Here is a 225,460-nt window from a genome sequence, read left to right as displayed (position 1 = left end):
TTCCACGTCCTGCGGCTCGGTGACCTGTAGTTCCTCGGCAGGCTCGGCAGCCGGCTCCTCCGCCGGTTCCTCGACCGGTTCGTCTTCGACCGGTTCCTCGGCTGGTTGTTCGACGGGTGCCTCGGTCGGTTCGTCGGCCGGGTCCTCGGCCGGTTGCTCGACCAGGTCGGCGGGCGCGTGTGCCGCGGGCGGCTCGGCCACGGTCGACTCACCGCCCTGCTGGTGGCCCAGCAGGAACGCCGCCACCAGGGCCAGCCCGAACGCGGCGAACACGAGCACCGCCCTCGTCGGGTCTTTGTGCGCCGGCGCGGTGCGGCCGGTGATCTGTCGGCGTGGCATTCCAGGCCCCTTCTCGTCGGGATCGGTCGTGACCGAGGCAATCCGTTCGAGAGGGTGCTGACAAGGAATCGGGGTGTCCGGGACAGTCCCGAACACCCCGACCGAAGACGATCGACCAGGTCAGGCGACCGGTGCGCGGGAAAGCACGACCGCCAAACCGAAAGCGATGCCCATGATGGCCAGTTCCACCGCGGCCCAGCCGACGATCGCCGTCGTCTTGTGCTGGGCGATGTGCGGCAGGAATCGCCACCGGATGTTCGCGCCGAGCACCGCCAGCACCGCGGCGCACACGATCTTCCCGATCAGCACCAATCCGTAGGAGGTGGTGAACAACGAACCGGGCAGGCCGATGACGGGGTTCAGCGCGAGTTCCAGCAACCCGTTGAACAACCCGGTCACCGACACCAGGATCAACGCGATCGTGGCCAGTTTCGAGAACTTCGGCAGCGCATCGGCCAACAGCCCGCGGCGGTGGGCGACCAGGACCACCAATGCGGCCAGGCCGCCGGTCCACGCGGCGGCGCCGAGCACGTGCAGTTCCATCGAGATCATCGAGTAGTCGTGGTACTTCCAGTTCGACGCGTGACCGGTCACCGGCAGCGGCAGCAGGCCGAACATGGAGATCAGGATGCGCAGTTCCGCCGGCACCGATTCGCCCCGGCGCACGGCCATGACGCCGATCCACAGGTACACCAGCGCGCACACCGCGCTGAACAGCAATCCCTGCCCGGCGCCGACGCGTTGCACGTAATCGACGACCATCGGCATCGTCAGTTCCGCGTCGGGGCGCGTTTCGTAGGCCCGGATCACGATCGACAACAACGCGGTGAACGCCCACACGGCCGCGGCGATCACGGCAGCGGGTCGGGCGACGCGCAGCACCGGTTCGGTGATGGCCGGTCGGCTGAACCCGAGCAGCTTCGGCAGCAGCGAGAGGCCGACGACGAGCGTCGCGGCCACGTCCAGCAGCGTGCGCACCAACGGGTGCGCGAACCGGACCACCACTCCCGGCTCGGCCACGCCCACCGCTTCCGGTGTGGTGGACAGGCCGAGCCCCAGGAAGACGCCGACGGCACCGCCGGCGACCAGGCCACCGACGACCCAGTACCTGTTCGCGGTGGTGGTGGTCCGGTTCACGGTCATCGCCTGCTGCTCTCCCGGGTGCTGTCCGCGCCGCCGCGCAGCGCGAGGAACGCGCCACCGGCGAGCAGCACGGCCGCGCCCGCGATCCACACCCAGATGGGCACGCCGCCCGCACCGGACGACGAAGCCGCGTCCTGGGCGGCCGACGAGGAGGCGGGCGCGGGCGTGCCGTTGCCCGCCTTCGTCAGGGTGAACTTGAGCGAACCGGTCACCGGGTGCCCGTCGGCGGACAGGATCCGGTAGCCGACCGCGTACTCGGCGGCCGGGCCGAGCGGGCGGACCGGGAAGACGACGCTGTTGTTCTTGACCGTCGGCTCGCCGTCCGCTTCCCAGCGCGTGCCCTCCGGCCCGGTGACGGTGATCGTGTTGAACTTCTCCCCGGCCTGCACGGGCTGGTCGAAGGTCAGCGTGATCGTCGTCGGCCCGGACTCCAGCTGCGCCCCGTCCTTGGGGTCACTGCTGACCAGCACGTTGTGCGCGAACGCCGGTGTGGCCGTGCCGAGCACGACCGCGCCCGCGACCAGGCCGGTCAGCAGCAGCGAGACGACGCGCCTCATGCCGTCGGCTTGCCCGCGCGACGGGACCGCAGCACGGCTCCCGCACCCAACCCGAGGCCCAGCGCGCCGACGACCAGCCCGGCACCGCCCAGCCAGCGGGCCGTGTCGTCGGTCGAACCGGACGCCGCCGTGTCGTGGCCGTCGTCGGCGACGGCCGTCGCGGTGGCCGTGCCGTGCGCGTCGCCCGCGGTCTTGGCGACCAGCTTCAGCACGGGCGCGGGGCGTTCCGGCTCGTCGGCGCCCTCGGCGGGCGGCGGCGCGTTCCAGTCCACGACCTCACCGCTGTCGTAGGTCTGCTTGGCGGGCAGGATCAGCTGGTCGGTGTTGTCCGGCAGCGGCCCGATGGACAGGTCGAACTCGTTGAACTGGCCGGGCTCGATGCGGGTGCCCGCGTCCGCGGTCCAGACGACCGTGCGGACGGCCTCGGTGACCTCGCGGCCGTGGCTCTTGACCGGCGTGGCCAGCTTCTCCTTGACCGCCTCGACCTTCCAGCCCGGCGTCGGCTTGGTGCTGACCGACGCCAGCGGGTACTCGGCGGGCAGGGTCACCTCCAGCTTGACCGTGCCCGCGTCGGGGCGTTCGTTCGGCACGCGGAACGTGACCTTGGTGTACCCGCCCTGGACGGCGTCCTTCGGCGTGGACGCGGTGACGTGCGCGGACGCGAGGCCCGCGGTGGTCAGCGCGAGGACCGTGGCGGTGCCGAGCACGGCGCCGCCCTTGACGAGTGCGCGCACGCCAAATCGCTTTGTCGACATGAAGTTGTGGCTCCTGAGCCTGAGAGTGTGTGTTCGGGGACTCGGGTGATCAGGAGCGAGGGGGACCGCGGCGGCCGTGCACCCGCCGCAACAGCACGTCGACCAGCGCGTTCGCCGTCGCCGACGGGGTGGGCGACCACAGCGCCCCGGCCGGCACGACCGGCACCAGCGGTGGCGGCATCAGCCGGGTGACGGCACCGGCCAGCGCCTGCAGCACCGCGTCCGCACGGGCCAGCAGCAGGCCGGTGAGCAGGGCGGCGACCACGTGCGCGGCGGTCATGGCGGTCGGGCTGAACCCGAGGCCGGGACCGTCGGCGGCGTGGTGGCCGAGGTTGAGCAGCGCGTGCTGCCCGACCTGCGCGACACCCAGGGTGGCCAGGACCGTCCACGGTCGGCGCCCGCGGTCGGCCATGGCGGTGCCCGCGAACGCGACGAGCAACGTCAACGGCAGCGCGGGCGCGAACTCGGTGACCGAGCCTCCTACCGCACCGTGCGCGGTGATGCTCAGCGCGGCCGAGGTGACGGCCAGCAGCGCGGTCCGCGCGAGGCGGGACGGTGCGGGCCGGCTGGTCACACCACAGAGAGTAGGAGGTCGCCCGACCCGCGCGGCAGTCCCCACCGTGCAGGGCGGGTTTGGTCTAGTCCGATCGGGGGTACGAGTTACCCGTGACGACCGAGAGTAAACCTGTCAAAGAGCCTTTGCCCGGTGATCCGAAAGCGGATCGGCCAGGGCGCACGGACCGCGTGGTCTTCGGTGTCGCCGCCGTCGTCACCCTCGCGTTCGTGGCCTGGGGCATCCTCGGCACGGCGTCCCTGGCCACCGCGTCGAAAGCGGCGCTGACCTGGGTCATCGCCAACCTGGGCTGGGCGTTCGTGCTCACCGCGTCCGGGTTCGTGCTGTTCGCGCTGTGGCTCGCCGTGAGCCGCTACGGCCGCATCCCGCTCGGCCGCGACGACGAGCCTCCGGAGTTCCGCACGGTCTCGTGGGTCGCGATGATGTTCAGCGCGGGCATGGGCATCGGCCTGATGTTCTACGGCGTCAACGAGCCGCTGTCGCACTTCGTGACCCCGCCGCCCGGCACCGTCGAGGGCGGCTCGGACGAGGCGCTGCAGACCGCGATGGCCACCACCCTGTTCCACTGGACGCTGCACCCGTGGGCGATCTACGCCGTCGTCGGCCTGGCCATCGCCTACGGCAGCTTCCGCCGCGGTCGCAGCCAGCTGATCAGCGCGGCGTTCGCGCCCCTGCTCGGGCGCCGCCGCACGGAGGGCCCGGCCGGTCGCGCGATCGACGTGCTGGCGATCTTCGCCACCCTGTTCGGGTCGGCCACCTCGCTCGGCCTCGGCGCGCTGCAGATCGGCAGCGGGCTGCAGGTCGCGGGCTGGCTGGGCGAGGTCGGCAACGGCATCGTGGTCGGCGTCATCGCCGTCCTGACCATGGCGTTCGTCGCGTCGGCCGTGTCCGGCGTGGCCAAGGGCATCCAGTGGCTGTCGAACATCAACATGGTGCTGGCCGTGGTGCTGGCCGCGTTCGTGTTCGTGGTCGGGCCGACGGTGTTCGTGCTCAACCTGGTGCCCACCGCCATCGGCGACTACTTCCGCGAGCTGGCCGACATGGCGGGCCGCACCGCCGCGTCCGGCGGTGACGCGACCGAGACGTGGCTGTCCGGCTGGACGATCTTCTACTGGGCGTGGTGGATCTCGTGGACGCCGTTCGTCGGCATGTTCATCGCCCGCATCAGCCGCGGCCGCACCGTCCGCCAGTTCGTCGCGGGCGTGATCCTCGTGCCCAGCCTGGTCAGCCTGGCCTGGTTCTGCGTGTTCGGCGGCACGGCGATCTTCGTGCAGCGGTCCGGCACGGACCTCGCGGGCACCGCGTCACCGGAGGGGCAGCTGTTCGGGCTGCTCGACCAGTTCCCGCTGGCCGCCGTCGCCGGCGTGGTGGTGATGGTGCTGGTGGCGATCTTCTTCGTGTCCGGCGCGGACGCCGCGTCCGTGGTGATGGGCACGCTGTCGCAGCGCGGCTCGATCCGGCCGTCGAAGGGCGTGGTCGTGTTCTGGGGCGTGCTCACCGGCCTCGTCGCGGCGGTGATGCTGCTGGTCGGCGGGTCGAGCGCGCTGACCGGCCTGCAAAACCTGACGATCATCGCCGCGCTGCCGTTCATGCTCGTCATGGTCGGGCTGTGCGTGTCGCTGGCCCGTGACCTGCGCAGCGACCCGCTGATCCGGCGGGAGGAACGGGTCGCCGAGGTGATGGAGGAGGTCACCGCGCAGTTGGACCCGGCCGAACCCAACCCCGAGGAGACCGCCTACAAGACCGTGCAGGAACTCACACGCCGAGGCGTTTGAGCAGGTCGGCCTCCATCGCGTCCAGGTCGACCGAGACCGCGCGGTGCGCCGCCTTGCGCCGCGGTGCGGGCATCCGTTCCGACGCCCGCACCGCGGCCAGCAGCTGCGCCAGGCGCTTCTCGGTGTCCTGGACGTAGGTCGGCTCGGTGTCGCGGAGCTGGCCCAGCGCCTCGCTGAACCCCGCGATCCGGGCGTGCAGGCGCGCACCCCGGCCCGAATACCTGGTCAGCTGGTCGACCGGCACCCCGAGCCGGGACGCCCGGTAGTGGTCGTAGCGGTCGCTCACGAGTGCGGCGGCACGGGCCGCGACCGGCGCCACCACCGGGATCAACGCCGGCGCCAGCACCTTGGCCAAGCCCACGAGGTTCTTCGCCCTGCCCGGGGTGAACCCCTTGCCCTTCTCACGCGCCATGGCCGCACCTCCTCAACCGCAAACCCTAGAGCCGTTCCGGTAAAAGATCGACTCGACTCGGCGAGGTTGCCGGTACAACGGCTCACCCGGCGTCATACGCTGCACCGGTGACTTCCCAGGTGCAGCTCGACGCCGGTGTGGTCACTCGTTGCCGGCGGCGGGTGCACCTCGAACACGATCCGACCATGCGCGACGTGCCCACGCTGCCGCCCGACCCCACCGGCCAGCAGCGCCGGGCCGACGCGAACGAACACCGGCGCGCGGTCGCCACCGCCCTGGGCCGGGTCGTCGGATCCGACCTGATGGAGATACCCCCGGACGTGCCGTCGGCCGACCGCGAGCGCGTCACCACCGCCGCGATGGAAGCCGGCGTGCCCTTCATCTGGGGCGCGACGCTGCCCCGCGACCCGCTGGGCGGCCGGCGCGGCGGCATCGACCTGCTGGTGAAGGAGACCACCGGGTACGTGCCCGTGCTCGTGGTCCGGCACAAGGTCAGCGACCCCGGCCAGGGCGCCCGCACGTCACCCCTGTCGCACCCGCTGCCCGGCGGCGCCCGGGTCGACCCGCTGCGCAAGGTCCGGCCGCAGCCGCGCGACCAGCTCCGGCTCGCGCACGCGCAACGCCAGCTCCAGGCGTCCGGGTTCGCCGCGAGCGGCCGGGCGACCGGTGGCGTGATCGGCATGGACGCCGACGTCGTCGTGTGGCACGACCTGGAAGCACCGACGTGGCCGGGCGGCAAGAACGCGCTCGCCGAGTACGACACCCGGTTCGCCGACCGGCTGGCCGTGGCCTCCGCCGCCGCCACCGGCGCCGACCCGCTGGCCCGCCCGTCCCGGATCGTGGAGTGCCGCAGCTGCCCGTGGTGGCCGGTGTGCGAGACCGACCTGAAAGCCACCCGGGACGTCAGCCTCGTCGTGCGCGGCGAGGACGCCGTGGCGCTGCGCAAGGTCGGCGTCCACACCGTCGACGAGCTGGCCGCGCTCGACCCGGACGAGCAGGTCATCCCGCTGGTCGGGATGCTGCACTCGGACGCCGTCATCCTGGCCCGCGCCTGGCTGCGCGACCTCACCGTGGTGCGCCGGGTCTCCCGCATGGACGTGCCGCGCGCCGACGTCGAGGTCGACGTGGACATGGAGAGCTTCGGCGACCTGGGCGCCTACATGTGGGGCTGCTGGCTGTCCGGGCAGGACGTCGGCGAGGAGCACGGCTACCGCGCGTTCGCCACCTGGGACCCGCTGCCGTGCGACGACGAGGCCCGGTCGTTCGCCGAGTTCTGGGGCTGGCTGACGGGCGTGCGGCTGCGCGCCCGTGCGCGCGGGCTGTCGTTCAAGGCGTACTGCTACAACGAGCTCGCCGAGAACCGCTGGCTGCTCGGGTCGGCCGAGCGGTTCAAGGGCAGGCCCGGCATCCCCACGGTGGCGCAGGTGCGCGAGTTCATCACGTCCGACTCGTGGGTCGACCTGTTCGGCATCGTGCAGGACCAGTTCCTGTGCGCCCACGGCAAGGGCCTGAAGACCATCGCCCCGGTCGCCGGCTTCCGCTGGCGCGACCCCGAGGCGGGCGGCGAGAACTCGATGCGCTGGTACCGCGACGCGGTGGGCATGGACGGCAGGCCGCCGGACCTCGCCCAGCGCCGCCGGCTGCTGGAGTACAACGAGGACGACGTCCGCGCCACCCACACCCTGCGGCTGTGGATGACGTCGGACGCCATGGACGACCTCCCCTTCGCGGGAGATTTGTGAGACGGCCGCCCTACCGGACCGCCCCGCGAGGTCGCGTCGATCGTTCGTGACTCATTTTCCGGCGATCACGCTTTCGATCGTCGGAAAATCAGGCGCGAGCGGTCGACTTCCGGGCGACCGAGCCGCCGTCTGCGGAGCAGCGGCCATGTCACCGCGGCGCCATGCGGAGGGCGCCGTCCATGCGGATGACCTCGCCGTTCAGGTAGTCGTGCTCCACGATCGAGACGGCGAGCCGCGCGTACTCCTCAGGCTGCGCCAGCCGCTTCGGGAACGGCACGCCCGCCGCCAGGCCCGCCCGGAACTCGTCCGACACGGTCGCGAGCATCGGCGTGTCCACGATGCCCGGCGCGATCGTCATCACCCGCACGCCCACCGACGACAGGTCACGCGCCGCGGGCAGCGTCATCCCCACCACCGCGGCCTTCGACGCCGCGTACGCCACCTGCCCGATCTGCCCGTCGAACGCCGCGATCGACGCCGTGTTGATCACCACGCCCCGCTGCCCGTGCTCCAGCGGCTCGGTCTTGCCCATCGCCGCCGCCGCCAACCGCAGCACGTTGAACGTGCCCACCAGGTTGACGTCGATGACCTTCCGGTACAGGTCCAGCGGGTGCGGGCCGGACTTGCCCACCGTCCGCGTCGACGGGCCGATGCCCGCGCAGTTCACCACGACCCGCAACGGCGAACCCGAACCGGCGGCCGTGTCGACGGCGGCCTGGACGTCCTCCTCGGAGGTGACGTCCGCCGCCAAGTAGGTGACGCCCTCGACGTCGGGCGCGTTGTCGGTAGAGAGGTCCAGCGCGAACACCGCCGCACCACGCGCCGCCAGCGCCCGCGCGGTCGCGAGGCCAAGCCCGGACGCGCCGCCGGTGACGATCGCCGCGGTACCCGAGATCTCCATACATCCTCCTGTCCGTGGGACCAGGAGGTTAACGGTCGTTCAGCCCCCGGCGCTCGGAGAAGTGGAGCAATGCGACCAACGGCACGGCCGCCAACAGCGCCAGCCCCACGAAGAGCAGGGAGAACAGGACGAGTTCCATACCCACGACCTTGCCTTGCGCAGAGGCGAAACCGCGTCCGCCGCGAGGGGTGTTTCCCCGTACACCCGGAGGACTACCCACCTCACTCTCCGCATACGCCTGGTGTTTGACCCGTGGCCAACTTCGGGTGTCACCGTCAGGTCCATGTTCGTCCGACGGATCGCGGTCGTGGGAACGGGTTACGTGGGCCTGACGACGGGGGCGTGCCTGGCCTCCCTCGGCCATCGGGTCGTGTGCGCCGACGTCGACGCGCTGAAGGTCGCGCGGCTGCGTGCCGGACAGGTCGACATCCTCGAACCCGGCCTCGCCGACCTGGTCGTGGAGGGCCAGTCCGCCGGACGGCTGGCGTTCGTGGAAGGCGCCCGGCACGCCGTCGCCGAAGCCGAAGTGGTGTTCCTGTGCCTGCCCACGCCCATGGGCGCGGGCGGCGCGGCGGACCTCAGCGCGGTCGAGGCGGTGGCCCGGGAGATCCGCGACGTCCTGCCCTACGGCGCCGTCGTGGTGTGCAAGTCGACCGTCCCGGTCGGCACGTCGACCAGGGTCGCGGCCCTGCTCGGCCGGGAGGACGTCGCCGTCGTCTCCAACCCCGAGTTCCTGCGCGAGGGCAGCGCCGTGCGCGACTTCCTGCACCCCGACCGGATCGTGGTCGGCTCCGACTCGCCGCAGGCCGCCGAACGCGTCGGCGCCCTGTTCACCAAGCTCGGCGCACCCACCGTGCTCATGGACGCGGCCAGCGCCGAGATGGTCAAGTACGCGGCCAACTGCTTCCTGGCGATGAAGCTGTCCTACGTCAACGCGGTCGCCGAGCTGTGCGAACTCGTCGGCGCGGACGTCACCTCCGTCACCGAGGGCATGGGCTACGACAAGCGCATCGGCCAGTCGTTCCTGCGGCCCGGACCCGGCTGGGGCGGGTCGTGCCTGCCGAAGGACACGCACGCCATGGTGCGCATCGCCGACGCCGTCGGCGTGGACTTCTCGCTGGTCAAGGCCACCATCGAGACGAACGGGCGGCAGCAGCGGCGGGTGGTGGAGAAGCTGCGGCGTGCCGTCGGGCCGCTGGCGGGCGCCCGCATCGGCGTGCTCGGTCTCGCGTTCAAAGCCGGCACGAACGACCTGCGCGACTCGCCCGCGCTGGCGGTGGCGGAACTGCTCGCGTTCGAGGGCGCGGAGCTGGTCGCGTACGACCCGGAGATCAGCAGGCCGCTGGTGGGGATGACCGTGGTCGACTCGCCGTACGCGGCGGTGCGCGACGCGGACGCGGTCGTGCTGCTGACCGAGTGGCCGGAGTTCCGCGCGCTGGACTGGGCGCTGGTGGCGTCGGTGATGTCCGGTTCGACGGTGCTGGACACCCGCAACCACCTCGACGCGGACGCGTTGGCGCGGGCCGGGCTGGTGCTGCACGGGCTGGGGCGTGAGCTGCGGGTTCCCGACCAGGCGAGGTGAGCCGGATTCGCATTCAGCGGATCTTCAGGACTCTGTTTCGTTAGCGGGGGTAACAAAACCGCCGGTGCCGACGTAGGTTGTTGAAATGTTCACCACCCGTCCTGAACTCGTCGGCACGCACGGAATGGTCGCGTCCACGCACTGGCTCGCCTCCAGCGCGGGCATGGCCGTCCTGGAGGACGGCGGCAACGCCTTCGACGCCGCGGTCGCGGTCGGCTTCGTGCTGCAAGTGGTGGAACCGCACCTCAACGGACCCGGCGGCGAGGTGCCCGTGGTGTTCGCCGCCGCCGGCGAGACGTCACCGCGGGTGCTGTCCGGCCAGGGCGTGGCGCCCGCCGGTGCGACGATCGAGCACTACCGGGGCCTCGGTCTGGACCTCGTGCCGGGCAGCGGGCTGCTGGCCGCCACCGTGCCGGGTGCGTGGGACGGCTGGCTGACGCTGCTGCGCGACTACGGCACCAAGACGCTGCGCGAGGTGCTCGGATACGCGATCGGGTACGCGCGCGACGGGTTCCCGCTGCTGGAACGGGCGGCGTTCACCATCTCGACGGTGGCCGAGCTGTTCCGCGAGCACTGGACGTCGTCGGCGGCGCTGTGGCTGCCGGGCGGGAAGCCGCCCGAGGCCGGGGCGCGGTTCCGCAACCCCAAGCTGGCGGACACGTGGGAGTGGCTGCTGGCCGCCGGCGAGGCCGCCGGGTCGGACCGGGAGGCGCAGATCGAGGCGGCGCGGCGGGCGTGGTCGCAGGGGTTCGTGGCGGCGCAGGTGGACGAGTTCTTCCGGATCGCGCACCGTGACGACTCCGGGGTCGACCACGCCGGTGTGTTGACCGGTGAGGACATGGCGTCGTGGGAGGCGTCGTACGAGGATGCGGTGTCGGTGGACTTCGGGCCGTGGAGCGTGGTCAAGCCCGGGGCGTGGACGCAGGGGCCCGTGCTGTTGCAGCAGTTGCTGTTGTTGGAGGGCTTCGCCGACCGGTTGTCCTACTCGGGTGGAGTGCCGTCGGCGGAGACCGTGCACTTGGCGGTGGAGTGCGCGAAGCTGGCGTTCGCCGACCGCGAGGCTTGGTACGGGGACAACGGCGACGTGCCCTTGGACCTACTTCTTTCGAGGGACTACGCGCGGCAGCGCCGGCAACTCGTCGCCGATCATGCTTCACTCGATCTGCGACCCGGTTCACCTGGTCCGGTCGAAGCACGCCTTCCGGGGCACGTTTTGCGGGGCCCGAGCGTTGCGAGCCAAAAAGACAGCGGCGGCGCGCTCGGCGAACCCACCGTCTCCCGCGCCGGCACGGTCAAGGGAGACACGGTCCACGTGGACGTCGTCGACCGCTGGGGGAACATCGTGTCGGCCACCCCGTCCGGCGGCTGGCTGCAGTCCTCGCCGACCATTCCGTCGCTGGGCTTCTGCCTCGGCAGCCGCGCGCAGATGTTCTGGCTGGACGAAGACCTGCCGAACTCCCTGGCCCCCGGCAAGCGCCCCCGGATCACCCTGTCCCCGACCCTGGCCCTGCGCGAAGGACTGCCCGCCCTGGCCTTCGGCACCCCCGGCGGCGACCAGCAGGACCAGTGGCAGCTGGGGTTCTGGCTCGCGCACACCGCCGGCGGGATGAACCTCCAGGAGGCCATCGACTCGCCGATGTGGCACACCAACGCGTTCCCGAGCTCGTTCTACCCCCGGTCGTGGACGCCCGGCGAGCTCGTGATCGAGTCGCGCGTCGGCGAGGGCGCGTTGGCGGAGCTGCGCGAACGCGGTCACGCGGTGGTCGACGCGGGCGCGTGGACGCTGGGCCGGATGTCCGCCGTGGCCCGGGATTCGCGCGACGGCCTGCTGCGTGGCGCTGCCAACCCGCGCGGCGCCCAGGGGTACGCCGTCGGCCGCTGAGGTGTGGGCCTTCGCCTGGAGCCGTGCGACCGGCGGTGAGGTGCGACCGTCGGTGAGATGCGGTGAGGTTCTGGTCCTCGGGGCGGCCGGTGAAGGGCCGTGGGACCGCCGGTAGAGGCTGGCGATTCATCCCATTTGCCTGATTCGGCGGTGCGAGGCGCGATTCGAGGGCGGTGCGTGGTTGGAACGGCCCCGGCCCGAGGGGGAGGGGGTCGGGACCGTTCCGGCTTGGGGCGGGTCGCACGCCTGGGAGGGTGGGCGCGTCAGCGGCCGAGGTGGAGCTGCAGGTGCAGTGGGGCGTCGGTGGTGCCGTTGCCCGGGAGCAGGGGGCGGGCGGTGAGCGGGCCGCTCGGGTTCGCGGTGTCGAGGCGGATGACGTCGCCGATGTTCGCGACCTTGCCCAGCTCGGCATCGACGTCGGGCCGGGTGTGCGCGCCGAGGTCGACGGCCTGCGCGGTGCCGCCCAGGCCGAGCATGGCGGCGGTGCTGCCGATGGTGACCGCGGCCCCGGCGATGGTCTTCCTGAGGTTCATGGGCGGGAAAGTTTCGTAGTTCCGGGGTTCGGTTCAAGCTCGCTAACCCGGCGGAGTGGATTACTTCACCCGGTGCGGTGCACTCCCGGCCACCGCTCCCGGCCACCGGAGCCCGACTGTGCAGACCCGCGTCACGCCCCGCCACACCGTCACCGAGTAGACACCTCTCGGCGCCCCGACCCGCCCGAGGAAGTCCTCCGCACACCCCCGCGTGTACCGGTCCCGCCACTCCACCCCGCGCGCGATGTACCACCCGTGGTCGTCCACGGTTTCGACGTGCTCGCACACCAGCGAGCCGTTGTCCTGCCGCCGGAAGTACTCGATCCGGTGCAGGTAGGCCCTGTCCGTCATGGAGTCACGGTCGCCGCCGGAAGCCCCCGGTGGGATTCCCACCCGCTGTTTCCGCCGCCGTAGCGTTGCGCGGTCGGATGATCACAGGCTGACAGGGGAGGTGGTGCGGTTGACCAGGAACGAACCGACTCACCGGATGCGCAGGCTCGGCGAGGTCCTGCGGGAGTTGCGCCTGCGGGCCGGGCTCTCGCAGCAGGAAGCCGCCGACCGGCTCAACTACGACCACCGCAAGATCAGCCGGATCGAGAAGGGCCAGAAGCCCGACTACCACGGCATGCGCGCCATGCTCGACACCTACGGCGTCCCGTTCTCCCAGTGGGAGCCGTACATGGAGATGTACGCACGAGCCCTGGAGAAGGGCTGGTGGACCAAGTACGACCTCGACGACCAGGGCTACATCAGCCTCGAACACGACGCCGCCAAGGTCTCCGACTTCCAGATCACCTACGTGCCAGGCCTCCTCCAGACCCCGGACTACATCCGGTCCATCTTCGCCACCGCACGGGTCCAGCGGTCGAAGAAGTGGATCGCGAACCAGATCGAAGTGCGCCTGCTCCGGCAGGAACGGCTGGTCGGGGACGAGCCGCTGGTGCTGCACGCGATCATCATGGAGAGCGCTCTCGCGTATGCGTCCGCCGCGCAGCTGATGCACTTGAACGAGCGACAGCGGCTGGCCAACGTGACGGTCCAGGTGCTGCCCCACCGGATCGGGTTCAACGACGGCCAGCGCGGCGCCTTCACCGTGCTGGACTTCCCGGTGAAGGCCGACCGGTCGGTGCTGTACGTCGAGCACGCCGCCGGCTCGCAGCACATCGAGGATCCGTCGAAGGTCAAGGTTGCTAGGCTGACTTTCACCCACCTCTCGAAGTTCGCGTTGACTCCTGATGAGTCCGCCGAGTGGATCGGGAGGCTCGCCGCTGAGCGTTAGAGATCGAGGTGTCGCCGTGTGGCGCAAGAGCAGCCGTAGCAACAACGGCGGGAACGGCAACTGCGTTGAGGTGGCGCTGGCGGGTGGCTCGGCGCGGGTCCGCGACTCGAAGAACCCCGCCGGTCCGACTGTGGCGCTGCCCGACTGGCAGGCGTTCTTGGCTGCGGCCAAGCGTGGGCGGTTCGAGGCCTGAGCAGGCCTGTGGTGTCGTAGAACAATTTGTTCTACTCTTCTGTCCATGGGTGAGCCGTCAACCATCGGGGTTCGTGAGTTGAACCAACGCACCAGCGCGGTCCTCAAACGAGTGCGTGGTGGCGAGCGCATCACGGTCACCGAGCACGGTGAGCCCGTCGCATATCTCGTTCCGGTGCAGTCGGACGCCGATGTGCTTGATCGGCTCGTGGCGGCCGGGCAGGCGATTGTGCCCAGTCGGACTGGTGCGCTTGTCATGCCGCCTGACTGGGGAGACGCGGACGTGGACGTGGCGGCTGAACTCGTCGCCGCGCGCGACGAGGAGCGCTGGTGATCTACCTGGACACGTCCGCCCTGGTGAAGCTCACGCGCAGGGAGCCAGGTACGACAGAGCTGTTCGAATGGCTCAACGCGGACCACCGACTCGGTGTCCGACGCGTCTCCTCCGTGCTGGCCGAGGTCGAATTGACCCGGGCCTTGCGGCGCTCCTCTCCGAAAGCCCTGGTGAACGTGCCCCTCGTCCTGTCCGACCTGTACCTGGTGGAGATCACGGCCGTGGTTCGCCAGACGGCCGCCTCGTACGACGATCCGCTGCTGCGATCGCTGGACGCTATCCACCTTGCCACCGCCCAAATTCTGACCGGTGGCCTCGACGCGTTCGTCACCTACGACAAGCGGCTGCTGGAGGCCGCGTCCGGGGTGGGGTTGACCGTCGCGGCACCGGGTTTGTACGACGGCTGACGTACCCCCGCTGACGTACGGGCATGAGCCGCTTCTGAGGGGACGCTGACCTGGGCCGGGCTCCCGTACCGTCGTCGGCATGGCGTGGTTGGCGTGGGTCTGGTTCGCGGCGACGTTCGTGCCGCTGATCTGGCGCAAGCGCTTCCCCGTGGCCGTCATCGCGGTCACCGGGGGGTCCACGTGGCTGTACTACGTGACCGGGCACTGGGGTCCGCTGATCGCCGCACCCGCCATCGCCGTGCTCTCCCTGCGCCGCACCCGTGTCCTCGAACAGCGGAGCCGCCAGGTGGAAGAAGAACGGTTGCGGATCGCGCGGGAGGTGCACGACGTGGTCGCGCACAGCCTCGCCATGATCAACGTGCAGGCCGGGGTCGCGGCGCACGTCGCCGATCGCCGGCCGGACGAAGCGGTGAAGGCGCTCAAGGCGATCAAAGAGGCCAGCGGTCACGCGTTGGACGACCTGAGGGCGACGCTCGGCGTGCTGCGCACCGGCGCGGGCACGACACCGGTGCCGAGCCTCGCCCGGCTGGACGAGCTGGTCAAACCCGTCCCCGTCGCCAAGGTCGTCGGCACGCCCGGCACCCTGCCCGCCCCCGTGGACGCCGCCGCGTACCGGGTGGTGCAGGAAGCGCTGACCAACGCGATGCGGTACGCGCCGGACGCGTCCGAGATCGTCATCTCGTTCGAGCACACCGAGGACGCGCTGGTCCTGACCGTCACCGACGACGGCACGACCCGGGGCGACCAGGTGCCGCAGGGCGCGGGCTCCGGCATCCGCGGCATGCGGGAACGGGTCGAAGCGCTCGGTGGCACGCTGGACGCCGGTCCGTCGACCAAGGGCTTCACCGTCAAAGCGGTCCTACCGTGGGAGGTTCGTGGTGATCAGGGTGGTGCTGGCCGACGACCAGGCGTTGGTGCGCGCGGGTTTCCGCCTGCTGCTCGACACCGAGGACGGATTCGAGGTCGTCGGCGAGGCCGGTGACGGCGCGGAGGCCGTGCGGCAGGCGCACGAGCACCGGCCGGACGTCGTGGTGATGGACATCCGGATGCCCGGCACCGACGGCCTGGCCGCGACCCGGCAGATCTGCGCCGAGCTGCCGGAGGTCAAGGTGCTGGTCCTGACGACGTTCAACGTCGACGAGTACGTGTTCGAGGCGTTGCGCGGCGGCGCGTCGGGCTTCCTGCTCAAGGACACCGACCCGGTCGAGCTGCTGCACGCCCTCAAAGTGGTCGCGGAGGGTGAGGCACTCCTCGCACCGAGTGTCACCCGGAAGTTGATCGAGGAGTTCGCGAACCGGCCGGAGCACCGCCGTCCCGACCCGAAGGCGCTGCGCGAGCTGACCGCGCGGGAGCGGGAGATCCTGGCGCTCGTGGCCGCCGGCATGTCCAACGAGGAGATCGCCGAGCACCTCGTGATCAGCCCCGCCACGTCGCGCACGCACGTGAGCCGGGTGATGACCAAACTCGGTGCGCGGGACCGCGCGCAACTCGTCGTGCTCGCCTACGAATCGGGTTTGGTGTCTCCGCGCCGAGGGTGAATATTCATTGTTGGGAACGGCGGGGGTGCACATAGACCGCCGGCGAAACTTCTGCGTAAATCACCCAAAAATCACACACAGTAACCGAAACGCCGATACCCGCCGCATTGTGTGTGCGGCGGGTGACGTTAACGGAACATGTCTAGGCGATAGCGCCGGGCGGCAGCTTCAGCTTGAACGGCAGCGTGGTCACGACCGCGAGGTCCGACGCCGTCTTCTTCATCAGCGTCGGCGCGTTGCGCGCGCCGGGCTCCGGCAGGTCCAGCAACCGGTCCACGGCCTCGACCAGCGGTCCCTCGTAAATCCACACGGCCTGGGCGGCGCGCTGGCTGTCCCGCACGGCGGGCAGCCTGCCGGCGCGGGCCTCGGTCTCCGACCAGAACAGGATGGAGTCGATGAACCCTCTGCGCTGCTTGAACGCCATGATGCGGTCGAGCTGTCCGTCCTCGTCCCGGAGGTGGAGGAACTGGAAGCCGCTTTCGCGCAGCTCGATGACCTTACTCAGTGCGAGATCCATGACGCACCTACCTCTGTTCTGAGGTCCCCTAGCAGGCACAGGTCGTACGACCCGAAATGATCGTACGGCAAGTGGACAAGCCGCCATAGGGACTAGACCGGTGGGGCGGTCTCAATACGGGATCGCCCACCATCGGATTTCGATACGGATCGCAGGACGCGAACGGTTCGCACTAAAAACACCGGCGCTCCCGAAGTGACCAGGATCACAGTGGGCCACCTGCCGTTCCTCCGCCGCATCGCCCGTCCTGTCACTCGAAGAGACGTCCGCCATGGGCGGTGGGTTGCACGTGCAGACGCTCGTGAATCCCCTCCTTGAGGTGAACCACGAACAGGTGATCCACCCGCCGGCTACGCTGTTCGGCGTGAGCATCGAGCCGAGAGCCGGTCGCCGGGTGGGCCTGCCGCCCGTGCCGGAGTCGATGCTCCCCAAGGAGCACGCCCTCTACCGGCCCAGGCACAGCGGCCGGCAGCGGACGGCGGGCCTGACCGCGCTGGTCTTCTTCATGACGCCGCTCTTCCTGTTCGTCCTCGGCGTCCGCCCGCCCGCGATGGAGAACCGCGAACCCGCCAAGTTCCCGTCGATCACCGACGGCTGGGGGTTCTTCACCGGGATGTCCAAGTGGGCCGACGACAACCTCCCGCTGCGGGACGTCGCCGTCCGCGCGTCGGACGGGATCAGCCGGGGCGTGTTCGGCGAACCGCCGCCGCTCGGCCAGCGGCACGACACCCAGCCCGTGCAGGTGCCCGTGCCGAGCCCGAGCGACGAGGACCGCGAGGCGCTGCGCGCGGCGGGCTTCCCCAAGGTCATCGAAGGCACCAACGGGTGGCTCTACCTGGGCTACGACGTGCTCGGCGCGTGCTTGCCCGAACGCCCGATGGACGACGTGATCGGCGCGATGAAGGAGCTGCGGGAGGCCGTCGAGTCGTCCGGGCGCGAGTTCGTCGTGGTGGTCGCGCCCGACAAGACGACGATGGTGCCCGCGTACCTGCCGTCGGAGTTCGTCGGCGCGCAGTGCTCGCGCGACGCGCACGAGTCGTTCTGGCGGCGGGCCGTCGACGAGGCGAAGATCGTCGACCTGCGGCCGGCGCTGCGGGTGGCCGCGGACCGCCGCGGCGCACCGGTCTACTCCAGCGTCGACACCCACTGGACGCACGAGGGCGGCCTGGCGATGACGCGGGCGCTCGCCGAGGAGATCGAGCCCGGCGTCACCGCGGCCTGGAAGGCGACCCCGGCCACGGTCGTGCAGCGCGACGCCGACCTGCCGCCGCTGCTGGGCAAGACGGGCCAGTACCCGTTGCAGACCTACGACCTCGCGCCCGACGGCAAGACCGTGCAGAGCCGGGCCATCGACAAGGCGTTCCGGGAACCGCTGCGGCTCACCGGCGCCACGGGCAAGGGCGTGGTGCGGACCAAGGTCGGCATGGTCGCCGACTCGCACACGCTGTTCGCCACCCAGTACCTCAGCGGCGGGTTCGCCGACGTGACCGTGGTGCACAGCGACACCTCGGCCACCAAACCGGGTGACGTGGCGCGCGTGCTGGTCGACAGCGACGTGGTGGTGTTCGAGGCCGCCGAGCGCAGCCTCGTGTCCGGCATCAACCCGATGCTGTCCCGCGCGACGCTCGACCGGATCAAGTCCGAGCTGGCCAAGCACCCGCGTCGCTAGGCGCGCCTGCCCAGCAGCCGTCGCACCACCGCACCCGCCACCCGGACCGGCGCGCTGACCTTCCACGACGTGGAGCCGCGCAGCTCGGCCAGCGCGTGGTGCGCGTTGGCCGACACCTGTTGCGTCTGCGCGAGCACGTGCCGCACCTCGGCGACCTCGGCCTCCAGCGCCCGGATGCGGTGCTCCGCCAGCTCCGACTGCTCCAGCCTGCGGTCCAGGTCGCGGACGCTGCCCGGGGGCAGCACCAGCGGGAGCTCGTCCAGCGCCACGTGCACCATCGACCGCATCACCGACCACTCGTCGGACGCGACCGCGTGCGACGACGTCTGCTTGGACCACTTGTTGTAGATGCTGGTCATCTGCTCGGTGTCGTGCACGCCGCAGAACGACGCCGCGCGCACCAGGAACTCCCAGTCCTCGCACACCGTCAGCGCTTCGTCGAACTCGAAGCCCAGCTCTACCACCACCCGCGGGAACGAGAAGCAGTGGAACGGCGTCTCGTTCTGCCGCAGGTGCCGCGGCAGGTCGAACTTCGTCGCGTACTGCGCGGTGAACGGCCCGGTCGCGCTGTGCGCGGCCAGTGAGCCCTCGTCGTGCCAGGTGCGGTGCTGCTCGGCGGCCCACCACCGGATCACCTTGCCGGGCGCGGTCCGGGCGCCTTCCTTGATGTTCTCGACCCAGTTCGCCGTGACGAAATCGTCGTCGTCCAGGTAGACGACGTACTCGCCCCGGGCGGCGCGCAGGCCGACGTTCGCCGGGCGACTGCGCGTACCGCCGTCGCACGGCAGCACGCGCACCCGGTGCGCCAGGTTGCCCTCGAACAGGTCGACCAGCTCGCGCACCTCCCGCGCCTTGGTCGAGTCGTGCACCACCAGGAGGATCTCGAAGTCGAGGTCGGTCTGGGCGCCCAGGCAGCACAGGACGTCCAGCAGCGAGTCCGGCCGCTTGCCCTGGGTGCGCAGCACCACGCTCAGGAACGGCGCGTCCGTCTCCGCGTCGACCGGGCGGCGGGCCGCGCCGCGGTGGTAGCGGCGCACGAACTGGTTGACCTCGCCGTGCTCGTCCGCCGAGTTCCGCAGCTGCCGCACGAGCATGCCGAGCGTCGTCCTCGGCTCGAACAGCGGGTGCCCCGGCCGGTTCTGGTCCGACCGCTCCATCGCGAAGTCCTCGCGCGCGGCCTCGTACCAACCGGTCGAGGTCATCAGCTCGGTCAAGGTCCGCTCGGTGAAGAACCGCAGGTGCGTGCGGTCGAGCAGGCCGGAGTCGGTGGTGTCCCAGTGGCCGGACAGCAGCTGCGCGGCCAGGTCGACGTGGGCGACGTTGGGGATGCTCACCACCAGCTCGGCGGCGGGGTGCGCGCTGGTCAGCGTGGCGAGCTGCACCAGCACGTCCTGCGGTTCCGGCACGTGCTCCAGCACGTCGAGGCACAGGATCGCGGCCAGCTCGCGGCCGTCGAGGATCTTGGCGAGCACCTCGTCCAGGCCCGGTTGCGCCAAGTCGACGCGGTGGCTCTCGAAACCGCGGCCGGCGAGTTTGCGCACCGACTCCTCGTCGAGGTCGACGCCGACGTACGTGGCGCCGCGCGAGCGCAGCGGCTCGGCCACCGACGCGGCGCCGCAGCCGAGGTCGAGCACCACTCGACCGTCGGGTTCGGCGTCGGCGAGCAGGCGGACGGCGGCGCCGTAGGGGCCGGTCTCGTTGAAGTGGAACTCGTAGCTGCTCACTGATCGGTTCCTCAGAATCGGCGTCGGCCGTACTCGCCGTCGATGAACTCCGCCACGCCGTCGGCCGGCACCGGGGCGGGCAGGCGGTCGGCCGCGCGCCTGCGTTCGAACTCCTCCAGCGCCCGCCGCTGCTCGTCGCTGCCGTGCACCCGCATCACGTCGATGGTCTCGGTCACGATGTCGGGCCTGCCGTACCTGGTGGCCAGCACCAGCCTGCCCAGGATGCCCGCGTAGGGCTCGATCGCGGTGGTCCGCACGTGCGCGTCGGCGTCCAAGCGCTTGTCGTGGAACACGACCGCCCGCGGCTGGTGCACCACGCGGTCACCGCGCAGCCGGATGCGCCAGCTCAGGTCCACGTCGTTGACGTAGGAGGGGAACCACTCGGCGTCGAACCCGCCGACGGCGTGGAACGCGGGCGTGCGCACGAGGACGCACGCACCGCTGGCCCAGCTCTGGTCACCGGTGCGCGGGTCGAAGTGCTTGGGGTGCTCGCACGGCACCTGCCTGGCGTCCACCGCCGCGACACCGGGGTCGCGGAACGAGTCCAGCAGGTGCAGCAGCAGCGTCGGCGCCACGTAGCTGTCCGGGTTCAGGAACAGCACGGCGTCCTCGGTCGCGTCCTCGGCCAGCGCGTTGCTGCCCGCGCTGTGCCCGAGGTTCGCGCCGAACCACCGGTAGTCCAGCGTCACGCCCTCGGCCACGCTCGACCGGAGGTTGTCCGCCTCGGCGTCGTTGACGAGCGGCTGGTCCGAGCAGTCACCGATCGCGATCGCCACCGAGCCCAGCCCGGTGCGGGCGATCGCCAGCTCCGCGGCGCGGTTGATCGCGCGCACGCAGCGCCAGATCTCGCCGAGCGGGTTGCGGTACAGCACGATCGCGACGCGGATCGTCCGGGGCACGGTCACTGCGGCGCCTGGTGGTCGAGCTGCTCGGTCAGCACCGCCTCGAACCGGGCCTTCGCGTCGGCCTCGTTCGCGGCGAACACCTCGACCCGGATCACCTCGGTGTCCGTGGCGTAGTGCGAGCGGAACACGGTGATGGTCTTGGCGCCGCTGGTCTGCGTGGACTTGTAGACCGGGACGGAGCTCTCGATCGCGGGGTCCTCGGCGAAGCCGAAGCGCTTCTGGTCGGTCTCCAGCGCGGTGAGCAGCGCGGCCGGGTCCGCCGACTTGAACGCCCACATGCTGGTCGTGACCTCGTTCTCCACCACGACCACCGAGCGCGCCTCGGTGGTGCCCGCCTGCTTGAGCACGAGCAGGTCCGGGGTGGGCAGCGGCTTGGTCGTCGCCAGCTGGTCGGCGTCGTAGGTCTTCGGGCCCGACGTGCGGCCCTCGGGCACGATCAGCGAGCCGAACGGGTCCGGCTTCTTCTTGGTCGTCGTCGTGGTGGTCGGCGCGGCCGTGCTCGTGTCGGTCGCGACCGGGTCACCACCGCTACCGGGCTTGATCACGAAGAAGTACACGCCCGCCGCGGCCAGCAGCACGACGACGGCCGCGACCACCGCGATGATCTTGCCCTTGCCCGACTTGCCGGACTCGTCGAAGACCTCGGGGCCCTGGGCGCTGAAGCCGCCGCTCCACTGGTTCGCGCCGAAGTCGGCGTCACCGCCCCACGGCGGGGAGTAGCTGTCCGGGCCCTGGTTCCAGCCACCCTGCGGCTGGCCCTGCTGCGGACCGGGCGGCCACGGTTGGCCCTGCTGCGGGCCGACGACCTGGGTGCGGTCGGCCGGCGGACCGGCGTTGGGCACGACCTGGGTGCGGTCCGCGGGCGGGCCGGCGTTCGGCACGACCTGCGTGCGATCCGCCTCACCGGGCGGGGTGGCAGGCCGGAGGAACTGGGTCGACTCCGAGGTGGGCTGCTGCGGTGCCGACGGTGCCTGGGCGCTCCACCGGAACGGCTCCGGGAACGGGCCCGAGTTCGGCCCGGTCTGAGGCGCCTGGGCGCCGCCGCTCTGCGCGGTGGACAACAGCTCGTCGCGTTGACGACGGTAGTCCTCCGCGGAAATCTTGCCCGCGGCCAGCGCCTCGTCGAGCTGTCGGAGCTGCTCCTGCCAGGTCACCGCAGTCCTCCCTCTAGATCATTTCCGCCCCTGCGCACGGAACAAACCCGGCGACCCTCGCGGTTCGCTTATCCTACGGTCCGCCGACCACCGGTCGGCCGGAGGAGGTAGCGGTGTCCATCTGGGGGCGTTGGCGTTCCGGGCCGACTGCGCCGAACGGGCGCAAGAAGGCCGTCGACGGATTTGGCACCGTCCGGCTGTTCGCCGCCTTCTTCGTCATCATCGATCACGCCGCGCCGCTGACCAAGTCCGGTGGGAGCATTCTCCCGACTCGATTCGGTGTCGATTTGGGCGCGGTGACGGTGTCCGCGTTCATGGCGATGAGCGGGTTCCTGGTGATCCGCAGCTGGGAACGTGATCCGCACCTCTGGCGGTTCGCGGTCAAGCGGGCGTTGCGGATCATGCCCGGCCTCGTGGTCGTGGTGTGCCTGAGCGCGTTGGTCCTCGGGCCGGTGCTGACCACGTTGTCGACCAGCGCGTATTTCGGCCACCCGCTCACGTGGAGCTTCATCACCGACAACATCCGCGTGTTCCCGCAGCAGTACGTGCTGCCGGGCGTGTTCGCCGACAACCCGTACCCGCACGCGGTCAACGGTTCGCTGTGGAGCCTGCCGGTCGAGGTGCTCGGCTACGTGCTCATCGCGGTGTTCGGGCTGCTGGGCGCGGTCAAGCGGCGGTGGATGGTGCTGGCTGCGGCGTTCGCGCTCGCGGTGGTGTTCCAGCGGCTGCTGACCAAGCAGCTCGTACTGCCCAAGGTGCTGCTGATGGTGCCGACGGTGCCGTTGGTGCAGTACCTGGCGGTGTACTGCGTCGGCATGTTGGCCTACTTGTACCGCGACAAGATCCGGTACAGCTGGTTCGGCGTGGTGGTGTGCGTCGCGATCGAGTACGTGATGCACGCCTCGGCCATGACGGAGGTCACCCGGCTCGTCACGGTGCCGTACGTCGTGTTGGCGATCGGCACGCTGCTGCCGCAGCGGCTGTGGCTGCCGTCCGCGGTGACGATGTCGAGCTACGGTGTTTACCTGTACGGGTTCCCGACCGAGCAGTTCGTGGCGCACCTGGGCGTCGAGTCGAAGTGGCTCATGGCGCTGGTCTCGGTGCCCATCGCGTTCGCGCTGGGGATGCTGTCGTGGCACCTGGTCGAGTCGCCGGGGATGAAGCTGCGGAAGGTGCTGCTGCGGCGTCGTCCGAGTCCGCCGCGCCCCGAGGAGCCGCCCGTGGCCGACGAACCGGTGCCCGTGGGCACGCGCGCGCAGCCCTAGTTCTCGGGCCACGCCTCGCGGATCTTCTCCAGCACGGTGCCGAGGTCCGCCGTGGGCGCCTGGGCGCCTGCCTGTGCCGCGCCGACGCGGACCACCGCGTCACCGGACCGGTAGACGACGCGCAGGACGGTGTTCTGCGGGAACGCCTTCGTCAGGTACTGCTCGGGAGTCCTCGTGTACCCGGCCGCGACCAAGTGCCCGGTGAGGCCCTCGGCGACCTTCTCGGCCTGCTCGGACGAGCCCGTCCGGGCCACGACGACGGCGTAGGACGTGCGGGCCGCGGTGGCGTTGGCGAACAGGATCTCGGTCACACCGTTGCCCTTGAGGACGTCGGCCTCGTCCAGGGCGATCAGCTTCAGCCGCACGGCGTCGTCCACGGTGAGCACCGGGCCGTGCGCGCCCTTGGTCCCGGGCAGCTCGGGGATGGTGGGTTGCGCGGACTGCGACGTCGACGTGGTGGGCGGTGGCGCGGCGTCCCCGGTGGTGCCGGTCCCGATGGCGAACCACCAGATGGACGCGGCGGCCAGGGCGAGCACGGCCAGGACCACCAGGGCCGAGCCCTTCCGGCGTGGCTTGCGCGCGGTGGCGAACACCGCCGCGCCGTCCAGCGACGGTCCGCGCGGCACGGGTGCCCACGGCGCCGGTGGTGCGGGCGACGTGACGCGGATCACCTGGGTCGAGTCGGGGTCGTGCGGCGCGGGTCGGCCGGACGCCGCCTCGGCCAGCACCTGGTCCCGCCGCTTGGTGTGCTCGGCCGGCGAGATCCGGCCCGCCGCCAGGTCGGCGTCCAGGCGTCTCAACGTGTCCTGCCAGTCCATCGCGTCCTCGCTCACTCCACCGGGTGATGCAATCCTGGTGCATGAGGGCGTGGTCCGGCTTCAGCGGGCCCGCCTAACGCTCGTGCTCCGGGTGGGTGATCTCCGGTGCCCGCGCGGGACCCGGGATCGGTGAGGGTCGCACCTACGATGTGAGAGCGCTCCCCCACACGGCGCGGTGTGGGTGTCCCGTGACCCCCGCCGTCCGCAGGAGCCCCCGCACCATGCCCCACGGTCCGCTAGACCACCGCTACCGCGGCGAGCACCCCGTCCGCACCCTGCTCTACCTCTTCCGCGAGGACCGCGCGAAGCTCGCGCTCGGCGCGGGGGCGTTCTTCGTCAAGCACAGCCCCACCTGGCTGACGCCGGTCATCACCGCGCACGTGATCGACGTGGTCGTGGAGCGCAAGCCCGCCGTCGGCATCTGGCTCGGCGCGGGACTGCTGCTGGTCATGCTCGTGCTCAACTACCCGTTCGCCGTCCTCTACACGCGCTGGTGGTACGGCAGCGCGCGCCGGATGGGGCTGCGGATGCGGTCCGCGCTCAGCCGGCGCATGCAGCAGCTGTCCATCGGCTACCACGCGCGGGTCAGCGCGGGGGTGCTGCAGACCAAGGTCATCCGCGACGTCGAGAGCATCGAGACGTCCACCCAGCAGGTCGGCGACCAGGGGCTGTCGGCGCTGGCGACGTTGAGCGGCGCGCTGGTCGTGATCGGGTTGAGCGCGCCCGCGTTCCTGCCGGTGTTCCTGCTCGTCGTGCCGGCGGCGGCGGTGCTGGTGATGTGGCTGCGCGGCAGGCTGCGCGCGTACAACGAGTCGTTCCGGCAGGAGGTCGAGCAGCTGTCGTCCCGGGTCGGCGAGATGACCACGCTGATCCCGATCACCCGCGCGCACGGCCTGGAGCGCACCGCCCTCAACCGGATGGACGGCACGCTGCGCCAGGTCTTCGCCGCCGGCATGAAGCTGGACGGCCTCAACGTCCGCTTCGGCGCGCTGGCGTGGATCCTGCTCAACGCCCTGGGCGTCGGCTGCCTGGCGGGCTCGGCGCTGGCCGCCTACCACGGCTGGCTGTCCGTCACGCCCGGCGACGTGGTCATGCTCAGCGCTTACTTCGCCTCGCTGACCGGCGCGGTGACCACGTTGATGAGCCTGACGCCGCTGATCAGCAAGGGGCTGGAGTCGGTGCGCTCGCTCGGTGAGGTGCTGGAAGCGCCGGACCTGGAGCACAACGCGGGCAAGGCGCGGGTCGACGTCGTGCGCGGCGGTGTGCGGTTCGAGGGCGTCGGGTTCGCCTACCCCGACTCCGGGCGGAAGTCGGTCGACGACTTCAGCCTCGACGTGCGGCCGGGGGAGACGATCGCGCTGGTCGGCGCGTCCGGCGCGGGCAAGTCGACGGTGGTGAACCTGGTGATCGGGTTCCTGCGGCCGACCGAGGGGCGCATCCTGCTCGACGGCGTCGACATGGAGACCTTGGACCTGCGCAGCTACCGCCGGTTCGTGTCGGTGGTGCCGCAGGAGTCGATCCTGTTCGAGGGCACGATCCGGGACAACGTCACCTACGGCCTGGACGACGTGTCCGAGGACGTGGTGCGGCGGGCGCTGGCCGACGCCAACGCGCTGGAGTTCATCGACCGGCTGCCGACCGGGCTGGACACCGTGGTCGGCGAGCGCGGCGCGCGGCTGTCGGGCGGGCAGAAGCAGCGGCTGGCGATCGCCCGGGCGCTGATCCGCGACCCGCGCGTGCTGGTGCTGGACGAGGCGACTTCCGCGCTGGACACCAAGTCCGAGGCGTTGGTGCAGCAGGCGCTGGCCCGCCTGGTGCACGGCCGCACGGTGTTCGTGGTGGCGCACCGGCTGTCCACGATCCGCAACGCCGACCGCATCGTGGTGATGGACGACGGGCGGATCGCGGAGCTCGGCTCGCACGACGAACTGCTCCGGTCCGGTGGCCTCTACGCGCGGGCGCAGAGCGCGTAGCCGGGGTGGCGCGCGGGGGCCTCAGCCCTTCTTGGTGAGCAGGGTGGGTCCGACGATGCGGCGCGCGATGCGGCGCAACCGGCTGCGCGGGGTGGGCGGCGGCGTCGGCTTGGCGGCGGGCGCCCCGGCAGGCTCCGCCCCGGACTCCGCAACTCCGGGGGCAGCTGCGGCGGCGGGCACGGTGGGCGCGGCTCCGGCGGGGACGGCCGCAGCGGGAGCGGCTGCGGTGGGGGCGGCGGGGAAGGCAGGAGTGGGGGCGGCTGCGGGCGCGGTGGGGGCGGGCGCGAACGCGGAGGGTGCGGCCGCGGAGCCAGCCGCGGGCGAGAACGCGGGAGGTGCGGCGGGAGAGCCGTTGGTGGTCCCGTTCGACGTGCCGGGGAGCGTGCCGTTGATGGACCCGTTGGCGGTGCCGTTCGGCGTGCCGTTGGCGTGGCCGTTCAGCGTGCCGTTCGAGGCGGGGGTCACCGGCTCGAACTTCGTGGTGGCCGCCGCGACCGGCGGGAGGTTGGTCGCGGTCATCGGCTCGGCGGTGGGCCACGCGGGTTCCTGCGCGGCGGCGAGTGGCTGCATGCGGATCGTGGGCGTGTCGTTGGTTCGCTGGGGCTGGGTGGGCACCTGGCTGGACGTCACGCCTCGATCTTGCCAAAACACGCTCGGTAGTCCGGTGGCGGGCGATCAGCAGAAGATGAGCCCGCACGGTCTGCGGGTCGTCGTCGTGGTCGTCCTGGTCGTCGTCGTGGTGGGCCGCCGGGTGGTCGTCGTGGTCGGCCGCGCGGTGGTGGTCGTCGTCACGTTCGACGTGGTGGTGACGGTGGCGGTGGTCGTCGTCGTGCTCGTGCCGGACATCGTCGTGGTGGTGGTCGTGCCGGACGACCTGGTGTTCGCCGGGGTCGTGGCGGTCGCGGTGATCGTCCGGCTCGGCTGCTCGCTGCGCTTGACGACCACGATCTCGCCGCCGCCGCCGGTCGGCTCCAGGCCGCGCGGCGCCTTGGTGATGCTCCCGTGCGCCGCCATGAGGGCGGCCACCGCCGCGCCGATCAAGGCGCCAAAGGCGAGCCGGCCGGAACCACCCAACGCCGTGAGCATCCTCAACGACTACCGGCCTCACCCGTCCGGGTCAAATCCTTCGGGACAACTGGTACCGGCCCGACACTTCGGGTATCGGGCCGGTACCACCGGTGCTCCGGTCAGGCGAGGTTCGCGGTCAGCGTGATCTCGGTGCCGGTCAGCGCCTTGCTCACCGGGCAGTTCTGCTTCGCGTTCTCGGCCGCCGCGGCGAAGCCCTCGGCGTCGAGCCCCGGCACGACGGCGGTGACGGTCAGGTGGATGCCGGTGATGCCGGTGCCGGGCTGGAACGTCACCTCGGCCGAGGTGTCGACCTGCTGCGGCGGGGTGCCCGCCTGCGCGAGGCCGTGCGACAGCGCCATCGAGTAGCAGGACGAGTGCGCCGCCGCGATCAGCTCCTCCGGGCTGGTCTTGCCGTTCGCCGCTTCCGCGCGGGACGGCCAGCTCACGTCGTACGTGCCGATGCCCGACGACTCCAGCGCGACGCTGCCCTTGCCCTCCAGCAGGTTGCCTTCCCAGTGCGTGGTCGCCTTGCGGGTGGTGGCCATGTCTGCAACTCCGTCTTCGACGAGGAAACCTTCGACGCCAAACCTAATGGTGATCGCCGACGCGTGCCCGAACCGCATGCGAAAGGCCCCCGGTGGGATACCGGGGGCCTTCGAAGAGCGGATGACGAGACTCGAACTCGCGACCCTCACCTTGGCAAGGTGATGCGCTACCAACTGCGCTACATCCGCCTGTTGGTGACAACTATAGACCACCCTCAAACCGCGTTTCGACCGGGGGGTCCCGACTGGGCCAGCAGCCGGTCCACCTCGGTCAACCGCTCCTTCGGCCAGCGCCACTCCCACAGCGGTCTGACCCGGTCCACGACCTCCGCGGGCAGCCACGGCGCCACCTCGTCGCGCAGCTCCCACTCGTCGAACACGTGCTCGTAGAAGCTCACCACGGACGCGTCGGACAGGAACCGCTCGGGCTGGCGGAAGCACCAGTGCGCGAAGCCGTACACGCGGCCGAGCACCTCGCGGTCGCCGTCGCGGTGCGCCTCCAGCGCCAGTTGCCACAACTCGGACAGGAACACGTGGCAGGACCAGGACTCGCGCTCGACAACGGCGCTCAGCTCGGGGAGGAGGGCGGAAGCCCTTGTGCGCCAATCGACCACGCGGCAGGAGCCTACTCGTCGCGGGCGCGCCCGCAGCGCGGTCGGCCACCACCCGACGCCGACCCGTGACCGGTCCGTCACCGACCGCGAGCGCCGTCGTTGCGGTGCACAGGTGCTCTGATTAGGCCGAACGGTCGACGTCGTCCGGCGGGTGTTCGGTATCGGGTCGCTATCACTTCGGGTCGGAACCAGCCGACTGTGGCATCTTGACCAGTGGACCACAGGCGGGGCGGGAGGTGCCGGGGCGGGATGGCCGGAGATGCCGATTTCGACCGGGAACTGCTCGCCAGGGTCAGGGCGGGTGACGACGGCGCGTTCGGCGAGCTGTTCACCCGGCACGCCGACGCCGTCCGCCGGTTCGCCCTCCGGCACGTGCGTGAACACGCCGAGGCCGACGACCTGACCGCGGAGGCGTTCTTCCGCGTGCTCCAGGCGATCCGCCGGGGCAACGGCCCGACCGACCACGTCCGCACCTACCTGCTGACCGTCGCGCGCCGGGTGGCGTGGGAGTGGAGCGGGCGGCGGCGGGACGTGCCGGTGGAGGACGAGGAGCTGAGCCAGCGGGTCGAGCCGTTCCCGGACGTCACCGCGAACCGGCCGGAGCACACGCTGATCTCCCGCGCGTTCACCAGCCTGCCCGAGCGGTGGCGCACGGTGCTGTGGCAGGTCGAGGTGGAGGGCGAGCGGCCGGCCGCGGTCGCGCCCAACTTCGGCCTGAGCCCGAACGCGATGGCGGCGCTGGCCCGCCGCGCCCGCGAGGGGCTGCGGGCGGCGTACCTGCAGGCGCACCTGGCCGCGGACACCGGGCCGCGGGCCTGCAGCTCGGTGGTCGCGAAGCTCGGCACCTACACGGCGGGCGGCGCGCAGGGCACCGAGCACAAGCGCATCCGCAAGCACCTGCAGACCTGCTCCTCCTGCAACGCGCTGCACGCCGAGCTGGTCGAGGTGTGCTCGACGTTGCGGGCGCACGCGGCGAGCATCGCCGTGCCGGTGGCCGCGACCGCGCTGCTCGGTCCGGCGGTGCTCGGCAAGGCCGCGTGGCTCACCGGGCGGGTGAAGCTGGCGCTGGCGGCCACCGCGTCGGCGGCGGCCGTGGGGCTGTTCGGGGTGGTGGCGGGCACGTTCACCGGCGCGCCCGGCCCGGCGCTGGTGCAGTCCGGTCCGGACGGCGCGCCCGGCGACAACGTGCTGGCGCTGTGCTCGACCGACGCGACCACGACCGTGACCGGCACGGCGACCAGCGAGACGTCCCCGACGCCGGTCGACGCGCGGCACGTCGCGCACCACCCGAAGACCACGCAGCCGACCCGGTCGGCGCCGACGACGACGGTGTCCGCGTCCGTCCCGCCGCGGATGGAGCCGACCACCACGACCCCGCCCGCCGTGGCGCGCGTCCTGGACCTGACCACGACGTCGGCACCGGTCACCACGTCGGACACGGGCACGGCGCTCCTGGTCACGACGACCACGCCCGCGGTCACCACCACCGAGCCGCCCAGGACGGTCGCGACGTCGACCTCGTCGTCCAAGCCCACCACCACGCCGACGACCGTGACGCTGCACCCGACACCGGGCCGCCTCCAACCGGCGTGACGGGCGGGTTTCACCCACGAGGTGCAAGACTTTGCCGGTAGCGTGGAAAACGCTGAGTGATCGCTCGACGTCTTGAGGAGACGGTGATGACGCGGCTGGTGCGCGGAGCTGACGGCCGGATGTGGACGGTGCGCAGCCAGATCGAGTGGCGCAACCCGTCGACCGACGCCGACTTCGAGCACGACGTGAGCGGCGGCCACGGCCCGGGCGTGCTGATGCTCGCCATCGTCATCGGGATGGGCGTGATCCTGGTGGCGTGGACGCCGCCGGAGGTCGTCGTGCCCGCGTGGCTGATCGTGGCGCTGGTCCTGGTGTTCCTGTTCTTCCCGATCCGCTGGGCGGTGCGGCGGCCGTGGCTGGTGGCGGCGGAGTCGAAGAAGACCGAGGAGCTGCCGCCGGAGCGGTGGGTCGGCTCGGTGCGCGGCTTCCTGACCGTGCGCAACGAGGTCGCCAACGTGGCCCGCAAGATCGAGATGTACTCGCTGCCCGACCTGGACGGCCCGCTGCAACCGGTCGACTGATCGCCGTTCACGGGTGACACTGGGCAGGTGCCGGAACTGCCCGAGGTCGAGGCGCTCGCCCACCACCTGCGCGAGCACGCCGTTGGACGGCGCGTGCACCGGGTGGACGTCGCGTCGTTGCAGGTGTTGAAGACGTTCACGCCGCCGTGGACCGATCTCCAGGGACGCGAGGTGACCGGCGCGGGCCGGTTCGGCAAGCACCTGGACCTCGACTGCGACGGCGTGCACCTGGTGGTGCACCTGGCGCGGGCCGGGTGGCTGCGCTGGTCGGAGCACCTCTCGGCGGCACCGCCCAAGCGCGGTCGCGGCCCGCTGGCGCTGCGCGTGCACCTCGGTCCGCCCGGGGAGGGTCCCGGGTTCGACCTGACCGAGGCCGGCACGAAGAAGGGCCTGGCCGCGTGGGTCGTGCACGACCCGGCGGACGTGCCGGGCATCGCGCGGCTGGGGCCGGACGCGCTGTCGGTGACGCGCACCCAGCTCGAGGACCTGTTCGCCGGTCGCACCGAGCGGCTGAAGACGGCGCTGACCGATCAGACGGTGCTGGCGGGCGTCGGCAACGCGTACTCCGACGAGATCATGCACACGGCCCGGCTGTCGCCGTACGCGACGGCGGGGAAGCTGTCGGCGGAGGCGCTGGACCGGCTGCACGAGGCGTTGATCGGCGTGCTGAAGGACGCCGTGGCCCGTTCCGTCGGCCAGTCCGCGGCGACACTGAAGGGTGAGAAGCGGTCGGGGCTGAGGGTGCACGCGCGGACCGGTCTGCCCTGCCCGGTGTGCGGTGACACGGTGCGCGAGGTCTCGTTCGCGGACAAGGCTTTCCAGTACTGCCCGACGTGCCAGACGGGTGGCAAGCCGCTGGCCGACCGGCGGATGTCGCGGTTGCTCAAGTAGGTCACACGGACGGGTGGCTTGCTCCGTTCGCGGGCTGGGTGCGGCCGAGAGGGGGAACTTCTCCGGGTGTCCGAACGACCCACCTGGAGGAGCAATGAACCAGCGCCTCGCCGCCGCGCTGATCGGTACGACCATGGGGCTGGCCACGTTCGCTGGCTCGACCATCGCCGTCTCCGCCGCCGCGCCGGAACCCGCGCCACCCCAGTTGCAGCAGGACGAGGTTTCGAAGGTGATCTGCAGGGTCCTGGAGGAACTGGAACTCATCGACCACCCGGACCTGGCGGACCTGGTGGAGAAGCTGGAGTGCAAGAAGGAGAGCCCGACCTCCACCACCACGTCGACCACCACCGCCCCGTGAGGGTGGTCTTGACGAACGGCGTCGGCGCCGCGGTCGCGGGGCGCGGCCCGAGTGATCGGGTCGCCCCCACGCTCCGTGATCGTGAGACGCATTGATCACCCGATCGGGTAAGCGCTCTGCCACGGTTGCCCCCAATTCATCGGATGTGCACGTCTCACACCGCCGATCCCCTTGCCTAGACCGCCCCCACGGCACAGCATGGACGCCGTGCGGGACCTCCTGACCGAGCGCGCTGTGCTCGGACTCATCGCGACCCTGGCCGTTCTCGGCCTCTTCGTGATGCTGTGCCGTGCCCGCCGCGTCAGCACCTCGGTCGAGGACGCCGTGATGGACATGCTGCACCGCATGTCGAAGGCGTCGGCCGACCTGCGCGAGGGCTTGACCGAGGACGCGGCGAACAAGGCGACGCCGCACCTGCGGGAGATGCTGCGGTGCGTCGCGGTCGGCATCACCGACCACGAGGGCACGCTGCTGTCGTGGGACGGCGGCGCCAACGACCACTACGAGTTCCTCCGCGCCTACATCGAGCGCGCCATCGGCGAGGGCCACAAGGAGCACGTCGAGCACCGCAAGCTGGACTGCGAGCTGCCCGGGCCGTGCTCGCTGCACAGCGCCGTGATCGTGCCGCTGGTGGTGGAGGGCGACGTCGCCGGCACGTTGATCGTGGTCAGCGGGGTGGCGGGCAAGCGGCAGATCCGGATGGCCGAGGAGACCGCGCGGTTCGTCTCCACGCAGCTGGAGCTGGAAGTGCTGCAGAAATCGCGGCAGGCGCTGGCGCAGGCCGAGGTCCGGGCGCTGCGGGCGCAGATCTCGCCGCACTTCGTCTACAACGCCCTGAACACGATCTCGTCGCTGATCCGCACCGACCCGTCGCACGCGCGGGAGCTGCTGCAGGAGTTCGCCGAGTTCACCCGCTACTCGTTCCGCACCGACGGCTTCTTCACCACGCTGGCCGACGAACTGACCAACATCCACCGCTACCTGACCATCGAGCAGGCGCGGTACGGGTCGCGGCTCAACGTGCGGCTGAAGATCGCGCCAGAGGTGCTGCAGGTCGTGCTGCCGTTCCTGGTGCTGCAGCCGTTGGTGGAGAACGCCGTGCGGCACGGCTTGGCGAAGAAGCCCGGCGGCGGCGAGCTGACGATCATCGCCGAGGACAACGGCGCGGAGGCGCTGATCTCGGTCGAGGACGACGGCGTCGGCATGGACCCGGACCGCCTCTTCGACGACCTCAAGGACGCCCACCAGACCGGCGCGCACGTCGGCCTGGGCAACATCAACCACCGGATGCGGGCGGTGTTCGGCGACGACTACGCGCTGGTCGTGGAGACCGCGCCGGACGCCGGCATGAAGATCATCCTCAAGATCCCGAAGTACCGGCCGGGCGTCCAGACGAACCTGCCGCTGGTGCCGCCGCGGCTCGAGGACACCACCGAGCAGCCCGCCGTGAACGCCTGATCAGCTCACGCGGCGGCGATCGCCAGGACCGTCACCATCATGACCGCGCACACGCTCCACGAGATCCACATCCAGTAGACGTGCATGGCGGTGGGACCGTCCGCATTCTTGCGGCCCCGGTCGTCCCACCACTCGACGTAGCGTTCGAGCCACCGGAACGGGTTGAACGTCACCGCTCGATGTTAGCCGTGTCACTCGGCCCCCGTTGACACGTAAGGTCGAAGCCATGAGCGTGACGGACAAGATCGCGGCCCGGCTGCCGAAGATCGTCAGCGAGCGGACCGAGCGCGGACCCGTGGTGGCCGCCGTCCGCCTGCACGGCGTGATCACGCCGACGCCGACGCCGATGGCCCGCAACACCATCAGCATGCAGACCGTGGAGAGCGCGCTGACCCGCGCGTTCGAGCACGACCGGCTGGTCGCGGTCGCCCTGCTGATCAACTCGCCCGGCGGCGCGCCGACGCAGTCCGCGCTGATCTCCGAGCGCATCCGCGAACTGGCCGCCAAGAAGAAGGTGCCCGTCCTGGCGTTCTGCGAGGACCTGGCGGCCTCCGGCGGCTACTGGCTGGCGTGCGCGGGTGACGAGGTCTACGCGCACGGCACGTCCCTGGTCGGCTCGATCGGCGTGGTCAGCGCGGGTTTCGGCCTCAACGGCCTGATCGAGCGCTACGGCGTCGAGCGGCGCGTGCACACGGCGGGCGAGAACAAGGTGCGGCTCGACCCGTTCAGCCCGGAGAAGCCCGAGGACGTGGAGTGGCTCAAGGGCTTGCAGGCGCAGCTGCACGAGCAGTTCGCCGACTGGGTCAAGGAGCGTCGTGGGTCGAAGCTGAAGGCGACCGACGACGAGCTGTTCAACGGTGAGGTGTGGACCGGCGCGAAGGCGGTCGAGCTCGGTCTGGTCGACGGCCTCGGCACCCTGCGCGGCGTCGTCGCCAAGCGCTACCCGGACGCCGAGATCGCCGTCGCGGAGCCCCGCCGCCCCCTGCTGGCCCGTCTCGGACTCGCCGGCGCGACCACCCGATCGGGCGACTTCCTGGTGGAGGGGTTGGCGGCGCTGGAAGAGCGGGCGCGCTGGTCGCGATTCGGGTTGTGACCACACGCCCCGGTGGCCTTCCGGCAACCGGCGTAGACAGCGACCCCGCCGGGTCGGCAAGATGCGCGGCACAGTGAGTACCCCAGTGAACAATCGCAAGGACAACACCGGCCTCCTCGTTCTGGCGGTGGACGACGAGGCACCCGGTCTGAGCGAGATCAAGTACCTGCTCGAGGGCAGCCCGCACATTCGACGCGTGCTCACGGCCTTCGACGCGGCCGAGGCGCTGCGCATCCTCCGGGGTGACTACGACGTCGAGGTGATGGACCGCACCCGGGCCGGGCTACCGCCGGTCGACGCCGTGTTCGCCGACATCAACATGCCCGGGTTGAGCGGCACGGACCTCGCGCGCGTGCTCGGTGCGTTCCGCCAGCCGCCGGCGTTGGTGTTCGTCACGGGTGTCGAGCACTCGGAGGCCGTGGTGGCGTTCGAGGTGGGCGCGCTGGACTTCGTGACCAAGCCGATCAACTCCGACCGGGTCAACAAGGCGATCTCGCGGGTCGTCGACCGGGTCGCCGCGACACCGGCGGCCACCTCGGAGCCCGCCGCGGCGGAACCGCAGGACGACGAGGTGATCCCGGTCGAGCTGGGTGGCACCATCAAGCTCGTGCCGCGCGCCACCGTCCGCTACGTCGAAGCGCAGGGCGACTACGCTCGCCTGCACACCAACGACGGCGCGAGCCACCTGGTGCGCATCCCGTTGGCGCAGCTGGAAGAGCGCTGGGAGAACGCCGGGTTCGTCCGCATCCACCGGTCCTACCTGGTGGCGCTGCCGCTGGTGACCGAGCTGCGGATGACGTCGAACGGGTACGCGGTGGTGATCGGCTCCGGCGAGGGCGCCAAGGAGCTGCCGGTGAGCCGCCGGCACACGCGTGAGCTGAAGGAGAGGATCGTGCGTCCCCCCAAGAGCAGTTGGGGATGACCAAGCACTCCGGCCCCCCCGGGCAACCGGACCAGCCGCAGCCGGCCGAGCGCGACGCCTGGCTGTCGGTGTCGGCGCGCAAGAACCGCCGCCGGCGGGTCGTGCTGGCCGATCCGCGCGGTCGCGGGCGGGTGCTGCGCACGATCATCGAGCTGGAGGAGCAGACCAGCGTCGGCGAGAAGCTGATCCGCGACCTGATCCGCACCCAGCTGCGCACGGGACTGCTGCTGGGCGGCGGCACGTTGCTGCTGCTGGCAACGCTGCCGCTGGTGTTCTACCTGCTGCCGTGGGTGGCGGAGGTCGAACTCCTCGGCGTGCGGCTGCCGTGGCTGCTGCTGGGCTTGTTGCCGTTCCCGCTCTTGTACGGCGTCGGCTACGCGTACCGAAGACTCGCCGAGCGGCACGAGCACGACTTCGTGAGTTCGGTGGACCGGTGATCGACAACCCGTGGAGCCTGGTGCTCGTCGGCGTGATGGCGGTGCTGACGTTCTCGTTGGGCTACGTGGGTTCCCGCCGGGCGAACACGACGCCGGACTTCCTGGTGGCCCGCCGCGGCGTGCCGGCGACCCGCAACGCCGCCGCGATCTCCGGCGAGTACCTGTCCGCCGCGTCGTTCCTGGGTGTCGCGGGGCTGGTGCTCAAGGACGGCGTCGACGCGCTGTGGTACCCGATCGGCTTCACCGCGGGCTACCTGGCGATGATGCTGTTCGTGGCCGCGCCGCTGCGGCGGTCCGGCGCGTACACGCTGCCGGACTTCGCCGAGGCCCGGCTCGGCCCGTCGAACCTGCGGAAGTTCTGCACGTTCTTCGTGATCTGCATCGGCGTGCTGTACCTGGTGCCGCAGCTGCAGTCGGCCGGGTTGACGCTGCACACGATCACCGGCCTGCCCGCGTGGCTGGGCGGCGCGGCGGTGACCGTGATCGTGGTGGTGAACGTGCTCGGCGGCGGGATGCGGGCGATCACGCTGGTGCAGGCCTTCCAGTACTGGGGCAAGCTGTTCGCGATCGCCGCGCCGACGTTCGTGCTGTTCACGTTGTTCCTGGCCGGGCCGGGCAACGGTGCGCAGCCGGTGGACGCCGCGGGTGTGCTGAGGTTCCCCGAGGACGTCGAGGTGACCACGGTCGACCCGGTGCGGGTGCGCGTCGACGTGGCGTTGCAGCTGTCCGCGACCGGTGTGGTGAACGGTTCGCCCGCGGACGGCCCGGTGTACTGGACGCCCGGTCTGCACGAGGTGGGCGCGGACACCGAGCTGCGGTTCCCCGCGGGTGCGCCGGTGCCGGTGGTCGAGGGTTCGCCGACGTCCAACCACGACTGGCTGCGCCCGCAGACCGAGGGGCTGTCGGGGCTGTTCGAGACGTACTCGCTGATCTTCGCGACGTTCCTGGGCACGATGGGGCTGCCGCACGTGCTGGTGCGGTTCTACACCAACCCGGACGGGCGGGCGGCGCGGCGCACGGCGTTGCACGTGCTGTACCTGCTGGGGTTGTTCTACGTCTTCCCGACCGTGCTGGGCGTGATCTCGCGCCAGTACCTGCCGCAGCTGCTGGTGACGGGGAAGACGGACGCGGCGGTGCTGCTGCTGCCGACCACGATGCAGCCGAACCTGCTGGGGCAGGTGCTGGGCGCGGTGGTGGCGGCGGGCGCGTTCGCGGCGTTCCTGTCGACGTCGTCGGGGCTGCTGGTGTCGGTGGCCGGGGTGGTGTCGACGGACATCCTGCCGGGCAAGGTGCGCGACTTCCGGTGGGCGACGGTGCTGACGGGCGCGGTGGCGATCGGGTTGGCGTTGCTGCTGCCGCGGGCGGACGCGTCGTTGACGGTGGCGATGTCGTTCGCGTTGGCGGCGTCCACGTTCTGCCCGTTGTTGTTGTTGGGCATCTGGTGGCGCGGGTTGACTTGGGTCGGCGCGATGGCCGGTCTCGTCGTCGGCGGCGGGCTGGTGATCGGCGCACAGGTGATCACGGTGGTGAGCTCGTACACCGGGAAGTGGGCGCCGTCGGTGCTGTCGCAGCCGGCGCTGGTGACCGTGCCGGTGGCGTTCCTGACCATGGTGATGATCAGCAGGCTGACCGCGCGCCGCAAGCCGGACGACGTGAACCAGATCCTGCTGCGGCTGCACGCGCCGGACCCACTCGGGTTCATGCGCGACCGGGACGTGCAGCGGTTCGGCACGGCCGACGAGAAGGCCCGTGCGGCGGACCGCAGCCGGGGCGACGACGGACCCCCGCCGGCCGGAAAGCTGTGAACTGCCTCACAGTCGAGTTTGGCGTTCGGGGCGTGGGTTAGGCCTGGGTGCGAGCTCGCGTCACGTGCTGCCCCCGCGATGACCTGCACGGTACCCGTTCAGCCGCATGATCCGTGGCTGAGAGTGCGCATAGGTCTCAATCAGGTGAAGATAACCACACCGATCCGGTTATCGGTGACTTCGATCACCCGAGTGGCAGTTCGTCTCAGCATTACTACCGCTCATCGCATCACTCGACTGTTGAGCGCAAGGTCACACGAAAGGTCTTTCAGGCGTGAGCCAGGTCTCCCTACGGTGCACCGCGTATCAGGAACGCACCAGGAGGCCTTACGTGCCGTTCACACCGTCGTCAAGTACGCGAGGAGGGGACCGTGAGCACCTCTGAGCAGCACTCCCCAGCCGACGCCCAGGGCAACCACAACTGGGTGGATGTGCAGAACAGCCCCGACTTCCGCGAGTTGCGGCGGCGTCTGCGCACGTTCGTCTTCCCCATGGCCGGGCTCTTCCTGGCGTGGTACCTGCTGTACGTCCTGCTCGCCGACTACGCCCACGGGTTCATGTCGACGAAGGTCATCGGCAACATCAACGTCGGCCTGATCCTCGGGCTGCTGCAGTTCGTGTCCACGTTCGTCATCACGACGCTGTACGTGCGCCACGCGAACAAGAAACTCGACCCCCTGGCGGAGAAGCTCCGCAACGAGCTCGAAGGGGGGCAGGCGTGAACGGCAACGCACTGCTCAACATCGGCATCTTCGGCATCTTCGTCGCCGCCACCCTGGTCGTCGTCATCCGGGCCAGCCGCAACACCAAGACGGCCGCCGACTACCTCGCCGCGGGCCGGTCGTTCACCGGCCCCCAGAACGGCGTCGCGATCGCGGGCGACTACCTGTCCGCCGCGTCGTTCCTCGGCATCGCGGGCGCGATCGCGCTCAACGGCTACGACGGCTTCCTGTACTCCATCGGCTTCCTGGTCGCGTGGCTGATCGCGTTGCTGCTGGTCGCCGAACTGCTGCGCAACACCGGCAAGTACACGATGGGCGACGTGCTGAGCTTCCGCATGCGCCAGCGCCCGGTGCGCGCGGCGGCGGCGACGTCCACCATGGCCGTGTCCTTCTTCTACCTGCTGGCGCAGATGGCGGGTGCGGGCGGTCTGGTCGCCCTGCTGCTCAACATCACCGGCAAGCTCGGCCAGGCGATCGTGATCGCGGTGGTCGGCGCGCTGATGATCGCCTACGTGCTCATCGGCGGCATGAAGGGCACCACCTGGGTGCAGATCATCAAGGCGGTGCTGCTGATCGTCGGCGCCGGCGTGATGACGCTGTGGGTGCTGGCCAAGTTCGGCCTGAACCTGTCCAGCCTGCTCGGCTCGGCCGTGGAGAACGCGCCGAAGGCCGGCGAGAAGCTGCTCGGCCCGGGCCTGCAGTACGGCGCGACCGGGGTGTCGAAGCTCGACTTCCTGTCGCTGGCCCTCGCGCTGGTGCTCGGCACGGCCGGTCTGCCGCACATCCTGATGCGCTTCTACACCGTGCCGACCGCGAAGGAAGCCCGCCGCTCGGTGGTCTGGGCGATCTGGCTGATCGGCCTGTTCTACCTGTTCACGCTGGTCCTGGGCTACGGCGCGGCCGCGCTGGTGGGTCCGGACAAGATCAGGTCGGCTCCGGGTGGGGCGAACTCGGCGGCTCCGCTGCTCGCCGAGGCGCTCGGCGGACCGCTGCTGCTGGGCCTGATCGCGGCGGTCGCGTTCGCCACGATCCTCGCCGTGGTGGCGGGGCTGACGATCACCGCTTCGGCGTCGTTCGCGCACGACATCTACGCCAACATCATCAAGAAGGGTGAGGCGGAGGACAAGGACGCCGAGGTGAAGGTCGCGCGGCGGACCGCGATCGTGATCGGCATCGTGTCGATCGCCGGCGGTATCGCGGCCAACGGCCAGAACATCGCGTTCCTGGTGGCGCTGGCGTTCGCGGTGGCGGCGTCGGCGAACCTGCCGACCATCCTGTACTCGCTGTTCTGGAAGCGGTTCAACACCTCCGGTGCCCTGTGGAGCATCTACGGCGGTCTGGCGGTGACGATCACGCTGATCGTGCTGTCGCCGGCGGTGTCGGGCAAGCCGACCTCGATGTTCAAGAACGTCGACTTCGCGCTGTTCCCGCTGTCGAACCCGGGCATCGTGTCGATCCCGGTGGCGTTCCTGCTCGGCTACCTCGGCACCGTGCTGTCGAAGGAAGACGACAAGGCGAAGTACGCGGAGATGGAGGTGCGCGCCCTCACCGGCGTCGGCGCCGAGAAGGCGGTCGCGCACTAGTCGCGTTTGTTCCCGCTGGACACCACGCCGGCCGTTCTCCCTTTCGGGGAGGACGGCCGGCGTGCTCCTTATCCCCGGTTTATGGGCGCCGTGGCAGCATGGGCCCGTGACCGTTCCCAGCGTTGAAGTGTCCGAGGTGCCGGCGCAGCTGCCGGAGGGCAAGGTCCTGCTCGACGTGCGCGAGGCCGACGAGTGGCAGGCCGGCCACGCGCCGGGCGCGTTGCACATCCCGATGAGCGAGCTGGCGCAGCGGTTGGACGAGCTGCCGGGTGACGCCGAGTTCTACGTGGTGTGCCGCGCCGGCGGCCGTTCCGCGCGGGTCACCCAGTACCTCAACGCCAACGGCTGGGAGGCGACCAACGTCGACGGCGGCATGCAGGTGTGGGCCGCGTCGGGTCGCCCGCTGGTCGGTGAGGTCGACGGCGCGGAGCCCGAGGTCATCTGACATGTCACTGCGACCGCTGCGCGTGGACTGGGTGGCGAGCCCGCCACCCGGCGCCTACCCGCACCGTCGCCAGGGTGGGCCGCGCCGCGCCTACACCGGCCCGCCGTCGTACCCGGTGCCACCGCGCTGGGGCTTCCCGCTGCTGGCTTGGCGCTGGCCCACGTCCGTGGCCACGGACGACGACCGGCCCGCCGACACGGTCGACCAAGCGCAGCGGCTGGCGCGCACGGCGTCGCACGCCCTCGGTCTGGCCGCGTTGACCGCCGTGTGGGCGGCCGGCAGCGAGATCTGGCGTTACGTGTTGTTGCTGCTCAGCCGGTACGGCGCGATGTCGGGGACCACGGTCGGCGTGTCGGACGCGATGGTCGTGTCGTCGTCGGTGGTGACGTTCGTGGCGTCCGCGGTCGCCCTGGTGTTCACCCTGCTGTGGCTGCGCCGGGCCCGCAACGCCGCCGCGGCGGAGGCGGGCTACGGGCCGTCGAGGTCGGACCGGGAGGTGCTGGTCGGCCTCGTGGTACCGGGCGTGAACCTGGTGGTCCCCGGCTCGGTGCTGGCGGAGCTGGAGCACGCCGCGCTGCGCGAACCGGCCACCGCCCGCCCGTCCCCGTCGAAGCTGGTCCGCTGGTGGTGGGGCCTGTGGGCGTTCACCGGACTGTTCGTGGCGTTCACGCTGGTGTGGGGCTTGCGCGACAGCGTGCAGGCGATGGCGGACGGCGTGCTGTTCCACGCGGTGGCCGACCTGCTGGCCGCCGCCGTGGCGATCGTGACCGCCGTGGTGGTCCGCCGCATCACCACGCTCCTGCTCCCGGTGGACGCCGGCGCCATCCGCCGGATGAGGGTCGTGGACGTGAAGGACGCCCCGACCCCTGCCCTGCGCCCGGTCCGCGCCTCGGGCTCGCGCCGCTGACGCCCCGGTTCGCCGGTTCCCGCTCGGCCAGGAAGCCCTCCCTCCGGCTCGAACCGCAGCCCGCCCGTGCTCGCCGACTCGGTCGGTCTGGCGATGCTGGTCGTGCTGGACACCCTCACGCCCGCCGAACGCGTCGCGTTCGTGCTGCACGACCTGTTCGCCGTGCCGTTCGACCAGGTCGCCGCGCTGATCGAGAAGTCGGTCGCCGCGACCAGGCAACTCGCCAGCCGCGCCCGCCGCCGCGTGCAGGGCCAGGTCCCGACCCCGGACCCGGACCTGGCCCGGCAACGCGACGTGGTCAACGCGTTCTTCGCCGCCGCCCGCGACGGTGACCTCGGCGCCCTGGTCGCCGTGCTCGACCCGGACGTCGTGCTCCGCTCGGACGCCGGCGCGGGTTCACGCTTCACCGTCACCTACACCGGCGCGCGCACGGTGGCGGGCCAGGCGGTCACGTTCGGCCGACTGTCCCCGTTCGCCCGCCCGGCCCTGGTCAACGGCGCCGCCGGGGTCGTCGTCGTGGCCGACGGACGGCCGCTGTCGGTCATGGCGTTCACCGTCAGCGGCGGGCGGATCGTCGCCATCGACGTCCTGGCAGACTCCGAGCGCCTCCAGGACGTCGTCGTACTCCCAGACGAGCGCGAGGGGGACGCGCCGGCCGTACCGCTTGAGGGCTGATTCGGCGGAGACGTGCTGGCCGATGAACGTCCGGCCGGTGTCGGGATCGCGCCGGTAGACGATCGCGTCCGTCCGGTCCTCCTCGATGATCTCCATGCCCCACGCGAAGATGCGGGTGCGGTCGGTCGCGTCCACCAGGCTGAAAAGGTTCGCTTCCACACCGACGACTGTGCGGCCGGGAGATCCGCCCGATGCGGTGAAGCGAGGCGGGAATCCCGCATCCGCGCGTCCCACCGGATCATGCTGCCCTGTGCCCACCCCGCCACCGTTCCGCCGCCGTCGGCTGGGTCGCAAGCTCGCCCGGATGCGCACGCAGGCCAAGCTGACCCTCGAAGAGGCCGCCAAAGCCCTCTACCGCACCAAGTCCACCCTCCACCGGCTGGAGAAGGGCGAGACCATCCTCGACATCCACCTCGCCAAGTCGATGATGGACCTCTACGACCAGTACGACCCCGACCTCATCGACCAGGCACTGCGAGCCCGCGAGCCCGGCTGGTGGACCACCTACGGCATCGAGAACCAGGGCTACATCGACGTCGAGACCGAAGCCGCCTCCGTGCGCGACCTGTCGCCGCTGATCATCCCGGGCCTGCTCCAGACGACCGGCTACATGCGTGCGATGTTCGAGTCGCACCGGCTGAAGCGCACCAAGCGGTGGCTGGAGAACGACATCCGCGTCCGCCGGATCCGGCAGCGGCGACTGACCGACCCGGACGACCCGCTGAGCCTGCACGCGATCATCGAGGAAGCCGCGCTCCGCAAGGTGGTCGGCAGCCGCGAGGTGATGCGCGAGCAGCTGGCCCACCTGCTCGACATAGCGGAGCGGCCCAACGTGACGATCCAGCTGGTGTCCGACGAGCGAGGCGTGGTCGACGGCATGGCCACCGCCTTCACCCTGCTCGGGTTCCCGACACCGGACGAGCCGGAGGTCCTGTACATCGAGTACCTGACCGGAGCGCTGCACATCGAGGAGGAGCGGCAGCTCCGAGAGGCTAGACTGACGTTCGGTTTCGTGGCCTCCCAGGCGTTGAGCCCGGAGGATTCGGTGGCCTTGATCGAACGGGTTCTGGCCGAGTGAAAGAGGCGGTGGACGTGTCCACAGCGGACCTCTCCGGTGTGACGTGGCGCAAGAGCAGCCGGAGCAACGGCGCGAGCAATGCCAACTGCGTCGAGGTGGCGTTCACCGAGTCGGCGGTCGCCGTCCGGGACTCGAAGAACCCGGGTGCCGCAACGCTGGCGTTCCCCGCTGTTCAGTGGTCGTTCTTCCTCCGGCACTTGGGCTCCTGACCGCTCGCGTGCCACCGTGGCCCCATGCGGGTACTCGCGGCGGCACTGATCCTCACCCTGCTCGGTTCCGGGCTCGGCTCCGGCGTGGCGAACGCGGACAGCGGGAAGAAGTTCGACCTCCAGGCCCACCGGGGTGGCATCGGGCTGACGGTCGAGAGCACGTTGGCGGCGTTCGGCAAGGCGCTCGAACTGGGTGTCACGACGCTGGAGCTGGATGTCCAGATCACCAAGGACGGCCGGGAGGTCGTCACCCACGACCGCAGGACGAACCCGAACAAGTGCGTCGACACCGCGCCCGCGTTCCCCGGTGACCCGGCGTTCCCCTACGCGGGCAAGTACGTGAAGGACCTGACGTTCGCGCAGGTCCGCACACTGGACTGCGGTTCGCGGCGCTGGTCGCAGTACCCGGACCAGGAGCTGTCGCCGGGCGCGAGGATGCCGACGCTGGCCGAGGTGTTCGCCCTCGCCCGCGACTACCGGGCGTTCGGCGTGAAGTTCAACATCGAGACCAAGGTCGAGGCCGCCGCACCGCACGAGACCGCCCCGCGTGAGCAGTTCGTCGAGGTCACGGCCCGCGAGATCCGCAAGTCGGGTTTCTTCCGCAACGTCACCATCCAGTCGTTCGACTGGGGCACGCTGATGCTGTGGCGCCAGGCCGAGCCGCGCCTGCCGCTGGTCGCGCTGACCCAGCCGGAGTTCCTGCGCCCCGGTTCGCCGTGGACGGGTGGCCTGAAGCTGGAGGACTTCGGCGGCAGCGTGGTCAAGGCCGTGAAGAGCTTCGGCGCCTCCGCCCTCTCCCCGGTGCACGGCAACCCGCAGAACGGCAAGGTCGGCGACCCGAACTACGTCCCGTTCACCACGAAAGCCCTGGTGGACGAGGCGCACGCGCACGGCCTGAAGGTCGTCCCGTGGACGATCAACGACCCGGCCACCATGCACAAGCTGATCGACAACGGCGTGGACGGCATCATCACCGACTACCCGGACCGCCTGCGCACGGTGATGGCCGAGCGCGGCTTCAAGCTGCCGAAACAGCACCGCCCGCACCGGTAACGGCGTCCGCCGGACGGCGGATAGCACCGGTATGGCGTTAGCCCAGGAATCACCCAAGAGCCTGATCGACCAACTGCGCGAGCTGGTGCCGTTCCTGCCCGACTGGTTGCTCAAGGCGCTGCTCCTGGTGCTGGTGCTCGGCCTCGTGATGGCCGGTCTGATGCACTGGCTGCCGACGATGCGCTTCGTCGGGCGCCTGGTGAAGCGCTTGTCCGGTGGGGCGAACCGCCGCCGTGCGCACCGGCGGGCGCGGTTCGCCGACCACGTCGAGAGCCAGATGCGGCGGCTCGGTGAGAAGGAGGAGTGGCGCGACTCGCGGTACGCGGAGCTGGAAGCCGAGCTCGAGATCAGCGGGGGCGGGAAGCGCTTGTTCCGCAAGCGCCCGTCGCGGGCGCTGCGCCGGGTTCCGTCGCTGTCGGTCGCGTTGGAGGAGAGCGACGAGCGGATCGTGCTGCTGGAAGGTGAACCGGGCGCGGGCAAGAGCGTGGCGATGCGGCACCTCGCGCAGCGCATGGCCGCGAGCGTCCTGCGACACCCCAGCGAGGACGGCATCATCCCGATCTACGTCAACCTCAAGACGTTCACGCCGGCCGCGTGGCCGCCGAGTGCCGACGACGTCCGCGAGTTCGTGCTGCGCGCCGTCAACCAGGTCCGTGACCGGGACGTCGAGCGATTCCTGGCGGACGAGTTCCAGCCGGGCATCGAAGCGGGCACGTGGCTGTTTCTGTTCGACTCCTTCGACGAGATCCCGGCGATCCTGAGCGCCACCGAGGCGGACGAGGTCATCACCGGGTACGCCGACGCGGTGCACGGCTTCCTGCACGGCATGAACAGGTGCCGCGGGGTGGTCGCGAGCCGGGAGTTCCGCGGCCCGGGGAGGTCCGAGTGGCCGCGGTTCCGCGTCGTGCCGCTGTCGCGGAAGCGGAAGATCGACCTGATCGAGAAGGCCGAGCTGCCCGTCGACGTCGAGCGGATGCTGATCGCGGACCTGCCCACGGCCGACATCGGTGTGCAGCAGATGTCGGACAACCCGCTGTTCCTCGGGCTGCTGTGCGAGCACATGCGGGAGGGCAACGTCTTCCCCACGAACGTGCACTCGGTGCTGGAGACCTACGTGGAGCACCGGCTGCGCCGTGACGAGGCGCAGGTGTCCAGCCACTACGGCGTGGGCCGGGAGGAGCTGCGCGCGGTGGCGGAGGAGCTGGCGTTCACCATCGCCGAGCAGGAGTCGATGGGCCTGGACGTGGACAAGGCGGTGGCCGTGGCGGTGGTGAGCGCCAACCTGCAACGGTCCGCGGACGAGGTGGCGCGTGCGGTCGAAGCGCTGATCTACACGAAACTGGCGCGGACCGGGGACTCCGAGTCGAGCGTGACGTTCTCGCACCGCAGGTTGCAGGAGTACTTCGCGACGTGCGTCGTGATCCGGGATTCGGCACGGGTGGACGTGCGCCTGCTGCTGACCGACGGGCGGTGGCGCGAGACGGCCGTGACCATCCTGCAGACCCAGGACCCGGAGGAGTACGGGGAACTGCTGGTCGCGGTGCGCGCGGTGGTGGCCGAGGGTTCCGACGACGCCCTCTGGCCGCCGCGTGTGCTCTACGTGCTGCACCTGCTGGCCGAAGGCGGGGGCAGGCCGGGGCCGGACATCGCCGGGCGGGCCGGGCGGATCCTGCGCCGGGCCTGGCAGGAGGGGCAGCGCTACGACCGGAAGTGGGCGCTGGAGGTGGTCGCCGCGGCGGATCGCGACACGGGGGTGGAGTTGCTCCGGAAGGCGTTCGAGAGCCCGAGCGAGTGGCTGCGCCAGGAGGCGTACAAGCAGGTGCGCAAGGTGCCGGACGTCGCGGGCGAGGTGGCCTCGGGCATCCGGCAGACGCTGCTGGACCTCAGCGTCGGCGGGGTCCTGTGGCGCAACCGCCGGTCGGTGCTGAGCCAGGTGAGCCGCCTGCCGGACTCGGACGGGATCGTGCGGTACTTCCGGTCCCTCCTGCTCGCGCCTTTCCTGCACGTCGTCACGTTGGTGCTGAACCTGGTGCTGCTGGCCCACCGCCGGGGTGACCCGTCCATCCCGGACCTCGCCAGCAGCTTCGCCGTGGGGCTGATGGTGTTCTACGCGTTGCGGCTGTCGCTCGCCTCCGCGTCGGTTCGCGGGAGCAGGCTCCGCTACCTGCACTGGCTGATCTCACCGCGGGACGACTCGAACTTCACGGCGGTGCTGCGGGTGGCCGGGCTGAGCCTGTACCTCGCGGTACTGGCCGTCTTCCTGATCGGTGCGGTGTTGGCCGGCTCCCTGCTGGACGCCGCCCTGGGCGTGGCCGCCGCGGCCAACCTGGTGCTGGTCGCGGTCCTGCTGACCGGGCTGCACGTCAGCGGGGACGTGCGGCCGCAAGCGCGCAGGCTGGCCCGGATCGCCTGGAGAGGGCTGCGCGGCAGCGTGCGACCGGTGCTCGCGGGATGTGCGTCGGTCGCGGCCCTGGGTGCCGTCGCGCTCGCTTCCCAGGGCACGTTCTTGATCGTCGTTGGAGGGCTCGTGGCGGTGTCCCTGCTGGGTGCGGTGGTGATGTTGACCGTCGGTTTCGTGCGGGGTCGGGTCGAGTCCGCCAGGGTGTGGCGGTACTTGCGCACGGCCGGGAACGAGCCGTTGACGAGGGCCGGGCTGCTGCGCTTCCTGACCGGTGTGCGCAGCGAGGCTTCGGTGCTGCGGCTGCTCGCCGTCATCGGTCGGGACGAAGGCGCGGTCGACGGTGAACTCGGTGACGCGCTCGACGCGCTGGCCGGCGCGATGGGGGAGCCGGGCGGGGTGCGCGCCCTGCTCCACCCGGATCAGCCGGAGGCGGCCTGGTCCGAGCAGCGTGGTTGGGTGCGCAGCACCACCGTCCTGGACGAGGTCAACGTGCTGCTCGAACGATCGCGTCGGAAGGCGGAGTTCGGTGTCACTCCGCCGTCAGCGGCAGGTCGTGCAGGCCGCGGATGACGAATTCGGCGCGGCGGCGGGGTGGTGCGGCCAGGGTGGCGGTCGGCAGTTTGCGGGTCAGGGAGGACAGGGCGGCCTGGACCTCGATGCGGGCCAGCGGTGCGCCCAGGCAGTAGTGGATGCCCATGCCGAAGCCCAGGTGGGGGTTGGGGTCGCGGGTGATGTCGAACCGGTCCGGGTCGGTGAAGACCTCGGGGTCGCGGGCGGCGGCGCCGAGCAGGGCGGCGATCTTCTGGCCCGGTTCGACGCGGTGCCCGGCGATGGTGACAGGCTCGGTGGCGGTGCGTTCGAACAGTTGCAGCGGCGAGTCGTAGCGGATCAGCTCTTCCACCGCGGTCGGCAGCAGGGCGTGGTCGTCGACCAGGCGGCGCCACTCGTGCGGGTGGTTCATGAGCGCTTGGACGCCGTTGCCGATGACGTTGACCGTGGCCTCGTGGCCGGCCATGAGCAGCAGCACGGCGGTCGCGACCAGTTCGTCCTCTGTCAGCCTGGCCCCGTCGGTGTCGGTGACGGCCACCAGGTCGGACACCAGGTCGTCACCGGGTGAGCGCCGCCGCAGCGCGACCAGGTCCCGCAGGTAGGCGACGAACTCGGTGGCCGCGTGCTCGGCCGCCGCCTGCTTGTCGTCGGCCAGGTCGTACTCGTACATCTTCACGATGGCGTTCGACCACGGCTGGAGCAGCGCGCGGTCCCCGGCGGGCACGCCCAGCAGTTCGGCGATCACCTCGACCGGCAGCGGCGCGGCCACGTGCGACAGCAGGTCGGCCTGACCCTCCGACGAGACCTCGGCCGCCAGTTCGTCCATCAGCCGGTCGGCCAGCTCGGCGATCCACGGCCGCAGCCGCTCCACGTGACCGCGGCCGAACGCGGCGGCCACCAGCCTGCGCAGCCTGCTGTGCGTGGGCGGCTCGTTCTCCAGCAGCGAGTTGCGGTGCAGCAGGTTGAACGACGTGAACCGCTCGACCGGCTTCGCGTCGGTCCAGATCCGGCCGAGCGAGCGGTGCTTGAGCACGGCCGACGCCGCCGCGTGCGACACGGCGACCGCGATGCCCATCTCCTCGTGCCAGTGCACCCCGCCCTGTGCGCGCATCGCGGCGAACGCGGGGTACGGATCGGCGATGAAGGCCGGATCGTGCTGGTCGAAGGAGGTCACGGTGACGGACGGTAGGTCTTGAGCGCGGCTCGCGTCCATCCGAGTGTGGTTGTTGTGGCAAACATTCAGCGACCTGTGACGTTTTGTAGTCAGGTTGACCCGGTACGTGGTCCGCCAGGAGCATCCCTGGACGTGTCACCTGAAGTCGTCGCCCACCGAGGCGCGTCCACCCACCGCCCCGAGCACACGCTCGCCGCCTACGAACTGGCCCTGCGGCAGGGCGCCGACGGGCTGGAGTGCGACGTGCGGCTCACCAGGGACGGGCACCTCGTGTGCGTGCACGATCGCACGATCGACCGCACCAGCGGCGGCACGGGCGTGGTCAGCGCGATGACCCTGGACGAGCTGCGCCGGCACGACTTCGGCAGCTGGCACGGTGGCGAGCCGGCCGAGGTGCTGACCCTGGACGTGCTGCTCGGGCTCGCCGCGGACCACGGCAAGCGGCTGTTCATCGAGACCAAGCACCCGGTCCGGCACGGCGGCCGGGTGGAGCGCGGGCTCGCCGAGCAGTTGGACCGCCACAAGCTCGACGTGGTGATGATGTCGTTCTCCGTCTTCGCCGTGCACCGGTTCAAAAAGCTCAAGCCCGAGGTGCCCACGGTGCTGCTCTACGACCGGCTGTGGCCGACCACGAAACCCCACTTCGTGGACTACGCCGGACCGGGAGTTCACCTGCTCAGGCGTCACCCGGGCAGGGGTGAGGGTGCCTACGTGTGGACGGTGGACGACCCGGCCGACATCGCGTTGTGCCGGGAGCGTGGCGTGCGGTTCCTCGCCACCAACAACCCGGAGGAGACGCGCGAGCACCTTGCGGATAACTTGACGCCCGACCAGCCCTGAGACCGAGGAGGCGCGCGGTGGCGAAGCGGACAGCCGTGAAGAACAAGCCGGCGGACGGCGTCAACCCGCGGCAGCCGTGCCCGTGCGGCTCCGGCAAGCGCTACAAGGCGTGCCACGGCTCGGCGGGCGGCGCGGCGGACGTGATCGTCTCCCGGCCGTTCCAGGGCCTGGCGGCCGAGGCGGAGCTGATCGCGCTGCGCGAGTTCGTCCCCTCGGCGACGGTGAAGCTGCCGCTCAAGGACACCTCCGGGCGCGAGATCGTGCTGGCGACCGTGCTGCCGATGGCGGCGGCGGGCCTGGTGCGGGCGGACGGCACCGCGTTCGTCGGCCTGCAGGTGCAGACCCGGTCCGGCGACCTCAGCCGCGACCTGGCCCGCGCGGTCCAGTGGGCGCTGACCGCCAAGACCGGTGACGCCCTCGCGGTCGTCGGCCCGGACGACGGCTCGAACCCCGGTCGGCTGCAGGACCTGCTCGACCCCGAGGCCACGTTGAGCCCCGAGCTGCACGCCGACTTCGCGTGGTGGCTGCCGCCGGACAACGAGCCGTCCGGCGAGGTGGCGCTGTCCCTGGAGCGCGCCAACGCCGCGATCCTGCCCACCGAGCGCCTCGACGCGCCCGGTGTGGACGCCGCCTACTGGGTGGACGCGGGCGACAAGGCGCACCTGCGCTGGGTCCGCCCCGAGCCGGAGGAGGCGCTGCTCGCGGCGCTCGCCCGGCTGTCCGTGCGCGGCGAGCTGGACCTGGGCGAGGGTTCCCGGTACGCCGGTTCGTTCCGCGCGCACGGCCTGCTCGTCCCCGTCTGGGACCTGGACCGGGAGCTGCACTCCAGCGAGTGGGCACCGGACGCCGAGGCGCTGGGCAAGCGTTTGCAGGACTCCCTGACCAGCCTCGACGCCGAACCGCTCACCGAGCAGGAACGGCGGGCGCGGGACGGTCTGCGCGGGCGGCAGATCACCCTGCGCTGAACCTGTCCACAGGTATCCCCAGCTTTGTCCACAGGTACCTGTGGACAAGTGAGGAGGCGGAGTGATCCTGCGGATCAGCCCGAAGGCCGACTGGCGGCGTGCCCGCGAGGACGGCGCGATCCCGCTCGACCTCGACGGTTTCGTGCACTGCTCGGACCCGGGCACGGTGCACCTGCCCGCCAACCGCCTGTACCCGAACCGGCACGACCTCGTGCTGCTGGTGATCGATCCGGAGGGCCTGCCGGTGCTGTGGGAGCCGGGCGAGACCGAGGACGGCCCGTGGTTCCCGCACGTCTACGGGCCGATCCCGGCCGACGCGGTGGTGGCCGTGCACGAGTTCACCCCGGACGCCGACGGCGCGTTCCGGCCGTTGCCCGTTTTGTGACCTTGGTCTGAGGCAACCGACCACCCCCTTCGAGCGTGTCCTCTCCGACGGTGGCTGAGGGGCCATCGCCGGAGGGGGTTACGAGGTGACCGCGGTCTTGCCGGGGGAGAGAGCCACCGATCGTGGTGGGGGGACGACGGCGGACTTCGCCGATTTCGTGCGGATGTCGTTGCCGGGGCTGTTGCGCTACGGGCACGCGTTGACCGGCAACCCGCACGACGCGGGCGACCTGGTGCAGTCGGTGCTGGAGAAGGTCGGCGCGCGGTGGGCGGCGGTGCTGCGCAAGGGCGAGCCCCTGGCGTACGTGCGGCGGTCGATGGCGAACGCCAACACCAGCCGGTGGCGCCGTCGGCGGCGTGAGGACCTGGTGGCGGAGTTCCCGGACGCGGTCGCCGCGGCGGCGCACGACCGGCTGGAGCACGAGCCGCTGTGGCAGGCGTTGCGAGCGCTGCCGCCGCGTCAGCGCGCCGTGGTGGTGCTGCGCTTCTACGAGGGCCTGTCCGAGGCCGAGATCGCGCACACCCTCGGCGTGTCCGCGGGCACGGTCAAGAGTCAGAACAGCAAGGCGATGGCGACCTTGCGCGCACGACTGGGGGAGTCGGGGTGAACATCGAGGAGGAGCTGGGCCGGTTGCTGCAGGACGACCGGTTGAACGTGGTGGCCAGGCCGGACGCGACCGAGGTGGTCGTGGCGGGGGCGCGTCGGGTGCGGCGCCGGCGGACCGCGGTGGTGGGCGCGGTCACGGCGATCGCCCTGGTGGCGAGCGGGTGGGGGGTGACCGCGCTGGGTGGCTCGTTGAGCCTGCCGACCGTGGACCCGGCCGTGCTGCCGACCACCACCACGACCACGGCGCCGGCGGGTCCGGTGACGGTGACGGCGGCGCCGAGCACCGTGGTGGAGACGGTCACCGTGACCGTGACGCAGGGACCGCAGCGGCCGAACATCGGGTACGGCTCGGTGAAGTTCGGCATGACCGAGCAGGAGGTGGCGGCCACCGGCCTGGTGACCGCGGCGCCGGGGGGCGAATGCGTCGCGTTCAACTGGACGAGTGACCCCGGCACGGTGAACGCCGTGCTCGTGGCCCGTGGCCAGGGGGTCGTGCGGATCAAGTTGCCGTCGGACGGCAAGACGTCGACGGGGATCGGCGTCGGGGCGACGGTGGCGCAGCTGCAGGAGAAGTACCCGGCGGGGGAGCAGCACAGTCCGGGGTTCTACGACGTGCCCATGACGGGTGACGTCGGCTGGAAGTACGTCTTCGTGCTCGAGGCCGAGAAGGTCGTCGAGATCAGGATGCAGCGGCTCACCGCCGACTGCTGGGCTCAGGGGGAACAGCGATGAAGGTCATGGGTGTGGTGCTGGTGGTGGCGGGTCTGGCGCTGGTGGGGTGCACGGCCGAGCCGGACGCGTCGATCGGCACGGCGTCGGCCGCGACGACCACGACGACTTCGACCACGCCGCCGTCGAGCACGTCGGCTGTCGCGCCGAGCACCGTCACGGTGCGGTCGACGGTGACGAGCACCGTGCAGGAGACCGTGGTGGTGGACACGACGCCGGTGCTCAGCCACTCCGCGTTCGGCGCGATCAAGCTCGGCATGACCCGCGAGCAGCTCGTGGCGACCGGCCTGGTGGGGGAGCCGACGCTGCGGATCAGCGCGCAGTGCGACGTGTACCACTTCAAGTCCGGCAACGGCGCGGCGTGGATCCAGGACGGCCAGGGCCTCATGGCGATCAACGTGAAGTCCGGTGCGCGGACCGCCGAAGGGCTGCCGGTCGAGATCAGCCCGGCCGACCCGCGGCTGACGCAGACCTACCCGAGCGGTGAGAACGGGCCGAACGGCTACTCCGTGTGGGTGAACGACAACGTGTTCTACTTCTTCCAGGGCGGCACCACGCTCGCCCGTCGGGGTCAGGCCTGCTTCAACTGACCTCGGCCGCGGGCAGGGCAGTGGGAGAGGATGGGCCGATGAAGCCGGTCGTGCTGGCGGTCCTCCTGCTGCTCGCCGCCTGCGAGTCTTCGGCACCGCAGGCCGTGCCGCCCACCCCGGACGTCAGCGCGACGTCCGCGGCGGGCGGCACGGCCGTGCTCGACGAACGCGGCATCGGCGCGGTGCGGCTGGGCATGACGGCGGCCGAGCTGGAGGCGACCGGCGAGATCGGCGCCGACATCACCACCCCGGAGTTCTCCTGCGCGATCCGCGAGCTGAAGGCCGCGAAGGGTTGGGTCGGGATCCAGGACGGCGTGGCGGTGGAGATCCGGGTCGACGCGGGCGCCGGCACGCCGGAGGGCCTGCGCATCGGCGACTCGCGGGCCCGCATGCACGAGATCTACCCGGGCGTCGAGCAGTACCCGCACGGCTTCATCCGGCCGCTGGACGGCGAGACCGGCTACAAGTTCTTCTTCGAGAACGCGGGCGACACGCTCACCGGCATCGGCCTGGTGCGGGCCGACCGGGGTTGCCTGACCTGAAACGGCCGCGACGCCCGCCACCGGGGGAGGTGACGGGCGTCGTTCGCTGTCCGCGGTTCGGGTTTACAGGCTGCCGCCGGCGGCCCGGGGAGCGCCGCCGTCGGCTTCCTCGCCCACGGTCTCGCGGGTCAGGAAGTTCTCCACGTGGAACAGGTTGCCGTCGGCGCGGTCGATCACGGTGAGCAGCGTGCTCATCGACGCGACCTCCTCCACCTGTTCCTTCAAAAACCACTGGAGGAACTGCTCGCCGATGTAGTCGCCCTCGTCACGGGCGGTCTTCGCGAGCGTCACGATCTGCTCGGTGACCTTCTTCTCCTGCTCCAGCGCGAGCGCGACCGGCTCCCGCGGCGCGGTGAAGTCGTTGCGCACGTCATCCACCCCGGGAATGGCCACCGGCAGCCCGTTGTCCATCAGGTACTGCACGATCATCATGGCGTGGTTGCGCTCTTCCAACGCCTGCTTGTAGAAGTGCGACGCGAGGCGTGGCAGGTCGTTGCCGTCGAACCAGACCGCGATGGCCACGTACTGCTGCGAGGCCGTGAACTCGTTGCGCACCTGCTCCTGAAGCAGGCCGTGGAACTTCGAGGAACGCGCGGCGGAAATCTTCTTCAAGTTGACAGCCATACTCGCAGAATAACCGAAAGTGCGGTTTAATACACCGCAGGTAAGGCTTGCCAAGATGAGGAAAGGGTTACCGAATAAAGCTTAGGCAACCCTTTCCGTTGCGCATTCAGACCAGTGGCGCGCGGTCGATCGGGCACGACATGCAGCGCGGCCCGCCGCGGCCGGAGCCCAGTTCGGAGCCGCTGATCCGGATCACCTCGACGCCCGCCTCCTCCAGTCGCGCGTTCGTCTCCACGTTCCGCTCGTAGGCCACCACCAGGCCCGGTCCGACGGCGAGCGTGTTGTTGCCGTCGTCCCACTGCTCGCGTTCCGCGGTGACCGGGTCCAGGCCGGTGTCGATCACGCGCAGCCGGTCGATGCCCATCGCGTCGGCCGCCGCCTCCAGGAACGGCCGCCGGTCGTCGACCACGACACCGCCCGCGCCGTCGGACCGCACGGGGTAGGCGAACAGGTTGTCCCGCACCGCCGGGTACATCACCACGGCGTCCCGGTCGACCATCGTGCACACCGTGTCCAGGTGCATGGTCGCCCGCTCCTGCGTGATCGGCACCGCCAGCACGGTGTGCGCCAGGCCGTCGGCCAGCGCGGACCGGGCGAACGACTCGGCGCCCGCCGGCGTGGTCCGCTCGCCGACGCCGATCGCCAGCACGCCCGGTGCCAGCAGCAGCACGTCGCCGCCTTCGACCGGCGCGGAGTGCGCCCCGTAGGCGCGGCCGGTCTTGCGGAACCGCGGGTGGTAGGCGTAGATCAGGTCGGTCAGCGCGGTCTCCCGGTCGCGCGCGGGCAGCGCCAGCGACGTGATCGCGACCCGGTCGCCCACCCACACCGACGAGTCGCGGGTGAACAGCAGGTTCGGCAGCGGGTCTACCGCGAAGTCGATCGGGTGGTGCATCTTGCGCACCAGCGACGCGCCCTCGGCGGCGGGCAGCTCCTCGAACGTCATACCGGTCATCAGCGCGGTGGCCAGCTGGTCGGGGCTGATCGAGGCCAGGTGCGAGCGCAGCGCGTCGGCCAGGTCGATGCCCAGCCGCCGCTCGTTGACCGCGCTGTGGATGCCCGCGATCCGGGCCCGGTCGTCGTGCAGCGCGTCGACCAGCAGGTCCGCGAGCAGCAGTACCTCGACACCGCGCCCGCGCAGCAGTTCGGCGAACGCGTCGTGCTCCTCCTGGGCCCGGTCGACCCACGGCACCCCGTCGAACAGCAACTGGTCGTTGTTGCGCGGGGTGAGCCGCTTGAGCTCGGCGCCGGGACGGTGCAGCAGCACCGTGCGCAGGGGGCCGACTTCGCTGTCGACGCGGGGCGCCGGTGCCGGTTCGCCGTCGGTGGACGCGGTCTGGGCGATGTGCGCAGTCACGGCACCGAGGGTAACCCGAGGTCGGTCGGATCAGCAGCTCTGCGCGGCCCGTTCCAGCGAAACTCGATCGTATGATGGCCTTGGAACGGTGATTCGTTGCTTTGGCGTGCATTTAGACGTGTGAAGTGTTGCGTTGTGGAGTGGCCTGCCGGTCCGTCAAGGTGGTTGCGGGATGATCGTGTTCTACCGGGGAGGATCAGTGGCGGACTTCCACTTGTTCATCGACGCGCCCGACAACACCGCTTCGGCGACCGGCCAGTTGCTCCAAGAGCTGGTCAGGGGCGCGCGGGTCGACGCACGGCCCGCGCCGGCCGCGTCACCGGAGGGCTCGAAGAGCGGCGCGGGCGCGACCATCGCCGAACTCGTCCTCAACGGCGCGCTGCCCGCCGCGGTGGCCGGCGCCGTCGCGTCCGTGGTCGCGTCGTTCGTGCAGCGCGGCGGCGCCCGCAAGGTGACGATCAAGAACGGCGACGACGAGATCACCGTCGAGGGCGTGGACGCCCGCTCGCAGAAAGCGCTCCTGGAGGCGTGGCTGCGCGAGCACGAGAGCGAGGGGTGAGGTGGGCCGGCACGCCCTCCTCGTCGCCACCGGCGAGTACGAGGACGTGCGGCTGAGCAGGCTGCGCGCGCCCGAGCAGGACGTGGAACGGCTCGCCGCCGTGCTGGAGGACTCCGACGTCGGCGGGTTCACCACGGTCGAGGTGCTGCGGGACCGGGCCGACCACGAGATCCGCCGCGCGGTCGAGGACCTGCTCGCGCCGCGCGAAGCAGACGACCTGGTGCTGCTGTACTTCTCGTGCCACGGCCTGACCACGGCGGCACGACGGCTGTACTTCGCCGCTTCGAACACCGTGCAGGACCGGCCCGCGGGCACCGCCATACCCCGGTCGTTCCTCAACGAGCAGCTGGAGGACTGCCGGGCGTCCGGCCGGATCCTGCTGCTGGACTGCTGCTTCAGCGGCGCGTTCGTGGAGGGGTTCAAGGCGGCCGGGACGAGCGTGCTGGATGACGTCGGCACCGGGTACGTGGTGATGACCGCGTCCAACGCCTACGAGTACGCGTTCGAGCAGGACTCGCTGTCCCTGGACGCGCCGGTCGCGTCGCTGTTCACCGACGTGCTGATCGAAGGCCTCGCGGGCGGTGCGGCGGACCTCGACGGCGACGGGTGGATCGACGTCGACGAGCTGTTCAAGTACGCGCAGGCCGAGGTGCGCGGCCGGCGCCCCGACCAGACGCCGCAGTTCTTCGCGCACGGCTCGTCGCAGCCGCTGCGGATCGCGCGCGCCGGTGGCCCGCCCGGTCGCCGGCCCCGGGGCACGGCGTCGTACACGTCCGGTCAGCTGCTGGTGGCGCGCGGTTTCCGGGCCGCCGCCGAACCGGTGTGCCGGACGTTGGGGCCGATGGGGCGGCGGGCCGTGGTGTTCGTGGACCGGCGGCCGGTGGAGCTGGCCGACGCGTCGGCGATCGTGGCCGCGTTCCAGCCGGACGACCCCCGGAACTGGCTCGGCGCGGGGTACGTGCGCGACCTGGTGCTCCAGGTGCGGCGGGACGCCGGTGACGGCGCGGCGTCGGCGGTGGCCGTGGCGCGCGGCGCGATCGGCGGGCTGGTCGAGGCGATGCGCGACGGCCACAACCCGGTGCGGCTGATGCGCGGCGTCACGGCCGCCGCCGCCCGCGCGGACGAGCTGATCACCGACGCCTCGGTGCCGGTGAAGCCGGCGGACGTGCGGGTGGTGGCGACCGCCGCGGCGGGCGGCGCCGAGATCGGAGGCCTCGTCGCGGAGGTGGTCGGGAAGGCCGGGTCGGGTGCCCCGATCCTGGTGGAGGAGGGCCGGGGCATCAGGCTGGAGTACGAGGTCCGGTCGGGCCTGCGCCTGGCAAGTGGCTACGCGTCGAGCCTGTTCGTGACCGACGCGGAGCGGGACGAGGCGGTGCTGGTCGACGCGCGGGTGCTGCTGGTGACCGGACGCCTGCCCACCGGGATCCGCGCGGTGCTCCACAGGCACTTCGGCGTGGCCGGCTACGTGTTCGTGGTGTGCGAGGAGCTTCCGCACGATGCGCTCACCGAGTTGCTGCTGCCCGGCGTGCACAAGGTGCTCGCGGCCGTGACCGACTCCGACGAGCTGAACCGGCTGCACGCGACGGTGGGCGGCACGATCCTCGACGCGGACCTGCTGCAGACGGCGAACCCGCACTCGTTCGGTCGGGCGACGAAGGTCGTGGCCACGTCCCGGGAAACCCTGGTGTACGGCGGCCTCCCGCAGGGTGACACCACGGCGGGGTCGATCAGCGGTGACACGAAAGCGGGCTTGATCCGTGTCCCCGCCGCCGATCTGCCGAAGGTGGAGCGCGCTGTGCGTGCCGTGCGCAGTGCCGCACACGAGGGCGTACTACGCGGCGGTGGTGTGGGCTTGGCCGACCTGGGCGCTCGGCTGGCGTCGGACGCCACCGGTACCGCGGAGGAGATCGCCGGCTGGCAGGCCTTCGCCGCCGCCCTGGCAGAACCGGCCCGCCGCATCGCCGAGAACGCCGCCGTGACCGTCGCCGACCTGGACCCCGACCTGCTCGACTCGGCGGGCGTCGCCCGCACCGTCGTCACCGCCGCCGCCCACACCACCTCCCGCTTCCTCCTGGTCCACTGACCCCGCGTGTCCCGCGTTCAGGGCAACCAGGACACGTGACCGCGCAACAGCGTGTAACCGACGAACGCGACCACGTCGAGCAGCGCGTGCGCCACCACCAGCACCCACAACCGGTTCGTCCGCTGCCAGACCTTGCCGAACACCAGGCCCATCACCACGTTCCCGATGAACCCGCCGAAACCCTGGTACAGGTGGTACGAGCCGCGCAGCACCGCGCTGGCCAGCAACGCCGTGTTCTCCCGCCACCCGAGCTGCCGCAGCCGGGTGATGAAGTACCCGACCACCAGCACCTCCTCCGCCCACGCGTTGCCGATCGCGGCCAGCACCAGCACCACGGCGCGCCACCACGACTCGTCCAACGTGGACGGCAACACCGCCAGGTTCAGCCCCAGGTTCCACGCGACCAGGTAGAACACCAGCCCCGGGATGCCGATCACGGCGGCCAACCCGAGGCTGCCCAGAGCGTCCGGCCCGATCCGGGTGCGGTCCAGGCCCAACGCCTTCAACTTGATCCCGCCCTGCCACAGCAGGTACAGCCCCAAACCGCCCCACGCGGCCAACTGCACCACGCTGAGCAGCTGCGCGATCAGGTCCAACAGGTCGAACCGCGCCCGCGGGACGTTGATCGCGACCTTCTGCTCGTTGAGCGGAACCGGGTCCAGCAGGCTGTCCAACAGCCGCACCAGGCTCCGCACCCCGGACAACCCGAGCGTCACGGCGAAGACGAGCAGCAGTTCCAGCCGGTAGCCGCGCCGCGTCCGGGCGTCGAGGTCTTCGATCACGCCCCTACGTTAACCGCGCCCACGTCACCGGCGTTGCGCCAGGAACGGGCAACCCATCAGGCGACGCAGCTCCACCGCCAGCTCCTGCGCCGTGCCCACCGGGCGGGAGAACGCGATCCGCACGTCGTGATCGGAATCCGACATCTCCACCCGCAGCCGCAGCCCCAGCCGGTCCAAGCCGAGCGGACGGACGTGACCGCCCCTCAGGTCGGCAGGCAGGTGCTGCGCGAGCAAGCCCACCACGTCCCGGTGCGACAGCTCCAGGTGACGCAGCCAGTGGTCCTCGTGCGCGGCGAACGGGTCCGGCTCCGCCTGCGCGAACAGCTCCGGCCGCAACGACGTGGTGCCCTCCGCGTCCGCCACCACCAGCGACGCCGGCGACAACCGCAACGCCGACGCGCCGTGCCCGACGTCGAGCAGCCGCGGGTCCGGGCGAGCCTCGGCGACCAGGACAGCGGCCTCGCGGGCTTGTTCGGCGGTGAGCGCGCGCAACCAACCGGTGATCCACAACAGGCCGCGCACCGGCTCGCGCAGCTGCACCGGCGCCTGGTCGGCGACTTCCAGCATCGCGGTCAGCTCCGCCCGGCGGGCCGCCTCGACCAGCGGGTGCTCGTCGGGCAGCACGATCGTCGCCTCACCGTCCGGGTGGACGTGGTGCAGCACCGGGGTGATCCGGTTCTCCGTGCCGTCGGACGGCAGCAGCGCCGCGCGCCCACCCCGGGCGGCGATCGTGCGGGCCCGCTCCGCCGGCAGCGGCGCCGGCGGTCGACGTGTCGTCTCGTTCACCCGCTCACCTCCAACTTAGGGCAGCCTAACTTGATGGAGGCCGGTGGCGGTAGTCCCACGACCGGCTTACCCGGCTTTTTGTGCGCGGGAACCGTCGACGCAGGTTAGAGGTCGGGGACACGGACGCGGAACGGTCCGGTTGGCCGATTCGGTCCACCCCGCGTTCGTCGTAACCTTGGCTCGATCTGGGCGCGCCTGGCGGAGGTGGCTCGTGGTCGTGCCGAACAAGCCGTCCACCCGGGGTGCGGCACTCGACGACCGGTGGACCCGGTACTGCCTGGAGATCGCCGGCCGGCGCGCGTTCGGCTGGGTCGTCGTCGGCGCACTCGCGTTCGTGCTGCAACTCGCCCTGATCTTCGTGTTCACCGTGACGTCCGCACTGCCGCTCGTGCTGCTGCTGTTCTCCGTGCTCGTCCTCGGGTACGGGCTCAGGCGACGCCGACCGTTCACCGAAGTGCTCGGCGACCACGCGTGGGTCTACGTCCGCATCCACTGGCGCGGCGGACTGCTCGTCGTGCACGGCACCCGACCGCTGGTGCTCGACGTGAGCGCCGGACCCGTCGCCCGCGGCCGGATCAACCGGCACCGGCGGGCGTGGGTCGTCGCACCCGACCGCGCCGGGAACACCGTCGTCACGTTCCGCGGCGTGCCGAAGCTGTTCCCGGCGAAGGTCGTCCGCCGCTGAGTTTGCTGATCATCTATTCGGCTACCCAGGGGAGAACTTCTGGTTTGCTGGGAGCAGTGGTGGGCGAAGCCTGGGTCGACAAGTGCCTGACCAGCGCGGACCGCCGCGCCGTCGGGTTCATCGGGCTGGCCCTGTTCGCCTTGCTCACGCTGTGGGTCGTGTCGGAGTGGACCGGGTCGCGATGGGTGTTCCTGCTCATCCCGCTGTGCGTCGAACTCGCCGTGCCCGGACTGCGGCACTTCTTCTCCCGGCGCGCGCTGCGCCGACTGCTCGACACCTACCCACGGCACCCCGTGTCAGTGCACTTCGTGCCAGGGCGCACCCGCGTCGGACGGCAGACGTACCTGGAGACAGCCGACTCCGACCGCACGTTCCTGCGCCTCGCCGAGGTCCCCGAACGGGTCCGCGAGAACATCCGCCGCGGCGGCCGCGTCTGGCTGGCCGGACCCGACCCGCGCGGCCGTGCGGCGGTCCTCACCCGCGGCGCGCCGTTCATGACCCTCGGCCGCATCGTCATCCGCTGAGGGGCGCTCACCGGCCGACCGGGATGCCGCTCTGCTCCGCCCACGCCGCGACGTCCTCCCGGCGCAACGCCGTGGCCAGCAGATCGGGAAACCGGTCCGGCGTGCAGGCGAACGCGGGCGCTCCGAGCTCCGACAACTTGGCCGCCAACTCGTGGTCGTAGGCGGGCGTGCCGCTGTCGGACAACGCCAGCAGCACCACCACCGTCACCCCGCTCTGCACCAACTCCCGCACCCGCCGCTGCAACTCCCGCGCCACACCGCCCTCGTACAGGTCGCTGATCAGCACCATCACCGTGTCGGTGGGGCGGCGGACCAACGACTGGCCGTAGGCGACGGCGCGGTTGATGTCCGTTCCGCCGCCCAGCTGCGTGGAGAACAGCAGGTCGACCGGGTCCTTCAGCTGCTCGGTCAGGTCGACCACCTCGGTGTCGAACACGACCAGCTTCGTGTCCACGGCCTTCAACGAGGCCAGCGAGGCGCCGAGGACGGCGGAGTACACGACGGACTCCGCCATCGAACCGGACTGGTCGACCAGCAGGACCACGTCCCGCAGCGAGGCCTGGCGACTGCGCCGGCTGTTGCCGACCAGGTCCTGCACGACCACCGTGCCCTGGTCGGGCTGGTAGTGGCGCAGGTTCTTCCGGATCGTCCGATTCCAGTCCACATCGGACAGCCGTGGCCGACTGGTGCGGCGGGACCGGTCGATCGCACCGTGCACGGCAGCCAGGAGGCGGTCGGCGAGCTTGCGCTCGATGTCCTCCACCACCTTGCGCACCACCGCGCGTGCCGTCTCGCGGGTGCGTTCGGGGATGGCGTGGGACAGCGAGACCAACGTCCCGACCAGGCTCACATCCGGCTCCACGCTGGACAGCAACTCGGGTTCCAGCAACAACTGCCGCAACCCCAACCGCTCCACCGCGTCCTTCTGCATCACTTGGACGACCGAACTGGGGAAGTACGTGCGCACGTCGCCCAACCACCGGTGCAACACCGGCGACGACCCACCCAACCCCGCACTGCGTTTACCGCCGGCCTCCACCGGCTCCCCACCGCCGTACAACCCGGTCAGCGCCGCATCCCGCCGCAGATCATCATCCCCAAGCCCACCAAGATCCCCCGCCGCCCCACCCAACAACAACCGCCACCGCCGCTGCCTCTCAACCGCGCTATCCTGCGTCACGCGAACCACCGCCCTCCCGGCCCACCCCAGGCCCTCTGTCACACCATCGGGTGATCATCACCCCAAGATGTACGGAAACACTGTTACCGCCCCTCGGTTAAAACATGAGGAGCCCCGCCAACCACCACCCACATCCACCCCCCACCCCGCCACCCCAACGACCCCACCCCGGCCCGCCCCCGGCTCGGCCCGCCCCGTCCGACCCTCGCCCGCAGCCGGCCCTCTCGCCCTCGCACACGGCCACGCCTTGCAGCCGTGCCCACTCGACGCGACCGCCCGCCAAGCCCCCGGAGCCCGCCACCGGCTGCCACCCGATCCCCCGGACCCGCGCCGCCCAGCCGCGTGACGCCCGGCCCTGCGCAAGCCACTCCGCCCCGGCCCAGATCGCCGCCCATGCACTGCGACCGCCGCTTCCGGCACACCGCGCCTGGACCCCGCACCGCGCCTGGACCCCGCACCGCGCCTGGACCCCGCACCGCGCCTGGACCCCGCACCGCGCCTGGACCCCGCACCGCGCCTGGACCCCGCACCGCGCCTGGACCCCGCACCGCGCCTGGACCCCGCACCGCGCTTGGACCCCGCACCGCGATCGAGCCCCGCCCCGCACCCGCGCGGCCACCCGCCCGCCCCTGCCCGCGTGTCACGCGCCCGCCCCTGCCCGCGTGTCACGCGCCCGCTCCCGCGCTCGCGCCAAGCAGGTCGCGCACGTGGCCGACGAGCCGAGCCGCGAGTTCCTCGTCCCAATCGCCCGACGCCACCGCACCGCCGGCCGTCGTGCCCTTGACCCGGTCGCCGAGCATGCGGCGCTCCGCCGGGCTGAAATCGCCCACCGCGCGCCGCAGGAGTGGCAGAGCGGCGGCGAAATCGTTGCCCGACAAGCCGGACAGCCACTCGTCCACGACGGCGAACAGGCGCGGATCGGCGGTGAGCAGGGCGGCTGAGCCGCGCAGGAAGCCCGCCACGAACGCCGTCGCGCCGGCGGCCAGCGACACCGCGCGGTGCAGGCGGGTGGCCACTTCGTCGGAGTCCAGGACGCCCGTTTCCCACAGCAGCCGGGTCGCGCGGCCGGTTGGCAGGCCGTGGGCGTCGGGCATCGCGACCAGCGACTTCAGCGCACGCCGCCACGTGTCGCGGTGCTCGTCGTCGGCCGCCAGGCGGACCGCGTCGTCCGCGCCCTCGACCGCCCGGACCGCACGTTCCGCCGTGTCCTCGTCCACCCCGCGGCACGCCAGCGGCAGGCCGACCGCGCCGCGCGCCAACAACCCGTGCAGCGCAACGCGAAGCAGCTCAGGGTCCGTGCCACGCACCGAGCCGTAACGCACAGTGGTCGCGAGGTCCGGCAGGGCCGACAGCAGTTCCAGCGCGTCGGTCGCGGCGGCGGCGCAGCGGTCCAGCGCCCGGCGGGACGCGGCGACGGCCTCCGGGATCTCGCACCCCACCGCCTGGCTCAGGGTTTCGGCGGCGTCGACCACGCGGGTGGCCCCCGCCGCACGGGCGATCAGCACGGTCCGCGCGGCCGCCTCGACCGTGGTGCCGTGCCGGGCGGCGACGGCCAGCGCGACCGCGAACTCCGGCCGCCAGTGCAACTGCCACGCCTCGGCGAACGTGCCCAACGTCCTGGTCGTGTCCGGCGTGCCCCACGGCACGTCGAGAACCACCAAGCGCCGCAACAACTTCGACCGTTCACGATCGGTGTCCTTGCGCAGGTCCAAGCGCACCGGCTTGACGGACGCACCGGCCGGCATCCGCAACCGCCGCTGCCACCGCGCCAGATCCGCCGCCAGCGGTGAAGTCGGGACATCCTCACCCACCTCGCCCAACCGCTCACCGACCACCAACTGCTCGTGCACCAGGCGGAGCGGCGTCGCGTCACCCCCGCACAACACCGCCAGCGTCGCCTCCATCACCTCCGACAACCCCGGCGACGGCCGCCCCCGCATCGCGGCCAACGCGTCCGCCAGCCGCACCGCCTCCACCGCACTCGCCGTCGACGCGGGCAAGTCCTCCGCCCGCAACACCCCGCAAGCCTTCGCGAACCAGCGCGGCACGGCGTCACCGCGTTCGGCGCACTCCCACAGGTGCGCATACCACCCGGGCGAAGCGACCCCCGCGCCATAACCGGACGACGCCGCCAGCCTGCCGTGGCTCCACGGCACCCAAGTGCCGGAAATCTTCTTCCGCGGCAAGCCCTTCAGAGCCGCGGCATCGACCGACGCGGGCGGCAGGGTGCGCAGCGCGGGCACATGCCAAGCCCCAGCCACCACCGCGATCGAACCCTCGACGTCCTTCAACGCCTGCCGCACGTTCTGCCGCATCGCGGCTTCCCGCCGCAACGTGCGGGCGTCCACCTGATCGGCGAACTCCTCCCGCAACGCACCCATCGCCTCCGCCACCGCCTCGGCCAGGTCACGTGGGTCGGTGTGGTGCTCGACCACGTCCTCCCACCAGCGCTCCGGGTCGTCGAAACCCGCCGCCTCGGCCAGCGTGCCGAGCGGGTCGACCGCCGCCTTCGGCACGTCGTCAGCGGGAACCGGTTCGGGATCGTCCAGCGAAGCCGCGGCCGGCAGGTCGAAGAACCGCACCGGAACGCCGTTGGCCCGCGCCCACGTCATCGCCCGCCACTCCGGCGAGAACTCCGCGAACGGCCAGAACGCGGCCCGTGCCGGCTCCGCCTCGTCGTGCAGCAGCAACGCCACCGGCGGCGTCAAGCTCGGCACGTGCGGCAACAAGGCATCACCCTCCGGGGGACCCTCGATCAGCACCACCTCCGGTCGCACCGCCTCCAGCGCCGCCGCGACCATGCGCGCCGAACCCGGACCGTGATGCCGGATACCGAGCAACGTCACCCGATCAGGCAACGGCTGTTCGCGCGCCATCAGCCCACCATGTCCTGGCAAGCCCGGTACAGGTCACGCCACTCGGCGCGTTCCTTCACCACCGCCTCCAGGTACTCCTGCCACGCCGCCGTGTCCGACACGCGGTCCTTCACCACCGCGCCGAGCAGCCCGGACGCCAACTCGTCCGCGGTGATCGTGCCGCTGCCGAAGTGCCCGGCCAACGCCATGCCGCTGGTCACCACCGAGATCGCCTCAGCCGTGGAGAGGCTGCCGCTCGGCTTCTTCAGCTGCGTGCGTCCGTCCACAGTGGAGCCATTGCGCAGCTCGCGGAAGATCCGCACCACCCGGCGCACCTCCTCCAACGCCGGCGGCTCGGCGGGCAACTGCAACGCCCGGCCCAGCTGGGCGGCACGCGCCGACACGATCTCCACCTCGTCGTCCTCGGTCGCGGGCGGCGGCAGCACGACGGTGTTGAAGCGGCGGGCGAGCGCCGACGACATCTGGTTGACGCCCCGGTCCCGGTCGTTCGCGGTGGCGATCACGGTGAACCCGGGCACGGCCTGCACCTGGATCCCCAGCTCCGGCACCGGCAACGTCTTCTCGGACAGGATCGTGATGAACGAGTCCTGCACCTCGGCGGGCATCCGGGTCAGCTCCTCCACCCGCACGACCGCGCCCTCGCGCATCCCCGTCATCACCGGGCTCGCCACGATCGCCGCCTCCGACGGCCCCTCGGCGATCAGCCGGGCGTAGTTCCAGCCGTAGCGGACCTGGTCCTCGCCCGTGCCCGCGGTGCCCTGCACGACCAGCATCGAGTTGCCGCTCACGGCCGCCGCGATGTGCTCCGACAGCCACGACTTCGCCGTGCCCGGCACGCCGACCAGCAGCAACGCCCGGTCGGTGACCAGCGTGCCGACCGCGACCTCGACCAGCCGCCGGTCGCCGACGTACTTCGGCGTGATCACCGTGCCGTCCGGCAGCCTGCCGCCGAGCACGTAGGTGACCACCGCCTGCGGCGACATCCGCCAGCGCGGCGGGCGAGGCCGGTCGTCCGCCGCCGCCAAGGCCGCGAGCTCGGCGGCGTACTGCTGTTCCGCGGCGGGCCGCAGCACGGATTCGGTGGTCACTGGCTTTCCTCCCGGTGGTTGAACGCCTCGCGCAGCTGCATGCGCAGGCGCAGGACGTCGAGTTCGACGGTGTGCTCGGGCCAGCGCTCGGTGATGCGGGCCCAGTTCGCGCCGAGGACCTCGGCATCGCCCCTGGCCAGCAGCACCGCCGGCGGACGGCCGGCGCGCCACCTCGGGTCGCGCATCCCGGCGTAGCGGTCGAGCAGGTCCGCGGTGGCCCGCGCGCTCCACGGCGCCGGCAGCTGCGAACACGCGTGGTCGAGCAGGTCGTAGTTCCACTGCCGCGACACCTCGACCACGGTGCGCGCGGCCAGGTCGGCGGGCAGGCCGCCGAGCATCTCCAACTGCTCCATGCCGGTCAACGACCGGGTCGCCGCGACCGCCCACGGCCGGGCGTCGTCCGCGAGCTTCAGGTTGTGCGCCACGCCGCGCAGCAACGCACTCGCCCACGGTCCGCGGGCCAGTTCGGTGGCCGCGCCCTCGTCGTCGGTGTTCAGCCGGCTGGTCCAGTGCTGGGGCGGCACGCTCGCCGCCGCGCCGCGCAACCGGCCCGCGACCCCCGCCTCGGAACCGTCTTTCAGCAGGTCACGGGCCTCGTCCGGCTCGGGCGCGGTGTCCGCCCACAGCTCGTCGTTCTGCACGTCGAAACCGTCCGCGGTCAGCCACAGGCCGCGGTGCAGGCGTTCGGCGGCGCGTTCGGCCAGGGCGGACGTGGGCAGCGTGCGCAGCAGCCGCAACGCCTCGTCGTGCACGCCGATGGCGCGGTCGTCCAACGCGCGTTCGAGGAGCGGTTCGTCGTCCGGGCCGAGGTTCGCTTCCAGGGCGCTGATCAGCACTTGGCGGTCCGTGGCACGGCGTTGGACCTCGAATTGCGCGGCCAGGAACGCGCGTGTCTTCGCCGGATCCTGGTTGCGCGCGCGGCGCAACGCGGCGAGCCGCGACGTGCCGGGCAGGTCAAGGGCCTCGTCGAGGTCGACCTCCTCCGCGACCACGCCGGTCGCGGCCCACGCCCAGGCCGGTCGGATGCCCGCCAGCCACCGCCCGCGGGCACCGAGGACGGCGGACACGGCAGGGCGCAGGCCGGGGTGGGCGGTGCCCAGGCCCAGCAGCGCGGGCAGGTCGCGGTGGTCGGCGACGCCTCGGGCCGCCTTGGCCATGCCGCACCACTCCGTCAGCAGCACCTGGTCGTCCAGGGCCAGGATCTGGACCAGCACGGACCTGGCGGCGGGGTGGACGCGCACGTCGTCGGACGCGGAGGCGGTGGGGAGCGGCGGGGTGTCGACCGGTGGCGGGAGTTGGGCGCCGTGTGCGGCGACTCCCAGGGCGGCGACGCGGTCCAGCAGGGCCGACGGTGTCGTGCCCGCGCGGTGTGCGCCTACCAGGGCCGCTTGGACGGCCTCGTCCCATTCGGCTTGGAGGGTCATGGCCGGCCACCGGTGTGGGTGGTGGTGTCGGTCGGGGTGGTCGTGGGCTGGTGGTTGGCGGCGGGTCGGGGTTGGTGGGTCGCGGTTCCTCGTATGCAACCGAGGGACGAGAACGGTGTTTCCGTACATTTTCGGGCGATGATCACCCGATTGTGCGATGGGGAACCTTGTCTGACCTGCGTGATCATCCCACGACCTCCGGTGCTTCGCCGGGCTTGGCGGTGGCGCCCAGGCGCAGTTCGCGGCCGTTCCACAGGCCCCACGCGTCGAACGGGGCGCCGCCGCTCACGGCCAGCGCCTGGTCCAGGGCGAGGTCGCCCCGAACCGGGATTCCGCGGCCCGTGGAGTCGACCAGGTGACGGGTGTCCTCGGTGACCCGGACCGACGCGCAGCCCAACGGGTGCAGGCGTTGCCACGGGTCGGCTTTCAGGTACTCCTCGAGGCCGGCGAGCGCGGCGCGCCAGGTCGGTGGCGCGGGGATCGGTTCGGCCTGGCGCTCGACCAGCACCTCGCCCACCGCCACCCGGTGCGGTGGGACGCCGGGGTACGGGTGCAGGACGCCCTGGATCCCCACGCCGTGGGTCAACGGTGGCACGGGGCGCGCACCGCCACCGGCATGCCGGACCGCCACCACCCACCCGTGCGAACGGCCCCAGGCCCACTGCCGCACGGTCCGCACCAGGCCGTCGTCGGACTCCAGCTTCAGCAACGGCACCCACTGGTCCGACCAGCCGGGACCGGCGCGCACCTCCTCCTCCGCGACCGAGAAGCCCAGGCGGCGGCGGATCAGGGGGTCCGTGGACGACGACAGCCGGACCAGCAGGTGCAACCCGCCCAAGCGGTCGGCCGCGTCGTGCGCCCAGTGCGGTCCGCCGGCGGCGACGATCCCGCGCACCTCGTCCACCGCCGACGCCAACCCCTTGGCCTGCGCGTCGACCATCCTGGCCTGGATCGAGTGCCACCACGCCGCGTCGCGCGCGGGCAAGCCGGCCAGGCCCGCGCCCGCCACGTCGCCCAGCCAGTCGGTCAGGCCCGCGACGCCACCACGCACCGCGTTCTGCCTGGCCTGCGCCGTCTTCTCCTTGGCCTTGGCCCGCCGCCGCACCGCCTCCGGCGAGTCGTCCGGAGCCGGAACCGAAGCCGCGGGACCGGCCGCACGGCGGCGGGTCAGCCACTCGGTCACCCAGTCGGGCGCCTCCGCGACGGGGAAAGGCTCGCGGACGTCCCGCAGCTGCAACGCCAAAGCGTGCTTGCACGGGAACTTGCGCGACGGGCACGAGCACTTCGTCGCCCGGTCACCCAGGTCGACGCACACCTGGTACGGGTTCTTGCCGCTGCCCTTGCACAGACCCCACAGGGCGGTGTCGCTGCGACCCGTCCCCTGCCAGCCGGAGGACCCCGCCAGCCGGGTGGCGCTGCTCGCCACCTGGCCGTCCGGGGCCTGCTCCAGAAGCGCTCGTGCGTCCATGCCGGCAGACGTTAGAGGCACCCACCGACAAAAAGTCGATCAGTCGAGGTCGGGACCCCGGCGTGCCCAGGACCAGGCGTACTTCGGGTCCTCGGACGCCAGCGCGGCCTCGCCCAGGTCCAGCGGCCGGAAGGTGTCGACCATGACGGCGGTCTCGTCGAAGTAGTCCACGCCCAGCGACGCCTCGACCGCACCCGGCTGCGGCCCGTGCGTGCAGCCCGACGGGTGCAGCGACAACGAGCCGATGCCGATGCCAGACCCCTTCCGCGCCTCGTAGTTGCCGCCGACGTAGAACATCAGCTCGTCCGAGTCCACGTTGGCGTGGTTGTACGGCACCGGGATCGCCAACGGGTGGTAGTCGACCTTGCGCGGCATGAACGAGCACACCACGAAGTTCGGCCCCTCGAACGTCTGGTGCACCGGCGGCGGCTGGTGCACGCGGCCCGTGATCGGCTCGAAGTCGCGGATGTTGAACACCCACGGGTACAGGCAGCCGTCCCAGCCGACCACGTCGAACGGGTGATTGGCGTAGGTGAACCGGGTGAGGCCCGCGCGGTGCCGCACGAGCACCTCCACGTCCTCGCCGTCCACCAGCAACGGCTCCACCGGCCCCCGGATGTCACGCTCGCAGTACGGCGAGTGCTCCAGGAACTGGCCCTTGGCCGACAGGTACCGCTTCGGCGGTCCGATGTGTCCGGTGGCCTCCAGCACCAGGATGTTCATGGGCTGGGACGGCACCACGCGGTACGTGCACGACGTCGGCAGCACCACGTAGTCGCCCTCGGCGACCGGCAGCGCGCCGTAGATCGTCTCCACGACGCCCTCGCCGGACTGCACGTACAGCAGCTCGTCGCCGGCCGCGTTGCGGTACAGCGGGCTGGGCGCGGTGGCGGTCGCGAAACCGATCACCACGTCGGAGTTGCCGAACAGCGTGCGGCGGCCGGTGACCGCGTCGACCTCCGAAGATTCCCAGGTCAGCGCCGGTGTCTTGAAGTGGCGCGGCTTGAGCGGGAGGTTCGGCGTCAACGCGCCGCGCGTCTCGTCGACGGTGACCGCGTCCACGATCGCGGTCGGCAGGTGGCGGTGGTAGAGCAGCGCCGAATCGGCCGAGAAACCCTCGACCCCCATGAGCTCTTCCGCGTACAGCCCGCCCTCCGGCGTGCGGAACTGCGTGTGTCGCTTTCGGGGGATCTCACCCACCTGGCGGTAGTACGCCATGGTTCACTCCGGGCGTTCGATAGTCGGACATCTTTGTTCATTGACCGGTACGCCACTAGCGTGTCAGCCGTGTCAAGCGCCTTCGAACTCCGTGCGCCCGGTCCACGCGGCACTCCGCCCCTGCTCGCGAGGCTTGTCGACGACGCCGCACTGTTCCCACCGGGCAACGCCTCCATGCCCGATGCGGTCCGCGGCCACCTCGACGCACGTGCCGGGGAATGGGCCGGTGCGGTCGGTCTCTTCCTGTGCCCCGCGTCGCGACTCGCCGAGCTCATCACCGAGTTGATCAAGGTCAAGCCGGTGAAGCCGATCGCCCTGTCGCTGGTCATCGACACGGGCCTGGGAGGTGTGCCCAAGGCCGTGTCGATCGTGGAATCCCGCAGCGAACTGCTGGCCCTGCGGATGGTCGAGATGCCCGCCCCGTCCGATGTGGACGAGGTGTGGCTGGAACGCGTCTCGGAGTTCGTGCCCGAGGACGTCATCCGCGTGGTCGAGCCCCGGCGCGGTGGCGCCGAGTGGCTGGACGGCGTGCGCCGCGTCATCGAGCACGGCAGCTGGCCCAAGCTGCGTTGCGGCGGGGTCAGCAAGGAGAACTTCCCCAGCGTGGACGAGGTCGCCGACTTCCTGTCCGTGGTGAGCAGCGGCGGCGTGGCCTTCAAGGCGACCGCCGGCCTGCACCACGCCGTGCGGCACACCGACAGCGAAACCGGGTTCACCCACCACGGGTTCCTCAACCTGCTCGTGGCAACCGCGCGTTCCCTCTCCGGTGGTGACGTGCGCGGGGCCCTGTCCAGCACGGACGCGGCGGCGCTGGGCGCGGAGGCGTCGGGGCTGTCCGACCAGGCCGCGCACGCCGTCCGGGGCGTCTTCGCGTCCTACGGGTCGTGCTCGCTGGACGAGCCGATCGCCGACCTGGAGGAGCTGGGTCTGCTGTGAGCTGGATCGAGGACCCCGCGTTCACCGCCGACGAGCCGTTCGGGCCGCAGACGCTGCCCTACGGCGTCCTGCCCGGCGGTATCGCGGTGCGGGTGGGCGACCAGGCGTTGCTGCTGCGCGGCCTGGCGCTGGGCGAGCGGCTGGGGCCGTTGGTGGCCACGGGCACGCTGGACGCCCTGCTGGCGGCCGGGCGGCCCGCGTGGAGCGAGCTGCGGGCGCGGCTGGTCGAGATCGTCTCGGCCACCTCGGCGCCGCGCGGCGCGGAGCTGGTCGGGCTGGACGGCGCCGTGCTGCCGTTCACCGTGGCCGACTACGTGGACTTCTACTCGTCACGGCACCACGCGGAGAACGTCGGCCGGATCTTCCGGCCCGACGGCGAGGCGCTGCTGCCGAACTGGACCCACCTGCCCATCGGCTACCACGGCCGGGCCGGGACGGTGGTCGTGTCCGGCACGCCGGTCGTCCGGCCGCACGGCCAGCGGCGCACGTCGGCCGGTCCGGTGTTCGAGCCGACCCGCCGGCTGGACATCGAGGCCGAGGTCGGGTTCGTGTGCGGCGGGCCGGTCGCGTCGCGGCTGACGCCGTCGCAGGCCGTCGACCACGTGTTCGGCGTGGCGCTGGTCAACGACTGGTCCGCGCGCGACGTCCAGGCGTGGGAGTACCAGCCGCTCGGGCCGTTCCTGGGCAAGTCGTTCGCCACGTCGGTGTCGGCGTGGATCACGCCGCTGGAGGCGTTCGCGGTGGCCCGGGTGTCGCCGCCGCCGCTGGGCAACGACGTGCTGCCGTACCTGGTCGAGGAACGGCCCTGGGGGTTGGACATCGACCTGGAGGTCGAGTGGAACGGCGTCGTGGTGTCCCGGCCGCCGTTCCGCGAGATGTCGTGGACGTTCGCGCAACAACTCGCGCACCTGTCCGCGAACGGCGCTACCGTTCGGCCGGGCGACCTGATCGCGTCGGGCACCGTGTCCGGGCCTGCCCGCGACGAGCGCGGCTCCTTCCTGGAGCTGAGCTGGGGCGGGAAGGAGCCGGCGGTGGTCGGCGGCGACGAGCGGACGTTCCTGGAGGACGGCGACACGGTGCGGATCACCGCGACGGCCCCGGGTGAGAGCGGTTCGGTCGTCGGGCTGGCCGAGGTGGTCGGCACGGTCGCGCCCGCCGACGAGAGGTAGAGCGTGGTCAGACCCGATCCCCGCGGCCGGCTGCCGGCACCCGCGTCCAAGGAGAGCTCGCTGACCCTGGAGCGGGGCCTGGCCCTGCTCCAGGCGGTGGCCGACGCGGAGTCGGAGGCGCCGTCGATCAGCGAGCTGGCGGCGGCCATCGGCGCGTCGCGGGCGGCGGTGTACCGGCTTCTGGTGCCGTTGCAGTCGCGTGGGCTGGTGCGGCGCGAGGGGTCGAAGGTGCGGCTCGGGCTGGGCGTGCTGCGGCTGGCGTCCAACGTGCTGCCGCAGTTGCGGCTGGCCGCGCAGCCCGCGCTGCGGACGTTGGCCGAGGCGGTGGGCGCGACCGCGCACCTGACCGTGGCCGACGGCAGCGAGGCGCAGGCGGTGGCCGTGGTCGAGCCGTCGTGGACGGCATACCACGTGGCGTACCGGGTCGGGTCGCGCCACCCCGTGCACCGGGGTGCGGCGGGCAAGGCGATCGGGCTGTCGCCGGAGGGTCGGCAGTGGGTGCACTCGACCGGCGAGCTGCAGCCGGGCGCGTTCGGGGTGGCGGCGCCGGTGCGCGGTGTGCCCGGACTGCGGGCCAGCGTGGGCGTGGTGGCCCTGGAGAAGCTGGACGGTGACGTCGTGGGGCCGCAGGTGGTGCGGGCGGCTCAGGAGGTCGCCGACGCGTTGCGCTGACTGCGTTGGATTGCCGCTGCTCCGCAGGCGGCGGGCTCGGTCGCCGGGAAGTCGGTCGTTCGCGCCTGATTTTCCGACGATCGAAAAGCGTGATCGCCGGAAAACGAGTCGCGAACGACCGACGCGACCTCGCGGTCGTGGTCGAACTAGCGGTGGAAGACCGGGATGCCGTGGGGTCCGGCCTAGCCCGAGACCGCCGACCACACCGCGAACAGGGCGAACGCGGCGAACACGAAGCCGCTCACCCGCTGGATCAGGTGTGTCGGGATGCGGGCGGCGATCTTGCGGCCCACCAGGACCGCGATGGCGGCGACCGTGGCCAGGGCCAGGAACGCGCCCAGGCCCACGAACACCGGGCTCGCGTAGCGGGCGGACAGGGCGGCGGTGGCCAGCTGGGACGCGTCACCCCACTCGGCGGCGAACAGGACGCCGAACGACGTGAGCGCGGCACGCCAGAACGTCACCTGACCGGGGCCGTTCGCGGAGGCGTCGGCGCCCTCGTCGTCCTTCGAGAAGCCTTCCTTGAGCAGCAGGAACGCACCCACGCCGAACAGCACGGCGACCACGCCCGCGACCACCCGATCGGGCAACAGGGTGAGCACGCCGCCGAAGGTCGCGGCCACCACGCACTGGATCGCGAACGCCGCCGTCACGCCCGCGAACACCGGCCACGGCCGGTACCTCGTGGTCAGCACGAGGGTGGCGACCATGGTCTTGTCCGGCAGCTCGGCCAGGAAGATGATCGCGAAAGCCGTCGCCAGGGCGATGAGCTCGGGTGCCACGGGAACCTCCGACGTCCGATGTGAACCCGGACGGAGGCAGCACGACCCCGACCGGGCGTGGTGCACTGCCCGGCCGGAGGTCTCGTTCGCCCGTTCGGTGAGAACGGGTGAGGGACCGGATCCGCGCTGGGCGGATCAGTGTGTCGATCCTCTCGCCCCGGTCGTGGTGACCCGGGGGAACTACTCCCCTCTGGCGAACCCACACTACCCCGTGCGGCCGTCCACGTCGGACGTGACGGTGCGCACGCCGGGCTACGGCCTGATCGCGAACAGGGCGACCCCGCCGCCGCTGATGGCCGTCGCCCCGGAAATCGCGGTCCGGACCGGGGTGGTGGACAGGCAGTGCTCCGACCGCGGCGTCGTCGTGCAGCTGCCGGACGTGCCGTTGCCGAGGTGCCCGGCGAGGTTGTTGCCGCCCCAGGCCCACACCGAGCCGTCGGCGCGCGGTCGAGGAGCCGCTCTCGACCGCGACGACGTCCGTCAGCCCGGCGACCTGGACCGGCACGTCGGAGTGGCAGGCGGCCGGGTCGGCGCACGACGCGCCGGTCCCGAGCTGGCCCCAGTAGTGGTCGCCCCACGACCACACCCGGCCGTCGGCGGCGAGGGCGTACCCGTTCGCGAGGCCGCCGGCGATGGCGACGGCGTCGGTCAGCCCGACGACCTGCGCCGGCGGCACGTCGTCGCCCAGCGGCGAGCCCGTGCCGGTCTCACCCCGCCGGTTCTGGCCCCACGCCCACACCGTGCCGTCGTACTTGAGCGCGTAGGCGGTGAAGGCACCCGCGGCCACGTCGGTGACCCCGGACAACCAGGGGCGGAAGCTCGGCGTCGGGCCGTAGCCCAGGTCACCGCCCCAGGCGTGCACGCAGTCGACCAGGCACCCGGGCGGGGTGGCGAAGAAGCCGGCGATGTCCACGACCAGGTCCGCGGAACCCGCGTTGTTGTACAGCACCATCCCCGCGTCGCCGCCGAGCGGCACCACCGCCGCGTTCGCCGTGTCCCGCCCGGCGGGAAGGTTCAGGTTCGACGTGGCCGGCCGGGGCGTGAAGGTCCGGTAGGCCGACACGTAGGTGTCCGCGGTGACGTTCGTGCCGGTCAGGTTGAGCGACACCGCCCTCGCGGACGTCGGGATCCGGCCCGCCAGGTCCGCGTTCCGGGTCCGACCCGGCCCCAGGGGACCGCCCACCTCGCGGGTGTCCAGGGCGCGGCTCCTCGTCGGGAAGAACCGGTCGCCGCGGTCGGCGGCGTAGAACCCGGCCACGTCCACGACGAGGTGCGTGGCGCCGACGTGGTTGTACAGCGTGATCCGGCGGTTCGGGCCGAGGGCGACGGTGACCAGGTTGGGGCTGGTCTGGCCGGCCACCAGGTTGAGGTTCGACGCGGTGGGCCGGACCCCGCCGGACGGGTACGCGGTCACGTGGGTGGCGGCGGTCGGCTCGGTGCCGGTCAGGTTGAACACGACGGCGGTCGCCGAGGCAGGCAGGTGCGGGGCCAGGTCCACGGACACGCCGCCGTACCCGACCGGACCCTTCACGCCACCGGTGCCGTCGCGCGTGTCCAGCACCCGCAGCGGTGCCATCGGGACGAACGTGAGGCCACCGTCGGCCATCCCCGGGTACGGGGCGCGGGCGCCCTGGTCGGCCTGTGCCGCGACCGGTTCCGCCTGTGCCGAGGCCGCTTGAGCGCCGAGCACGACGAGCACGGCCGCGCAGAGCGCGAGAAGCCGCCGCATGATGTTCCCCCCCCCCCGGGTCCGCGATGAGCCGGATGACCATACGTTCCGGCGGCGCGGAACCGGTAGCGCGAACCCGCGCACGGGACCTTGGTCCCGGGTCCCGCGGGACCGTCGTACCTGAAGATCGCACCACCGCCGGACCTACGGTCGACCCGTGGACGTCCTCGACCTGGCACGGTGGCAGTTCGGCATCACCACCGTCTACCACTTCCTGATGGTGCCGCTGACCATCGGGCTCTCCCTGCTGGTGGCGGGGATGCAGACCGCGTGGGTGCGCACGGGTGACCGCAAGTACCTGGCGATGACCAAGTTCTGGGGCAAGCTGCTGCTGATCAACTTCGCCATGGGCGTGGTCACCGGCATCGTGCAGGAGTTCCAGTTCGGCATGACCTGGAGCGCCTACTCGCGGTTCGTCGGCGACGTGTTCGGCGCGCCGCTGGCGATGGAGGGCCTGGTCGCGTTCTTCGTCGAGTCGACCTTCCTCGGCCTGTGGATCTTCGGCTGGGACCGGCTGCCGAAGAAGGTCCACCTGGCGTGCGTGTGGGCGTTCTCGCTGGCCACGATCGCGTCGGCGTACTTCATCCTGGCCGCGAACTCGTGGATGCAGCACCCCGTCGGCGTGGAGATGGTCGACGGCCGGCCGCGGCTGACGTCGATCTGGGCCGTGCTGGGCAACAACACCACGCTCGCCGCGTTCCCGCACACGATCTTCGGCGCGTTCGCCGTCGCCGGCACGTTCCTGGTGGGCATCGCGGCCTGGCACCTGTGGCGGCGCACCGACGAGGGGCCGGTGTGGCGCGCTTCGGTGAAGGTCGGCACGTGGGTGGGCGTGGTGGCGTTCACCGGCCTCGCGATCACCGGCGACATGCAGGGCAAGCTGATGTTCGAGCAGCAGCCGATGAAGATGGCGGCGGCCGAGGCGCTGTGCCACACCGAGCAGCCGGCCGCGTTCTCGGTGTTCGCGATCGGCGACGTGTCGCGGCCCGACTGCGAGAACGTCAAGAGCATCACCGTGCCCGCGCTGCTGTCGTTCCTGGCGCACAACGACTTCACCACCGAGGTCAAGGGCATCGAGGACCTGGTGCCGATGTACCAGGAGAAGTACGGGACCAACTACCCGGTCGACCCGAAGCTGGGCGAGCTGTCCGGCAAGCCGATCGACTACGTGCCGAACCTGCCCGTCACGTACTGGGGCTTCCGGCTGATGATCGGGTTCGGCGGGCTCGCGGTCGGCGCGGGGCTGCTGATCCTGTGGCTGACGCGCGGCGGCCGGGTGCCGCGCGGTCGGTGGTTCGCCTGGCTCGCGCTGGGCAGCATCGCCACGCCGTTCCTGGCCAACAGCTTCGGCTGGATCTTCACCGAGATGGGCCGGCAGCCGTTCGTGGTGGTGCCGAACCCGAGCGGGGTGGACGGGGTGTGGATGTTCACCGCGCGGGCCGTGTCGTCGTCGACACCGGGGGAGGTGTTGACGTCGCTGGTCGCCTTGACGCTGGTCTACGGGGTGTTGGCCTGCGTCGAGGTGTTCCTGATCCGGCGGTACGTCCGCGCGGGGGTCGCGGGCGTGCTGCCGGCTCGAAAACACGATGACGACGCCGGGAAGTCCGGGACCTCGGACGCCGACAAGGACGCCGACAAGTCGGACGACGTCCTGACGTTCGCTTACTGAGAGGGGGAGCCGTGGAGACGTTCTGGTTCTGCGTGATCGCCCTGCTGTGGCTGGGCTACCTGTTCCTGGAGGGCTTCGACTTCGGCGTCGGCATGCTGTTGCCCGTGCTCGGGCGGTCGGAGCGGGAACGGCGGGTGCTGATCAACACGATCGGGCCGGTGTGGGACGGCAACGAGGTGTGGCTGCTGGTCGCGGTCGGTGCCACGTTCGCCGCGTTCCCCGCCTGGTACGCCGCGCTGCTCAGCTCGGTGTACCTGCCACTGGTGCTGTTCCTGCTGGCGCTGATCGGGCGCGGGGTGGCCTTCGAGTACCGGGGCAAGGTCGACTCGGCGCGCTGGCGGCGGGTGTGGGACCGGGTGATCGTCGCCGGGTCGTGGACGGCCGCGCTCGGCATCGGGCTGCTGCTGTCGTCGACCGTGTTCGGCCTGCCGCTGGACGCCGCCGGTGACCGCGTCGGCTCGCCGTTCGCCGCGATCCGGTGGGAGACGCTGCTCGGCGCGGTGGCGGTGGCCGGGTACGCGTTCGTGCACGGCGCGGTGTTCCTGTCGCTCAAGACCGAGGGCGAGGTGCGGGAACGGGCACGCGCGTTGGCGTTGAAGGCCGCGCCGTTCGCGCTGCTGCCGTTGCTGGTGCTGCTGCTGGCCGTGCAGCTGCGGTTCGGGTCGGCGTGGACGTGGGGCGCGTCGATCGTGGTGGCGCTGGCCGCGCTCGGCGCGTACGGGCGGCTGGTGCTGCGGCGCGAGGGGCAGGCGTTCGCGTTGATGGGCGTCGTGGTGGCGGGCGCGGTGGCGGCGCTGTTCGGCGCGCTCTACCCGAACGTACTGCCGTCCACTTTGGACCCCGCCTGGTCGCTGACCGTGGCGGGCGCCGCGTCGAGCCCCTACACGTTGACCGTGATGACCTGGGTGGCCGCGTTCGGCACACCCGCCGTGCTCGTCTACCAGGGGTGGACGTACTGGGTGTTCCGCAAGCGGATCGGCACCCGGCACATCCCGGAGGTACAGGTCCCGTGAACTTCCCCGGAGCCCCTTCCGCCACGAAGCCGGGGAAAGGCCCGCTCGGCGCGCTGCCCGCGCTCTCGCGTTCGGCGCGCCGGGCGTTGGCCTGGTGTGCGGTGCTGGCCGGGCTGACGGCCGGTGCCCTGGTGTGGCAGGCCGTCGCGTTGGCGTCGGCGCTGGTGACCGGCGGGTCGCTGTGGGTGCTCGCGGGCGCGGTCGTGGTGCGGGCCGTGCTGGCGTGGGCGACCGAGTCGGTGGCGGCACGGGCGGCGGCGGGTGCGAAGGAGGAGCTGCGGGCGGCGGTGCTCGACCGGGCGCTCGGGCTGGGGCCGTCGTGGATCGTGGCACGGGGACCGGCGTCGCTGGCGGTGACGGCGACCAAGGGGCTGGACGCGCTGGACGCCTACTTCACCCGGTACCTGCCGGCTCTGGTGACGACGGCCGTGGTGCCGGTGGCGTTGGGTGCGTGGATCTTGTGGACGGACCCGACGTCGGCGGTGCTGATCGCGGTGACGCTGCCGCTGATCCCGGTGTTCGCGATCCTGATCGGCCGGTTCACGTCGGCGCGGGTGGAGGCGGCGGCGTCGGCGCTGGAGCGGTTGTCGGGACGGCTCGCGGAGCTGGTGCGGGCGCTGCCGGTGCTGACCGCGTTCGGGCGTGCGGCGGCACAGGCCACGGCGGTGCGGGAGGTGGGCGAGCGGTACCGGCGGGCGACGATGGGGACGCTGCGGGTGGCGTTCCTGTCCGCGCTGGTGCTGGAGATCGTGGCGTCGCTGTCGGTGGCGCTGATCGCGGTCGGCATCGGGCTGCGGCTGGTGTCGGGGGAGATGACGCTGGTCACGGGGCTGGTGGTGCTGATCCTCGCGCCGGAGTGCTACCTGCCGCTGCGGGCGGCCGGTGCGGCGCACCACGCGTCGGAGGACGGTGTGGAGGCCGTGCGGCGGGTCGCCGAGATCCCCACGCCCGGCCCGCGGTCCGTCACGCCGGACCGGGTGGAGGGCGTGGAGGTGCGTGACCTGAGGGTTCGGCGGCGGGACCGGTTCGCGCCGGACGGGGTCGGGTTCCGGGTGCGGCCGGGCGAGGTCCACCGGCTCGACGCGCCCAGCGGTGCGGGCAAGTCGACGCTCTTCGGCGTGCTGCTGGGGTTCGTGGAGGCGGACGGCGGCACGGTGGCGGTCGACCGGTCGTCGATCGCGTGGGTGCCGCAGCGGCCCGCGTTCGCCGGGCGGACGGTGGCCGACGAGCTGGAGCTGACCACGGGGCGGGTCGACCACCAGGTGCTGGTGTCGGTCGCGGCGGACCACCTGGTGGCGCGGCCGATCGCGGAGCTGTCGACCGGGGAGCGGCAGCGGGTCGCGGTCGCGCGTGCGCTGACCAAGGTCCGGGACGGCGCGAAGGTGCTGCTGCTGGACGAGCCCACCGCGCACCTCGACCCGGCGACGGCGGCGAAGGTGATGGCGGCCGTGCACCGGGCGGCGGCTGGTGGCGCGGCGGTCGTGCTGGCGACGCACCGGCTGGTGGGCTCGCCGGAGGAGGACGTCGCGGCCGCACGTGAGGTCGGCGTGGTGGACGGTCGGTCGGTGGTCGCGCGGACGCCCCGCCCGACCCGTCGGCTGCTGGCGGGGGCGGCGCTGGGTGCGGCGGCTTCGCTGAGCGGGGTGGCGTTGACGGCGCTGGCGGCGTACCTGATCGCGAAGGCGGCGACCCAGCCGCCGATCCTGACGCTGTCCGTGCTGGTGGTGGGCGTGCGGACGTTCGCGCTGGCCAAGGGGGTGCTGCGGTACCTGGAGCGGTTGGTGTCGCACGACGCCGCGTTCCGGTACGCCGAGTCGCTGCGGGTCCGGTTGTGGCGCAGCCTCCGGCCCGGCCAGGCCGAGCTCACCCGACTGGTCGATGACGTGGACACCGTGCGTGACCTGGTGCCGAGGGTGCTCCAGCCGCCGTTGATCGCGTTCGGGGTGTCGGTGGCGGCGGTGGTGCTGTTCGCGCTGATCCAGCCGGCGGCCGGGCTCGCGCTGGCGGTGGCGCTGGTGGTCGGCGGCACGGTCGCGCCGGTCGTCGCGGTGCTCACCGAACGCCGGGCGACGGCGGTGCTGGCGCGCGGGCGTCGGCGGGTGTCGGAGCAGGTGCTGACCCTGCTCACCGCCGCGCCGGACCTGATCGCGTTCGGCGCCGACCGCGCGGTGCGGGCCGAACTGGCGCGTCAGGACGCCGAACTCGGTCGGTTGGCGCGGCGGCAGGCGCTCGGGGCGGGTGCGGCGATCGGGGTCGTGCACCTGACGACCGGGCTGGCGTCGGCGGTGTGCATCGGGCTGGCCGGTGGCGTCGACCCGCTGCTCGTGCCGGTGCTGGGGCTGGTGCCGTTGGCGTTGGCGGAGGTGTTGAGCGCGCTGCCCGCGGCGGCGCAGCACCGTGCGGCGTTGCGTGAGTCGTACGGGCGGATCGTCGAGCAGTCGTCGGTGCCGGTGTCGTCGGTGTCGTCGGTGGAGCAGGGGGCCGTTGGTGGCGCGGTGGGGCTCGAAGGCGTGACGGTGCGGTGGCCGGGCGGTGCGGAGCCGGTGCTGGAGCGGGTGTCGTTCGATCTGCCCGCCGGAGCGAAGGTGGCCGTGGTCGGTCCGTCGGGCGCGGGCAAGTCGAGCCTGTTCGCGTTGCTGCTGGGGTTCCTCGAACCCGAGCGGGGGCTGGTGTGGCGGCCCGACCGGGTGGCCTGGTGCCCGCAGGAGCCGATGCTGGTCTCGACCACCGTCCGCGAGAACCTACGACTGGGTGACCCACGGGCGGATGACGCACGGCTGCGGTGGGCACTCGACGTGGCGGGCGTCCGGCTCGACCTCGACACCGTGATCGGACCGACGCTGCTGTCGGGAGGGGAGGCGCAGCGGGTCGCGCTGGCCCGCGCGCTGCTCTACGACGCCGACCTCGTGCTGCTGGACGAGCCGACCGCCCACCTGGACGAGCCGACCGCCGCCGCGCTGCTGGCCCGCCTGGACGACGTGCTGCGGGACAAGACCGTCATCCACATCACCCACCGGCCGGGTGAAGCCGACCGCGCCGACCTGGTGCTGGACGTCACCGGGGGACGGGTGCGGGCCAGGGCCTACCGTTGACCACCGTGGACCCCGCCCGCGTGCTCGCCGCGTCGACCGAGATCACCTCGGCCGCCCTCGCCGGCGACGACCCGGACGCCGTGCTGCCGCTCGTGGTGCGCAGCGCCGTCGAACTGGCCGGTGCGGACCTGGGGCTGGCCATGGTCACCGCGGATGACGGCACGTTGACCGTCGAGGCGTCCTCGGGCGACGACGACCCGGTGGGCGTCGTGCTGTCGAGCCGTTCGTCGGCGGCACGGGCGGCGCGGACCGGGGTGTCCGTGGTCGCCGACGACTTCACCACCGACCCGCGCACCGCGCCGTTCGTGCCCAAGGCGCTGCGCGGGTACGGGCCGTTCGCCGTCGCGCCGTTCGGGACGAAGGAGCGCAAGATCGGCGCGCTGGCCGTGTACCGGCGCAAGGGCGCGCAGCCGTTCAGCCCGGACACCGTCGAGGTGCTCGCCGCGTTCGCCGCGCAGGCCGGGTTGGCCGTGGTGCTGGCCGAGGGGTCGACCGCGCGGCAGCGGATCGCGGTCTACCAGGAACGCGAGCGGATCGCGCGGGACCTGCACGACGTGATCATCCAGCGGCTGTACGCGACCGGCGTGCAGCTGGACCTGCTGGACCGGCGGTTGAAGCTGGAAGGCCGGGAGGCGCGCCGGCTGGCCGAGTGCGTCGATCAGCTCGACCGGACCATGGCGGAGGTGCGCGCCACCGTCCGGGCGTTGCGCAGCGCCGATCCCGGCAAGCCGGGTGACGTCGACCTCAAGGGTTCGGTGCTGGCGGAAGCGCGGACGGCGGGCGAACTGCTGGGGTTCGAGCCGGAGGTGCGCGTCGAGGGTGAGGTGGCCGACGTGCCGACCGACCTGGCCGACCACGCGCGGGCGGCGTTGCGGGAGGCGTTGTCGAACGTGGTGCGGCACTCGGGCGCCCGGCACGTCGGCATCGCGCTGCGGCGGACGCCGGGGAGGTTGGACCTGGAGGTCATCGACGACGGCTGCGGCATCCCGCGCGGTGTCGCCAAGCGCGGGCTGCGGCACTTGGAGGAACGGGCACTGGCGGCCGGCGGCGGGTGCGAGATCACCTCGTCACCGCGCACCGGCACCACGATCACCTGGCACGTTCCGCTAGCGTGAGCGGCGGGCTACCCAGGCGGCGGCCTGCGTCCGGCGTTCCATCCCCAGCTTCGACAGCACCGCGGTGACGTAGTTCTTCACCGTCTTCTCCGCCAGGAACAGCCGTTCGGCGATCTGGCGATTGGTCAGCCCTTCCCCGATCAGGTCCAGGACCCGCCGTTCCTGCTCGGTCAACGCGTCCAGCACGTCCACCTCCACCGGCCGCCGCATGCGGTCCAGCACGCGGGAGGTGGTCTGTGGGTCCAGCAGCGAGCGGCCGGCGGCCACCTCGCGCACGGCGGTCACCAGGTCCTGCCCGCGCACCTGCTTGAGCAGGTAGCCCGAGGCACCCGCCATGATCGCGCCGACCAGCGCCTCCTCGTCGTCGAACGCGGTCAGGACCAGGCACCGCGGTGCCTCCGGCAGGGCGCGCAGGCGACGGCACAGCTCGACCCCGCCGCCGTCGGGCAGCCGGACGTCCACCACGGCCACGTCGGGCCGGGTCGCCGAAGCCCGGACCAGGGCCTCGTCCACCCCGCCCGCCTCGGCGACCACCGAGATGTCGTCCTCGTCCTCCAGCAACTCGCGCAGCCCCCTGCGCACCACCTCGTGGTCGTCTACGAGCAACACTCGCACCGGCACGAACCCACCATAGGTCGAATGCCGGTACCCACCGCGCCCGCCCGCCAAGACAGTGCAGGGATGCTCGTACGCGCGATCGAGGAAGCCGACCGGATCGTCGTCGGCAGGCTGGTGCTGGAACTGTGGGGCGCGCACACCGCGGTCGCCCACGGCCAGGTGTTCTTCCCCGCGAGCCTGCCCGGGTTCCTGGTCGAACAGCAGGACACCGTCGTCGGGCTGCTCACCTACACCGCGGCCGACAACCACCTGGAGATCGTCACCATCGACGCCCTGCGAAGAGGCAGGGGTGTCGGCAGCTCGCTGGTCGACGCCGCCGTGCACCGGGCCCGCCAGCTCGGCTGCAACCGGGTCCGGCTCACCACGACCAACGACAACCTCGACGCCCTGCGCTTCTACCAACGCCGCGGCTTCCGGCTCACCTCCCTGCGGCCCGACGCGGTGCGCGAGGCGCGCCGGCTGAAGCCGGAGATCCCCAGCGTCGGTGACTACGGCATCCCCATCACCGACGAACTGGACCTGGAGCGTTGGGTCGCGCCGCGCTAGTTGTCCACAGGCCCCAGCCGGGCTGTCCACAAGTTGTGCACAACCGGCTAGCGGCTGGGCAGCGGGCTGAACACCTCGTCCCACGCGGCGGCGACCTGGCGGGCGCAGGTGGCGGGCGCGACGCCGCCGACGCCCGTGCCGAGACCGGGCATGGCGATCGTGCGGACCACCGAGCGCAGCGGGCGGCCGTCGTCCAGCCGGCCGCCCAGCCACAGCCGCAGCACGGCACGCGCGGCCAGGTACGGGTGCACCGTGTCCTCGGGCAGCAACTCCCCGGGCTGCCGCATGGTCGGCGCGCTGATCAGCCACTCCGGCTCGGGCTCGCCGGTCGGCACGACCAGCGCCTCGCCGACGGGCAGCTCGCCGCCGTGCAACCCGAGCACGGCACTGCGCACGTTGCCCTCGACCTGCGGGAACGCGCGGGCGTACACGGCGTCGATGCCTCCGCGCATCCAGCCGGAGGAGTTCGCGGGGCTCACCACGGCCTCGGCGACGATGTCGAGCACCGAGCCCCGGTGCACCTCGACGCCGGTCCTGCCCTCGGCCACCGCGAGCCAGGCACGGGCCAGCGGTTCGTCGACGGCGCACAACACCAGACGGGGAACTGCTACCGGAGCGTTGATCTCACCCTCCGTATCGGCGGCGGACACATCTCCCAGCATTCCAGGAGAACCCGTTGCTGCGGAACGGGGGCGGGCACCCGCCGGGCGGGTGATCCTCGCCTCAACGGCGCTACCAACCGTGGTCCTCGTATCGTTGCGGCCGTGCTCGCCTATTTCGGACCGCAGGGAACGTTCACCGAGCAGGCCGCACGCGGCTTCGCCTCTCCGCAGCAGGAACTGGTCCCGTTCGACACGGTGCCCGCCGCGCTCGCCGCCACCCGCCGGGGGGAGACCCAGTCGGCGTGCGTGCCGGTGGAGAACTCCGTCGAGGGTGCGGTGCCCGCGACGATGGACGCGCTGACCGAGGGCGAACCGCTGGTCGCGGTGGCCGAGGCGGTGCTGCCGGTGCGGTTCAGCGTGCTCGTGCGGCCCGGCGGCGGGCCCGTGCGCACGGTCGCCAGCCACCCGCACGCCCTCGCGCAGGTGCGGCACTGGATCGCCGAGCACCTGCCGGAGGCCGACGTGGTCGCCACGACGTCCACCGCCGCCGCCGCCCGTGCCGTGCTGGGCGGCGAGTTCGACGCGGCCGTGAGCGCGCCCGTGGCCGTGCGGCACTACCCGCTGGAGGTGCTGGCCACCGACGTGGCCGACGTGCGGGACGCGAAGACCCGGTTCCTGCTCGTCCGCCCGCCCGGCGCGCTGCCCGAGCCGACCGGCCACGACCGCACGTCCCTGGTCTGCACGGTCTCGGACAAGGTCGGCGCCCTGTCGGAGCTGCTGGTCGAGCTGGCGCTGCGCGGCATCAACCTGACCCGCATCGAGTCGCGGCCCACCAAGGGCAGGCTCGGCGAGTACCGGTTCTACATCGACCTCGACGGTCACGTGGCCGAGCCCAGGGTGGGCGACGCGCTGGCCGCACTGCACCGGCACTGCCCGCAGACCCGGTTCCTCGGCTCGTACCCGAAGGCCGAACCGGGTGGTGTGGTGGCGGGCAACGAGGAGTTCGTGGCGGCGGCCGAATGGGTCGAGACAGTCCGGAGGGGGCACGGCGCGTGAGGTTGATCCTGGTCAGACACGGCGAGACGGCGTCGAACGTGAAGATGGCGCTGGACTCGCTGCCACCCGGCCCGCCGCTGACCGACGCGGGCGTGGCGCAGGCCGCGGCGCTGGCCGAGCAGCTGGCCGCCGAGCCGGTGGCCGCCGTCTACGCCAGCACGGCGGTGCGCGCGCAGCAGACCGCGGCGCCCGTGGCGGCGGCGCACGGCCTGGACGTCGAGGTCGTCGAGGGCGTGCAGGAGATCTTCTGCGGCGACCTCGAAGGGCGGCACGACCGCGAGGCGTTCGAGGTCTTCATCGCCACCGTGAAGCAGTGGGCCGAGGGCGACCTGGACGTGCCGCTGCCCGGCGGCGAGAGCGGTCGCCAGGTCCTCGACCGCTACCTCGACGCGGTGGGCAAGATCACCGCCAAGCACGCCGACGGCGAGACGGTGGTGCTGGTCAGCCACGGCGCGTCGCTGCGGATGGGCGCGCTCGCCCTGGCCCGCAACGTGAGCCCCGCGCTGGCCGAGGCGGGCCTGCTGCCCAACACCGGGCGGGTCGTGCTGGAACGCGCCTCCGACGGCTGGCGCTGCACGTCGTGGACCGGCGTGGACGTGGTCGACGGCTGAGCGGGCCGAGGCGCCGGCGTCCCAGCTCGGTTCGAAGCAGGGTCAGGCCACTCGGTAGCGCGCCCAGGTTCGTGCCGCGTTCGTGGCGGGAGTGGCCGCGAACTTGCGTTCCCACAGCCGGAGCACCGACGCGGAAAAGGCCGTCAGCGTGTCCGGCGAGGCTGCGGCGAAGCCGTCGAACCGGCGAGCCCACTCCTCCGCCGAGCCCGGGTCGTGCCCTTCCGCGACGAGCCGGATGACCAGGAACGCGGGATCGACCCAGGCTGCGCCGGTCTTCCACCAGGCCCAGTCGACCACCCGCGCAGTGTCGGACACGAGGATGTTCGCCGGGTTGAGGTCCGAGTGGATCAGGCGTCGACCCTCCATGCGAGCGGGCGCGCGGGCGGCCCACGTGGCCAGTAGATCGGCGTTGGCCAACGACCACGGGTCGGCGTCACCAGGCGGGGGGAGGTTGGTCTCGACCTCCATCGCCCGCGCCCATTGAGCCGACATCACGCGGTGGGCGATGGATGCGGGGGGCGGAGCCGTGCGGCCGATCTCGTCCACGACATCCGCGACGGCCGGCAGATCCGCTGTGCCGGGGGACAGGTCGGCGTGCCTGCCGGGGATGTGCTCGAATCCGAGCAGCAACCAGCCGTCCATCTCGATGGACCACAGCAGGCGCGGAGCGAGCCGTCCGGGCAGGAACGGGTTGACGGTGACCTCGTTGCGGTGCATTCTCGCCAATGGCGAATCCGTCGTGATCCCCTTGCAGAACACGCGACCGGAATCGGTCGACAGCGTTACCGCCATCTCGGAGTTCCGCCCTCCGCTGACCGATTCCGCCGCCGACACCGCTCCGGTCCTGTGCTCCACGGCCGCTCGCACGCTTGCGGGCAAGTCGTGCCAATCACGACGGTTCGCCATCTGCTCCATCGTTCTCGGGCTACTGCCCGAACGCCACGGAACGACGTGCCGCGGCCCCGTCGTCGTCACCACCTTGGCCGCAGTTGGTGCAGCCGTCGTGGCACTGCGTGCACTCGCCCGCCGACGTTTCCCACAACTCGACGTCGACCTCGAAACCGCTCGCCCTGATCGCCTGCACAGTAGGAGCCAAAGCTGCCTTCAGCGCGGAACGCGAATTGCTCGGCGGGGTGACTTCGTCGGGGACGTGATGGATGAAGTAACCGGCGATGTCCTCGCAGAAGTCGGCGTAGTCGATGGTGTTCAGGATGAACTGGTGCCAGCCGAGATCGACGGCTCGACTCGGGCGGAAGTGCTTGCCGGGGTTGTCGGCGCACGTCTTCAGGAACACGACTGCCTGATTCACGGTCCGGACGGCCAGATCGCCGGTCATTCCCGCGTGTTCATTGAGCAACTGCCGTACCAACCGGCCGTGCAGTTCCGGCGAGATCAACCCGTGTCCGGGCCCGGTGGTGAGTGTGGACGAGGTCATTCGACCCTCCCGATTTCGTGGCACGACGACGGTCCTGTCCGACGTCACATCCGTATTCGGAAACGACGCTAGGTCGGACCTCGATCACCTGCTTCACAGCTTGTTAAGCAGGTGGGAGGATCACCCGGTCGGGGCTATGCCCATCCTCCACGCGAGACCGCGAAGATCGCGACCACCGGCTTCGCGGCGCGCCTGTCGGAGTAGATCCGCCACCGATTCGCGTGCGAACGCATTGTTGCGCACCTTCTGCGGAGCGAGCTTTTCGGCGTACAGGAGAGCGGCCAAGCCACGTTCGCGGTGCTTGCGCTCGGTCAGCAAGCCCCGGCCGTAGTCGATCCAGAACGCCGCTTGCCGTGATCGGGAAACTCCGTCAGGACGCACGTGCGCGGCAATCTCCGCCACTTTCGCGGCATCGCCCAACTCCAGTCCGATCGACACCCGCCAGATCCCGACGTTGGTCCGTCCGAAGTTGGTCTGCATCCAGGGGCTCACATCCGGTTCGACGCGCTCGGCCAGGCTCGCTGCCTCGGCCAAGTGGTCCTGAGCGGTCTCCGCGTGCCCCTGTGCCGCCGACGAAAGCGCCGCGGTCAGGTGAGCGAGTCCGCGAACCTCATGACGCGACCCTGGCATGTCGGCCACCGACACCGCGAGCTCGTACTGCCGAGATCGGTTGGCGCCACTGATGAGTTGAGAGCGCTGGTAGGCGGCATATGCCAGCCACACGGGATCGTCCAACTCTTCGGCGACCACACGCATCCGTTCGACGGCCAGCGTCGGCAGTCCCGGCACGCCGAGGTCGTGCGCGAGATACGCGACAGCCTTGTACGCGCCCAGCAGCCCGATCAGGGCGGCCGACCGGTGCCTGTCGTCGTGCACAGCGACGAGCAGATCGCGGATCAGGATCGGTAGCAGCGCGGATTGTGCTGCGTAGTCCGCGTCCGGCCGGAGTTTGTGGTTCAACAGGTCGACATCGGCCTGGACCGCTTCCCAGGGACGTCGTGGAGCGGCCGGGGTCTCACCGGGGCGCCAGCTGGTCACCGCATCCTCGACGGCATGGATGTTCGCGTGCGTCTCGCTGGAGGACGAATCAGATGGGGCGTAGGGCCTACCTGTCAGCTCGGCGGGCGAAACCCGTAGTGCGGCGGCCAGGGCCTCCAACGTCGCCCTCGTCCTGACCGGCCGTTTGCCGCTCTCGATCATGCTCAGGTAGCTGGGCGTCATCCCCGCCAGACCTGCCACGACACCCTGCTTCATCCCTCGCCATGAGCGGACCTCGCGCACCCGCCTGCCAATGTGCGAGTCGTCGACGTCCATGCACACCGTCCCGCCGCGATAGAGGTACCGCACGAGGCTACCGCGAGGTCTTGGAGAGCACGCGGCTCAAGATCACGCCGAGCGGTCGGTGGGTCAGCCCCAGCCCAGTTCGTGCAGCTTGGCGTCGTCGATGCCGAAGTGGTGGGCGATCTCGTGGACCACGGTGACCACGACTTCCTCCACCACGTCGTCCTCGGTGCGGCAGATGTCCAGGATCGCTTCGCGGTAGATGGAGATCCGGTCCGGTAGGACGCCGCCGTAGTCGGTGGTCCGGCTGGTCAGCGCGATGCCGTGGTAGAGCCCGAGCAGGCTCGGCACGTCGGCGTTGCGGTCCTCGACCAGCACCACCACGTTGTTCATCGCGGCCGCGAACTCCGGTGGGATGAGGTCGAGGGCCTCGCCGACCAGCTCCTCGAACCGCTGACGGGTCATCTCCACCGGCATGACGTCACCTCGTCGTGGTCGTCGGAGTCGTCGTGGTGGTTTCCTCGTCCGACTTCGGCGGCTTGGAGCCCGACGTCGACGGATCGGCGGAGCTGGAGTTGGACTGCGAGTGCAGCGGCGCGCCGGTCGGCTCGTCCTGCTGCACGGCGGTCGTCTGCGGCGGGTTGGACGTGGTCAGCGGCGGCGCGTTCGGGTTGCGCACGCTGCCCTCCCACGCGACCAGCACGCCGTCCACCGGCTGCGCGCCGACCTTGCAGTTCACCAGCCGCGAACCGGCCGTCCAGCTCTCCAGCACCCTGGTGTCCCAGGTGACGATGAGGCCGCGGGCCTTCAGTTCGGCGCCGCCGGTGTACTCGGCGGTGATCCGGGTGCACTCGTCGACCAGCAGCTGGTCCTGCTGCTCGGGCGACGGGAACTCGCCGGGCGGCAAGGTCACCACGCCGGTGATCTCGAACGTGTGCGGCTTCAGGCACTCGATCGGGTCGCCGACGGACCTGGTCTCGGTGATGCCCAGGCACACGCCCGGGTCGTAGACGTCGGACTGGTCCTGGGTGCGCGCGGTGCCGTAAGCGGGGAGCAGGCCGCCCGCCGGACCGGCCACCTGCAGGCCGCAGCGCAGCGTCCGCTGGCCCTCGCCCCACAGCCGCTCGCCCGGGTTGAGCGGCCCGACCGTGTACTTGCCGAACGGGTCGAACTTGCCGCCGAGGTAGTCCAGCGACAGCTTCGAACACCGCTCCTGGCTGATCTGCTGCCACTGCGCGTCGTCCGGGAACGGCGCCTGGGGCCCGTGATCGGCGGAGATGTCCGCCACACCGGTCACCTCGAACAGGTGCTGGGCGGCGCAGTCGACCTTCTCGACGTCCGACAGGTCCTGCTCGGTCCAGTTCAGGCAGTCACCCGCCTGAGCGGCCATGACGGGGTTCACCGCGGTACTGGGCGTGCTGCCGACGCCACCCGCGCCCACCGGCCACCCCATGAACGTGCTCAGGGCCAACAGGACGAACGCGCCAGCCGACGCGCCGAGCATGACCAAGTGGTCACCTCGACGAAACCAGCGCGTGGTCGCGGACATCTACTCCATGATGCCTGTGTAGGCCGAGTAACCGTTCGGGCGGGTGGAAAGTGTTGCTTTTGGGACACTCGTCACCCATTCGGCGGCCGATCTCTGTACCGTCCCCGCCGGGAGTGGCTGATGACTGAGAACGACAACACCGGTAACGCGGCGACGCCCGGTCAGGGTGGGCCGAACGGACCAGACCGACCGAACGGACCGGCCGCGCCGGGGCCGCAGGCCGGTGGCGCGTCGCCGCCGCCGTACGCGCCCCCGCCCGCGGACCAGCAGCAACCGCCGCAGGGCGGGCGCGGCCAGATCCGGCGGCAGGAGGCGGGCCAGACCAAGCCCCGCCCGCCGACACTGGCCGAGCAGCGCGCCCGCGCCGCGGCGATCGAGCAGCAGCGCGAGCAGCAGCTCGCCGTCGAAGCCGAGGAGGCGCGTCGCCGGAAGCTGCGCAAGCGGCTGCTCATCGGCGGTGGCGTGGCCGTCGGCGTGGCCGGCGTGGTGGCCATCTGGTACGCCGTGTCCAGCCCCGACGACGTGGTGGCCCAGTGCACCCGCGACGACGTGGTGGTCGAGGACCAGTACTGCGACGAGAGCTACGCGCGCAGCCACGGCGGGTACGTCAGCGGCGGGTTCATCTACATCGGTGGCAGCTCGTACCGCTACAACTACGGCGCGCCGAGCACCCCGATCGGCCAGAAGGTCAGCGGCGGCACCTACACCATGCCGAAGGGCGCGAACATCACCACCAAGTCCGGCACGGTCGTGCAGCGCGGTGGGTTCGGCGTGTCCGGCGGCAGCAAGAGCGGGGGCAGCTGAGTGCGTCGGGAGTCCTCCGCGCCCCGGCCGAACTGGCAGCGCACCGTCTCCGAGCAGGGGCTGGTGTTCGGCGCGCCGGCCAGGGCCGCGGACGGCAGCCCGCGCCCGTACTGGGACGAGTCGGCGCACTACGTCTTCGACATGAGCGACGTGCTGTCGCTCGAAGCGGACGTCGAGCTGCTGCACAACATGTGCCTCGAAGCCGTCGACAACGTGGTGCTCACCGAGCGCTTCCGGGACTTCGGCATCAACGAGTGGCTGTGGCCCGCGATCGCCGAGTCGTGGAAGCGCCGCGACCCGCACGTGTACGGGCGGTTCGACCTGCGCTACGACGGCAGCGGCCCGGCCAAGCTGCTGGAGTACAACGCCGACACGCCCACGTCGCTGCTGGAGGCGTCGGTCGTCCAGTGGAACTGGAAGACCGACGTCTTCCCCGAGGACGACCAGTGGAACTCCATCCACGAGAAGCTGGTCGAGCGCTGGGCCGAGATCGGCGGCAGGCTGCCGTCCAACGAACTGCACTTCACCTGGTCGGGCGCGGACCCCTCCGGCGAGGACCACGTCACCGTGGCCTATTTGCAGGAGACCGCGGCCGAGGCGGGCATGGACACCGTCGGCCTGGCGATCGAGGAGATCGGCTGGGACCCGCTGCTGCGCCGGTTCGTGGACCTGGAAGACGCGCCGATGGGCACGGTCGTGAAGCTCTACCCGTGGGAGTGGGTGGTCGACGAGCAGTTCGGCCGCTACGCCGTGGAGAGCCTGCCCGGCACCCTGTGGGTCGAGCCGCTGTGGAAGATGCTGCTGTCCAACAAGGCGCTGCTGGCCGTGCTGTGGGAGATGTACCCCGGCCACCCGAACCTGCTGCCCGCGTTCCTGGACGAACCCGGCCTGCTCACCGAGTACGTGCGCAAGCCGCGGCTGGGCCGGGAGGGGCAGAACATCCAGATCGTCGCCCCCGGCTACGAGACCCAGACCGGCGGGGTCTACGGCAAGGAGGGCTTCGTCTACCAGCTGTTCGACCCGCTGCCCGAGTTCGACGGCTACCGGCCGGCGCTCGGCGCGTGGGTCGTCGGCGACGCCTCGGCGGGCCTGGGCATCCGGGAGACCGTCGGCCTGGTCACCGACGACGGCGCGGCGTTCGTGCCGCACCGGATCGTCGAGTGAGTCGAGTGAAGTCACGTGAAGTCGCGTGATTCGGACGAGCGAACGAGTCGCATGAGCTGCTCCCCGAACCCCGAGAAGGCACCACACCCGTCGTCACCGGCTCCTTCACCGGCGGCACAACCGATCAACCTGCACACCATGGAGGGTCAGTGATTCCCCCACTCGCGTTGGACCCCGGCTTCGGGTCCGCCATCGGCACCGGCGTCGGCGCGATCGCGCTCTACGCGATCGTCGGCCTCGTCCTGATGGTCGTCGGCTTCTACGCCATCGACTGGACCACGCCCGGCAAGCTGAGCACGTTGGTGCGCGGCGGCGCCCCGAACGCGGTCATCGTCACGTCCGCGGGCCTGGTCAGCATGGCCCTGATCGTGGTCGTGGCGATCTACAGCGCGGCGGGCAAGCTGGACGAGGGCCTGCTGTCGGCCCTGATCTTCGGCTTCGTCGGCATCATCGTCCAGGTGCTCGCGGTCCGGCTGCTGGAGTGGGTGACCCGCCTGGACATCGGCTCGCTGATCGAGTCCGAGCGGTTCGCGCCGGCCAGCGTCGTCGTCGCGTCGGCGCACGTCGCCCTCGGCCTCGTGGTCGCGGTCGCCATCTCGTAGCGCGAAGTTACGCGGGACCAGCCGCGAAGGGGGTGTGCCCGCCGGTCGGGCACGCCCCCTTCGCGCTGCTCAGCCCACCGGCAGCCGCTTCTGCCAGGTGATCGGCCCGACGCTGATCCGGGTGCGCACCGACCCGTTCCACTCGACGGGCAGCCCGCCCGCGGTGAGCGCCGCGACCACCTCGCGCCCCACCGCCTCGTCGGCCGCCGCGTGGTCGGCCACCTCGCCCAGCGACCCGTACGCGAGCCACACGTGGCCGTGCGCCACGGCGCTCTCGGTGTCCTGCCGGTGGAAGAACACGTACCCGCGCGCACCCTCGGCCGCCTCGTCGCCGATCTCGGCGTGACCGCACGTCTGGCAGCAGGTGAAGTCGGCGCGGGCGGTGATCCCGCCCCGGTCGAGCGCCTCGAACACGGTGAACAGCCGGTCCACGTCCGTGCTCGCCGGCCACCCGTCCTGCTCGGCGGACCGCTCCCGCCACACCCGCTCCACCACGGCCCGCGCGGCCTCCGGCGTGACCGGGTGCTCCCCGTCCTCGAAGTGCTCGGCCACCTCCTCGACCGCGTCGTCCAACGCGGTGAAACCGCCGTGCACCACGACCCGCGCGTACTCCTCGACCTCCGCCACCACGTCGGCGGGCAGGTCGGGCTCGTCGTCTGCTCGTTCAACCACGCGCGCATCCTGCCCGAGGGGTCCGACAGCGGGGTGCGACGTCCTGCAAATCGTTTTCCGCCGGGTACTACCCTTCCCTGTGTGATTGACCTCAAGGCACTGCGCGAGAACCCGGAAGCCGTCCGCGCGTCGCAACGCGCGCGTGGCGAGGACGAGACCGTGGTCGACGCGCTGCTGTCCGCCGACGAGCGCCGCCGGGCCGCCATCGCCCGCGCCGACGCGCTGCGCGGCGAGCAGAAGACGTTCGGCAAGCAGGTCGGCCGGGCCAAGGGCGAGGAGCGCGACGCGCTGCTGGTCAAGGGCAAGGAGCTGGCCGCCGAGGTCAAGGCCGCCGAGGCCGAGCAGTCCGCCGCCGAGGCCGAGCTGAACGAGCTGCACCGCGCCGTGCCGAACATCGTCCACCCCGACGCGCCCGCGGGCGGCGAGGACGACTACGTGGTGCTCAAGCACGTCGGCGAGAAGCGGGAGTTCGACTTCGAACCGGTGGACCACCTCGACCTGGGCGTGCGGCTCGGCGCGATCGACATGGAACGCGGCGCGAAGGTGTCCGGCTCGCGCTTCTACTTCCTCACCGGCGTCGGCGCGCAGCTGGAGCTGGCGCTGCTGAACATGGCCGTCGCCCAGGCGACCGCCGCCGGGTTCCAGCTCATGATCACGCCGACCCTGGTGCGGCCCGAGATCATGGCGGGCACCGGGTTCCTCGGCGCCCACGCGAGCGAGATCTACCGCCTCGAAGCCGACGACCTGTACCTGGTCGGCACGTCGGAGGTGCCGCTCGCGGGCTACCACGCCGACGAGATCCTGGACGGGCCGAAGCGGTACGCGGGCTGGTCGTCGTGCTACCGGCGCGAGGCGGGCTCGTACGGCAAGGACACCCGCGGCATCATCCGCGTGCACCAGTTCAACAAGGTCGAGATGTTCTCCTACGTCAAGCCGGAGGACGCCGAGGCCGAGCACGCCAAGCTGCTGGCGTGGGAAGAGGAGATGCTGGCCAAGATCGAGGTCCCCTACCGGGTCATCGACACGGCCGCCGGCGACCTCGGCACGTCGGCCGCGCGCAAGTTCGACTGCGAGGCGTGGATCCCGACCCAGCAGGCGTACCGGGAACTGACGTCGACGTCGAACTGCACCACGTTCCAGGCCCGGCGGCTCAACGTGCGCTACCGGGACGAGAACGGGAAGCCGCAGATCGCCGCCACGCTCAACGGCACCCTGGCGACTACTCGGTGGATCGTGGCCATCCTGGAGAACCACCAGCAGGCCGACGGCTCGGTCGTCGTCCCGCAGGCCCTCCGCCCATTCCTCGGCCTGGACGTCCTCAAGCCCACCAAGTAGTCCAAGCTCGCCAGGAAATCGAAGCGCGTCCGTAATTCAAACAAAAGCACGACGGGCTCGCCGCCCGACCGCGGAGGCTCGATTTTACATGGGGTTCGGGTGCTTTAGGCTGGTCGAAGCCGGGCAGGCTTGGCGGGCGCTTTTTCCGCCAGGCCTGCCCGGCTTTGGCCTGCCTGGAGTGCCCGTAAGGGGCCCCATGTCAAATCGAGCCGGGACTCGAGTAGCGGCTTAGCGCAAGAACGAAAAGCCTCAAAAGCCAAACAAGAACGAAAAGCCTCAAAAGCCAAACAAGAACGAAAAGCCTCAAAAGCCAAAAGAGTCCTCGCCGGACGGGCAGATCAACAGGATGACATCCCCGAGTCCCGTCTCGCTCTTGTTCCCCCGGGAACTGCCGACCCAGCGTGGTCCCGGACTCCGTGTCATCCCACCGACCTCCCTCCGGGTTACCACACGCGTCAAGGGCGGCGCGAGGTCCCAGTGAAGTAGCGGGCAAAGCCGCACGCGCCGCCCTTGACACGTGCGGTAAGGCTGCGCCAGGTCGGCGGGATGACACGAAGCCCCCCTTTGGGGAGAAGGACGTGCCAGTGGAGTTGTCGGTGGTCAGTTCCAGCTGAGTTCGACCTGGGTGGCTACGTGCTTGCCGATTTCCAGGGCGGAAGTGGCGGCTGGTGATGGGGCGTTGAGGACGTGGACCTGGCGTGGGGCGGTGTCGATGAGGAAGTCGTCGACGAGGGAGCCGTCGGCGCGCATCGCCTGGGCGCGGACGCCGGCGGAGGCGCGGATCAGGTCGTCCTCGGTGATGGCCGGTACGAGGCGGGCCAGGCTGCGGGCGAAGCGCTTGCGGGACAGGGAGCGCAAAACTTCTTCGGCGCCGGTGCGGGCGAACTTGCGGGCCAGGCGCCAGGTGCCGGGGAAGCGGGCGACGTCGACCAGGTCGGTCGGGGAGATGTCGCGCCAGCGGTAGCCCTCGCGGCGCAGGGCGAGGACGGCGTTGGGGCCCGCGTGGACGCTGCCGTCCAGCATGCGGGTCAGGTGCACACCCAGGAACGGCAGCGCCGGGTCCGGGACCGGGTAGATCAGGCCGCGGACCAGGTGGCGGCGGTCGTGGCGCAGTTCGTAGTACTCGCCGCGGAACGGGACGATCGCGGCGGAAGGGCTGATGCCCGCCATCCGGGCGATCCGGTCGCTGTGCAGGCCGGCGCAGTTCACCAGGGCGTCGGCCCGGACCACGCCCCGTGGGGTGGCCACCTCGACGCCGCCGCCGCTGAGCGCCCGCCGGATGCCCAGCACGGGCGAGTGCAGCCGCAGGTCGTGGCCGCTCAGCTCGCGCACGAGGGCCGCGCACACCGCGGGGAAGTCGATGATCCCGGTGCTCTCCACCCGCAACGCGGCCACGGCCGCCACCTGGGGCTCGTACTCGCGGGCCTCGTCCACGCCGATCCGCCGCGCCGGCACGCCGTTGGCCTCGGCCCGCTCGGCCAGCGCCTCCAGGCGCGGCACCTCGTCCGGCGAGGTGGCGACGACCAGCTTGCCGCACACGTCCACCGGCACGCCGTGCTCACGCGCGTAGTCCACGATCGAGGCGTTGCCCGCGACCGACATCCGCGCCTTCAGCGACCCCGGCTTGTAGTACAGACCCGCGTGGACCACGTTGCTGTTGTGCCCGGTCTGGTGCGCCGCCCACCGCGGCTCCTTCTCCAGCACCACCAGGTCGTGACCGCGCCGGGCCAACTCCCGCGCCGTCGCGAGGCCCACGATCCCGCCACCGATCACCACGACTCGTCGCACAGCCCAGAAGGCTAGCTGCCGACCAATTCGGGCAGCACGTCGGCCGCGACCCGCTCCAGCACGGCCTCGCTGCCCGCGTACACCCCGTCGGCCCGCGGCCAGTGCACGACCAGGTCGGTGAACCCCAGCTCACGTGCCCGGCCGGCGACCTCGCGGAACCGGTCGACGCTGGTCAGCGAGTACACCGGGCACGAGTCGGCGTTGAGGTGGAAGTCGATCGACTCCTTGGCCCGCCCGATGCCGGCCAGCACCTCCCGGAACCGGGCCGTCATCGCGGCCACCCCGTCCCACCAGGCCGTTTCGTCGTCGGTCTCGGGCCCGGTGGTGACCCAGCCGGTGCCGTACTTCGCCGCGACGCCCATCGCCTTCGGCCCGTTCGCGGCGACCACGAACGGCAGCCTCGGCCGCTGCACGCAACCCGGCGCGCTCCGGGCGTCACGGATCTCGTAGTGCGCTCCGCTGAACGTGGTCCGCTCCTGCGCCAGCAGCATGTCCAGCGCGGCGACGAACTCCTCGAACCGGCCCTGCCTGCTCCCCGCCGGCGGTCCTCCCATCACCTCCGTGTCGTACCCCACACCGCCGGCGCCGACGCCGAGCGTGAAGCGGCCGTCGGAGAGGTCGTCGAGGGCGAGCAGTTCCCGGGCGAACGGCACCGGGTGGCGGAAGTTCGGTGACGCGACGAGCGTGCCGAGCCGGATCGTCCCGGTCACCGAAGCCGCCGCGGCCAGCGTCGGAACGGCACCGAACCACGGCCCGTCGACCAGGGAGCGCCAGCCCATGTGGTCGTAGGTCCAGGCGTGGTGGAAGCCGTACTCCTCGGCGGCCTTCCACTTGTGTTCGGCCATCCACCAGCGGTGTTCGGGCAGGATCACAATCCCAGTGCGCACCCGGCGACGGTATCCGAGAGGCACGATGGACAGGTGCAGAGACCTTCCCTTGTGGCATCCGACGTCGACGGCACCCTGCTCACACCCCTCGGGCGGGTCAGCCCGCGCACCGCGGGCCTGGTAGGCCGCGTGCTGGCGGCCGGCGTCCCGTTCGTGCTGGCCACCGGCCGCCCGCCCCGCTGGGTGCCGGAGGTGGCCGCCGCGGCGGGGCTGTCCGGCTACGCGGTGTGCTCCAACGGCGCGGTGATCTACGACATCGGCGCGGACCGCGTCGTCTCGGCCGAGCTGCTCACCCCCGAGCAGCTGACCGACCTGGCCGCCGTGCTGGACGAGGCGCTGCCCGGCTGCGCGATGGCCGCGGAACGGGTCGGCGAGACCGCCCGCGGCTCGACCGAGCCGGAGTTCATCGCCGACGAGCACTACCTGCACCCGTGGGACGAGGGCTCGCAGCCGCTGCCGGGCCACCAGCGGGCCCAGCTGCTCGGCAAGCCCGCGGTGAAGCTGCTGGTCAGGCACTCCGGCATGGCGTCGGACGAGATGGCGCGGGCCGCCGGGCCGCTGGTCGGCGACTCGGTGGCGATGACCTGGTCGACCAACGAGGGCCTGCTGGAGTTCGCCGCGCCGGGCGTGACGAAGGCGTCCGGCCTGGCCGCCGTCGCCGACCTGCTCGGCGTGCCCACGAGCGGGGTGCTGGCGTTCGGCGACATGCCCAACGACGTACCGATGCTCACGTGGGCGGGTCACGGGGTGGCGATGGCCAACGCGCACCAGGACGCCTTGGACGCCGCCGACGAGGTCACCGCGGCCAACTCCGAGGACGGTGTCGCGCTGGTCCTGGAGCGGTGGTTCTAGGCTGCCTGTGACGACTCGTCCCGCTCTCCCGACCCCACCTGGAGAAACACCCGTGCGCGCACTCGTGACCGGCGGTGCCGGCTTCATCGGTTCGACCCTGGTCGACAGGCTCCTGAGGGACGGGCACGAGGTGCACGTCGTCGACGACCTGAGCCGGGGCAAGCGGACGGCGCCCGCCGACCCGGCCCACGCCGACCGCTACTCGTTCTCCCGGGTGGACATCACCTCGCCGGAGCTGGCCGACGTGGTGGCCTCGTTCGGGCCCGAGGTGGTGTACCACCTGGCCGCGCAGATCGACGTGCGCGTGTCCGTGGCCGACCCGTTGCTCGACGCCACCAAGAACGTGCTCGGCACGGTCAACCTGGCCGAGGCCGCCCGCCGCGCGGGCGTGCGCAAGGTGCTGTTCGCCTCGTCCGGCGGCTCGATCTACGGCACGCCCGAGGTGCTGCCGGTCGCCGAGTCCACGCCGATCAACCCGAAGTCGCCCTACGCGGCGTCCAAGGTGTCCGGCGAGGTGTACCTGAACACCTACCGGCAGCTGTACGGCCTGGAGTGCACGCACCTGGCGCTGGCCAACGTCTACGGGCCCCGGCAGGACCCGCACGGCGAGGCGGGCGTGGTGGCGATCTTCGCGTCCGCGCTGCTCGCGGGCCGTCCGACGAAGGTGTTCGGCGACGGCGGCAACACCCGCGACTACGTGTTCGTGGAGGACGTCGTGTCGGCGTTCATCGCGGCCTCGGGCGAGGCGGGCGGCGGGCGGCGCTACAACATCGGCACCGCGCACCAGGTGTCCGACCGCGAGCTGCACACGCTGGTCGCGCAGGCGGCGGGCGTGGCCGACGACCCCGAGTTCGCCCCGGCCCGCCTGGGTGACCTGCGCGCGTCGGCCATCGACCCGTCGCTCGCGCAGGCCGAGCTGGGCTGGAAGCCCGAGGTGGACATCGCCACCGGCGTGCGGCTGACCGTGGACTACTTCCGGCAGGTCTGACGAAGACGGCCGGCCGGTGACGATCGCTCGTCACCGGCCGGCCGCCGTTCCACGGAACTACTGCTTGGCCACGAGCCCGTCGTCGGCCCGCTCGTGCTCGGTCCCGCAGGCGGGGCAGCGCAGGTCGTCGTCCAGCCGGGTGGCGCACCGGCACACCCAGCCCTTCTGCTGCGCGGGGTTGCCCACCACGAACGCGTGCGCGGGCACGTCCTTGGCGACCACCGCGCCCGCGCCGACGAACGCGTTGCGGCCGATCGTCGTGCCGCACACCACGACCACGCCCGCGCCCAGCGTGGCGCCCTCGCGCACCAGCGTGGGCAGCAACTGGTCGCTGCCCAGCTTCTGGTGCGCCCGCGGCCGCATGTCGTTGGTGAACACCGCGTTCGGCCCGAGGAACACGTTGTCCTCGCAGGTCACGCCGTTGTAGACGAGCACGTTGTTCTTGACCGTGACGTTGTCGCCGAGCACGGCCTCGTTCTCCACGAACGCGCCGTCGCAGATGTTGCAGTCCTTGCCGACCTTCGCGCCCTTGAGCACGTGCGCGAACGCCCACACGCGGGTGCCCGCGCCGACCGCGTCGCTCTCGCACAGGCCCATCGGGTGGACGAACACCCCGCTCAACGGACGGCCTCGGCCAGCACCTCGACCACCCGCTCCTGCTGCGCGCGGGTGATGCCAGGGAACATCGGCAGGCTCAGGATCTCGCCCGCGACCCGCTCGGCGTTGGGGAACGAGCCCACCCCGTGCGCGTCCGAGGCGAACGGCGCGGTCAGGTGGATCGGCGTCGGGTAGTGGATCGCGCCGCCGACCCCGTTGTCCTGCAGGTGCTTGAGCACCCGGTCCCGCTCGGCGACCCGCACCACGTACAGGTGCCACACGTGGTCGTTGCCGTCGAGCGTCTTCGGCGGCACCACGCCCTCGACACCGGCCAGCAGCTCGCCGTAGTACTCGGCGGCGGCGACGCGCAGCGCGTTCCACGCCTCCAGCCGGCGCAGCTTGGCGTGCAGCACCACGGCCTGCAGCGTGTCCAGCCTGCTGTTGAAGCCCAGCGTGCTGTGCACGTACTTCTGCTGCGAGCCGTGCTGGCTCAGCAGCCGGACCCGGTTCGCCAGCTCCTCGTCCTGCGTGGTCACCGCGCCCGCGTCGCCGTAGGCGCCGAGGTTCTTGCCCGGGTAGAAGCTGGTGCCCGCCAGGTGGCCGAGCGAGCCGGACACCGCGCCGTCACGGCGTGCGCCCTGCGACTGGGCGGCGTCCTCGACGAGGAACACGCCCTGCTCGTCGCACGCCGACTTCAGCTCCTCCACCGGTGCCATCTGGCCGTAGAGGTGCACCGGCAGCACCGCCTTGGTGCGCTCGGTGAACGCCGCCAGCGCCGCCTTCGTGTCGATCAGGTAGGTGTCCGGGTCGCAGTCCACGAACACCGGCGTGGCACCGGTGCGGGCCACCGCCTCGGCGGTCGCGATGAACGAGTTCGTGGGCACGACGCACTCGTCGCCGACACCCACGCCGACGGCACGCAGGGCCAGTTCCAGCGCGTCGGTGCCGTTCGCCACGCCGACGCAGTGCGCCACGTTGCTGTACTCGGCGTACGCCCGCTCGAACTCGCCGACGGCGGGACCGCCGACGAACGCCGTCCTGGCCAGCACCGCCGCCCAGCCCTCGGCGACCTCGTCGGCCACCTCGGCGTGCTGGAACTTCAGGTCGACAGGGGGGATCGGGGCCGGGATCGTCATCTGCTCATCCTCGTGAGATCGCTTCACCAGCGGTGCTGGTTTGACCGGGCGTGGTCTGGTCGAGCGCGCGCAGGCGCCGGGCGGGGGTGCCCGCCCACACCTCGAAGGGCGGAACGTCGGAGAGCACCACCGCTCCCATGCCGATGAGGGCGCCGGCGCCGATGGAGAGCCCTTCCCGGACCAGCGCGCCGCTGCCCAGGTAGGCCGCCTCGCCCACGCTCACGCCACCGGCCAGGGCGACCCGGGCGGCGAACGTGACGTGGTCGGCGATCGCGTCGTCGTGGGTGATGGTGACGTGCGGCATGACCACCACGTGCGACCCGATCACCTGCGGCGCGGTCACCGCGACGAACGCGAGCAGCAGCGAACCGGCGCCGATCTCGCCGCCCGGCGCGACGCTCGCCCACGGGTGCACCACGGTGGCGTAGCGCTCGGCGGGCAGGTCGAGCCGCGCGGCGATCTGCCGGCGGCTGGCCTGGTTGCGGGTGCTGGCCGTGCAGATCAGCACCCGGGCGTCGGGGTGGTCGGCGACGGCCGCGGACGGCCCGAGCACGGGCACGCCGTCGACCAGCTCGCCGTGCCGCGAGTCGTTGTCGTCCAGCAGGCCGAGCACGGACCAGCGCGGTGCGACGGCGTTGACCGCGGCGATCGCGGCCAACGCCTCCCTGGCCAACCCGCCCGCGCCGACGAGCAGCAGCGGAGCAGCGGTCACTTCGCCCCTCGGAGCACCGCGTCGAGCGCGCCGACGACGGTGTCCTGCTCGGCCTCGGTCATCTGGTGGAACAGCGGCAGGATCACCGAACGCCTGGTCAGGTGCTCGGTGACGGGCAGGTCGACGTCGCGCTGGTCGGCGTAGGCCGGTTCCAGGTGCGAGGCCATGATGCCGCGCCGGGCCGACACGCCCCGCTCGGCCAGGCCCGCCAGCACGTCCACCGAGGTGCCCGCGAAGTCGTCCGGCAGCACCACCCAGAACGACTGGTAGTTGGTCGTGCCGTACTCCGGGTCACCGACGCAGCGCAGGCCGTCCAGCTCGCCGAGCAGCTTGTGGTAGCGCCCGGCCAGCTCGCGCCGCTTGGCGATCACGTCGGCCAGCTTGCGCAGCTGGATCAGGCCCACCGCGGCCTGCATGTCGGTCATCCGGAAGTTGAAGCCGACCTCTTCGTACTCCTCCAGCTTCACGCCGCCCGCCGCGTGGCGGTCCGCGGCGGACACGCTCATGCCGTGCTCGCGCAGCTTGCGCAGCCGGGTCGCCCACTCGGCGTTCCCGGTGGTGACCATGCCGCCCTCACCGGTGGTGAGCAGCTTGCGCGGGTGGAACGACCAGGCGGCGAGGCCGGCACCGGAGCTGACCGGGCGGCCGCGGTAGGTGGAGCCCGCCGCGCACGCCGAGTCGTGCACCAGCGCGATGCCGCGCTGGTCGCACAGCGCCTGCACCGAGTCCACGTCGAACGGCACGCCACCCTGGTGCACCGCGATCACGGCGACCGTGTGCGGCGTGACGGCGGCGTCCACGGTCTGGGCCGTGACGTTGCCGGTCAGCGGGTCGACGTCGGCGAACACCGGGGTCGCGCCCACGTACTTCACCGCGTTCGCGGTCGCGATGAACGAGAACGACGGCACCACGACCTCGTCACCGGGGCCGACGCCGAGCAGGTGCAGCGACAGGTGCAGGCCGGTGGTGCAGTTCGACACCGCGACGCCGTGCGCGGCACCCGCCGACTCGGCGAACGCCTGCTCGAACGCGGCGACCCGCGGCCCCTGCGCCACCCAGCCGGAGCGGACGACCTCGGCCGCGGCCAGGGCCTCCTCCTCGCCGAGGAACGGCCGGATCACCGGGATCATCGCTGCTCCCTCCACCACTTGACCAGGTCCGCGAGGCCCTCGTCCAGCGAGATGGTCGGCTTCCAGCCCAGGTCGCGCTCGGCGGCGCCGATGTCGGCGAGCCGGCGGGTCACGGAGTTCACCGAGCGGGCCGGGCCGAACTCCAGCGGCACCGTGGACCCCATCACCCGCTGGAGGGCCTCGGCCAGCTCCAGCAGCGACGTCTCGGTCGAGGTGGCGATGTTGTAGACGGTGTCGGTGACGTCCGCCCGCGCGGCCAGGATGTTGGCGCGGGCGATGTCGCGCACGTCCACGAAGTCCATGGTCTGCTGGCCGTCGCCCAGGATCAGCGGCGGCTCACCGGCCTCGATGCGCTCCATCCACCGGATCAGCACCTCGGTGTACTTGCCGTGCGCGTCCATGCGCGGGCCGTACACGTTGAAGTAGCGCAGGGCCACGTAGTCGAGGTCGCTCATCGCCTTGAAGCTGCGCAGCATGCCCTCGTTGAACGCCTTGGCCGCACCGTAGAACGTGTCGTTGTTGTACGGGTGGTGACGCTCCGTGGTGGGGAACTCCTCGGCGAGGCCGTACACCGACGCCGTGGACGAGGCGACGACCTTCTTCACCTCGGCCTCGACGGAGGCCTCGATGATGTTGAAGGTGCCGTCGACCAGCACCTCCAGCGCGACCCGGGGCTCGGCGGCGCAGCGCGTGATGCGCAGCGCGGCGAGGTGGAACACCACGTCGGCGCCCGCGATCGTCCGCTTGACCAGCGGGATGTCGCGGATGTCGCCCTCGACGAGCTTGACCTTGTCCGGTGCCTGCGCCAGGGCGTCGGCCAGGTTCTCCACCCGGCCGCGGCTCAGGTCGTCGATCACCACGACCTCGCGCGCTCCGGCGGCCAACAGCTGGTCGACCACGTGCGAGCCGATCGTGCCCGCGCCGCCGGTCACCACGGCCCGCTGGTCGGTCAGGTCCATCAGGAAACTCCTCCGTTCACGTCCGTCAGCGGCACGAATGTGCCGCCGGCGGCAAGACTGGCCGACGCGGCCTCCAACTGGGCCAGGACCCGCAGGCCCGCGCGCCCGTCGGTCAGCGGCGCCCGCTTCTCCAGGATCGACGCGGCGAACTCGGCCATTACTCCGCGCAGCGCCTCGCCACCGGGCAGGGCGGGCGCGACCATGTCGCCGATGCGGTAGGAGACGCGCACGCTCTCGTCGTCGGGCCGCTCGATGCCGCGGTCGTAGACGGCCAGCGGCTGCGTCGGGTCGAGGTCGTTCCACACGGCGGTCTTGTCGGAGCCGCCGACGATCATCGAGCGGATCTTGGTGGGGGACAGCCAGTTCACGTGCGCGTGCGCGATGGAGCCGTTGGACAGCTGCACCGACATGTACGCCACGCAGGCACGGCCGACGCCCGCCGGGTCCGACCCGTGCGCCGCGACCGCCACCGGGTGCACGTCGTCGGGCAGGATCGAGTCGAGGATCGACAGGTCGTGGGGCGCGAGGTCCCACAGCACGTCGATGTCCGGCTGGACCAGGCCCAGGTTGATGCGCACCGAGTCGATGTACTGGATGTCTCCCAGTTCACCACCGCGGACGAGTTCGCGCAGCCTGCGCACCACCGGCGTGTAGCAGAAGGTGTGGTCGAGCATCAGCGTCAGGCCGCGGTCCTCGGCGGCCGTGACCAGCTTCAACCCGTCGGCGTAGGACGAGGCCAGCGGCTTCTCGACCAGGACGTGCTTGCCCGCCTCCAGTGCGGCGAGCGCGACCTTCAGGTGGGTGGCCGCCGGGGTGGCCACGGCCACCGCCTCGACCTCGGGGTCGGCCAGCACCTCTTCGAGGGATGACGTCACCCGGACGGTGCTGTACCGGCCCAGGACGTTGCGCGCGCGCTCGACGTCGAGGTCGCACAACGTCGTGAGCCGCAGTTCAGGGGTCGCCTGGACGTTGCGCACCAGGTTCGGCCCCCAGTAACCGGCACCGATGACGGCCACACCAACCATCGAAATCCTCTCCGAGTCTGGGAAGCACCAGCGCGGCCGCGAGCGGCATCGACTCCGCACGCTCGTCGTGCGTCGGCTGGGCGTACCCGAGGCAGTGTAGATGTCCTGGGTTGCAGTACTCTTCGAGCCACCTTCGTCCAACTTGCGCGGTATCTGGAGACCTCTTGTGACCGACTGGTCGGAAGTGTGGCTCGTCGTCCCGGTCTACAACGAGGGACAGGTCATCGAGGACGTCGTCCGGCACGCGCGGCAGACGTTCCCCAACGTCGTGTGCGTGGACGACGGCAGCCGGGACAACTCCGCGGACGGCATCCGGGCCGGTGGCGCCCACCTCGTCCAGCACCCGGTCAACCTCGGCCAGGGCGCGGCGATCCAGACCGGCGTCGAGTACGCGCGCAAGCAGCCGGGCGCCGAGTACTTCGTCACCTTCGACGCCGACGGCCAGCACCGCGTCGAGGACGTGCTGTCCATGTTGGAGAGACTGCGGTCCGAGCCGCTGGACATCATCGTCGGCACCCGCTTCCACGGTGACACCGCGCACATCCCGTGGATCAAGCGGGTCGTGCTCAAGACGGTCGTGATGCTCAGCCGCCGCACGCGCAAGCTCGGCCTGACCGACGCGCACAACGGCCTGCGGGTGTTCAACCGCACGGTGGCCGAGCAGATGAACATCACGCTGAACGGCATGGGTCACGCGTCGGAGATCGTCGAGATGATCGACCACCGCAAGTGGCGGGTGGCCGAGGAGCCGGTGACGATCCTGTACACCGAGTACTCGATGGCCAAGGGCCAGTCGCTCATCAACGGTGTGAACATCCTGTTCGACACCATGCTCAAGAGCAAGGCGCACTGATCATGCTGATCCAGTACATCCTGGTCCTGTTCACGATCGCCGTCCTGCTGCTGTTCCTGCGCAAGCGAGGGACCACCAAGTCGGCGGCGAGCGTGAAGCTCGCGTTCATGCTGTTCGTGGTGTTCGGCATCTACGCCGTGCTCCGCCCGGGCGACGTGACCGTGGTGGCCGGCTGGCTCGGCGTCGGCCGGGGCACCGACCTGCTGCTGTACGCGCTGGTCGTGGTGTTCACCTTCACCACCCTGAACGCCTACCTGAGGTTCAAGGAGCTGGAGCTGCGGTACGCGCGGCTGGCGCGGGCGATCGCGCTCCGCCAGGCCGAGCCGCCGGTTTCCGCTGGTCAAGGGCCTGGTGCGGAGCGGTCATGAGCGTGCACTTCGTCGTCCCCTACTACCTGGACGCGCGGTTCCTGATCGAGCTGGTGGACAGCGTCCGCAAGCAGACCAGCGACCAGTGGCGGCTGACCATCGTCGACGACCGGTACCCGGACACGACGGCGGAGGAGTACGTGCGGGGGTTGGCAGACCCGCGCATCGAGTACGTGCGCAACGAGCGCAACCTCGGCGCCACCGCCAACGTGAGCCAGTGCATGACGATGGGCAAGGAGGAGTACCTCGTCGTCATGGGCGCCGACGACGCGTTGGAGCCCAGGTACGTCGAGGTCGTCCTGGACGCGTTCAAGCGGTACCCGAACGCCGTCATGGTGCACCCGGGCGTGATCGTGGTCGACGGCGACAGCCGGCCGACCGACAGCCTCGCCGACAAGATCAAGCGGGTGGCCGCCCGGTCGGCGTGGAAAGAGCTGGAGCTGGACGGCCCGACCGCCGCGCAGAGCCTGATGAACGGCAACTGGCTGTACGTGCCCGCCATGGCGTTCCGCAACGACGCCGTGCCCAGGATCAAGCGGCTCGGCGAGTTCGGCTCGATCGCCGACCTGGCGTGGTCGATCGACATGCTCATCGGCGGCGGCACGCTGGCCCTGGACCCGACGCCGGTGTTCCGCTACCGCAGGCACGCGTCCAGCCACTCCTCGATCGGCGCGCACAGCGTGCGGCGGTTCGAGGAGGAGCAGCGGTACTACGCCGCGGCGGCCGAGCAGCTCAGCGAGGTCGGCTGGCACAGGGCCGCGCGCGCCGCGCGGCTGCACCTGCTCTGCCGCGGCCACATCACCAAGTCGGCGATCGACGCCGCGGTGGCGCGTGACCTGAAGCTCGCCAAGTCGCTGGCCGGCCGGGCGTTCAAGCGGGTGTGACCGCTCGGCCGGGCCACCGCGCCCGGCCGCGGGTCGCCCGGTGCGACCGGGGCGTCAGCTCGTGACGCCCCGCTGGTCCGTCGCCTCGGTCGCGTCGACCGTCGAGGCCCTGCGGAGCGCGGCCCGCAGTCCCAGCAGCATCACCAGCAGGGTCAGCAGCGGGCCGATGGTCTGCGCCAACGCCGCGATGAACGGCGGGTCACCCGGAAGGATGACCATCGCCAGTGTGGCCGCCGACCCGACCGCCCACCCGAGCGTGATCGTCTTGTCGCGACCCAGCGCGACCAGCGCGGGCTGCGCCACGAACGCGCCGATGAGGATGACCGTGCTGATCGCGAGCAGCATGGTGACCACGGTGGCCGGGTCGACCTTCGTGCCCATGAACGTGCGCAGCAGCCACGGCCCCACCAGCGTGAACACCACCGCGTACACCAGGCCGAGCCCGCAGAGCACGGCGAGCGCGAGCTTGATCCGCCGGGCGACGAACGCGTGGTCGCCCTTGGCGACCGCCGCGGTCAGGCTCGGCAGCAGCATCGTCTGGATCGGGTAGAGCAGCAGCAGCGGGATGCGGGCGACCACCACGGCCTGCCCGAACGCCAGCGCCACCACGCTGTCCAGCGGCAACCGGGAGTTGACCGCCAGCGGCGCCAGGTTGGGCAGCAGCTGGGACAGCAGCGTGGCCGCCGCCAGCGCGAGGAGCGCCTTCCCCACCGGAGGCACCGCGGGCGCCGGCGAGGTCGACGCGGACCGCGCCTTCGGCAGCCAGAGCAGCCCGACCAGCGCGGCGAGCAGCGATCCGCCCAGGTAGGCGAGCCCGAACAGCCACGCCTCGGACGCCTGCAGGACCACCAGCAGCCCGCACAGCCCGAGCCGCACGCCGCCCTCGACGGTCAGCGTCATCGCGTAGCCGTTGAACCGCTGCAGGCCGGCGAGCAGGCCGCGCACCACGCTCAGCGCCGCGATCAGCGCCGGTGTCGCCAGCACCTCGGCGAACAGCACCCAGTCACCGCCGAGCGTGCGGTCGACCGCGAACGGCGCGAGCAGCAGGAGCACCGCGACGACCGCCGCCGCCAGGCTCCCGCCCGACGCGGACACCCGGCTGACCACCGACCCCAGGGGCTGCCCGGAGGCGACGGCGCGGCTGGTCACCTGTTCGAGCGCGGCGAAGATGCCCGGCCCGATCACGTTGACCACGAAGTACAGGGTCACCGCCAGGTTGGCCTGGTCGGTGCTCAGCGTGTGACCCGTCAGCGCCACGAACAGGTACCCGGCGAGCCCGAACACGCCCAAGCCGAGGGCCATCTGCACGGAAGGGCTGAAGAGCCGCCGGAGGCTCATCGGGATCGACACCTGCCACACGTTAGGGGCACGGGGCCCGCCGTCGGTCGACCGGGTCCACCCGCGGTCAGCGGGTCGTCACCGCTTTCCCGGCGTCGCACGCCAACCGGTACAGCTTGACCGTGCCCTTCTGGGCCAGCAGCTCGAACCCGGGGTCCGAGGCCGAGACCCGCAGCCCCGGGTAGTCCTTGTTGCGCGCGTCGTGCGGCCAGAACGTCCGGTTGGCCATCAGCAGGTAGTGCACGCCCAGCCGTTCGGCCGCGCGGCACACCTCCGGGTCGCGGCCCGCTTCGTCCAGGTTCGCCGCCAGGAGGGTCTGCTCGGTGCTCCACGGGATGTTGGCGTGCGGGAACAGCGCCCGGCGGCCCACCTCGGCGAGCATCAGGGTGCTGCCGTCCCACGGGTTGTTCGCCACCAGGGCGTCCTCGGGCAGCTTGGCCTCCAGCTCGGACACGAACTCCTTCTCGGTCCGGTCGACCAGCGTGGTGCTCTGCGGCACGGATTCGATCGTGTACGACCCGGCCACGGTGCCCACGTTGGCCCCGACGTAGAAGACCTTGGTCAGCGGCGCCAGCGCGAGCAGCACCAGCAGGCTCAGCACGGTCGGGGTGCGCCACAGGGGCGGGCGCACCGGGCCCGCGGCCTGGTCGGCGCCCGCCACCACGATCCCGGGCGGCACGGTCGCCGCAGGCGCGGGCACCTTGGCCAGCAGGGCGCCCAGCCGGTCGGCCAGCCGCGTGATGCCGAGCACGGCGAGCGGCACGGTGGTCAGCGGCAGCATCGCGGCGAGCCGGAAGGAGTCGTTGTACCAGTAGCCGGTGATGAAGTGGGTGCTCGGCCGGTTGATCGCGGCCGCCACCACGTAGAGGAACACGGTGCCGGCGAACGCCGCCACCAGCCAGCGGCTGGTCCGCAGCCGCCACGCCACCACGGCGCCGATGATCGCGACCAGGGACAGCGCCCACAGCGCCGGCTTGCCGTTCGGCGCGCCGAGCAGGGCCTCGCCGACCGCGCGCGCGGGCGTCTCGAACGGCGGCCAGTAGTGGTTGCGGACCTCGGCGAACATCGGCGCGACCGCCACGTACGCCCACGCGCCCAGGAACGCGGCCAGCGCGGCCACCACGCCGGCCACCGCGCGGCCGGTGCGACCGGTGCGGTGCAGCCGGACCGCCCACCGCAGGATGCTGGTGGCGATCGGGAACAGCGCCACCACGATCAGGCTGAACACCGTGTTGGGGTGGGCGAAGGCGCAGGCCACGACCACCAGCGGGGCCAGCGCCATGGCGCGGCGCCTGCCGATGACGTCCTCCCTGGCCAGCGACGTGGCGGCGAGCACCATGGCGACACCGGCGGGCGCCAGGCCGAGGCCGAGCAGGTTCGACCACAGCACGCCGAAGCCGAGCAGGCCCCACGGGAACGCGGTGAACGCGACGCTCACCACGCCGGTCACCGCCATGGCGGCGGTCGACCGGCCGACGAGCTGGCGCACCAGCAACAGGCAGCTCAGCGGCCACACGAGCATCGCGATGGCACCCGCGACGATGTTCGCCGCCACCGCGATCGGCGCGCCCGTGCTCAGCACGACCAGCGAGGTCAGCCCGTGCCAGCCCGCCGGGTAGAACGTGGTCGGGGTGGCGACGTTGCCCAGCGTGCCCATCTCCATCGAGGAGGCGTTGCCGGAGTCGAGGATGTGCGCGAGCGCGCTGTAGTGGAAGATCGCGTCGTAGGTCTGGTTCAGCTGGTCCGGCTGTCCCATGCCCTTGACCAGCACGTACCACCCGATCGCGATCGCGGGCACCAGGCCGAGGGCGGCGGCGGCCAACACCCGGCGCGGGTCCGTCCGACGGGGTGGCGCGACCCGCCGCAGCAGCAGCGACACGATCACGGCCAGTACGACGACCACGGCGGTGGCGGCCAGCACGACGACCGGCGACCAGGTCAGGCCGAGCACGTCCGCCAGCACGGCGGTGACCGGCACGATGAGCATGCTCAGCGTCGGCGCCATGCCCCAGGCCGACAGGCCGCGCAGGCCGATCGCGTAGGAGAGCGCCGCACCGGGACCGACCAGCCACGCGGCGGTGACGAGCGCGACCGGCACAACCTCGAACCAGCTCATGTCCCTGCTACCCCACCGTCGTAGAGATGCGTGAGGCACTCCACCGGTGGCGTGACGACGACACCGGACAGCGTGAACGTGCCAGGTGCACGGTGCTGTGACATTGTGGTAAGGCCTCGTGGCGGAGTGTACCGACGCGGCCCGGCGGCCATCCCCCAGGCCGGTCGACCTGCGCGCGGGTGGTTCCCCCACGCCGGTGACGTGCGCGCCGGCGGTCTCCGGGTGGGTACCCGCCGGCCCGATCGCCCGGCGCGACTATCCTCGGGCCCCGTGAGCTTCGCTGGATTTGACCTGATCGTCGTCGGTTCCGGGTTCTTCGGCCTGACGGTCGCCGAACGCACAGCCTCCCAGCTCGACAAGCGCGTGCTCGTGTTGGAGCGGCGCGCGCACATCGGCGGCAACGCCTACTCCGAGCCAGAGCCCGAGACGGGCATCGAGGTGCACCGCTACGGCGCGCACCTGTTCCACACCTCCAACAAGCGGGTGTGGGACTACGTCAACCAGTTCACCGAGTTCACCGGGTACCAGCACCGGGTGTTCGCGATGCACGCCGGGCAGGCCTACCAGTTCCCGATGGGCCTCGGCCTCATCTCCCAGTTCGTCGGCCGCTACCTCAGCCCCTCCGAAGCCCGCGCCTGGGTCGCCGAGCACGCCGCCGAGATCGACTCCAAGGACGCGAAGAACCTGGAGGAGAAGGCGATCTCGCTCATCGGCCGCCCGCTGTACGAGGCGTTCGTGCGCGACTACACCGCCAAGCAGTGGCAGACCGACCCGAAGGAGCTGCCCGCGGCGGTCATCAGCCGCCTGCCGGTGCGCTACACCTTCGACAACCGCTACTTCAACGACACCTACGAGGGCCTGCCCGTCGACGGGTACACCGCGTGGCTGGAGAAGATGGCCGACCACCCGAACATCGAGGTGCGGCTGAACACCGACTTCTTCGACGTCCGCGACGAGATCCCGGCCGGCACGCCCGTCGTCTACACCGGACCGCTGGACCGCTACTTCGACTACAGCGAGGGCTGGCTGGGCTGGCGCACGCTGGACTTCGAGCAGGAAGTCCTGCCCGTCGGCGACTTCCAGGGCACGCCGGTGATGAACTACAACGACGCCGAGGTGCCCTACACCCGCATCCACGAGTTCCGGCACTTCCACCCCGAGCGCGAGTACCCGTCGGACAAGACGGTCATCGTGCGGGAGTTCTCCCGGGCGGCCGAGAAGGACGACGAGCCGTACTACCCGATCAACACCGCCGAGGACCGCGCGAAGCTGGAGCGCTACCGCGAACTCGCGCGAGCTGAAGCCGCCGAGCGTAACGTCGTCTTCGGTGGTCGACTGGGCACCTACAAGTACCTGGACATGCACATGGCGATCGGTTCGGCGCTGAGCGTGTTCGACAACAAGATCGCCCCGCACCTGGCCTCCGGTCGGGCGCTGGACGGTTCGCTGGAGGACTGATTCGGTTATGTCGGGCAACTCCACCCTCGTCGAGCACGAGGCTCCGGAGAAACTGCTGGCGCAGCGCGGCCTGTTCGCCGGGCCGTCGCAGATCGTCTCCGAGGACCTCTACGCCGAGATCTCCCAGGGCATCGCCGACCGTGAGCGGCACCGCCTGGTCGTGCACCCGCACGCCGCGGTGTCGATGAACACCTACTTCGGCCGGTTCCCGGCGACCTACTGGCAGCGGTGGTGCGTCAGCGCCGAGGTGGAGCTGAGCCTGACCCTGACCGGTTCGGGCACGGTCTCGATCGTCGCCTCCGACGCCGAGGGCGAGACCCGCACCGTCGTCGCCGAGCAGGTCTCGGGGGCGGACGCGCGGGTCGTCACGATGACCGCCAGGATCGACAAGTTCACCGACGGCGGCGCGCTGTGGTTCGACGTCGTCACCGGCGAGCACGAGCTGGTGGTCGAGCACCCCCGGTGGACCGTCGCGCCGCCGAAGAACGTCCGGCCGACCGCGATCGTCATCTGCACGTTCAACCGGGTCGAGGACTGCCTCAACACGATGGCGGCCCTCGCGTCGGACCCGGAGCCGTTGAGCCTGGTCGACGCGGTGTACGTGGTGGACCAGGGCAGCGACCCGGTCGAGTCGCGGCCCCGGTTCGCCGAGGTCGCCGCCGCGCTGGGCGACAAGCTGCGCTACATCCGCCAGCCCAACCTCGGCGGCGCGGGCGGCTTCACCCGCGGCCTGTACGAGGTCATGGAGGTCGACCACGCCGAGCACGCCAACGTGCTCTTCATGGACGACGACGTGCTGTGCGAGCCGGAGATCGTGGTCCGCACGACCGCGTTCGCCAACCGCACCGCGCAGCCGGTCATCGTCGGCGGGCAGATGCTGTACCTGCTGCACCCGAACCACCTGCACGTGGGCGCGGAGTACGCCAACCTCGACACGCTTGCCCCCGGCCAGGTCGTGGAGGGCGCGCTGCACGACGCCGACCTCACCGGGTACGACGAGGAGACCGGCAAGCGCAACGTGCAGGACCGCCGGGTCGACGCGGGCTACAACGGCTGGTGGTCGTGCCTGATCCCGTCGGAGATCGTCAAGGCGGTCGGCTACCCGCTGCCGCTGTTCTTCCAGTGGGACGACATCGAGTACGGCTACCGCGCGCGGGCACACGGGTTCGCCACGGTCACGCTGCCCGGCGCGGGCGTGTGGCACGCCGACTTCCACTGGAAGGACTGGGACGACTGGCACCGGTACTTCAACCTGCGCAACGCCCTGATCACCTCGGCGCTGCACAGCCAGTTCGACCCGAAGCGGATCTGCCGGTCCATGGCGGCCCAGCTCGCCACCTACCTCGTCGGCATGCAGTACGGCCTGGCGGCGACGCAGCTCAAGGCCATCGAGGACTTCCTCAAGGGTCCCGAGGTGCTGCGTGACGGCGGCGTCCAGGCGGCGGCGGACATCCGCAAGCTGCGCGCCGAGTACCCCGAGACGGTCAAGCACCCGGCCTCGGAGGTGCCCGGCATCTCGTCCGGCGACCTGCCGCTGATCAGCGCGCCGCCCGCGCCGCGGCTGTTCGCGCCGGTGCTGGCCAAGCGCGTGGTCAACCAGCTGCTCGGCCGCAGCGTGCACGACGTCGGCGCGGTGGCCGCGGGCGACTCGGCCTGGTGGCACGTGTCGCTGTTCAACACCGCCGTGGTCACCGACGCGTCCCAGGAGGGCGTGCGGGTCCGGCGGCGCGACCGCGAGCTGGCCATCCGGCTCGGCAAGCAGGGCACCAAGCTGCTCAAGGAGCTGTACCAGCGCGCTCCCGAGATGCAGCGCGCGTACCGCGACTCGATGGACGAGCTGACCAGCCGCGAGAACTGGCGGCGGTTGTACGACCTGTGATGGAAGGGGCGGGGCGGCCGGTGAGCGGTCGCCCCGCTTCTCTTTCCCCGTCTTCTCCCGTGCTTCTCACCGAGGGACCTTCAGTGGACGCAGTGCACCGGATCATCCTGCCGAGGGACGACGACCCGCTCGACGTCCGGCCGATGTACCTGGACGAGCCGGAGAACGTGCACTGCCAGGTCGACTCGCGGCGCGGGCTGACCGTGCCCGAGCACGCCAAGGTGTCGTTCGCGACGTACTTCAACGCGTTCCCGGCCAGCTACTGGAAGCGGTGGACGGTCGTCGACGAGGTGGTGCTGCGGCTGCGCGTGCGCGGCTCCGGCCGGGTCGACGTGTACCGCTCCAAGCCCAGTGGCGACGTCGTGCACCTGGAGGGCGAGTTCGTCCGGGACGCGGCGGACTGGACCGAGCTGGAGTTCCCGGTGTCGCTGCGGCCGTTCGAGGACGGCGGGCTGATCTGGTTCGACGTGTTCACGCACGAGGCGCCGCTGAGCATCCGGGACGCCGAGTGGGCCGTGCGGTCGCCGCTGCCCGCGAAGAAGGTCGCGGTCACCATTACCACGATGCGTCCGCACGACGCGGTCGCGGCGCTGCGGGCGCTGGGCAGCGACCCGGCCGTGCTCGACGTGGTGAGCAACGTGTTCGTGGCCGACCAGGGCGCGGTGAAGGTGCGCTCGGTGCCCGGTTTCGTGGAGGCGGAGGCCGGGCTGGGTGGCCGGCTCGAAGTCATCGAGCAGGACAACCTCGGCGGTGCCGGCGGGTTCACCCGGGGCATGCTCGAAGCGGTCGAGCGCACCGACGCCGACCAGATCATGCTGATGGACGACGACATCCGGCTGGAGCCGGAGGCCGTGCTGCGGTCCAACGCGTTCGCGCGGGCGGCGGCGTCGCCGGTCATCGTCGGCAGCCACATGCTGAACCTGCAGGCCAGGACCAGGATCCACAGCACCGCCGAGATCGTGGATTTGGGCACGTGCTTCTGGCGCGCCGCGCCCGGTGCGGTGACCGACCACGACTTCGCCGAGTCGTCGCTGCGCGAGACGCCCGAGCTGCACCCCCGCGTGGACGCCACCTACAACGGCTGGTGGATGTGCCTGTTCCCGCGCGAGGTCGTGCAGCGGACCGGCTACCCGCTGCCGCTGTTCATCAAGTGGGACGACGCCGAGTACTCGCTGCGGGCGCTGGAGCACGGGTTCCCGACCGTGTCGCTGCCGGGTTCGGCGGTGTGGCACATGCCGTGGACGGACAAGAACGACTCCACCGACTGGCAGGCCTACTTCCACACCCGCAACCGGCTGGTGCTGGCCGCGTTGCACAGCCCGTACGACGTGCGGAACGTGATCGTGAAGCACGGGCTGAAGCTGTCGCTGCGGCACCTGCTGTCCATGGAGTACTCCACGGTGGCGTTGCAGCAGAAGGCGATCGAGGACTTCCTGGACGGCCCGGCGGGCCTGTTCGACTCGCTGCGCACGGCGTTGCCGATGGTGCGGGCGATGCGCGAGGAGTACAGCGACGCCCAGCGCCTGGAGTCGGCCCGCGAGTTCCCGCCGCCCACGTTCGACCAGGTGCGGGCCGAGGCGTTGCTGCAGCCGTCGAAGAGCAAGGCGACGATCGCGGTGCGCGCGGCGAAGTCCGTGCTGCACAACCTGCGCCCACCACAGCCGGCCGCGGGCGAACGACCGCAGCTCAACGTGCCCGCCCTGAACGCCCGCTGGTTCCTGCTGGGCAACCTGGACAGCGCCACCGTCTCGACGGCCGACGGCACCGGTGTCGCGTTCTACAAGCGCGACCCCGAGCAGTTCCGCACCCTGATGGCCAGGGCCGTCCGCAACTACCGCCGGCTGGGCAAGGAGTGGCCGAGGCTGCGCAAGCAGTACCGCGACGCCCTGCCGGACCTCACGTCGGCCGAGCGCTGGCGCAAGGCCTTCGAGAACCACTGACCGGTCGGCTGCGTCGACCCACCACGGTCAGTGGTGAGCGAGGTACTCCTCCAGCGCCTCGCGGATGACCATGGAGGTCGTCGTCTGCCGATCCCTCGCCAACTGCTCGACTCGTTCCTTCAGTTGAGCGGGCACGCGTGCCTTGACTTCGGGAGACGTGCTGCCGGCTGCCGACAGAGAAGGGCGGCCGACCCGAGCCAGAGCCTCCTGTGCCATCTCCTCGGCACGTGCTTCGGTGATCCGACGCCCCTTGCTGTCAAGGACGACTTCCTCGTCCAGGTCGACGTCCTCGACCTGGTCAGCATCAAACTTGTACTCACGAACCACGATGATCACCTCCGGTGCGGTGCATGGCGGGGCTAGCGGTCTCGGTAGTGGGTGGGCATCACGTGGATGATGAGGAGTACGTCATCGGCCTCGAGTTCGACTCCTACGATCTCGAGTTCCACGCCTCGGTCGTCATCTCCGAGCCACAGGAGCTTCGGATCTTCGTCGTCCTGGAGGGGCAGGGCGGTCGGGAAGTAATTGTTGATCACGTGCAGGGCGTGCGCCCGCCCGATGCGGTGCTTGCGGGCAGACTGGGTGAACCTGAGGCGCACCCCGGCAATTTTGCGCCACAAAATTATGCTCGTCAAGGCGTGGCGTGACCAGCGGTGTCGTTCCCGGTCTCCGGACGACCGGCCGGCGGCTAGGCGAAGTGGGCGGCGACGACGTGGCTGAAGTTGACCACGAACTCCTGGCCGTCGGCGGTCCGGATGGCTTGGGTGTGGCCGTTGCGCACGACCTGGATCAGGCGTGGGCCGAGGTCGTCGGCGGTGTCCGGGGAAATCCGGATGGTGATCGGGTTCGGGTTCGCGGCGAGGTGCAGGACCAGGGCCGTCTTACGCGCTTCAGAAGTCATGGCGCACAGCCCACCAGGGCGGGCCTGACCAGGCAAGACGGGTTCGCCGTCAGCGATTCCGCGTCCGGCTGAACCCGATCACTTGCGGAAGAAGCGCTCCCGCTGGCCCAGGCGCACCAGCTTCAACCACTCCACGAACGCCTTCGGGTCGCGCCGCACCCCGATGAAGTACAGCCCGAACCGGAACGCCTCCAGCAGGCCCAGCTTGCGCATGCCCGGCTGCGACAGCAGGTAACCCCGGTTGCGGTAGGTGTAGTAGCGCTTGACCGCGTTCTCCGGGTCCTGCGCGTGGAACCGGCCGCCGAGCATCGGCTTGAACTCGTCCGAGCCGTCCGGGTGCAGGTAGGCGACCTTCAGCGACGTGCCGAACGGCAGGCCGGTGCGCACCAGCCGCCGGTGGATCTCCACCTCGTCGCCGCGGAAGAACAGCCGGTAGTCCGGCACGCCGATGACGTCCACCGTGGACGCCCGGAACAGCGCGCCGTTGAACAGCGACGCGATGCCGGGCAGGAAGTCCGCGCCGAGCTCGGAGGCGTTGCGCTTCCAGGTCAGCCCGCGTCGCAGCGGGAACGCCAGCTTCTCCGGCCGCTCGATGTTCGCCACCACCGGCGAGATCGCGGCCAGCCTGCGCCGCTGGGCCTCCTCCAGCAGCACGGCCAGCACGGTCTCGTCGGCGGGCCGCCCGTCGTCGTCGGCCAGCCACAGCCAGTCAGCGCCCAGCGACAGCGCGTGCAGCATCCCCAGCGCGAACCCGCCGGCACCACCGAGGTTGCGGTGCGAGGCGAGGTACGTGGTCGGGATCGGGCACTGCGCCACGAGGTCGTCCACCGGCTGGTCCGGCCCGTTGTCCACGACCACCAGGTGGTCCAGCGGGCGCGTCTGCGACGCCAGCACCTTCAACGAGTCGGCCAGCAGGTCGCGCCGGTGCCTGGTCACCACGACCCCGACGACGGAACCCTGCGGCAGTGCGCCCACCACGCTCACCTACTCGCCACCGTTCCCGCTCAACACCCGCGGCTGACCGATCCGCTCCAGCGCCTCGGCGGACATGTTCTCGAACGGGTCACGCCCCTTGTAGGAGGTGAGCACCTCGCGCAGCGAGCCCTGCATCTTGACCTTGCCCTCGTCCATCCAGATCGCCGTGGTGCAGAACTCGGCGAGGAAGTCGTCGGAGTGGTTCGCGAACACCAGGATGCCCGATCGCTTCACCAGGTCGTTCATCCGGTCCCGGGCCTTGGCCATGAAGGCCGCGTCGACCGCGCCGATGCCCTCGTCCAGGATCAGGATCTCCGGGTCGATCGAGGTCACGATCCCCAGCGCCAACCGCACCCGCATACCCGTCGAGTAGGTGCGCAGCGGCATCTGGAGGTAGTCGCCGAGCTCGGTGAACTCGGTGATGTCGTCGACCCGCTTCTCCATCTCCTTGCGGCTCATGCCGAGGAACAGGCCGCGGATCATGATGTTCTCGTACCCGGAGATCTCCGGGTCCATGCCGACGCCGAGGTCGAACACGGGCGCGACCTTGCCGACGACGCGCGAGCTGCCCCGCGTGGGCTCGTAGATGCCCGCGAGCAACCTCAGCAGGGTCGACTTGCCGGCGCCGTTGTGGCCGACGAGGCCGACGCGGTCACCGTGCCGCAGCGAGATGTTGATGTCGTGCAGGGCTTCGATGATCGGGACCCGGCCCTCGGAGCCGATCTTGCCGCCGACCTTGCCCAGCGCGAGCTTCTTCAGCGACCTCGACTTGGCGTCGAAGATCGGGAAGTCGACCGAGGCGTTCCAGACGTCGATGCTGACCATGATGTGTTTGCGGCCTCACTCAGACCCAGTAGGAGACGCGGGCACGGTAGTTCCGCATCGCGATCAGCGCCAGGGCCCACCCGACGACGGTGAACCCGCCGACGACGACCCAGTGGTGCCAGTCCTGCACGTGCCCGAGCAGGGGTGCCCGGAAGATCTCCACGTAGTGGTAGATCGGGTTCAGCTCGGCGATCAGCATGCGCCAGCCACCGCTCTCGCTCTCGCCCTCGGCGCCGGTGACCTTGTTGAGCACGCCCACGTGCCACACGATCGGCGTCATGAAGAAGACCAGGTTGATGAAGCTGCTGATCACCGGCGGGATGTCGCGGAACCGGGTGCTGATGATGCCGAACAGCAGCGCCACCCACACCGCGTTCACCACGATCAGGGCGAACGCCGGGATCACCATCAGCACGGCCCACGACAGGCCGGGCTGCGTGATCGGGTCGCCCTCGTACATCACGTACTCCCCGACCAGTGACGGGAAGAAGATCGCGGCGACGACGATGTAGACGGCCATGTTGTGCGCGAGGAACAGCACCTGGCGCCACACCATGCGCAGCACGTGCACCGTGATGGGGGCGGGCAGGTGCTTGATCAGGCCTTCGTTGGCGATGAAGACCTCGGTGCCCTCGGTAACCACGCCGAGGATGAAGTTCCAGATGATGAAGCCCGCCGTGACGTACGGCAGGAACGTGCCCAGCTCCTGGTTGAACAGCTGGGAGTACAGCAGGCCGAGCGCGAGCGCCGTCGTGCCCATGGAGATGGTGATCCACAGGGGACCGATGACCGACCGGCGGTACCGCTGCTTGATGTCCTGCCAGCCGAGGTGGCCCCACAGCTCCCGCTGCTTCCAGCCGGCGCGCACGTCGCCGAACGCGCGCGCGAAGGTGCGCGAGTTGGGTGCCAGGGGAGCGGGAGGTCGCTCGACCGTACTCGTGGGTTGCACGAGGGGTGAGACTACCGGCGACGGGGTGATGACCCTGTCGCCGGGCTGTCACGGTGCGGTCACCCCTGCTGAGGAGCCTCCGGCACCCCGGTCACCTTCATGATCACCTGTTCGTGATCGTACGTGTACCCACAGTAGTCGAACTTTATTCCGGTGCGTTCGACGTACTCCGTCCAGGCCTTGTGCTCGTGCTCCTGCCACCCGGGGTAGTTGAAGTACTCGTCGAAGACGATCACGCTGCCCGGCACCAACCGGGGTCCGACCAGGTCGAGCACGGTCTTCGTGGACGAGTAGAGGTCGCAGTCGACGTGCAGGAACGACACCGGGCCGGGGTGCTCCTCCAGGAAGCCGGGCAGGGTGTCGTCGAACCAGCCGACGACCAGCTCCGCGCCGTCCACGTCCGGCAGGCCGTCCATGCCGAACAGGCCGGCCGGGAAGCCGTTGCGCCAGTCCTCGGGCAGGCCCTCGAACGAGTCGAAGCCGTACACGTCGCGGCCCTCGAACGCGGTGGCGATCAGCTTGAGCGTGCCGCCGGTGTAGACGCCGAACTCCAGCGCCATGCCCTCGGCCCCGACCAGCCCGAGCGCGTGCTCCAGCGTGGCGTGCGGGTGGCCGAAGTGCGGCGCGGTCGGCAGGTGCCTGCGCACGAACCGGGCGCTCTCCAGGGCCGCTTCCTGCTCGCCCGCGAACACCAGGTCGCGCCGGGCGCGGATCTCGTGCTGGACGGTCGCGTCGACCGCGCGGTCGGCCGCCCGGTCGGCCTGCCTGCGCAGCTCCTCCACCTCTTGCTGGAGCCGGGCGATCCGCTCGGCCTGTTCGTGGTGGTAGGGGCGCACCACGTCGTCGATGACCCGGAAGATCTTGCCGCGCACGCGCTTGCGGACTTCTTCGACGAGCGGGTTGTGCCGGACTTTGTCGAGCACCTGAGGGCTCCTCTCGCGGGTGTGGCGGTGAACACGGTCGGGCAGCGCGGTGCCCGTTGTCCAGCCCGCGACCTCACCGCCGCACCGGAAAGTTACAAGTACTGACCGGTCCCCCGGATGTGCGGACCGCTCTCGCCGTCGGCGTGGCCGGAACCGGCGGGCAGCGCGCGGCCGCGCATCTGCTCCAACTGGACGCGTGCTGCCATCTGCTGGGCGAACAGGGCCGTCTGAATGCCGTGGAACAGGCCCTCCAACCAGCCCACGAGCTGTGCCTGGGCGATCCGCAGCTCCGCGTCGGAGGGGGTGCCCTCCTCGGTGAACGGCAGGGAAAGCCGTTCCAGCTCGTCGCGCAGCTCCGGCGCCAGGCCGTCCTCCAGCTCGTCGATGGAGCGCTTGTGGATCTCCTTGAGCCGGTTGCGGCTCGCCTCGTCCAGGGGTGCCGCGCGCACCTCCTCCAACAGCTGCTTGATCATCGTGCCGATGCGCATGACCTTCGCCGGCTGCTCGACCAGGTCGGTCACGTCCTGGCCGCCCGCGTCGTCACCGGCCGGCACCCGTGCGGCGCCCACGGGGGTGCCGTCCGGGCCGACCACGACCACATGACGCTCGTTCTCCACCTGATCACCTCGGGGTGCCTCGCTCATGCCTCCCATCCTGGCCCGATCGGGTGGCGAACGCCGAACCGGGTCACAGATCGGGTGGCAAACCCGCGGCCCCTGCTGTCGCTCGTCCCGGCGTCCTCCGTACGGTGTGCGGCATGGCGTTCGACGTCGCCCGGGTCCGTGGGCTGTTCCCCGCGCTCGGCGACGGCTGGGTTCATCTGGACGCTCCTGCGGGCATGCAAGTACCCGAACAGGTGGCCACGGCCGTCTCCACCGCGCTGCGCGCACCCGTCTCCGGGCCGGGTGGCATATTCCCCGCATCACAACGCGCCGAGGCCATCGTGGACGCGGCCAGGCGGGCGGTGGCCGACCTGGTCGGCGCCGACCCGGCCGGTGTGGTGCTCGGCCCGAGCTCCGCGGTGCTGCTGCAACGGCTGGCCGACGCGCTGTCGGAGGGCTGGTTCCTCGGCGACGAGGTCGTGGTGTCGCGGCTGGACCACCCCGGCAACATCGCGCCGTGGCAGCGGGCCGCGCAGCGCACCGGCAGCGTGGTGCGGTGGGCCGAGGTCGACATCGAGACGTGCGAGCTGCCCGCCTGGCAGTACGACGACCTGGTCACGCCCAAGTGCAAGCTGGTCGCGGTGACGGCCGCGTCCGGCTCCGTCGGCACCCGCCCGGACCTGCGCAAGATCGCCGAGGCCGCGCGCCGCACGGACGCGCTGGTCGTGGTGGACGCCTCCTCCGCCGCGCCGTTCGTGCCGCTGGACATCACCGCGATGGACGCCGACGTGGTGGCGGTGTCGGCGAACAACTGGGGTGGTCCGCCGGTGGGCGCGCTGGTGTTCCGCGACCCGTCGATGCTCGACCTGCTGCCGTCGGTGGCGGTGGAGCCGGGCGCGCGGGGTCCCGAACGCCTGGAACTGGGCCCGCACGCCTACCCGCTGCTGGCCGGGCTGGTCGCGTCGGTCGAGTACCTGGCCGGTCTGGACGACGCCGCGGTCGGTCCGCGCCGCGAGCGCGTGCTCACGTCGTTGGGGTCGGTGAAGGCCTACCAAGCCGGACTTCTGGCTAATCTCATCAACGAACTGCGATCGCTCCGTCACGTCATGGTGATCGGCGACGCCATGCGCCGGGTGCCGGCGCTGGCGTTCACGGTGGCCGGCGTGAAGGCGACCGACGGCGTCGAGCACCTGTCCGAGCGGGGCGTGTGCGCGTTCGCCGACTCGGGGCAGCACGGCGTGTTCTCGGTGTTGGGCGTCGGTGAGGTGGGCGGTGCGATCCGCGTCGGCCTGGCGCACTACACGAACGCGGTGGAAGTGGACGAGCTCGTGCGGGCGGTCGCCGAGCTGGCGTGAGGTCGGGTTGCGCGGAGACCGGGGGGCTGGGTGGACGACCTGCTGTCACGGGAACTCGCCGATCTCGCCGCACTGCACCGCCTGGCACCCCTGATGACGGAGTACCTGCCCAACACGGCGCACGAGCTGCGGCCCGCCGCGCTGGCGGCCGTGGTGGACGAGGTGCTGCTCGGCTCGCGGACCGTGCTCGTCGAGTGCGGGTGCGGTGCGTCGTCGGTGGTGCTGGCGCGGCTGTTGGCGCGGCGCGGGTTCGGGCACCTGCTGTCGGTCGAGCACGACGAGCGCACGGCGGCGTTCGTGGCCAGCCAGTTGCGGCGGGAAGGGCTGGGGCACGTGGCGCGGGTCGTCCACGCGCCGTTGACACCTCATCCGGCGGCGTTGGGGAACGCGCAGTGGTACCACCCGCAGCTCGTGCACGACGAGGTGTCGGCGTACGTGGAGCGGTACGGGTTGGTCGACTTGTTGTTGGTGGACGGGCCCTTGTTGGGTGATGCGCGGTATCCGGCGTTGCCCGTGCTGCGCGGTGTGCTCGCGCCGGGTGCGGCGGTGCTCGTGGACGACGCGGAGCGGCCGGGCGAGCAGACCGTGCTGGTGCGGTGGGCCGAGGAGTTCGCGCTGCGCTTCCGCACGACGCCGCGCACCTTCCTCGCCACCGCGACCGCGTTGGAGTGACGGCCGCCAGACCGCCAGCACTCAGATCGTCAGCACGAGCTTGCCGAACACGTCGCCGCCCTCCAGGGCGCGATGGGCACCGGCGGCCCGGTCAATCGGCAGCACGTCGTGCACGACCGGCTTGACCCGCCCCGACGCGATCAACGGCCACAGGTGCTCGCGCACCTCGGCCACGATCCGACCCTTGCCGCTCGGACCGTCCACGGGCCGGAACCGCAACCCGGTCGCCGTCACGCTCGCCCGCTTCGACAGCACCTTGCCGATGTTCAGCTGACCCTTCACCCCGCCCTGCATGCCGATGATCACCAACCGGCCGTCCGGCGCGAGCACGTCCACGTTCCGGTCCAGGTAAGAGGCGCCCATGTTGTCCAGCACGACGTCCGCCTGCCCGACCTCGGCCACGAAGTCCTGCTCGCGGTAGTTCACCAGGACGTCGGCGCCCAGCTCGGCGCAACGCCGCAGCCGCTGCGCCGAACCCGCCGTGACGGCGACGCGCGCACCGAGCGCCTTGGCGACCTGGATGGCGTGCGTGCCGATGCCGCCGGCCCCGCCGTGCACCAGGAACGTCTCGCCGCTCGCCAACCCCGCCACCATCACGACGTTCGACCACACCGTGCACGCGACCTCGGGCAGCGAAGCGGCCGTCACCAGGTCGACGCCCGCCGGCAAGGGCAGGAGTTGCGCGGCCGGGACGACGACCCGTTCCGCGTACCCGCCGCCGGCGAGCAGCGCGCACACCTCGTCGCCGACCCGCCACCCCGTCACGCCCTCGCCGAGCGCCGCGACCGTGCCCGAGCACTCCAGGCCGAGCACGTCCGACGTGCCCTTCGGCGGCGGGTAGTGGCCCTGGCGTTGCAGCAGGTCGGCCCGGTTCACCGCGGTCGCGGCCACGTCGAGGAGCACCTCTCCCGGCCGCGGTTCGGGGTCCCGAACCTCCGTCCACGCCAGCACGTCGGGCCCGCCGGGTTCACGAATGGTGATCGCGCGCATGGCCTGACGGTAATCGGGTCGCCGCCCGCGCGCGCGACCGTCACCATCGACGGGCATGAACCACTGGCCGTTCCACGACCTCGTGCTCCGCACACCGCGCCTCGAACTGCGCCCCGACGACGACGCGGGCCTGGCCGAACTGGCGGACCTGGCGCTCGACGGCGTCCACCCGCCCGACCGGATGCCGTTCGGCGTGGAGTGGACCGACGCGCCGCGTGAGCGGCTCGGCCTGAACACCCTCCAGCACTTCTGGGACGTGCGGTCGAGGCTCTCGCCGCGGCGGTGGACGGTGAACTTCATCGTGCGCCTGGACGGCCGCGCGGTGGGGGTGCAGTCGCTCGGCGCCGACGACTTCCCGGTCCTGCGCGAGGTCATGACCGGGTCGTGGCTCGGGCTGCGGCACCAGGGCGACGGGATCGGCACGGAGATGCGGGCCGCCGTCCTGCTGTTCGCGTTCGACCACCTCGACGCGGTGGCGGCCCGGTCGAGCGCGTTCACCGACAACCACGCGTCGCTCGCCGTGAGCCACAAGCTCGGCTACCGACCCGACGGCACGTTCACGCAGGTCCGGCGGGGTGAACCGGCTCGGCAGACCCGGCTGCTGGTGACCCCGGGCACGTTCCGCCGACTCGACTGGGCGCTGCGAGTGACCGGTGTCACGCCGTGCTTGCCCCTGCTCACAGCGCGAGAACCCGCCGAGTGACGGATTGCGCTCACCTCCGTGACTTGTGAGGGTTCGGCATCCGAGTGAAGGGGAACTCGATCATGTCAGCTAGAACCGGGATCCGACGCGCGGCGATCCTCGCGGCGTCAGCGTCCCTCGCACTGGTCGCCGTTCCGGCCGTCAACGTCGCGTCGGCCGCGACGCTCGACGGCCCGAAGTTGGCCAGGACCCTCACCAAGAACGTCACCGCAAACGGGGTGCACCGCCACCTGATCGCCTTCCAGCGCATCGCCGACCGCAACGGCGGCAACCGCGCCGCGGGCACGTCCGGCTACGACGCCAGCGTCGACTACGTGGCGGGCAAGCTGCGCGGCGCGGGCTTCGACGTGACCACGCCGGAGTTCACCTACCCGGTGCAGATCACCGACGCCGCGACCGCGAAGGTCGGCACGACCACCTACGAGAACATCCCGCTGGAGTTCTCGCCGCAGACGCCGGTCGGCGGGGTCACGGGCCCGCTGCGGGTCGTGCCCGAGGACGGCACCCCGGGCTGCGAGGCGACCGACTTCGCCGGGCAGGACTTCACCGGCTCGATCGCCCTGATCCGCCGCGGCGCGTGCACGTTCGACCTCAAGCACCGCAACGCGGCCGCCGCGGGCGCCATCGCGGTGATCATCTCGAACAACGCCGACGGCAAGCTGTCGGGCGTCACGCTCGGCTCGCCGGGCGTCGTGCCCACCGGCGGCGTCACCCGCGACGACGGCACCGCGCTGGCCCAGCTCGCCGGTCAGGAGGTGACCGTCGAGCTGCGCTACCACGAGGAAGAGCGCCTCTCCCGCAACGTGATCGCGCAGACGAAGACCGGCCGCACGGACAACGTCGTGATGGCGGGCGCCCACCTCGACAGCGTCGAGGACGGCGCGGGCATCAACGACAACGGCACCGGCTCGGCCGGCCTGCTGGAGACCGCGCTGAAGCTGGGCGGCTCGCCGAAGGTCAACAACGCGGTGCGGTTCGGCTGGTGGGGCGCCGAGGAGCTCGGCCTGATCGGCTCCACGAAGTACGTGCAGGGGCTGACCTTCGAGCAGCAGCTGGACATCGCGCTGTACCTGAACTTCGACATGATCGGCTCGCCCAACGCGGCGTACTTCGTCTACGACGGCGACGACTCCGACGGTGTCGGCGCGGGCGCGGGTCCGTACGGCTCGGGCCAGATCGAGCAGGCGTTCGTGGAGTACCTGACGGTCGAGAAGGGCGTGCAGACCGAGGGCACCGACTTCACCGGCCGCTCGGACTACGGCGAGTTCATCGCGCAGGGCATCCCGGCGGGTGGCCTGTTCACCGGTGCCGAGGGCATCAAGACCGAGGCGCAGGCGGCGAAGTGGGGCGGCACGGCGGGTGTCGCCTACGACCCGAACTACCACGGTCCCGGTGACACCCTGGGCAACGTGGACCGCCTCGCGCTGGACCGCAACTCCGACGCGTTGGCGTGGGTGACGGCGTCGTACGCGATCAGCACGGAGAGCGTGAACGGCGTGCCGGCGCGGTCGCAGCGCGCCGAGGCGCGGGCGGCTTCGATGCGTTCGCTGCACGTCGAGGAGCACCGTCACTCGCACGCTGAAGTGGCGTAGGACACGTCCGAGACGGTAACGAAGGCCGGTCTCCCCCACGGGGGACCGGCCTTCGCCAACCGGACCATGACCATCCACAGAGGACAAAGGGGTGCGGTGGTGATCGGCGTCGGCTAGGTTGCCGCCACCCGAATCCACTGTCAGGGGGGCCTGATCTTGACTCTCTCGAAGCGCGCCGCCACGCGAAGATCCCTCGCCGTGGTCGCGACCCTCGCGATCACCGCGACGCTGTCCGCCGCGGCCCACGCCCAGCAGACCCCGACACCGCCGGTCGCCACGACCACCACGGCGCGACCGGCTCCGTCGACCACCACCACACCACCGGTCGCGACCACGCCGACCTCGGCGCACACCGACTCCGCTCAGCCCGCCGGCGCTCGGCAGGCAGCACCGTCGACGACCTCGTCGTCGCCCACGGCCGCCGCCGCGCAGCTCTCGATCTCGGCCACCGTCGGCGCCGGTCCCTTCCTCGTCGGCGAGCGGATCCCGGTCGTGGTGAAGATCGCCAACACCGGCGACACCGAGGCCGTCGGAGTGAGGGCGAGCGAGTACCCGGTCACCGGGTCCTCGTTCTCCGTCCAGCCCCCCGAGTGGGGCGACTTCGCCCTCTGGCCGGGTCCCGGCGTCACCCTGTCCGCCGGGCAGGAACGAGTCCTCACCGTCCACGGCGAGTTCTCGGAGTGGACCGGCGCCCCGGTGGTCCGGTTCTCCCTCTTCCAGGGCAACACGTCGGTCACCGGCTTCAACCTGCCGATCCCGGTCCGCGACCCGAACTCCGCCAAGGACACCCTGGGCGGCCTCGTCTACGGCGACCGCAACGGCAACGGCACGTCGGATGCCGGTGAGGAACTCCCGGGGGTCCGCGTGAACGCCTACACGCTCGGCGGACCCGGGCGGCTGGACCTGCACGCGACGACCGGCGCCGACGGCCGGTTCCGGTTCGCGGACCTGCCGGTGCAGGTGTACACGCTCTACCTCACCGACGAGCCGGACGGCTGGGTCGTCGAGCCGTCGTACTCCCGGGTCGCGGTGGACGGGAGCGGCTCGGCCGCGAACATGGTGCTGCGCGGCGAGCGCCCGCTGACCGACCAGCTGTCCGTGACCATGAAGTTCACCCGGGACGTCTACCAGGTCGGTGACCGGGCCGACATCGTCGTGACGCTGACCAACTCCGGTACCACCGACCTCGTCGGCATCAAGGCGGCCTGCGACCGCAGCGGCGGCGAGGGCCCGGAGCTGCGTGACGTCGCCCTGGGCGACCTGGGGTGGGACGCGGCCGGCGTGACGGTGCCGGCGGGCCAGTCCCGCGCGGTCACCATCAGCGGCAGCGTGTCGGCGGAGACGGCCGAGTACGGCGGGGTCGGGTACCCCTGCGACTTCGGTCCCCGGGAGGACAGCGCCGACGGCCGCCCGCAGGCCTACGCCCTGGCGAAGGTGCCCGGCCCCGCCGTGACCGTCCGCAAGGCCTTCTACCACGACCGCGACAACGACTGGACCGGTGACGCCGACGAGATGATCGGCGGCCTGGCGATGGACCTGACGGACGCGATCACCGGCGAGATCGTGGCCCAGGGCCGCACCGACGCCCAGGGGCACGTGCGCTTCGACAACGTGCCCTCCGGCCCGTACAAGGTCCGCTTCCGCGGCTCGTGGAGGTACCTCGAGGGCGAAGGGTTCATCCTGTTCGCGGGCACCTGCGGGAACTGCCAGTTCGAGTCGTGGTCCCGGCTCGTGCCCGGCCCGGACCTGACGAACGTCCGCCGCGCCGGCGGGTGACGCGGCGCGGGGCGGGCCTGATCGGCGCCTGACCACCGGCGACGGGCGGTCCCTCCACGTGAGGGCCGCCCGCCGCCGGCTGTCCCGCCGGCGGGCACCGGGTCGGGGTGGTGGCGCCGGTCTCACCGTCGTCTACTGTTACGACCGTGGACAAGACTGACGGTCAGGACTACACGGACCGGCTCGCGCGCCTGCAGAACCTGCCCTGGAAGCGCGTCCTGAACGTCCAGGCCCCGTACCGGTGGAACGTGCGCCGCATCTTCGGCGACCGCACGGTGCTCGACGTCGGCTGCGGCATCGGCCGCAACCTCAAGCACCTCGAACCCAACGGCGTCGGCGTCGACCACAACCCGCACTCGGTGCAGACCTGCCGCGACATGGGCCTGACCGCGTTCACCACGGACGAGTTCTTCGACACCGAGTACGCCGCGCCCGGCCGCTTCGGCGGCATGCTGGCGGCGCACCTGGTCGAGCACATGCCCCGCCCGGAGGCCGTGGAGATCCTGCGCGGCTACGTCGACTTCCTGGCGCCCGGCGGCCTGATGGTGCTCATCTGCCCGCAGGAGCGCGGCTACGAGTCCGACCCCACGCACGTGGCGTTCACCGACCTCGACGGCCTCGCGGACGTCACCTCCCAGCTCGGGCTGGTCGAGCGCGACCGCATGTCCTTCCCGTTCCCCCGCGCGGCCGGGAAGGTGTTCACGTACAACGAATTCGTGCACGTCTCGGTCAAGCCCGAGAGCTGAGAACCCGACTGCATTTCGCTTTCGGACTGTCGTACCCCTCAGGTAGTGTCCGGCCTGTTCGGTCGAGTCGGGGGCTCGTCCCACAGGGGGGTCGCGCTGCGCGCTGCCGACGTCCGCGTGTCTCTGTCACGGACTGGCTGGTAGACCGACGCCTTTTATTCACCTTGCTCTGAGGAAGAGGATCAATGCGTCGTTCCGCTGCGCTGCTGGTCGCCGTCGCGGCGACCGCTGCCGTGGTGTCGGCCACGGCTCCGGCCACGGCCGAGCCCGCGTCCGCCCACAACGGGGACCAGGTCGCCCGCACCGAGGTCAAGCTGGACCGCTCCGGTCGCGTCGGCCGTCCCTACGGCACGAAGGCCGCCGAGAGCACCAGCCAGGAAGCCGAGGCGGCCGCGGAGTGGGTCGGCACCCGGTTCATCCCGACCCCGCCCAGACGGATTCTCGACACCCGCCTCGGTGTCGGCAGGCCGGGCACCTCGCCGGTCGGCCCGGGTGGGCGGATCGAGGTCGCGGTGCCCGACCTCCCGGACGTCACCGCCGCGGTCGTGCTGAACGTGACCGGCACCTCGCCCACCGGCTCGACCTACGTGACGGTGTGGGAGGGCGGCGCCGACATCGAGCGCCCCGGTGTGTCCACGCTGAACCTGGTGCCCGGTGAGACCCGCGCCAACTCGGTGACCAGCTGGCTGTCGCTCAACCACACCATCAACCTGTACAACAACGCGGGCAGCACCCACCTGATCGCGGACCTGGCCGGCTACTACGTCTTCGACGACCCGGGCACCGGCTACACCACCCCCGGCCGCTACTTCGCCACCGGCCCGACCCGCGTGTACGACTCCCGCAACACCGGCGGGCGGTTCTCCGCCGGCGAGTCCCGCGCCATCGACTTCTCCGCCTTCGGCGTGCCGTCCGGCGCCTCGGCCGTGTCGCTGAACATCACCGGTGTCGACGCGACCGCGAGCACCTACGTCACCGCGTGGCCGACCGGCACGTCCCGGCCGACCGCGTCGAGCCTGAACGTCGAGCCGAACGCCGCCACGCCCAACGGCGTGACCGTCGCGCTCGGATCCGACCGCAGGATCAACCTGTTCAACAACGCGGGCAACGTGAACCTGATCGTCGACATCACCGGGTACTACCTGGCGAGCGAGACCGGCGGCGCGGACTTCTTCCCGTTCACCCCCGGTCGCGTGTACGACACCCGCGACGATCGCCAGCCGATCCAGCCGGGCAGCACGCTGACCCTGTTCTACCTGGACCCGGACCTGTTCGTGGGCGACAGCCTGCTGCTGAACCTGACCGGCACCGAGCCGACCGCGAACACCTACGTCACGCCGTACCCGGCGGGTCAGAGCCGTCCCGGCACCTCGGCGCTGAACCTGGTCCCGGGTCAGACCTCGCCGAACATGGCCACGGTCCGCCTCGGCACCACGAAGGACGAGGCCACCGGCAATTACTACCCCGCGCACCAGTTCTACAACAACGCCGGCACGACGCACCTGGTCATCGACGCGTTCGGCCTCTTCCAGTGATCGAACACCCGCCGGTCACCACACCGGCACCGCGGTAGAGACGTGCGAGGTCCCGGTACGGGGGCCTCGCACGTTCCGTTCGCGGGGGAGCGGCGGTGGGCGTGCCTCGCCGGCGACGCCCGTCGGCTACGCTCCCAGCAGAGGTAGCGTGCCCGAGCGGCCTAAGGGACACGTCTTGAAAACGTGCGAGGGTTGATCCCCTCCGTGGGTTCAAATCCCACCGCTACCGCATCGACGCCCCCGCACCCCCACCGGGTGCGGGGGCGCTGCCGCGTTCGGGGAGCTACGCGTCCAGGTCGCGCAGGTGCGTGATGATCCGGTCGAAGACCTTGGCCACGACCTCCTGCTCGTCGCGCGACAGCAGGTCGATCATGTGCTCGCGCACGCCCTCGACGTGGGTCGGCGCGGACGTCTCCAGCAGCGTCATGCCCTCGTCGGTCAGCTCGGCGAACACGCCCCGACCGTCCTCCGGGCACTCCCGCCTGCGCAGCAGCCCTTCCCGCTCCATCCGAGCCACCTGGTGCGACACGCGGCTCTTGGACGACGCCACCTCGTCCGCCAACTGCGACATCCGCATCCGCCGCCCCGGCCGCTCGGACAGGCGCACGAGCACCTCGTAGTCGGCCAACGACACCCCGTGCCCGTCCTGCAGCTCCCGGTGCAGCCGGTCGGCGAGCATCGACGCACCGATCACGTAGTTGCGCCAGGCGCGCATCTCCCCATCGTCGAGCCACCGCGGCTCCCGCTCAGTCACCCCACAAGGTTAGGCCGCACATATCCGTTAACGGACGATCCACCGCCATGTCTGGTGTCGGTCAGCTCGGCGAGGCAAACTCCTGCGCCGTACCGCGCCCTCCTACCGGGGCGCCGCAGGGAGGACCCACCCCATGACCTCGTTCAGACGTACCGCGCAGCGCTCCGCCGCGCTCGCGGTCACGGCGGCGGCCGCGCTGGCGGTCACGCTCGCGCAGAACCCGGCGACGGCCGAGAAGGACAACCGGCCCGCGCGCACCGTCGACGTCCGCCTGATCGGCATCAACGACCTGCACGGCAACATCGAGCCGCCCACGGGCTCCTCGGGCCGCGTCACGCTGTCCGACGGCACGCAGGTCGAAGCGGGTGGCGCCGCCTACAACGCCACCCACATCCGCAACCTCCAGGCCGAGGTGCGCAACTCGGTGATCGTCGGCCAGGGCGACCTGATCGGCGCGTCCCCGATCGTGTCCGCGCTGTTCCACGACGAGCCGACGATCGAGGTCCTCAACCGGTTCGGCATGGACACCACGGCCGCCGGCAACCACGAGTTCGACGAGGGCTACCAGGAGCTGCTGCGGATGCAGCGCGGCGGCTGCCACCCGGCCGACGGCTGCCAGTTCCGCGAGACCTACGAGGGCGCGGACTTCCCGATCCTCGGCGCGAACGTGACGCTGGCGAAGAACGACCGGCCTGCGCTGCCGCCGTTCTGGGTGGAGTTCCGCGACGGCGTCCCGATCGGGTTCATCGGCATGCCGCTGAAGGACGTGCCGATCCTGGTCGACCCGAACGGCATCAAGGAGCTGGAGTTCGGCGACGAGGTCGCCGCCGCCAACCGGTACGCCGACCTGCTCAACTGGCTGGGCGTGAAGTCGATCGTGCTGCTCATCCACCAGGGCGACAGCACCTCCGGCGGCGGCCCGAACGACTGCCGCACGGTACCCAGCGGCCCCGGTCGCACCATCGCCGAGCGGGTCAGCCCGAAGATCGACGCGATCTTCTCCGGCCACAGCCACCAGCACTACAACTGCGTGGTGAACGACCCGGCGGGCAACCCGCGCCCGTTCATCGAGGGCCTGGCGTTCGGCCGCGAGCTGTCCGTGGTCGACCTCAAGATCGACAAGCGGACCCGCGAGGTCATCCGCTCGGCGACGGTCGCCCGCAACCACGTGGTGACCAAGGACGTCGCACCGGACCCGGAGGTCCAGGCGATCATCGACCTGGCCAAGTCGAAGTCCGGCCCGATCGCCAACCGCCCGGTCGGCACCATCGCCCAGGACATCCTGCGCGCGCAGAACGCGGCGGGCGAGTCCGCGCTGGGCAACCTGATCGCCGACTCCCAGCTGGCCGCCACGACGGACAACGGCGCGGTGCTCGCGCTGATGAACCCGGGCGGTGTGCGCGCCGACCTGACCTACGCCTCCTCGCCCGCCGGTGAGGGCAACGGCGCGGTGACCTACGGCGAGGCGTTCACCGTGCAGCCGTTCGGCAACATCCTGCAGACGGTCACGCTGACCGGCACGCAGCTCAAGGCGGCGCTGGAGCAGCAGTGGCGGATCGTCGACGGCGCGCAGCGGCAGACCATCCTGCAGCCGTCGGCCGGCCTGACCTACTCGTGGTCGGCGTCCGCGCCGATCGGCTCGAAGGTGTCGAACATCGTGCTCAACGGGACGCCGCTGGACCCGGCCGCGAACTACCGGGTCACCATCAACAGCTTCCTGCAGGGCGGCGGCGACGGCTTCAGCGCGTTCACCGCGGGTACCGAGATCACCGGTGGCGGTATCGACCTGGACGGGTTCACGGCCTACCTGACCGCCAACCCGAACACCGCGCCGCCGGCGCTCGGCCGCATCACCACCACGCCGTGACACACGCTCGGTGAGCGGGCACGCACGAGCCCGCTCACCGGGCGCTCACGGTGCGCGACGACTGTCCCACTGGGCCGGATGAATCTCATTTCACCAGTTCAGGGGCTTCTGCTCCGGTTGTGCATCGCGCCGAACAGGCGCATGCTCGACACAGGACCTGCCACCGGTGGAACCCGAGCTGACCCGCCGGCGGCACGCCCGGAAGGGGTAGGTGGTGCGGTGCAGGTAAGTCCTCGCGGTGACGAACCGCGTTCGAGCCGCAACCCCGCGGGCGGAGCGGTCTGAAGACCGGCCCGATCGCGAACGTGAGCGGTTCCGACGAGGTTTCGAGCGCACGGCGCCACCGGCGCCATCGCCGCGCTTGACGATGTTGACCCGGTAAGTCTCAGGGCACCGTCTCCACCGTCGGTGCCGACCGCGGTCCACGCCGACCTCGTCACGCAGGTTTCGTCACTTCCACATGGGAAAACCCGGGTGCGGTGCCCCGACGTCGGGCCCCGCACCCGGGGCTTGTGCTGTCCGGGTCCGGTGCTTCGGCTGAGAGGACGTGCCGTGCAGTTCAACGAAGGTGCCGAGCTGGACACGTCACAGGTCAGTGACCAGCGCGGTGTCGGAGGCCGGGTCGCCCTGGGCGGCGGTGGGCTGGGCATCGTCGGCCTGATCCTGTACTTCGTGCTGTCGCAGATCGGCGGTGGCGTGCAGTTGCCGTCCGGCTCGGGGTTCAGCGACGTCGGCCAGGGTCAGCAGGTCGGGTCCGAAGCCATCAAGGAGAAGTGCCGCACCGGCGCGGACGCCAACCGCGAGTCCGACTGCCGCGCGGTGGCGTTCATCAACTCGATCCAGGCCTACTGGACCGACCAGTTCGCCCGATCGGGTCGCACGTACCAGGCCGCGCAGACGAACTTCTTCTCCGGCAGCGTGTCGACCCGGTGCGGCAGCGCGTCGTCCGCGGTGGGGCCGTTCTACTGCCCCGCGGACGCGCAAATCTACATCGACCTCGGGTTCTTCCAGGAGATGCAGCAGAAGTTCGGCGCGACCGGCGGGCCGTTCGTCGAGGGCTACATCCTGGCCCACGAGTACGGCCACCACGTCCAGAACCTGCTCGGCACGTCCGACCGGGTGCGCCAGGGTTCCGGGCCGAAGTCGGACTCGGTGCGGCTGGAGCTGCAGGCCGACTGCTACGCGGGCGCCTGGGCCAACCACGCCGAGACCGTGCCGACGTCTTCGGGTCAGCCGCTGATCACCGGCGTCACGCAGGACGACGTGAACGCGGCGCTGGACGCGGCGGCGCGCATCGGCGACGACTTCATCCAGGGCGAGCTGGGCGGCGGCCACGTCGACACGACCCAGTTCACGCACGGCACGTCGGCGCAGCGGCAGAAGTGGTACACGACCGGCTACGAGACCGGCGACCCGGCGCGCTGCGACACGTTCGACACCGACAACCTGGGGTGAGCGGCCTCACGACCGCTCGGTCAGCGCCTTCGAGCACCGGGCCAGCAGGGCTCGCAGGGTCTCCCGCTCCTCCGCGCTGAACTCGACGGCCGACGCCCGCTCGTCGGCCACCTCGAACGCCGCGCGCGGACCCGCTGCGGCACACGTTCCTGCTCGGCTCGATCCGCCGCGGCACGGTCGAGGTCGTCCGGGACGGCACGACGAAAACCCTGATCAGCGACCCGAGGATGGTGTCGGCGTTCGGCGTGCACGTGGTCCGGGGCCGGGTCTACGTCGCGTACGGCGACATGGGCGTCGGTCAGCGGTCCACGCCGGGCACCACCTACAAGTCCTCCGGCCTGGGCGTGTTCGACCTGGCCACCGGCCGCCCGGTGCACGTGGTCGACCTCGCCATCGGCCCCGGCAGGCACAGCGCCAACGACGTCGCCGTCGACCACGCGGGCAACGCCTACGTCACCGACCCGGCCTCCGACGCGCTCTACCGGGTCGACCGGCACGGTCGCGCCACCGTGCTGGCCCGCGACGGGCGGTTCGGCAGCGACACCATCGGGCTGAACGGGATCGTCTGGCACCCGCGGGGTTTCGTGCTCGCGGTCCGCTACGACACCGGCGCGTTGTTCAAGATCACCCGTTCCGGTGACATCTCGGAGGTCGCCCTGGACCGCCCGCTGGTCGGCGGCGACGGCATGGACCTGCGGCCGGACGGCTCGCTGGCGGTGGTCACCAACTCCCTCGGCGCGCCGGGTGAAGCGGCGGTGAGCGTGCTGCGCTCGTCCGACGGCTGGCGCACCGCCCGCACCACCCACCGGGCCGTGCCGTGGGGCGACGACGAGCCGACGACGATCGCCCGCTCACCGCGCGGCAGCTACGTCGTGGACGGCGACCTCGGCGTGCTGGTCAGCGGCACGGGCCTGTCCGACGCGCACACCCTGCGGAAGTTCCACGAACCGGCGCGGCCCTGAGCCGGCGGGGCGCGGTGTCGCAAGTGCCACACCGCGCCCCGCCGAACGTGGTGTTAGCGTCGCTAACCAACTGCGCAACCCAGGGGAGAGTGGCCGTGACGACGCTGGAGGCGATCGTCGTCGTCCTGGCCGGTGTGTTCGCCGGTGGGATCAACACCGTGGTGGGTTCCGGGACGTTGGTGACGTTCCCGGTCCTGCTCGCCGTCGGCTACCCGCCGGTGGTGGCCAACGTGTCGAACAGCCTCGGGCTGGTGCCCGGCTCGCTCAGCGGCGCGTTCGGCTACCGGCGCGAGCTGACCGGGCAGGCGGGCCGGGTGAAGCGGCTGCTGCCCGCCTCGGTGCTGGGCGGCGTGGGCGGCGCGATCCTGCTCGTCGTGCTGCCGGAGGACGCGTTCTCCGCGATCGTGCCGGTGCTGATCGCGATCGCGCTGGTGCTGGTGGTCGCGCAGCCGTGGCTCAACCGCAAGCTCGCCGAGCGGGAACGGCACGAGCACGGCGGCGTGGCGCTGTGGATCGGCATCTTCCTCGCGGGCATCTACGGCGGCTACTTCGGCGCGGCCCAGGGCGTGCTGGTGATGGGGCTCATGGGCGTGCTGATGAGCGAGCACATCCAGCGGATGAACGCGCTGAAGAACGTGCTGACCGCGTTCGTGAACCTGGTCGCGGGCGTGCTGTTCATCTTCATCGCCGACGTGGCGTGGCTCGCCGTGCTGCTGCTCGCGGTCGGCTCGGTGGTCGGCGGTCAGCTCGGCGCGAAGGTCGGCCGCCGACTCCCACCCGCCGCGCTGCGCGCGGTGATCGTGGTGGTGGGAGTCGTGGCCATCACCCAGATCCTCACCCGCTGAACGATTTCGCGGCGGCCAGGAACGCGTCGTTCTCCTCCGGCTCGCCGATCGTGACGCGCGCGCCGTCGCCGACGAACGCCCGCACCACCACCTTGTGCGCCAGGCAGTGCTCGTTGAACGCGGCGGTCCGCTCGCCCAGCGGCAGCCACACGAAGTTCGCCTGCGACTCGGGCACCTCGAACCCGGCGGTCAGCAGTTCGCCGCGCACCCGGGCCCGCTCGGCCACGATCGCCCGGCACCGCGCCATCAGCTCGGCCTCGGCGTCCAGCGACGCCAGCGCCGCGACCTGGGCCAGGGCGTTCACGCTGAACGGCACGTAGACCTTGCGCAGCGTCTCGGCCACCGCGGGCGAGGCCACCGCGTACCCGACGCGCAGCCCGGCCAGCCCGTACGCCTTGGAGAACGTGCGCAGCACCGCCACGTTGTCCCGGCCCGCGGCCCACTGCGCCTTGGCCAGCTCCACGCCGTCCGGCACGTCCGCGTCGTCCACGAACTCCTTGTACGCCTCGTCGATCACGACGAGCACGTCCGACGGCACCCGCTCGATGAACCGCTCGATCTCCGCCGCGCGCAACGCCGTCCCGGTCGGGTTGTTCGGGTTGCACACGAACACCAGCCGCGTGTCCGGGGTGATCGCGTCGGCCATCGCGTCCAGGTCGAGCCCGTGGCCCGCGGTCAGCGGCACCCTGGTCTGCCGGGCGCCGACGACCGCGGTGATGATCGGGTACGCCTCGAACGAGCGCCACGCGAACACCACCTCGTCGGCCCCGGTGCAGGTCGCCTGCACCAGCTGCTGGCACAGCGTCACCGAGCCGCAGCCGACGGCCACCTGGTCGGCGGGCACGCCGAGCTTGTCCGCCAGCCGCGCCACGAGGTCGGTGGCGGCGGTGTCGGGGTAGCGGTTCACGGCGGTGGCCGCGTCCGCGATCGCCCGCACCACGCTGGGCAGCGGTCCGGCCGACACCTCGTTGCTGGCCAGCTTGATCGCGCCGGGGATCGTCTTACCGGGCACATATCCGGGCAGCGCGACGAGGTCGGCACGGGTTCGCACGGTCATCTGGGCTCCTGTTGGTGGTTATCTCGCCCTGCAGGGGAGGGATTGCGTGCCCTGAACCTGTGGCGATGGTTCAGTGGCTGTGGTGTTAGTGTGTGAGGCATGATGGCGGGGTCGGTGGTGAAGCGGGCGTTCCGGTACCGCTTCTCTCCGTCTTCGGCACAGGAAGTGGAGTTGCTGCGCACGTTCGGGTGTGTACGGGTGGTCTACAACCGGGCGTTGGAGGCCCGTACGGCGGCGTGGTACGGCGAGCGGCGTCGGGTGAACTACGCGCAGACCTCGGCCCTGCTGACCGAGTGGAAGCGCACGGAGGGGCTGGGGTTCCTCAACGAGGTCTCGTCGGTGCCGTTGCAGCAGTCGCTGCGGCACCTCCAGACCGCGTTCACCGCGTTCTGGGAGAAACGGGCCAACTACCCGCGGTTCAAGTCTCGCAAGCGAGGCAGGGTGTCGGCGGAGTACACCCGGTCGGCGTTCCGCTGGCGCGACGGGCGGCTCACCCTGGCGAAGATGGCCGAGCCGTTGGACATCGTGTGGTCCCGGCCGCTGCCCGAGGGTGCCGAGCCGTCCACGGTGACCGTCTCGCGCGACCCGGCCGGTCGGTGGCACGTGTCGATCCTTATCGAGACCACCATCGCCCACGCCCCGCGCACCGACCGCGTGGTGGGTGTCGACGCGGGGATCACCTCCCTGCTCACGCTCTCCACCGGGGAGAAGATCACCAACCCGAGGCACGAGCGGCGGGACCGGGAACGGCTGGCCCGCGCGCAGCGGGCGCTGGCCCGCAAGCGCAACGGCTCCGCGAACCGGGCGAAGGCCCGGCTGCGGGTGGCCCGTGTCCACGCCCGCATCGCCGACCGCCGCCGGGACCTGCTGCACAAGCTGACCACCCGACTCGTCCAGGAGAACCAACTGGTCGTGATCGAGGACCTGGCGGTCCGCAACATGCTGCGCAACGGCAGGCTGGCCCGCGCGATCTCCGACGCGGGCTGGTCTGACCTGCGGTCCATGCTGGAGTACAAGTGCCAGTGGTACGGCCGCGACCTGGTCGTGGTCGACCGGTGGTTGCCCTCCAGCAAGACGTGCTCGGACTGCGGGCACCTGCTCGACACGCTGCCGCTGCGTGTGCGCGAGTGGATTTGCCCCGGCTGCGCGGCTTTGCACGACCGCGACGTCAACGCCGCGCGCAACATCCTGGCCGCCGGGCAGGCGGTCACAGCCTGTGGAGCCGGAGTCAGACCGACCCGACACTAGTCGGCGAGGCATCCGGCGGAACCTCCCTTCCGGGGAGAAGAAGCAGGAACTGCCGGGCGCGAGCCCTGCGGGGAATCCCCACCCTCAGGGAGGGGAGGGTGTCAACCAAGGACTCCCTTCGTGTGAGAGCGGCGAGCTGGACGTTATCCGGTGAAAGACCCGGATGGGGCATACCTGCCGTACGGATGCTCACGTTGACTGCCGTTCACCCCCACGTGGAAGGGTTGGGCCATGATTGCTACCCGCACCGAGACGCTCTCCCTCACCGACGGCCGTGAGCTGCGGCTGACCGTCGCCGAGCCGGAGAACGCCGTCCGCGGCGGCTTGGTCGTGCTGCACGAGGCGCGCGGCGTCACCGACACCGTCCGCGGGTTGGTGAGCAGTCTCGCCGCCGAGGGGTGGCTGGCGGTCGCGCCGCACCTCTACGCCGAGGTGTCCGGCGCCGAGGCGCCGGCGATGGTGAGCGGGCTGTCCGGCGAGGACGTGCTGGCCGACACCGACGTCGCGTTCGTCTGGCTCGGCCAGCAGGGCGTCAGCCAGGACCGCATGGGTGTCATGGGCTTCGACCTGGGCGGATCGGTCGCGATGGTGGTTGCGGGAAGCCGAACCATCGGTGCCGCGGTGACCGTCGGAGGTGGTGGGATCCTCGAACCGCTGGCCGAGGGGCTGCCGTCGCTGGTGGAGGTCGCGGAGGAGTTGACGTGCCCGTGGCTGGGCCTGTACGGCGACGACGACGCGGAGATCGCGTTCAGCGACGTGGAGAAGTTGCGCGACGCCGCGGCGGCGGCGGCCGTGGCGACCGACGTGGTCCGGTTCTCGCACACCAGCCACCGGTTCGACACCACGCCCGAGGCCAGTGCGGAGGCCTGGCAGCGGGCGCTGAACTGGTTCGACTCACATCTTCGCTAAGCCTCTGGTCGGCGGCTTGGAACCGAACCGCGTTCCCGGTACATCTAAGGAAGGCGTCCGGAACGCCTGGTTTTCTCCTCGTCGCCGGCTAACGCGCGGTGGGCCCGCGGCGAATCGCAGTGCAGGGGGTAGTGATGAGCGACGGGAACACGGTCCCACTCGCGGGTGCACAGACGGTGCAGATCCCGCCGGGCTTCACGCCGTCCGCGGCGCCGCCCGCGGTGGTGCAGCCCGCGGTCGTGGCGGAGGCACCGGTGGTCGCCGCCCCTGTTGCCCCGGTCGCTCCACCGGGTTCCCCGGAGCCCGCGGCTCCACCGCCGCCGGCCACCGCTCCGACCGCCGACCCCGGCGCCACGGTCACCCTGCCGGCCCCGGCCGCGGTCGAGCCCGAGACGGTCAAGCCCGTCGCGGAGAGCTTCGCGAAGGCCGCGCAGACCGACCTGGACAAGGCCACCACGGCGCTGGACGCGGTGGACAAGGGTTCGGTGCGGCTCGACCTGGACAAGCAGGGCGTCGACGACCTGCTCAAGCTGGTCTCGCAGGCGCGCAGCCTGGTGGACGAGGTGCACAGCCGCGCGGTGAACAACCTCGACGTCGAGCTCAAGTTCGGCAACAACTGGGTGAGCGACGCGATCAGCAGGCGGCTGCGCGAGGTGGCGGTGGGCAACGAGGAGTCGGCGGTCAACGTGATCGGTGACTTCATGCAGGTGCTCTTCGAGGTCGAGGAGACCATCCGCGAAGCGGCGCGGAACCTGGAACGGGCCGACGACGAAGCTGCGGACGCCTTCGGGTCCGCGGGGGAGGCCAAGGGCTGATGGGCGACAACACGCACGGGGGCAACCACGGCGGTGGCCACGGTGGCGGCCAGCACGGTGGCCACGGCGGTCAGGGCCACGGCGGTGGTCATGGCGGTGGTCAGGGTCATGGTGGCGGCCACGGCCAGGGTCACGGCGGTGGTCACGGCCAGGGCCACGGTGGCGGTCATGGTGGCGGCCACGGCGGTGGCCAGGGCCACGACAAGCCCACCGACCTCGGCCAGAAGGTCGACTGGATGACCTACACCCACCAGCAGCTGTGGGAGATGATCAACACCGGGGTCGACCTCAAGGCCGCGGGCAACGCGCAGGCCGACTGGGCGGCCGTCGGCAAGGCCCTGGGCGAGGTGCAGGAGTACCTGGCCAAGGCGATCGGCCAGTCCAGCCAGGCGTGGACCGGCGAGTCGGCCGTACGCGCCCGCGAGGCGCTGGAGTCGGTGGAGAAGTGGGCGCTGAACACCAGCGAGCACGCCGACAACGTGGCCAAGTGCATCGCCACCGAGATCGACCACGTGCAGACGGCGCGCGAACTGATGCCGCCGCCCGCCCCCGCGCCGCCGGTCGTCACGCCGGTCGTCGACGCGCCGTCGAGCCAGACCGCGACCCCGACCCCGATCGCCACGCCGCGCACGCCGTTGGTGCGCAACCGGCTGGTCGAAGACGCAGGCTTCGGCTCGTCCTCCGTGCCGGGGGAGAGCCTGATCGCCAACCCGACCACGCGCTCACCGGGCGCGTTCACCGGCATCGAGAACATCGCCGCGCCCGCGATCGACTCGGTCGCCACCGCGGACGCGACGCACCGCCAGGCCGCCGAGGTCATGGCGATGTTCCAGCTCAACTCCTACGAGGTCGACCGGACCGTGCCGTCGTTCAGCCCGCCGACCAACCCGGTCGCGCCGCCCCCTCCGCCGCCCGTGGTCGTCACGCCGAACCCGCCCGTCAACGACGGCGGTGGCGGTGGTGGCGTCGGTGGCGGTGGCGCCGTGGTGAACAACCCCGGCGGCACGCCGAACCAGCGTCCCGGCGGCACGTCCACCCAGTTCGGCCGCGGCGGCTTCGCCGGTGGCCGCGGCGGGTTCGCCGGTCGCGCCGTCATGCCCACACCCGTCGGCGCGGCCGGCGGTGGCGGTGGCGGCGGTCCGCTGGCCGGTCCCGGTGGCGCCACGGGTGCGCTCGGCGCCGACCGGGGTGGCTCCGGCAGCAACCCCGGCAGCGTGACCAGCCAGTTCCAGGCGCCCAAGTCGGTGACGCCGCAGGCCGGCATGATCGGCGCCGCGCCGATGGCCGCGCCGCCGCCCGTCGCCGGTGGCGGTGGTGGCGAGAAGGACCGCAACCGTCCCGGGTACCTGGAGGACGACGACAACGTCTTCGGCGTCGACCGCAAGGCCGCACCCCCGGTGATCGGCCTGTGACCGAGCGCGTCTTCCGGCTCAGTGAAGTGGAGTTCTTCCTGCTCTGGCAGGCGGTCCACCGCGACGCCCACCCGGTCCCGCTCGGCACCAGGCACTTCGGGCACACCCAGCGCGAACGGGCCGCGCTGATCGAGACCGCGTCCCGCGACCTGGCCGCGCGCGGCCTCGGCACCGTGCACCGGCCGGACGAAGAGCTGTACGGGCTGCTGCGCGGGCTGGCCGAGTTCGAGATCGGCCTGGAGGTGTTCTTCACCGTGCGCGGCGCCCAGGCGCGCGGCCTGGCCACGGCCGCGTGGCACGGCGCGTTCGCGGGCAGGCTCGGCAACCAGGTGCAGGTGGCCGGGTTCCGGCCGACCGCGCTGGCCGCCACCACGGTCAACACCCTGCCGCCCGCGCCACCCGGCGGCGGCCGGTCGGTCAACGTGCGCTGGGACGACTACCTGGCCGCGGGCAAGGCCGGGCAGGACGACGGCAGCGAGGGGTTCCTCGACGCGCTGCGCGCCGTCGGCCTGCGCGAGCCGGAGGCCAACACCCTGATGCGCGCCGTGACCACGCGCAGCGGCGGCGGCCAGGTCGGCGTGATCGCCCGCAACCGGGCCGGTTACCTGCACCCGACCGGCGCGGTCGTGTCGTGGCTGGACACCGCCGAGGGCCGGTACCTCGTGCGGCGCGACGACGGGTGGCTGGTCGTCGCGCCGACGGACGCGGCGAGGCTGATCTCCGCGGTCGAGGGACTGGTGGCGAGCGCCGGCCGGAACTGATCCGGTGTGTGGATGCCTACTGTGGTTCCGGGCCGTCGGATCGGCTAGGAACTTCAGGTATGACCGAGATGCGTGCCGGCACCGCCGCCGGCGAGGCGGAAGTCCTCTGGCGCCCTGACCCCGACCGGGTCCAGGACAGCAGGATGACCGCGTTCCGCTCCTGGCTCGCCTCGACCAAGGGCCTTGACCTCCCCGACTACGAGTCGCTGCGGGAGTGGTCCACCTCCGACCTGGAGGGGTTCTGGGGCGCGATCGCGGAGTTCTTCGACGTGGTGTTCCACAGCGCGCCGACGCGCGTGCTGGAGGCACCCGTGATGCCCGGTGCGTCCTGGTTCCCCGGTGCCACGCTGAACTACGCCGAGCACGCCCTGAGGGGCCCGGACGACGACCTGGCGGTCGTGTTCCACCGCGAGGACGGGCTGTCGTCGCAACTCACGTACGGCGAGCTGCGCCGCCGGGTGGCCGCCGTGCGCGCCGGGTTCGCGGAGCTGGGCGTGCGGCGCGGTGACCGGGTGGTGGCGCTGGTGCCGAACTCGCCGGAGGCGCTGATCGCGTTCCTGGCGGCGGCGTCGCTCGGCGCGACCTGGTCGTCGTGCTCGCCGGACTTCGGCGCGCGGGCCATCGCCGACCGGTTCACCCAGATCTCGCCGACCGTGCTCGTCGCCGTGGACGGGTACCGGTACAACGGGCGGGCGTTCGACGTGCGGCCGACGGTGGAGGAGCTGAGGGCGGAGATCCCGTCCCTGCGCGCCACCGTGATGATCGACTACGTGGGCGGCACCCCCCTGCCCGGCACCGTGACCTGGGACTCCTTGCTGGCTTCGCACGCCGACGCCGCGTTGGCCTTCGAACCCGTCCCCTTCGACCACCCGCTCTGGGTCCTGTACTCGTCCGGCACCACGGGCCTGCCCAAGGGCATCGTGCAGGGGCACGGCGGCATTGTGGTCGAGCACCTGAAGATGCTGGCGCTGCACAGCGACCTGGGGCCGGGCGACCGGTTCTTCTGGTTCACCACCACCGGCTGGATGATGTGGAACTTCCTCGTCTCCGGCCTGCTGGTCGGGTCGACGGTCGTGCTGTTCGACGGCAGTCCCGCGCACCCCGACCTGAACGTGCTCTGGCACCTGGCCGAGCAGCACCGGGTGACGTACTTCGGCACGTCGGCGCCGTACATCCAGTCCTGCCTGAAGGAGGGCGTCCACCCGGCCGAGCGCTACGACCTGACGGGCCTGCGCGTGGTCGGCTCCACCGGTGCGCCGCTGACGCCCGAGGGCTTCCGCTGGATCGCGTCCGCCGTCGGTGAGGACGTCCAGATCGCCTCGGTCTCCGGCGGCACCGACCTGTGCACCGCGTTCGTCGCCGCCGCCCCGGACCTCCCGGTGTGGCTGGGCGAGCTCTCGTGCCGTGCGCTGGGTGCCGCCGTGGAGTCCTACTCGGAGTCCGGCGTGCCGGTGGTCGAAGAGGTCGGCGAGCTGGTGATCACCAAACCGATGCCGTCGATGCCGGTGTTCTTCTGGGGCGACGAGGACGGCGCGAAACTGCGCGAGGCGTACTTCTCCACGTTCGAGGGCGTCTGGCGCCACGGCGACTGGATCCGGATCACCGGGCGCGGCTCGGCCGTCATCTACGGCCGAAGCGACTCCACCCTGAACCGCGGTGGGGTCCGCATGGGCACCAGCGAGTTCTACCGGGTGGTCGAAGGCCTGCCCGGCGTGGCCGACTCCCTGGTGATCGACACGTCCGGCGCCGGCCAGACCGACGGCGAACTGCTGTGCTTCCTGGTCCTGGAGGAGGACGTCACCCTGGCCGACCTGGAACCACGCCTGAGGACCGAACTGCGCACCAACCTCTCCCCGCGCCACGTGCCGAACCGGTTCGTGGCCGTGGACGAGATCCCGAGGACCCTCAACGGCAAGAAGTGCGAGGTCCCGGTGAAGAAGATCCTGGCCGGCACCCCACCCGAGCGGGCCGTCAGCCTGGACGCCCTGCGCAACCCGGCCGCCCTGCGCCCATTCCTCGACCTGGCCCGAGACCTACCTCACTCCACCACCCCCTGAGCCCTGCGAAACGCCCCCCTCCACTCCCTCTGACCAGGGAAGATGCGGTAAAGAGGGGGGCGTTTTGCTAGAGCGGCGGGGGCATGTGTAATCTATGCGTCGTAGCCGAGGGCTCCGGGAGGCTTCGCCTAGTCTGGTCTATGGCGCCGCACTGCTAATGCGGTTTGGGTTTATCGCCCATCCCGGGTTCAAATCCCGGAGCCTCCGCAACACCCGGCTTCGGCCGGGTGACAACTGAAGAACGATGCGCTCGTAGCTCAACGGATAGAGCATCTGACTACGGATCAGAAGGTTGCAGGTTCGAATCCTGCCGAGCGCGCACTGGTCAGAGGCCCCACCGAGAACTATCGGTGGGGCCTCTGACCGCATTTGCGACCGCCCTGTGGCGCAAGACCCGGTGCAATAGTCACCGGGTCGGACCGGTTCAGCGGGCGAGTGTGATGGCCTCGGTTGCCGCGGCTTTGAGGACGGGGTCGGCCAGAGTGCTTCCGGGGGCTCGTTCGGCTTGGGCGAGGACGATGGTGTTGCCGTCGATCCGGGAGGCGTAGCGCAGTCCGGTGAAGCGGATCCCGTCCTTGGTGAGCTCGGTGATGTTGCCGGTCCCGTGGCGGTCGACGAGGGTTTTCAGCTCCGCGGCTTGGACGGAGTCGGGCATGGTGACCCAGGCCACGGCGACACGTGCGGTGCCCGTGCCGTCGGAGGCGTCGTAGAGGACACGGGTGAGGCTGGTGCAGGGGTGGGCGGCGAGGTAGTCGCGGACCTGACCGTAGGACGACTCGGCGCACGAGCCGCCCTCGACGCGGTTCAGGTGGGTGTGCGTGAAGTCCGCAGGCGACGAGGCATCGAAGCCCGCGGTGGCCGAGCCCGCCGCCCAGGACCGCGAGGCCGATGAGGACCACGAAGAACACCGCGACCGGATTGTCGGAACCACCGCTGGTACGGGCGGGAGCGGATCGGTGATGGCCCTTGACCGTGACGCCACCGCGGACGTGAGGCCGAACTCGAACCATGTACCACTCCTTCGGTAGTGGGGCGAAACCTGCGTCATGCTGGGAATTCGGTGGTGCGTCGAAGTCGCCGCCCGGTGGCGGTACTCGATGCGGCCGCATGGCCGCTGATCACGAATCCGCGGCGCATCACGATGCGGATGTTCCGGCGGCTTGATGGGTTGTCGCGGCAGTTGTCGGCGGGAGGGTCGGTCCGGTGCGGAAGACCGGACCGACCCGTGCGCTACCGGGGTTCGGGCGTGCGGGCCTTCTCCAGCGTCGCCGCGAGGCGGTCGATCTGGGCGTCCACCTCCATGCGACGGCGCGCCTTGGCGGTCCGGTCCTCGCCGCCGATCTCCTCGATGCCCGTCCTCAGCTTCTGTCGGAAGCGGAGCTCCTGGAGCTCGAAGTCGACCGAGTCGCGCTTCTCACTGGCCCTCAACTGCAAGTCGTGGAGCCGACCTGAGACGTCGAGTTGCCGGCGCACCCGGGCGTCGTACTCGGTGCTCGCGCTCATCATCTTGCTCAGCACCGGTAGGCAGTCGAGCACGACGAGGAGCAGTGCCAGGAACACGTGCGCCATCAACACCGAGAAGTGCTTGGAGGACAGGCTCGCCAGCGCCTCGAACTCGTCGAGCAGACCGCGCTCGGTCAAGTTCTCGCGCTTCTCGTCGATCTTCGCGTTGATGGCGGCGTTGACCTCGCGCTCCGCCCGGCTCGAGGCGTTCGCGACCTTCGTCGTCAGCTCCGACACCTGCCGATCTGCGGTCACGAGGTCCGCGTTCAGCTGGTCGACCTGGCTGTCCCGGCGGAACTGGTCGGCCTTCTCGCGATTGCGGGTGCACTCAGGTCCCTCACCCGGTATGGCGGTCAGGCCGGGACCGCCGCGACCCGCGCACTCGTCACGGGCCAGGCGCTCCAGCTCGTTCAGCTGGGCATTGATCTCGCCGATCCGGGTGGCCAGCTGGTCGCGGTGCGCGGTGGCCCGCCCCAACTCCTCCACCGCGCTCTGCGGCCGTTCGCTGATCACCACGAGGAAGCCCGCGCAGGACGGGTCGGTCGAGATCTCACCGGTCGGCGGGTTGCAACGCTTCACCGCGCTCCCGTAGGCGTCGATGTCCGCCTTGCGCGTCTCGCTGATCTCGTTGTCGATCGACTGGTGGAACACCGCCAGCACCAGCGGCTCGGCGATCACCACGCCCAGCAGCACGGAGAGCAGCAAACGGGGCAGGTAGGTGCCCAACAGCGACGTCCGCGCCGCGCCGTGGGTGCTGGCGATCAGCCAGCTGTCGGCGGTGACGATGATCACCGCCCACACGAGGTCGGCGAACACCAGCCACCAGTGCCCGCCCAGCACGCTCGCGAGCGCCATGTGCATCGACACCGCCGCCAGCAAGCCCGTGTTCAGCACGATCAGGCCGAGGCGGGTGTAGCGGGGGCGTTCCTCCGGCACCCAGTCGAGCACGTCCTCATTGACGCCGATAGTGCGCCGCAACAACCGGGGTATGCCCCGCTGCGGCATCACAGGGCGCAGGGCGCCGATCGCGACGTCGTTCGGCAGCGACGCCCGGACGGGGCGGTCGACCGGCGGCGTCCCGATCGGTGGCGTGCCCGGCCGGCCCCGCAGCGGCTGCTCGTCGACGGACGGGCGGTCGTCGAGTGCCGTCATGCCTCCACCTTCGTGCTGCGGTCGTCGTCCGCGAGGTCTTCGTCCTCCAACGTGTCCGGTTGTGCCGGCGGCGCAGGAATCGCCCGCTCCTCATCGGGGGAAGCAGTTGCGTCGACCGCCCTCGTGCGGCTGCCGAGCAGGTTGGTGACGAGCTGGTGCACGCCCGGCCCGAGGTTGGCGGTGTCGAGGTGACCGCTCGCGGCCAGTGCCTTGACCACGTCCAGTTGCGCGTTCAGCTCCTGCAACGCCTCCGCCCGCGCCAAGTGCCGGTCCTCGCGCTCCCACTCGGCCCGGCGCAACTCGTCGGCGCGCTCGGCCTCCCGCTTCACGCGGGACTGTTCCAGGCCGAACTGCCGCTCGGCGTCCCGCCGCCTGGCGGTCGCCTCGATCTCGAACCGGTGATCCTCGTGCGCCCACGTCTCCAGCCGCAGCTCGCTCTCCTGCCGGTGCCGCACGTCGGCCCGCTCCGCCTCCCACCGCAGCTGGTCCCGCGCCCGCTCGTTCGCGATCGCCTCCCGCAGGTCCTCGCGGTCCTGCGCGACCTCGCGCTCGCGCAGCCGGCGCAACTCGTCGGCGACCTCCCGCGTGCTGATCTCGCCCGCGGCGTGGGCGAGATAGAGCGCGGCGACCGAGTCCGAGCCCACCGCCCGGGTGGTGTGGTCGAGCTCCCGGCGCGCGTGCGCGCGCCTCAGCGCGTCGAGCGAGCTCGCGTGCTCGGTGTCCTGCACCTCGACGGACTGCCGGTGGATCTGCTCCAGGTCGTGCAGCCGGTGGCTGTGGCCGAGCTGCGTGGTCTTCACCACGTGCGTTCCCTCGGCCTCCCGCAGTCTCGCCCTCAGCTCGGCTACCTGCTCGGGCGTCATGACCTCGACGCTGGCGAGCGTCACGGCGAGGCCGGCGAACTCTGGCGGCTCGATCGTGTGGTACGCCCGGACCTGAGCGTCGAGCTTGCGGCGCAGGTCGTTGATGTCCGCGAGGTCGTAGTCCAAGCCGAGCTGGAAGATCCGTTGGTGCCCCTTGAGGTAGCCGGTCAGCAGTGCGACCGCGTCACTCCCACCGGCGCCGACGACCGCGACCGGATCCACGACGGTGCACAGGAACGCCACGCGGAGCGTGAAGTTCGCCGCGTCACGCGACGGGATGACCAGCTCGGCGACCACCTCGGTGTCCGCGGTGACGTCCACGACCGACACGTGGGAGGCGTCCACGACGGTCGGCGAGTCGAGTGGCAGGTCGGTCGTGTCCAGGACGAGCTGGTTGCGCGTGCGGTACACGAGCTGGTGCCCGGCGAGCACGAGCGGCACCTCCTCCCGCAGGCGACCGCGGCTGCGGCTGAACAGCCGCTTCGGCGGCAGCGGTTCGAGCACGCGTTCGGTGATCACCGGGTACGGCTGCTTCTCCATGCGTAGTCGCTCCAAGTCAGGAGACGCGTCCCTTGAGCGCGTCGAGGATGGCGTCCACGAGGGACTTGATGTCGGTGTCCGGCCGGCGCGCGGCCACGACGCGGAAGTCCGCGTCCAGTGCCGCGTGCTCCCCGGCGGGCAGGGCGGAGTGCAGTGACACGCCCAAGTCGCGCGCGCTCGTCCTGGCGCGGGGGTCGTTCTCGGCCATGTCTTCCAGCAGGGCCCGCAGCGCCTTGATCGCCCGCAGGCGCAGCGGCCGGAAGACCAGCACGCCCGCGAGCAGACGAGCGACCACGTCGCGGTGTTCCGGGTGTTCTTCGAGGTGCAGGAGCACAGCGGACCGCTTGGCGTCCGACTTCCACGACTCCAGCACCGCGAGCGCGGTGTGCATGGCGACCGCACGGCTCGCCGGTCGCGCGCCCGGCGCGGTGAAGCGCTCGACCTTGTCCCGCAGGTAGTGCAGGACCAGGTGGGCGTTGTCGGTGTCACGAACCAGCGTGGCGAACAGCTCACCGAAGACGTGCTCGACGTCACCGTCCACCGCGTGCGACTGGGTGCACACTCGCCAGAGGCGGCGACGCGCGTCATGCGGGTAGCGGGCGCCGAGCCCGCCGATGAACGCCATCGCCGCGACCCACCGCTGCTGCGGCTTGCCCTGCTCCACCCAGCCCGCCGCGATCTTCAGCGCCGCGGGCGCCAGCACGTCGTCGTAGGCCATCAGGTGCAGGACGTAGACCGCCACCCGCCGACCCGCCGCACGCCGGGCGCCACGTGCCCACCGGTCGAGCACGCGCACCACCTCGTCCAGGGCGATGGCGGCGAGTTCGGCCAGGCCCACCGCGATCGGCACCTCGTACTCCGGTTTGGTGACGACCTCGTCCAGCCACTCGACGACCGCATCCCAGAACACGACGTCCATGCGCTGCCACAGCTGCGCCAGCACGTGCCGGTGGTGCTCGGGCCGGGCGAACCGCAACGCGCCACGCGTGCCCAGGTCGGTGTGCAACGTCGAGGTGGCCACCAGCTCGTTGGTCAGCAGGCCCCGGCGCAGTTGTGGGAGGCGGTCGTACTCCTGGGCCTCGTCCGCGGCGGGTGGCACGTCGCGTTCCAAGACCTGCTGCAACAGCCCAAGCGCGGCCTCGAACGTCCTCTCGTCCACACCGGCGCCGAACGCGAGCGCGGTGACCTCCAGCACCCGGCGTCGGTCGGCCTCCTCGAACCACTCCGCCACCTCGAGCCGGATCCGCGCATCGAGGTGCTCGAGCGCTTGGTCGAGAGGCAAGCCTCGGCCGAGCCGCTCGGCGAGCCCGACCACGTCGCGGACGCTGTCGATCGATTCCAGAGCCTCGTGCAGCACCGGTTCCTCGTCGGCCGGCAGCGTGCCGTCCCAGTACGCCCGCAGCACGCGCTCGGCCGCCGGCGGGTGCCAGACGACGTGGCAGGCACGGTCCACGACGAGGGTCGGTGGCTCGGTGATGACGAGGTAGCACTCGCGGTCCCGGACGCGGTCGCGCACGACCCGCCACTCGAAGTCGGGGTCACCGCCGTACTCGGTGACGCGGTCGACCACGAGGTAGCCGCACCCGGACTCGTACTCGTAGTCGGCCAACTCGGTCGGTGACACGTGCGGCGACATCAGGTAGAGCGGCTGGTCGGTGACCTGGCGCAGCAGCGCCAACGCCGACGACCGCTTGCCCGTCCCCGGTGCGCCGCACAGGACCAGGAGGTGGTCGACCGCGAGCCGTTCGACGGCCGTGCCGAAGCCTTCCGGGCTGACGAACCGGCTGAGCGCGGAGATGTCGCCGTCGTCGACGCGACCCGTGGCCCGGGTGAGCGGCCGCGCGGACCAGCCGGCCACCGTCTGCGCACCGAGCACCGCGCGCTCGAACCGAGGGCTGTAGAGGTTGATCTGGACCTCGTTCAGCGTTGCCCGGTCGTACCGCGGTGCCGGGTTCTCCGCCGGTTCGTCGGTAGGAGTCGGAGCGTGCTCCTGCGCTTGCTGCGCGGTCATCGTCCGACCCGGTTCTGCACGCCGATGACGACGTTCTGGCCGTGCACGCCACCGTGCACCGTCGTGTTGTGCGCGTTCGGCGCGAGCGGTGCTCCCGGTGTCGACGCGGGTATGGGTTCGGGTCCGGAGGCGGGCCTTCGGACCGCGTCAAGGGGCAGTGACCGCACGTCAACGCCCGGCACGTGCAGCCAGGCCGTGCTGTTGAACGTCTTGGCGACCACCGGAACTTCGCGGAAGTCCCGCGGTGACAGCCTGGTGTGGCCCTGCATCACCAGGTCCGCGTAGAGCAGCGGCGACAGCAGGAGTACCAGGTCGGCCGCGGGGCACTCGCGCAACGCGAGCCGACCGGGGTCGCTGTCCAGGATGCGGCTCACCATCGTCACGCCCGCCCCGGCGTGGCCGTACGGCGTCTCGCGCACGAGTCCTTGGTGCACCGCCACGCGCAACCGCAGCTTCAGCTCGTGCGGCGCACCGCCGTTGTGCGCGGCGAGCGACTCGGCCAACGCCCGGGGCAGGTCGTCGATGACGCGTTTCTCGGGGGTTTCCGCGGGCAGCACCGAAAGTTCTCCGTCGCCGGAGCCCTGGACCGACCAGCGGGACCGGTCGAAGCCCGCCCGCTCGGCGGTGTCCCGCATGACGTTTGCCAGGGCGTGCTGCACCCGTTCCTGCTCGACGTCGGTGCGCGCGCTGTAGTTCTCCACGTCCAAGCTGAGCAGGACGCGCCGGGTGAAGTCGTCGTCCACGGTGGCTTCCTCCGCGTGTGGTGGTGTGGCGAAGAGTCTGCGTGGCGGTCGTGCCGCACACTCCGGAAAAATCCGGGATTCGAGGAAGTCGGGATCAGTCGTCATCCGCGGTGCGGCGCAGAGCCTCGAGATCCCGGATGCGGACGCCCCGGTAGCGCGCCGTCACCAATCCCTTGGCCTTCAGCGCTTTCAGCGCGATGCCGACCGCATCCGGCTTGGCACCGATCAGCCGGCCCAGCTCCTCCTGCGAGACGTCGACGCCGAGGTCGATCCCGAGTGGACCCGGCACGCCGTGTGCCTCGGCCAGGTCCAGCAGCACGCGCACCAACCGCACCTTGACGTCGTACGAGGCGAACTCGGCGCGTCTGCGGTTGGCCCAGTCGAGGCGATCGCTGATCAGCCCGCACAACGCGTGCCACGCCTCGGGGTTGCGGTCGAGGTAGGCCAGGAACTGTCGCCGTTCGACCACTTGCACGAGGAGGTCGGTGCAGGCCGTCACGGTGGCCGAGCGGGTCCGGTCCTGTCGCAGCGCGGCACCCTCGCCGATCACGTCACCGGTGACGCGGACGCCAAGCAGCGCCTCGGAGCCGTTCGGCGCCAGCCGGGTGATCTTCGCGCACACCGCGCCGCCGGAAGCCGCCGACCGGAGGAGGAACACGCCCGTCTCGCGGTCGCCCTGCCGGGTCAAGTGCTCGTTGGTCCGCACGACGCGCTGTCCGCCGAGAGATAGCAGCCCGTTCCGCACATCATCGCTGAGGCGGAAGAGGTACGTTCCGGGCAGCCAGGCGTGTTGGTTTGATGCTTGGGACAATGCGATCTCCCGTCGCGGTTCCCCAGCGAGAACCGAACCTTGATCGACTCTGTGCGTGACGGTTCATGCCTTCAGTTGCCCACTCATACGTCCGATTCGGTGCTTATCGGGTGGCGTTACTGCCGTGGGTGAAGCGGAAGGTTACATGGTCGCCGCAGGAGTGCACGTGGGGGTGGTGCATTGGTTCTTAACGGTGAAGATCGACTGCCCGGTGATCTTGGACAACGGGCCTGGAGTCCGCATTTATGCAGGTACAGTCCCCGGGTGCAGTCTGTGAAGACTATTTGTATTCCTGTCGACTGCGAATTTCGGATGGGCCGGTACCGATTCGACACCCTGTCGATGAACGACGTTCGGAATGGGGTTGCGGTGCCCGGTTTTCCCCCGGCGTGCCGGCCCATCGGTGCGGCCGCTGAATCGCCGAGGTGGGCGATCGACCGGCATTCACGTTGTCTTCCGCGGCGGGTCGGCGGTGGGCGGTCGCAGTCGGGTCGAGTGGTCGGGAGGTGTCCGACCCAACCTCTTCGATGTCCAAGATGCTTGACATCAGGTCAAGTAGAGCTGACACTCGTGATGTCAAGTTTGCTTTACATCGGAGGGTGGGCGATGTCGTACGAGGAGAAGGGCGTCTGGGTGTACCTGGTGGTCAGCGCGCTGACCTACCTGGGGTACGTCGTGGTCGTCCTGGGACGGGTCGGGGACGGGCCGGCGGCCGAGGTGGCGTACGTGGCGCCCCTGTTGTGGTCCATCGGGATCTCGGTCGGGCTGGCCGTGGTCGGGCGGATCGCGGTGGAGATCGCGAGGCCCAGTGAGAGACAGCGGGCCGACGCACGGGACCGCGACATCAGCCGGTTCGGTGAGCGCGTGGCCGGCGGTGTGCTCGGTGTCGGCATGGTGTTGCCGCTCGGGCTGGCGTTGGTGGAGGCGGCGCACTTCTGGATCGCCAACGCGATCTACGCGGTGTTCGTCGTGTGGGCCGTGTTCGGGGCGGCGGTCAAGCTCGTCGCGTACCGGCGGGGGTTCTGAGTGGGCAAGCCGACCAGGATCACCAACTCGATCCGCGCACTCCGCTTCGCGCACGGCGAGATGACGCAGGCCGAGCTGGCCCGCCGCCTCGACGTCACGCGCCAGACCGTCATCGCCATCGAGCAGGGCCGCTACTCGCCCTCGCTGGAGATGGCCTTCCAGATCGCCCGCGTGTTCGACGTCCCGCTCGGCGACGTGTTCCAGTACCCGGAGGACGACTCATGAGAGCGATGACCCAGGACGCGTACGGCGTCCTCGAAGACGTGTTACGGCTGAACGAGGTCGAGAAGCCCGAGGCAGGGGACGGTGAGGTGCTGGTACGCGTGCGGTCCGCCGCGGTCTCCGGTTCCGACTGGCACATCCTGCGCGGACTGCCCTACGTGGCACGGCCGGTGGTCGGGGTGCGCCGGCCGCGCAACACCGTGCCCGGTCTGGAGTTCGCCGGCACCGTCGAAGCCGTCGGCCGCGGGGTGACCGCGGTCGGGCCGGGTGACGAGGTGTTCGGCTGGTGTTCCGGCGCGTTCTGCGAGTACGCCGCGGTGCCCGAGGGGCAGCTGACGGTGAAGCCCGCCAACCTCACGCTGGAGGAGGCGGGGGCCGTGCCGATCGCCGGGTTCACCGCGTTGCAGGCGGTGCGCGACGCGGGGCGGGTGCGGGCGGGGCAGAAGGTGCTGGTGCTGGGTGCCTCCGGGTGCGTCGGCACGTACGCCGTGCAGCTCGCCAAGCACTACGGGGCCGAGGTGACCGCCGTGTGCGGTGCGGCGAAGGCGGACCTGGTGGCGGAGCTCGGCGCGGACCACGTGCTGGACTACACGGCCGGGCCGTTGACCGCGAGCGGGTTCGACGTGGTGATCGACCTCTACGGCAACCCGTCGGCGCGCACCCTCAAGCGGCTGCTGCGCAAGGGCGGGACGGCCGCGCTGGTGGGCGGCACGGGTGGGCGGTGGTTCATGGGCGTGGACCGGGGGTTCCGCGTGCTGGTCGCGGCACCGGTCCTCGGGTTCAAGGCGCGGCTGTTGGTGCACAAGGACCGCTTGGACGACCTGGTGCTGCTGCGAGAGCTGATCGAGGCGGGCGCGGTCAGGCCCGTGCTCGACCGCACCTACCCGTTGACCGAGGCCGTCACCGCGATCGAGGACGTGCGGCGCGGCCGGGTGCGCGGCCACGCCGTCATCACGCCCTAGTCACCACCGCGACGGCGCGGGCGGTGGCACGACCGCCGGGCGGTCGTCGCACGTGATCGTGTTCGGCAGCAGCCACGGTGCCAGCCAGCCGTCGTTGCCGCCGCGGTCGGTCAGCGCGAACTCCGAGCCGGCGGCCGGGAAGTGGAACGAACCGCAGTTGTTCACCGGCACCGCGCCGACGTTGCGGGCGTCCACGTTCTCGAACGTCGCCGACCCGGCCGACCGCGCGCTCACCACCGACGTGCCCGTCCCGTCCACCCGGACGTCCTTGAAGTGCACGTTGGTGATCGAGTGGAGGTCCTTCACCGACCACTCGCTCACGAACATGATCGCGTTGTAGGTGTTGTCCAGGAAGTGGTTGCCCACCACCCGCATGTCCGCGTCGATGTCCCGCTCCAGCGCATAGAACCAGATCGCGCCCAGCCCGATGTTCCAGTTCAGCTCGTGCGTGCCGGCCCGGACGGTGGTGTTGTCGGTGATCAGGATCTGCCCGGTGAACGGCTGCGCGCCGAACCGCGACCCGAGCTGGATGCCGCTGCCCTCCCGCACCGGGTCGGCGACCAGGTTGCCGACCACGGCGTTGTCCGTGCCGCCGTACAGCGCGATGCCGTTGGCCAGCACGGGTGACTGCACGGTGTTGCGCTCGAACCGGTTGCCCGCGTTCTGCTGGTGCTCCGACCACATGGCCAGGCCGTCGTCACCGGTGTTGCGGATGAAGTTGTTGCGCACCAACGAATTCGTCACGCCGGTGTGGAAGTTCAGCGCGTCGGCGACCTGGTCGACCACGATGTTGTCGGTGACCGAGACGTTCGACATCGGACCGTCGAACCACAGGCCGACCTTGGTGTGGTGCAGGTACAGGCCGCGGACGGTGGAGTCGTTGAGGGCGCCGCCGATCCCGTTGACCTGGTCGGTGTCGATGCGCTCGCGCACGTCGCCCTCGATCGCGAACCCGCGCAGGTGGACGTCGCGGCTGCCGCCTTCGGCCGCCGGCTTGCCGTAGAAGCCGACTCCGGTGTGGACGGAGCCGTCCGGCGCGGGGGTCGGCAGGGTGACCTCGCGTCCCTTGACGACGGTGTGCCAGTTGCCCGCGCCTTCGATGGTCACGTCGTCCACGACGATGTGGCGGTTGACCTGGAACGTGCCCGGCGGCAGGTAGACCGGGAGCCGGTGGCGGCGGCCGAACGCGATCGCGCGGTCGAAGGCGTCGGCCGAGTCGCGCCGGCCGGTCGGGTCCGCGCCGAACAGCAGCACGTTGGCCGCGAACGGGTTGACGTGCGGCGGTGCCACGAGCTCGGTGTCGAGCAGGTCGATCACGGTCCACGCGGCGTTAGTGCGGGCGGGGGCGGTGAGGCGGATCCGGTCGCCGGCGCGGTGCGTCCTGCCGAGCTTGAGGCGCTGCTCGTCGTAGAAGTGGCTGGGGCGGAACGGCTTCGCGATGACAGGGGCGGGTGTGGTCCGGGACGGCACGCACGCGCACTCGGTGATCCACCAGTCCGGGTGCAGCAGGTCGGCGTTCGGGTCGTTGGTGAAGGGGTACTGGTTGTAGAGCCACGCGTACTGCGAGGTGAGCGTCATCGTCTGGCGGTGCTTGCCGTTGACCGTGACGTCCAGCGGCGCCGTGATGCCGCCGCCGGTCGGCGCGTCCGGGATGCTGTAGCGGACGGTGATCGCGTTCGCGGCCTTCGGCAGGGTGAACTCGACGTGCTCGCCGGGCGCGAGCCGGACCGCCGCGCGGCCGGACGCCTCGGACGGCAGCGTGTAGGCCGTGCGGTCGGGGCCGATGACGGTGCCGGTGGTGGTCGCGTTCTCCGCTTCCTGCTCGAGGAACGCGACGTCCGCGCCCCGGCCCGCGACGAGCGCGGGGTCCAGTGCGGCCCGGGTGACGACGGGGGCGGGTGCGGCGTCGGCCGCGGGCACCGCGATCCCTGCGGCGAGCACCGCCACGACGACGCCGAACCTGGCGGGCATCCGCAACATCGAGGACTCGTTTCTCTCAAGGCCGGGGGAGGTGACCTTAGGCAGGCTGTGGCCTTGCTCACAAGGGTCTGTTGTAGAGTTGCAAGAAATTGTCGTCTACTTGCACTGACTGAACGCGCACTTGCGACGGCTTGCTGAAGGTTGTCCCTCGTCGACCGACCCCGGGATCATGGCCGTGGGGGGAACACATGACCATCGAAGTGCACCCGTTCGACCCGGCACGGGCCGACGACGCCGATTCCCGCCGGCTACCGCGTCGTGCACTGGCTCGGTGCCGCGCCGGCGGAGCTGGTCGAGTCCTACGCCCGCGCCCGCCGGGCGATCCAGGACGCGCCGCTCGGCGACACCGGCTACCAGTCGCCCGCGCGGACGGCCGACCAGGTGCGCGCCGAGGAGGCACAGCTGCGCGACCAGGGCGTGGAGCAGCGGGTCGCGGTGGCGGTGCACGAGGAGACCGGAGAGGTCGCCGGGATGTCGGAGCTGTACGTCGCGCCCCAACGACCGCACTGGGGCAGCCAGCGCGACACCGCCGTGCGCGCCGAGCACCGGGGACGCGGCCTCGGCACCGTGCTCAAGGCGCACCTCTACCGGCAGCTGCTCGCCGACCGCCCCGACCTCGAGCGCATCCACACCGGCACCGGCGCGACCAACACCCACATGCGCCGGGTGAACGAAGCCCTCGGCTTCACCACCGTCAGCGAGACGGTCAACGTCAGCCGCGCGCTCGACCCAGCTCCGCCAGCACCCCGTCGGTGAACGCGGGCCACGCCGCCACGGCCCACTCGCCGAACCGCCGATCGGTCAGGGCCACGCACGCGACACCGGCGTCCGGGTCGACCCACAGGAACGTGCCGCTCTGCCCGAAGTGCCCGAACGTGCGCGGCGAGCTCGCGGCACCCGTCCAGTGCGGCGACTTCGCGGCCCGGATCTCGAACCCGAGACCCCAGTCGTTCTCCTTCTGGAGCCCGAACCCCGGCAGCACACCGCGCAGCCCCGGGAACGCCACCGTCGTCGCCTCCGCCACCAGCTCGGCCGACACCAGCTTCGGCGCCTGCACCTCCGCCGCGAACCGCACCAGGTCGGACACCGTGGACACCGCGCCCGCGCCCGCCGAGCCGGTCAACTCCGACGACGCCATGCCCAGCGGCTCGAACACCGCCTCCGCCAGGTACCGCGCGAACGGGATGCCGCTCGCCGCCTCCAGGTGGTCGGCGAGCACCTGGAAGCCGGTGTTGGAGTAGATCCGCTTGGTCCCCGGCGCGGCCTGGACGTCGGCCGAGTCGAACGCCAACCCGGACGTGTGCGCGATCAGGTGCCGCACCGTCGACCCCTCGGGCCCGGCGGGCTCGTCCCACTCGACCGCGCCCTCCTCCACCGCCACCAGCACCGCGTACGACGTCAGCAGCTTGGTCACCGACGCCAGCGGGAACCGGTGGTCGACCGGTCCGTGCGCGCCCAGCACTTCGCCCCGCGCGTCGACCACGGCCGCCGCCGCGGTGTCCACCGGCCACGACGACACCGCATGCAAGCTCTCCATGCCGCAGACTCTGCCACGTGTCACCACGAGAGCTGGTCGTGCTCGGCACCTCGAGCCAGGTGCCCACCCGCGCCCGCAACCACAACGGCTACCTGCTGCGCTGGGACGCCGAGGGCTTCCTGTTCGACCCGGGGGACGGCACGCAGCGGCAGATGGTGCGCGCGGGCGTGGCGGCCACCGACGTCACCAGGCTGTTCATCACCCACTTCCACGGCGACCACTGCCTCGGCGTGCCGGGCGTCGTGCAGCGGATGTCGCTCGACCGGGTGCCGCACACCGTGCACGCGCACTTCCCGGCCGAGGGCGCGGAGTACTTCGAGCGGCTGCGGCACGCCAGCTCGTTCCACGACGTGGCGGACGTGCGGGCGGAGCCGGTCGTCGAGCCGGGCGTGATCGCCGAAGGGCCGTTCGGCCGGCTGGAAGCGCGACGGCTCGACCACACGCTGCCCGCCTACGGCTACCGCCTGGTCGAGCCGGACGGCCGGACCATGGTCCCCGAACTGCTGGCCGCCCGCGGCATCCGCGGCCGGGCGATCCGCGAGCTGCGCCCGCCGCTGCTGGACGAGGTCAGCGTGCCGCGCCGGGGCCAGCGGTTCGCGTTCGTCATGGACACGCGGCTGTGCGACGGCGTATTCGAGCTCGCCGACGGCGCGGACCTGCTGGTCATCGAGTCGACCTACCTGCACGTGGACGAGGCGCTGGCCGCGGAGTACGGCCACCTGACCGCTCGCCAGGCGGCGAAGGCCGCGACCGAGTGCGGCGTGCGCAAGCTCGTCCTGACCCACTTCTCCCAGCGCTATACCGATCCCCGCCTGTTCCACGACGAGGCCGCCGAGGTGTTCTCCGGCGAGATCGTGGTCGCCTCGGACCTGGACCGCGTGCCGCTGCCCCGCCGCCGCCAGGCTTGACCCCCGGTTTTGTCGTACCCCGTCGGTAGAATTACGACAAGGGTTCCCCTTGGCGGGGACCCTCGCCTGGCGTTGGGGGTTCGGCGGGGAGGTTCCCGCGCTCGGCCTCCCACTGGGAGCGGACCAGGGTGTCGAGGTCCGAGGAGGTCGGGCGCCAGCCCAGGGCGCGCAGGCGGGTGGTGTCGGCGCGCAGTTCGCGCACCTCGCCGGGGTGCGCCGGCCGCCGCACGACCGGCACCGGGCGGCCGGTCACCCGGGCCACCGAGTCGAGGACATCGGCCACGCCTGCCGGTGTCGCGCCGACGTTGAGCGCCGCGTACCCCTCGACCTCGCACTCCACCGCCGTCACGAAGGCCCGCGCCACGTCGCGCACGTGCACGAAGTCCCGCACCGCCGACCCGTCCCCGAACACCTCCATCGGCGGCAGCCGCCCGGCCGTCGCCCCGCACGCCCGCGTGATCAGCCGCGTGTCGTCCACGTCCCCACCACCCGCGACGTTGAACAGGCGCAACGCCACCCCGGTCACCGCACCCGCCGCGGCGGCCCAGGACAGGACGTCCTCCGCGGCGGCTTTCGAGGCCGCATAAGGGTTCGCCGGGGCACGCGGGCAGTCCTCGCCGATCGTCGCGACACCGGGCGACCCGTACACGCCCGCCGTCGACGCCAGCACGAACCGCGGCGGCGGCGAGCGCAGCAGGTTCACCGTGCCGCCCACGTTCACGTCGTAGTACCGCACCGGGTCACCGAACGACTCGCGCACCCGCCCGAGCCCCGCCAGGTGCACGACCGCGTCCACCGGCCCGTCGAACGACCCGACCCGGACGTCACCCGAAAAGGGGATGGGCGTGTGGCCCGCCGCGGCCAGTTCCGCGAACACCACCCGCCCGATGTACCCGGTCGACCCGGTGACCAGAACGCGCATGGGCACATCCCAGCACGTCCACGGCACCGTCCACACACCTGAACTCGGTGCAAATTCACCCTAAAGGTCGGGACCGGTGGGGCCGATACAACCCAAGTGAGTTACCCGCATCCAGCCATGCACACGAGCATCGAGGGCGTTCTCGCCGAGTACGCCGTGCACGAGGCCAAGCGGCAGAGGTTCCTGGAGACCGCCGCCGCCATCGTGGCCGCCGCGCCGCCGTCGGTGGACGACACGCTGCTGGGCCTGCTGCTCCCGTTCCCCAAGGCCCGGGGTCCGCGTGCCTTCCTCAACCGGGTTGACCAGGTCCTTCGCGACGCCGCTCGATGATCTCGCGAGGCCGCCCCTGAGCCCATCGGCAAGTTTCATCCGGTCGTTGCCGGACCGTGCTAGGCCGATCCCGTCGCCTGCCTCTACAGTGCGTGACACCCGGCGCTCGCCGGCTGTCTCGTCTGCTTCTCATAAAGCGAGTTCTCGGCGATGGATGACGTCCTTTCCGCGCTTCAAGCGCGCCTCGGCACCCTGTTCGGCGACCGGTTGGTCGTGCTCGCGGGCGGCACTCGGCTGAGTAGTCGCGCCGGCGAGCTGCACCAGCTCGGTGCCCGCCATACGCTCGTGCTGTCGACGGACGACCACGCGCCGCTGCACGACTCGGACGTGGCCCGCTGGGTGCCGCTGGGCATCGCGGGCGGCTTCGTCGCGGTCGAGCAGAACCGGCTCACCAAGCTGCTCACCTCGCCCAACCGCAAGGTCCGCGCGGTGCTGGAGGAGTTCGACCCGCGCGGCGAGGCGCTGGTGATCAGCACCCCGTACGTGCACACGCCGGAGTTCGCGGGCCGGCCCGTGCTCAACGCCCGCCGCCCCGACTGGGTGGAGCTGGAGAACAAGACGACGATCGACGGCCTGTGGGACGAGCTGTCCGCGCCCCGCGCGCCCGCCGTCGTGCTCGGCCTCGACTTCGACGGCCTGTGGGAGGCGACCCAGCGCCTCGACCGCGGCGCGGGCGTGGTCTGGTCCGGCGACGGCCCGGCGATCAACGGCGGGGCGAACTTCGTCCGCCGCGTCCGCGACCGGCAGGAGGCGCGCGACGCGTTCGACGTGCTCGCGGCCAAGTGCGAGTTCGTCCGGGTGATGCCGTTCCTGGAAGGCATCCCGGTGAGCGTGCACGGGATCGTGTTCCCCGACGGCACCGCCGTGCTGCGGCCGATCGAGATGGTCGTGCCGCGCCGCGCGGGCCAGGCCCGGTTCCTGTACGCGGGCTGCGCGTCCTACTACGACCCGCCCGCGCGCATCCGCGAGGAGATGCGCAACCTGGCCCGCCGGGTCGGCGAACGGCTGCGCGAGACCGTCGACTACCGCGGCACGTTCACCCTCGACGGCATCGCCACCGCCGACGGCTTCCTGCCCACCGAGATCAACACCCGCTACGGCGGCGCGATGGTGTGCTTCGAGGACGCCCTGCCGCAGCTGCCGCTGGCGCTGGTGCAGGTCGCCCTGGTCGCCGGGCACGACCTCGGCGTCTCGTCCATCGAGTTCGAGGAGCTGCTGGTCTCCGCCGCGGACGACTACCGGCACGGCTCGGTCGGCGCGAACGTGCGCGCGGTCCACCCGACCGAGGTGGTGGAACGCTCGATCGTGTTCACCGAGTGGTCGTGCCGGTTCGCGCACCCGGACGAGACGCCGCACGGCGTGCTGCGGCTGCGCCCGTCACCGCTGGGCGCGCGGCTGGAGCTGGACTTCTACGCCGACCAGCTGCCGCTCGGCCGCCCGGTGGTGGCGCTGACCGTGGCCGCGTTCGCCCTGGCCGACCAGGAGTGGGGCACCGCGCTCGGCCCGCTGGAGCCCGCGGTGCCCGTCGCCGACGACGAGGCCGCGACCGCGGTCGTGGAGCCGACCGCCGTCACGGCGTGATCGTGACGCCTTCGTGGTCGTCTCCATAGGCGGCTAGGTAGGCGTACCGGTAGCCCATCAGCTGCAAGGTCACTTCCGGCGGCTGGTTGGGTGGGTAGGCGTTGGCGCGGTAGGCGCGCAGCAGCTCGGGGTTGCACTGCGCGGTGGCGCGCAGCAGCGCCGGGGTGACCGGCGTGCCGCACACGAGGTGCAGCGCGACCCGTGCGGCCAGCGCGAGCAGCCGCGGTGAGCGGTCGGCGGAGGAGAGGTCCTCCGCCACCGCCACGACGTGCCGCGGCACGACCTCGGGCACCGCGATGGCCAACGCCATCGAGCACGCCACCTCCGCGCCCGCCAGCGCCTCGAACACCTTCGGCGCGCCCTTGGCCACCTCGTACCGCGTCTGCGTGATCCAGTCCGGCGGGCGGCGGGGCAGCTCGCGGCCGAGCGCGTTCCACCGGCGGCGGGTGCGCTTGCCGTCGTCGGTGAAGCCCGCGCTCGCCAGCGCCATCGCGGCCAGCAGGAAAATCACCCGATCGCGGCTGTCCGCGGGCACCCGGTAGCTCGCGCCCATCTCCACCAGGAAGGGCACGGCCCACACGCTCGCCTCGGACACCGTGTCGTCGACCAGCAGCCGGTCGACGAGGCCCTGGCACGCCACCTCCCGCGTCACGCGCTCGCCGTGCACCACCCGGCGCATCAGCTCGTCCACGCCTGCCCCGTGGGCCAGCACCGACCAGGGCATGTCCTCCAGTCCACGCAACGGATCCGGCCGTTGCCACGCAGGTGGGAGCTCCATGGCGCGCAACGTACGCGATCGCGGCCACCGGTACCGGCGGCATCACTCACCTGAGGGCGGTGCGGGCACTCACCGTAGGATCGCCGGGTGCGCGGACCCACCTTCAAAGTCGTCGACCTGTTCTCCGGCGCCGGTGGCATGAGCCTCGGCTTCCAGGCGCACCGGGACTTCACCATCGTGGGGGCCGCCGACGCGCAGATCGGCAAGCCGTCGTCCCGGCTGGGGTCGTTGCGCTGCAACGGGATCTACCGGGACAACATCGGCGTCGACCCGTTGCAGGTGGACCTGGGCCGGCTCGACCCGGCCGTGCTGCGGCAGGTGTGGAACCTCCAGCGCGGCGAGCTGGACGTGCTGGTGGCGTGCCCGCCGTGCTCGGGCTTCACCCGGATCGCGCCCGCCAACCACCTGCGTGACGACCCGCGCAACTCGCTGGTCGGCCGGGTCGCCGCGTACGTGGCCGAGTTCCGGCCCCGCGTGCTGGTGCTGGAGAACGCGCGCGAGCTGGTGAAGGGCAAGCAGCGGCACCACCTGGACGGGTTGGTCGACCAGCTGCTGGAGATCGGGTACGAAGTGGACGCCGGTACCCACATGCTGTCGCGCTTCGGGCTGCCGCAGTTGCGCGAGCGCGCGATGGTGGTGGCGGTGGACTCGGGCGTGCCGCTGCGCACGCTGGAGGACCTGTGGCAGGGCTGGGAGGTGCGGCCGGGCGCGGTGACCGTGCGGCGGGCGATCGGCAAGCTGCCGCCGGTGGAGGCGGGTGAGGCGCACCCGGAGGACGAGATGCACGTGTCGCCGTCGTTCCGCCGCGACCGCTCGCTGGACCGGATGCGCGCCATCCCGGCCGACGGCGGGTCGTGGGGCGACCTGGTCGGCTCGCCCGCGGAGCTGCTGCTCAACCCGGCCCAGCGCAAGATCATCGAAGAGGGCAAGTGGGGTTCGCACCCGGACGTGTACGGCCGGATGTGGTGGGACGAGCCGGCGCGCACGATCAAGCGGGAGTGCGGGCACGTCGGCAACGGGCGTTACGCGCACCCCGAGCAGCACCGGTTGTGCACGGTGCGGGAGATGGCGCTGCTGCAGGGTTTCCCGCGCCGGTTCCGGTTCGACGTGTCGGTGATCGGCAACGCCTACCGGCACCTGGGCGACGCCGTGCCGCCGCTGATCTCGTTCCAGCTCGCGGCGCTGGTGAAGTGGATGCTGACCGGCCAGCCGCCGACCGCGAAGGACCTGTGCCTGCCGGGCACGTCGCTGAGGGTCGGCGACATCCGCCCGGTCACGCCGTCCGCCCTGGTCGCGTAGATCACCGTTTCACAACGGTGTGGCGTCGAAAGCAGGTCGGCGCGGATTACGTGCATTCCACTGTGGACCGTCTGAACTGCGGAAATGCTGCCGCGGAGGGTGTCGGTGTCCGTTTCGGGGTCTGTCGAAACAGTACCCCGCGGTCGGTCCTCGACGGGCTGTCGAATATGCTTGATCATCCATTGTGGATGGACGGCTTCTGTTGTCGCTGCTCGCAGGCGGTTCTGCGGACAGTGTCGTCCATTCTCGATCGGGTGAACGCAATCAGCTAATGTTCGGCTGATTCCTGTCGTTTCGGTGTCGGAGCGCTCTGCCAAGTAGCTCCCCGAGCGACACGGACCGCCGCCTTGCACCACACCAACGGCTGCCCTCGTGAGCCTCAAGGAGACAAATGGTTTCCCGGTCGACTTTCCAGCGCTTCGGCGCTGCGATCCTCGGTGCCGGGCTCGTCCTGATGACGGCCCTGCCCGCGTCCGCCGCCGACAAGCCGAAGGTCGAGCCCTACGACGGCGCTGACGAGCCCGGCATGGGCATCTACCTGGAGCGTGACGGCGAGCTCCTGGACGGCAACGCGCGCGAAAACGGCAAGCAGGCGTTCAACGCCAGCCTCATCGGCCTGAAGCTGCACGAAGGCGGCGAGGACCACACCGCCCAGGCGTACTGCGTCGAGCTGCCGACCCCGCTGGAGGACGGCAAGCCGCTGGAAGAGGTGCCGTGGGGCGAGCACCCCAACCCGGACACCAAGTTCAAGGAGAACGCCGCCAAGGTCAACTGGGTGCTGCAGAACAGCTACCCGGCGGTGGGCGCGGAGGACGCGTTCAAGCTGTACGGCTTGGACCCGAAGAACGCGGAGAAGAAGCGCAGCATCCTGATCGCCGCCGCCCAGGCGGCCGTGTGGCACTTCAGTGACGGCGTCGACCTGCGCAAGGACGACTCCACCACCGAGACCGAGGACGTCTACGGCGGCACGGTCGACGAGCTGGTCCACAAGGCCTACGAGTACCTGACCACCAAGGCCGTGGACCTGGCCGAGCCCAAGCCGACCCTGTCCATCGAGCCGGGCGAGCTGGAGGGCGAGGCGGGCGAGAAGATCGGCCCGTTCGTCGTCTCCACCACGGCCACCGAGGCCATCCTGACCGCGGAGCTGCCCGCGGGCGTCACCATCGTGGACGCCGACGGCAACCCGCTGCCGGTGGCCGACGAGGACTCCCGCAGCGCAGCCGCGACGACGAACGTCGCCGAGGTGTGGGTGAAGGTCGACTCGGGCGTCGAGCCAGGTGAGGTCGAGTTCACCGTCTCGGCCAGCGCCAAGCTGCGCAGCGGCCGGCTGTTCGTGTCCAGCGACCGCAACCAGAAGACGCAGTCGCTGATCATCGCCAAGTCGGAGACCTTCCCGGTCTCGGCGAAGGCGAAGGCCAAGTGGGTCGAGGCCACCGTCGTGACCACCACGACCGAGGCCACCACGACCACCGTGCCGACGACCACCACGACCGAGGCGCCGACGACCACCACGACCACGGCCGTGGCCGGTGGCGGTGGCGACGACCTGGCCGACACCGGTGCGTCCATCTTCGTGCCGCTGCTGATCGGGCTCGGCCTGCTCGGCGCGGGTGCGGGCGCGCTGCTGTTCGTGCGTCGCAAGCGCACTGCCTGATCACACTGACTGACGCGACGGCCCCCCGGGACTCCTCCCGGGGGGCCGTCGCGGTGTGCGGGCGGTGCGCCGTGCCCGGCGGTACGGTTTGCCGCTGGGGGCGTGAGGACGATTCGGGTAGCCTGCGTCAGGAGTGCGAGGGAGCACGATGAACTTCGACGAGATCAAGAGCAAGGCGTCCGAGCTGCTCGAGCAGCACCACGAGCAGGTCGATGCGGGCATCGACCAGGCCGCCGCGTTCGTCGCAGGCAGGTTCGGCCACGAAGAGCAGGTCAAATCGGTGGCCGAGAAGGCCAAGGACATCCTTCCGGGTGGAGAGTGAACTCGTTCAACACGGCTGAGCGGGCGAACCCGTCGTCCGGGGAGACCCGCTCCGCGGCCGCGCAGATGGTGACCTGGCAGGGGTACGACGTGCCCCGGCTGGAGCAGGTGCGCTTCCTGCTCTCGGAGCGCAAGCTCCGCGCCTCGGGCCGCCTGGTGACCGCCGGTCCGGCCGAGCAGTTCAGCGGGTCGTTCGAGGTGTCGGTCGGCGAGACCGGTGCCGTCACCCGGCTGCTGCTGCGGACCGCCACGGTGTCGGAGGAGCGGCAGATCTCGGTCAGCCGTTCGTCGGAGGGCATCTGGCTGGTCGACTACGGCCAGGGCGCCGAGCGGGCGGACTTCGACGGTGCGGTGGACGTGGACGTGCAGTTCGCGGTCCTGTTCAACGCCATCCCGATCCGCAGGCTCAACCTCCAGCAGGAGGAGGGCGAGCACGAGATCCCGGTCGTCTACGTGACCCTGCCGGACCTGTCGGTCCAACTGGTCCGCCAGCGCTACCGCACGGTCTCGATCGGCGAGGACCGCTCGGTCGTCTCCTTCACGCACGGCGAGTTCGAACAGGACATCACCGTCGACCGGACCGGCCTGGTGGTCGACTACCCCCGCATCGCCTACCGCATCTGAATCGCGAACGGCGCGAAACCGCAAGTCACCCGCGATCGTGCTGTCGCTCGATCAGGCGATCTCACACCCGGACGGCGATGGCCATGCCCTGACCCACGCCCACGCAAGCCGCCGCCACGCCCAGGCCGCCGCCGCGGGCGCGCAAGTGCCGGCACACGTCGACGATCACGCGCGGGAACGAGGCGCCGAGCGGGTGGCCGTAGGCGATCGCGCCGCCGTGCACGTTCACCTTCTCCCGGTCCACCTCGGGCAGGTGGTGGAGCACCGACAGGGCCATCGCCGCGAACGCCTCGTTGATCTCCCACAGGTCGACCTGCGTCGACTCGATCTTCAGCCGCGCCAGCAGCTTCCGGATCGCCGACACCGGGGCCAGCGTGAACCGCTGCGGGTCCTCCGCCGTCACGGCCGAGCCGAGGAACTCACCCAGAGGCGTGATCCCCAGCGAGGACGCCACCTCCTCCGACCCCATCAGCACCGCCGCCGCGCCGTCGTTCAACGGCGACGAGTTGCCCGCCGTCACCGGCCCGCTCTCCGAGAACGCCGACTTCAGCTTCCCCAACTTGTCCGCCGACGTCTCCGGCCGCACGGACTCGTCCCGCCGCACCGGCGCACCGTCGCGCAACTGCACGGGGAACGCGAACCCGTCGTGCACACCGGCGTCCCAAGCGGCCGACGCGCGCCGGTGCGACCGCAGCGCGAACAGGTCCATCTGCTCCCGCGTGATCCCCAACTCCACCGCGACGTCCTCCGCCGCCCGCCCCAGCGGTACGGTCCACTCGGGCTTCATCCGCGGGTTCACCAGCCGCCACCCGAGCGCCGTCGACACCGACTCCAACCGGTCGGCGAACGGCCGGTCCGACCGCGGCACCACGAACGGCGCCCGCGTCATCCCCTCGACACCACCGGCGAACAGCAGCGACGCGTCCCCGAGCGCCAACGCCCGCGCGGCCTGCACGATCGCCTCACCACCGGACGCGCACAGCCGGTTGATCGCCACGCCCGGCACCGACGTCGGCAGCCCGGCCAGCAGCGCGGCCATCCGCCCGACGTTGCGGTTCTCCTCGCCCGCGCCGTTGGTGTTGCCCAGCAGCACGTCGTCGATCGACGCGGGGTCCAGCCCGGGGTGCCGCCGCAGCAGCTCCACGATGGGCAGCGCGGCCAGGTCGTCCACCCGCACGCCGGACAGCCCACCGCGGTAGCGGCCGAACGGGGTGCGGGCGGCGTCGAGGATGAGGGGGCGCGACATGCGCCCCATCCTCTCACCGGCCGACGAAGAACGGGATGTAAGCCGAGGTGGGGCGGGTCTCACCGGACGTGCCGAACAGCCGCACCTCGATCATGTGCGGCCCGAGGGACAGCTCGCCGGTGCTCAGCGCGAACCGGTACTCCCCGGCGACACCCGGCCCGCCGGACGCGGTCGGCACCACGGCCACCCGCTCGTCGTCCACCCGCACGCTGAACCCGGCCAGGCCGGCCAGCGCCTCACCCGGCTGCCCTTCCAGCACCAGGTCGAACACCATCCGCCCGCGCTGCACCGCCGCACCCTCGGGCACGGTCCGGCCGCTCGCGTCGAGCACCGTGCCGCTCGCCCGCGCCAGCTCCCGCTCCCTCCCGGTCAGCGGTTGCGTCTCGCGCCGGGGCGGCGCGCCCGAGTACGACCCGGTCAGCTCCAGGTCGACGTGCGTCGCCTGCACCCGCAGCGCGGTCACCAGCGTGACGGCCAGCGCACCCGACGCACCGACCCGCAACGCCTCCACCGGCAGGTCCGCGACCACCGGGTACGCCACCCCGGGCCGCCACGGCGCACCGGCCACCGCGGGTCGCACCGGCACCACGACCCCGGCCACCGACAGGGTGAACGACGGCGCCTCGGCGGCCGTGTCGCTGTGCAGCAAGGCCATCCGGAGCAGGCCACCGGTCACGCCGGGCAACGGTTCCAGCCCGTGGGCCGAAGGGGCGGACACCGCCGCCGTGACGTCGACCGCCGGCGCCGGGACCCACGCCGGTGGCGAAGCCTCCTCCCCGTCGAACGCGATCAGGCTGATCGCCGCACGCTGCCCCGTCGGTCCGGCCACGGACACCAGCGCCGTCGCCTCACGCCACGCGGGCACCACGGGGCTGGTCGCGACCACGTGCCCGTCGAGCAGCACGCGAACGCCGTCGCGCCGCAGGACCAGCTCCCACCGGTGGCTGATCCCGGTCTCCAACGCGGGCACCCCGCGCACCACCGTCGTCGGCGTCCCGGCCGCCACCACCACCTGCACGGACGTCGCACCGGCACCGGTCGCCACCCGCAGCCGCACCGCGTCCGGCGGCAACGCGTCACCGCTGACCAGCGACACCGGTCCCGGCACGAGGTCCAGCACCAGCTCGCCGTCACCGCCGGGCGCGTCGGTGTCCACCACGAACCGGCCCAGGTCGTCGGCGTCCCGCAGCACGAACGGCGTGCGTGACCGCAACGTCGCCGGAGCCGCCGCGCAGTTGCTGCTGAGCACGAGCCGCCGCCCGTCGTCGTCCTGCCCCGGCGTGGCGCGGGCGCAGTTGCCCCGTGACGCCAACCGCCACCGGGTCGGGTCGGGCGCGTCGGGCTGGTCGAACCGGTCTTCCAGGGCGTAGTCGCCGGAAGGGAGGGCGTGGGGTGTGCCGGTGGCCTTCGCGGGCGCGGACCGCTGCCCGAACGCGTCCACGGCGTACACCTCGACCTCGTACCTCCGCTCGTCCTCGAGGCCGTCGAGCTGGGTGACGGGCTCGGTGATCAGCCGGGACCGGTCGAGTCGGCCGGGATCGCCCCACCGCACCTCGTAACCGGGCGCGTCACCGGTCCACCGCAGCTGCAACCGCCGCGGCCCGGACGACACGGTCAGCGCGCGGGGTGCCTCGGGCGGCGGTCCGGCCGTCGGCACGAGCACACCTTCGGCGGCGAACGGCGCCAGCGAGGTGGGCGGCGGCGCGGACACGCTGGTCGCGGTGACGGGTTCGCCGAGGCCCGTGGTGCGCAACACCGTGATCACCCCGGCGAACAGCACCACACCCGCGGCGATGAGGGCGACCCGGCGACGTTCCATTGAGTCAAGTTAGGTCGCGTGGTGACGCCGGTCACCACGTCGTTGCGCACCCGAGACCAAGAACGGCCTACAGCGGCCGGATCTCGAACGGCTGCTCGTACGACTGCACGAGCAGCCGTTCGTCCACCGGGAGCACGCGCACGTCCAGCCGGTGCCGCCCGCCGGGCAGCCCGGCGAGGTCGACCAGGAACTCGTGCCGCCCGCCGGCCGAGCCGTTCGTGGGCAGCACGACGATCGGTTCACCGTCGAGGTCCACTTCGACGCCCTTCACGGCGGCGACCTCGCGCGCCCGCGAGTCCGCCAACTCGACCGTGAGCCGCAGCTTGCCCCCGTTCGGGAGGCGGGGCGTCCCCGAGTCGTCCGCGGCCTCGTGCACGACGGACACGGCGGGTCTGGGCACCAGCGGGTCGGGGAGCGCGCGGTCGACGAGCCGGGGCAGCCGGTGGCGCGCGTCCTGGCCGTCGGCGATCACCAGGTGCGCGGCGTAGGCGGTGAGACCGCCGTCGGAGCGCAGCGCGACCCGGGGGTTGGAGTCCGGTGCCGGCAGCGGGAAGTCGGCGTAGACGACGGACGGGCGGGACCGGTCGAGGCCGCGGTCGGGCGGCATGAACACCGCGGGCGCGGACCGCGTGCCCAGCTCGACGGTGATCGGCGCGGTGCGCTCGGCGACCACGGACGCCACCACGCGCACCGAGGACGCGCCCGCCAGCTGGGAGTTGGCCACGTTGCCCAGCGACACCACGCCGTTGTCGTTGGCGCTCGGACCGAGCGGGGCCACGGAACCCGGCGCCGGCATGCCCGGCACACCGCCGATGCCGAACGTGTCCAGGTGGGTGCCGCGGGCGTTGCGGAACACCAGGCGTGCCCGCGCGGAAATCCACGGCAGCTCCACCTCCGCCATGGCCACCTTCACCCCGTCCCGCAGCGCCACCACGGCGCCGGGGATCACGCGCAGCTCCCAGCGGTGGCGGACGCCCGACGTGGGCGGCGGGTAGGTGCCGCCCAGCTCCGTCGGCGACGTGACGCCACCCAGCACGAACTGCGCGCCGAACGGCGTGATGCGCAGGACCACGGCGTCCGGCGGGAACGGTTCCTCCAGGTGGCCGACGTCGTGCACCGGGTCGGGCAGCAGGGCGATCAGCACCGAGCTGTCCTCGGACTGGTCGCCGACCGGGCCGTCGGTGGTGAGCGAGACGCGGGCGACCGCGCCGTCCGGGGTGGGCACGCCGAACCGCACCGGCACGTTGGACTGCAGGTCGACGCGGTCGCAGTCGATCTCCAGCCGCTTGCCGTTGAGCGGGCGCAGGCACAGGCAGTCGGTGTTGCCGCGGTCGAAGACCCGCCACCGGCGCGGGTTGAGCGCCTCCGGGCCGTCGAACACGTCGAGGGGTGGCATCAGGCCGTCGAGCCACGTTTCGTCGTAGACGAGTCGCGGCACGGCTTGGGCGGTGGCCGGGTCGGACCGGTTGCCCATCGCATCGAGCGCGCGGACTTCGACGTGCACGTCGGCGTTGGCGTCGAGGTCGGTCAGCTCGGTCTCGGTGCCGCGGACCAGGCGCGTCCGGCCGTTCCAGCGCACTTCGAAGCCGCCGTGGCCGATGCCGTCGGTGGCCGTCCAGGACGCGCGCAGGCTGGTGCGGTCCGACGCGGTCAGCCTCAGGTCGGTGGGCGCCGTCAGGCGTTGGGTGTCGGGGACGTACTCGACCTTCTCGTGCAGGAACCGTTCGAAGGCCCGCGGTGGCGGGGGAGCGGATTCGTTGCGCAGGACCACCACCGCCGCGCCCAGGAGCACGAGGCCCCCCAAGGCGGCGATGAGTCTGCGACGCTCCACCGAAGCACCCTATGGGGTGAGTGCGAGCGCGGTTGTGCCGTTCAGCGCAACGACCCGGCCTCCGCGTGACCCCAGGTCGCGCAGCGCCCGCCGGGCGTCGGGGGCGGTGAGGTCGATGGTCAGGTCGGTCAGGGTCGGCTTGTCGACCAGCGCCAGGCGGGCCGCGTGACCCGCGTCGATGGTCTTGGCCAGGCCGCCGGTCGAGGCGAGCGAGCCGCGGGCCGCGCCCAGCCGGCCGAGCGCGTCGTCCACGGCGTCGAGCAGCGCGCCGCGGTTGCCCTCGCACATCGCGCGGACCAGTTCGGGGCGGCTGCCCGCGACGCGCGTGCCGTCGCCGAACGAGCCCGCGGCCAGGGCCAGGGCGAGCGGTCCGCCGTCCGCGCCGACGCTGGCCAGCACGGCGGCGAGCAGGTGCGGCAGGTGGGAGATGCGGGCCACCGCGGCGTCGTGCTCCGCGGCGGTGGTGGGCACGACGTGGGCTTTCGCGGCGAGGGCCAGCTCGATGACGTCGGTGAGGACGTCCAGGTCGGCGTCGTCCTCGGCGGTGACGACCCAGGCGGCGTCGTGGAACAGGTCGGCGCGGCCCGCGGACCAGCCGGACGCGGAGGTGCCCGCCATGGGGTGGCCGCCGACGTACCGGGCGTGCGGCGCGACCCGGCGGACCAGGTCGGTGACCGGGCCCTTGACGCTGACGACGTCGGTGAGACGGACGCCCTCGGGCAGGGCCCGCAGCACTTCTTCCACAGCCGGCAGCGGAACCGCCACGACGACGAGCGCATCGTGTACACGCGCGCGTTCGAGTGCCTCGGCGAGGTCGACCACGTCGTGACCCTCCCGCGCGGCGGCCTCCGCGTCGGCTGTCGAAGCGGTCGCGCCCCAGGTCACGCGCCCGGCGGCGGCTGCCGCGCGCAACACCGAACCGCCGATCAACCCGAGCCCGACCACGCAGACGCTTCGCACGGCGCTCATCCTGCCGGCGCGGGCCCCGACGCCCCTACTTGTCCACAGGACAGGAGTTGTCCACAGATCCGCGAACGCCCCTCGCCACACCCGCCGATCGGCGGCAGGGTCGAGGCCATGGACAACACCACAGCCCCGACCCCGCTTCGGCTCACCGCAGGGCGTCCAACGCGAACGCCGTGTAGACGACGACCCCGTGCTCCATGGCGGCTTCGTCGAAGAGCACCCGGTTCGAGTGGTTCGGCTCCGCCCGGTCCAGCTCGACCCCGCGCGGGCAGGCGCCCAGGAAGGAGATCGCGCCCGGCACCCGTTGCAGCACGTACGAGAAGTCCTCGGCGCCCATCAGCGGGTCGTCCATGGGTGCCGCCCAGCGCGCGCCGAGGGCCGCCGCGGTGATGTCGATGACGTGCGGCCCGACCACGTCGTCGTTCACCGTGACCGGGTAGCCGGGGACGATCTCCACCTCGGCCGTGCAGCCGTGCGCGGCGGCCACGTGCGTGACGACCTGCTGGAGCTCGCGGTGCACCAGGGCCCTGGTGTCCTCCGAGAGCGTCCGGATGGTGCCCTCGACCAGCGCGGTCTCCGGGATGATGTTGGTCGTCGTGCCCGCGACGAGGTGACCGATGGTGATCACGGCCGGGTGGTGCACGCTGACCCGCCTGGCGACCATCGTCTGCAGCGCGCCGACCATGGCGGCGGCGGGCGGCACGGGGTCGATCGCGTCGTGCGGCATGCCGCCGTGCCCGCCGCGGCCCTTGACGGTGATGTGGAAGGTGTCCGCCGAGGCCATCGTCGGCCCGGGTCGGCTGACGACGACTCCCGACTGGAGCGTAGAGGTGATGTGCAGGGCGAAGGCCTTCTCCACCGGTGTGCCCGCCGCGTCGAGCACGCCCTCGTCGAGCATGTGCCGCGCGCCGTGCTGGCCCTCTTCACCGGGCTGGAACATGAACACGACCTGGCCGGCCAGCGCGTCCCGGCGTGAGGAGAGCAGGCGTGCGGCGGAGGCGAGCATGGCGACGTGCGTGTCGTGGCCGCAGGCGTGCATGGAGCCGTCGACCTCGGAGGCGTAGGCCAGGCCCGTTTCCTCCTGGAGCGGCAGCGCGTCCATGTCGCCGCGCAGCAGGACGGTCGGTCCCGGCTTGCTGCCGCGCAGCACCGCGGTGACCGAGCTGCTCGACTTGCCGGTGGTCACCTCGACCGGCAGGCCGGACAGCGCGTGCTGGATCGCGGCCTGGGTCGCGGGCAGGTCCAAGCCCTGCTCCGGGTGCCGGTGCACCTGCCGTCGCAACGCCACTGTCCTGGGCTGAAGGGCTCGGGCGGCCTCGACCAGCCCGGTGAACCGGGGCTCGGGGACGGCCGTCTGTGCGTTCGGCAGAGTTGTGCTCATCCCTCGATAGTGGCATCGACGCGCCCCCCGTGCCCGTGGCCGAGGCCCCCGTGCTACCGGGTGCGTCGGCGTGGCCCTACGGTGTGCACATGGCACACCAGGAGCCGGTCAACGGCTTCGCTGTCGCGGTTGTCCGTGAGGACGGCCGGTGGCGGTGCGGCAAGATGGACAGCTCGGCGTTGTCCGAGCTCGACGCGGCGATCACGGAACTGCGCCAACTGCGCTCGACGGGTGCCGTGTTCGGGCTGCTGGCGGTGGACGACGAGTTCTTCATCGTCCTGCGCCCGGTGCCCGGCGGGGTGTCCCTCCTGCTGTCCGACGCCGCGGCGGCGCTGGACTACGACATCGCCGCGGACGTCCTCGACCTGCTTCGGGTCGACCCGCCGGACGAGGAGGACGACGAGCTGTGGCCCGAGGGCGACCTCGCCGTGCTCGCCGACCTCGGCATGCCGCAGCACGAGATGCAGGTGATCGTGGACGAGGTCGACCTGTACCCGGACGAGCAGCTGCAGATGATCGCGCAGCGCTGCGGTTTCGGCGACGAGTTCACCAAGCTGCTGGACAGCATCCAGGCGTGACGGGCGTGGTCGCGTGATCAGCCAGGCGTCCGACGAGGCGATGGTCGAAGCGGCCCTGGAGGTCGCCGCCGAGGCGCCCACGACGGGTGACATCCCGATCGGCGCGGTCGTCTACGGCCCGGACGGCGCCGTGCTGGCGCGGGCCTGCAACGCCCGGGAAGCCCTCGGCGACCCGACCGCGCACGCCGAGGTCCTGGCGCTGCGCGCCGCCGCCGCGGTCCACGGTGACGGCTGGCGCCTCACCGGCTGCACGCTGGCGGTGACCGTCGAGCCGTGCACGATGTGCGCGGGCGCCCTGGTCCTGGCCCGCGTCGACCGCGTGGTCTTCGGCTGCTGGGAACCCCGCACCGGCGCCGTCGGCTCCCTCTGGGACGTGGTCCGCGACCGCCGCCTCAACCACCGCCCGGAAGTGGTCGGCGGCGTGCTGGCCGAGCGGTGCGCGGCACTGCTGGAGTCGTTCTTCGCCGACCTGTGACCCTCGGACGCCCTGACCAGCGCGGATGTCACCGGCCACCCCCTGTTGGGACGCAGCGCGCCGGTCTTGTATTGTTCTCGGCGGTGGCGTGTCCGAGCGGCCGAAGGAGCACGCCTCGAAAGCGTGTGAGGTGAAAGCCTCCGTGGGTTCAAATCCCACCGCCACCGCTGCTCAGAGCCCCGGTTGCCGATCATGGCAACCGGGGCTCTGACGTTTGGCGGAAATTCGGGGGGTGGCAATGGTCACGCGGCGCGGTGAGGCCGGTGCCGGGCCCACTTCCCGGCGGGGCACCGGTGGCGCGCACGGGCGCCGAGCCGGGCCTCGTCAGGTCCGGGTCGGCGCCCCTGTCGTGCGTGGCGTGCCCGGGCCGGCGCTGGGAGGGCCACCGGGAGGGGCACGGCCATGACCCTACCCTACGTTCGAACACACGTTCGAGGGCGGTAAAGGTCAACCGTTAGTGACGGTGTCTTCCGCCGTTCACTCGATACGGGGAGGATGCGCGGCACCCGCCAACTACGGAGGACCCGTTGAGACCTACCCCGCTCCGCGTCGGACTGGCGGTCACCGCCGCCTCGGCCGTGACGTTCGCCCTCGCCACGCCGATCCACGCGGCCCCGAGCCAGGACGCCCTCATCGCCGAGGTCTACGGCGGTGGCGGCAACTCCGGTGCCACGCTGACCCGGGACTTCGTCGAACTCGGCAACGCGGGCACCGCGCCGGTCACCGTCGACGGCTGGAGCGTGCAGTACCTCCCGGCGAGCGCGAGCGCCTCCAGCAAGTGGCAGGTCACCCCGCTGACCGGCTCGATCGCCGCCGGCGCGCGGTTCCTGGTCGCCCAGGCCAAGGGCTCCGGCGGCACGGTGGAACTGCCCGCGCCGGACGTCACCGGCACGACCGCCATGAGCGGCACCGGCGGCACGATCGCCCTGGTCACCGAGACCACGCCGTTGACCTGCAAGACCGCCGCCGACTGCGCCGCCGACGCGCGCGTGCGCGACCTGGTCGGCTACGGCACGTCGACCGTCGTCCGGGAGACCACCCCGACGCCCAGCACGAGCAACACCACCTCCGCGGCCCGCCCCGCGTTGACCGACACCGACGACAACGCCGCGGACTTCACCATCGGCGCGCCGACCCCGGTCAACTCGAAGGGCCAGGGCCCCGGCACCCCCGACCCGGACCCGGAGCCCGAGCCCGGCGACAAGCGCATCCGCGACATCCAGGGCACGACCCGCATCTCGCCGCTGCTCGGCCAGAAGGTCGCCGGCGTGCCGGGCGTCGTCACCGCCACCCGCGCCACCGGCGACCGCGGCTTCTGGATCCAGGACACCACCCCGGACACCGACCCGCGCACCAGCGAGGGCGTGTTCGTCTACACCGCCGACCTGGCGCCGACCGTGGAGCCGGGTGACGAGGTGCTGGTCTCCGGCACCGTCGCCGAGTACCGGCCGGGCGGTGACGCGGCGAGCAACTCCAACCAGACGCTCACCGAGATCACCGGCGCGACGGTCACCGTGAAGTCCAAGGGCAACGCCCTGCCCGCGCCGGAGACCCTGAACCCGCCGGCGGGCTACCTGCCCACCGCGAACGGCGGCAGCATCGAGTCCCTGCCGCTGGACCCGGCGACCTACGGCCAGGACTACTACGAGTCCCGCGAGGGCATGTACGTCCAGGTGGCGGACGCCCGCGTGGTCGGGCCCACGAACCGCTTCGGCGAGACGTGGATCACCACCAACCCCACCCAGAACCCGACGCCCCGCGGCGGCACGATCTACCTCGGCTACGACCAGCCCAACAGCGGCCGGATCAAGGTCAAGCCCGGCGCCGCGACGCCGCGGGTGAGCAACGTCGGCGACGTGTGGCGCGGCACGACGGTCGGCAACGTCGAGTACACCAACTTCGGCGGCTACACCCTGGCCACGAAGACGGTCGGCGAGCACGTCTCCGGCGGCATCACGCCGGAAGTCACCGACGCGCAGCGCGCGCACGAGCTGTCCGTCGCCACCTACAACGTGGAGAACCTGGCCGCCACCAACGACCAGGCGAAGTTCGACCGCCTCGCCGCGGCGGTCGTGACCAACCTGAAGAGCCCGGACGTCGTCGTGCTGGAGGAGATCCAGGACAACAACGGCCCGACCGACGACGGCACGGTGGCGGCGGACGCGACGTTCGCCAAGTTCACCGACGCCATCGCGGCCGCGGGCGGTCCCCGCTACCAGTGGCGCCAGATCGACCCGGTCAACAAGGCCGACGGCGGCCAGCCGGGCGGCAACATCCGGGTGGCGTTCCTGTTCAACCCGGCGCGGGTGTCCTTCGTGGACCGGCCGGGCGGGGACGCCACCACGGCGGTGTCGGTCGTGAAGCAGCACGGCCGGGCCGCGCTGTCGGTGTCGCCGGGCCGGGTGGCGCCCGCCGACGAGGCGTGGGAGGACAGCCGCAAGCCGCTGGCCGGCGAGTTCAAGTTCCGCGGCCGCACGGTGTTCGTGGTCGCGAACCACTTCGCCTCCAAGGGCGGCGACCAGGCCATGCACGGCCGCTACCAGGAGCCGGTGCGCTCCTCCGAGGTGCAGCGCGCCCGGCAGGCCGCACTGCTGCGCGGTTTCGTGGACCAGGTCAAGGCGGTCGACCGGGGCGCCAACGTGGTCCTCGCGGGTGACATCAACGACTACCAGTTCTCCCCGGTGGTCCGCACCCTGACCGGCACCGGCGACGTGGTGGCCTTGATGGACACGCTGCCCGCGAACGAGCGGTACAGCTACGTGTTCGAGGGCAACTCGCAGACCCTGGACCACATCCTGGTCAGCTCCAACATCACCCGGTACCGCTACGACGTGGTGCACATCAACGCGGAGTTCGCCGACCAGGCGAGCGACCACGACCCGCAGGTCGTGAAGCTGCGCCCGAGCACCGGCAACGCGCACGTCGACCAGTGGGTGTTCCTGCTGGAGGACCTCGTGGAGCACCTGCCCAGGGCGTAGCCCGCAGCAGCGCCACCGGCCCCCTCGGACAACGCGTCCGAGGGGGCCGGTCCCGTTCACGCGCCGGGTGCGGTGGTGGGGCGTGCCGTGGTGGTGACGGTCGGCCGGACCGTGGTGGTCACCGTCGGCCGCACCGTGGTCGTGGTCGGCTGGGGTGACGTGGTGGTGGTGGGCTTGGCCGTCGTGGTGACGGTCGGGTTGACCGTCGTGGTGACCGGGGGCCTGGTGGTCGTGGTGGGCGGCTGGGGCGCGTCAGCGCAGTGCGCGTCCTTCGGCAGGTTGGCGTACTCGTCGCCCTTGAAGTAGATGGCGCTGGACCACTGCGTGCCGCCGTCCTGCCTGCCGATGTTGAGCCACACGTCGTTGGTGTAGCCGAAGTCCGTGACCGACTCGCCGTGCACCCAGCAGTACACCCCGACCGTCGAGCCGGCCAGGACCGGGCTGCCCGGCGCCTGCGTGCACGACGTCGAGGGGCAGTGCCGGACGTTGACGTCGTGCCACGCCGTGGCGGAGTACTGCGGCGGCCCGCTCGCACCGACCTCGGCCGAGGCAGAGGCCGAGGCGAAACCGCCGGCGAGCAGCCCCGTGGCGGCTGCGGCGACTGCGACGGCCGTGTTGCGGATCCTCATGGACGTGTCCTCCCAGTAATCAGTCGATCACTGATAAGACGCCCCAGCCGGCCCAGGTGTTGCATCGAGCTGCCGTGCCCGCAAAGAGCTCCGCGAATGACCAGAGCCCCGGTCACCTGACGGTGCCGGGGCTCTGGTCCGCGGAGGATACGGGATTTGAACCCGTGAGGGGGTTAACCCAACACGATTTCCAGTCGTGCGCACTAGGCCGCTATGCGAATCCTCCGTGGCGGAGTCTAACGGAGGGCCGGCGCGCGCCCCAAAACGGGTGGTCGGCGGGCTGAGTGCATCGGTGACCAATGGGTTCGGTTAGGCTCGCCTAATGAAGCGTGGTCTCGTGGTCGTCCTGTCCGCCCTGCTGCTGGCCGCCTGCGGTGGCGGGGGCGGTGAGGCCGGACCGTCCACCTCGGGTGTGACGGTCGACACCCGGTTCGGTCCGGTGACGATCGAGCAGCCGCCGACGCGCGTGGTGGCGCTGGGCTGGTCGGACGCGGAGGCCGCGCTCGCGCTCGGCGTGCAGCCGGTCGGTGCGAGCGACTGGCTGGCGTTCGGCGGCAAGGGCGTCGGGCCGTGGGCCGAGGGCCTCTACCAGGAGGCACCCAAGCTGCTGGGCACCACCGAGATCGACTACGAGGCCGTCGCCGCGCTCCAGCCGGACCTCATCCTCAACACCCGGTCGGACAACGACCCCCAGAAGCACGAGACGCTGTCCAAGATCGCGCCCACGATCGGCGCGCCTAAGGACGTCATCCCCTACGGCACGTCGTGGCGGCAGCAGGTCGAACTGGTCGCGAAGGCGCTGGGCAAGGTGCCCGAGGGCGAGAAGATCGTCGCCGACCTGGACGCGAAGTTCGCCGCGAACAAGAAGTTCGACGGCCGGACCACCGTGGTCGGCGCGTACTTCGACGGCAAGTTCGGCGCCTACGTCTCCGGCGACTCCCGGGCCGACTTCATGAAGGCGGTGGGCTTCACGCTGCGCGAGGACGTCGAGGCGCTGGCCTCGGGCACGTTCTACGTGGACATCTCCGCCGAGCGGCTGGACCTGCTGACCGCCGACCTGAGCGTGCTGTTCCCGATCGGCGGTGACGCGTCGGCGCTCAAGGGCAACCCCCTGGTGCCGGAGAAGGCGCTGATCCTGGAGGACAAGGCCCTGATCAACGCCTTCTCCAGCGGTTCGTCGCTCGGCCTGGCCCACGCGCTCGACCACGCCGTGCCGCTGTTCACCGCCGCGCTCGGCTGACCAGGGCTAGCAGAACCAGCCGTCGGCCACCCAGCCGTGCGCGTTGATGTGCCCGTAGGCGAAGCCGTAGACGTAGTTGCCGATCTTCGGCCCCTTCACCAGGAACGTCTGGCCCCGGTAGAGGGTGCCCATCCACGGGCCGTCGTTGGGCGCGGTGCGGACGTAGAGGTCGTTGGCGCACACCGTCTCGCGCTCGCCGACGGTGCCGTTGGCCGCCTGGGCCGGGGTCGCGGTGGCGACCAGGGCGACGGCGGCGAGCGCGACCGCTGCTGCTTTCACCACGAGTCGTAACCCCCGATGCACTCGATCCGCAGGTAACCCCAGTCGTTGGGGCCGTAGTCCATGCTCGCCGCCCACCCGTTGTAGACGGGGTGGGCGCCGGGCGTGTGGCCGATCTTGTTGCCGTAGGTCAGGGTGCGCTTGAACTCGACCGGGCCGACGGCGTGGTTGTAGTTGCCGTAGAAGCTCGCGGTCTGGCAGACGACGATGGCGTGCCGGGGCGGTACCGGTTCGGCCGCGGCGGTGGTGGCTCCGAGCAACAGGGCGGTGCACGCGAGGACGAGTGCCCTCATCTGGTTCCTCCTTCACCGGTTGGTGCCACTAACCAGTGAAATCCTCCCGTGAAGGGAGTGGGTGCGCACAGAGCCAGTGGGGCGACGGGTTACACTGGAGTCGGACCTCGTGCGGCACACATCTCGCGAACCTCCCCAGGGCCGGAAGGCAGCAAGGATAAGCGGGCTCTGGTGGGTGCACGGGGTCCCCTTTCGTTGTCGGACCCTCCCGGTAAGGTCGCCGACGTGGCGCTCGCCCTCTACCGCAAGTACCGTCCGGCGACCTTCGGCGAGGTCGTCGGCCAGGAGCACGTCACCGAACCGCTGCGCACCGCCCTGGCGGCCGGTCGGGTCAACCACGCGTACCTGTTCTCCGGGCCGCGCGGCTGCGGCAAGACCTCCAGCGCCCGCATCATGGCGCGCTCGCTGAACTGCGTGAACGGTCCGACGCCCGACCCGTGCGGCGAGTGCAACTCGTGCGTCGGCCTCGCGCCCAACGGGCCGGGCAGCGTGGACGTGGTCGAGCTCGACGCGGCCAGCCACGGCGGCGTGGACGACGCGCGCGAGCTGCGGGACAAGGCGTTCTACGCGCCGGCCGAGTCGCGGTACCGGGTGTTCATCATCGACGAGGCGCACATGGTCACCACGCAGGGCTTCAACGCCCTGCTGAAGATCGTGGAGGAACCGCCCGAGCACCTCATCTTCATCTTCGCCACCACCGAGCCGGACAAGGTGCTGCCCACCATCCGCTCGCGCACGCACCACTACCCGTTCCGGCTGATCCCGCCGAGGGACATGCGGGCCCTGCTGGAGCGCAACTGCGCCGCCGAGGGCGTGGCGGTCGAGCCGTCGGTGTTCCCGCTGGTGATCCGCGCGGGCGGTGGGTCGGCACGGGACACGCAGTCGGTGCTGGACCAGCTGCTGTCCGGCGCGGGCCCCGAAGGGGTGCGCTACGAGCGGGCGATCGCGCTGCTCGGCGTGACGGACGCGGCGTTGATCGACGACGTGGTGGACGGGCTCGCGCAGGGTGACGGCTCGGCGGTGTTCGGCACGATCGACCGCTTGGTCGAGGCCGGGCACGACCCGCGCCGGTTCGCGTCCGACCTGCTCGACCGGCTGCGCGACCTGGTGCTGCTGCACGCCGTGCCGGACGCGGCGGAGCGCGGCCTGGTGTCCGCGCCGGACGACGAGCTGGCCAAGATGACCGCGCAACGTGACGCGACCCGGCCCGCGACCGTGACCCGGTGGGCGGAGATCCTGCACCAGGGCCTGACCGAGATGCGCGGCTCGACCGCACCCCGCCTGCTGCTCGAACTCGTGACCGCGCGGATGCTCCTGCCGTCGGTCGGCGATGTCGAGTCGGGCCTGCTGCAGCGCGTCGAACAGCTGGAACGCCACGGCCCACCGGCCGGCGGCGCACCGGCGGCGGCCGGTGGCGCGGCACCGGAGCCCCGGTTCCAGCGCCCTTCGCAACGTGCCGCCGACCCCGCACCCGCGGCGTCGCAAGCCCCACCGCCTGCCGCCGCGCCGCAAGCCCCGCCTCCCGCGGCCACACCGTCCGCCGGGCACCCGAGCCCACCCGCGGCCGGGCCGCAACCGAGCGCCGCGCCGCCCGGACTGCCCGCTCCTCCGGTGCTGAAGTCGGCGGCGATGAGGTCCGCCGGCGCACCGGCCCGGCCCGAGCCCGCCGAGGACACCCCCGCCGGTGTGCCGGACCGGGTCGAGCCTGTTCCGCCACCCGTCGCACCGCCTCCCGCCGAGGCACCGGCCGCACCGGTGGCCGCGGCGGGCGGTGTCGACGCGATGGAGGTGCGTCGCCGCTGGTCGGAGCTGCTGAGCGTGGTCCGCGGCACGAGCCGGAGCACCGAGGCGATGCTCACCAACGCCGCGGTCGCCGACGTCGACGGCACCACGGTCACCCTCACCCACACCTCCGCCCCGCTGGCCCGCAGGCTCGCCGAGCCGCGCAACGCCGATGCCATCGCCGCCGCGTTCGCGCAGGTCCTCGGCGGCACGTGGCAGGTGCGGTGCGTGCCCGCCGACGCGGTGAGCGCCGCACCGGCGCGCCCGGCGCCGCAGAAACCGGCCCGGCCCGCGCCGACCAGGCCGAGCCAGGCGCCGCAGCCGGGCCAGGTCCGCCAGCCCGAGCCGTCCCGGCCCGCGCCGTCCGGCCGTCCGCCCGCCGACGACGTGCCGCCGCCGCCCGAGCCGCCGGAGCCCGATGAGCCCCTCCCGCCGGAACCGGTGGACGAGGAGGAGATGCTGGCCGAGGCCGCCCTCCCCGGCGACGCGGACGGCCAGCGGCTCGACCCGGAGGCGGTCGTGCTCAAGCTCCTCGCCGACGAGCTTGGCGCTCGGCCGTTGAAGGGCTGATCGACGCGACTACGCTGGTGAACGGCGGCAGACCCCGAAGAGAGGAACCCGCGGTGCAACCCGGTGGGCCCAACATGCAGCAAATCCTCCAGCAGGCGCAGAAGATGCAGCAGCAGCTCGCTGAAGCGCAGCAGGAACTGGCCGAGGCCGAGGTCACCGGCACCTCCGGCGGCGGCCTGGTCACCGCCGTCGTGTCCGGTGGCGGCGAGCTCAAGAGCCTGACCATCGACCCGAAGGCGGTCGACCCGGACGACGTCGAGACGCTGTCCGACCTGGTCGTCGCGGCCGTGCGCGACGCCAACCGCGCCGCGCAGGAGCTGGCGGCCCAGAAGATGGGTCCGCTGGCCAGCGGCATGGGCGGGATGGACGACCTGGGCGGTCTCGGGAAGCTGTTCGGCTGATGTACGAGGGGCCCGTCCAGGACTTGATCGACGAACTCGGCAGGCTGCCGGGCGTCGGTCCGAAGAGCGCGCAGCGCATCGCCTTCCACCTGCTCGCCGCGGACCCGGCCGACATCGGCCGGCTCCAGGACGCGTTGCAGAAGGTCAAGGACGGCGTGGTGTTCTGCGACGTGTGCGGCAACGTCTCGGCCGAGGCGACCTGCCGCATCTGTCGCGACCCGCGCCGCGACCTGACCCTGATCTGCGTGGTGGAGGAGCCGAAGGACGTGCTCGCGGTCGAGCGGACCCGGGAGTTCAAGGGCCGCTACCACGTCCTGGGCGGCGCGCTCGACCCGTTGTCGGGTGTCGGGCCGGACCAGCTGCGGATCAGGCAGCTGCTCACCCGGATCGGCACGGAGGTGTCGGAGATCATCATCGCCACCGACCCGAACACCGAGGGCGAGGCGACGGCGACGTACCTGGTGCGGATGCTGCGGGACTTCCCGGGCCTCACCGTCACCAGGCTCGCGTCGGGCCTGCCGATGGGCGGCGACCTGGAGTTCGCCGACGAGCTCACCCTCGGCCGGGCGCTGTCCGGCCGGCGCAGCATGTGAGGCTCATCGCCGTCGACGGGCCGTCCGGCTCGGGCAAGTCGACGTTCGCGGCACGCCTCGCCGCCGAGCTGGGCGGCGTGCCCGTGGTGCCGACCGACCACTTCGCCACCTGGGACGACCCGGTGTCGTGGTGGCCGCGCCTGCTCGCCGACGTGCTCGAGCCGCTGTGGCACGGCCGCGAGGCCCGTTATCGGAAGCTGGACTGGACCGGCGGCCTGCCGGAGCTCGGCGAGCAGGTCACCGTGCCGGTGCCGGACGTGCTGGTCGTCGAGGGCGTCTCGGCGGCCCGCCGGTCGATCGCCGCACGCCTGGACGAGGCGATCTGGGTGGAGCTGCCCGACCCGGGGGAACGCCTGCGCCGCGCCGTCGCGCGGGACGGCGAAGCGAGCCGTGAGCACCTGCGGCGCTGGCAGGCGTTCGAACGCGGCTGGTTCGCCGTGGACGGCACGAAGGCCCGCGCCGACCGGGTCGTGCTGGTCGACTGAGCGCGGCGCCCGGTCAGGGCTCGACCCCGGCGAGCGACACCCGCACTTCGTCGGCTTCCGGTGCTTCGACGGCGGTGAACCACTCCAGCGCCCGCCGCCAGTGCTCCCTCGCACCCGCGAGGTCGCCGGTGGTGGCCAGGACGTCCCCGGCCAGGTGCGCGGCCCGCGCGTGCACGCACCGCTGCCCCGTGGCGGCGCTCATCTCCAGGCTCCGCAACGCCAGGTCGAGGGCCTGGGCCGGGTCGCCCTGGTCGAGCCTGATCCGCCCGAGCACGGCCAGCACGTCCACCTCGGCGATCCGCAGCCGGTAGCGGACGGCGCTGTCCAGGGCCTGGGTCGCCGAGTAGCGCGCCTCGTCCAGCCGACCCGCCGCGCGGTGGGTCAGCGCCAGGCTCCGCCGCGCCGCGCAGATGCCCAGCGGGTAGCCGGTCTCCTCGGCGATCCGCAACGCCTCGGTGGTGCGCTCGACCGCCTCCTCCAGCCTGCCCAGCCCGCACAAGGCCTCACCCAGGGCGTTCTTCGCGTCGCACAGGCCCTTCAGGTTGCCCAGCTCCTCCGCGATGCCCACCGCCCGCCCGGCCTCGTGCGCGGCGTCGGCCCAGCGGCCGCGCATCACGTGCGCCAGCGCCAGGCCCTCGTGCGAGAAGTGCGCGACCCGGCGGGCGCCGGCCCGTTCGTACAGCTCACCGCACCTCTCGTAGAGCTCGGCTGCGCGCTGCGGCTGGCCCAGGAACAGGTGCACCTCGGCCAGCGCGCGGTGGCTGTCGGCCTGGGTCATCCAGGCACCGAGCCGGTTGCCGACGTCCAACGCGCCCTCGAACGACGACACGGCCCGGTCGAGCTGCCCGAGCTGCATGTACACGCCGCCGAGGTTGAGCTGGGCGATGCCCTCCTGCTGCAACGCCCCGATCGCCCGCGTGATCACGAGCGCGCGCTCCAGGTGCTCCGCGGCCTCCTCCAGGTCGCCGATGTCGATGCAGACCGCGCCGAGGTTCGCCAGCACGGCGGCCTCCACGGCGGGCGCGGCACCGGTCCGCTGCTGGATCGGGATCGCCCGCCGGAAGTAGTCGACGGCCACCCGGTGCTGTCCGATCGCCCAGTACAGCGTGCCCAGCGAGGACAGCATCGCCACCTCGCCCGCCGCGTCCTGGGAGGCCTGCGCCACCGACAGCCCGGCCTTCGCGGTCGCCAGCCACTCCACCGGCAACCCGATCGTGTAGAAGTACCGCCGCAACGCGTCGGCCAGCTGCCACACGTCCCGGTCGGGCTGGCGGTCGGCGGCGTGCACGACGAGCCCGACCAGGTTGCTCCGCTCGACGTCCAGCCAGGCCAGGGCCTCGGCCGAGGTGGAGAACAGGCGCGGCGTCACGCCCGCCACCACGTCGTGGCGCGGCAGCCGCAGCAGCGTGCTCTTGAACGCGTCCGTGGCGTTGTCCACCGACCGGATCGACCAGTCCAGCAGCCGCCGCGACGCCTGCGCGCTCTCCGCCGCGTCGTCCTCGATCTCCCGCCGTTCGGTCGCGTAGTCGCGCAGCAGGTCGTGGAATTGGTAGCGGCCCGGCGCGTGGTTGTCCACGAGGTTCGCGGTGGCCAGCCGGTCCAGGCGCCGCCGCGCGTCCTGCGTGGTCAGCCCGCCCAACGCCGCCGCCACGTCCGGCGTGATGTCGCCCGGGGCCAGCGACAGCAGCCGGAACAGCGACGCCAGCTCCGGCTTCAGCGCCGTGTACGACAGGTCGAACGCCGCGTGCACGGCCGCCCGCTCGTCGCCCTCCACGGCCAGCGCCGCCAGCCGGTTGCCGGCGCGCAGCTCCTCCACGTACGAGGCGATGGTGATCTCCGGCCGGGACAGCAGGTTCGCCGCCGCGATCCGCAGCGCCAGCGGCAGGTGGGCGCACAGCTCGGCCAGCTCGTCGGCCGCGTCGGACTGCGACGCCACCACGTCCTCGCCCAGCATCCCGGCCAGCAGCGCCCGCGTCTCGGCCCGGTCGAGCACGTCGAGCCGCACGTTGGACGCGGCGTGGCTGACCGCCAGCCCGCGCAACGTGTCCCGGCTGGTCACGAGCACCGCGCACCCCGGCGAGCCGGGCAGCAGCGGCCGGATCTGCTCGGCGTTGGCCGCGTTGTCCAGCACCAGCAGCACCTGCTGGTCGGTCAGCCGCGACCGGAACATCGCCTCCTGCTCGTCCTGGTCCAGCGGCACCGACTCGGGCGGCACGCCCTGCGCCCGCAGGAACCGCGGCAGCACGTCCACCGCGCTCAACGGCGGCCCCTGGGCGTACCCGCGCAGGTTCACGTACAGCTGCCCGTCGGGGAAGAAGTGCCGCATCTTGTGCGCCGCGTGCACGGCCAGCGCCGTCTTTCCCACGCCGGGCGGCCCGGCCAGCGTCACCACCGGCACGCCCTGCGCGGTCCGCAGCAACGCCTCGATCAGCTGGACGGCCTGCTCACGGCCCACGAAGTCACCGATGTCGGCGGGCAGCTGCGAGGGCACCACCCGGTCCCGCCGCGCCGCGGGCGCGTGCTGCCCCGGGGCCGGCGACGGCGACCCGCCGAGCACCTGCTGGTGCACGCGCCGCAGCTCGTCGCCCGGGTCGATGCCCAGCTGCTCGGCCAGCAGCCCGCTGACCCGCCGGTAGGCGCCCAGCGCGTCGGCCTGCCGCCCGGACCGGTACAGCGCGATCATCAGCTGGGCCCACAGCCGTTCCCGCAGCGGGTGCTCGCTGGTCAGCCGGGACAGCTCGGGGATCAGCTCGGCGTGGCGGCCCAGTTCCAGTTCCACCTCGACCCGGCGCTCCTCCACGTGCAGCCGCCGTTCACCCAGGCGGGGGACCTCGTCGCGGTGCAGCACCTCCGACGGCACGTCCACCATCGCCGGGCCGCGCCACAGCGCCAGCGCCGCGGTGAAGATCGCTGACGCCGACTCCAGCCTGCCCGCGGCCCGTTCCCGCTCGCCCTCCTCGACCAGCTGCTCGAACCGCCGCACGTCGATCGTGCGCTCGTCGACGTCGATCAGGTAGCCGTCCGGCACGGTCCGGATCGGCACCGCCGGGCCGAGCACCTGCCGCAGCCGCATCACGTAGGTCTGCAGCGTGCCGCGGGCCCGCGCGGGAGGCTCGGCGCCCCAGATGTGCTCCGCCAGCTCGTCCACCGAGACGCCGGCTCCGGCGCGCAGGAGCAGCGACACCAGCAGCGACCGCTGCCGTCCCGCCCGCACCACGACCTGCTCGCCGTCGACCAGCACCTGCAACGGGCCGAGGACGCGGAACTCGACCACAGGGCTCACCGGCGACCTCCCTCCGCACGTGTGCAGGTTTCTGTTGTCCGTTGTACAGCGTAGGAGGGCGTTTGCCCGATCGGCCGTGGTCACGTTGGGTCAGCGAAGGTGCGCCGGACGTATGAGAATGCTCATTCACGTGGCCGGATCGTGACCTGTGTTGCCTCGGAAGGGTTGTGGTGACCGGTTAGGGTCCCTGACCACACCGTGAGATCCCGGATTTCCCTAGGGGTGTTTGATGGCTCATTCCCGAACGGCCCGGCGCCGTTGGACGGCCGCGATCGGCCTGACCGGCGTCGCCGCGCTCGCACTGTCCGCCTGCGCCGAATCCGGCCGCACGGACGACCCGGGGGCCGGCCAGGTCGGTGGCACGCTCACCTTCGGTGCGGCTGGTGCTCCCAAGCTGTTCGACCCGTTCTACGCCACTGACGGCGAGACGTTCCGCGTCGCCCGCCAGATGTACGAGGGTCTGGTCGGCTTCAAGCCCGGAACGGCCGAGGTCGAGCCCGCCCTGGCGACGAAGTGGGACTCGTCGGAAGACGGCAAGACGTGGACGTTCACACTGAAAGAAAATGTGAAATTCCACGACGACACGGACTTCAACGCCGAAGCGGTGTGCTTCAACTTCAACCGCTGGTACAACCAGAAGGGCGCCGGTCAGTCCGACGCCGTTTCGCAGTACTGGCTGGACAACTTCGGCGGCTTCGCGGACACCCCCGACAAGCCGTCGCTCTACAAGTCCTGCACCGCCAAGGACGCCAAGACCGCCGTCGTCGAGCTGAACGAGGCCACCTCGCAGTTCCCGTCGGTGCTGGGCTTCACGTCGTTCTCGATCTCGAGCCCGACCGCGCTCAAGCAGTACGACGCGGACAACGTGGTCGCGGCCGGTGACAGTTTCACCTACCCGGCTTACGCCAACGAGCACCCGACCGGCACCGGGCCGTTCAAGTTCTCGAAGTTCGACAAGGCGAACAACGTCGTCGAGCTCGTGCGCAACGACAACTACCACGGCACCAAGGCGAAGCTCGACAAGATCGTCTTCCGGATCATCCCGGACGAGACCGCCCGCAAGCAGGCGCTCGAGGCGGGCGACATCGACGGCTACGACCTGCCGAACGCCGCCGACTGGCCGGGTCTGAAGGAGAAGGGCTTCAACGTCGCGGTCCGCCCGGCGTTCAACGTCCTCTACCTGGGCATCAACCAGAAGAACAACCCGAAGCTGCAGGACCTGCGGGTCCGCCAGGCCCTGATGTACGCGCTCAACCGCGAGCAGCTGGTGAAGTCGCAGCTGCCCGAGGGCGCGTCGGTGGCCACGCAGTTCATGCCGAGCACCGTGGACGGCTACAACAAGGACCTGAAGGCGGTCGGCTACGACCCCGAGAAGGCCAAGTCGCTGCTGGCCGAGGCGGGCGCGTCCGACCTGACGCTGAAGTTCTTCTGGCCGACCGAGGTCACCCGGCCGTACATGCCGAGCCCGAAGGACATCCAGGCTGCCATCGCCGGTGACCTGGAGAAGGCGGGCATCAAGCTGGAGGTCTCCTCCAAGCCGTGGAACGGCGGTTACCTGACCGACGTCGACCAGGGCATCCCGGACCTGTTCATGCTGGGCTGGACCGGTGACAACGGCACCGCGCACAACTGGATCGGCACCTTCTTCGGCCGCACCGACAACCGGTTCAACACCGGCGCGTCGCCGTGGGGCACGGAGCTGGCCGCCGAGCTGGCCAAGGCGAGCTCCGAGCCGGACGAGACCAAGCGCAGCGAGATGTACGTCGAGCTGAACAAGAAGATCATGGAGCAGTACCTGCCCGCCATCCCGGTGTCGCACTCGCCGCCGGCCCTGGTGCTCAAGTCGGACGTCAAGGGCGTCGTGCCCAGCCCGCTGACCGACGAGCGGTTCGGCCAGGCAAGCAAGGGCTGAGTCGCACACCTCCGGATAGAGATCACGGGGTAGCTCAATGCTCCGCTACACGATCCGACGGCTCATCCAGCTCGTCGGCGTGGTGCTGGTGCTGTCCCTGCTGCTCTTCGCGTGGTTGCGCGCTCTCCCGGGAGGGCCGGTCTCGGCCCTCCTGGGGGAGCGCTCCACGCCGGAGAAGCGGGAAGCCCTCACCAAACAGCTCGGCTTGGACCAGCCGATCTTCGTCCAGTACCTCAAGTTCATGGGCCGGGCCCTGTCGGGCGACTTCGGCGTGTCGACGGGCGTGCAGCCCGGCGACGCGGCCCTCGACATCTTCCTCCAGCGCTTCCCCGCGACGCTGGAGTTGAGCTTCCTCGCCATCCTCATCGCCATCGCCCTCGGCATCCCGCTCGGCTACCTGGCCGCGAAGCGCCGCGGCGGCTGGTTCGACAACCTCAGCGTGGCGGGCTCGCTGCTCGGCGTGGCCGTGCCGGTGTTCTTCCTGGCCTACGTGCTCAAGGACGTGCTGTCGTCCGCGCTGGGCCTGCCGACCGGTGGACGCCAGGACGCGATCGACGCCACCCGGGTCACGGGTTTCTTCGTGCTCGACGGCGTGCTCACCCAGGAGTGGGACGCGGCGCTGAACGCGCTCGAGCACCTCGTGCTGCCGGCGATGGCGCTGGCCACCATCCCGTTCGCGGTGGTCTTCCGGATCACCCGGGCCGCCGTGCTCGACGTGCTCGACGAGGACTTCGTGCGCACCGCCGAGTCCAAGGGCCTCACCGCGCCGACCATCCGGCGCAGGCACGTGCTGCGCAACGCGATGCTGCCGGTGGTGACCACCATCGGCCTGCAGACCGGCGCGCTGCTGGCGGGCGCGGTGCTCACCGAGAAGGTGTTCGCCTTCGCCGGTGTCGGGGAGGCACTGGCCCTCGGGTTCGAGAGACGTGACTACCCGGTGCTGCTGCTGTTGATCATCATGGCCACGATCGTGTACGTGGTGGTCAACCTGCTGGTGGACCTCTCGTACGCGCTCATCGACCCGCGGATCAGGACGAGGTAGGCCGCGATGGTCACTCCGACTCGCAAGAAAGACCGGATCGACTCGCTCGCCGAGAGCAGCGCCGACGCCGGTGTCAGCCTCGCCGCGAGCGCGTGGCGCACGTTGCGCCGCAGCCCGGTGTTCCTCACCGGCGCCACCATCATCAGCCTGTTCGTGCTGGTGTCGCTGCTGTCGCCGTGGCTGGCGCCGCACGACCCGTCCGAGGCGATGCTGATCGACCAGGTCATCAAGGCGCGCAACGAGATCCCGCCGCCCCAGGACGGCCACCCGCTCGGCGGCGACCTGCAGGGCCGCGACTTCCTGTCCCGGCTGCTCATCGGCTCGCAGCAGACGCTGATCGTCGGCGTGCTGGCGACCCTGATCGGGTTGGCGGGCGGGCTCACGCTCGGCACGCTGGCGGGCGCGTTCGGCGGCTGGGTCGACTCGGTCGTCATGCGCCTGGTCGACGTCATGCTGTCGCTGCCCAGCCTGCTGCTGGCGTTCAGCATCAGCGCGATGTTCGCCCGGCCCAACCAGTACACCGTGATCATCGCGGTGGCGGTGGTGCAGATCCCGGTGTTCGCGCGGCTGCTGCGCGGCTCGATGCTCGCCCAGCGGCACAGCGACCACGTGCTGGCCGCGACCGCGCTGGGCGTGAAACCGGGTGCCATCGTGTTCCGGCACATGCTGCCCAACTCGCTCGGACCGGTGATCGTGCAGTCCACGCTGGTGCTGGCCACGGCCATCATCGACGCGGCGGCGCTGTCGTTCCTCGGCCTGGGCAACCCCGACGACCGGATCCCGGAGTGGGGGCAGATGCTCGGCGACGTGCAGACCGTGTTCGACACGCACCCGCAGCTGGCGTTCTGGCCGGCGGGCTGCATCATCGTCGTCGCGCTCGGCTTCACCCTGATGGGCGAAACGCTGCGCGAAGCCCTCGACCCCAAGAGCAGGCGGTGAGTCGTGCCACTCCTCGAAGTACGTGACCTCACCGTGGTTTTCGAGCGCAAGGGGGAGAAGCCCTTCACCGCCGTCGACCACGTGAGCTTCGACGTGGAGCCGGGCCAGACCGTCGGCCTGGTCGGCGAGTCGGGGTGCGGCAAGTCCGTGACGTCGTTGGCGATCATGGGGTTGCTGCCCAAGCGCGGCGCGCGCGTGTCCGGTTCCGTGCAGTACGAAGGCGTGAACCTGCTGTCGCTGTCCGACCGCGAGATGCGCGACAAGCGCGGCCGTGACCTGGGCATGGTGTTCCAGGACCCGCTGTCCTCGCTGAACCCGGTGATCCCGATCGGGTTGCAGGTGACCGAGGTGCTGGAACGGCACCGGGACATGCCGCGCAAGAAGGCGATGGTGGAGGCGGCCGAGCTGCTGGACAAGGTCGGCATCCCCGACCCGACCCGGCGGCTGTCGGAGTACCCGCACCAGCTGTCCGGCGGCATGCGGCAACGCGCGCTGATCGCCATCGCGCTGGCGTGCCGTCCCCGGCTGCTCATCGCGGACGAGCCGACCACGGCGCTGGACGTGACGATCCAGGCGCAGATCCTGGCGCTGCTGAAGGAACTGGTGCACGACCTGGGCACCGCGCTGGTCATGATCACGCACGACCTGGGCGTGGTCGCGGGCCTGTGCGACGAGGTGAACGTGCTCTACGCCGGTCGCGTGGTGGAGAAGGCGCAGCGGCACGAGCTGTTCGCCGCGCCGCGTCACCCGTACACGCACGGCCTGCTGTCGTCGATCCCGCGGCTGGACGCGCCGCGCGGCGAGAAGCTCAACCCGATCCGTGGCTCCGTGTCGGACAACATCCCCTGGTCGGAGGGCTGCGCGTTCGCGCCCCGCTGCCCCAACAAGCTGGACGTGTGCGTGCGGGTGACGCCCGAGCAGGAGGACATCGGCGGCGGCCGGCTGCTGCGCTGCCACAACCCGGTGAAGCCGCCGGTGGCCGAGGAGGTGTCGGCGTGAGCACTGCGGTGACTCCCCAGCCGGGGACTGCGGTGGACACGTTGGTGTCCGTCGAGGGCATCAAGGTCCACTTCCCGATCAAGCGCGGCGTGATCCTCGACCGCACGGTCGGCCACGTGTACGCGGTGGACGGTGTCGACCTGTCGGTGCGGCGCGGCGAGACGTACGGCCTGGTCGGCGAGTCGGGCTGCGGCAAGTCCACCCTCGGGCGGGCGGTGCTGCGGCTGACCGAGCCGACGGCCGGGCGGGTCGTGTTCGACGGCACGGACCTGTCGTCGTTGAAGGGCGAGGAACTGCGCCGGATGCGCCGCCGGATGCAGATGGTGTTCCAGGACCCCATGTCGTCGCTGGACCCCCGGCAGTCGGTGGAGTCGATCCTGGTCGAGGGCCTGCGGGCGCACGGCCTGGACAAGGGCCGTGAGGCGACCGGGAAGCGGCTGCGCGAGCTGCTGTCGGCCGTCGGGCTGCCGTCGACGTCGCTGCGCAAGTACCCGCACGAGTTCTCCGGTGGCCAGCGGCAGCGCATCGGCATCGCGCGGGCGCTGGCGGTCGAGCCCGACCTGATCATCGCCGACGAGCCGGTGTCCGCGCTGGACGTGTCGGTGCAGGCGCAGGTCGTCAACCTGCTGGAGGAGCTGCAGGACGAGTTCGGGCTCACCTACCTGGTGATCGCGCACGACCTCGCCGTGGTGCGGCACATCTCCGACCGGGTCGGCGTGATGTACCTGGGCGGCCTGGTGGAGGAGGCGACCTCGGACGACCTCTACGCCGAGCCGCTGCACCCGTACACCAGGGCGTTGCTGTCGGCGATCCCCGTGCCGGACCCGTTGGTGGAGGACCAGCGCGAGCGGATCCTGCTCACCGGCGACCTGCCGTCACCGGCGAACCCGCCCACGGGCTGCCGCTTCCACACCCGCTGCCCGTGGAAGCAGGCGACCCGCTGCGACACCGAACGTCCCGAGCTGCGCGAGGTGCTGCCGGGGCACCGGGTGGCGTGCCACTGGGCGGAGGACATCCGGGCGGGCAAGCTCCGGCCGCACGAGGTCGAGGCCGTGCTGGTGGAGGAGGACGGGATCTCGCCGGACATCCCCCTGGTCGGACCCGCCTCGGTGACGGAGGCGTTGAACCCGTGAGCCCGTGTCCGGGGGTGCCCGCCGGCGCCCCCGGACACGTCGGTCAGACCACGTGCGGGTAGAGGGTGCGCGGGTCGGCGGACAGCGCGGCCTTCAGCTCCACGACGCCCTGGTCGGCCAGCACCTCCACGAGGTCGGCCTCGATGCCGTCCAGCGCGGCGCGCACGACGTCGGCGGGGTCGTTCTTCGGCACGTCGAGGCTCGCGGTCATGTCGGTGTCGGTCGGGCCCAGGTGCAGGCCGGTGACCAGCGTGCCCTGGCCGGCGAGCTCGACCCGGACGCCGTTGGTGAGGCTCCACTGCGCCGCCTTGGCCGCGCTGTAGGCGGTGGCGTACTCGTAGGACACCCACGACATCGAGGACAGCACGTTCAGGATCGCGCCGCCGCCGTTGGCCGCGAGGACCGGCGCGAAGGCGCGCACCATCTCCAGCGTGCCGTAGAAGTTCGTGTCCAGCTCCTGCCTGATCGCGGCCGGGTCGCCGGTGACCAGGTTCTGGCCGGTGATGATGCCCGCGTTGTTGACCAGCAGGTTCACGTCGCCCGCGGCGGCGGCAGCGGCGGCCACGGCGGCCGGGTCGGTGATGTCCAGCGGCAGGACTTCGACGTCGGGCAGGTCGACCGCGTCGGGGTTGCGCGCGGTCGCGTAGACCTTCGCCGCGCCCCGTTCCAGCAACTGCCGGGCGAAGTGCCTGCCGAGGCCGCGGTTGGCCCCGGTGACCAGGGCGACCGAGTTGGCGATCTTCATGGCTGTCTCCCCGTGGGTTGGGTTGGCTTTTCCAACCTAGCCTGGCTGGATTGGGATGCACAACCGAGCCATACTGGGGCGGTGGCGCAACCCGACGACCCCGGCTGTTCCACGGTCAAGGCCGTGGAGGTCGTCGGCGAGCGCTGGACGTTGTTCGTGCTGCGCGAGGCGTTGGTCGGCGCGAGCCGCTTCTCGGAGTTCCGGGCCCGGCTCGGCATCGCGTCCGACGTGCTCGCCGCCAGGCTGTCGAAACTGGTCGACAGCGGGCTGATGGCCCGGCAGAGCTACCGGGAACCGGGGCAGCGCCCGCGTGACTGCTACCGCCTCACCGAGTCGGGCAGGCAGCTGGGCGTGGTGCTGTGCGCGTTGCAGGAGTGGGGCGACGAGCACCTGCCGGGCGCGCCGTCGCGGGTCGGGTTCCGCACGGCCGACGGGCGTCCGGTGACGGTGCGCTTCGTGGACGAGGAGGGCGTGGTGATCCCGATGGACCAGGTGCGCGCCGAGCGGTCTTAGAGTCTCTCGGGTCTGTAGAGCGCCCGGAGGATCAGCAGGCAGACGGCCTGGAGGCCCAGCGCGATCAGGGCGTGCACGAGCCAGGCGCCGGCGAGCGTGGGTCCGCCCCACGCCCCGCCGAGGTCGGGGTCGGCGGTGAACGGGTGGCCGATCGCGCCGACGGTGTCCGGCCAGAACGGGTACAGCCAGCCGCGGGCGACCAGGTAGAGGGCGAGCAGCGCGGGCACCGCGGCGACGAGCGCGCGGCCGACCCCGGGCCGCGGGTGGATGCCGAGAAGTGCTTTCACCGCACGAACGCTAGGCGCGCCGGGGAGGCCTGTCGTCAGCCCACGGTCCGTCATACCCGGGTAGTACCTGGGCGGGGGCGCCTCCCCCTGTGGTGGTGCCCCCGCCCAGGCCGTCACGCGGGCCAGTTCGGTGAACGCCCGAGCAGGCCCACCAGGCGGTCGGTGATCGGCGCGTCCTCCGGCACGTCGACCGGCATCGCGAACGCCCCGCCCGGACCCCGGACGTCCGGCGTGGTCGGGAAGTGCCGCGCCATCCGGTAGGCGGCGGTGGCGAGTTCGGCGTCCAGGGTGCTGTCGATGCCGATCGCGCGGCACAGGTCCCAGGCGTGCACCAGGTTGTCCACGAAGTGCCCGGCCACCAGTTCGCGGCCGCGGCGCAGGCCGTAACCGGGGAACTCGGCCTCGGCCTCCAGCACGCCGTCGGCGCGGAACGCCTCGGTGACCGCGTCGGTCGCCACCCGGTAGGCGGTGACCAGGTCGTCGCTCGCCGGCTCGGCCACGGTCGTGCGGCGGACGGACGCGGTGAACGACAGCGTGGACTCCACTTGGTGGCGCAGCAGTTCGTAGACGGTCCAGCCGGCGCACGGCGTGGCCATGTCCAGGTGGGCCTCCTCCAGCTCCGCCATGAGCTTGAGGTTCAGGTCGAGCGCCGACCGGTTCAGGTCCAGGAGATCCATGTGGTTCCACCCCTCTAGTTGTACGAACGATCGTACAATTAGTTTGGGACGGGTCAAGGGGGCTAGCGTGGAGGACGTGAAGGTCGACGGACGGGTGGAGCGCGGCGAGCAGACGCGGCGGCAGATCCTGCGGCGCGCGGCGGAGATCGCCTCGGTGGAAGGGCTGGAGGGCCTGTCGATCGGGCGGCTGGCCGGTGAGCTGGAGGTCAGCAAGAGCGGGGTGTTCGCGCACTTCGGGTCGAAGGAGGAGCTGCAGCTCTCGACCGTGCGCGCGGCGGCGGCGATCTTCGTGCAGCAGGTCGTGGAGCCGGCGCTGACCGAGCCGCCGGGCCTCGCCCGCCTGGAGCGGCTGCTGGACGGCTGGCTGGCGTACTCGGAGAACCGCACGTTCCCCGGCGGGTGCTTCTTCTACGCCGTGCAGGCCGAGTTCGACGCCCGGCCGGGCCGGGTGCGTGACGCGATCGCCGGGTACGGGCGCGAGTGGAACTCCTACGTCCGCGAGACCGTCGCCGCCATCCCGGGGATCACCGACCCCGACCAGCTGGCGTTCGAGCTGGTCGCGTTCCTGGAGATGGCCAACGCCCAGTCCGTCCTGCACGACGACCCGGACGCCTACTCACGTGCCCGCGTCGCCGTGCGGGCACGGTTGGCTCAGGCGGGCACGGCCGCGTCCACGGCCCGGCGCTGAGCGGCTTTCACGGCCATCCCGATCGGCACGCTGATCAGCGTGGCCACCCCGAACGAGATCAGCGTCGCCACCACCGGGTCGGTGAACAGCTGACCGCCGAAGTAGCCGAGCGTGGCCGTATAAGCGCTCCACAGCAGGGCGCCGACCAGCGCGATCGGCGTGAACCGCCGGATCGGCCACCGCAACGCCCCGGCCAGCACCGCGCCCACCAGCCCACCACCGGGCACGAACCGCACCGCGACCAGGATCGACTCACCGCGCGTGGCCAACTTCGCCGCCGTCCACGCGATCACGGCCTGCGGTCCGGGTCGTTGGCTGACCCGGCTCAACGCCCGCATCCCCACACTCCGCCCGATGCTGAAGTTCACCAGGTCGGACAGCGCGCACCCGGCGGCCGCCACGGCGATCACCGCCGTCAACGACAACTCACCGGAGGCGGCCAGCACGCCGTACCCGATCAACACGGCCTCGGTCGGCGCCAGCGGCACGACGGCGACGACGAACAGCACCACGAACGCGGTCATGACCGGGGAACGTCGCGGAGTTCCGGATCATCTCCGAACTGTCGGTGTCTTCAGCTTCCCGTCACCTTCGCGGTCACATATCCGCTGGTAGCGCATCGATCGTGTTACGCGCGACACACGTCTCGCTGAGGTCTTCGGTGAAGAACGCGGCGGCGAGGTGGGCGTGGAAGACGACGTCCGGACCTTCCGGCATCACGAACAACGTGAACGGCCGCGCCCCTCCGGCGACCGTGTGCACGCCGGTGGCCGTGGCATGGAGCAGGTCGAGCACCCGGGTCGCCTCGGTGCCCCAAGCACACCTCAGTTCCGGCACGTGAGCCTGCTGGGACACCTTCAACAGCCGCTGGTAGTCGTCCCCGAGCACGGAGGCGAACGGCACCATGTCGGTGAACCTGGTGGGCGCGTACCCCGCCTCGACCCGCTCGATGCCCCGCACCGACCCCCGCGACCGCGCGGCGAGTTCCTCGACGCTGATCCCGGCGGCTTCGCGCAGCGCCCGGACCTCCTGCCCCAGCAGCCGTCCCCGCCGCGACCGAGTTCACCTACGAGCCGATCGTCCTGCCCGCCCTGCTCCAGGCCGAGGCTTACGCCACGGCGGTGACCACGTCTTCGCGACGTGTTCGACCCGATCACGGTGACCGGGTCGTTCACTTCCCGATGGAGCGCCAACGACGCCTGTTCGCCGAGGAGAACCCGCTGGCGCTGCACGCGATCATCGAGGAGTCGGCGCTGCACCGACCAGTCGGCGACGCCGACGTCATGAAGGGCCAACTGGAGCACCTGTTAGAGTTGGGCGCTCGGCCCAACGTGGACGTCCAGGTCATCCGCACCGAGGTCGGCGTGCATTCGGCGACGACGGGCTCGTTCGTGCCGCCACGACTGCCTGATCGCGCGTACGGGCCCTCGCCTCCTGCGCTGAATGGCCTTTAGCCTTTTCGGGTGACGGGGAACCGGTGATGTGTCCCAAGGGTCAAAGTCGGCACGTGGTCACCCGTCCAGGGGTATCTTGACCACTGGGGCGACCGACTCGCGGGGGTGACCGGTGGAGCCAGGGGGCGCGTGGAGCGCGCAGTCGATGCAGGCGATGACGTCCAACATGGTGGGCTTGAAGCAAGCCGCCGAGTCTGGGTCGTTCGCGATCAGCGAGGAGGGCGCTCAGGCATACATCACGGCCATCGAGAGGGCGCAGCAGAGCCTCATCGACCTCGATATGAACATCGCTGTCCTGCGGCAGGAGACGAAGCTGGGCACCAGCCCGGATGGCCAGGCGATGAGTCGGTACAACACGGAGAATGCGTCGGGTGGTGCCGGCACCACTGGCATCATCCCGGCGATCGAGCAGTTGAAAGCGGCTTTGGAAGACGCGCGTCTGGCTTTGCGGAAGGCTGTCGAGAACTACCGGGAAGTCGATGACTCCGCAGCCACCGACTACCGGCGTTACTGAGATGGGGATGCAGTTGACCACGAACCTGGTGGCCAGGTCCGTCCTTGCGGTCGCCGTGTTCGGCGCCGTGCTGGCCGGGTGTTCGAACACTCCGGGTTCGCCCGTGCCGGAGACGACCGGTGCCACGACCTCTGCCGCCGGCGATGCGGGCTCTACCACGACATCGGCCCCAGCGGGTGACAGCTTGGCGGACTTCGACGCGTGTGGCCAGCTCGAAGGGGTGGCATCCGAACTCGGTCTCACTGCCATCACGGAGGACGGCGTTCGGCAGTGCAAGGCCCGATACGCTGGGACTGTGGGCGTCTTGGTCAAGGCGTTTCCCGAGCTGAGCATCGAGGAGTATGTGCCAGGAGCCAATTCGCAGATCACCGACTTTCCTATGGAAAGCCATAAGGCCAAGCGCGTGACCGCGCCCGCGTCCTCCAGTTCATGCGCGGTCACCATCGAGATCACTTCCAGTTCGCGGGTCGACGTCGTCTCATCCGCGAGGGCGTCCCTTGATGAGGCGTGTGACGCAGCGGCGAAGGTCGCCACCGCCATCGAGCCACGGTTGCCGAAGTAGGCACGCAGCCACCGCTCGACCATCAAGTATCGAGGTCTGACCGAGTCGAGGACCGTCAATCGGGGCACCACGAACGCGGTCATGATCCCGTCACCTTCGCGGTCACATATCCGCTGGTAGCGCGTCGATCGTGTTACGTGCGACACACGTCTCGCTGAGGTCTTCGGTGAAGAACGCGGCGGCGAGGTGGGCGTGGAAGACGACGTCCGGACCTTCCGGCATCACGAACAACGTGAACGGCCGCGCCCCTCCGGCGACCGTGTGCACGCCGGTGGCCGTGGCATGGAGCAGGTCGAGCACCCGGGTCGCCTCGGTGCCCCAAGCACACCGCAGTTCCGGCAGGTGGGCCCGCTGCGACGCCTCGAACAGCCGCTGGTACTGGTCCCCGAGCGCGGGCGCGCAGGCCACCATGTCGGGGAACCGGACCGGCGCGTACCCACCCTCGACCCGCTGGATGCCCCGCACCGACCCCCGCGACCGCGCGGCGAGTTCCTCGACGCTGATCCCGGCGGCTTCGCGCAACGCCCGGACCTCCAGCCCCAGCAGCCGTCCGCGCAACGTCGGCACCGCCATCACGCCACCTCCCGCGAGTCGAGGCCGAGATCGAGCAACGCCGTGCGCGCCAGCAGGTACTGGCGGCACGGAACTGTCGGCCGCTGCCACCACCGCCGACCCCAGCACGTGCGGCAGTAGCCGTCAGCGTCCGGCCGGTGGCCCTCCAGCAGCACGCGGACCGCCGTCACGAGCAGGGGAACCTCGGCGCGGGCGAGATCGGCCGCCACCCGGTCGTCGCCCTCGACCGCGACCCCCTCGATCACTTCCAACCGGTTCCGGACCTGGAGATGCAATTCCTGCCACACGAGCCCTCCCGCGAGTGCGGATCATCGATGCCTCAAAGCTTGGCCAAAAGAGTTTGGAAGGAATAGTCGCCTGATCGGGTGCACCGGGGCACGGCAGGATGGCGCACATGTCCCGACGCGACACCGTCGCACTCAAGTGGCTCCTCGGCGCGACCCTCCGCAACCACCGCAAGGCCGCGCGGAAGACGTTGGAGCACAGCGCCGCGCACCTCGGTGTTTCGGAGAGCAAGATCAGCAACATGGAGTCGGGCCGCTACGGGCAGCCGCCCGAGGAGGTCGCGAAGCTGCTCGCCTTCTACGACGCCGACCCGGACCGCATCGCGCGGATCGTCGCGTTGGGGCAGGAGGACGACACGGGTAGCTGGTGGGCGCCTTGGTCGAGCGTCATCCCGCAGTGGCTGCGGCTCTTCGCCGGCCTGGAAGGGATGGCCGCCTCGGCGTTCGTGTACTCGCCCCTGTTCGTGCACGCCCTGCTGCAGACCGAGGAGTACGCCACCGCCGTGGCGAGTTCGGCGCGCCGTGTGCGGCCGGTGGACATGGATCGGATGGTGGCGTTCCGCATGGAGCGCCAACGGTGGCTCACCGACGAGACGAGCCCGCTGAAACTGCACTTCGTGATCGAGGAGACGGCGCTCCTCCGCCCGATCGGCGGCAAGGACGTCCTGCGGCGGCAGGCGGAACACCTGCTGGAGGCGGCTCGACTGCCCACTGTGGACATTCAGGTGATCGAGGCGGAGGTCGGGATGCACCCCGGGCTGACGGGTGAGTTCACCTTGTTCGGGTTCGAGGAGTTCGACGAGACGGTGTACGTGGAGTTGCAGGAGGACGCGGTCTATCTCCACGACTCGGGGAAGGTCAGGGCCTATAACATGACTGCGAAGACTCTTCGCGATATTGCCCTGGATCAGCACGAGTCCGCTTCCCTGATCGAGTCGATGATCCGGGCGCTGTAGCAACTGGAGGTCGTCGTGACCACCTCGGTCCGCTGGGTCAAGTCCAGCTACTCGATGGAGAACGGCAGTTGTGTCGAGGTGGCTGTCGGCGACACCGTGATCGGGGTCCGGGACTCGAAGAACGCCGAAGGGCCGGTGTTGACGTTTCCGGCCGACCGGTGGGTCGCCTTCCTCGCTACTGCCTGACCGCCCGCGCGCACCGCTCGGCGTGCGCACGCAGCGCGTCCGCCAGGGCAGGTGGCCCGTCGGTCAGGCTGAAGTCCACGTCCACCGACGTGATCATCCACGCCAGGTCGCGGGCGGTGTCGGCGCCGAGGTGCAGCAGGCAGGTCCGGGAGTCCACCGGTTCGACCACGCCCATGCCCGGCCAGATTCGATCGGTCACGGTGTCCGCCGGTTCGTGCAGCGTCACGGTCGCCCGCACCGGCCACGCGCGGGACGACAGGCGGTGGGCCAGGTAGGTCGCCGCGTCGCCGTCGGGTGGTTCGCGGGGCGTGAACCGGGGGCCGTTCGGGGTCCGCAGCACCAGCCGGTCGACGCGGAAGCTGCGCCAGTCGTCGCGGTCGGTGTCCCAGGCGACCAGGTACCAGTGCCGCTCGAAGTTGACCAGGCGGTGCGGCTGCGCGGACCGGGTCGTCGCGCCGCCGCGCGGGCTGTCGTAGTCGAACCGCAGCGACTCGTGCCGACGGCAGGCGTCGGCGATGGCCATGAGCACGTCCGGGTCGACGCGCGGCCCGCTGGTCTCGACCCGGGCGGTCGCCGCGTGCAGCGTGCCGACCCGGTGCCGCAGCCGCGCGGGCAGCACCTGCTCCAGCTTGGCCAACGCCCGCAGTGACGTCTCCTCGATCCCGGCGACCGAGCCGCCCGCCGCCGTCCGCAGCCCCACGGCCACCGCCACCGCCTCGTCGTCCTCCAGCAGCAACGGCGGCAGCGCGGCGCCCGCGTCGAGCCGGTAACCGGCCGTGCCCCGGCTGGCGCGCACCGGGTAGCCCCGGTCGCGCAGCCGTTCGACGTCACGGCGGACGGTGCGCGTGGTGACGGCCAACCGTTCGGCCAACTCGGCGCCCGACCACTCGCGCGGGGTCTGCAACAGCGACAGCAGCCGGAGGAGCCGAGCGGTCGTGTCCACCGCTCCACCTTAGGACCGGAACTGTCCCAACCGGTCTTTAGCGTCGCCGCCATGACAGACATCCGCCCGTTCCGCATCGACATCCCGCAAGAACAGCTCGACGACCTGAACGCGCGGCTGGCCGGCACCCGCTGGCCCGACGAACTGCCCGGCGTCGGCTGGAGCCGGGGCGTGCCGGTGGCCTACCTGAAGGACCTCGCCGAGCACTGGCGCACCACCTACGACTGGCGGGCGCACGAGGCGGCGATCAACGAGCACCCGCAGTACCTGGCCACGGTGGGCGGCCAGCGCGTGCACTTCCTGCACGTGCGCTCACCCGAGCCCGACGCCCTGCCGCTCGTCCTGCTGCACGGCTGGCCGGGCGGGGTGGTCGACTTCCTGGACGTCATCGGCCCGCTGTCGAACCCCCGCGCGCACGGCGGCGACCCGGCCCGAGCGTTCCACCTGGTCGTCCCGTCGCTGCCGGGCTTCGGCTTCTCCACCCCGCTGGCCGGTCCCGGCATGAACGCGGCACGGATGGCGGGAGTGCTGGTGGAGCTGATGCACGCGCTCGGCTACGAGCGGTACGGCGTGCAGGGCTACGACACCGGTGCGTGGGTCGGCCCGGAGATGGCCAGGCAGGCTCCCGACCGGGTGGTGGGCATCCACCTGAACGCCCTGCTCACGTTCCCGGACGGCGAGGTCGAGGGCCTCACCGAGGTCGAGCGGCGCCGGTGGGCCGCCATGCAGGACTTCAACGACGGCTACCTGCAGTGCAACGGCAAGCGCCCGCAGACGGTCGCCTACGGGTTGCACGACTCACCGGTGGGACAGCTCGCCTGGATCGTGGAGAAGTTCAAGGAGCTCACCGACCCGGCGGACGGCCTGCCGGAGGACAGCGTCGACCGGGACCACGTCCTGACCGACGTGACGCTGTACTGGCTGACCGGCACGGCCGCGTCGGCGGCGCAGGTCTACTACGAGGAGATCAGCGCGAAGGAGTGGGCCGACACCGAACGGATCTCCGTGCCGACCGGCGTGCTGGTGTCCGTGCACGACTTGACGATCCGCCGGTGGGCCGAACGCGACCACCACGTCGTCCGCTGGACCGAGCTGGAGCGGGGCGGCCACTTCCTGGCCATGGAACAGCCGGACCTGCTGGTCACCGACGTGCGGGCCTTCTTCGCCGGGGTGAAGTGAGGTGTCGCCTCGCCGGCCCGGCGCCGGCGAGGCGACCTCCCGACTACCTGTTGGCGCGGTTGATCGCCGACACCAGGGCGCGCAGCGACGCCGACACCGTGGAGCTGTCGATGCCCACGCCCCACAGCACGCGGTCGGACACGGCGCACTCCAGGTACGCCGCCGCACGGGCGTCGTCACCCGACGACATGGCGTGCTCGAAGTAGTCCAGCACCCGCACGTCGTAGCCGACGGTGGCCAGGGCGTCCACGAAAGCGGCGATCGGGCCGTTGCCGGTGCCGGTGATCTCCTGCGTCTCGCCGTCCACCACGACCACGGCCTTGATCTTCTCGTGGCCGCTGCCGTCGCCGGACACCTTCTGCCGCAGCAGCTTCAGCGGCGCGGTGGCGTCCAGGTACTCGTCGGAGAACGCGTCCCACATGTCCTTGGGCCCGATCTCGCCGCCCTGGGTGTCGGTGACCTCCTGGATGACCCGGGAGAACTCCACCTGCAGCCGGCGCGGCAGGTCCAGGTGGTGCTCGGTCTTCATCAGGTAGGCCACGCCGCCCTTGCCGGACTGCGAGTTGACCCGGATGACGGCCTCGTAGTTGCGGCCGACGTCCTTCGGGTCGATCGGCAGGTAGGGCACGTCCCACGGGAACTCGTCCACGTGCTGCCCGGCGGCCTTGGCGGCGTCCTCCAGGGCCTCGAAGCCCTTCTTGATCGCGTCCTGGTGCGAGCCGGAGAACGCGGTGAACACCAGGTCGCCGCCGTAGGGGTGCCGCTCGGGCACGGGCAGCTGGTTGCAGTACTCGACCGTGCGCCGGATCTCGTCGATGTCGGAGAAGTCGATCTGCGGGTCGACGCCCTGGCTGAACAGGTTCATGCCCAGCGTCACCAGGCACACGTTGCCGGTGCGCTCGCCGTTGCCGAACAGGCAGCCCTCGATCCGGTCGGCGCCCGCCAGGTAGCCCAGTTCGGCGGCGGCCACGCCGGTGCCCCGGTCGTTGTGCGGGTGCAGCGACAGGATGATCGACTCACGCCGGGCCAGGTTGCGCGACATCCACTCGATCGAGTCGGCGTACACGTTCGGGGTGGCCATCTCGACCGTCGCCGGCAGGTTGATGATCAGCGGCTTGTCGGGCGTCGGCGCGATGATCTCCGACACGGCGTCGCAGACCTCCAGCGCGTACGACAGCTCGGTGCCGGTGTAGGACTCGGGCGAGTACTCGTAGCGGAACTCGGTCTCCGGGTAGAGCTTCTCCTGCTCCAGCGCGAACGCGGCGGCGTCCGTGGCGATCTTCTTGATGCCCGCGCGGTCGGACTTGAACACGACCCGGCGCTGCAGGATGGACGTCGAGTTGTAGAAGTGCACGATCGCCTTGGCCGCGCCGCGCAGCGACTCGAACGTGCGGGTGATCAGCTCGGGGCGGCACTGGGTCAGCACCTGGATGGTGACGTCGGGCGGGATCGCGCCGTCCTCGATGATCTCGCGGACGAAGTCGAAGTCGGTCTGCGAGGCGGCCGGGAAGCCGACCTCGATCTCCTTGTAGCCCATCCGCACGAGCAGGTCGAACATCTTGCGCTTGCGGGCGGGCGACATGGGGTCGATCAGGGCCTGGTTGCCGTCACGCAGGTCGACGGCGCACCACAGCGGCGCCTCGGTGATCCGCTTGCCCGGCCAGGTGCGGTCCGGTACGTCGACCGTTTCCACCTGTTCGTGGAACGGCCGGTAGCGGTGCACCGGCATGGAGGTGCCGCGCTGCGGGTTCCAGGCGGGCTGGTCGGGCACGGGGCGGGCGGGCGGCCGGATGCGGCTCGTGCCGGAGGTGTAGGCGTCGGGGCTCGTGCTCATGGTCGGGGTGCTCCTGCTGCCGGTGGGATGACGACCGGCGGCAACGCTCGTTCCCGCGACGGGGGGCCGGTCTGATCAGACCCCGTCACGGCGGCGAAGCAGGAGGGCACGTGCCATGTCGGACAGGTTAACCGGCTTTCGCGCCGGCGTGGAACCGGGGGCCCAGATGGTGGAACTTCACCTGGTCGAGTTTCACTCGATCGTGGGGTGGGCATTTTCTTGACATGTCCAGATGGCGAACCTCCACGCGCAGCGGGAACTACACCGCTGCCCGAGTGATCCGCGGTGTCGGTGCCGTGTTCGCGGGCATCGAGGTGCTGTACATCCTCATGCTGCTCATCGGCGTGAACACGGCCAACGCGTTCTTCCGCTTCATCCAGCAGCTCGCCGAGCCGCTGGCGCTGTTCTTCCCGGGGTTGTTCCAGACGGGCAACGTCAACCTCGACGTGATCCTGAACTACGGCCTCGCGGCGGTGTTCTGGCTCGTCGTGGCCGGCCTCCTGGCTCGCGTCGTCGCCCGCTAGCCCCTAGTCCCCAAACGCCGGCTCACCCCAACGACCTGCGAAAACGGTCTCGCTCAGCGGCTTGCGCACCCTCGGCCGCCGCTCCCGTTCTCGCAGGTCGTCGGGCAGTTCCGCGGGGTCGCCGAGCAGGCCGACCGCGATCACGACGACCGGCCGCACGCCTTCCGGCACGCCGAACGCCTCGCGCACCGCGTCCGGCGAGAACCCGCCCACCTGGTGCGTGACCAGCCCCAGCTCCACGGCCCGCAGCACCAGGTTCTGCACCGCCAGCCCCAGCGCGTACTCGGTGTTCGGCATCGGCCCGCGGTCGTCGGACTCGGCCACCGCGCCCACCAGCAGCACGGACGCCCGCCCCGCCCACGTCCGGTTGCCCGGCCGCAACGCCGCGAAGATTCGCTCGAACGTGTCATCGCCGCGGTAGCCGACGAGGAACCGGGCGGGTTGCGTGTTGCCGTGCGAGGCCGCCCACCGGGCCGCTTCGAGCAGCACCCGCACGGTGTCCGGCGGCACCTCGGCCGTGCCGTCGAACGCGCGCGGGCTCCAGCGCCGCATGATCACGTCGTCGCCGTCCACCGGCCACCCCCCGTCCCTCGATCAGATCGCATACGGCCAGGCCGTGATGGCGTACGCGCCGAACCACGCGCTGAACACCGACACGCCCACCAGCACCGCCGCGACCGTGCTGGTCCGTCGCCGGGCCAGGGCCAGCGCGATCGGCACCAGCAGCGTGAACGCGGGCAGCAGCAGCCGCGCCTTCGAGTTCATCAGCCCGTTCGACCCGAGGTCCATGGCGAGCACGCCGACGCCGTAGACGATCAGCGGCCACTCCAGCCCGCGCCGGAAGCTCAGCACCACCAGGGCCAGCGCCACCACCAGCAGCCACACCGTGGCCAGCTCCAGCACCGACCGGGGTTCACCCAGGATGAGCAGCGCGAACTTCCAGGTGGCCGCACCGCCGTCGAACCGCGAGTCCCAGCCGACCTGCTGCACGGCGAACCAGCCGTCCCACCGCCCGGTGCGCACCGCGACGTACCCGAGGTAGCCGAGCAGCCCGAGCGGCGCGACCAGCGCGCCGACCCACGGCCGCCAGTCGTCCCGCCGCTGCCAGATCGCCACGGCCGCCGCCGCGCACACCGCGAGGATCAGCGCCGCCGCCGTCGGCCGCACCAGCCCCGCCGCCGCGCAGCACGCACCGGCCAACACCCAGCGCCGCTCCACCACGCCGACCAGCGACCACACCGCGAACGCGCAGAACGTCGCCTCGGAGTACGTCATCGACAGCACCACGGCCATCGGCGACGCCGCGAACAGCACCACCAGCACCAGCCCGGCCACCGGTGACCCGCCGAACACCCGCGACCCGAGCCGGGCCAGCCCGTAGGCGCAGACCACGCCGCTGACCAGGCTCACCGCGAACGCCGCGCCGACCGTGGGCACGCCGGGCAGCCCGTCCACCCACCGCACCAGCGTCGGGTAGCCGGGGAAGAACGCCAGCGGCGTCTCCGCCGTGCGCCGCCCGAACGCGTCCACGAGCCACCGCGGCACGTTCGCGTAGCCGCCCTCGGCGATGCCCAGGAACCACTGCCCGTCCCACGAGGTGAGCGCCCGCGTGACGTCCTTGTCCCACCGCGCCGCCATCAGCTGCACCACGAGCAGTCCGAGTTCGCGGACGGCCAGGTAGAGCACGGCGGGGGCGAGCACGACCGTGACCCGGTGTCTGGCGACGCGCGCCAGCCGCTCACGCGCGTCGGGCGCGTCCTCGGGGTCCACGCGAACGGCCTCCAGGGTCGACACGGGGTCGAGAGTAGTGGGCGTCACGGCGACCGCTGTCCACTCCTTGGGCCAGGTAGTCTCCCCGGTGAGCTGGGCTTGAAGCACCTGGAGGGAGTGGGTCTGTGGCGCTCGTCGTCCAGAAGTACGGCGGTTCCTCGGTCGGGAGCGCCGAGCGGATCAAACGGGTGGCCGAGCGCATCGTCGCGACCCGCAAAGCGGGCAACGACGTCGTGGTCGCCGTCTCGGCCATGGGCGACACGACCGACGAGCTGCTCGACCTCGCCCGCCAGGTGTCCCCGGTGCCGCCCGCCCGCGAGATGGACATGCTGCTCACCTCCGGTGAGCGCATCTCGATGTCGTTGCTGGCGATGGCGATCAGCTCGCTGGGCGCCGAGGCGCGGTCCTACACCGGCTCGCAGGCCGGCGTGATCACCACGTCCGTGCACGGCAAGGCGCGCATCATCGACGTGACGCCCAGCCGCATCCAGGACGCGCTGTCCGAGGGCGCCATCGCGATCGTCGCGGGCTTCCAGGGCGTCAGCCAGGACAGCAAGGAGATCACCACGCTCGGCCGCGGCGGCACCGACACCACCGCGGTGGCGTTGGCGGCGGCGCTGAAGGCCGACGTCTGCGAGATCTACACCGATGTCGACGGCGTGTTCACCGCCGACCCGCGCATCGTGCCGAACGCCAAGCGGCTGGAGACCATCACCTACGAGGAGATGCTCGAGATGGCGGCGAGCGGGGCCAAGGTGCTCATGCTGCGCTGCGTCGAGTACGCCCGCCGCTACGGCGTCCCGGTGCACGTCCGATCTTCGTTCAGCAACAAGCCCGGGACCATCGTGTCCGGGTCAGTGGAGGACCTTCCCGTGGAACAGGCGATGATCACCGGCGTCGCGCACGACCGGTCCGAGGCCAAGGTGACCGTGACCGCGGTGCCCGACCTGCCCGGCATGGCGGCGCGGATCTTCCGCGTCGTGGCCGAGGCGGAGCTCGACATCGACATGGTCGTGCAGAACGTCTCGCAGGCCGTGTCCGGCCGCACCGACGTGACGTTCACCCTGCCGAAGGACGACGGGCCGCGCGCGGTCGCCGCGTTGGAGAAGGCGCGCGAGGAGATCGGCTTCGACCAGGTGCTCTACGACGACCACGTGGGCAAGGTGTCGCTGGTCGGCGCGGGCATGCGCTCGCACCCCGGCGTGACCGCGCAGTTCTGCGAGGCGCTGGCCGCGGCGGGCGTCAACATCGAGATCATCTCCACCTCGGAGATCCGGATCTCGGTCATCTGCCGCGACACGCAGCTCGACGACGCCGTGCGCGCGCTGCACGACGCGTTCGAGCTGGGCGGCGACGAAGAGGCTGTGGTGTACGCGGGGAGTGGACGATGAGCGGCCCTGTCCTGGCTCTTGTGGGAGCCACCGGTGCGGTGGGCACCGTCATGATCGACATCATCAACGGCCGGGAGTCCGTGCCGTGGGGTGAGATCCGGCTGATCGCGTCACCGCGCTCGGCGGGCAAGAAGATCACCGTCCGCGGTGAAGAGCTGACCGTGGTCGCGTTGTCGCCGGAGGCGTTCGAGGGCGTGGACATCGCGATGTTCGACGTGCCGGACGAGGTGTCGGCCGAGTGGGCGCCGATCGCCGCGGCGAAGGGCGCGGTCGCGGTGGACAACTCGGGCGCGTTCCGGATGGACCCCGAGGTGCCGCTGGTGGTGCCCGAGGTGAACGCCGACCAGATCGGCGCGCGCCCCAAGGGGATCATCGCCAACCCGAACTGCACGACGTTGTCGATGATGGCCGCGCTGGGTGCCCTGCACCGGGAGTACGAGCTGCGCGAGCTGGTCGTGGCGTCCTACCAGGCGGCGTCGGGCGGTGGGCAGGCGGCGATCGACCGCCTCTACGCGGAGACCGCGGCGCTGGCGGGCAAGGAGGTCGGCGTCCGGGCGGGTGATGTCCGCGAGGTGCTGGAGGCCGCCGGGCTGCCGGTGTCGGACTCGCCGTTCCCCGCGCCGCTGGCGTTCAACGTGGTGCCGTGGGCCGGGTCGCTGAAGGACGAGGGGTGGACCAGCGAGGAGCTGAAGGTCCGCAACGAGTCCCGCAAGATCCTGGGCATCCCGGAGCTGAAGGTGTCCGCGACCTGCGTGCGCGTGCCCGTGGTGACGACGCACTCGCTGGCCGTGCACGCCACGTTCGCCCGCGAGGTGACCGTCAAGCAGGCGCACAAGATCTTCGCGGCGCAGCCGTCCATCGTGCTGGTGGACGACCCGGCGGCCAAGAGGTTCCCGACGCCCGCGGACGTGGTGGGCGGTGACCCGACCTACGTCGGCCGGGTGCGGCAGGCGCTGGACTTCCCGAACACGCTCGACTTCTTCGTGTGCGGTGACAACCTGCGCAAGGGCGCGGCGCTGAACACCTACGAGATCGCCGAGGAGCTGGCGGGTCGGCTGTAGGTTCACTCCTATGGCGGACGTAGTGCTCGCGATCGACCTGGGGACGACGTCGACCAAGGTCATCGCGGTGGACCGGAACGCGGGCGTGGTGGCATCGGCGGAGCACGGCTACCCGATGCGCACCACGCCCTCCGGTGAGGCGACGCACGACCCGGTCGAGGTGTGGGGCGCGGCGCTGCGGGCGTTGCGCGAGGTCGCGGCGCAGGGGCACGCGGTGCGGGCGCTGTCGTTGACCGGCGCCATGCACACCCTGGTGGGGCTGGACGCGGCGGGCACGCCCGTCACGCCGTCGTTGTCGTGGGCGGACAACCGCGCCCTGGAGCAGACGGCACGGCTGCGCGGCACGGCCGACGGCATCGCGCTGCACCGCGCCACCGGTACCCCGATCCACACCATGTCGCCGCTGGTGAAGCTGGCCTGGTTCCACGACCAGGGGTTCTCCGCCGCGCGGTGGTGCGGGTTGAAGGACTTCGTGGCGCTGCAGCTGACCGGCGAGTTGGCGACCGAGCACTCGTCGGCGTCCGCGACCGGGTTGATGGACCTCGTGTCGCTGGACTGGCACCCGGACGCGCTGGCGTTCGCGGGGGTCGACGCGGCCCGGTTGCCGTCGCTGCACGCGCCGGTGGACTCGCTGCCGTTGACGCTGGACGTGCCGGGCCTGCCCACCGGCCTGCCGGTCGTGCTGGGCGGCGGTGACGGGCCGATGGCGAACCTCGGTGTCGGCGCGGTCGTGCCGGGGGTGGCCGCGGTGTCGCTGGGCACGAGCGGTGCGCTGCGGGTGGTGCGCGACGAGCCCGCCGTGGACGACCAGGGGCGGGTGTTCTGCTACGCCGTCGCCGAAGGGCTGTGGGTGCTCGGCGGTGCGGTGAGCAACGGCGGCGTGGCCGCGCAGTGGGCGGCGGAGGCGTTCGGCGTCGATGTGCGCGACCTGCTGGAAGAGGCCTCCGGGGTGCCGGTGGGCGCGGCGGGCGTGACCGCGCTGCCGTACCTGCTGGGTGAACGCGCGCCGTGGTGGGACGCGGACGCGACGTCCGCGGTGATCGGGCTGCGGCGCGAGCACGGGCGGGCGGAGGTCACCCGTGCCCTGGTGGAGGGCGTGGCGCAGCAGTTGGCGCTGGTGCTGGACGCGGTGCGCTCGGTGGCGGACGTGCACGCGGTCCGGGTGACCGGCGGCGCGTTCCGCAGCGACCTGTGGGCGACCGTGCTGGCCTCCGCGCTGGGCCTTCCGCTGGAACTGGCCGACGACAGCGAGGGCTCCGGCGTGGGCGCGGCCCTGGTCGCCTGGCGGGCGCTGGACGAGATCCCGTCCCTGACCGTCGCCGCCGACCTGATCGAACCGGTGAAGACGATCGCCCCCGACCCGGACGCCGTCCGCCACTACGCCCGGGCCCGCCCCGCCATCGAAAAGCTCTACCGGGCGCTGCGCGAGCTGACCTGATCCCGGGCGCGGCGACCGAGCGCCGCCGTGCCCGCCGCGATCGCGACCGCGCCCACGCCCGCCACGGTGAAGCCCCACCCCGGCGACGAGTGGTCGATCACGAAACCCGTGACCGGCGCGCCCAGCGCCACCCCCAGCGTGAACGCCGACCCCTGCAGGCCCATCGCCACGCCACGCGCGGACGCCGGGGCGTACTTCGTGATCAGCTCACCGGTCGCGGTGATCGTCGGCGCGCACAGGAAGTTCGTCGGCACCAACGCCAGCGCCAGCCACCACGGCGACCAGCCGAACAGCCCGATCGGCACAGCAAGCGCACCCATGCCGCCCATCAGCACCCACAACGGCGGCACGCGGGTGAGCCCGCCGTACAGGAAACCGCCCACCAGCGACGCCACGCACATCACCGCGACCATCGCGCCGGTCCACTCGGTCAGCCCGAGCCCGCGCATCGACGCCACCACCGACACCTCGACACCCGACAGCACGAACGTCGCACCGCCCGCGCTGATCAGCACCCCGAGCAGCCGACCGTCCAGCCACTCCCGCCGCGGCACCCGCGGCCCGGCCTCGCCCTCGTGCCGCACCGGCGGGTCCACCACGTACAGGATCACGCCGATCACCACCATCGACGCGCCGATCGCCCACATCGCCGTGCGGCTCGACGCCTGCGTGGTCAGCGCGACGCCCAGCGCCGGCCCGGCCATGAACGCCACCTCGACGGCCATCGAGTCCATCGCCAGCGCGGTGCGCCTGCGGTCGTCCGGCACGAGCGCGGTCAGGATCTGGCGGCCCAGCGACATCACCGGCATCACCGTGATGCCGGTGGCGAAGCAGGTGACGAGCAGCACCTCGTAGGACAGCAGCGGTGCGACGAACCAGAAGATCCCTTCGGTGACGATCGACAGCGTCACCATCGCGCGCAGCCCGCGCCGGTCGACCAGGTGGCCCATCAGCGGCGAGCCCAACGCGATGCCGATCGTGCTGACCGCCCCGACCAGGCCCGCGGCGCCGTAACCCCGTTCGAGGCCGAGGAGGACGTGCATGGTGATCGTCATGCCCGCGGCCGTCGCCGGCACGCGCGCCACCAGCATCAACAGCATGAAGCCGGGCACGCGTGGCGTTCGGAGGACGGCCAGGTAAGGGGAGACGTTCACCCGTTCATCTTCACTCGCCGGGGCAACAGGTTTTAACCGTTCGTTTTCTTGACTGGTTCCAGAAAGAGTGGTGGGGTGGTGGAGCCATGACCTCAGGACCACGCGAGCTGCTCAAGGACGCCGGGCTGCGCATCACCGCGCCCCGGATCGCGGTGCTCGAATGGCTCGCCGAACACCCCCACGCCACGGCCGACGCGGTCGCCGCGGGCGTGCGGGCCAGGCTGGGGTCCGTGTCGACGCAAGCCGTCTACGACGTGCTGAACGCGTGCGCGCGGACCGGGTTGCTGCGCCGGATCGAACCCGCGGGCCACCCGGCCCGCTACGAGACGCGGACCGGCGACAACCACCACCACCTCGTGTGCCGGGCCTGCGGTCGCACCGAGGACGTCGACTGCGTCCACGGCGCCGCGCCCTGCCTCGAACCGCCCGACACGGCCGGCTTCGCCGTGGACGAGGCGGAGGTCCTGTTCTGGGGTCTCTGCCCGGATTGTCGTGGGCACTGACTGCCGCACCCCACAGAAGGAGCGACCAGCGTGACCGAACCGCGTCACACCACCAACAACGCAGGCATCCCGGTCGCCAGCGACGACCACTCGCTGACCCTCGGCGCCAACGGCCCGATCCTGCTCCAGGACCACTACCTGATCGAGAAGAACGCCCAGTTCAACCGGGAGCGGGTGCCCGAGCGGGTCGTGCACGCCAAGGGTGGCGGTGCGTTCGGCTACTTCGAGACCACCGAGGACGTCAGCCGCTTCACCAAGGCGGCCCTGTTCCAGTCGGGCGTGAAGACCGAGGCGCTGCTGCGCTTCTCCACCGTCGCCGGCGAGCTCGGGTCACCCGACACGTGGCGCGACCCGCGCGGTTTCGCGCTGAAGTTCTACACCAGCCAGGGCAACTACGACCTCGTCGGCAACAACACCCCGGTGTTCTTCCTGCGCGACCCGATCAAGTTCCCGGACTTCATCCGCTCGCAGAAGCGCCGCGCCGACACCGGCCGCCGCGACCACGACATGCAGTGGGACTTCTGGACGCTGCAGCCGCAGACCGCGCACCAGGTCACGTGGCTGATGGGCGACCGGGGCATCCCGAAGACGTGGCGGCACCAGAACGGCTACGGCTCGCACACCTACCTGTGGGAGAACGCCGCCGGTGAGCGCTTCTGGGTCAAGTACCACTTCAAGACCGACCAGGGCATCGAGTGCCTGACCTCCGAGGAGGCCGCCCGCATCGCCGGCGAGGACGCCGACGCGCACCGCGCCGACCTGTGGCACGCCATCGAGCGCGGCGAGTTCCCCTCGTGGACGCTGCACGTCCAGGTCATGCCGTACGCGGACGCCGCGACCTACCGCTTCAACCCGTTCGACCTGACCAAGGTGTGGCCGCACGCCGACTACCCGCTGATCAAGGTGGGCAAGCTCGTCCTCGACCGCAACCCGTCGGACTACTTCGCCGAGATCGAGCAGGCCGCGTTCGAGCCGACGAACCTCGTGCCCGGCATCGGCACGTCGCCGGACAGGATGCTGATCGGCCGCATCTTCTCCTACCCCGACGCCCACCGGTACCGCATCGGCGCGAACTACAACGAGCTGCCGGTGAACCGGCCGAAGTCGCCGGTGAACTCGTACGCCAAGGACGGCGCGATGCGGTACACGAACGCCGCCGACCCCGTGTACGCCCCGAACTCCTACGGCGGCCCGCACGCGTCGGCCCAGGCGGCGGGCGAGGTGGCGTCGGCTTACGGCGTCGAGGACGCGGTGACCCGTGCGGCTTACAAGCTGCACGCGGAGGACGACGACTTCGGCCAGGCCGGCACGCTGGTCCGCGAGGTCATGGACGACGCGCAGCGCGAGCGCCTCGTGCAGACCGTCATCGCGCACGCCTCCAACGGCGTGTCCGCGCCCGTGCTGGAGCGCGTGTTCGAGTACTGGCGCAACATCGACAAGGAAACCGGCGACAAGATCGCCGCCGCCTTCGGCAAGTGATCACGTACCTCGTGGCCGTGCACCCCTGAAAGTGCACACCCGACAGGGCCGTCCGGATCCGTCCGGGCGGCCCTGTCCCTACTCGTCACCCTGCACCTGCCCGCACGCCAAACCCGCACCCACACCAAGCCCACGCTCACCCCGCACCCCCGCCCGTGCTCACACCCGCACCCTCACCCCCGCCCGAACTCCGGCCGCGCCTCCGCCCGGCCTGCCCGCGCCCGGCCCGCACCCGCACCCCCGCCCGCGCTCACACCGCACCCTCACCCCCGCCCGCGCCCGAACTCCGGCCGCGCACCCGGACCCAGACGGGCCCGCACCCGCGCCCGGCCCGCGCCTCCGCCCGGCCGGCCCTTGCCCGCGCCCGGCTCGTGCCAAACCAGTCCCGCGTCACGCCCGCCCGCGCGCACCCGCACCCGCGCTCGGATCCCGGCCCGCGCCGCGCCCGGACCCTGGCCCGCACCCGCACCCGCACCCAGCTCACGCCCGCGCCCGTACCCGAACCCGCGCCCGGCCCCTGGCCTGCACCCGCACCCGAGCCTGCGCCGCACGCACCCGCGCCCGGAACGCTGGCCCGTGCCCACGTCGCACGCAACCGGACCCCGACCTGGGCTCGCGCCCGCACCGGCGGGTGGTCGACCGCGGTCCTGGGATTTCCGCCGAGCCCCCGCTGCCGCAGCCGGCCGGCCAGGTGATGTGGAGCGTGTCGCGGTGGTGGGCGGTCGGGGGTGGTTTCGGCGGGTCCGCTGGTTTTCAACCGAGGTGCGGGAACAGTGTTTCCGTACATTTTCCGGCGATGATCACCCCATCGTGTGGTCGGGATGGACGTGTGTGTCGGTGGCATAGGTCGTTGTCGACGCTAGTGCCGCGTGATCGCGGCCGCCGCCGCGATGTGCCGGGTTGTGGATAACGTGCGGGGCTGTGGATAACCGGTGTCGGCGGGCGGCGGTCAGGTTTCCTTCTGCCACGGATAGCGCGGCACGACCAGCTCGAACGAGTCCACCAGCCACGTCTTCCGCGTCTCCGTCTCGGACGCGTCGTCAGCGGCGGTGCGCGCGGGCCGGTCCACGACGGCGGCACGGCCGGTCGCCCGGGCCCACCGCGGCTCACTGTCGGTGACGGGCACGGCGGGCAGTGGCGGCGCATCACCCAATCGGACGCGCACCCAGTAGCTCACGATCTTCAGATTACCGTAGCCAAACAGGAACCGACCTCGGATGATCTACGTCCGAACGAGGACACCGTGCCGCTGATCGGGGGACGCGCGCGTGACGGATCAACCATCACTGGACGAGCTGGCGGCCCGCGCCGAACGGCTCGACCAAGCCCGGCTCGCGCTCAAGCGCGACCTGGCCGAACGGGTCGTGCTCGGCCGGGACGACAGCGGGCTGGTCGAGATCGGCGTGGACCACACCGGCAAGGTCGTCGAGGTCGCGGTGAACGCGACGCTGGTCGGCAGGGTCGACCCGAAGGTGCTCGCCAACGCGGTCCTGCGGGCCGCGAGCGAGGCGCAGCGCCTGTCCCGCGAGATGGTCGCGGAACGGCGTTCGTACTACCTCGGCACGCAGTAGCGGTAAAGGCAAGTCGTCAGAGCAGGCAAAGGGGGAGGCATGGCAGGTTTCAAGGTCGACACCGGTCGGCTGCGCGAGTCCGCCAACGGGTTCCAGCGCGCCGGCGACCACGCGGGCACGGCAGCCGGCTCGCTGGGCGGCACCACCGTCCCGGGCGACGCGTTCGGCATCTCCGGCCCGGCCCGCGGGCTGGCCGCGGACCTGGACGCGTTCGTCGGACGTCGCCGTGACCGGGTCGCGCAGCGCCGCGACCGGCTGGCGGACATCGCCGAACGCGTGCGCCGGGACGCCGACGAGTACGACCGGTCGGACGCGGACGGCACCCAGGACATCAACCGATCCGGTGAGGGGCTGCGATGACCCACCCCGCTCTGCAGAAGGCGGCGGACAGCTGCGTCCGGCTCGCGCAGGCCGCCAACACGGTCGGTTCACCCGACCCGATCAAGGCGATCCAGCAGATCGACTACGACCCGCAGGCCGTCGACGCCTACGCCCAGCAGCTCGACCAGGCCGCGCAGGACCTCGGCAAGGCGATCGAAGAGCAGGAGAAGGCGATCGCCGAGCACGAGGCGAGCTCCGAGGGCGCCGCGTCCGACTCCGCGCACGAGGCCATGACCGAGGAACTGGCCCAGCTGCGCGACGAGCGCAAGCGGTTGGACGAGCTGGTCGCCGAGGTCCGACGGATCTCGCAGCGGATGGACGAGCTGGCCAGGTCCGCGTCCGAGGAGATCCTGGCGATCGCCGCCCAGGCCGACCCGGCCGTCGCCATGGTGCTGGACGGCAGCTGGCTCGACGACGTCACCGGCGAGGGCGCGAAGGCCGAGGAGACGGTGCACAGCGCCGTGGCCGCGATCATCAAGGTGTGCCAGTCGACCCAGGACCAGGTCGCCGCGCTCCGGTCCGAGCTCAACGCGGTGATGGACGCCTCGGAGAGCGGTGGCACCGCCGCCGCCGGGGGCGGTGCGGAAGCCGGGCAGGGCGAAGCGGGCCAATCCGAAGCGGGCCAGTCCGAAGACGGTCAGGCGGAAGCCGGGCAGGGCGAAGCAGGCCCGTCGCAGGGCGGCGGCTCCCAGGGGCAGCCCGCTCCCGGCACACCCAACTGATCCCACCGGAGCGGACGAGGGCCGGTCGCCCACGCGACCGGCCCGGCGTTCACGCCGTCTCGGGGATGTCCTGCCTGGTGTTGGCCAACGCCAACCCGGTGCGCAGCGACCCGACCGCCTCCGCCACCGCCTCCCGGAACACACCACCCACGCCGAGGATGTTCGCGTACCCGTGGAACAGCCCCTCGTACCGCCGCAACACCACCGGCACGCCCTGCCGCGCCAACTTCTCCGCGAACGCCTCACCCTCGTCCCGCAACGGGTCGAACCCGGCCGTCGCCAGGTACGTCGGCGGCAGCCCGCTCAAGTCCTCCGCCAGCAACACCGACAGCCGCGGATCGGTGTGCGTGTCGCGTGACGGCGCGTAGTGGTCCAGGAACCAGTCCATCTTCTCGTCGGTGAGGAAGAACCCCCTGCCGAACAGCTCGCGCGACCGCCGCCGCACCGACGCGTCCACCGCCGGGTAGAACAGCAGCAGGAACACCGGCTTCACCTCGCCCGCGTGCAACGCCGTCACCGCCGCCAGGTTCCCGCCCGCGCTGTCACCGCCCAACGCGATCCGCCGCGGGTCGATCCGCAGCTCCTCGGCGTGCGCCACCGCGTACTCGAACGCCGCCTGCGCGTCGTCCGCCGCCGCCGGGAACGGGTGTTCCGGCGCGAGCCGGTAGTCCGCCGACAGCACCCGCACCCCGCCCTCGACGGCGAGGAACCGGCACAGGTTGTCGTGGCTGTCCAGGTCGCCGCTGACCCACCCGCCACCGTGGTAGAAGACCAGCAGCGGCGACCCGGCGGCCAACCCGGTCGGCTCGTAGAACCGCGCGCCGACACCGTCCAGCGACAGCGAGCGCACCGCCACGCCGCCGATGACGGGACCGCACACCAGCGCGTTGCTGCGGCTCAGGGCCAGGCGGTTGGCCGCGGGCGTGGTCGTCTGCCAGTCCTCGCCGCTGAGCTGCTGCAGCCTCAGCAGGAGCTGCGCCTCCGGGTGCAGCCGCTGGCCGTCCAGCGTGACGGGGCGGCCGGCGATCAGCCTGCGCAGCGGCGCGGGCAGGCCGAACACGAAGCGCAGGGCACCGGCCAGGACGCCGGGAGGGATCGACTCGGCGAGCTTCGACATGAGACGCACGTTACTCGCCGGTAGGGGTTCGGGCGAGCGACTGGACCTCCAGTTAGGTGCAGGTGGCAGGATCGGGACCATGACGGTCACCGTGGTGGGCATCGGCGGATCCCTCCGCCCCAACTCGCAGTCCGAGCGCGCGATGAGGATCGCCCTGGAAGGCGCCGTGGACGCGGGCGCGAAGGTGGTCGAGGTCTCCGGGCCCGACCTGGTGCTCCCGTTCTACGACCCGTCCGTCCCCGATCGCACCGACAGCGCCCGCCGGCTGGTCGAGGCGCTGCGCGTCGCGGACGGCGTCGTGCTCGTCTCGCCCGGCTACCACGGCACGGTGTCCGGCCTGGTCAAGAACGCCCTCGACTACATCGAGGACCTGCGCGGCGACGAGCGCCCCTACCTGGACGGCCGCGCGGTCGGCTGCGTGGCCACCGCCCAGGGCTGGCAGGCGTCGGTGACCACGCTGACCGCGTTGCGCTCGATCGTGCACGCGCTGCGCGGCTGGCCGACGCCGTTGGGCGCGGCGGTGAACTCGGGCGAGGTCGAGTTCGACCTCGAAGGAGGCTGCACGGTGCCGTCCGTCGCCGACCAACTCCGCACGATCGGGCGACAGGTGGCCGAGTTCGCCGTGTCGAGGGCGGGCTGAGCGGGTACGTGTGAGGGGGGCGTGAGCTGCCACACGACCGGGTGTGGTTCGGCTTCGGCCGGGTGTTGAGCCGAGCGACGGGCTCGACCACCAGCTCAAAGGAGAGCGTTCACCATGCAGGTGCTCTACACCGCGCAAGCCATCGCAGTCGGGGACGGTCGCAACGGAGAGGTCCGCTCCTCCGACGGTGTGATCGACGAGCAGCTCTCCACGCCCAAGGAGCTGGGCGGCCCCGGCGGCGACAAGACCAACCCCGAGCAGCTGTTCGCGGCCGGGTACGCGGCGTGCTTCCACAGCGCGCTCAAGGTCGCCGCGCGGCAGGCCAAGGTGCAGGTCGGCGAGACGTCGGTGACCGCGAAGGTCGACCTGGGTCCCGACGGCAACGGCGGCTTCCAGCTCGCCGTGGAGCTGGCGACCCACATCCCGGGCGCCGAGCAGGCCGTGGCCGAGCAGCTGGTCGCCGCCGCGCACCGGATCTGCCCGTACTCCAACGCCACGCGAGGCAACATCGAGGTGGCCCTCACGACCACCGTCTAACCTTCTGAGGAGGCGTCAGACCCATGAGCAAGTCTCAGAAGTCCCCGATCACCAGCCCGCTGACCGAGTCGGACAAGGCGTCGGTCGGCGCGGTGCTCCAGGCCACCCTGGTCGACCTGATCGACCTGTCCCTGGTGGCCAAGCAGGCGCACTGGAACGTGGTCGGCAAGAACTTCCGCAGCGTCCACCTCCAGCTCGACGAGCTGGTCACGACGGCCCGCACGTACACCGACGAGGTCGCTGAACGTGCCGCCGCCTTGGGCATCTCGCCGGACGGCAAGGCGAAGACCGTGGCCGAGGGGTCCGGCGTGCCGGAGTTCCCCGGCGGTTGGCTGAAGGAGGACGAGGTCGTCGCGGCCGTCGTCACCGCGCTGGGTGAGCTGATCGGGCGGCTGCGCAAGCGGATCGACGAGACCGACAAGTCCGACCTCGTCACCCAGGACCTGCTGATCGAGATCACCAAGAACTTCGAGCAGGCGCACTGGATGTGGCAGGCGCAGCAGGCCTGATCGGGGCTTGACCTGCCCTGACCCGGGCCCGACCCGGCCCTGACCGCGCCGTGCCGGGGGCCACCGATCATCCGGTGGCCCCCGAAAATGTCAGACCCTTCCGGTAACCTGAAAACAGGGATCCCCTAAGCGGGGACCCCTGTTTGGCGTTTGGAGGGCTCGCGCCGGCGTCTGAGGACCGTGCTCGGCGGAGAAGGGCCCCCGCGTTCGAGGGCCCTGTCCGGTGTGGGAGCCGTTACGGCAGCACGCGCCGCATGAAGGCGACCTCGGCGGCGGTCTGGCGGATCGTCTCGGCGACCACCAACGACCCGTGCCCGGCGTCGTACCGGTACACCTCGTACGTCGCCCCCCGCGCCGCCAGCCGGTCGAGGTAGTTGTCGATCTGCCGGATCGGGCAGCGCGGGTCGTTCTCGCCCGCCAGCACGAGCACGGGCGCGCGCACCGCGTCCACGTACGTCAACGGCGAGCACTCGCGGTACCGGTCGGGGAGTTCCTCCGGCGAACCGCCGAACAGCGCCCGGTCGAACGCGCGCAGCGGCTCCATCTCGTCCTCGTACGCGGCCAGGTAGTCGGCCACCGGCACGCCCGCGACACCGGCCGCCCACCGCTCCGGCTGCGTGCCCAGCGCCAGCAGCGACAGGTACCCGCCCCACGACGCGCCGTTGACCACGCACTTCGCCGGGTCGGCGAACCCGGACGAGACGGCCCAGTCGTGCACCGCCGCCACGTCCTCCAGTTCGGTCAGCCCCGGCCTGCCCTCGATCGCGTCACGCCACTTCGACCCGTAGCCGGTGGAACCGCGGTAGTTCACGTGCACCACGGCGAACCCGGCGTCCAGCCACACCGCGCGGTAGGCGGAGAAGCGGTCCTCGTCGGCCGAGTGCGGTCCGCCGTGCAGGTGGAACACGGTCGGCAGCGGGCCGTCGGGCGCACCTTCCGGACGTGCCACCAGAGCGTGCACGTCGCCCACGAAGACGTCGGTCAGGTCGACCGACGGCGGCGCCTTGTGGCCCGGCGGCTCCAGCAGCACGCGCTCGTCGCCGTCCACGTCCAGCACCCGCACCACGCCCGGCTGGGCGGCCGACGACCACGAGTACTCCACCGCGCCGTCCGGCCGCACGTTCGCGCTGCCCACCGACCCGTGCGGGGTGTCCAACGCGTGCAGCGCGCCGGTCTCCAGGTCGTAGCGGTGCAGGGTGTTGCGCGCCTGGAACGTGTGCACGACCAGCAGCGACTTGGCGTCCGGGTACCAGTCGGCGCTGATCTCGCCGGGCAGGTCGATCACGACCTCGGTCTCGGTGTCCGCCGCGACGTCCCAGATCAGCAGCTCTTCCCGGCCGCGCCGCTCGTGCCCGACCAGCAGCCGGTTGTCACCGCGCACCGGGCTGAACGCGATCGCGTCCAGGCCCTTGCCCGGCCCGTCCCACTTCTCCGCCACCTTTTCACCCGACGGGGTGGCCACGCGCAGGGCCGCGTGCCGGTTGTCGCCGTGCTCGGAGTGCGACAGCACGACCAGCGTCTCGTCCTTGGACAACCCCGACACGCCACCGTCGTTCTCGTGCGCGTAGACCACCTCGGCCGGACCGCCGTCGCGCGACACGTACACCGTGGTGCCGTCGTCGGTGGACGTGCCGATCGCGACGACCCCGTGCCCGATCTCCAGCCCCGCCGGGTACGCGGCAGGCACGCCGTCGACCGCGGGCTTCGCGTCGCCACCCGGCTGGAACGGCTCGCTGACCCACGTGCCGAACTCGTCACCATCCGTGTCGTTGAACCACCAGATCGTGGTGCCGTCCGGGCTGAGCGCGGCGTGGGACGTGCCGTTCGGGCGGTCGGTGACCTTGCGGTGGGTGTCGCTCGCCCGGTCCCAGGCGTAGATCTCCCACACGCCGCTGGAGTTCGACAGGTACAGGCTGCGGTCAGGTGCGTCGTCGGCCCACCCGGGCAGGCTCACGCGCGGGGCCGTGAAGCGGGCCCGCCAACGGGCTTCGGCCTCGGCGTCGGCGAACAGCGGGTCGGGCACTTCGGCGGTCGGGTGCGTCGTCACACACCCGATCCTGCCGGCTTCCGCGCGGTGACCAGGTAGTAGTCCACGAGACCTCGCTCCGCGGCGCGCAGCCAGTTGCGGTCCCAGCGGTCGGGGCGCGGGCCCAGTTCGAGCCACCGGTCCAGCCCACGCCACACGTGCTCGCCGATGCCGCGGGCCGTGACGTCGGCGAACCCCGCTCCGCGCAGGTCGCGCACCACGTCGTCGACCAGGTGCGCGCGGTCCAGGCCGGTGGCGAAGGTCCGCAGCACCTCGGCCAGCGCGTCGCCCGCGTCCGGCGTCCTGGTGAAGAACGTGGTCACGGCGAACCGCCCGCCCGGCACGAGCACCCGGGCGCTCTCGCGCGCGAACCCGGCGACGTCCTCGAAGTGCTGCGCCGCCTCCACGGACAGCAAGGCGTCGAACGAGGCACCGCGGAACGGCAGGTCGTCGCACGCGCCCTGCACGAACGCCACCCGCGGGTCGTCGTTGACCTCGCGCGCCCGCGCCACCTGCTCCGGCACCAGGTCCACGCCGCGCACCAGGGCCGGGTCACGGCGCAGCACGCGACGCGCGCCCAGGCCGCGTCCCGACCCGACTTCGAGCACCCGGTCACCGGGCCCGATCCCGAGCTCGTCCACGACCAGGTCGTACAGGGCCTCCTGCGACGCGATCCGCTGCTCGACGGTCAGCTCGCCGTCCAGTGGGATGCCCGCCCAGTAGCCGAAGTTGATGAAACCGCCCGCGAACACCGGCAACGCCGCCAGGTCGCCCGGCCCGTACACCCGCCGCACCTCGGTGAGATCTCCCATGGAGTCGATGGTCCCGGCTAGCGTGCGGACATGACCGGGGATGGGTTCGACTTGGCGCAGGTGAACATCGGCCGGATGCTCGCACCGCTGGACAGCCCGCGGATGGCGGGCTTCGTGGCGGCGTTGGAGCCGGTGAACGCGGTGGCCGACCGCGCGCCCGGCTTCCGCTGGCGGCTGCAGACCGAGGACGGCGACGCGACCGCGATGCGGGTCTTCGACGACGACTGGCTGCTGGTCAACATGTCGACCTGGGCGTCGCACCAAGCGCTCGTCGACTACGTGTACGGGCCGGAGCACGTGGCCGTGCTGCGGGAGCGCCGGCAGTACTTCGAGCGGCCGGCCGAGGCGATGACCGCGCTGTGGTGGGTGCCCGCCGGCCACCGGCCGACCGTGGCGGAGGCGCAGGACCGATTGGTGCACCTGCGCGAGCACGGCCCGACGCCGTTCGCGTTCACGTTGCGTGCGACGTTCCCGGCGCCGGACGCCACGGAGCGTGACCTCGTCGTGCGTGACCTGACCGGGTGCGGGGTGGACTAGCGGTCGAGTTCCTCGGCCAGGATCCGGTCCAGCTTGCGGGAGGCGCGGTGCAGGGCGCGGGTCGCGAGGGCGATCAGCGCCACCGCCGTGCCGACGACGACGCCCGCGGCGGGGGAGGCGAAAACCGCGACCAGACCGGCTAACCCGAGCGTGACCTGGACCCAGGCGACGACGGGGACCCAGCTGTGGACGGCGGTGGTGGTGGTCGTCATCGGGCATCTCCTTACCGGCGGCGAACGGCGTTGACTCGTCGTCGTACCAGCCCGGCTGGTCGTTACGCACTGTCACTTGAATCGGCAATCTTCACTCGACCGGGCTAACTGAAGGTGACGATGGCTCAGGTGGGCGAATTAAGAAACAGCGAGGAGTAGTTCGTAACGTCCTCGTTCGTCCGAACGAATCACGGGTTACACGGTGCTGCCAGCGCAGGGGAGGTCTGACCGATGATCGAGAACACGGTTCGGCAGGGCGGTCGCGTCGGGTGCGTCGACGCCCTGGGTCGTCGGCGGACGCTCGAGGTGTCGCTCACCGAAGAGGGCAACGTCTGCATCCACACCCCACCCGGCGAGTCCGCGAAGCTCGACTGGAACGAGGTCGGCGAACTCCTCCGGCGCCTCGCGGAGCTGCGACCGCACGTGAAGTGACGTCCGGTCGACGCGCGGTCGGGAGGACCCAGCGGACCTCCCGACCGCCCCGGCCCCGCGAAAAGCGCTCGCCGGCCGACGGGCGAGCCACTCCAATGGGCGGATGATCGACCACACCGAACTCAACCGCCGCCACTGGGAGGACAACGCCGCCGCCGCGCACGGACCACTGGCCCGTGAGCACTGGGCGCGGCCCGAACCGCGCTGGGGGCTGTGGGCCACCCCCGAGTCCGAGGTCTCCGTCCTGCCACCGGACCTGGCCGGCATGGACGTGATCGAACTCGGCTGCGGCACCGCCTACGTCTCGGCGTGGCTCGCCCGGCTCGGCGCCCGCCCCGTCGCCATCGACATCTCCGCCCGCCAACTCGACACCGCCCGCGAGATGCAGGCCGAGTTCGGCCTCGACTTCCCGCTGCTGCTCGGCGACGCCCAGCGGGTCCCCCGCGACGACGCCACGTTCGACCTCGCCATCAGCGAGTACGGCGCGTCCGTCTGGTGCGACCCGCACCGCTGGATCCCGGAAGCCGCCCGCCTGCTCAAACCGGGCGGCCACCTCGTCTTCCTGCACCGGTCGCCGCTGTTCGCCCTGTGCGCCCGTGACGGCACGACCGCGTCCACGTCCCTCATGCGCCCGCAATTCGGCCTCAGCCGCGTCGACTACGGCAAGTCCACCGAGTTCACCCTGCCGCACGGCGAGATGCTGCGGCTGCTGCGCTCCTCCGGCTTCACCGTGGACGACCTGATCGAAATCCAGGCGCCCACCCCCGCGAACCGCGAGTACCACGAGGTGTCGTCCACGTGGGCACAGCAGTGGCCGAGCGAGGAAATCTGGAAGGCCCGCCTGACGTCCCCGCGATAGCACCCCTCGGCCCGGTCGAGCGGCCGATCAGCACGCCCACCCCCACACTGGGAGTGCCGGAACCCGATGGGACGACCAGCACCGGCCGGAGGTCACCATGGCGCCGTACTCCCGAACCATCCCCTGCCACGACACCCTCGGCCGTCCCCGAACGACGAACGTCGGCCTCGACCAGGACCGCCGCCGCGTCACCGTGATGACCCCACAACCCGCCGCGTCCTACGACTGGCACGAACTGGACAAGCTGATCGCCACCCTCACCGAAGCCCGCGCCGCCATCACCGGCCGCCGCTGACAGCGCTTCTCCCGGCGTTGTCCCGAAACGGCAGAGGCCCTCCCCTCCGTGAGGAGGAAAGGGCCTCTGACCTGGTCGGGGTGACAGGATTTGAACCTGCGACCTCTTCGTCCCGAACGAAGCGCGCTACCAAACTGCGCCACACCCCGGCTTGCTGGGATCGAACGAGGAGAACTCTACCTGACGTTCCCACCCACTCCGAACCGGGTATCCCTTTTCGCCTCGGACACGTCCTGACCTGCGTCGACAGGCCGTGGCACGAGGGTGAGCAGGCTCGCCTCCGGCGGGCAGGCGAAGCGGACCGGCGCGTAGGGCGACGTGCCCAGACCGGCGGAGACGTTCAGCCACATGTGCGCGCCCCACCGCGAGACACCGCGAGCACGCGAGCGGTCCAACTCGCAGTTCGTCACGATCGCGCCGTAGCCCGGGATGCGCAACTGGCCGCCGTGCGTGTGCCCGGCCAGCACCAGGTCGTAGCCCTCGGCGGCGAACGGGTCCAGCACCCGCGGCTCCGGGGAGTGCGTCACGCCCAGGCGCAGCGGCACGTCCGGCACCGGTCCGCTGATCTCGTCGAACCGGTCCCGCTTGAGGTGCGGGTCGTCCAGGCCCGCGGCGAAGACCTCCAGGCCGTTCACCTCGAACCGGCGGCGCGCGTGCGTCAGGTCGAGCCAGCCGTGCTCGATCATCGCCGCACGCAGGTCCCGCCACGGCAACGGGATGCCGTGGATGCGCTTCGTCTTCGCCGACGGCAGCAGGTAGCGGGCCGGGTTCTTCGGGCGCGGCGCGTAGTAGTCGTTGCTGCCGAACACGAACACGCCGGGCCGGTTCAGCAGCGGACCCAGCGCCCGCACCACCGCGGGCACGGCCTGCTTGTGCGCCAGGTTGTCACCGGTGTTCACCACCAGGTCCGGCTCCAGCTCGTCCAACGCGGCGACCCACCGCTGCTTGGACTTCTGGCCCGGCATCATGTGCAGGTCCGACAGGTGCAGCACCCGCAGCGGCGACGAACCGGGCGCGAGCACCGGCACCGTCGCCTCGCGCAACGTCCACCGCCTCCGCTCGATCCCCGCCGCGTAGGCGAGCGTGGCGGTGCCCAGGGCGGTCGTGGCAAGCAGCGTTCGGCCGAGCGTGTTCACGTAGTCGAGGGTAGGGGGTTAACCGATTCGGGGTGAGACGGGCTTCCCGGTACCGTTCCGGCTCATGGCGGAGTTGAAGGCGCGGTTGCAGGCGGACCTGACGGCGGCGATCAAGAACCGGGAGACCGTCCGGGCGGGCGCGCTGCGGATGACGTTGGCCGCCCTGACCACCGAAGAGGTCTCCGGCAAGAGCGCGCGCGAGCTCGGCGACGACGAGGTGCTGAAGGTCATCACCCGTGAGGTGAAGAAGCGCAAGGAGGCGGCGGAGGCATTCGCCGGCGCCGGGCGGACCGAGCAGGCCGAGTTGGAGCAGGCCGAGTCCAAGGTGCTGGAGGCCTACCTGCCCGCGCAGTTGGACGACACCGAACTGGCCGCCCTGGTCGACGCCGCGATCACCCAGGTTTCCGAGCAACTCGGCGAGAAGCCGGGCCAGCGGCAGATGGGCCAGGTCATGAAGATCGTCAACGGCCAGGTCGCGGGCCGCGCGGACGGCGGCCGAGTCGCCGCCGCGGTCAAGGCCAAGCTGGCTTGATCAACCTCCTGGTCCGGACGGCCAAGACCTACACGATCGGGTGATCATCGCCCGAAAATGTACGGAAACACCGTTCTCGTACCTCGGTTGAAAACCAGCGGAGCCGCCGAAACCACCCCCGACCGCCCCGACCCACCCAGCCACCCGACCCACCCAGCCACCCGCCGCGCCCCCCGCTGACCCCGCCCCCACCGCCGACCGACCACCACGACGGCGACGACGACGACGGCACCGGACCGACGCCGATGGGCGCCGCCGGCCCGAGACGCCCGGCACTCACGTCGCCCGAACCGCCGCGCCGGAACCCCGGAGCCGGCGAGAAGCCCGGCCGTCCAAGCCGTGCCGGGCCGGGCCGGGGCGGGGCGGGCCGTGCCGGGGC

Annotated in this window: 227 protein-coding genes, 7 tRNA genes, 1 other RNA gene and 2 pseudogenes (1 of these 237 cut by a window edge); 138 read left to right on the top strand and 99 right to left on the bottom strand. The window is 71.4% G+C overall.

Translation table 11 applies throughout. The features are described 5' to 3' along the window. From A6A25_RS35330 to A6A25_RS35310, 5 genes are all read right to left on the bottom strand, one after another. Positions 1-339, bottom strand: the beginning of a protein-coding gene (locus A6A25_RS35330; protein WP_073897698.1) for a hypothetical protein. 420 nt of this gene lie to the left of the window's left edge; the window shows 339 of its 759 coding nt (coding positions 1-339); it begins with the start codon at positions 337-339; its stop codon lies off the left edge, out of view. A 120-nt stretch (positions 340-459) separates the two neighbouring features. Then, positions 460-1,482, bottom strand: a complete 1,023-nt coding sequence (locus tag A6A25_RS35325; RefSeq protein WP_073897696.1) for a copper resistance D family protein — start codon at positions 1,480-1,482, stop codon at positions 460-462. Continuing rightward, positions 1,479-2,039 (bottom strand): copper resistance CopC family protein, encoded by a 561-nt coding sequence (locus A6A25_RS35320; protein WP_073897694.1) that lies wholly within the window; start codon positions 2,037-2,039, stop codon positions 1,479-1,481. Before A6A25_RS35320 ends, A6A25_RS35325 begins: the two co-directional genes overlap by 4 nt. Next, the gene (locus tag A6A25_RS35315; protein ID WP_073897692.1) at positions 2,036-2,794 is read right to left on the bottom strand and encodes a YcnI family copper-binding membrane protein; all 759 of its coding nucleotides are present in this window, start codon (positions 2,792-2,794) and stop codon (positions 2,036-2,038) included. The genes A6A25_RS35320 and A6A25_RS35315 overlap by 4 nt, the downstream gene beginning before the upstream one ends. Before the next feature lie 49 nt (positions 2,795-2,843). Next, entirely contained in the window at positions 2,844-3,368 is a 525-nt protein-coding gene (locus tag A6A25_RS35310; protein ID WP_083668921.1) for a hypothetical protein, read from the bottom strand. Positions 3,369-3,493: 125 nt separating this feature from the next. On the opposite strand from A6A25_RS35310, the gene A6A25_RS35305 reads away from it, so the two are divergent. Next, complete coding sequence (locus tag A6A25_RS35305; protein ID WP_241829080.1) at positions 3,494-5,143, top strand: BCCT family transporter; 1,650 nt, start codon at positions 3,494-3,496, stop codon at positions 5,141-5,143. On the opposite strand, the gene A6A25_RS35300 is transcribed toward A6A25_RS35305, so the two are convergent. After that, the gene (locus A6A25_RS35300; protein ID WP_073897688.1) at positions 5,124-5,555 is read right to left on the bottom strand and encodes a DUF6474 family protein; all 432 of its coding nucleotides are present in this window, start codon (positions 5,553-5,555) and stop codon (positions 5,124-5,126) included. The two genes, A6A25_RS35305 and A6A25_RS35300, sit on opposite strands and share 20 nt — an antisense overlap. A 107-nt stretch (positions 5,556-5,662) precedes the next feature. Here A6A25_RS35300 and A6A25_RS35295 point away from each other — a divergent pair, with 107 nt between their 5' ends. Continuing rightward, complete coding sequence (locus tag A6A25_RS35295) at positions 5,663-7,297, top strand: TM0106 family RecB-like putative nuclease (RefSeq protein ID WP_073897685.1); 1,635 nt, start codon at positions 5,663-5,665, stop codon at positions 7,295-7,297. A 148-nt stretch (positions 7,298-7,445) separates the two neighbouring features. Here A6A25_RS35295 and A6A25_RS35290 read toward each other — a convergent pair whose 3' ends face one another. Then, the gene (locus tag A6A25_RS35290) at positions 7,446-8,198 is read right to left on the bottom strand and encodes an SDR family NAD(P)-dependent oxidoreductase (protein WP_073897683.1); all 753 of its coding nucleotides are present in this window, start codon (positions 8,196-8,198) and stop codon (positions 7,446-7,448) included. 283 nt (positions 8,199-8,481) lie between these two features. Here A6A25_RS35290 and A6A25_RS35285 point away from each other — a divergent pair, with 283 nt between their 5' ends. After that, positions 8,482-9,780, top strand: a complete 1,299-nt coding sequence (locus A6A25_RS35285) for a UDP-glucose dehydrogenase family protein (protein ID WP_073897682.1) — start codon at positions 8,482-8,484, stop codon at positions 9,778-9,780. Between the two features lie 85 nt (positions 9,781-9,865). Next, positions 9,866-11,662 (top strand): gamma-glutamyltransferase family protein, encoded by a 1,797-nt coding sequence (locus tag A6A25_RS35280; protein ID WP_073897681.1) that lies wholly within the window; start codon positions 9,866-9,868, stop codon positions 11,660-11,662. Positions 11,663-11,925: 263 nt separating this feature from the next. On the opposite strand, the gene A6A25_RS35275 is transcribed toward A6A25_RS35280, so the two are convergent. Next, a complete protein-coding gene (locus A6A25_RS35275; RefSeq protein WP_073897680.1) occupies positions 11,926-12,195 on the bottom strand; it encodes a hypothetical protein in 270 nt (89 codons plus the stop codon). A 60-nt stretch (positions 12,196-12,255) separates the two neighbouring features. Further along, the gene (locus A6A25_RS35270; protein WP_073897679.1) at positions 12,256-12,546 is read right to left on the bottom strand and encodes a hypothetical protein; all 291 of its coding nucleotides are present in this window, start codon (positions 12,544-12,546) and stop codon (positions 12,256-12,258) included. 109 nt (positions 12,547-12,655) lie between these two features. Between A6A25_RS35270 and A6A25_RS35265 the strand changes: the two genes are divergently transcribed. The 6 genes from A6A25_RS35265 to A6A25_RS35240 all read left to right on the top strand — a co-directional run bounded on the left by A6A25_RS35265 (position 12,656) and on the right by A6A25_RS35240 (position 15,945). Then, a complete protein-coding gene (locus A6A25_RS35265; protein WP_158073875.1) occupies positions 12,656-13,474 on the top strand; it encodes a helix-turn-helix domain-containing protein in 819 nt (272 codons plus the stop codon). Between the two features lie 16 nt (positions 13,475-13,490). Beyond that, the gene (locus A6A25_RS35260) at positions 13,491-13,667 is read left to right on the top strand and encodes a DUF397 domain-containing protein (protein ID WP_380733288.1); all 177 of its coding nucleotides are present in this window, start codon (positions 13,491-13,493) and stop codon (positions 13,665-13,667) included. Between the two features lie 45 nt (positions 13,668-13,712). Continuing rightward, positions 13,713-14,000: a type II toxin-antitoxin system Phd/YefM family antitoxin gene (locus tag A6A25_RS35255; protein WP_073897678.1), complete on the top strand. Its 288-nt coding sequence runs from the start codon at positions 13,713-13,715 to the stop codon at positions 13,998-14,000. Continuing rightward, on the top strand, positions 13,997-14,407 hold the full coding sequence (locus A6A25_RS35250) for a type II toxin-antitoxin system VapC family toxin (protein WP_073897677.1): 411 nt from the start codon (positions 13,997-13,999) through the stop codon (positions 14,405-14,407). Before A6A25_RS35255 ends, A6A25_RS35250 begins: the two co-directional genes overlap by 4 nt. A 79-nt stretch (positions 14,408-14,486) precedes the next feature. Further along, the gene (locus A6A25_RS35245) at positions 14,487-15,389 is read left to right on the top strand and encodes a sensor histidine kinase (RefSeq protein WP_073897676.1); all 903 of its coding nucleotides are present in this window, start codon (positions 14,487-14,489) and stop codon (positions 15,387-15,389) included. Further along, the gene (locus A6A25_RS35240; RefSeq protein WP_073897675.1) at positions 15,286-15,945 is read left to right on the top strand and encodes a response regulator transcription factor; all 660 of its coding nucleotides are present in this window, start codon (positions 15,286-15,288) and stop codon (positions 15,943-15,945) included. The genes A6A25_RS35245 and A6A25_RS35240 overlap by 104 nt, the downstream gene beginning before the upstream one ends. A gap of 142 nt (positions 15,946-16,087) precedes the next feature. Here A6A25_RS35240 and A6A25_RS35235 read toward each other — a convergent pair whose 3' ends face one another. Then, positions 16,088-16,462, bottom strand: a complete 375-nt coding sequence (locus A6A25_RS35235; protein ID WP_073897674.1) for a hypothetical protein — start codon at positions 16,460-16,462, stop codon at positions 16,088-16,090. Positions 16,463-16,826: 364 nt separating this feature from the next. On the opposite strand from A6A25_RS35235, the gene A6A25_RS35230 reads away from it, so the two are divergent. Next, positions 16,827-18,131 carry an alginate O-acetyltransferase AlgX-related protein gene (locus A6A25_RS35230; protein ID WP_158073874.1) on the top strand — a complete coding sequence of 435 codons (1,305 nt, stop codon included), beginning with the start codon at positions 16,827-16,829 and terminating at the stop codon, positions 18,129-18,131. Here A6A25_RS35230 and A6A25_RS35225 read toward each other — a convergent pair. The 3 genes from A6A25_RS35225 to A6A25_RS44385 are packed head-to-tail and all read right to left on the bottom strand — an operon-like array spanning position 18,128 to position 21,914. After that, on the bottom strand, positions 18,128-19,855 hold the full coding sequence (locus A6A25_RS35225; RefSeq protein ID WP_073897673.1) for a methyltransferase domain-containing protein: 1,728 nt from the start codon (positions 19,853-19,855) through the stop codon (positions 18,128-18,130). The genes A6A25_RS35230 and A6A25_RS35225 overlap by 4 nt on opposite strands. 11 nt (positions 19,856-19,866) lie before the next feature. Then, positions 19,867-20,760 (bottom strand): glycosyltransferase, encoded by an 894-nt coding sequence (locus A6A25_RS35220; protein WP_083668917.1) that lies wholly within the window; start codon positions 20,758-20,760, stop codon positions 19,867-19,869. Continuing rightward, positions 20,757-21,914, bottom strand: coding sequence for an SHOCT domain-containing protein (locus A6A25_RS44385; protein ID WP_073897672.1), 1,158 nt, complete (start codon positions 21,912-21,914; stop codon positions 20,757-20,759). The genes A6A25_RS35220 and A6A25_RS44385 overlap by 4 nt, the downstream gene beginning before the upstream one ends. Before the next feature lie 113 nt (positions 21,915-22,027). Here A6A25_RS44385 and A6A25_RS35210 point away from each other — a divergent pair, with 113 nt between their 5' ends. After that, the gene (locus tag A6A25_RS35210; RefSeq protein WP_073897671.1) at positions 22,028-23,179 is read left to right on the top strand and encodes an acyltransferase family protein; all 1,152 of its coding nucleotides are present in this window, start codon (positions 22,028-22,030) and stop codon (positions 23,177-23,179) included. On the opposite strand, the gene A6A25_RS35205 is transcribed toward A6A25_RS35210, so the two are convergent. After that, positions 23,176-24,012 carry a hypothetical protein gene (locus tag A6A25_RS35205; RefSeq protein ID WP_073897670.1) on the bottom strand — a complete coding sequence of 279 codons (837 nt, stop codon included), beginning with the start codon at positions 24,010-24,012 and terminating at the stop codon, positions 23,176-23,178. The genes A6A25_RS35210 and A6A25_RS35205 overlap by 4 nt on opposite strands. A 206-nt stretch (positions 24,013-24,218) precedes the next feature. On the opposite strand from A6A25_RS35205, the gene A6A25_RS35200 reads away from it, so the two are divergent. Both A6A25_RS35200 and A6A25_RS44380 read left to right on the top strand, forming a co-directional pair. Continuing rightward, entirely contained in the window at positions 24,219-25,970 is a 1,752-nt protein-coding gene (locus A6A25_RS35200) for an ABC transporter ATP-binding protein (protein ID WP_073897669.1), read from the top strand. Between the two features lie 34 nt (positions 25,971-26,004). Further along, positions 26,005-27,183, top strand: a complete 1,179-nt coding sequence (locus A6A25_RS44380) for a hypothetical protein (RefSeq protein ID WP_158073873.1) — start codon at positions 26,005-26,007, stop codon at positions 27,181-27,183. On the opposite strand, the gene A6A25_RS35190 is transcribed toward A6A25_RS44380, so the two are convergent. From A6A25_RS35190 to A6A25_RS35180, 3 genes are all read right to left on the bottom strand, one after another. Then, on the bottom strand, positions 27,158-27,583 hold the full coding sequence (locus A6A25_RS35190) for an OsmC family protein (protein WP_073897663.1): 426 nt from the start codon (positions 27,581-27,583) through the stop codon (positions 27,158-27,160). The two genes, A6A25_RS44380 and A6A25_RS35190, sit on opposite strands and share 26 nt — an antisense overlap. Before the next feature lie 116 nt (positions 27,584-27,699). Continuing rightward, positions 27,700-27,772, bottom strand: a tRNA-Gly gene (locus A6A25_RS35185). Positions 27,773-27,798: 26 nt separating this feature from the next. Beyond that, positions 27,799-28,197: a DUF7674 family protein gene (locus A6A25_RS35180; RefSeq protein WP_073897661.1), complete on the bottom strand. Its 399-nt coding sequence runs from the start codon at positions 28,195-28,197 to the stop codon at positions 27,799-27,801. Positions 28,198-28,446: 249 nt separating this feature from the next. Here A6A25_RS35180 and A6A25_RS35175 point away from each other — a divergent pair, with 249 nt between their 5' ends. From A6A25_RS35175 to A6A25_RS35155, 5 genes are all read left to right on the top strand, one after another. Then, complete coding sequence (locus A6A25_RS35175; protein WP_073897658.1) at positions 28,447-29,790, top strand: sigma-70 family RNA polymerase sigma factor; 1,344 nt, start codon at positions 28,447-28,449, stop codon at positions 29,788-29,790. A gap of 86 nt (positions 29,791-29,876) precedes the next feature. After that, entirely contained in the window at positions 29,877-30,311 is a 435-nt protein-coding gene (locus A6A25_RS35170) for a DUF983 domain-containing protein (protein ID WP_073897655.1), read from the top strand. A gap of 27 nt (positions 30,312-30,338) precedes the next feature. Next, positions 30,339-31,202 (top strand): Fpg/Nei family DNA glycosylase, encoded by an 864-nt coding sequence (locus A6A25_RS35165; RefSeq protein ID WP_073897653.1) that lies wholly within the window; start codon positions 30,339-30,341, stop codon positions 31,200-31,202. 94 nt (positions 31,203-31,296) lie between these two features. Then, the gene (locus A6A25_RS35160) at positions 31,297-31,560 is read left to right on the top strand and encodes a hypothetical protein (RefSeq protein WP_073897650.1); all 264 of its coding nucleotides are present in this window, start codon (positions 31,297-31,299) and stop codon (positions 31,558-31,560) included. 198 nt (positions 31,561-31,758) lie between these two features. Next, the gene (locus A6A25_RS35155) at positions 31,759-33,018 is read left to right on the top strand and encodes a histidine kinase (RefSeq protein WP_073897648.1); all 1,260 of its coding nucleotides are present in this window, start codon (positions 31,759-31,761) and stop codon (positions 33,016-33,018) included. A 5-nt stretch (positions 33,019-33,023) separates the two neighbouring features. Here A6A25_RS35155 and A6A25_RS45040 read toward each other — a convergent pair whose 3' ends face one another. Further along, positions 33,024-33,191 carry a hypothetical protein gene (locus A6A25_RS45040; protein WP_198932965.1) on the bottom strand — a complete coding sequence of 56 codons (168 nt, stop codon included), beginning with the start codon at positions 33,189-33,191 and terminating at the stop codon, positions 33,024-33,026. A 53-nt stretch (positions 33,192-33,244) separates the two neighbouring features. On the opposite strand from A6A25_RS45040, the gene A6A25_RS35150 reads away from it, so the two are divergent. The 13 genes from A6A25_RS35150 to A6A25_RS35090 all read left to right on the top strand — a co-directional run bounded on the left by A6A25_RS35150 (position 33,245) and on the right by A6A25_RS35090 (position 46,918). Then, entirely contained in the window at positions 33,245-34,111 is an 867-nt protein-coding gene (locus A6A25_RS35150) for a S49 family peptidase (RefSeq protein WP_073897646.1), read from the top strand. A gap of 61 nt (positions 34,112-34,172) precedes the next feature. After that, the gene (locus tag A6A25_RS35145; RefSeq protein ID WP_073897619.1) at positions 34,173-35,033 is read left to right on the top strand and encodes a LytR/AlgR family response regulator transcription factor; all 861 of its coding nucleotides are present in this window, start codon (positions 34,173-34,175) and stop codon (positions 35,031-35,033) included. Next, positions 35,030-35,470 carry a hypothetical protein gene (locus A6A25_RS35140; RefSeq protein ID WP_073897617.1) on the top strand — a complete coding sequence of 147 codons (441 nt, stop codon included), beginning with the start codon at positions 35,030-35,032 and terminating at the stop codon, positions 35,468-35,470. Before A6A25_RS35145 ends, A6A25_RS35140 begins: the two co-directional genes overlap by 4 nt. 35 nt (positions 35,471-35,505) lie before the next feature. Then, on the top strand, positions 35,506-37,275 hold the full coding sequence (locus A6A25_RS35135) for a sodium/solute symporter (protein WP_073897950.1): 1,770 nt from the start codon (positions 35,506-35,508) through the stop codon (positions 37,273-37,275). A 371-nt stretch (positions 37,276-37,646) separates the two neighbouring features. Next, positions 37,647-37,997, top strand: coding sequence for a DUF485 domain-containing protein (locus A6A25_RS35130; RefSeq protein ID WP_073897614.1), 351 nt, complete (start codon positions 37,647-37,649; stop codon positions 37,995-37,997). Further along, positions 37,994-39,580, top strand: a complete 1,587-nt coding sequence (locus A6A25_RS35125; protein ID WP_073897611.1) for a solute symporter family protein — start codon at positions 37,994-37,996, stop codon at positions 39,578-39,580. Before A6A25_RS35130 ends, A6A25_RS35125 begins: the two co-directional genes overlap by 4 nt. Before the next feature lie 106 nt (positions 39,581-39,686). Continuing rightward, positions 39,687-40,025 (top strand): rhodanese-like domain-containing protein, encoded by a 339-nt coding sequence (locus A6A25_RS35120; protein ID WP_073897609.1) that lies wholly within the window; start codon positions 39,687-39,689, stop codon positions 40,023-40,025. 1 nt (position 40,026) lies between these two features. Further along, the gene (locus A6A25_RS43560; RefSeq protein WP_073897607.1) at positions 40,027-40,932 is read left to right on the top strand and encodes a DUF4328 domain-containing protein; all 906 of its coding nucleotides are present in this window, start codon (positions 40,027-40,029) and stop codon (positions 40,930-40,932) included. Positions 40,933-40,998: 66 nt separating this feature from the next. Beyond that, on the top strand, positions 40,999-41,607 hold the full coding sequence (locus A6A25_RS43555; protein WP_338013247.1) for a sigma factor-like helix-turn-helix DNA-binding protein: 609 nt from the start codon (positions 40,999-41,001) through the stop codon (positions 41,605-41,607). 250 nt (positions 41,608-41,857) lie between these two features. After that, positions 41,858-42,685, top strand: a complete 828-nt coding sequence (locus tag A6A25_RS35105) for a helix-turn-helix domain-containing protein (protein ID WP_073897605.1) — start codon at positions 41,858-41,860, stop codon at positions 42,683-42,685. Between the two features lie 14 nt (positions 42,686-42,699). Continuing rightward, positions 42,700-42,894, top strand: a complete 195-nt coding sequence (locus A6A25_RS35100; RefSeq protein WP_073897948.1) for a DUF397 domain-containing protein — start codon at positions 42,700-42,702, stop codon at positions 42,892-42,894. 24 nt (positions 42,895-42,918) lie between these two features. Beyond that, positions 42,919-43,947: a glycerophosphodiester phosphodiesterase gene (locus A6A25_RS35095; protein ID WP_073897603.1), complete on the top strand. Its 1,029-nt coding sequence runs from the start codon at positions 42,919-42,921 to the stop codon at positions 43,945-43,947. A 31-nt stretch (positions 43,948-43,978) separates the two neighbouring features. Then, the gene (locus A6A25_RS35090) at positions 43,979-46,918 is read left to right on the top strand and encodes an NACHT domain-containing protein (RefSeq protein WP_073897601.1); all 2,940 of its coding nucleotides are present in this window, start codon (positions 43,979-43,981) and stop codon (positions 46,916-46,918) included. Here A6A25_RS35090 and A6A25_RS35085 read toward each other — a convergent pair. After that, positions 46,878-48,110 carry a cytochrome P450 gene (locus A6A25_RS35085; protein ID WP_073897599.1) on the bottom strand — a complete coding sequence of 411 codons (1,233 nt, stop codon included), beginning with the start codon at positions 48,108-48,110 and terminating at the stop codon, positions 46,878-46,880. The two genes, A6A25_RS35090 and A6A25_RS35085, sit on opposite strands and share 41 nt — an antisense overlap. 93 nt (positions 48,111-48,203) lie before the next feature. On the opposite strand from A6A25_RS35085, the gene A6A25_RS35080 reads away from it, so the two are divergent. The 7 genes from A6A25_RS35080 (at position 48,204) to A6A25_RS35050 (ending at position 52,728) form a co-directional block, all read left to right on the top strand. Further along, positions 48,204-48,911, top strand: coding sequence for a glycerophosphodiester phosphodiesterase family protein (locus A6A25_RS35080; RefSeq protein WP_073897597.1), 708 nt, complete (start codon positions 48,204-48,206; stop codon positions 48,909-48,911). Between the two features lie 17 nt (positions 48,912-48,928). Beyond that, positions 48,929-49,876: a DUF5926 family protein gene (locus tag A6A25_RS35075; protein WP_073897595.1), complete on the top strand. Its 948-nt coding sequence runs from the start codon at positions 48,929-48,931 to the stop codon at positions 49,874-49,876. Positions 49,877-49,937: 61 nt separating this feature from the next. Next, positions 49,938-50,261 (top strand): DUF952 domain-containing protein, encoded by a 324-nt coding sequence (locus A6A25_RS35070; RefSeq protein ID WP_073897592.1) that lies wholly within the window; start codon positions 49,938-49,940, stop codon positions 50,259-50,261. An 85-nt stretch (positions 50,262-50,346) separates the two neighbouring features. Further along, positions 50,347-50,868: a SigE family RNA polymerase sigma factor gene (locus tag A6A25_RS35065; RefSeq protein WP_073897590.1), complete on the top strand. Its 522-nt coding sequence runs from the start codon at positions 50,347-50,349 to the stop codon at positions 50,866-50,868. Further along, positions 50,865-51,599: a hypothetical protein gene (locus A6A25_RS35060; protein WP_073897588.1), complete on the top strand. Its 735-nt coding sequence runs from the start codon at positions 50,865-50,867 to the stop codon at positions 51,597-51,599. The genes A6A25_RS35065 and A6A25_RS35060 overlap by 4 nt, the downstream gene beginning before the upstream one ends. Next, positions 51,596-52,186: a hypothetical protein gene (locus A6A25_RS35055; protein ID WP_073897586.1), complete on the top strand. Its 591-nt coding sequence runs from the start codon at positions 51,596-51,598 to the stop codon at positions 52,184-52,186. The genes A6A25_RS35060 and A6A25_RS35055 overlap by 4 nt, the downstream gene beginning before the upstream one ends. Before the next feature lie 38 nt (positions 52,187-52,224). After that, positions 52,225-52,728 (top strand): hypothetical protein, encoded by a 504-nt coding sequence (locus A6A25_RS35050; RefSeq protein ID WP_073897584.1) that lies wholly within the window; start codon positions 52,225-52,227, stop codon positions 52,726-52,728. Positions 52,729-52,791: 63 nt separating this feature from the next. On the opposite strand, the gene A6A25_RS35045 is transcribed toward A6A25_RS35050, so the two are convergent. Together A6A25_RS35045 and A6A25_RS35040 are read right to left on the bottom strand one after the other, a co-directional pair. Further along, the gene (locus A6A25_RS35045) at positions 52,792-53,352 is read right to left on the bottom strand and encodes a ferritin (RefSeq protein WP_073897582.1); all 561 of its coding nucleotides are present in this window, start codon (positions 53,350-53,352) and stop codon (positions 52,792-52,794) included. Positions 53,353-53,458: 106 nt separating this feature from the next. Beyond that, entirely contained in the window at positions 53,459-54,706 is a 1,248-nt protein-coding gene (locus tag A6A25_RS35040) for an arginine deiminase (RefSeq protein WP_073897580.1), read from the bottom strand. Positions 54,707-54,878: 172 nt separating this feature from the next. On the opposite strand from A6A25_RS35040, the gene A6A25_RS35035 reads away from it, so the two are divergent. After that, positions 54,879-55,265, top strand: coding sequence for a hypothetical protein (locus tag A6A25_RS35035; protein ID WP_143193603.1), 387 nt, complete (start codon positions 54,879-54,881; stop codon positions 55,263-55,265). Between the two features lies 1 nt (position 55,266). Continuing rightward, complete coding sequence (locus A6A25_RS35030; RefSeq protein WP_073897576.1) at positions 55,267-57,348, top strand: caspase, EACC1-associated type; 2,082 nt, start codon at positions 55,267-55,269, stop codon at positions 57,346-57,348. A gap of 17 nt (positions 57,349-57,365) precedes the next feature. Here A6A25_RS35030 and A6A25_RS35025 read toward each other — a convergent pair whose 3' ends face one another. Next, positions 57,366-58,130: a CPBP family intramembrane glutamic endopeptidase gene (locus A6A25_RS35025; protein WP_073897574.1), complete on the bottom strand. Its 765-nt coding sequence runs from the start codon at positions 58,128-58,130 to the stop codon at positions 57,366-57,368. Between the two features lie 24 nt (positions 58,131-58,154). Then, a complete protein-coding gene (locus tag A6A25_RS35020; RefSeq protein ID WP_073897572.1) occupies positions 58,155-58,916 on the bottom strand; it encodes a DUF2470 domain-containing protein in 762 nt (253 codons plus the stop codon). A gap of 211 nt (positions 58,917-59,127) precedes the next feature. On the opposite strand from A6A25_RS35020, the gene A6A25_RS35015 reads away from it, so the two are divergent. Both A6A25_RS35015 and A6A25_RS35010 read left to right on the top strand, forming a co-directional pair. Next, positions 59,128-59,601 (top strand): hypothetical protein, encoded by a 474-nt coding sequence (locus A6A25_RS35015; protein WP_241829079.1) that lies wholly within the window; start codon positions 59,128-59,130, stop codon positions 59,599-59,601. Positions 59,602-59,660: 59 nt separating this feature from the next. Beyond that, a complete protein-coding gene (locus A6A25_RS35010) occupies positions 59,661-60,125 on the top strand; it encodes a hypothetical protein (RefSeq protein ID WP_143193602.1) in 465 nt (154 codons plus the stop codon). 7 nt (positions 60,126-60,132) lie between these two features. On the opposite strand, the gene A6A25_RS35005 is transcribed toward A6A25_RS35010, so the two are convergent. From A6A25_RS35005 to A6A25_RS34980, 6 genes are all read right to left on the bottom strand, one after another. Next, positions 60,133-61,092: a VWA domain-containing protein gene (locus tag A6A25_RS35005; RefSeq protein ID WP_338013246.1), complete on the bottom strand. Its 960-nt coding sequence runs from the start codon at positions 61,090-61,092 to the stop codon at positions 60,133-60,135. Between the two features lie 878 nt (positions 61,093-61,970). Further along, positions 61,971-64,181, bottom strand: a complete 2,211-nt coding sequence (locus A6A25_RS35000) for a DUF5682 family protein (protein WP_073897566.1) — start codon at positions 64,179-64,181, stop codon at positions 61,971-61,973. Then, positions 64,181-65,269 carry an ATP-binding protein gene (locus A6A25_RS34995; protein ID WP_073897564.1) on the bottom strand — a complete coding sequence of 363 codons (1,089 nt, stop codon included), beginning with the start codon at positions 65,267-65,269 and terminating at the stop codon, positions 64,181-64,183. Before A6A25_RS34995 ends, A6A25_RS35000 begins: the two co-directional genes overlap by 1 nt. Next, on the bottom strand, positions 65,266-66,693 hold the full coding sequence (locus A6A25_RS34990; protein WP_073897562.1) for a DUF5691 domain-containing protein: 1,428 nt from the start codon (positions 66,691-66,693) through the stop codon (positions 65,266-65,268). Before A6A25_RS34990 ends, A6A25_RS34995 begins: the two co-directional genes overlap by 4 nt. A gap of 184 nt (positions 66,694-66,877) precedes the next feature. Further along, entirely contained in the window at positions 66,878-68,161 is a 1,284-nt protein-coding gene (locus tag A6A25_RS34985) for an SWIM zinc finger family protein (protein ID WP_073897560.1), read from the bottom strand. Between the two features lie 39 nt (positions 68,162-68,200). Then, a complete protein-coding gene (locus A6A25_RS34980; protein ID WP_073897558.1) occupies positions 68,201-69,379 on the bottom strand; it encodes a homogentisate 1,2-dioxygenase in 1,179 nt (392 codons plus the stop codon). Positions 69,380-69,448: 69 nt separating this feature from the next. Between A6A25_RS34980 and A6A25_RS34975 the strand changes: the two genes are divergently transcribed. The 3 genes from A6A25_RS34975 to A6A25_RS34965 are packed head-to-tail and all read left to right on the top strand — an operon-like array spanning position 69,449 to position 72,156. Then, positions 69,449-70,315 carry a hypothetical protein gene (locus tag A6A25_RS34975; protein WP_274534373.1) on the top strand — a complete coding sequence of 289 codons (867 nt, stop codon included), beginning with the start codon at positions 69,449-69,451 and terminating at the stop codon, positions 70,313-70,315. Next, complete coding sequence (locus tag A6A25_RS34970; RefSeq protein ID WP_073897553.1) at positions 70,312-71,484, top strand: fumarylacetoacetate hydrolase family protein; 1,173 nt, start codon at positions 70,312-70,314, stop codon at positions 71,482-71,484. Before A6A25_RS34975 ends, A6A25_RS34970 begins: the two co-directional genes overlap by 4 nt. 3 nt (positions 71,485-71,487) lie before the next feature. Continuing rightward, positions 71,488-72,156 carry an IclR family transcriptional regulator gene (locus A6A25_RS34965; RefSeq protein ID WP_073897551.1) on the top strand — a complete coding sequence of 223 codons (669 nt, stop codon included), beginning with the start codon at positions 71,488-71,490 and terminating at the stop codon, positions 72,154-72,156. A 182-nt stretch (positions 72,157-72,338) separates the two neighbouring features. Here the strand turns inward: A6A25_RS34965 and A6A25_RS34960 are convergent, their stop codons facing one another. The 3 genes and pseudogenes from A6A25_RS34960 to A6A25_RS46995 all read right to left on the bottom strand — a co-directional run. Further along, positions 72,339-72,938: a TMEM165/GDT1 family protein gene (locus A6A25_RS34960; protein WP_073897549.1), complete on the bottom strand. Its 600-nt coding sequence runs from the start codon at positions 72,936-72,938 to the stop codon at positions 72,339-72,341. 252 nt (positions 72,939-73,190) lie between these two features. Then, positions 73,191-73,367, bottom strand: coding sequence for a hypothetical protein (locus A6A25_RS43550; RefSeq protein ID WP_143193601.1), 177 nt, complete (start codon positions 73,365-73,367; stop codon positions 73,191-73,193). A gap of 31 nt (positions 73,368-73,398) precedes the next feature. After that, positions 73,399-73,890 (bottom strand): annotated as a pseudogene (locus A6A25_RS46995) (RCC1 domain-containing protein); the annotation flags it as partial. Between A6A25_RS46995 and A6A25_RS44375 the strand changes: the two are divergent. From A6A25_RS44375 to A6A25_RS34920, 5 genes are all read left to right on the top strand, one after another. Further along, positions 73,844-73,993, top strand: a complete 150-nt coding sequence (locus tag A6A25_RS44375; protein WP_158073872.1) for a hypothetical protein — start codon at positions 73,844-73,846, stop codon at positions 73,991-73,993. The pseudogene A6A25_RS46995 and the gene A6A25_RS44375 sit on opposite strands and share 47 nt — an antisense overlap. Before the next feature lie 831 nt (positions 73,994-74,824). Then, positions 74,825-76,336 carry a cytochrome ubiquinol oxidase subunit I gene (locus tag A6A25_RS34935; RefSeq protein ID WP_073897543.1) on the top strand — a complete coding sequence of 504 codons (1,512 nt, stop codon included), beginning with the start codon at positions 74,825-74,827 and terminating at the stop codon, positions 76,334-76,336. Between the two features lie 11 nt (positions 76,337-76,347). Continuing rightward, the gene (gene cydB / locus A6A25_RS34930) at positions 76,348-77,349 is read left to right on the top strand and encodes a cytochrome d ubiquinol oxidase subunit II (RefSeq protein ID WP_073897541.1); all 1,002 of its coding nucleotides are present in this window, start codon (positions 76,348-76,350) and stop codon (positions 77,347-77,349) included. Then, on the top strand, positions 77,346-80,441 hold the full coding sequence (gene cydD, locus A6A25_RS34925) for a thiol reductant ABC exporter subunit CydD (RefSeq protein WP_073897539.1): 3,096 nt from the start codon (positions 77,346-77,348) through the stop codon (positions 80,439-80,441). The genes cydB and cydD overlap by 4 nt, the downstream gene beginning before the upstream one ends. Further along, positions 80,438-81,556 (top strand): GAF domain-containing sensor histidine kinase, encoded by a 1,119-nt coding sequence (locus A6A25_RS34920; protein WP_073897537.1) that lies wholly within the window; start codon positions 80,438-80,440, stop codon positions 81,554-81,556. The genes cydD and A6A25_RS34920 overlap by 4 nt, the downstream gene beginning before the upstream one ends. On the opposite strand, the gene A6A25_RS34915 is transcribed toward A6A25_RS34920, so the two are convergent. After that, a complete protein-coding gene (locus tag A6A25_RS34915; RefSeq protein ID WP_073897535.1) occupies positions 81,548-82,177 on the bottom strand; it encodes a response regulator in 630 nt (209 codons plus the stop codon). The two genes, A6A25_RS34920 and A6A25_RS34915, sit on opposite strands and share 9 nt — an antisense overlap. Before the next feature lie 60 nt (positions 82,178-82,237). Between A6A25_RS34915 and A6A25_RS34910 the strand changes: the two genes are divergently transcribed. Then, complete coding sequence (locus tag A6A25_RS34910; RefSeq protein ID WP_073897533.1) at positions 82,238-82,720, top strand: GNAT family N-acetyltransferase; 483 nt, start codon at positions 82,238-82,240, stop codon at positions 82,718-82,720. Positions 82,721-82,767: 47 nt separating this feature from the next. Here the strand turns inward: A6A25_RS34910 and A6A25_RS34905 are convergent, their stop codons facing one another. Further along, complete coding sequence (locus A6A25_RS34905) at positions 82,768-83,382, bottom strand: macro domain-containing protein (protein WP_073897944.1); 615 nt, start codon at positions 83,380-83,382, stop codon at positions 82,768-82,770. A gap of 102 nt (positions 83,383-83,484) precedes the next feature. Between A6A25_RS34905 and pheA the strand changes: the two genes are divergently transcribed. Both pheA and A6A25_RS34895 read left to right on the top strand, forming a co-directional pair. Then, the gene (pheA, locus tag A6A25_RS34900) at positions 83,485-84,378 is read left to right on the top strand and encodes a prephenate dehydratase (protein WP_143193600.1); all 894 of its coding nucleotides are present in this window, start codon (positions 83,485-83,487) and stop codon (positions 84,376-84,378) included. After that, on the top strand, positions 84,375-84,989 hold the full coding sequence (locus A6A25_RS34895) for a histidine phosphatase family protein (protein ID WP_073897531.1): 615 nt from the start codon (positions 84,375-84,377) through the stop codon (positions 84,987-84,989). The genes pheA and A6A25_RS34895 overlap by 4 nt, the downstream gene beginning before the upstream one ends. A 42-nt stretch (positions 84,990-85,031) precedes the next feature. Here the strand turns inward: A6A25_RS34895 and A6A25_RS34890 are convergent, their stop codons facing one another. The 5 genes from A6A25_RS34890 to A6A25_RS34870 form a co-directional block, all read right to left on the bottom strand. After that, positions 85,032-85,781, bottom strand: coding sequence for a phosphotransferase (locus A6A25_RS34890; RefSeq protein ID WP_241829094.1), 750 nt, complete (start codon positions 85,779-85,781; stop codon positions 85,032-85,034). Between the two features lie 133 nt (positions 85,782-85,914). After that, positions 85,915-86,424, bottom strand: coding sequence for a glycine-rich domain-containing protein (locus tag A6A25_RS34885; RefSeq protein ID WP_073897529.1), 510 nt, complete (start codon positions 86,422-86,424; stop codon positions 85,915-85,917). A gap of 120 nt (positions 86,425-86,544) precedes the next feature. Beyond that, complete coding sequence (locus tag A6A25_RS34880; protein WP_073897938.1) at positions 86,545-87,738, bottom strand: helix-turn-helix domain-containing protein; 1,194 nt, start codon at positions 87,736-87,738, stop codon at positions 86,545-86,547. A gap of 93 nt (positions 87,739-87,831) precedes the next feature. Further along, positions 87,832-88,182, bottom strand: coding sequence for a metallopeptidase family protein (locus A6A25_RS34875; RefSeq protein WP_073897527.1), 351 nt, complete (start codon positions 88,180-88,182; stop codon positions 87,832-87,834). 4 nt (positions 88,183-88,186) lie between these two features. Continuing rightward, entirely contained in the window at positions 88,187-89,254 is a 1,068-nt protein-coding gene (locus A6A25_RS34870) for a septum formation family protein (protein ID WP_241829078.1), read from the bottom strand. Between the two features lie 120 nt (positions 89,255-89,374). Between A6A25_RS34870 and A6A25_RS34865 the strand changes: the two genes are divergently transcribed. The 3 genes from A6A25_RS34865 to A6A25_RS34855 all read left to right on the top strand — a co-directional run bounded on the left by A6A25_RS34865 (position 89,375) and on the right by A6A25_RS34855 (position 91,824). After that, complete coding sequence (locus tag A6A25_RS34865) at positions 89,375-90,058, top strand: hypothetical protein (protein WP_083668912.1); 684 nt, start codon at positions 89,375-89,377, stop codon at positions 90,056-90,058. Beyond that, the gene (locus A6A25_RS34860) at positions 90,059-91,222 is read left to right on the top strand and encodes a glutathionylspermidine synthase family protein (RefSeq protein WP_073897523.1); all 1,164 of its coding nucleotides are present in this window, start codon (positions 90,059-90,061) and stop codon (positions 91,220-91,222) included. A 149-nt stretch (positions 91,223-91,371) separates the two neighbouring features. After that, positions 91,372-91,824: a DUF350 domain-containing protein gene (locus A6A25_RS34855; RefSeq protein ID WP_073897521.1), complete on the top strand. Its 453-nt coding sequence runs from the start codon at positions 91,372-91,374 to the stop codon at positions 91,822-91,824. Between the two features lie 69 nt (positions 91,825-91,893). Here A6A25_RS34855 and A6A25_RS34850 read toward each other — a convergent pair whose 3' ends face one another. Beyond that, on the bottom strand, positions 91,894-92,496 hold the full coding sequence (locus A6A25_RS34850; RefSeq protein ID WP_073897519.1) for a DUF6891 domain-containing protein: 603 nt from the start codon (positions 92,494-92,496) through the stop codon (positions 91,894-91,896). An 81-nt stretch (positions 92,497-92,577) separates the two neighbouring features. On the opposite strand from A6A25_RS34850, the gene serS reads away from it, so the two are divergent. Further along, the gene (serS, locus tag A6A25_RS34845) at positions 92,578-93,831 is read left to right on the top strand and encodes a serine--tRNA ligase (protein ID WP_073897517.1); all 1,254 of its coding nucleotides are present in this window, start codon (positions 92,578-92,580) and stop codon (positions 93,829-93,831) included. A 600-nt stretch (positions 93,832-94,431) separates the two neighbouring features. Here the strand turns inward: serS and lhgO are convergent. After that, on the bottom strand, positions 94,432-95,619 hold the full coding sequence (gene lhgO, locus A6A25_RS34840) for an L-2-hydroxyglutarate oxidase (RefSeq protein WP_073897515.1): 1,188 nt from the start codon (positions 95,617-95,619) through the stop codon (positions 94,432-94,434). Positions 95,620-95,630: 11 nt separating this feature from the next. Further along, positions 95,631-96,506, bottom strand: a complete 876-nt coding sequence (locus A6A25_RS34835) for an LLM class flavin-dependent oxidoreductase (RefSeq protein WP_073897513.1) — start codon at positions 96,504-96,506, stop codon at positions 95,631-95,633. 33 nt (positions 96,507-96,539) lie between these two features. On the opposite strand from A6A25_RS34835, the gene A6A25_RS34830 reads away from it, so the two are divergent. Beyond that, positions 96,540-97,358 (top strand): HAD family hydrolase, encoded by an 819-nt coding sequence (locus A6A25_RS34830; protein ID WP_073897511.1) that lies wholly within the window; start codon positions 96,540-96,542, stop codon positions 97,356-97,358. A 52-nt stretch (positions 97,359-97,410) separates the two neighbouring features. Next, positions 97,411-98,346, top strand: a complete 936-nt coding sequence (locus A6A25_RS34825; protein ID WP_073897509.1) for an NAD-dependent epimerase/dehydratase family protein — start codon at positions 97,411-97,413, stop codon at positions 98,344-98,346. A 57-nt stretch (positions 98,347-98,403) separates the two neighbouring features. On the opposite strand, the gene A6A25_RS34820 is transcribed toward A6A25_RS34825, so the two are convergent. Genes A6A25_RS34820 through A6A25_RS34795 form a run of 6 tightly spaced genes read right to left on the bottom strand, consistent with a single transcriptional unit; the run spans position 98,404 to position 103,905 of the window. Further along, complete coding sequence (locus A6A25_RS34820) at positions 98,404-98,958, bottom strand: acyltransferase (protein WP_241829092.1); 555 nt, start codon at positions 98,956-98,958, stop codon at positions 98,404-98,406. Between the two features lie 5 nt (positions 98,959-98,963). Continuing rightward, complete coding sequence (locus tag A6A25_RS34815; protein ID WP_073897507.1) at positions 98,964-100,079, bottom strand: DegT/DnrJ/EryC1/StrS family aminotransferase; 1,116 nt, start codon at positions 100,077-100,079, stop codon at positions 98,964-98,966. Positions 100,080-100,083: 4 nt separating this feature from the next. Further along, positions 100,084-100,791, bottom strand: a complete 708-nt coding sequence (locus A6A25_RS34810) for a NeuD/PglB/VioB family sugar acetyltransferase (RefSeq protein WP_073897505.1) — start codon at positions 100,789-100,791, stop codon at positions 100,084-100,086. Next, positions 100,788-101,921, bottom strand: coding sequence for a DegT/DnrJ/EryC1/StrS family aminotransferase (locus A6A25_RS34805; RefSeq protein ID WP_073897503.1), 1,134 nt, complete (start codon positions 101,919-101,921; stop codon positions 100,788-100,790). Before A6A25_RS34805 ends, A6A25_RS34810 begins: the two co-directional genes overlap by 4 nt. After that, positions 101,918-102,880, bottom strand: a complete 963-nt coding sequence (locus tag A6A25_RS34800) for an SDR family NAD(P)-dependent oxidoreductase (protein ID WP_073897501.1) — start codon at positions 102,878-102,880, stop codon at positions 101,918-101,920. The genes A6A25_RS34805 and A6A25_RS34800 overlap by 4 nt, the downstream gene beginning before the upstream one ends. Further along, positions 102,880-103,905, bottom strand: coding sequence for a Gfo/Idh/MocA family protein (locus A6A25_RS34795; RefSeq protein WP_073897486.1), 1,026 nt, complete (start codon positions 103,903-103,905; stop codon positions 102,880-102,882). Before A6A25_RS34795 ends, A6A25_RS34800 begins: the two co-directional genes overlap by 1 nt. 166 nt (positions 103,906-104,071) lie before the next feature. Here A6A25_RS34795 and A6A25_RS34790 point away from each other — a divergent pair, with 166 nt between their 5' ends. The 3 genes from A6A25_RS34790 to A6A25_RS34780 are packed head-to-tail and all read left to right on the top strand — an operon-like array spanning position 104,072 to position 106,010. Next, entirely contained in the window at positions 104,072-104,758 is a 687-nt protein-coding gene (locus tag A6A25_RS34790) for a glycosyltransferase family 2 protein (RefSeq protein WP_241829077.1), read from the top strand. Between the two features lie 2 nt (positions 104,759-104,760). Then, complete coding sequence (locus A6A25_RS34785; protein ID WP_073897482.1) at positions 104,761-105,126, top strand: DUF2304 domain-containing protein; 366 nt, start codon at positions 104,761-104,763, stop codon at positions 105,124-105,126. Then, positions 105,123-106,010, top strand: coding sequence for a glycosyltransferase (locus A6A25_RS34780; protein WP_073897480.1), 888 nt, complete (start codon positions 105,123-105,125; stop codon positions 106,008-106,010). Before A6A25_RS34785 ends, A6A25_RS34780 begins: the two co-directional genes overlap by 4 nt. A gap of 54 nt (positions 106,011-106,064) precedes the next feature. Here A6A25_RS34780 and A6A25_RS34775 read toward each other — a convergent pair whose 3' ends face one another. Further along, a complete protein-coding gene (locus tag A6A25_RS34775; protein ID WP_143193598.1) occupies positions 106,065-107,360 on the bottom strand; it encodes a lipopolysaccharide biosynthesis protein in 1,296 nt (431 codons plus the stop codon). A gap of 55 nt (positions 107,361-107,415) precedes the next feature. Next, on the bottom strand, positions 107,416-109,464 hold the full coding sequence (locus A6A25_RS34770) for a DUF6541 family protein (protein WP_073897476.1): 2,049 nt from the start codon (positions 109,462-109,464) through the stop codon (positions 107,416-107,418). A gap of 270 nt (positions 109,465-109,734) precedes the next feature. Between A6A25_RS34770 and glf the strand changes: the two genes are divergently transcribed. The 3 genes from glf to A6A25_RS34755 all read left to right on the top strand — a co-directional run bounded on the left by glf (position 109,735) and on the right by A6A25_RS34755 (position 114,741). Then, entirely contained in the window at positions 109,735-110,922 is a 1,188-nt protein-coding gene (gene glf / locus A6A25_RS34765) for a UDP-galactopyranose mutase (RefSeq protein WP_083668910.1), read from the top strand. Between the two features lie 7 nt (positions 110,923-110,929). Continuing rightward, complete coding sequence (locus A6A25_RS34760; protein ID WP_073897474.1) at positions 110,930-112,801, top strand: glycosyltransferase; 1,872 nt, start codon at positions 110,930-110,932, stop codon at positions 112,799-112,801. A gap of 83 nt (positions 112,802-112,884) precedes the next feature. Continuing rightward, entirely contained in the window at positions 112,885-114,741 is a 1,857-nt protein-coding gene (locus A6A25_RS34755) for a glycosyltransferase (RefSeq protein WP_241829076.1), read from the top strand. Positions 114,742-114,768: 27 nt separating this feature from the next. Here the strand turns inward: A6A25_RS34755 and A6A25_RS34750 are convergent, their stop codons facing one another. Then, positions 114,769-115,077: a ribbon-helix-helix protein, CopG family gene (locus A6A25_RS34750; RefSeq protein ID WP_073897470.1), complete on the bottom strand. Its 309-nt coding sequence runs from the start codon at positions 115,075-115,077 to the stop codon at positions 114,769-114,771. 53 nt (positions 115,078-115,130) lie between these two features. Between A6A25_RS34750 and A6A25_RS43545 the strand changes: the two genes are divergently transcribed. Continuing rightward, the gene (locus A6A25_RS43545) at positions 115,131-115,388 is read left to right on the top strand and encodes a hypothetical protein (RefSeq protein ID WP_143193597.1); all 258 of its coding nucleotides are present in this window, start codon (positions 115,131-115,133) and stop codon (positions 115,386-115,388) included. 41 nt (positions 115,389-115,429) lie between these two features. Here the strand turns inward: A6A25_RS43545 and A6A25_RS34740 are convergent, their stop codons facing one another. The 6 genes from A6A25_RS34740 to A6A25_RS34715 form a co-directional block, all read right to left on the bottom strand. Beyond that, the gene (locus A6A25_RS34740; RefSeq protein WP_073897466.1) at positions 115,430-115,642 is read right to left on the bottom strand and encodes a hypothetical protein; all 213 of its coding nucleotides are present in this window, start codon (positions 115,640-115,642) and stop codon (positions 115,430-115,432) included. Between the two features lie 78 nt (positions 115,643-115,720). Then, positions 115,721-116,617, bottom strand: a complete 897-nt coding sequence (glfT1, locus tag A6A25_RS34735; RefSeq protein ID WP_198932968.1) for a galactofuranosyltransferase GlfT1 — start codon at positions 116,615-116,617, stop codon at positions 115,721-115,723. A gap of 9 nt (positions 116,618-116,626) precedes the next feature. Then, positions 116,627-117,442 carry a galactan export ABC transporter ATP-binding subunit Wzt/RfbE gene (wzt, locus tag A6A25_RS34730; protein WP_073897462.1) on the bottom strand — a complete coding sequence of 272 codons (816 nt, stop codon included), beginning with the start codon at positions 117,440-117,442 and terminating at the stop codon, positions 116,627-116,629. Positions 117,443-117,461: 19 nt separating this feature from the next. Next, positions 117,462-118,391, bottom strand: coding sequence for a galactan export ABC transporter permease subunit Wzm/RfbD (gene wzm, locus A6A25_RS34725; RefSeq protein ID WP_073897460.1), 930 nt, complete (start codon positions 118,389-118,391; stop codon positions 117,462-117,464). 59 nt (positions 118,392-118,450) lie between these two features. Beyond that, a complete protein-coding gene (locus tag A6A25_RS34720; RefSeq protein ID WP_073897458.1) occupies positions 118,451-119,314 on the bottom strand; it encodes a class I SAM-dependent methyltransferase in 864 nt (287 codons plus the stop codon). 92 nt (positions 119,315-119,406) lie between these two features. Further along, the gene (locus A6A25_RS34715) at positions 119,407-119,958 is read right to left on the bottom strand and encodes a bacterial proteasome activator family protein (RefSeq protein WP_073897456.1); all 552 of its coding nucleotides are present in this window, start codon (positions 119,956-119,958) and stop codon (positions 119,407-119,409) included. Positions 119,959-120,071: 113 nt separating this feature from the next. Here A6A25_RS34715 and A6A25_RS34710 point away from each other — a divergent pair, with 113 nt between their 5' ends. Continuing rightward, the gene (locus A6A25_RS34710; RefSeq protein WP_073897454.1) at positions 120,072-121,271 is read left to right on the top strand and encodes a cysteine desulfurase-like protein; all 1,200 of its coding nucleotides are present in this window, start codon (positions 120,072-120,074) and stop codon (positions 121,269-121,271) included. Between the two features lie 30 nt (positions 121,272-121,301). After that, positions 121,302-121,943, top strand: a complete 642-nt coding sequence (locus A6A25_RS34705; protein ID WP_073897452.1) for a class I SAM-dependent methyltransferase — start codon at positions 121,302-121,304, stop codon at positions 121,941-121,943. A 21-nt stretch (positions 121,944-121,964) separates the two neighbouring features. Here the strand turns inward: A6A25_RS34705 and A6A25_RS34700 are convergent, their stop codons facing one another. Further along, positions 121,965-122,933: an NAD(P)H-quinone oxidoreductase gene (locus tag A6A25_RS34700; RefSeq protein WP_073897450.1), complete on the bottom strand. Its 969-nt coding sequence runs from the start codon at positions 122,931-122,933 to the stop codon at positions 121,965-121,967. 55 nt (positions 122,934-122,988) lie between these two features. On the opposite strand from A6A25_RS34700, the gene A6A25_RS34695 reads away from it, so the two are divergent. The 6 genes from A6A25_RS34695 (at position 122,989) to A6A25_RS34670 (ending at position 129,514) form a co-directional block, all read left to right on the top strand. Continuing rightward, positions 122,989-123,636, top strand: a complete 648-nt coding sequence (locus A6A25_RS34695; RefSeq protein ID WP_073897448.1) for a GNAT family N-acetyltransferase — start codon at positions 122,989-122,991, stop codon at positions 123,634-123,636. Positions 123,637-123,698: 62 nt separating this feature from the next. Further along, on the top strand, positions 123,699-125,228 hold the full coding sequence (locus tag A6A25_RS34690) for a M28 family metallopeptidase (RefSeq protein ID WP_073897932.1): 1,530 nt from the start codon (positions 123,699-123,701) through the stop codon (positions 125,226-125,228). Between the two features lie 198 nt (positions 125,229-125,426). Further along, on the top strand, positions 125,427-127,004 hold the full coding sequence (locus A6A25_RS34685; protein WP_073897446.1) for an MSCRAMM family protein: 1,578 nt from the start codon (positions 125,427-125,429) through the stop codon (positions 127,002-127,004). Positions 127,005-127,150: 146 nt separating this feature from the next. After that, positions 127,151-127,750 carry a class I SAM-dependent methyltransferase gene (locus tag A6A25_RS34680; RefSeq protein ID WP_083668908.1) on the top strand — a complete coding sequence of 200 codons (600 nt, stop codon included), beginning with the start codon at positions 127,151-127,153 and terminating at the stop codon, positions 127,748-127,750. Positions 127,751-127,935: 185 nt separating this feature from the next. Then, positions 127,936-129,285 carry a hypothetical protein gene (locus tag A6A25_RS34675; protein ID WP_073897445.1) on the top strand — a complete coding sequence of 450 codons (1,350 nt, stop codon included), beginning with the start codon at positions 127,936-127,938 and terminating at the stop codon, positions 129,283-129,285. 142 nt (positions 129,286-129,427) lie between these two features. Next, a tRNA-Ser gene (locus A6A25_RS34670) sits at positions 129,428-129,514 on the top strand. A 54-nt stretch (positions 129,515-129,568) separates the two neighbouring features. On the opposite strand, the gene A6A25_RS34665 is transcribed toward A6A25_RS34670, so the two are convergent. Further along, positions 129,569-130,039, bottom strand: a complete 471-nt coding sequence (locus A6A25_RS34665; RefSeq protein WP_241829075.1) for a MarR family winged helix-turn-helix transcriptional regulator — start codon at positions 130,037-130,039, stop codon at positions 129,569-129,571. Positions 130,040-130,172: 133 nt separating this feature from the next. Between A6A25_RS34665 and A6A25_RS34660 the strand changes: the two genes are divergently transcribed. The 4 genes from A6A25_RS34660 (at position 130,173) to A6A25_RS34645 (ending at position 135,168) form a co-directional block, all read left to right on the top strand. After that, positions 130,173-131,906 (top strand): bifunctional metallophosphatase/5'-nucleotidase, encoded by a 1,734-nt coding sequence (locus tag A6A25_RS34660; RefSeq protein WP_073897441.1) that lies wholly within the window; start codon positions 130,173-130,175, stop codon positions 131,904-131,906. Between the two features lie 552 nt (positions 131,907-132,458). Beyond that, positions 132,459-133,361, top strand: coding sequence for a KPN_02809 family neutral zinc metallopeptidase (gene ypfJ, locus A6A25_RS34655; protein ID WP_073897439.1), 903 nt, complete (start codon positions 132,459-132,461; stop codon positions 133,359-133,361). Between the two features lie 227 nt (positions 133,362-133,588). Continuing rightward, entirely contained in the window at positions 133,589-134,323 is a 735-nt protein-coding gene (locus A6A25_RS34650) for a hypothetical protein (RefSeq protein ID WP_073897437.1), read from the top strand. Positions 134,324-134,418: 95 nt separating this feature from the next. Next, complete coding sequence (locus A6A25_RS34645) at positions 134,419-135,168, top strand: sulfite exporter TauE/SafE family protein (RefSeq protein ID WP_073897928.1); 750 nt, start codon at positions 134,419-134,421, stop codon at positions 135,166-135,168. Here the strand turns inward: A6A25_RS34645 and hisC are convergent. Then, on the bottom strand, positions 135,158-136,225 hold the full coding sequence (gene hisC, locus A6A25_RS34640; protein ID WP_073897435.1) for a histidinol-phosphate transaminase: 1,068 nt from the start codon (positions 136,223-136,225) through the stop codon (positions 135,158-135,160). The genes A6A25_RS34645 and hisC overlap by 11 nt on opposite strands. A 99-nt stretch (positions 136,226-136,324) precedes the next feature. On the opposite strand from hisC, the gene A6A25_RS34635 reads away from it, so the two are divergent. The 8 genes from A6A25_RS34635 (at position 136,325) to A6A25_RS34595 (ending at position 143,746) form a co-directional block, all read left to right on the top strand. Further along, a complete protein-coding gene (locus A6A25_RS34635) occupies positions 136,325-137,473 on the top strand; it encodes an RNA-guided endonuclease InsQ/TnpB family protein (RefSeq protein WP_241829074.1) in 1,149 nt (382 codons plus the stop codon). A 231-nt stretch (positions 137,474-137,704) separates the two neighbouring features. Further along, positions 137,705-138,382 carry a dienelactone hydrolase family protein gene (locus A6A25_RS34630; RefSeq protein WP_073897434.1) on the top strand — a complete coding sequence of 226 codons (678 nt, stop codon included), beginning with the start codon at positions 137,705-137,707 and terminating at the stop codon, positions 138,380-138,382. Between the two features lie 134 nt (positions 138,383-138,516). Then, positions 138,517-139,197 carry a hypothetical protein gene (locus tag A6A25_RS34625; protein WP_073897432.1) on the top strand — a complete coding sequence of 227 codons (681 nt, stop codon included), beginning with the start codon at positions 138,517-138,519 and terminating at the stop codon, positions 139,195-139,197. After that, positions 139,197-140,609, top strand: a complete 1,413-nt coding sequence (locus A6A25_RS34615; protein ID WP_083668907.1) for a PPE domain-containing protein — start codon at positions 139,197-139,199, stop codon at positions 140,607-140,609. The genes A6A25_RS34625 and A6A25_RS34615 overlap by 1 nt, the downstream gene beginning before the upstream one ends. Continuing rightward, positions 140,606-141,370: an ESX secretion-associated protein EspG gene (locus tag A6A25_RS34610; protein ID WP_073897426.1), complete on the top strand. Its 765-nt coding sequence runs from the start codon at positions 140,606-140,608 to the stop codon at positions 141,368-141,370. The genes A6A25_RS34615 and A6A25_RS34610 overlap by 4 nt, the downstream gene beginning before the upstream one ends. Before the next feature lie 59 nt (positions 141,371-141,429). After that, entirely contained in the window at positions 141,430-143,427 is a 1,998-nt protein-coding gene (locus A6A25_RS34605) for an acetoacetate--CoA ligase (RefSeq protein ID WP_073897424.1), read from the top strand. 117 nt (positions 143,428-143,544) lie between these two features. Then, positions 143,545-143,634: transfer RNA gene (locus tag A6A25_RS34600), tRNA-Ser, on the top strand. Between the two features lie 39 nt (positions 143,635-143,673). Next, positions 143,674-143,746, top strand: a tRNA-Arg gene (locus A6A25_RS34595). Between the two features lie 105 nt (positions 143,747-143,851). On the opposite strand, the gene A6A25_RS34590 is transcribed toward A6A25_RS34595, so the two are convergent. From A6A25_RS34590 to A6A25_RS34565, 6 genes are all read right to left on the bottom strand, one after another. Next, positions 143,852-144,358: a hypothetical protein gene (locus A6A25_RS34590; protein ID WP_073897422.1), complete on the bottom strand. Its 507-nt coding sequence runs from the start codon at positions 144,356-144,358 to the stop codon at positions 143,852-143,854. Positions 144,359-144,657: 299 nt separating this feature from the next. Further along, a complete protein-coding gene (locus A6A25_RS34585; protein ID WP_083668906.1) occupies positions 144,658-146,082 on the bottom strand; it encodes a DUF4407 domain-containing protein in 1,425 nt (474 codons plus the stop codon). Next, positions 146,079-147,485: a hypothetical protein gene (locus tag A6A25_RS34580; protein ID WP_073897420.1), complete on the bottom strand. Its 1,407-nt coding sequence runs from the start codon at positions 147,483-147,485 to the stop codon at positions 146,079-146,081. The genes A6A25_RS34585 and A6A25_RS34580 overlap by 4 nt, the downstream gene beginning before the upstream one ends. 16 nt (positions 147,486-147,501) lie before the next feature. Further along, entirely contained in the window at positions 147,502-149,496 is a 1,995-nt protein-coding gene (locus tag A6A25_RS34575) for a hypothetical protein (protein ID WP_073897418.1), read from the bottom strand. Continuing rightward, positions 149,493-150,239: a hypothetical protein gene (locus A6A25_RS34570; RefSeq protein ID WP_083668905.1), complete on the bottom strand. Its 747-nt coding sequence runs from the start codon at positions 150,237-150,239 to the stop codon at positions 149,493-149,495. The genes A6A25_RS34575 and A6A25_RS34570 overlap by 4 nt, the downstream gene beginning before the upstream one ends. Before the next feature lie 94 nt (positions 150,240-150,333). Further along, entirely contained in the window at positions 150,334-150,945 is a 612-nt protein-coding gene (locus A6A25_RS34565; RefSeq protein ID WP_143193596.1) for a Crp/Fnr family transcriptional regulator, read from the bottom strand. Positions 150,946-151,656: 711 nt separating this feature from the next. Between A6A25_RS34565 and A6A25_RS34560 the strand changes: the two genes are divergently transcribed. The 3 genes from A6A25_RS34560 to A6A25_RS34550 are packed head-to-tail and all read left to right on the top strand — an operon-like array spanning position 151,657 to position 153,260. Next, positions 151,657-152,076 carry a hypothetical protein gene (locus A6A25_RS34560; RefSeq protein ID WP_073897416.1) on the top strand — a complete coding sequence of 140 codons (420 nt, stop codon included), beginning with the start codon at positions 151,657-151,659 and terminating at the stop codon, positions 152,074-152,076. After that, on the top strand, positions 152,077-152,301 hold the full coding sequence (locus A6A25_RS34555; protein WP_073897414.1) for a helix-turn-helix transcriptional regulator: 225 nt from the start codon (positions 152,077-152,079) through the stop codon (positions 152,299-152,301). Continuing rightward, positions 152,298-153,260 (top strand): NAD(P)-dependent alcohol dehydrogenase, encoded by a 963-nt coding sequence (locus tag A6A25_RS34550; protein ID WP_073897412.1) that lies wholly within the window; start codon positions 152,298-152,300, stop codon positions 153,258-153,260. The genes A6A25_RS34555 and A6A25_RS34550 overlap by 4 nt, the downstream gene beginning before the upstream one ends. Here A6A25_RS34550 and A6A25_RS34545 read toward each other — a convergent pair whose 3' ends face one another. Beyond that, complete coding sequence (locus tag A6A25_RS34545; RefSeq protein WP_073897410.1) at positions 153,261-155,240, bottom strand: glycosyl hydrolase family 28-related protein; 1,980 nt, start codon at positions 155,238-155,240, stop codon at positions 153,261-153,263. It abuts the gene before it with no gap. A gap of 258 nt (positions 155,241-155,498) precedes the next feature. Here A6A25_RS34545 and A6A25_RS34540 point away from each other — a divergent pair, with 258 nt between their 5' ends. Continuing rightward, positions 155,499-155,996, top strand: coding sequence for a GNAT family N-acetyltransferase (locus A6A25_RS34540; protein WP_073897408.1), 498 nt, complete (start codon positions 155,499-155,501; stop codon positions 155,994-155,996). Here the strand turns inward: A6A25_RS34540 and A6A25_RS34535 are convergent. Further along, positions 155,953-156,777: a serine hydrolase domain-containing protein gene (locus A6A25_RS34535; protein ID WP_073897406.1), complete on the bottom strand. Its 825-nt coding sequence runs from the start codon at positions 156,775-156,777 to the stop codon at positions 155,953-155,955. The genes A6A25_RS34540 and A6A25_RS34535 overlap by 44 nt on opposite strands. 17 nt (positions 156,778-156,794) lie before the next feature. Between A6A25_RS34535 and A6A25_RS34530 the strand changes: the two genes are divergently transcribed. Continuing rightward, positions 156,795-157,685 carry a ribonuclease Z gene (locus A6A25_RS34530; protein WP_073897404.1) on the top strand — a complete coding sequence of 297 codons (891 nt, stop codon included), beginning with the start codon at positions 156,795-156,797 and terminating at the stop codon, positions 157,683-157,685. Positions 157,686-157,716: 31 nt separating this feature from the next. On the opposite strand, the gene A6A25_RS34525 is transcribed toward A6A25_RS34530, so the two are convergent. After that, the gene (locus A6A25_RS34525) at positions 157,717-158,607 is read right to left on the bottom strand and encodes an NAD-dependent epimerase/dehydratase family protein (RefSeq protein ID WP_073897402.1); all 891 of its coding nucleotides are present in this window, start codon (positions 158,605-158,607) and stop codon (positions 157,717-157,719) included. Positions 158,608-158,724: 117 nt separating this feature from the next. Between A6A25_RS34525 and A6A25_RS34520 the strand changes: the two genes are divergently transcribed. Then, positions 158,725-158,937, top strand: coding sequence for a hypothetical protein (locus tag A6A25_RS34520; protein WP_073897400.1), 213 nt, complete (start codon positions 158,725-158,727; stop codon positions 158,935-158,937). A gap of 150 nt (positions 158,938-159,087) precedes the next feature. Continuing rightward, the gene (locus A6A25_RS34515) at positions 159,088-160,518 is read left to right on the top strand and encodes a hypothetical protein (protein ID WP_073897398.1); all 1,431 of its coding nucleotides are present in this window, start codon (positions 159,088-159,090) and stop codon (positions 160,516-160,518) included. On the opposite strand, the gene A6A25_RS34510 is transcribed toward A6A25_RS34515, so the two are convergent. Continuing rightward, positions 160,508-161,296, bottom strand: a complete 789-nt coding sequence (locus A6A25_RS34510) for a hypothetical protein (RefSeq protein ID WP_073897396.1) — start codon at positions 161,294-161,296, stop codon at positions 160,508-160,510. The two genes, A6A25_RS34515 and A6A25_RS34510, sit on opposite strands and share 11 nt — an antisense overlap. Before the next feature lie 87 nt (positions 161,297-161,383). On the opposite strand from A6A25_RS34510, the gene A6A25_RS34505 reads away from it, so the two are divergent. The 4 genes from A6A25_RS34505 (at position 161,384) to A6A25_RS34490 (ending at position 165,194) form a co-directional block, all read left to right on the top strand. Then, positions 161,384-162,595 (top strand): DNA cytosine methyltransferase, encoded by a 1,212-nt coding sequence (locus A6A25_RS34505; protein ID WP_073897394.1) that lies wholly within the window; start codon positions 161,384-161,386, stop codon positions 162,593-162,595. Positions 162,596-162,986: 391 nt separating this feature from the next. Further along, positions 162,987-164,249 (top strand): thioester domain-containing protein, encoded by a 1,263-nt coding sequence (locus A6A25_RS34500; RefSeq protein ID WP_073897392.1) that lies wholly within the window; start codon positions 162,987-162,989, stop codon positions 164,247-164,249. A 148-nt stretch (positions 164,250-164,397) separates the two neighbouring features. Beyond that, complete coding sequence (locus A6A25_RS34495; protein ID WP_073897390.1) at positions 164,398-164,571, top strand: antitoxin; 174 nt, start codon at positions 164,398-164,400, stop codon at positions 164,569-164,571. After that, complete coding sequence (locus tag A6A25_RS34490; protein ID WP_083668902.1) at positions 164,568-165,194, top strand: putative glycolipid-binding domain-containing protein; 627 nt, start codon at positions 164,568-164,570, stop codon at positions 165,192-165,194. The genes A6A25_RS34495 and A6A25_RS34490 overlap by 4 nt, the downstream gene beginning before the upstream one ends. A gap of 61 nt (positions 165,195-165,255) precedes the next feature. On the opposite strand, the gene A6A25_RS34485 is transcribed toward A6A25_RS34490, so the two are convergent. The 5 genes from A6A25_RS34485 to A6A25_RS34465 all read right to left on the bottom strand — a co-directional run bounded on the left by A6A25_RS34485 (position 165,256) and on the right by A6A25_RS34465 (position 172,437). Beyond that, positions 165,256-166,440 carry a thiolase family protein gene (locus A6A25_RS34485; protein WP_073897388.1) on the bottom strand — a complete coding sequence of 395 codons (1,185 nt, stop codon included), beginning with the start codon at positions 166,438-166,440 and terminating at the stop codon, positions 165,256-165,258. A 13-nt stretch (positions 166,441-166,453) separates the two neighbouring features. Continuing rightward, the gene (locus tag A6A25_RS34480; protein ID WP_073897386.1) at positions 166,454-168,259 is read right to left on the bottom strand and encodes a fibronectin type III domain-containing protein; all 1,806 of its coding nucleotides are present in this window, start codon (positions 168,257-168,259) and stop codon (positions 166,454-166,456) included. A 67-nt stretch (positions 168,260-168,326) separates the two neighbouring features. Next, the gene (locus A6A25_RS34475) at positions 168,327-170,090 is read right to left on the bottom strand and encodes a fibronectin type III domain-containing protein (protein ID WP_143193595.1); all 1,764 of its coding nucleotides are present in this window, start codon (positions 170,088-170,090) and stop codon (positions 168,327-168,329) included. 9 nt (positions 170,091-170,099) lie between these two features. Next, positions 170,100-171,050: a prephenate dehydrogenase gene (locus tag A6A25_RS34470; protein WP_073897918.1), complete on the bottom strand. Its 951-nt coding sequence runs from the start codon at positions 171,048-171,050 to the stop codon at positions 170,100-170,102. Positions 171,051-171,201: 151 nt separating this feature from the next. Beyond that, positions 171,202-172,437 (bottom strand): M20 metallopeptidase family protein, encoded by a 1,236-nt coding sequence (locus tag A6A25_RS34465; protein WP_073897382.1) that lies wholly within the window; start codon positions 172,435-172,437, stop codon positions 171,202-171,204. 89 nt (positions 172,438-172,526) lie between these two features. On the opposite strand from A6A25_RS34465, the gene A6A25_RS34460 reads away from it, so the two are divergent. From A6A25_RS34460 to A6A25_RS34445, 4 genes are all read left to right on the top strand, one after another. Next, positions 172,527-173,015 (top strand): tRNA adenosine deaminase-associated protein, encoded by a 489-nt coding sequence (locus tag A6A25_RS34460; protein ID WP_073897916.1) that lies wholly within the window; start codon positions 172,527-172,529, stop codon positions 173,013-173,015. A 40-nt stretch (positions 173,016-173,055) separates the two neighbouring features. After that, positions 173,056-173,490 carry a nucleoside deaminase gene (locus tag A6A25_RS34455; RefSeq protein ID WP_073897914.1) on the top strand — a complete coding sequence of 145 codons (435 nt, stop codon included), beginning with the start codon at positions 173,056-173,058 and terminating at the stop codon, positions 173,488-173,490. A gap of 82 nt (positions 173,491-173,572) precedes the next feature. Further along, positions 173,573-173,657 (top strand) — tRNA-Ser (locus A6A25_RS34450). A 360-nt stretch (positions 173,658-174,017) separates the two neighbouring features. Beyond that, entirely contained in the window at positions 174,018-176,468 is a 2,451-nt protein-coding gene (locus tag A6A25_RS34445; RefSeq protein WP_143193594.1) for an endonuclease/exonuclease/phosphatase family protein, read from the top strand. 56 nt (positions 176,469-176,524) lie between these two features. Here A6A25_RS34445 and A6A25_RS34440 read toward each other — a convergent pair whose 3' ends face one another. Together A6A25_RS34440 and A6A25_RS34435 are read right to left on the bottom strand one after the other, a co-directional pair. Further along, on the bottom strand, positions 176,525-177,097 hold the full coding sequence (locus tag A6A25_RS34440) for a hypothetical protein (RefSeq protein WP_073897380.1): 573 nt from the start codon (positions 177,095-177,097) through the stop codon (positions 176,525-176,527). Between the two features lie 141 nt (positions 177,098-177,238). Beyond that, positions 177,239-177,323, bottom strand: a tRNA-Ser gene (locus tag A6A25_RS34435). Between the two features lie 96 nt (positions 177,324-177,419). Here A6A25_RS34435 and A6A25_RS34430 point away from each other — a divergent pair. Continuing rightward, positions 177,420-178,337: an iron-siderophore ABC transporter substrate-binding protein gene (locus A6A25_RS34430; RefSeq protein ID WP_073897377.1), complete on the top strand. Its 918-nt coding sequence runs from the start codon at positions 177,420-177,422 to the stop codon at positions 178,335-178,337. Positions 178,338-178,343: 6 nt separating this feature from the next. On the opposite strand, the gene A6A25_RS34425 is transcribed toward A6A25_RS34430, so the two are convergent. Both A6A25_RS34425 and A6A25_RS34420 read right to left on the bottom strand, forming a co-directional pair. Then, the gene (locus A6A25_RS34425; protein ID WP_083668901.1) at positions 178,344-178,619 is read right to left on the bottom strand and encodes a hypothetical protein; all 276 of its coding nucleotides are present in this window, start codon (positions 178,617-178,619) and stop codon (positions 178,344-178,346) included. Continuing rightward, positions 178,613-178,909 (bottom strand): hypothetical protein, encoded by a 297-nt coding sequence (locus A6A25_RS34420; RefSeq protein WP_073897372.1) that lies wholly within the window; start codon positions 178,907-178,909, stop codon positions 178,613-178,615. Before A6A25_RS34420 ends, A6A25_RS34425 begins: the two co-directional genes overlap by 7 nt. Before the next feature lie 99 nt (positions 178,910-179,008). Here A6A25_RS34420 and ffs point away from each other — a divergent pair. The 5 genes from ffs to A6A25_RS34395 all read left to right on the top strand — a co-directional run bounded on the left by ffs (position 179,009) and on the right by A6A25_RS34395 (position 182,740). Then, an RNA gene (gene ffs, locus A6A25_RS34415) (signal recognition particle sRNA small type) lies at positions 179,009-179,103 on the top strand. 31 nt (positions 179,104-179,134) lie between these two features. Beyond that, the gene (locus A6A25_RS34410) at positions 179,135-181,261 is read left to right on the top strand and encodes a DNA polymerase III subunit gamma and tau (RefSeq protein WP_073897370.1); all 2,127 of its coding nucleotides are present in this window, start codon (positions 179,135-179,137) and stop codon (positions 181,259-181,261) included. A 74-nt stretch (positions 181,262-181,335) separates the two neighbouring features. Continuing rightward, positions 181,336-181,662: a YbaB/EbfC family nucleoid-associated protein gene (locus tag A6A25_RS34405; RefSeq protein ID WP_219910736.1), complete on the top strand. Its 327-nt coding sequence runs from the start codon at positions 181,336-181,338 to the stop codon at positions 181,660-181,662. Continuing rightward, on the top strand, positions 181,662-182,255 hold the full coding sequence (gene recR / locus A6A25_RS34400) for a recombination mediator RecR (RefSeq protein WP_053715664.1): 594 nt from the start codon (positions 181,662-181,664) through the stop codon (positions 182,253-182,255). The genes A6A25_RS34405 and recR overlap by 1 nt, the downstream gene beginning before the upstream one ends. Beyond that, positions 182,252-182,740 carry a uridine kinase family protein gene (locus A6A25_RS34395; protein ID WP_073897366.1) on the top strand — a complete coding sequence of 163 codons (489 nt, stop codon included), beginning with the start codon at positions 182,252-182,254 and terminating at the stop codon, positions 182,738-182,740. The genes recR and A6A25_RS34395 overlap by 4 nt, the downstream gene beginning before the upstream one ends. A 13-nt stretch (positions 182,741-182,753) precedes the next feature. Here A6A25_RS34395 and A6A25_RS34390 read toward each other — a convergent pair whose 3' ends face one another. Continuing rightward, positions 182,754-186,023 (bottom strand): AfsR/SARP family transcriptional regulator, encoded by a 3,270-nt coding sequence (locus tag A6A25_RS34390; protein ID WP_073897364.1) that lies wholly within the window; start codon positions 186,021-186,023, stop codon positions 182,754-182,756. Between the two features lie 229 nt (positions 186,024-186,252). Between A6A25_RS34390 and A6A25_RS34385 the strand changes: the two genes are divergently transcribed. From A6A25_RS34385 to A6A25_RS34365, 5 genes are read left to right on the top strand one after another with little or no spacing between them, the layout of a single operon-like run. Further along, positions 186,253-187,935, top strand: coding sequence for an ABC transporter substrate-binding protein (locus A6A25_RS34385; protein ID WP_073897362.1), 1,683 nt, complete (start codon positions 186,253-186,255; stop codon positions 187,933-187,935). A 37-nt stretch (positions 187,936-187,972) separates the two neighbouring features. After that, positions 187,973-188,977 carry an ABC transporter permease gene (locus A6A25_RS34380; RefSeq protein WP_073897360.1) on the top strand — a complete coding sequence of 335 codons (1,005 nt, stop codon included), beginning with the start codon at positions 187,973-187,975 and terminating at the stop codon, positions 188,975-188,977. Positions 188,978-188,983: 6 nt separating this feature from the next. Next, a complete protein-coding gene (locus A6A25_RS34375; RefSeq protein ID WP_073897358.1) occupies positions 188,984-189,916 on the top strand; it encodes an ABC transporter permease in 933 nt (310 codons plus the stop codon). A gap of 3 nt (positions 189,917-189,919) precedes the next feature. Continuing rightward, on the top strand, positions 189,920-190,915 hold the full coding sequence (locus A6A25_RS34370; protein ID WP_073897356.1) for an ABC transporter ATP-binding protein: 996 nt from the start codon (positions 189,920-189,922) through the stop codon (positions 190,913-190,915). Between the two features lie 32 nt (positions 190,916-190,947). Further along, positions 190,948-192,048: an ABC transporter ATP-binding protein gene (locus tag A6A25_RS34365; RefSeq protein ID WP_143193618.1), complete on the top strand. Its 1,101-nt coding sequence runs from the start codon at positions 190,948-190,950 to the stop codon at positions 192,046-192,048. 43 nt (positions 192,049-192,091) lie between these two features. On the opposite strand, the gene A6A25_RS34360 is transcribed toward A6A25_RS34365, so the two are convergent. Beyond that, positions 192,092-192,793 (bottom strand): SDR family oxidoreductase, encoded by a 702-nt coding sequence (locus A6A25_RS34360; protein ID WP_073897354.1) that lies wholly within the window; start codon positions 192,791-192,793, stop codon positions 192,092-192,094. Between the two features lie 81 nt (positions 192,794-192,874). Here A6A25_RS34360 and A6A25_RS34355 point away from each other — a divergent pair, with 81 nt between their 5' ends. Next, a complete protein-coding gene (locus A6A25_RS34355; protein WP_073897352.1) occupies positions 192,875-193,306 on the top strand; it encodes a winged helix-turn-helix transcriptional regulator in 432 nt (143 codons plus the stop codon). On the opposite strand, the gene A6A25_RS34350 is transcribed toward A6A25_RS34355, so the two are convergent. Both A6A25_RS34350 and A6A25_RS34345 read right to left on the bottom strand, forming a co-directional pair. Further along, complete coding sequence (locus A6A25_RS34350; RefSeq protein ID WP_073897350.1) at positions 193,303-193,593, bottom strand: hypothetical protein; 291 nt, start codon at positions 193,591-193,593, stop codon at positions 193,303-193,305. The two genes, A6A25_RS34355 and A6A25_RS34350, sit on opposite strands and share 4 nt — an antisense overlap. A 113-nt stretch (positions 193,594-193,706) precedes the next feature. Then, positions 193,707-194,270, bottom strand: coding sequence for a TIGR03086 family metal-binding protein (locus A6A25_RS34345; RefSeq protein WP_073897348.1), 564 nt, complete (start codon positions 194,268-194,270; stop codon positions 193,707-193,709). A 76-nt stretch (positions 194,271-194,346) separates the two neighbouring features. On the opposite strand from A6A25_RS34345, the gene A6A25_RS34340 reads away from it, so the two are divergent. Then, entirely contained in the window at positions 194,347-194,958 is a 612-nt protein-coding gene (locus A6A25_RS34340) for a TetR/AcrR family transcriptional regulator (protein WP_241829073.1), read from the top strand. Here A6A25_RS34340 and A6A25_RS34335 read toward each other — a convergent pair. Next, complete coding sequence (locus A6A25_RS34335) at positions 194,922-195,482, bottom strand: DedA family protein (protein ID WP_073897344.1); 561 nt, start codon at positions 195,480-195,482, stop codon at positions 194,922-194,924. The genes A6A25_RS34340 and A6A25_RS34335 overlap by 37 nt on opposite strands. 73 nt (positions 195,483-195,555) lie before the next feature. Next, entirely contained in the window at positions 195,556-195,996 is a 441-nt protein-coding gene (locus tag A6A25_RS34330; RefSeq protein WP_274534377.1) for a helix-turn-helix domain-containing protein, read from the bottom strand. Positions 195,997-196,019: 23 nt separating this feature from the next. Between A6A25_RS34330 and A6A25_RS34325 the strand changes: the two are divergent. The 3 genes and pseudogenes from A6A25_RS34325 to A6A25_RS34315 form a co-directional block, all read left to right on the top strand. Continuing rightward, positions 196,020-196,412 (top strand): annotated as a pseudogene (locus A6A25_RS34325) (DUF5753 domain-containing protein); the annotation flags it as partial. A 145-nt stretch (positions 196,413-196,557) separates the two neighbouring features. Further along, complete coding sequence (locus A6A25_RS34320) at positions 196,558-196,926, top strand: hypothetical protein (protein WP_073897338.1); 369 nt, start codon at positions 196,558-196,560, stop codon at positions 196,924-196,926. Positions 196,927-196,933: 7 nt separating this feature from the next. After that, a complete protein-coding gene (locus tag A6A25_RS34315) occupies positions 196,934-197,488 on the top strand; it encodes a DUF3558 domain-containing protein (protein WP_206745048.1) in 555 nt (184 codons plus the stop codon). Positions 197,489-197,590: 102 nt separating this feature from the next. Here A6A25_RS34315 and A6A25_RS34310 read toward each other — a convergent pair whose 3' ends face one another. Continuing rightward, positions 197,591-198,061, bottom strand: a complete 471-nt coding sequence (locus tag A6A25_RS34310) for a helix-turn-helix domain-containing protein (RefSeq protein WP_073897334.1) — start codon at positions 198,059-198,061, stop codon at positions 197,591-197,593. Beyond that, positions 198,061-198,306 carry a hypothetical protein gene (locus A6A25_RS34305; protein ID WP_241829072.1) on the bottom strand — a complete coding sequence of 82 codons (246 nt, stop codon included), beginning with the start codon at positions 198,304-198,306 and terminating at the stop codon, positions 198,061-198,063. Before A6A25_RS34305 ends, A6A25_RS34310 begins: the two co-directional genes overlap by 1 nt. A gap of 149 nt (positions 198,307-198,455) precedes the next feature. Between A6A25_RS34305 and A6A25_RS34300 the strand changes: the two genes are divergently transcribed. After that, positions 198,456-199,301: a helix-turn-helix domain-containing protein gene (locus A6A25_RS34300; protein WP_073897331.1), complete on the top strand. Its 846-nt coding sequence runs from the start codon at positions 198,456-198,458 to the stop codon at positions 199,299-199,301. Between the two features lie 15 nt (positions 199,302-199,316). Further along, complete coding sequence (locus A6A25_RS34295; protein WP_241829071.1) at positions 199,317-199,487, top strand: DUF397 domain-containing protein; 171 nt, start codon at positions 199,317-199,319, stop codon at positions 199,485-199,487. Here the strand turns inward: A6A25_RS34295 and A6A25_RS34290 are convergent. Beyond that, positions 199,477-200,430: a helix-turn-helix transcriptional regulator gene (locus A6A25_RS34290; RefSeq protein WP_073897329.1), complete on the bottom strand. Its 954-nt coding sequence runs from the start codon at positions 200,428-200,430 to the stop codon at positions 199,477-199,479. The genes A6A25_RS34295 and A6A25_RS34290 overlap by 11 nt on opposite strands. Positions 200,431-200,481: 51 nt before the next feature. Here A6A25_RS34290 and A6A25_RS34285 point away from each other — a divergent pair, with 51 nt between their 5' ends. Next, on the top strand, positions 200,482-201,609 hold the full coding sequence (locus A6A25_RS34285) for an epoxide hydrolase family protein (RefSeq protein ID WP_073897328.1): 1,128 nt from the start codon (positions 200,482-200,484) through the stop codon (positions 201,607-201,609). A gap of 43 nt (positions 201,610-201,652) precedes the next feature. Here the strand turns inward: A6A25_RS34285 and leuA are convergent, their stop codons facing one another. Then, positions 201,653-203,443, bottom strand: coding sequence for a 2-isopropylmalate synthase (gene leuA / locus A6A25_RS34280; RefSeq protein ID WP_073897326.1), 1,791 nt, complete (start codon positions 203,441-203,443; stop codon positions 201,653-201,655). Positions 203,444-203,667: 224 nt separating this feature from the next. Between leuA and A6A25_RS34275 the strand changes: the two genes are divergently transcribed. After that, the gene (locus A6A25_RS34275; protein WP_073897324.1) at positions 203,668-203,967 is read left to right on the top strand and encodes a hypothetical protein; all 300 of its coding nucleotides are present in this window, start codon (positions 203,668-203,670) and stop codon (positions 203,965-203,967) included. 3 nt (positions 203,968-203,970) lie between these two features. Here the strand turns inward: A6A25_RS34275 and A6A25_RS34270 are convergent, their stop codons facing one another. Both A6A25_RS34270 and A6A25_RS34265 read right to left on the bottom strand, forming a co-directional pair. Then, entirely contained in the window at positions 203,971-204,519 is a 549-nt protein-coding gene (locus A6A25_RS34270; protein WP_073897906.1) for a nitroreductase family protein, read from the bottom strand. Between the two features lie 42 nt (positions 204,520-204,561). Next, positions 204,562-205,761 (bottom strand): hypothetical protein, encoded by a 1,200-nt coding sequence (locus tag A6A25_RS34265; RefSeq protein ID WP_083668897.1) that lies wholly within the window; start codon positions 205,759-205,761, stop codon positions 204,562-204,564. A 101-nt stretch (positions 205,762-205,862) separates the two neighbouring features. Between A6A25_RS34265 and A6A25_RS34260 the strand changes: the two genes are divergently transcribed. From A6A25_RS34260 to A6A25_RS34250, 3 genes are read left to right on the top strand one after another with little or no spacing between them, the layout of a single operon-like run. Next, positions 205,863-207,128, top strand: coding sequence for an aspartate kinase (locus tag A6A25_RS34260; RefSeq protein ID WP_073897320.1), 1,266 nt, complete (start codon positions 205,863-205,865; stop codon positions 207,126-207,128). Further along, positions 207,125-208,189 (top strand): aspartate-semialdehyde dehydrogenase, encoded by a 1,065-nt coding sequence (locus A6A25_RS34255; protein WP_073897318.1) that lies wholly within the window; start codon positions 207,125-207,127, stop codon positions 208,187-208,189. The genes A6A25_RS34260 and A6A25_RS34255 overlap by 4 nt, the downstream gene beginning before the upstream one ends. A gap of 10 nt (positions 208,190-208,199) precedes the next feature. Continuing rightward, positions 208,200-209,627, top strand: coding sequence for a gluconokinase (locus A6A25_RS34250; RefSeq protein ID WP_073897316.1), 1,428 nt, complete (start codon positions 208,200-208,202; stop codon positions 209,625-209,627). Here A6A25_RS34250 and A6A25_RS34245 read toward each other — a convergent pair. Next, positions 209,600-210,781 carry an MFS transporter gene (locus A6A25_RS34245; protein ID WP_073897314.1) on the bottom strand — a complete coding sequence of 394 codons (1,182 nt, stop codon included), beginning with the start codon at positions 210,779-210,781 and terminating at the stop codon, positions 209,600-209,602. The genes A6A25_RS34250 and A6A25_RS34245 overlap by 28 nt on opposite strands. Before the next feature lie 86 nt (positions 210,782-210,867). Here A6A25_RS34245 and A6A25_RS34240 point away from each other — a divergent pair, with 86 nt between their 5' ends. Continuing rightward, on the top strand, positions 210,868-211,284 hold the full coding sequence (locus tag A6A25_RS34240; protein WP_073897312.1) for a Fur family transcriptional regulator: 417 nt from the start codon (positions 210,868-210,870) through the stop codon (positions 211,282-211,284). Between the two features lie 30 nt (positions 211,285-211,314). After that, the gene (locus A6A25_RS34235) at positions 211,315-212,763 is read left to right on the top strand and encodes a catalase (protein WP_073897310.1); all 1,449 of its coding nucleotides are present in this window, start codon (positions 211,315-211,317) and stop codon (positions 212,761-212,763) included. Positions 212,764-213,712: 949 nt separating this feature from the next. On the opposite strand, the gene A6A25_RS34230 is transcribed toward A6A25_RS34235, so the two are convergent. Beyond that, a complete protein-coding gene (locus tag A6A25_RS34230; RefSeq protein ID WP_073897308.1) occupies positions 213,713-213,940 on the bottom strand; it encodes a hypothetical protein in 228 nt (75 codons plus the stop codon). A 91-nt stretch (positions 213,941-214,031) separates the two neighbouring features. On the opposite strand from A6A25_RS34230, the gene A6A25_RS34225 reads away from it, so the two are divergent. From A6A25_RS34225 to A6A25_RS34215, 3 genes are read left to right on the top strand one after another with little or no spacing between them, the layout of a single operon-like run. Then, complete coding sequence (locus A6A25_RS34225; protein ID WP_073897306.1) at positions 214,032-214,334, top strand: YbaB/EbfC family nucleoid-associated protein; 303 nt, start codon at positions 214,032-214,034, stop codon at positions 214,332-214,334. Between the two features lie 39 nt (positions 214,335-214,373). Then, complete coding sequence (locus A6A25_RS34220) at positions 214,374-214,694, top strand: type VII secretion target (protein ID WP_073897304.1); 321 nt, start codon at positions 214,374-214,376, stop codon at positions 214,692-214,694. Then, complete coding sequence (locus tag A6A25_RS34215; RefSeq protein WP_073897302.1) at positions 214,691-215,437, top strand: hypothetical protein; 747 nt, start codon at positions 214,691-214,693, stop codon at positions 215,435-215,437. Before A6A25_RS34220 ends, A6A25_RS34215 begins: the two co-directional genes overlap by 4 nt. Before the next feature lie 49 nt (positions 215,438-215,486). Here the strand turns inward: A6A25_RS34215 and A6A25_RS34210 are convergent, their stop codons facing one another. Then, positions 215,487-216,554, bottom strand: a complete 1,068-nt coding sequence (locus A6A25_RS34210) for an alpha/beta hydrolase (protein ID WP_073897300.1) — start codon at positions 216,552-216,554, stop codon at positions 215,487-215,489. A gap of 79 nt (positions 216,555-216,633) precedes the next feature. Here A6A25_RS34210 and A6A25_RS34205 point away from each other — a divergent pair, with 79 nt between their 5' ends. From A6A25_RS34205 to A6A25_RS34195, 3 genes are all read left to right on the top strand, one after another. Next, complete coding sequence (locus A6A25_RS34205; protein WP_073897298.1) at positions 216,634-217,194, top strand: NADPH-dependent FMN reductase; 561 nt, start codon at positions 216,634-216,636, stop codon at positions 217,192-217,194. 114 nt (positions 217,195-217,308) lie between these two features. Beyond that, positions 217,309-217,731 carry an organic hydroperoxide resistance protein gene (locus A6A25_RS34200; RefSeq protein ID WP_073897296.1) on the top strand — a complete coding sequence of 141 codons (423 nt, stop codon included), beginning with the start codon at positions 217,309-217,311 and terminating at the stop codon, positions 217,729-217,731. Between the two features lie 23 nt (positions 217,732-217,754). Continuing rightward, positions 217,755-218,240 carry a Dps family protein gene (locus A6A25_RS34195; RefSeq protein ID WP_073897294.1) on the top strand — a complete coding sequence of 162 codons (486 nt, stop codon included), beginning with the start codon at positions 217,755-217,757 and terminating at the stop codon, positions 218,238-218,240. Positions 218,241-218,475: 235 nt separating this feature from the next. On the opposite strand, the gene A6A25_RS34190 is transcribed toward A6A25_RS34195, so the two are convergent. Continuing rightward, on the bottom strand, positions 218,476-220,287 hold the full coding sequence (locus tag A6A25_RS34190; protein WP_073897292.1) for a S9 family peptidase: 1,812 nt from the start codon (positions 220,285-220,287) through the stop codon (positions 218,476-218,478). After that, the gene (locus A6A25_RS34185) at positions 220,284-221,078 is read right to left on the bottom strand and encodes a class I SAM-dependent methyltransferase (protein WP_073897290.1); all 795 of its coding nucleotides are present in this window, start codon (positions 221,076-221,078) and stop codon (positions 220,284-220,286) included. The genes A6A25_RS34190 and A6A25_RS34185 overlap by 4 nt, the downstream gene beginning before the upstream one ends. A 30-nt stretch (positions 221,079-221,108) precedes the next feature. On the opposite strand from A6A25_RS34185, the gene A6A25_RS34180 reads away from it, so the two are divergent. After that, positions 221,109-221,615, top strand: a complete 507-nt coding sequence (locus A6A25_RS34180) for a DUF3291 domain-containing protein (protein ID WP_073897288.1) — start codon at positions 221,109-221,111, stop codon at positions 221,613-221,615. On the opposite strand, the gene A6A25_RS34175 is transcribed toward A6A25_RS34180, so the two are convergent. Next, positions 221,612-221,827: a hypothetical protein gene (locus A6A25_RS34175; protein ID WP_073897287.1), complete on the bottom strand. Its 216-nt coding sequence runs from the start codon at positions 221,825-221,827 to the stop codon at positions 221,612-221,614. The genes A6A25_RS34180 and A6A25_RS34175 overlap by 4 nt on opposite strands. Before the next feature lie 231 nt (positions 221,828-222,058). Between A6A25_RS34175 and A6A25_RS34170 the strand changes: the two genes are divergently transcribed. From A6A25_RS34170 to A6A25_RS34160, 3 genes are all read left to right on the top strand, one after another. Then, positions 222,059-222,259: a hypothetical protein gene (locus A6A25_RS34170; RefSeq protein ID WP_073897285.1), complete on the top strand. Its 201-nt coding sequence runs from the start codon at positions 222,059-222,061 to the stop codon at positions 222,257-222,259. Between the two features lie 103 nt (positions 222,260-222,362). Beyond that, positions 222,363-223,118 carry a class I SAM-dependent methyltransferase gene (locus tag A6A25_RS34165; RefSeq protein WP_073897284.1) on the top strand — a complete coding sequence of 252 codons (756 nt, stop codon included), beginning with the start codon at positions 222,363-222,365 and terminating at the stop codon, positions 223,116-223,118. 97 nt (positions 223,119-223,215) lie between these two features. Next, a complete protein-coding gene (locus tag A6A25_RS34160) occupies positions 223,216-223,413 on the top strand; it encodes a hypothetical protein (RefSeq protein ID WP_073897282.1) in 198 nt (65 codons plus the stop codon). A 72-nt stretch (positions 223,414-223,485) separates the two neighbouring features. Here A6A25_RS34160 and A6A25_RS34155 read toward each other — a convergent pair. Together A6A25_RS34155 and A6A25_RS34150 are read right to left on the bottom strand one after the other, a co-directional pair. Next, positions 223,486-223,562 (bottom strand) — tRNA-Pro (locus tag A6A25_RS34155). Positions 223,563-223,589: 27 nt separating this feature from the next. Next, positions 223,590-224,549 (bottom strand): metallophosphoesterase, encoded by a 960-nt coding sequence (locus tag A6A25_RS34150; protein WP_073897280.1) that lies wholly within the window; start codon positions 224,547-224,549, stop codon positions 223,590-223,592. 64 nt (positions 224,550-224,613) lie between these two features. Between A6A25_RS34150 and A6A25_RS34145 the strand changes: the two genes are divergently transcribed. Beyond that, positions 224,614-225,081 carry a GatB/YqeY domain-containing protein gene (locus A6A25_RS34145; protein WP_073897278.1) on the top strand — a complete coding sequence of 156 codons (468 nt, stop codon included), beginning with the start codon at positions 224,614-224,616 and terminating at the stop codon, positions 225,079-225,081. Positions 225,082-225,460: the final 379 nt, after the last annotated feature.

This window comes from Saccharothrix sp. CB00851 (assembly GCF_001905065.1).
Classification (GTDB): Bacteria; Actinomycetota; Actinomycetes; order Mycobacteriales; family Pseudonocardiaceae; genus Actinosynnema.
This window is presented reverse-complemented; position numbering and strand designations above follow the sequence as displayed.

Bases quoted from the DNA above. Each gene is read 5' to 3' on its own strand.
- A6A25_RS35325 (WP_073897696.1), bottom strand. From the start codon at position 1,482: ATGACCGTGAACCGGACCACCACCACCGCGAACAGGTACTGGGTCGTC.
- A6A25_RS35320 (WP_073897694.1), bottom strand. From the start codon at position 2,039: ATGAGGCGCGTCGTCTCGCTGCTGCTGACCGGCCTGGTCGCGGGCGCG.
- A6A25_RS35315 (WP_073897692.1), bottom strand. From the start codon at position 2,794: ATGTCGACAAAGCGATTTGGCGTGCGCGCACTCGTCAAGGGCGGCGCC.
- A6A25_RS35300 (WP_073897688.1), bottom strand. From the start codon at position 5,555: ATGGCGCGTGAGAAGGGCAAGGGGTTCACCCCGGGCAGGGCGAAGAAC.
- A6A25_RS35290 (WP_073897683.1), bottom strand. From the start codon at position 8,198: ATGGAGATCTCGGGTACCGCGGCGATCGTCACCGGCGGCGCGTCCGGG.
- A6A25_RS35285 (WP_073897682.1), top strand. From the start codon at position 8,482: ATGTTCGTCCGACGGATCGCGGTCGTGGGAACGGGTTACGTGGGCCTG.
- A6A25_RS35280 (WP_073897681.1), top strand. From the start codon at position 9,866: ATGTTCACCACCCGTCCTGAACTCGTCGGCACGCACGGAATGGTCGCG.
- A6A25_RS35275 (WP_073897680.1), bottom strand. From the start codon at position 12,195: ATGAACCTCAGGAAGACCATCGCCGGGGCCGCGGTCACCATCGGCAGC.
- A6A25_RS35270 (WP_073897679.1), bottom strand. From the start codon at position 12,546: ATGACGGACAGGGCCTACCTGCACCGGATCGAGTACTTCCGGCGGCAG.
- A6A25_RS35255 (WP_073897678.1), top strand. From the start codon at position 13,713: ATGGGTGAGCCGTCAACCATCGGGGTTCGTGAGTTGAACCAACGCACC.
- A6A25_RS35245 (WP_073897676.1), top strand. From the start codon at position 14,487: ATGGCGTGGTTGGCGTGGGTCTGGTTCGCGGCGACGTTCGTGCCGCTG.
- A6A25_RS35235 (WP_073897674.1), bottom strand. From the start codon at position 16,462: ATGGATCTCGCACTGAGTAAGGTCATCGAGCTGCGCGAAAGCGGCTTC.
- A6A25_RS35200 (WP_073897669.1), top strand. From the start codon at position 24,219: ATGCCCCACGGTCCGCTAGACCACCGCTACCGCGGCGAGCACCCCGTC.
- A6A25_RS35190 (WP_073897663.1), bottom strand. From the start codon at position 27,583: ATGGCCACCACCCGCAAGGCGACCACGCACTGGGAAGGCAACCTGCTG.
- A6A25_RS35175 (WP_073897658.1), top strand. From the start codon at position 28,447: ATGGCCGGAGATGCCGATTTCGACCGGGAACTGCTCGCCAGGGTCAGG.
- A6A25_RS35170 (WP_073897655.1), top strand. From the start codon at position 29,877: ATGACGCGGCTGGTGCGCGGAGCTGACGGCCGGATGTGGACGGTGCGC.
- A6A25_RS35160 (WP_073897650.1), top strand. From the start codon at position 31,297: ATGAACCAGCGCCTCGCCGCCGCGCTGATCGGTACGACCATGGGGCTG.
- A6A25_RS35155 (WP_073897648.1), top strand. From the start codon at position 31,759: ATGGACGCCGTGCGGGACCTCCTGACCGAGCGCGCTGTGCTCGGACTC.
- A6A25_RS35150 (WP_073897646.1), top strand. From the start codon at position 33,245: ATGAGCGTGACGGACAAGATCGCGGCCCGGCTGCCGAAGATCGTCAGC.
- A6A25_RS35145 (WP_073897619.1), top strand. From the start codon at position 34,173: ATGCGCGGCACAGTGAGTACCCCAGTGAACAATCGCAAGGACAACACC.
- A6A25_RS35140 (WP_073897617.1), top strand. From the start codon at position 35,030: ATGACCAAGCACTCCGGCCCCCCCGGGCAACCGGACCAGCCGCAGCCG.
- A6A25_RS35135 (WP_073897950.1), top strand. From the start codon at position 35,506: ATGGCGGTGCTGACGTTCTCGTTGGGCTACGTGGGTTCCCGCCGGGCG.
- A6A25_RS43560 (WP_073897607.1), top strand. From the start codon at position 40,027: ATGTCACTGCGACCGCTGCGCGTGGACTGGGTGGCGAGCCCGCCACCC.
- A6A25_RS35095 (WP_073897603.1), top strand. From the start codon at position 42,919: ATGCGGGTACTCGCGGCGGCACTGATCCTCACCCTGCTCGGTTCCGGG.
- A6A25_RS35090 (WP_073897601.1), top strand. From the start codon at position 43,979: ATGGCGTTAGCCCAGGAATCACCCAAGAGCCTGATCGACCAACTGCGC.
- A6A25_RS35085 (WP_073897599.1), bottom strand. From the start codon at position 48,110: ATGGACGCGAGCCGCGCTCAAGACCTACCGTCCGTCACCGTGACCTCC.
- A6A25_RS35055 (WP_073897586.1), top strand. From the start codon at position 51,596: ATGAAGGTCATGGGTGTGGTGCTGGTGGTGGCGGGTCTGGCGCTGGTG.
- A6A25_RS35050 (WP_073897584.1), top strand. From the start codon at position 52,225: ATGAAGCCGGTCGTGCTGGCGGTCCTCCTGCTGCTCGCCGCCTGCGAG.
- A6A25_RS35045 (WP_073897582.1), bottom strand. From the start codon at position 53,352: ATGGCTGTCAACTTGAAGAAGATTTCCGCCGCGCGTTCCTCGAAGTTC.
- A6A25_RS35035 (WP_143193603.1), top strand. From the start codon at position 54,879: ATGATCGTGTTCTACCGGGGAGGATCAGTGGCGGACTTCCACTTGTTC.
- A6A25_RS35000 (WP_073897566.1), bottom strand. From the start codon at position 64,181: ATGGCGCGCGAACAGCCGTTGCCTGATCGGGTGACGTTGCTCGGTATC.
- A6A25_RS34990 (WP_073897562.1), bottom strand. From the start codon at position 66,693: ATGACCCTCCAAGCCGAATGGGACGAGGCCGTCCAAGCGGCCCTGGTA.
- A6A25_RS34985 (WP_073897560.1), bottom strand. From the start codon at position 68,161: ATGGACGCACGAGCGCTTCTGGAGCAGGCCCCGGACGGCCAGGTGGCG.
- A6A25_RS34980 (WP_073897558.1), bottom strand. From the start codon at position 69,379: ATGGCGTACTACCGCCAGGTGGGTGAGATCCCCCGAAAGCGACACACG.
- A6A25_RS44375 (WP_158073872.1), top strand. From the start codon at position 73,844: ATGTCCACGACCAGGTCCGCGGAACCCGCGTTGTTGTACAGCACCATC.
- A6A25_RS34910 (WP_073897533.1), top strand. From the start codon at position 82,238: ATGCTCGTACGCGCGATCGAGGAAGCCGACCGGATCGTCGTCGGCAGG.
- A6A25_RS34905 (WP_073897944.1), bottom strand. From the start codon at position 83,382: ATGCTGGGAGATGTGTCCGCCGCCGATACGGAGGGTGAGATCAACGCT.
- A6A25_RS34890 (WP_241829094.1), bottom strand. From the start codon at position 85,781: ATGGCGGTAACGCTGTCGACCGATTCCGGTCGCGTGTTCTGCAAGGGG.
- A6A25_RS34885 (WP_073897529.1), bottom strand. From the start codon at position 86,424: ATGACCTCGTCCACACTCACCACCGGGCCCGGACACGGGTTGATCTCG.
- A6A25_RS34880 (WP_073897938.1), bottom strand. From the start codon at position 87,738: ATGGACGTCGACGACTCGCACATTGGCAGGCGGGTGCGCGAGGTCCGC.
- A6A25_RS34875 (WP_073897527.1), bottom strand. From the start codon at position 88,182: ATGCCGGTGGAGATGACCCGTCAGCGGTTCGAGGAGCTGGTCGGCGAG.
- A6A25_RS34870 (WP_241829078.1), bottom strand. From the start codon at position 89,254: ATGTCCGCGACCACGCGCTGGTTTCGTCGAGGTGACCACTTGGTCATG.
- A6A25_RS34865 (WP_083668912.1), top strand. From the start codon at position 89,375: ATGACTGAGAACGACAACACCGGTAACGCGGCGACGCCCGGTCAGGGT.
- A6A25_RS34815 (WP_073897507.1), bottom strand. From the start codon at position 100,079: ATGACGATCCCGGCCCCGATCCCCCCTGTCGACCTGAAGTTCCAGCAC.
- A6A25_RS34805 (WP_073897503.1), bottom strand. From the start codon at position 101,921: ATGATCCCGGTGATCCGGCCGTTCCTCGGCGAGGAGGAGGCCCTGGCC.
- A6A25_RS34800 (WP_073897501.1), bottom strand. From the start codon at position 102,880: ATGGACCTGACCGACCAGCGGGCCGTGGTGACCGGCGGCGCGGGCACG.
- A6A25_RS34795 (WP_073897486.1), bottom strand. From the start codon at position 103,905: ATGGTTGGTGTGGCCGTCATCGGTGCCGGTTACTGGGGGCCGAACCTG.
- A6A25_RS34785 (WP_073897482.1), top strand. From the start codon at position 104,761: ATGCTGATCCAGTACATCCTGGTCCTGTTCACGATCGCCGTCCTGCTG.
- A6A25_RS34780 (WP_073897480.1), top strand. From the start codon at position 105,123: ATGAGCGTGCACTTCGTCGTCCCCTACTACCTGGACGCGCGGTTCCTG.
- A6A25_RS34770 (WP_073897476.1), bottom strand. From the start codon at position 109,464: ATGAGCTGGTTCGAGGTTGTGCCGGTCGCGCTCGTCACCGCCGCGTGG.
- A6A25_RS34760 (WP_073897474.1), top strand. From the start codon at position 110,930: ATGTCGGGCAACTCCACCCTCGTCGAGCACGAGGCTCCGGAGAAACTG.
- A6A25_RS34740 (WP_073897466.1), bottom strand. From the start codon at position 115,642: ATGACTTCTGAAGCGCGTAAGACGGCCCTGGTCCTGCACCTCGCCGCG.
- wzt (WP_073897462.1), bottom strand. From the start codon at position 117,442: ATGGTCAGCATCGACGTCTGGAACGCCTCGGTCGACTTCCCGATCTTC.
- A6A25_RS34715 (WP_073897456.1), bottom strand. From the start codon at position 119,958: ATGAGCGAGGCACCCCGAGGTGATCAGGTGGAGAACGAGCGTCATGTG.
- A6A25_RS34710 (WP_073897454.1), top strand. From the start codon at position 120,072: ATGGCGTTCGACGTCGCCCGGGTCCGTGGGCTGTTCCCCGCGCTCGGC.
- A6A25_RS34700 (WP_073897450.1), bottom strand. From the start codon at position 122,933: ATGCGCGCGATCACCATTCGTGAACCCGGCGGGCCCGACGTGCTGGCG.
- A6A25_RS34695 (WP_073897448.1), top strand. From the start codon at position 122,989: ATGAACCACTGGCCGTTCCACGACCTCGTGCTCCGCACACCGCGCCTC.
- A6A25_RS34690 (WP_073897932.1), top strand. From the start codon at position 123,699: ATGTCAGCTAGAACCGGGATCCGACGCGCGGCGATCCTCGCGGCGTCA.
- A6A25_RS34675 (WP_073897445.1), top strand. From the start codon at position 127,936: ATGCGTCGTTCCGCTGCGCTGCTGGTCGCCGTCGCGGCGACCGCTGCC.
- A6A25_RS34660 (WP_073897441.1), top strand. From the start codon at position 130,173: ATGACCTCGTTCAGACGTACCGCGCAGCGCTCCGCCGCGCTCGCGGTC.
- A6A25_RS34650 (WP_073897437.1), top strand. From the start codon at position 133,589: ATGGTGTCGGCGTTCGGCGTGCACGTGGTCCGGGGCCGGGTCTACGTC.
- hisC (WP_073897435.1), bottom strand. From the start codon at position 136,225: ATGACCGTGCGAACCCGTGCCGACCTCGTCGCGCTGCCCGGATATGTG.
- A6A25_RS34635 (WP_241829074.1), top strand. From the start codon at position 136,325: ATGATGGCGGGGTCGGTGGTGAAGCGGGCGTTCCGGTACCGCTTCTCT.
- A6A25_RS34630 (WP_073897434.1), top strand. From the start codon at position 137,705: ATGATTGCTACCCGCACCGAGACGCTCTCCCTCACCGACGGCCGTGAG.
- A6A25_RS34625 (WP_073897432.1), top strand. From the start codon at position 138,517: ATGAGCGACGGGAACACGGTCCCACTCGCGGGTGCACAGACGGTGCAG.
- A6A25_RS34615 (WP_083668907.1), top strand. From the start codon at position 139,197: ATGGGCGACAACACGCACGGGGGCAACCACGGCGGTGGCCACGGTGGC.
- A6A25_RS34605 (WP_073897424.1), top strand. From the start codon at position 141,430: ATGACCGAGATGCGTGCCGGCACCGCCGCCGGCGAGGCGGAAGTCCTC.
- A6A25_RS34585 (WP_083668906.1), bottom strand. From the start codon at position 146,082: ATGACGGCACTCGACGACCGCCCGTCCGTCGACGAGCAGCCGCTGCGG.
- A6A25_RS34580 (WP_073897420.1), bottom strand. From the start codon at position 147,485: ATGGAGAAGCAGCCGTACCCGGTGATCACCGAACGCGTGCTCGAACCG.
- A6A25_RS34575 (WP_073897418.1), bottom strand. From the start codon at position 149,496: ATGACCGCGCAGCAAGCGCAGGAGCACGCTCCGACTCCTACCGACGAA.
- A6A25_RS34560 (WP_073897416.1), top strand. From the start codon at position 151,657: ATGTCGTACGAGGAGAAGGGCGTCTGGGTGTACCTGGTGGTCAGCGCG.
- A6A25_RS34550 (WP_073897412.1), top strand. From the start codon at position 152,298: ATGAGAGCGATGACCCAGGACGCGTACGGCGTCCTCGAAGACGTGTTA.
- A6A25_RS34545 (WP_073897410.1), bottom strand. From the start codon at position 155,240: ATGTTGCGGATGCCCGCCAGGTTCGGCGTCGTCGTGGCGGTGCTCGCC.
- A6A25_RS34535 (WP_073897406.1), bottom strand. From the start codon at position 156,777: ATGGAGAGCTTGCATGCGGTGTCGTCGTGGCCGGTGGACACCGCGGCG.
- A6A25_RS34525 (WP_073897402.1), bottom strand. From the start codon at position 158,607: ATGCGCGTTCTGGTCACCGGGTCGACCGGGTACATCGGGCGGGTGGTG.
- A6A25_RS34520 (WP_073897400.1), top strand. From the start codon at position 158,725: ATGCACACGAGCATCGAGGGCGTTCTCGCCGAGTACGCCGTGCACGAG.
- A6A25_RS34515 (WP_073897398.1), top strand. From the start codon at position 159,088: ATGGATGACGTCCTTTCCGCGCTTCAAGCGCGCCTCGGCACCCTGTTC.
- A6A25_RS34510 (WP_073897396.1), bottom strand. From the start codon at position 161,296: ATGGAGCTCCCACCTGCGTGGCAACGGCCGGATCCGTTGCGTGGACTG.
- A6A25_RS34500 (WP_073897392.1), top strand. From the start codon at position 162,987: ATGGTTTCCCGGTCGACTTTCCAGCGCTTCGGCGCTGCGATCCTCGGT.
- A6A25_RS34495 (WP_073897390.1), top strand. From the start codon at position 164,398: ATGAACTTCGACGAGATCAAGAGCAAGGCGTCCGAGCTGCTCGAGCAG.
- A6A25_RS34485 (WP_073897388.1), bottom strand. From the start codon at position 166,440: ATGTCGCGCCCCCTCATCCTCGACGCCGCCCGCACCCCGTTCGGCCGC.
- A6A25_RS34480 (WP_073897386.1), bottom strand. From the start codon at position 168,259: ATGGAACGTCGCCGGGTCGCCCTCATCGCCGCGGGTGTGGTGCTGTTC.
- A6A25_RS34465 (WP_073897382.1), bottom strand. From the start codon at position 172,437: ATGAGCACAACTCTGCCGAACGCACAGACGGCCGTCCCCGAGCCCCGG.
- A6A25_RS34460 (WP_073897916.1), top strand. From the start codon at position 172,527: ATGGCACACCAGGAGCCGGTCAACGGCTTCGCTGTCGCGGTTGTCCGT.
- A6A25_RS34455 (WP_073897914.1), top strand. From the start codon at position 173,056: ATGGTCGAAGCGGCCCTGGAGGTCGCCGCCGAGGCGCCCACGACGGGT.
- A6A25_RS34440 (WP_073897380.1), bottom strand. From the start codon at position 177,097: ATGAGGATCCGCAACACGGCCGTCGCAGTCGCCGCAGCCGCCACGGGG.
- A6A25_RS34430 (WP_073897377.1), top strand. From the start codon at position 177,420: ATGAAGCGTGGTCTCGTGGTCGTCCTGTCCGCCCTGCTGCTGGCCGCC.
- A6A25_RS34420 (WP_073897372.1), bottom strand. From the start codon at position 178,909: ATGAGGGCACTCGTCCTCGCGTGCACCGCCCTGTTGCTCGGAGCCACC.
- A6A25_RS34405 (WP_219910736.1), top strand. From the start codon at position 181,336: ATGCAGCAAATCCTCCAGCAGGCGCAGAAGATGCAGCAGCAGCTCGCT.
- recR (WP_053715664.1), top strand. From the start codon at position 181,662: ATGTACGAGGGGCCCGTCCAGGACTTGATCGACGAACTCGGCAGGCTG.
- A6A25_RS34385 (WP_073897362.1), top strand. From the start codon at position 186,253: ATGGCTCATTCCCGAACGGCCCGGCGCCGTTGGACGGCCGCGATCGGC.
- A6A25_RS34380 (WP_073897360.1), top strand. From the start codon at position 187,973: ATGCTCCGCTACACGATCCGACGGCTCATCCAGCTCGTCGGCGTGGTG.
- A6A25_RS34375 (WP_073897358.1), top strand. From the start codon at position 188,984: ATGGTCACTCCGACTCGCAAGAAAGACCGGATCGACTCGCTCGCCGAG.
- A6A25_RS34360 (WP_073897354.1), bottom strand. From the start codon at position 192,793: ATGAAGATCGCCAACTCGGTCGCCCTGGTCACCGGGGCCAACCGCGGC.
- A6A25_RS34345 (WP_073897348.1), bottom strand. From the start codon at position 194,270: ATGGATCTCCTGGACCTGAACCGGTCGGCGCTCGACCTGAACCTCAAG.
- A6A25_RS34335 (WP_073897344.1), bottom strand. From the start codon at position 195,482: ATGACCGCGTTCGTGGTGCTGTTCGTCGTCGCCGTCGTGCCGCTGGCG.
- A6A25_RS34320 (WP_073897338.1), top strand. From the start codon at position 196,558: ATGCAGGCGATGACGTCCAACATGGTGGGCTTGAAGCAAGCCGCCGAG.
- A6A25_RS34315 (WP_206745048.1), top strand. From the start codon at position 196,934: ATGCAGTTGACCACGAACCTGGTGGCCAGGTCCGTCCTTGCGGTCGCC.
- A6A25_RS34310 (WP_073897334.1), bottom strand. From the start codon at position 198,061: ATGGCGGTGCCGACGTTGCGCGGACGGCTGCTGGGGCTGGAGGTCCGG.
- A6A25_RS34300 (WP_073897331.1), top strand. From the start codon at position 198,456: ATGTCCCGACGCGACACCGTCGCACTCAAGTGGCTCCTCGGCGCGACC.
- A6A25_RS34285 (WP_073897328.1), top strand. From the start codon at position 200,482: ATGACAGACATCCGCCCGTTCCGCATCGACATCCCGCAAGAACAGCTC.
- leuA (WP_073897326.1), bottom strand. From the start codon at position 203,443: ATGAGCACGAGCCCCGACGCCTACACCTCCGGCACGAGCCGCATCCGG.
- A6A25_RS34275 (WP_073897324.1), top strand. From the start codon at position 203,668: ATGTCCAGATGGCGAACCTCCACGCGCAGCGGGAACTACACCGCTGCC.
- A6A25_RS34270 (WP_073897906.1), bottom strand. From the start codon at position 204,519: ATGCGGCGCTGGAGCCCGCGCGCGTTCGACGGCACGGCCGAGGTGCCG.
- A6A25_RS34255 (WP_073897318.1), top strand. From the start codon at position 207,125: ATGAGCGGCCCTGTCCTGGCTCTTGTGGGAGCCACCGGTGCGGTGGGC.
- A6A25_RS34250 (WP_073897316.1), top strand. From the start codon at position 208,200: ATGGCGGACGTAGTGCTCGCGATCGACCTGGGGACGACGTCGACCAAG.
- A6A25_RS34240 (WP_073897312.1), top strand. From the start codon at position 210,868: ATGACCTCAGGACCACGCGAGCTGCTCAAGGACGCCGGGCTGCGCATC.
- A6A25_RS34220 (WP_073897304.1), top strand. From the start codon at position 214,374: ATGGCAGGTTTCAAGGTCGACACCGGTCGGCTGCGCGAGTCCGCCAAC.
- A6A25_RS34215 (WP_073897302.1), top strand. From the start codon at position 214,691: ATGACCCACCCCGCTCTGCAGAAGGCGGCGGACAGCTGCGTCCGGCTC.
- A6A25_RS34210 (WP_073897300.1), bottom strand. From the start codon at position 216,554: ATGTCGAAGCTCGCCGAGTCGATCCCTCCCGGCGTCCTGGCCGGTGCC.
- A6A25_RS34205 (WP_073897298.1), top strand. From the start codon at position 216,634: ATGACGGTCACCGTGGTGGGCATCGGCGGATCCCTCCGCCCCAACTCG.
- A6A25_RS34200 (WP_073897296.1), top strand. From the start codon at position 217,309: ATGCAGGTGCTCTACACCGCGCAAGCCATCGCAGTCGGGGACGGTCGC.
- A6A25_RS34195 (WP_073897294.1), top strand. From the start codon at position 217,755: ATGAGCAAGTCTCAGAAGTCCCCGATCACCAGCCCGCTGACCGAGTCG.
- A6A25_RS34185 (WP_073897290.1), bottom strand. From the start codon at position 221,078: ATGGGAGATCTCACCGAGGTGCGGCGGGTGTACGGGCCGGGCGACCTG.
- A6A25_RS34180 (WP_073897288.1), top strand. From the start codon at position 221,109: ATGACCGGGGATGGGTTCGACTTGGCGCAGGTGAACATCGGCCGGATG.
- A6A25_RS34175 (WP_073897287.1), bottom strand. From the start codon at position 221,827: ATGACGACCACCACCACCGCCGTCCACAGCTGGGTCCCCGTCGTCGCC.
- A6A25_RS34170 (WP_073897285.1), top strand. From the start codon at position 222,059: ATGATCGAGAACACGGTTCGGCAGGGCGGTCGCGTCGGGTGCGTCGAC.
- A6A25_RS34165 (WP_073897284.1), top strand. From the start codon at position 222,363: ATGATCGACCACACCGAACTCAACCGCCGCCACTGGGAGGACAACGCC.
- A6A25_RS34160 (WP_073897282.1), top strand. From the start codon at position 223,216: ATGGCGCCGTACTCCCGAACCATCCCCTGCCACGACACCCTCGGCCGT.
- A6A25_RS34145 (WP_073897278.1), top strand. From the start codon at position 224,614: ATGGCGGAGTTGAAGGCGCGGTTGCAGGCGGACCTGACGGCGGCGATC.